The sequence below is a fragment of the Microbacterium neimengense genome (genome assembly GCF_054782995.1).
In genome coordinates, this window is sequence record NZ_BAAGRK010000015.1 from 393,188 (window position 1) to 619,808 (window position 226,621).

The following is a 226,621-nucleotide window of genomic DNA, read 5'->3' on the forward strand; positions in this document are numbered from 1 at the left end:
GCAGCGCCTGGTCGGACGCGGCACGGAGGATGCGGAGGAACGCGCCCGGCGCCTACGCACCGCGCGGGTCGAACTGGCGGCCCAGGGCGAGTTCGACTACCGGGTCGTGAACGCAGAAGTCGCCGAGGCGGCGCGCGAGGTCGTAGAATTGACGAAGGCTTCCGCGCGTCCGTCGTGATGCGTCGTCGTCGAACGACTCTCCGCCGACATCCCCGAACCAGGAGGTACCGCCATGGCTGGGACCAACCAGGGCATCATCGAGCCCCCCATCGACAGCCTTCTCGACAAGGTCGACTCGAAGTACCAGCTCGTCATCTACGCATCCAAGCGGGCGCGTCAGATCAACGACTATTACTCGGACCTGCACGAGGGCAACCTCTTCGACAACGTGGGCCCGCTCGTGGACTCCACGATCGAAGACAAGCCGCTGACGATCGCGCTGCACGAGATCAACGAGGACAAGCTGCGGCTGCGTCACGCCGAGTGATCTGATCACCTCGACGCTCCCCCCGGCACTTCGGTGTCCGGGGGGAGCGTCACAGTGGGGGAGTACCTCACGTCTCGAGTGGGAGTTGCGATGACCGAGCTGCGTCTGTTCACGTCCGAGTCCGTCACGGAAGGGCATCCGGACAAGATCTGCGATCAGATCTCCGACAGCATCCTCGACGCGATCATCGCGGAGGATCCGACGGGACGCGTCGCCGTTGAGACACTCGTGACGACGGGGCTCGTGCACGTCGCGGGTGAAGTCTCGACGCGCGCCTATGTCGAGATCCCCGCGATCGTACGTCAGGTCGTGAACAGCATCGGATACACCTCCAGCGACACCGGATTCGACGGCGACTCGTGCGGTGTGTCTGTCTCGATCGGCGCGCAGTCCTCGGACATCGCGGCAGGCGTCAACCAGGCGTTCGAGCAGCGCGAGGGTCGGTCGGTCGATCCCCGAGACGAACAGGGTGCCGGCGACCAGGGCATCATGTTCGGCTTCGCCACGACCGAGACCGAGCAGCTCATGCCCATGGCGGCGTGGACCGCGCACCGGATGGCCGAGCGCCTGGCCGCGGTGCGCCGATCCGGCACTCTCGATTTCCTCCGTCCCGACGGCAAGACGCAGATCACCCTCGGCTACGACGGCCACACTCCGAAGACGGTGGAGTCGGTCGTGCTCTCGACGCAGCATCATCCCGATATCGGTCAGGACGAGCTGCGCGAGCTGGTGCGTCGTGAGGTCATCGATCCCGTGCTCTCCGACACCGGACTCGACACGCCCGACGTGCAGTACTACATCAACCCCGCCGGCCCCTTCGTGACCGGTGGCCCCAAGGGCGATGCCGGCCTGACCGGGCGCAAGATCATCATCGACACTTACGGGGGCGCGGCACGCCACGGCGGCGGCGCCTTCAGCGGCAAGGACCCGTCCAAGGTCGACCGCTCCGCCGCCTACGCCATGCGATGGGTCGCGAAGAACGCGGTCGCGGCGGGACTCGCGGAGCGCCTCGAAGTGCAGATCGCGTACGCGATCGGCAAGGCGAGTCCCGTCGGCTTGTATGTCGAGAGCTTCGGCACGGGGCATGTGAGCGACGAGACGATCACCGCGGCCATCCTCGACGTCTTCGACCTCCGGCCCAAGGCCATCATCGACCAGCTGGATCTGCTGCGTCCCATCTACTCGGCGACGGCCACCTACGGTCACTTCGGCCGCGAGCTTCCCGAGTTCACCTGGGAGCGTCTGGACCGCGTCGACGAGTTGCGCGCCGCAGCCGGGCTCTGAGATGACCGGGGCAGCCGGCCCCGCTCGGCCCGTCGCGCGCGTGCTGCTCGACTCGCCGCTGCCGCAGCTCGACCGCCTCTTCGACTACGCGATCCCGCCCGAGTTCGATGAGGATGCCGTTCCCGGCGTGCGCGTACGCGTTCCGCTGCGCAGTGCCGGCCGCGTCGTCGACGGGTTCCTCGTCGAGCGCGGCGAGGAGACGGATCACGAGCGTCCGCTCTCGGAACTCGACAGCGTGGTCTCACCCATGCCCGTCCTGCCGCCGAGCCTCTACGGCCTCGCCCGGCGCGTCGCTGATCGCGCGGCAGGGTCCGCATCCGATGTCCTCCGCCTCGCCGTGCCGAAACGGATGGTGCGGGCGGAGAAGGCATGGCTGCATTCGCCCGAGCCCGTCGTCGAGGTGCCCCATGCCGACGCGGTGAAGACCGCTGAAGAGGTCCTCGCTGCGTTCCCGCACCTGGCGGAGGGAATTCGAGCCGGTGAACGCCTCGCCCTGGATGCGACGCCGCGCGTCGCGCAACTCGCGGAGGGCGCCACGGTGGGATCCTGGGCGGTTCTCATCGCTGCCGCAGCGACGATCACCCTCGCCGCGGGACGCAGTGTCGTCATCGTGGTTCCTGACCACCGCGATCAGGACCAGGTGATGACCGCGCTCGCGGGGCGCGTGCCGACGAACGCACTCGTGCAGTCCGACGCGCGGCAGAGCGGGCCGTCGCGCTACGGCGCCTATCTACGCACCCTCGCCGCGGCCCCCTGCATCGTCGTCGGCAACCGATCCGCCGTCTACGCACCCACGACGAACACGGGGCTGGTCGTGATCTGGGACGACGGCGATCCGTTGCTCGCAGAGCCGCTCAGCCCGGGCGTGCACGCCCGAGACGTGGCGTTGCTGCGGCAGGAGAGCGAGCAGAGCGCCCTGCTGGTGCTCGGGCACACGCGCACGACGGATGTCGAGCGACTCGTTCAGATCGGCTGGTTCCGTCACCTCCCGGCGGCGCGGCGTGTCACACCGCGCGTGATCTTGACCGCGACATCGGATGCGGTCGCGCAGGCCCGCATCCCCTCCTCGGCGTTCCAGGCCGTGCGCGACGCGCTGACGGAGGGGCCGGTGCTGGTCCAGGTCGCTCGCCCCGGCTACGCGCCCGTGGTGGTCTGTTCGTCCTGCCGCGCGCCCGCGCGCTGCCTGCACTGCTCCGGTCCCCTCCGGGTGCGCAGACAGGGCCGGCCGCCCGAGTGCTCCTGGTGCGGACGCGGGATCGCCGGCTGGCAATGCGCCGTGTGCGAGGGTCAGAACCTGCGGCTCGCATCGTCGGGAAGCGAGCGCACCGCGGACGAGCTGGGTCGGGCGTTCCCGGGAACCCGAGTGATCGTGGCCGACGGCGACCACCCCGTCGCGCGCGTCGAGCATCGGCCCGCTCTGGTCATCGCCACCCGTGGGGCAGAGCCCATCGCGGACGGCGGCTACCGTGCCGTGCTGCTGCTGGACGGCGACCGGATGCTGCTCGCCGAGGATCTGCGCATCGGCGAGGCGTGCCTGCGGTGGTGGTCGAATGCCGCAGCGTTGGCCGCGCCGGGCGCACCCGTCCTGCTCACCGGGGTCGCAGGGCCCCTCGCCCGCGCGCTGGCGACATGGACGCAGCCCGCCCAGGCCCGTGCGGAGCTCGCCGACCGCACGGTGCTGCATCTGCCGCCGGCGGTGCGGGTGGCCGTGGTGGAGGGGGAGCCCCGGATCCTCCACGACACCCTCGCACAGTTGCGCGTTGAGGTGCCCTCCCTGGATCCGGAGGCGATCCTCGGGCCGTCCGAGATCCTTGGGGAGGACCCGCCGCGCTCGCGAGCCCTCGTGCGTTTCGACTACGGCCAAGGGAAGGCGGTGACGGGCTCGCTGCGGGCCGCGGTGATCGCCGACGCCGTCCGCGCACGCCGTGCACGCGGCCGCGGTCCCGCGCGGAGCCGGAATACACTCAGAGTTCGGGTGGACGTGCCCGATCCCGAGCTGTGAGGAACCCGATGCGTCTTGTCTTCGCGGGAACGCCCGAACCCGCCGTCGCCTCGCTGCGCGCGCTGGCCGGCACCGATCACGAGATCGCCTGCGTCGTCACCCGCCGTGACGCTCCCGTCGGGCGCAAACGCGTCCTCACGGCGTCGCCCGTCGCCGCGGCGGCCGCCCACCTCGGGATCGACGTGCTCAAGACCGATCGTCTGGATGCGGAGGCGACCGAGCGCATCGCTGCCCTCGAACCGGATCTGGGCGTCATCGTGGCCTACGGTGGCCTCGTTCGCGAACCCCTGCTGAGCACCCCCCGTCTCGGGTGGATCAATCTCCACTTCTCGCTGCTGCCGCGCTGGCGGGGAGCGGCCCCCGTGCAGCGGGCCCTCATCGCCGGAGACAGTGAGACCGGGACGAACGTGTTCCAGCTCACGGCCGGTCTCGACGAGGGCGACGTCTACGGCGGCACCCGGTACCGCATCCCCGCGACCGCCACCGCGGGACGCGTCCTGGAGGATCTCGCGCGCGACGGCGCTGCGGCGCTCGTCGACGTCGTGGATCAGTTGGCTGCGGGGACGGCTCGAGGAGTTCCGCAAGCGGGGGAGAGCACATACGCGGGCAAGCTGACCGCGGAGGACGGCCGTCTGGACTGGACACAGACGGCGGATGCCCTGCTGTCACGCTTCCGTGGCACGACACCCGAACCGGGCGCCTTCACGACGATCGACGGCGTACGCGTCAAGATCCACGACATGCATCGCGCGGAGCACGCCGCGACGTTGGCACCCGGCGCCATCCGGGCCGCGCAGTCCGAGGTGCTCATCGGCACGGCCACCGAGCCGGTGGCGCTCGTTCGCGTGCAGCCGGCGGGCAAGGCGGCGATGGCGGCGGGCGACTGGCTGCGAGGACTCCGCGCGGCGGACGGGCTGGTGGCGTCGTGAGTCGCTTCGATCCGCGACGGGTGGCCTTCGACACACTGCGCGCCGTCGCGGCATCCGACGCGTACGCGAACCTGCTTCTGCCGGTCGAAATCGCGCGCGCCGGGCTCGACGCGAAGGATGCGGCCCTCGCCACCGAGCTGACGTACGGCACCCTCCGGCGTCTCGGCACCTACGACGCGATCATCGCGTCGGCGGCGGGCCGATCTACCGACGATATCGACGAGGACGTGCTCGACGCCCTGAGGCTGGGCGCGCACCAGCTGCTCTCGACCCGCATCGCCTCCCACGCGGCCGTGCACGAGACGGTGGCGCTCGTGCGTGAGACGATCGGCGCGGCGCCGACCGGATTCGTCAACGCGGTGCTGCGGCGGATCTCACGCGATACGCCGGGCGAGTGGCTCGCCCGCATCGAGGGGGCGGCCCGTTCGGACGACGAACGGCTGGGGCTCGCGTACGCGCACCCGGTCTGGGTGATCCGCGCCTTCCGACGGGCGCTGGCCGCCGAAGGTCGCACCGACGAACTCGACGACCTCCTGCGCGCGGACAACGCCTCACCGCGGGTCTCGCTCGCCGTGCTCCCCGGACTCGCCGAACGGCCGTCGGGGCTCGCACCGACGCGGTACTCGCCCGTGGGCGCCCTCTCCGCGGGCGGCGACCCCGAGCCGCTCATCCGCGCGTCCGGCGGCCGCATCCGCGTACAGGACGAGGGCTCGCAGCTGGCGGCGCTCGCCCTCAGTCGCGCCGAGCCGGTGCTCGCCGGCGAGCGATGGCTCGATCTGTGCGCGGGGCCCGGCGGCAAGACCGCCCTGCTGGCCGCCGAAGCCCTCGCCGGCGGTGCAGTGCTGGAGGCGAACGAGATCGCGCCGGCCCGCGCGGGACTCGTGCGTCAGGCCCTCGCCGGTGTTCCCGCCGAGGTGGCCGTCAGCGAGGAGGACGGGCGTTCGCGGGCCGGCCGCGGGCGCTACGACCGCATCCTGGTCGACGCGCCGTGCACGGGCCTGGGGGCCCTCCGTCGCCGGCCCGAGGCGCGCTGGCGGAAGTCGCCGGAAGACGTGGCGGCGCTCGCGAGCCTGCAGCGGGAGCTCTTGGAGAGCGCGCTCGATGCGCTGACGCCGGGCGGCATCGTCGCCTACGTCACGTGCTCGCCCCATCTGGCCGAGACGAGTGCGGTCGTGGCGGAGGTGCGAGAGCGCCGAGGCGACGACATCGAGGAGATCGACGCCCGCGCTGTGCTGCAGGATGTCGCGAATCAGCCGATGGATCTCCCGACGCCCGCCGACGGCAGCGGACGAGCGCAACTGTGGCCCCACCGCCACGGCACGGACGCGATGTCGATCTCGCTGCTGCGACGCCGTGCGTGACGCTCGCCGATAATGGCAGGGTGAGCGCTCCCCGCATCAATCCCTCGATCCTCGCCGCCGACTTCGTCAACATGCAGGCCGAGCTCGGTCGCATCTCCGGCGCCGACTTCGTGCACGTCGACGTGATGGACAATCATTTCGTGCCGAACCTGACGTTCGGTCCGCAGATGGTCGAGCGGGTGCAGGCGACGAGTCCCGTGCCGCTCGACGTGCACCTGATGATCGACGACCCCGACCGGTGGGCGCCGGGATACGCAGAGCTGGGCGCGGCCTCGGTGACGTTCCATCTCGAGGCCGCCGCGGAGCCGGTTGCGCTCGCACGGCGACTGCGTCAGATCGGTGCTCGCGCCGGGGTCGCGATCAAGCCCGGAACCTCGGAGGAGCCGCTGCTGGAGCTGTTGCACGAGTTCGATCAGATCCTCGTGATGACCGTGGAGCCGGGTTTCGGCGGGCAGTCGTTCATGCCCGAGACGATGCCCAAGCTCGCCCGACTCGCCGACGCCGCGCGCCGGGTCGACTCGGCGGTCTGGCTCCAGGTCGACGGCGGCATCGCTCCGGCCACCATCGAGCAGGCGGCGTCCGCCGGTGCAGACACGTTCGTCGCCGGATCCGCCGTGTTCGGCGCGGCGGATCCGGATGCAGCGATCTCGGGGCTTCGAGCGCAGGCCGCTGACGCGAGGACGCACCGCCACTGAGCGCGACATCCGCGCCGGCCGGCGGACGGTACCCTAGAACGGTGAAGACGTTCGACGACCTGTTCGCGGAGCTCGAGCTCAAGGCCCGGACGCGCCCCGCCGGATCCGGCACCGTCGCGGAGCTGGATGCCGGTGTGCATGCGATCGGCAAGAAGATCGTCGAAGAGGCGGCAGAGGTCTGGATGGCCGCCGAGTACCAGAGCGACACGGAAGCGGCGGAGGAGATCTCGCAGCTGCTCTACCACCTGCAGGTGCTCATGCTGGCCAAGGGCCTGACGCCGGCGGACGTGTACCGACATCTCTGATGCCCGCACCCGCCGCATCCGTCACCTTCCCGAGAGTTTCCCCATGCTGAGAATCGCCGTGCCCAACAAGGGCTCCCTTTCCGAGACTGCGGCGGCCATGCTCGCCGAGGCGGGCTACAAGGGCCGTCGCGATCCCAAGGATCTGCACGCCATCGATCCGCTCAACGACGTCGAGTTCTTCTATCTGCGCCCCAAGGACATCGCGACCTATGTGGGCTCGGGCGCTCTCGATGTCGGCATCACCGGACGCGACCTGCTGCTGGATGCGCGCATGCCCGGCGCACGCGAGATCGAGGCGCTCGGCTTCGGCGGCTCCACGTTCCGCTTCGCCGGCCCTCCCGGTCGCTTCACCGAACTTGCCGACCTCGAGGGGATGCGGGTCGCCACCGCGTATCCCGGTCTCGTCGACGCGTACCTCGACGAGCACGGCGTCGCGGTGGATCTCGTGCCGCTCGACGGTGCCGTGGAGTCGGCCGTAGAGCTCGGCGTCGCCGACGCGGTGGCCGACGTCGTCTCCACCGGCACCACGCTCCGCCAGGCGGGGCTCGAGATCTTCGGGCCGGTGCTCCTGGAGTCGGATGCCGTGCTGATCACCGGCGCCCAGGAACCTGCAGGGCTCGAGACCCTGCTGCGGCGCCTACGCGGTGTCATGGTCGCGCGCGAATACGTGCTCATCGACTACGACCTGCCCGCCGACCTCGTCGACGAGGCGATCGCGGTCGCTCCGGGTATCGAATCGCCCACGATCTCGCCCCTGCGGGACCCATCCTGGGTGGCGGTGCGCGTCATGAGCCCGCGCAAGGGCGTGAATCAGGTCATGGATGCGCTCTACGCGATCGGCGCGCGGGCGATCCTCGTGACCGAGATCCACGCAGCGAGGCTCTGATGAGTCTGGTCTGCCGAGTCATCCCGTGCCTGGATGTGGCGGCGGGGCGCGTGGTGAAGGGCGTGAACTTCGAGAACCTCCGCGACATGGGGGATCCCGTCGAGCTCGCACGGCTGTACTTCGAACAGGGCGCTGACGAGCTCACGTTCCTCGACGTGACGGCGACCGTCGACGAGCGGGCGACGACCTACGACGTCGTGCGTCGCACGGCGGAAGAGGTCTTCATCCCGTTGACGGTCGGCGGCGGCGTTCGCTCCGACGAGGACGTCGCGAGGCTGCTCGCGGTGGGCGCGGACAAGATCGGCGTCAACTCCGCGGCGATCGCCCGCCCTGCCCTGATCGACGAGATCGCCGACCGCTTCGGTGCCCAGGTGCTCGTGCTGTCGCTGGATGTCAAGCGCGCCGAGGGGATGCCCTCGGGATTCGCCGTCACGACCCATGGCGGCCGCACACTCACGCAGCTCGACGCGCTCGCATGGGCGCGCGAAGCGATCGAGCGCGGTGCGGGCGAGCTGCTGGTCAATTCGATCGACGCCGACGGCACGAAGAACGGTTTCGACCTCGAGCTCGTCGCTCTGATGCGGGAGATCTCCCGCGTGCCGGTCATCGCCTCCGGCGGCGCTGGGCACGTCGGTGATTTCGCGCCAGCGATCCGTGCCGGCGCGGACGCGGTGCTCGCCGCATCCGTCTTCCATTCCGGCCAGCTCACGGTCGGCGACGTGAAGGATGCGCTGGTCGACGAGGGGATCGAGGTACGGCGATGAGCGAGAGCGTCGAGGAGCGCATCTCCCGGGTTCAATTCAACGACCAGGGGCTGGTCGCGGCGATCGTGCAGCAGTGGGACACCCGTGAGGTGCTCATGATGGGCTGGATGGATGCGGAGGCGCTGCGGCGCACGCTGACCTCCGGCCGTGCCACCTACTGGTCGCGGTCGCGGCAGGAGTACTGGCGCAAGGGCGACACGTCCGGCCACATCCAGGTCGTGCACGGTGCCCGTCTCGACTGCGACGGCGACGCCGTGCTCCTCTCGGTCGAGCAGACCGGCCCCGCCTGCCACACCGGCACCAGGACATGTTTCGACTCCGACGATCTGGAGCCCGTGCGAGGCGGCGAGTGATCCGTCGCGCACGCTCGATCTCGGTTCTGGCGATCCTCGCGGGGGGTGCTGCGAGCACTCTGGCAGCCACGCAGACCTGGATCCACGTCTCGCTGACAGACGGTGCTGCCGCCGATGTGACGGTCGCCGGGACAGCAGCCATCCCCGTGCTGACCCCGCTGAGTCTGGCCGTGCTCGCGCTGGGCGCCGCGCTGTCGATCGTCGGGCGGGTGCTCCGTGTCGTGTTGGGTGCGCTGACAGTGGCCGCGGCGATCGGTGTCGCATCGGTCGCGGCGCCCGTCGTCTTCGACGTGCCCATCGACGCATATGCCCCGAGCGTGACGGAGACCACGGGCATCACCGGGGACGCGTCGGTGGGGGCGCTCGTCGCGAGCACGAGCGTCACGGGGTGGCCCATCGTCGCCCTCCTCGCTGGGGTCCTGCTGCTGGCGGCGGGCTCCTTCGTCCTCGTGACCGGCTGGCGTTGGCCGGGCGGAGGACGCAAGTACGACGCTGCGCGCCGGCGGACCGCCGTCGCCGACGACGCACCGCTGGATGCGATCGACTCGTGGGACGACCTCTCACGCGGCGACGATCCGACCTTCCCCGACCCGCCCCGCTAGACTGGATCCGGCCGTCACGTGGCCGCACCCGAAGGAGAGACATGAGCAATTCCATCGACGACCCCGGCCACGGACACTCCCCGGCAGCCTGGACAGCCGTGGTGATCATGCTCGTCGCCGTCGCGCTGGGCACGGTGTTCTTCGTGCTCGACATGCCCGTGCTCGTCTGGGCGTCGGTCGGTCTGCTCGTGGTGGGTCTGATCGTCGGGTGGGCGCTGGCTCGCGCCGGCTGGGGCGTCAACGGCCCGAAGTACGTCGCGAAAGAGCACTGATGGTGCTCGCCGACCTCACGGCCGGCGCAGTCGAGGATGCCCGCGAGCGTGAGGCGCGCACGCCTCTGGCGATCGTGGAGCGCGCTGCCCTGGACCGTCCCGCTGCGCTCGACGCGCTCGCTGCCCTCGCCCCCGCGGACCGCGTGAAGATCATCGCCGAGGTGAAGCGCGCGAGTCCGTCGCGCGGCGACCTGGCGGCGATCCCGGATCCCGCCTTCCAAGCATCGCGCTACGAGGAGGGCGGTGCGAGCGCGATCTCCGTGCTGACGGAGGGACGCAAGTTCAAGGGCAGCCTCGCGGACCTCGAAGCGGTGCGCGAGCGCGTCTCCGTTCCCGTGCTGCGCAAGGACTTCATCGCCACCCCCTATCAGGTGCTCGAGGCACGCGCGGCCGGTGCCGATCTGGTGCTGCTGATCGTCGCGGCCCTCGACCAGCCGCTGCTCGCGCAGCTGCACGATCTCGTCCTCCAGCTCGGAATGACGCCGCTCGTGGAGACGCATTCCGCCGAGGAGCTCTCCCGCGCATCCGATCTCGGAGCACGCCTCATCGGCGTCAATGCGCGCAACCTCAGCACCTTCGAACTCGATCGCGATCTGTTCGGCCGTCTCGCCGATTCGTTCCCGAGCGATGCCGTCAAGATCGCCGAATCGGCGGTGCTCACTCCCGACGACGTGCGCCACTACCGCTCCGGCGGCGCGGACGTCGTCCTCATCGGCGAAGCACTCGTGACCTCGGAACCGGTCGCGACCCTGCACGCTTTCCTGGAGGCTGGATCATGAGTCTGCGCGATGTCAAAGGACCCTTCTTCGGTCAGTACGGCGGGCGCTACATGCCCGAGTCGCTCATCGCGGCGATCGACGAGCTGACCGCCGTCTACGAGTCGGCCATCGTCGATCCCGCCTTCCAGGCCGAGTTCGGGGAGTTGCTGCACTCGTACGCCGGGCGTCCGTCGGTGCTGACCGAGGTGCCGCGATTCGCCGCCCATGCGGGGGGAGGACGCGTGTTCCTCAAGCGCGAGGACCTCAACCACACCGGCTCGCACAAGATCAACAACGTGCTCGGGCAGGCGCTGCTCACCAAGCGCCTCGGCAAGACGCGTGTCATCGCGGAGACGGGGGCGGGCCAGCACGGTGTCGCGACCGCGACGGCTGCGGCGCTGTTCGGTTTCGAGTGCACGATCTACATGGGTGAGGTGGACACCGAGCGACAGGCGCTGAACGTCGCGCGGATGCGGCTGCTGGGCGCCGAGGTGATCCCGGTCACGACGGGCTCCCGAACCCTCAAGGACGCGATCAACGAGGCATACCGGGACTGGGTGGCCAGCGTCGAGACGACGAACTACATCTTCGGCACCGCGGCAGGGCCGCATCCGTTCCCCGCCCTCGTGCGCGACTTCCAGAAGGTCATCGGGGAGGAGGCGCGGGCCCAGCTTCTGGAGCAGGTAGGCCGGCTCCCCGACGCCGTGTTCGCCTGCGTCGGCGGCGGATCGAACGCGATCGGCATGTTCGACGCGTTCCTCGACGACGAGTCGGTGGCGCTCTACGGCGTCGAAGCGGCCGGCGACGGAGTCGACACCCCGAAGCACGCAGCCTCCATCGAACGCGGCCGCGCGGGCATCCTGCACGGCGCCAAGACCTACGTGCTCCAGGACGAGGACGGCCAGACCGTCGAGTCCCACTCCATCTCGGCGGGCCTGGACTACCCGGGCGTCGGCCCGGAGCACGCGTGGCTGGCCGATATCGGCCGCGCGTCCTACATCCCGGCGACCGACGACGAGGCCATGCAGGCGTTGCGCCTGCTCTCGCGCACCGAGGGCATCATCCCCGCCATCGAGTCGGCTCACGCGCTGGCCGGCGCGCTGCGCATCGGCAAAGAGCTCGGCCCTGACGCGGTCATCGCCATCAACCTGTCCGGTCGCGGCGACAAGGACATGGACACGGCCGCCCGCTACTTCGATCTGTACGACGCGGCCGGCGACGAGGGGTCGCCCGTTGACGTTGCGCCCCCAGCCGACGAGGCGCGGGGAGAGGGGACCGCGCTGTGAGTTCACGCGTCGCTGCGGCCATCGAGGCCGCCCACGCCGAGGGACGCGGCGCGTTCGTCGGTTACCTCCCGCTCGGTTTCCCCGACATCGCCACGAGCATCGAGGCCGCTGTCGTGCTCGCCGAGAACGGTGCCGACATCATCGAGCTCGGCCCGCCGTACTCCGATCCGGTGATGGACGGGCTGGTCATCCAGGAGGCGACGCAAGCCGCCCTGGCCGCAGGCTTCCGCCTGCGCGACCTGTTCCCGGCGATCAAAGAGATCACGAGCCGCGTCGACGTGCCCGTCGTCGTCATGACGTACTGGAATCCCGTGTTCCAGTACGGCGTCGACCGATACGCCGACGATCTCCTCGCCGCCGGGGGAGCGGGACTCATCACCCCAGACATCACTCCCGAGGCGGCTGCCGAGTGGATCGCGGCGAGCGAGCGCACCGGGCTCGACCGCATCTTCCTCGCCGCCCCTACGTCCAGCGACGAACGTCTCGAGCTCGTCGTACAGAACTCGACGGGGTTCGTCTACACGGTCTCGACGATGGGTATCACGGGGGAGCGCGCCGAGCTGGATGCGGCCGCTCGCACGCTCGTGTCCCGACTGCGCGAGCGAGGCGTCGAGCACGCCGCCGTGGGCATCGGCATCTCGAACGCGGAGCAGGTCTCCGGAGTCCTGGAGTACGCCGACGGCGCGATCGTGGGAACCGCTCTGGTGCGGGCGCTTCGTGACGGCGGACTCGAGGAACTGGGACGCACCGCCCGCGCCCTCGCCGACGGCACGCGTCGCTGAACCAGCGCTCGCGGGGCGGGCGCGGTTCGCGTAGCGTCGTGGAGGTGAGCACCTCCACGATCCCCCTGTCGCTCCCGCTGTACGGAGCATCCTGGCCGCAGGCGATCGCGCGGTACTTCCTCAAGTACGCGACATTCGCGGGCAGGGCGAGCCGCAGTGAGTTCTGGTGGTGGGTGCTGACGAACGCTCTCGTCGGGATCGGATTCCAGATCGTCTCGACCGCCGCCGGTGACCCGCTGACCTTCTCTGCGTGGCCGGCACCGTATGTGGTGTGGAACGGGGCGCAGTCCGACGCCGGCGTGACGACGGTCATCGGGGCCATCGCCGCGCTCTACTCGCTGGTCACCCTGCTGCCCGGTCTCGCCCTGACCTGGCGCCGACTGCACGACACGGATCGCAGCGGCCTCTGGTTCTTCATCCTGCTGATTCCGCTGATCGGGGCGATCGTCCTGCTCGTGTTCACGATCGAGGGTCCGCGGCCCGAGGGCGCGCGCTTCGACAGGTATCCCTGAGCGCGCACGAGCGCACCATCGACGCCTTTAGACTCGTCGTCATGACGTTCGCCCTCACGAGCGCGCCCGCAGGCGTGCTCGCCAGCATCCCGAGCCCTCCGATCAACGGATTCAACCTGTGGCCGGGCGGCCCGGAGATCCGGTTCTATGCGCTGTGCATCATCGCCGGCATCGTCGTGGCCACACTGCTCACGAACAGGCGCCTGACCAAGCGCGGGGGCGAGCCCTGGGTCGTCGTGGACATCGCCCTGTTCGCGATTCCGCTCGCCCTCATCGGCGCACGCATCTTCCACGTGCTGACCCACCCCGGCTTCTACTTCGGCGACGGCAAGAACACGTGGAACCCGTTCGAGCCCGGCTCGGTGTGGGCCATCTGGGAGGGCGGCATCGCGATCTACGGCGCTCTCATCGGCGGCGCGATCGGCGCGCTCATCGGCTGTCGCTGGACCGGCATCCGGTTCTGGAGCTTCGCCGACGCGCTCGCGCCGGGGCTCATCATCGCCCAGGCGATGGGCCGTTTCGGCAACTACTTCAATCAGGAGCTGTTCGGTCAGCCGACCGACGGCTGGTGGGGGCTGGAGATCGCGCGACCCAACGACGCGATCCCCGTCGGACTGCCAGAGGGCACGCTTTTCCAGCCGACCTTCCTCTACGAGGTGATCTGGAATCTCCTCGGCGCGGCGGTGATCTTGTGGGCCGGTAAGCGCTTCACGCTGCAGTGGGGCCGCCAGTTCGGTCTCTACCTCGTCTGGTACTCGGCGGGCCGAATCGTCTGGGAGAACATCCGTATCGACCCGAGCGAGGTGTTCCTCGGATTGCGCTCGAACGTGTGGGCGGCCATCTTCGGCGTCATCCTCGGCCTCGTCATCCTCATCGTCCAGAAGGTGCGTCACACCGGTTTGGAGGCCTCGCCGTACCGGCCCGGTCGCGAGTGGGTGGACAAGTCGGCTGTACAATCGCAGAACACCGAGGACTTCGTCGATGTGAGCGCACCCCCCGCCGACGAAACCATCACCACTGGCAGCGCCACAAGCACCGCCGCCAAGTAACTCTCCGGGCCGACGTCGTCCCAGCAACAGCAACAATCGAGGACGGTTGGTATGGCTTCGAGCCCCCGTCACAGCGCCCCCGGATCTGCGGGATTCGGCGCCTTCCCTGCCAAGCAGGGCATGTACAACCCGGCATTCGAGAAGGATGCGTGTGGTCTGGCCATGGTCGCGACCCTTCGCGGCGAGGCGGGCCACGACATCATCGATCTCGCCCTGACGGCGCTTCGCAACCTGGAGCACCGCGGCGCGATCGGCTCCGACGCCGGAACCGGCGACGGCGCGGGCATCCTGACCCAGATGCCGGACGCGTTCCTGCGCGCCGTCGTGGACTTCGACCTGCCGCCGGTGGGGGAGTACGCGGCCGGTCTCGCGTTCTTGCCGCGCGACGGTGAGGAGCGCGCCGCGCAGAAGGCCGGCATCGAGCGCATCGCCGCGAGCGAGAACCTCGTGGTGCTCGGCTGGCGCGAGGTGCCCACCGAAGAAGAGCACCTCGGCAAGCTGGCTCTCGAGGCGCGCCCGGCGTTCGAGCAGCTGTTCCTTTCGCGCCCCGCCGTGGGCGACGCGCCCGCGCTCAGCGGCATCGACCTGGACCGTCGGGTGTTCCGGCTCCGAAAGCGCGCCCGCAACGAGCTCGACGCCTACTTCGTCTCGCTGTCCAGTCGCACGCTCGGATACAAGGGCATGGTCACGACCCTGCAGCTCGAGCCCTTCTATCCCGACCTGCAGGACGAACGCTTCGCCTCGGAGCTGGCCGTCGTCCACTCCCGATACTCGACCAACACGTTCCCGTCGTGGCCGCTCGCGCAGCCGTTGCGAATGGTCGCTCACAACGGTGAGATCAACACGGTCAACGGCAACCGGAACTGGATGCGGGCACGGCAGTCGCAGCTCGAGTCCGAGGTGCTGGGCGACATCCGTCCGCTCCTGCCGATCTGCACCGACGGTGCGAGCGACTCCGCGTCGTTCGACGAGGTGTTGGAGCTTCTGACGCTGACGGGCCGGAGCCTGCCGCACGCCATCATGATGATGGTGCCGGAGGCGTACGAGAAGCAGCCCGACATGGACCCGACGCTGCGCTCGTTCTACGAGTACCACTCCATGCAGATGGAGCCCTGGGACGGTCCCGCCGCGCTCATCTTCACCGACGGCACCGTCGTGGGCGCCACCCTCGACCGCAACGGTCTGCGTCCGGGACGTTGGACGGAGACGACCGACGGCCTCGTCGTCATTGGCAGCGAGACCGGCGTGCTCGACTTCGAGCCCGAGCGCATCAAGCGCCGGGGCCGACTCCGGCCCGGTCGCATGTTCCTCGTCGACACGGCACAGCGCCGCATCATCGAGGACGACGAGATCAAGAACGAGCTCGCGACGCTCCAGCCATGGCAGGAGTGGTTGGATGCCGGTCGCGTGCGCCTCTCGGAACTTCCGGAGCGCGAGCACATCGTGCATCCCATCGCCTCCATCACGCGGCGTCAGCGCACCTTCGGCTACACGGAGGAGGAGGTCCGCATCCTCCTGACTCCCATGGGTCAGACGGGGGCCGAACCGCTGGGAGCGATGGGTAGCGACACGCCCGTCGCGGTGCTCAGCGACCGCCCGCGGCTGCTGTTCGACTACTTCACGCAACAGTTCGCGCAGGTGACCAACCCGCCGCTGGACTCGATCCGCGAAGAGGTCGTCACCTCGCTCTCGCTGGGGCTGGGCCCCGAGCCGAACCTGCTGAGCTGGGGTGCGGAGCACGCACGCACCGTCACGCTCGACTTCCCGGTGATCGACAACGACGAGCTCGCGAAGATCCAACACATCGATACGGCCCTGCCGGGGCGCACCTCCGCCACGATCCGCGGCCTCTACCGCGTGCAGGCCGGCGCGAAGGGCATGGAGAAGCGCCTCACACAGATGTGCGCCGAGGTCGACCGCGCCATCGAGGACGGAGCCGAGTTCATCGTGCTCAGCGACCGCGATTCCAACGCGGACCTGGCACCCATTCCATCGCTGCTGATGCTCGCCGCCGTGCACCACCACCTCATCCGCAACGAGACCCGCATGAAGGTCGGTCTCGTGGTCGAGGCGGGCGATGTGCGCGAGGTGCACCACGTGGCCACCCTCATCGGCTACGGCGCGTCCGCGGTCAACCCCTACCTCGCGATGGAGAGCGTCGAGTACCTCGTGCGCGCCGGGTTCATCACGGGCATCTCGCCCGAGAAGGCGGTCAAGAACCTGATCAAAGCGCTCGGCAAGGGCGTTCTGAAGATCATGTCGAAGATGGGCATCTCCACCGTGTCGTCTTACGCGGGCGCCCAGGTGTTCGAGGCGGTCGGTCTCTCCGAGGAGTTCATCGCGTCCTACTTCACCGGCACCGAGTCGAAGCTCGGCGGCGTCGGCCTCGACGTCATCGCGGCCGAGAACGCGGCACGCCACGCCTTCGCGTACCCGGAGGATGCGGCCGCGCGTGCGCACGAGCGGCTGTGGACCGGTGGCGAGTACCAGTGGCGTCGCGACGGTTCGCCGCACCTGTTCAACCCGGACACGGTCTTCCGGCTCCAGCACGCGACTCGCGAGCGTCGCTACGACATCTTCCGCGAGTACACCCAGCTCGTGGACGACCAGGCGAGCGAGCTCAAGACGCTGCGCGGCATGTTCGGCCTGCGCACCGGCGTGCGGCCTCCCGTGCCGATCGACGAGGTCGAGCCGATCTCGTCGATCGTGAAGCGCTTCTCCACCGGTGCGATGAGCTACGGCTCGATCTCGAAGGAAGCGCACGAGACCCTCGCGATCGCGATGAACCGCATCGGCGGCAAGTCGAACACGGGCGAGGGCGGCGAGGACGTCGAGCGTCTGCTCGACCCCGAGCGGCGCAGCGCCATCAAGCAGGTGGCGTCGGGCCGGTTCGGTGTCACGAGCCTGTACCTGACCGAGGCCGACGACATCCAGATCAAGCTCGCGCAGGGCGCGAAGCCCGGCGAGGGCGGACAGCTGCCCCCGCAGAAGGTGTACCCGTGGGTGGCGCGCACCCGCGGCGGCACGCCCGGCGTCGGGCTCATCTCGCCGCCTCCGCACCACGACATCTACTCGATCGAAGACCTCAAGCAGCTCATCTTCGACCTCAAGCGGGCGAACCCGTCGGCACGGGTGCATGCGAAGCTCGTGAGCCAGTCGGGCATCGGCGCAGTGGCTGCGGGTACGGCGAAGGCCCTGGCCGACGTCATCCTGGTCTCCGGGTTCGACGGGGGAACGGGCGCCAGCCCGCTCAACTCGCTCAAGCACGCAGGCACCCCGTGGGAGCTGGGCCTCGCCGAGACGCAGCAGACGCTGATGCTCAACGGCATGCGCGACCGGGTGGTCGTGCAGGTCGACGGACAGCTCAAGACCGGCCGCGACGTGATCGTCGGCGCGTTGCTGGGCGCCGAGGAGTTCGGATTCGCGACCGCGCCGCTCGTGGTCTCGGGCTGCATCATGATGCGCGTGTGCCATCTCGACACCTGCCCGGTGGGAGTCGCGACGCAGAACCCGGTTCTGCGGGAGCGTTTCACCGGCAAGCCCGAGTTCGTCATCAACTTCATGGAGTTCATCGCTCAGGAGGTGCGCGAGTACCTCGCCGAGCTCGGGTTCCGCTCGCTGGACGAGGCGATCGGGCACAACGAGTTGCTGGACGTCAACGGTGCGATCGAGCATTGGAAGGCGAGCGGCCTCGATCTGGCACCCGTCCTCGAGGGTCCGGCGTTCGCCGAGGACGAGCCGCGCCGGAACGCCCGTGAGCAGCTGCACGAGCTCGAGAAGCACTTCGACGTGGCGCTCATCGAGCGTGCGCAGGATGTCATCGCACACGGCGGTACGGTCGAGATCACCCTCCCTGTGCGCAACACCGAGCGGGCCGTCGGCACGATGCTCGGTCACCACGTGACCAAGGCTCGGGGTGCGAACGGACTTCCGAGCGGTTCGATCGTCGTCAACCTCACCGGATCAGCCGGTCAGTCCTTCGGCGCCTTCATGCCGTCGGGGATCACGCTGCGCCTCGAAGGCGACTCCAACGACTACGTCGGCAAGGGGCTCTCGGGCGGTCAGATCGTCGTGCGGCCGCCGCGCGGGTCGAGCTTCGACGCCTCGCAGAACGTGATCGCGGGCAACGTCATCGGCTACGGCGCAACGCAGGGCACGATGTTCCTGCGCGGCGTCGTCGGTGAGCGCTTCCTGGTGCGCAACTCGGGTGCGACCGCGGTCGTGGAGGGCGTCGGCGACCACGCGCTGGAGTACATGACCGGCGGTCTCGCCGTCATCCTCGGCACGACCGGGCGCAACCTCGGGGCCGGGATGTCGGGCGGCACAGCCTACGTGTACCGCCTCGACGAGAACCTGGTGAACCGCGAGTCGCTCGCCTCGGGCGAGCTCGAGCTGGGCGAACTGGGATCCGGCGATGCCGCGATCCTGCGCGACCTGCTCGAGCGTCACGCCGCGGAGACGGACTCGTCTCTGGCGGCATCGCTCCTCGAGGACTTCGAGGAGGAAGTGAAGAACTTCGTGCGGGTCATGCCGCGCGACTACGCAGCGGTGCTGCAGACCCGCGAGGAGGCGTTGGCGGAGGGGCTGGACCCCGACGGCGACATCGTGTGGAGCCGCATCATGGAGGTGACCGGTGGCTGACCCCAAGGGCTTTTTGAAGGTGACCGAGCGGGAGCTGCCCGCGCGCCGTCCCGTACCCGTGCGCATCATGGACTGGAAAGAGGTCTATGAGCCCGGTGACTCGGCGGTGCTGCGCCGGCAGGCCGGCCGATGCATGGATTGCGGGATCCCGTTCTGTCACAAGGGGTGCCCGCTGGGCAACCTCATCCCGGAGTGGAACGACCTCACCTGGCGCGGGGAGGGACGCAGCGCCATCGAGCGTCTGCACGCCACGAACAACTTCCCGGAGTTCACGGGACGGCTGTGCCCCGCTCCCTGCGAGAGCGCCTGCGTGCTGGGCATCAACCAGCCCGCGGTGACCATCAAGCAGGTCGAGGTGTCGATCATCGACGAGGCCTTCTCGCACGGATGGGTCGAGCCGGAGCCGCCGGAGCGACTGACCGGCAAGACGGTCGCCGTCGTCGGATCGGGCCCTGCGGGCCTCGCTGCTGCTCAGCAGTTGACCCGTGCCGGTCACACGGTCGCGGTGTTCGAGCGCGACGACCGCATCGGCGGTCTGCTGCGCTACGGCATCCCCGACTTCAAGATGGAGAAGCGTCACCTCGAGCTTCGCCTGCGCCAGATGCAGGACGAGGGGACGCGGTTCCGCGCCGGCGTCGAGATCGGCCGCGACATCACGTGGGACGAACTGCGCAGCCGGTACGACGCGGTCGTCGTCGCCACCGGCTCGACGGTGCCGCGCGATCTCTCCATCCCCGGCCGCGACCTGGCCGGTGTGCACTTCGCGATGGAGTACCTCGTCGAGTCGAACCGCGCGGTCGCGGGTGAGAAGCTCCACACGCAGATCAGCGCGGAGGGCAAGCACGTCGTCGTCATCGGCGGCGGCGACACCGGTGCCGACTGCATCGGCACCGCACATCGTCAGGGCGCGCTGAGCGTGACCAACCTCGCCATCGGCAAGCAGCCCCCCGCATCCCGCCCGGATGCGCAGCCCTGGCCGACGACGCCGACGATCTTCGAGGTGCAGTCCGCGCACGAGGAGGGCGGCGAGCGGGTCTTCCTGGCCTCCACTGTCGAGTTCCTCTCGAACGAGGTCGGCGAGGTGCGCGCGCTGCGTGTGGCCGAGACCGAGTACGTCGACGGCCGCCGAGTGCCCAAGAGCGGCACGGAGCGCGAGATCCCGGCCGACCTGGTGCTCATCGCGATGGGCTTCACCGGGCCGGAGCGCACGGAGCTCGAGGGTCAGCTGCAGACGCAGTTCACCTCGCGCGGGAACGTCGAGCGCGACGACGCCTACCAGACGACCACGCCCGGCGTGTTCGTGGCGGGCGATGCGGGGCGAGGCCAGTCGCTCATCGTGTGGGCGATCGCCGAGGGGCGTGCCGCCGCTGCATCCGTCGACCGTTACCTGATGGGTTCGACCTCTTTGCCGGCGCCTGTACGGCCCACCGATATCGCGATCGGGTTGCAGCCCGCGTAGGCTGAACCTGCATCCCCTTCATCGCTAAAAGACCCGGAGTTCGAACTCGGATGAGACGCGCGAAAATCGTCGCAACCCTAGGCCCGGCAACATCCTCCTACGAGATGGTCCGCGCGATCATCGACGCAGGTGTGAACGTCGCCCGCCTCAACCTCAGTCATGGTGACTACTCGGTCCACGACGCGAACTTCGCGAACGTGCGCCGTGCCGCGGAGGACGCCGGCTCCGCCGTCGCGATCCTCGTCGACCTGCAGGGGCCCAAGATCCGCCTCGGCAAGTTCGCCGACGGCCCCCACGAGCTCGCCGTGGGTGACATCTTCAAGATCACGATCGAGGACATCCTCGGGACCAAGGAGATCGTCTCGACGACCTTCAAGGGCCTCCCGCAGGACGTCAAGCCCGGTGATTTCCTTCTGATCGATGACGGCAAGGTTCGTGTCGAAGTCGTCGAGACCGACGGCACCGTCGTCACCACGAAGGTCGTCGTCGCCGGCCCCGTCTCCAACAACAAGGGCATCAACCTGCCCGGCGTGGCCGTCAACGTCCCCGCACTGTCGGAGAAGGACGAGGCCGATCTTCGTTGGGGTCTGAACGCGGGTGCGGACATCATCGCGCTCTCGTTCGTGCGCAACGCCGAAGACGTCGACCGCGTGCACGAGATCATGGCGGAAGAGGGTCGGCGTGTGCCGGTCATCGCCAAGATCGAGAAGCCGCAGGCCGTCGACAACCTCGAGGAGATCATCGACGCCTTCGACGGCATCATGGTCGCTCGCGGCGATCTCGGTGTGGAGCTTCCGCTGGAGGCCGTGCCGATCGTGCAGAAGCGCGCCGTCGAGCTGTGCCGTCGTATGGCGAAGCCGGTCATCGTGGCCACGCAGATGCTCGAGTCCATGATCGAGAACCCGGTCCCGACCCGCGCCGAGACGAGCGACGTCGCCAACGCCGTCCTCGACGGCGCGGACGCGGTCATGCTCTCGGGCGAGACCAGCGTCGGCAAGTACCCGGTCGGCGTTGTCGAGACGATGGCGCGCATCGTGGCCTCCACGGAGGAGCACGGACTCGACCGCATCGCTCCGCTGAACACGAAGCCGCGCACGCAGGGTGGCGCGATCACCCTGGCTGCGATGGAGGTCGCGCAGTTCGTCGAGGCGAGCTGGCTCTGCATCTTCACCGAGTCCGGCGACACCGCTCGCCGCATGTCGCGCCTGCGCCCCAGCATCCCGATGATGGCGTTCACGCCGGACCCGGCGATCCGTCGTCGCATGGCCGTGACGTGGGGCATCCAGTCGGCGCTGGTGGAGCACGTGCCGCACACCGATCACATGTTCATGCAGGTGGACGAGTTCTTCCTGTCCAAGGGCCTGGCCAAGGAGGGTGACAAGGTCGTCGTGATCTCCGGTTCCCCTCCCGGAATCGCCGGGTCGACGAACGACATCCGCATCCACAAGATCGGTGACGCCGTCAACGGCCGCGCTCCGATCTGGTCGGGCGAGTAACCCGCGAGATGCACCGAAGGGACCTTCCCCACTGGGGGAGGTCCCTTCGGCTGTCTGCTGCCCCGCGCCCTGTGCTCGGGCGGGGACTCGGAGCACTCGCGGTGTGCGAGGCAGGGGTGCGTGTCTCAACCGTTCACGTCGTGAGGGCCGCAGGTGTGCACGAGTGAGACACGAAGTGTACGCGTGCGACAAGATGTTGGTGCCGGCGGTGGGAGTCGAACCCACACACCCTTTCGAGTAACCGAGTTTGAGTCGGTCGCGTCTGCCATTCCGCCACGCCGGCATCGACCACTCAGGTGGCCGGATTCGACCTTATCGCACCAGCCGACCGCCGCCCGTCGTCCTGCTCTCCGAGCCGGTCGAGCGATTTCCTCGGGGGCGGAAGATCGCCTCGACGCCCGAGGACAGCCGCATCCTCGGGCAGAGCGGTGTCGCATCCGGATGCGGAGCTGCCGAGTGCCGTAGGATTCAAAGGTGACTGAGCAGGAAACCGCCGCGACCAACCCGACCGCACCCCGCCGCGTGGTGGTGGCAGAGGACGAGTCGCTGATCCGCCTCGACATCGTCGAGATCCTCCGCGACAACGGCTTCGACGTCGTCGGTGAGGCCGGAGACGGTGAGACCGCCGTGCAGCTCGCCACTGATCTGCGTCCCGACCTCGTGATCATGGACGTGAAGATGCCGCAGCTCGACGGCATCAGCGCCGCGGAGAAGCTGAACAAGAACCACATCGCCCCCGTCGTGCTGCTGACGGCCTTCAGCCAGAAGGAGCTCGTGGAGCGTGCGAGCGAGGCCGGAGCGCTCGCGTACGTGGTGAAGCCGTTCACGCCGAACGACCTGCTGCCGGCGATCGAGATCGCTCTGGCGCGCTACGAGCAGATCATCACGCTCGAGGCCGAGGTCGCCGACATGGTCGAGCGCTTCGAGACCCGCAAGCTCGTCGACCGCGCCAAGGGGCTGCTGAACGAGAAGATGGGCCTGAGCGAGCCCGAGGCGTTCCGCTGGATCCAGAAGGCGTCGATGGACCGCCGCCTGACGATGCAGGACGTCGCCAAGGCGATCATCGAGCAGCTCGCACCCAAGAAGTGACGCGACCCGCCTGATCCGATCGATCAGGCGATTCCGGCGGTGTCCTTCACGAGGTTCGTGATGCGCACGGTCGAGCAGCGGCGGCCCGCGTCGTCCGAGAGCACGATCTCATGCACCATCAGCGTGCGTCCGACGTGCAGGGGAGTGCACACGCCCGTGACGAATCCGGATGTGGCCGAGCGCGTGTGCGTCGCGTTGATGTCGACCCCGACGGCGAGGCGCCCGGGGCCGGCGAGATAGTTCGCGTGCATCGAGCCCAGCGACTCACCGAGCACGACGTAGGCGCCGCCGTGGAACAGACCCACCGGCTGCGTGTTGCCCTCGACGGGCATGCGAGCGATGCCGCGCTCCGCGGTGAACTCGAGCCACTCGAGCCCCATCTTGTCGGCAAGGGCGCCCGTGCCGCGGCGCGTCACCCATTCCAGCGGATCGATCGTGTACTCGGGCGCGGTCATGCTGCTCCTGGGCTCCGGGGTGTCGTGTCCGCAGGCCTTACTAGGCTGTCAGGGTGACGGACTCCGAAAAGCCTACTCTGCTGGTCGTCGACGGCCATTCGCTCGCCTTCCGGGCGTTCTACGCCCTTCCCGTCGACAACTTCACGACGAAGGACGGGCAGCACACCAACGGGGTCTACGGCTTCCTCTCGATGTTCGTGAACCTGCTGAAGGCCGAGAAGCCGACGCACCTGGCAGTCGCGTTCGACACCTCACGGGTCTCCTTCCGCACCCGCGAGTACCCCGAGTACAAGGCGACGCGCAGCGAGACCCCGCCCGAGTTCTCCGGGCAGATCCCCCTTCTACAGGAGTGCTTGCGCGCCATGAACGTCACGGTGCTGACGAAGGAGGACATCGAGGCGGACGACATTCTGGCGACACTGGCGACCGAAGGCGTCGCTGCGGGCTACGACGTCCTCGTCTGCTCCGGCGATCGCGACACCATCCAGCTCGTGACAGACGAGGTCACCCTGCTGTACCCGAGCGTGCAAGGCGTATCGCAGCTCAAGCGCTACACGCCCGAGACGGTGCGCGAGCGCTACGGGGTGGCCCCAGAGCAGTACCCCGAGATCGCGGCGCTCGTGGGAGAGACGAGCGACAACCTGCCCGGTGTTCCCAAGGTCGGCGAGAAGACGGCCGTGAAGTGGCTCACGCAGTGGGGATCCCTCGACGAGCTGCTGGCCAACGCCGACAAGGTCACCGGCGTCGTGGGCAACAACCTGCGCGAGCACATCGACGACGTGCGTCGCAATCGCGCCCTCAACCGTCTCCTGCGCGACGTGGAGCTGCCGGTGACGCCGCAGGACCTCGCCGTGCGTCCGATCGACGCGCAGGGTGTGCGCGACATCTTCGCGCGGCTCGAGTTCCGCACGCTGCTGCCGCGCGTGTTCGAGGCCACCGGAGCGGACGCGGCCGGCGCCGTCGCCGACGAGGCACCGGTCGTCGCGGCCCCAGCCCCCGTGGAGGCGACAGACCCCGCGATGCTCACCGCTTGGCTCGACGAGGCGGGCGACGCGGAGGTCGGGGTGACCGTCGTGCTGGGAGCCTCCGTGCCTGCGCGTATCGGGCTCGCCCGCGCTGGCGCCGTGATCGAGGCGGGCTGGAGCGAAGGTGTCGCAGACGCCCTCGCTCCCTGGCTCGCCTCAGACCGCCCGAAGACGTTCACCGACGCCAAGGGCCAGGTGAAGGCACTGCGACGCGCCGGACTCACGGTCGCAGGCGTGTCCTTCGACACGCTCCTCGCCGGTTGGCTGATCCGCCCGAGCCTTCCCGACAAGTCGCTCGGCGATCTCGTCGACCGCTACCTCGGAGAGAAGCTTCCCGAGGCCGATCCGTCGCAGCTCGTGCCCGAGACCGAGGGGGCGACTCCCGGCCAGCTGGCGTGGTACACGATCCGCGTGGCCGAGCCCCTGCGTGCCGCTCTGGGCGACGGTCCGTCATCGGTGCTCGCCGACATCGAACTGCCCACTCTGCTCGCGCTGGCCGATATGGAGCTCGCGGGCGTGGCGGTGTCGCACGAGGTGCTGTCTGGCTTCTCGGCCGAACTGACCGAGCGTGCGGACGGCCTCGCGCAGCGCGCCTACGCGGCGATCGATCGCGAGGTGAACCTCGGTTCGCCGAAGCAGTTGCAGGAGGTGCTGTTCGAGCATCTCCAGCTGCCCAAGACCCGCAAGACGAAGACCGGTTACTCGACGGATGCGGCCGTCCTCGCCGACCTGCAGGAGTCCCACCCGCATCCCTTCCTCGATCTGCTGCTGCAGCACCGCGAGGCGACGAAGCTGCGTCAGATCATCGAGACGCTCGACGCGGCGATCGCCGCCGACGGACGCATCCACACGACCTACCTGCAGACGGGTTCGCAGACGGGTCGGCTGTCGAGCACCGACCCCAACCTGCAGAACATCCCGATCCGCACCGAGGAGAGCCGCCGCATCCGTTCCGCGTTCCAGGTGGGCGCGGGGTACGAGACCCTCCTGACGGCCGACTACTCCCAGATCGAGATGCGCATCATGGCGCACCTGTCGGAAGATCCTGGGCTGATCGAAGCGTTCAACACGGGGGAGGATCTGCACCGGTTCGTCGGCGCGCGCGTGTTCGGCGTGACGCCGGAGGAGGTCACACCGCAGATGCGCACGAAGGTCAAGGCGATGTCGTACGGTCTCGTCTACGGTCTGTCTGCGTTCGGGCTCTCCAAGCAGCTGCGCATCGATCAGTCCGAGGCGAAGCAGCTGATGGGGGAGTACTTCGCACGCTTCGGCGCGGTGCGTGATTATCTACGCGCGTCCGTCGAGAAGGCCCGCGAAGACGGCTACACCGAGACGATCTTCAAGCGGCGTCGTCCGTTCCCCGACCTCGCCAGTCCCAACCGGGTGCTGCGCGAGAACGCGGAGCGTGCAGCGCTCAACGCCCCGATCCAGGGAAGCGCGGCCGACATCATGAAGATCGCGCTGTTCCGCATCCACGCCGAGTTCCAGGAGCATCAACTGGCCTCGCGCGTCTTGCTGCAGATCCACGACGAACTCGTCGTCGAGGTCGCTGCGGGAGAGTGGGACCAGGCCGAGCAGATCGTGCGCGCGCGGATGGGGGATGCGGCGCAGCTCACCGTCCCGCTCGACGTGCAGATCGGCCGCGGCGCTGATTGGAACGCGGCCGGGCACTGAACGGCGCCGACCGTCGGCGTAGTCTCGAATCCATGAGTGAAACGTCCCGCCCCACCACTCCCATCGACACCATCGCCGACGCGTGGGTCGACACCGTGGCCGAGCTGTCACCCACGACCGCCACCTACATCGGTCGATTCGAGTTCAACGACCGATTCGGGGACTACTCGCCGGAGGGGGCCGAACGCTACGCCGAAGAGGCCCGGCGCACGCTCGCCGAGCTCGAAGCGACCCCGGCCGTCGACGACATCGACGCCGTGACGAAGGCGGACCTGTCGCGCGAGCTGCGCCTGGACCTCGAACTGCACGAGGCGCGAGCGAGCCTGCGGGATCTCAACGTCATCGCATCTCCGGCACAGGACATCCGGTCGGTGTTCGATCTCATGCCCACCGACACGATCGAGGACTGGGAGGTCGTCGCTCGCCGTCTGCAGGCCCTGCCCTCGGCGATCGACGGCTACATCGCGACGCTCCGAGCAGGGATCACGGCGGGAACGGTCCCCGCCCGCCGCCAGGTGCTGGAGGTCGTCACGCAGATCGAGCGGTACACCGCGGAGAGCGGGTTCTTCGCGACGTTCGCCGGCGATGCCGCCCCCGGCGAGGGACAGCTGCCCGCATCCCTCGCTCGCGAACTCGCAGATCAGTCGGGCGCTGCTCGCGTCGCGTACGACGATCTCGCGCGATTCCTGTCTGCCGAGCTGGCCCCGGTCGCCGGCGATCAGGATGCGGTGGGTCGGGAGCTGTACGCGCTGCACTCGCGTCGTTTCCTGGGCGCCGAAATCGACCTCGACGAGACATACGAGTGGGGCATCGAGGAACTGGCTCGAATGGTCGCCGAGCAGGAGTCCATCGCGAACGAGATCCTGCCCCGTGCGAGCGTCGCCGAAGCCGTCGCGCACCTCGAGGCGGACCCCTCGCGCAAGCTCCACGGCACCCGGGCGCTGCAGGAGTGGATGCAAGCCACGAGCGACCGCGCGGTCGCCGAGCTCGGCCGCACCCACTTCGACATCGCGGAACCGATCCGCACGCTCGAGTGCATGATCGCCCCGACGCAGGAGGGCGGGATCTACTACACGGGCCCGACCGACGACTTCTCCCGACCGGGCCGCATGTGGTGGTCGGTACCCGAGGGGGTCACCGAATTCGACACGTGGCGCGAACTGACCACCGTCTATCACGAGGGCGTTCCGGGGCACCATCTGCAGATCGCGCAGGCCGTCTACAACCGCGCGCAGCTCAACTCCTGGCGGCGTCTGCTGGCCGGAACCTCCGGACACGCCGAGGGCTGGGCTCTATACGCCGAGCGCCTCATGGAGCAGCTGGGGTACCTCGACGACCCCGCCGACCGGCTGGGCATGCTCGACGGACAAAGGATGCGGGCGGCCCGTGTGGTCCTCGACATCGGTGTGCACCTGGGCAAGCAGCGTCCCGACGGCGCAGGCATCTGGGATCACGACTTCGCGCTCGCGTTCATGCGGCAGAACGTCAACATGCCGGACGCGTTCATCCAGTTCGAGGTCAACCGCTACCTCGGCTGGCCGGGTCAGGCGCCCTCGTACAAGGTCGGCCAGCGGATCTGGGAGCAGATCCGCGACGATGTACGTGAGGCGCAGGGGGAGGCGTTCTCCATCAAGCAGTTCCACAAGCGAGCTCTCGACATCGGCGGCGTCGGTCTCGACACGCTGCGCGACGCGCTGCGTGCACACTGAGGGAATGGTGAACCCCACCCGCGAGTTGTATCCGTCTGAATGAAAGGTGGTCGCGATGACCGTGGAGTTCGGACTGGACACGTTCGGTGACGTCACCGCGGACGAGCAGGGTATGCCCCTGTCGGACGCTCAGACGATCCGCAACGTGGTCGAGCAGGCGGTGCGTGCCGACGAGGTCGGGCTGGCATTCTTCGGCGTGGGGGAGCACCACCGCAAGGAGTTCGCCGTCTCGAGCCCGGAGATCGTTCTGGCTGCCGCTGCGGCCCGAACGCGCGACATCCACCTCGGCGCCGCCGTGACGGTCCTCTCGTCAGACGACCCGGTGCGCGTGTACGAGCGGTTCGCCACGCTGGATGCGGTCTCGAACGGGCGTGCGGAGGTCATCCTCGGGCGCGGGTCGTTCATCGAGTCTTTCCCGCTCTTCGGTTTCGACCTCGCCGACTATGAGGTGCTCTTCGACGAGCGCCTCGATCTGTTCAGCAGGCTGCGCGATGAGAGGCCGGTGACGTGGCAGGGGAGCACCCGCGCCGCGCTGAAAGATGCCGATGTCTTCCCCAAGACGGAGAACGGCTTCCGTGCGTGGGTCGGCGTGGGAGGCTCGCCGGAGTCCGTGGTGCGCGCCGCGCACCACGGATACGCGCTGATGCTCGCGATCATCGGGGGAGCGGCGGCACGATTCCGTCCCTACGTCGACCTCTTCCACCGCACGCGCGACGCGATGGGCGCAGAGCGCCTGCCTGTCGGTGTGCACTCGCCGGGTCATATCGCCGACACGGACGAGCAGGCATGGGACGAGATGTATCCGGCGATGGAAGCCAATCGCAACGCGATCGGACGGGAGCGGGGCTGGCCGCCGTACAGCCGCGCGCAATTCCAGAACGATGTCGGGCCCGACGGCGCCGTGTACGCCGGATCGCCGGAGACCGTGGCGCGCAAGCTCGCAGCCACCGTGCGCACTCTCGGGATCGACCGGTTCGATCTGAAGTTCTCGAACGGCACGCTCGCGCACGACAAGATGCTGCACTCGATCGAGCTCTACGGCACGCAGGTGGCTCCGCGGGTTCGGGAGTTGCTGGCCGAAGGCGGCGAGTAGGCTCGACAGGTCCGGCGCAGAGAGCCGGCGGAACAGGGGGATGCGTGCCCGATATCCGGTACGTCGCGATCGGGGATTCGTTCACCGAGGGAGTCGGCGATGAGCTTCCGGACGGTCGTGTGCGCGGGTGGGCGGATCTCACCGCGCAGGGTTGGGCGAACTCGCTCGGTCAGGAGATCTCCTATGCGAACCTCGCCATCCGCGGAAAGCTGATCTGGCCCATCGTCGCCGAGCAGCTGGAGCCGGCGCTTGCGCTCCGGCCGACGCATCTCTCGTTCAACGGGGGCGGCAACGACATGCTGCGCCCGCGAACCGCCATCTCGCACTTGGCGGATGCCTTCGACCAGGTGCTGCGCCGGTGCGACGAGGAGGGGGTGACCCTCATCGTGCTCAGCGGCGCGAATCCCGCGCCGCACCTACCGATGGGGCGCCTCATCCAGCGTCGCGGTGACGAGCTCTCGGCGGCCGTCGTCTCGCGCATCGAGCACCGTCCGGATGTCGTTCGGGCCCTGAACTGGCCGGACACCGAGCTCTCCTCGCGGGGCTATTGGTCGGACGATCGCCTGCACATGAGCGCGCGGGGTCATCATCGCGTGGCGGCTCGCGTGCTCGAGTCTCTCGGAGAGACCGCGGATCCCTCGTGGTGGTCGCTTCCCACCGAGTCCGCCGCGCGCACGAGCTCTGGCCTCGCCTACTATCGCACGCATGTGGGGCCCTGGGTGCAGCGCCGTCTCACCGGTCGGTCTTCGGGCGACGGCCGAGTGTCGAAGTTCGGCGACTGGGTCACGGTGACACCGACAGCGTGACCTGCGCGAAAGGTCCGTCCATAACGGCTTCTTCCAGACGCAACCGCGTGTCGTCCAGACGACGAGGCAGGAGCGGACGCCCCGACCCGAGCACCGCCGGAGCGTAGGTGACGATGATGCGATCCAGGCGTCCGATATCGACGAACTGACCTGCGAGATCCCCTCCGCCGACAATCCAGACATCCCGCCCCGAGGCCGCCGCCTCGATCTCCGCGAGATGCGACGAGACGATTCCGTGGACGTGTCGGATGTCAGCTCCGGCAAGGGGTGCGAGCTCGCGTGAGCTGAACACGAAGGCAGGGCGATCCGCATAGGCGTCGTGCCAACGTTCGGGGTGTTCGTCGAGGCGCTCGTGCCGATACACCCAGTCGAAGGTCGTCGATCCCATCACGAGCGCGCCCACGCCTTCGAGGAATGTCGCGAAAGCGCTCGATCCTTCCGCGCCGGGCACATTGAGCAGCCAGTCCAGGCTGTCCGCGTCGTCGGCGAGAAAGCCATCGAGAGTGGATGCGGTGCAGTAGACGTAGCGGACCATGGCGTCACCGTATGCGCGGCATCCGACATCCTCCGTCGCTCCGGACGCCTTACAGGCGAGAGTCGCCGCCAGGGGAGGGGGTGGCCGCAGAGGAGAGTCGACCGCGACCGAACGGGAGGAGTGGCGCTCGGTAGACCAGCGGCGCCTGCGCGCCGGGTTCGAGGTCGACGACGGCCGAGCCGAAGCGCCAGACGCGGTTGAACAGGAACACGCCGATGCGCTCGGGATGCGCTGCCGACACCAGCCAGGTGCCGCGACCCCACTGCGCCGGCTGTCCGCGACCGCCGATCACGACGGTCGGTCGTACGGCGTACAGGGCGAACCGCGGCTTGCGCAGATCGAGCTCGACCCGTCGGGTGGCGGGAAGGGAATCGGAGGGCACGTGCTCGACAGTAGTCGTCAAGTCACCGTCATACGATGAAGGGATGCCCGTGAAGATCCGCCCTTCCGTCGCGGCCGACCTCCCGCATCTCGAGCGGGTCGAGAATGAGGCCGACGCACTCCTGGTGAACCTTCTCCAACCAGACCAGTGGCACCCTGCGCCTACGGCTGCCGAACGGCTCGCTGACCGAGGCATGATCGTGGTGGCCGAGGGTGCGGACGGCGCTGTCGTCGGTTTCGTTCACATTCTCGAGTTCGACGGCGGCGCGCATCTCGAACAGGTGTCGGTTCTTCCGGCCTTCGGCGGCCGCGGCATCGGACGCGCGCTCGTCGAAGCGGCGAAGGATGCGGCCCGCGAAGCCGGCTACGCCAAGCTCACGCTCCGGACGTTCGCCGACGTCCCGTGGAATGCACCGTTCTACGCATCCGCCGGATTCGCGATCGAGGAGCCGTCCGACGATTTCCACCGCATGCTCGTCGAGACGGAGGCGCGACTCGGGCTCGACCGCCTCGGGCTCCGCGTGCAGATGGGTGTGGAGCTCAGCGGGTCCTGCTGAACAGCGGCTCTGCGTGCACAGCAGGGCGTCAATCAGGCAGCACGCCGGTCCGCGAGTGTGGCGAGTGCGCGGTGCAGTTCCTCGTGTTCGGGGTCGGGCGAGAAGCCCGGGTGAGCCGTCGTCGCCAACACGGCTCGAAGGCGTTCCGTCAGAGCGACTCGGCGAGCGAACCCGCGGCGGTGATGAAGCAGGACGTGACGCGCGATTCCGAACATCCACGCTCGGGCTTCCTCGTCTCCCGACGGCAGACGGGAGGCACGTCTCCAGATGATGAGAAGCGTCTCCGCGAGGAGGTCCGCGGCATCTGCAGCTTCAGGAACTCGACGGGTGAAGTAGGCGAGAACATCGGGGGAGTGGGCAGTGATCAACGCGTGATCTCATCCGCTGTGCGTCCGCTCGGCATCTCACTCCGCTTCAGGGGCACACGTCATGCCCCATGCATCGACAGCGCGCGACGTGCTCGCCTCGGGAACTCCGAGCCAGCGGATTCCGGAGAAGGTGCCTGCGACGAAGTCCTGCAGAACGGGGACGAGGGCGTCTGCGACGCGTTGCCGCGCCGGCGGTGAGCAGGACCGCACCGACCGCGAGTCCGGGAGCGAGCCAGGTGCGACGGCGCCGACGTGCCCGAGGAGAGGAGGGGCCGCTGGAGCTAGTACTGACATAATGTGCATTATCGGTAATAACCGGTGGCGCACGCCGCGTCGAACGCCAGAGCGGACGGCTCCGCGCACAGGTGCGCCATAGGCTGAAGACGTGCTGGAGACGTTGACCGGGTTCGCCGTTGTGGGAACCGCGATCATCGTCGGCTACATCATCGGGCGCATCGACCTGCTCGGTCCGCATGCACGGCACGTGCTGAGCCGGCTCACGTTCTACGTGCTCTCACCGTTCCTCTTGTTCACCGTGCTCAGCCAAGCGGACATCACGACGTTGTTCTCCGCACTGCTTCCGGTGTCGACGATCGCCGCTGTGGTGATCATCGGGCTGCAATGGCTCCTCTCGCGCTTCGTATGGCGGCGCTCCGTGGCTGACGCGACGATCTCCGCGCTGTCGGCCGGTCAGGTCAATTCCAACAACATCGGAATCCCCCTGTCGTTGTACCTGCTGGGCAGTGCCGCCTACCCGGCGCCAGTCATCCTGATGCAACTGCTCCTGTTGACCCCCATCGCGCTCGCGATCCTGGATGCCGCCACCACCGGCACGCGATCCTTCTGGCGCGTGCTGGGTCGAACGGCTCGCAATCCCATCGTGATCGGCTCGGCGCTCGGAACGCTCGTGTCCGTCTCGGGCATCGCGCTTCCGTCCATCGTCCTGGAGCCTGCGCTGCTGATTGCGAACGCGTGCGTCCCCATCCTGCTGATCAGCTACGGCATCTCACTCCACGGCCAGCGCGTCTTGGCGGATGCCGGCCACCGCGGTGAAGTCCTGATCGCGAGCGTGCTCAAACTGTTCGTGATGCCCGCTGCCGCGTGGGCCCTGGCGACACTCTTCGGACTCTCAGCGCATGAGGTCCTCGTCGTCACCGTGCTGGCGGCGCTGCCGACGGCGCAGAACGTCTTCAATTACGCCCAGCGCTACGCCGTCGGCGAGGCCGTCGCACGCGACACGATCTTCCTCACGACCCTCGGGAGCGTGCCCGTTCTGCTGGGGATCGTCCTGCTGCTGTGACGGAGCGAGTCGGGCGCCACTCCCCTGCGACGCGTCGTCGCGCTACGGTGGAGTCGTACACTCAGCTTCTTCTCAGAAAGAGCAGGACATGTCCGAGACCGTCACTCCCAGCGCCGACAAGACCTTCGTCAACGGCATCCGCACCGCCTTCGGCATCGGCGGCGCGATCGCCCTGATCGTCGGCATCCTCATCCTCGTGTGGCCGCTGAAGACGGCCGCGGTGGGAACCGCCATCATCGCGGTCTACGCCATTGCATCCGGCCTGGTCTACGCGGGCCTCGGCATCTTCTCGAAGACCCTTGGCGGATGGTCCCGCGTGGGTCACATCGTGCTCGGTCTGCTGTTCGTTGCGGCGGGCATCATTGCGCTCGCGAACCTCGGCGACACCACGGTGTTCCTCGCGATCTTCGTCGGGGTGTTCATCGGCATCACCTGGATCGTCGAGGGTGTCGTCGCGCTCACCACACTCGGCAACAGCGCCTCGCGAGGCTGGACCATCTTCTTCGCGGTGATGAGCCTGATCGCCGGCGTCATTCTGGTGTTGTCACCGCTGTACGTGGCTCTGCTCTGGGTCTTCGTCGGCGCCTCGCTCGTCGTCTTGGGCATTATCCAGATCGTGCGCGCCTTCTCCTTCGGCCGCGCCTGACGACGCAGCAAAGCCCCCGAATCCGAGGATTCGGGGGCTTTCGCATGCTCACTCGGCGACGAACGAGCTGGTCTCCCCCACGAGGCGAGTGTTGTCCGCGGGCACCGCCTCCACGGCCGCGAGGGCGACCTCGGCCGCGAACTCGGACACGTTGTACAGCTTGCCGGCATCCTCTCGGCGCAAGGCGATGGCGCCGGGGTTCGCGCGCTCCAGGAGTGTCGCCGTGATGGTGCCTTCGATCATGTCGCCCGAGACGACCACGAACTCGATACCGCGCTCCGCCAGAGCGGGGATCCGCTCACGAAGCGCATCCTCACCGGCCCGCTTGGAGAGCGCGACCGGCTCGTACTCGGGCATGGTGGGCGTCGTGTGGATGAAGTGCGCCTGGTGGCTCGTGACGAAGACGACGCGCGACCCCGAACCCAGCAGAGGCAGGGCGGTCTCGAGCACGCGCACCTGGGCGTCCCGGTTCAGCTGCAGCGCGTAGTCCGCGGCCATGCCGCCCTCCATGCCGCCCGAAGCATTGAGCACGAGTATGTCGAGCGAGCCGAACGTCTGCTCGACCTCGGAGAACATCGCCTGCACAGAGTCCGCGTCCGTCAGATCGGCTCCGACCACGAGCACCCGCACGCCGAGTTCGCGCAGCTGTGCGGCAAGCTTCTCAGCACGCGGCGCCTTGTTGCGGAAGTTGATGACCACGTTCGCGCCGGCCTGCGCGAAATAGCGCACGGTGTCGGCTCCGATACCGCGCGACGATCCGGTCACAAGGGCGGTCTTGCCGGCGAGGGAACCGGCGGCGAGGGGGGTGAGCGAATCGGTCACGGGCACTCCTGAATCTTGCGCGAAGGGGCATCGCCGGGCGCCGAAACGGCGCATCAGGGCGACACCCGACCCTACCAATCCCCGCTCGGCGTCGCGCGCGATAACGTGGGCATCGTGACGCATCCGTACCTGAGCGGTACACCTCGCCCGCGGGTCCTCGCTCATCGAGGACTCGTCCCCGCGAGTAGTCCCGAGGTGGTCGAGAACTCCTTCGCGGCGATTGCCGCCGCACATGCCGCCGGCGCCGTATACGTCGAATCGGACTGTCATCTGACACGTGACGGCGAGGTCGTCTTCTTTCACGACGACGACCTGTCGCGCGTGGCCGGCGATCCCCGCCTGGTCCGAGATGTGACGCTGCGCGAGCTCGAGGATCTCATGGCCGATCGCGGCGGCCTCGCGAGCTTCGAACAGGCGCTGCAGAGCTTCCCCGACGTGCGCTTCAACATCGATGTCAAGGCGGATGGTGCCGCGGAGCCCGCAGGGCGCCTCGCCGCGAGCGCGGCGGAGCGCGTCCTGCTGACGAGCTTCTCCGAGCGTCGGCGCCGAACGGCGCTCGAGGCGGCGGCGCGCGCCCGCTCGACCCTCCTCCCCGCCACATCCGCCGGCGCGAGCCTGGTCGCGCGCGTCGCCGCGGCCGCCGTCACAGGCTCCCGCCGACTGATGCGTCGAACGCTGGCGGGTATCGACGCCCTTCAAGTTCCGGAGTATCAGAACCGCATCCGCGTCGTGACCCCACGCTTGCTCGATGCGGTGCACGGTGCGGGCGTGGAAGTCCATGTGTGGACCGTCAACGACGATGCGGACATGCGACGCCTGATCGACATGGGAGTCGACGGCCTCGTGACCGACCGTGCGGATCTCGCGCTGCGAATTCTCGGCGCTGGTCGCTGAAGATAGACTGTGAGTTGTGCTCCGTCATAGCGGCCTCGGATGATCCTCCCAACTCGACGCGTTATACCGGGTAAGCACCACGCGACGAGAGGACCACACAATGGCAGACCGCAGTCTTCGCGGCATCCGACTCGGCGCCCAGAGCCTACAGAGCGAAGAGGGCGTCGTTTTTCATGAGCGCACGCAGCAGACCTACGTCTGCAGCGTGTGTTCGAAAGAGACCACACTGACTTTCGCGGCAGACGCTGAGCCGCCGCAGACCTGGGAATGCCGCGCATGCGGCGGAGAGGCACTGCTGCGCGTGGGCGAGCAGACCGTCTCCGTCGACCACAGCGACGACAAGGCCGCCCGTACCCACTGGGACATGCTGCTCGAGCGCCGTACGATCCCGGAGCTGGAGGAGCTTCTCGAGGAGCGTCTCGCCTTCGTCCGCGCCCGTCGCGGCGCCGGTGACGACGTCACCAAGAAGACCGCCTGAGCGCACTCTTTCGAACGGCGCCGCACCCCACGGGGTGCGGCGCCGTTCTTCGTCACACGCGGTTTCGGCGCGGTGCACGCAGCCGCGCCGCGAGCGCCGCTGCCACGAGCGCGACCAGGCTGCCCCACGCGAATACGGCATGCAGTGCCGGGCCGAGCACCATCGCGGCGGTCGTGCCGGTACGCAGCGGGACCTCGGTCACCATCGCGCCGGCGGTGTCGGCGGCGATGCCGTCGATGACTTCCCCGGTGGGAGCGATCACCTGACTCGTGCCCACGGTCGAGATGTTCACGACGGCTCGTCCTGTCTCGATCGCCCGAGCGCGCGCGAACGCGAGCTGCTGGAGATTCTCGTCGGTCCCGCGGAAATCCGCGTTGTTGGTCTGGTAGACGTACACTTGGGCGCCGCCGTCCGAGGCCGCCCAGACCACGTCGTCGTAGATGACATCGAAGCAGATGGCGAGCCCGATCGGGGTATCACCGAGTTCGACGACAGGTTCGGCCGTGCCCGGGGTGTACTCCCGCTGGATGAGGTTGATGAGATCCGGCGCCAACGCGGCGAAGAAAGGACGATCCGGGACGTACTCTCCGAACGGCACCGGATGGATCTTGTCGTAGGAGGCGACGACGCCCCTCCCCGGCTCCCACAGCATCGACGTGTTGAAGAAGCGATCGCCGCGCGCCGTCGCGGCGTTCACGAGCAGGGGTGCGCCGATACGATTCGACAGCGTGTCCAGCGTGGCGGCCGTGGTCCGGTTGGCCGTCGGATCGGAATCGATGCCACCTTCCGGCCAGACCAGCAGATCCATACGATCATCCGCGATCGCCTCGGTGGCCTTCATCTGGGCGTCGAGGAGCGCGCCCCGCGTGCGCTGGTCGAAGTATCCCGCCGGGCCGTTGCCCTGCACCGACCCGATGCGCAGCGTACCGGCGGCGGTGGTGTTGAACGCGGGCACCGCGAACGCGATCACGGCGACGAGCACGACCGGAACGGCCGTGCGGATCTCCTTGAACCTGCGCATGCGCACGTACTCGATGGCCGCGGCGCACAGGAGGACGATGACGAAGCCGACACCCGACATCCCGATCCAGGACAGGAGGGGGGCGAACGGGCCGTTGACCTGCGTCACGCCGACCCTGCCCCACGGAAAGCCGCCGTACGGGAAGGTGCCGACCCACTGTTCGCGCAGCACCCAGAGACCCGCGACGAGGAGAGGGAGCGCGATGAGACGGGGCCAGGTGCCTCGCAGCGCCCGCGGCACCCACCGGTAGGCCCAGGTGATGAGGATGGCCGCAGCACCGGTCAGGACGGCTTCGAGGACCGACAGCGCGAGCCACGGTACCGGTCCCAGATAGCGAGCGGTGAACGAGACGTTGATGAGGAAGAACGCCGCTCCGTACGCCGTGCCGACGAGGAACGCGCCACCCGCGCTGCGGCCGATGAGAGAGACGAGCGCGAGCGGGATCGCAACGAACACCATCGGCCACCAGCTCAATGCGGGGAACGCCGTCGTCAGAGCGAGCCCGCCGAGAACGGATACCAGCACGGCAGCCCAGAGCGGAAGGAGGGCACGCGGTCTCGGCACGTTCTCCAGCCTAGGCGGATCCGGCTATGGGCCCGCCGTCAGACGCCGGCGTACGCGACGATGCCGCGACGCACCGAGTCGAGCGCAGTGCGCGCGGTCGTGGCCAGTGGCGCATCTGCGACGAGGGAGAGCTGATCGAGCAGATCGATCGTCTGCTTGGCCCACCGCACGAAGTCGCCGGCCGCCATGTCGGCCTCCGTAAGCACACGGTCGAGGATCGACCCTCGTGCCCACGAGTACATCGCCTGCGACAGCCCCGCCGCCGGCGGTGTGGAACCGGGCAGGTGGTGGTCGCGTTCGAGATCGTCGAGCCGCTGCCACAGGTCCTCGGTGGCGGTGAGGGCGGTGCGGAAGGCACCGCGGGGCAGGCCCCGCTCCCCCACCCCTGCCTCGTCCCGCCGGGGCTCGTACACGAGAGCGCACACCAGCGCGGCCAGCGACGGCGCGTCCAGACGATCCCAGATGCCGGTGCGCAGTGACTCCGCGACCAGAAGGTCGCGCTCTCCGTAGATGCGCCGCATCCGTCGACCCGATGCGGTGAGGATCGTGCGCCCGTCGTCGTCGCGAGCGACGTAGTCGAGCTCGCTCAGCACGTCCACGACGCGATCGAAGACGCGCGCGACCGTGCCGGTTCGTGAGGAGATCTGGCCGCGCACGCGTTCTACGCGCTTGTTCAGCTTGAGGTAGCGCTCTGCCCACCGCGCGTGCGATTCGCGCTCCGGACAGGAGTGACACGGATGATGCTGGAGCCGGCGGCGGAGCGACTGGATGCGGCGCGTGCGCTCGTCGCGGGTCGCGCGAGAGGCGTTGGCGTCCTTACGCCCGAGCTTCTCCAGCTCGGAGACCTCCTGTCGCAACTGCGCGTACTCCGCATAGTCGCCACGATCGCAGGTCATCGCCTCGCGGTAGCCCGCGAGAGACTCCTCCGCCGCCCGCACCTCCCGGGCAAGCCCGACGACGGAGCGGTCGGCCTGGAACTGCGCGAACGAGGACTCGAGTATCTCCCGGGCCCTGGCGCGGCCGAACTGGTCGATCAGGTTGACCGCCATGTTGTAGGTGGGTCGGAAGCTCGAGTTCAGCGGGTAGGTGCGTCTCGACGCGAGCGCCGCGACGGCCTGGGGATCCATCGACTCGCTCCACTGCACCACCGCGTGCCCCTCGACGTCGATGCCACGACGCCCGGCCCGGCCGGTCAGCTGCGTGTACTCCCCCGAGGTGATGGCGACACGCGCCTCGCCGTTGAACTTCTCAAGCTTCTCGAGCACGACGGTGCGGGCCGGCATGTTGATGCCCAGTGCCAACGTCTCCGTCGCGAAGACGACCTTGACGAGCTTGCGGCGGAAGAGCTCCTCGACGATCTCCTTGAACGCGGGCAGAAGCCCGGCGTGGTGGGCTGCGACGCCCCGTTCGAGGTTCTCGCGCCATTCCCAGAAGCCGAGAACCGCGAGATCTTCGTCCGGGAGGTTGCGCGTGCGCTCCTCCACGATCTCTCTGATCGCACGGCGCTCGTCGGCGTCCGTGAGACGAAGTCCCGAACGTCGCACCTGCTGCACGGCCCCATCGCACCCCGCGCGGGAGAAGATGAAGAAGATCGCGGGGAGCAGGTTCGCCCGCCCCAGCAGATCGACGACCTCGGGCCGGTCGATGCGCTCGAGTCGCCGGGCGTTGCCGGAGCGCAGCTGCTTGGTCCCGTGCCGATGCGGACGGCGGTGCGCGTCCGCATCCCGTCGGGCCTGCTGCCCGTAGCGTTTGCGGTCGTGTCCGGACCCCCCGCCGGAGCGGATGCGGAGCAGCTCCTGGTTGACCTGCGCGGCGGCGACGCCGGCGCGATCATCGAACAACGGGAGAAGATCTCCGCGCACCAGGACGTGCTGTTCGAGAGGCACCGGACGGGTCTCGGAGACGATGATGTCCGTCTCGCCGCGCACCGTGTCCAGCCAGTCGCCGAACTCCTCGGCGTTCGACACGGTGGCCGACAGGGAGACCAGTCGCACGCTCTCAGGGAGGTGGATGATGACCTCTTCCCAGACCGCTCCGCGGAAGCGATCCGCAAGATAGTGGACTTCGTCCATCACGACGAAACGGAGGTCGCGCAGGGCGGCCGAGCCCGCGTAGAGCATGTTGCGCAGCACCTCGGTCGTCATCACGACGATGCGCGCGTTGCCGTTGATGTTGGTGTCGCCGGTGAGAAGCCCGACGTTATCGGGCCCGTAAACCTCGGTGAGTTCGCGGAACTTCTGGTTCGACAGCGCCTTCATCGGCGTCGTGTAGAACGCCTTGTCGCGCGACGTGAGCATGGCGAGATGAATGGCGAACTCGCCGACGATCGTTTTGCCCGCGCCGGTGGGAGCCGCCACGAGGACGCTCCTGCCCTCTTCGAGGGACGCGCATCCCTCGAGCTGGAACGGATCGAGCTCGAACCGCTGCGCGGCCGCGAACGCGGCGGTCTCGGGATGAGACGCCCGCGACTGTGCGGCGGCGAACTTCTCGGCGGCGGAGAGTTCCGTCACAGCGTGGTGTCCAAAAGAGCGTTCTCGCGCTTCCGCCGGCGGCGGTCGAAGATGATCGACAGGCCCGCCGCCGCGAAGAACAACACGATCAGGATGGCGCCGAGCAGCAGCATGCTGACGACGTCAGCGGCTGGGGTGGCGACGGCCGCGAAGATCGTCGCGACGAGCACGGCCACCCGCCAGCCCTTCAGGATCGCCATGCCCGACATGATCCCGGCGAGGTTCAGCGCCACGAGGAAGACGGGGAGCACGAAAGAGACACCCACGACGATCATGAGCTTGAAGATGAAGTCGTAATACTCGGATGCGGAGTAGAAGTTGACGGCGCCCTGGGGCGTGAAGCTCCACATCACCTCGATGACGTGAGGCATGACGAGGACCGCCACATAGCACCCGGCGAAGAACAGCGGGATGGCGGCCGCGACGAAGCCGATCGTGTAGCGGATCTCCTTGCGAGTCAGACCCGGCATGATGAACGCCCAGATCTGCCATAGCCAGACAGGGGCTGAGAAGAAAATGCCGATCGTGACGGCGATCCGCATCCTCATCTCGAACGCGGAGGTCACCGTCGGAAAGTTCAGCGCGGAGAAGTCGTCGCCCCGCTGCCTCGCCACGTACTCGATGGGGGCCATCAGCCAGTCGAGAATCGGCTGAGTGACGAACAACGCGACGATCATCGCCGCGACGAGGGCGAGGGCGCCGATCATGAGACGACGCCGCAGCTCGATGAGGTGCTGTCCCAGCGACATCCGCTTCTCGCGGCGTGGCTCTTCAGCTCCCGTGATGGGCGAAGCCGGGGCCGTCACGGCCGGTCAGGCGCGAGTGTCGGGCGAAGTCCCCGTGTCGGGAGCCTTCGGCGTGGACTCCGCCGGGGCAGGAGCCGACGCGGCGTTGGTGACCGTGGACGGCGCCGCCGCGTCGTCCTCCTTCATAGCCTTCATCTCTCCGCGGAACACCCGGGCGGACTGTCCCACGCTCTTGGCCAGAGCCGGCAGCTTGGCAGCGCCGAAGAGGAGCAGAATCACCGCGAGGATGACCAGCAGGTGCGGCCAACCGAAAGCGCCCATGGAGATCTCCAAAAGTTCGAGGTGCCCCCAGTGTAACCCGCGCTTGCGTGACGGGGCCGGGGATCAGTCGGAGTGTTCGTACTGCGCCAGGCCTGCGTGCGCCCAGGATGCGGCAGCTCGGCGGGCCGCCTCGGGTGCCAGGATCTCGACGTCACCGGCGCGGCGGGCGGCGAGTCGACGCAGCACGCCCTCATCCGCCAGGCGCACCGTGGCGGTCGCCATGCCGCCGGAGCTCTCGATCTCGGCGTGCGTCAGGAACTCTCCGAGAAGCGGTGCCACTGCCTCCGGGAACCGCAGACGGGCCACGATGTCGCCCTGGAGGGTGTCGAACAGGGCGGGCAACGGATCCGCGCTGTGCGTCACGGGGATGTCGGTGACCTCGACGTCGGACACCCGGTCGAGGTGGAACGTGCGCGTCGCCTGGCGCAGGTGGCACCAGCCCTGCAGGTACCACTGTCCGTCGGCGATGTGCACCTTGACCGGGTCGACGGTGCGGGTCGTCGCGGCCGCATCCGGGGTCTTGTAGGAGAACGAGACCGCACGCCCTCGACGCAGCGCCTCGTCGACGCGCTCGCGCACCTGGTCGACCGGGGCGGGGGCGACGATGACGTCGGCCGGAACCGCAGCCGCTCCGCGCGCGAGTTTCGCCAGGAGGCCTTCCAAGAGGGCGGAATTGCTCACACCGGGTAGTGAGCCCGTGAGCTGGAGGCCGGCGAGCAGCGCCGCGGCCTCGCGCGCCGTCAGGCGAGGCGTGCGCTCGAGGCCGACGGTGTGGGTCAGCGCGATGCGGTCCTGCGTGTCGAGCAGATCCCAATCGATGTCGAAGAGGTCACCGGGCAGCGACCAGAAGCCGCCCTCCCCGGGACGGCCGATGACCGTCAGCTTCTCGACCATTCCCCGCATCTGAGCGGGGCTCACTTCGAAGTCGCGCGCGGCGTCTTCCAGGGCGACATCGCCGCGCTCGAGCAGATAGGGCACGAGTTGCATGATCAAGGCGGCGCGCTCGGTGGCGACCAGCGGACGCGAGGCGCTCACGAGCGTCCTCCGTGCAGCGCCATCACTGCGCGCAGGCGCTCGATCACGAGATCGCGCAGGTGGGGCGGGTCCACCACGCGCGCTTCGGGACCGTAAGAGGCCAACTCGTCGGCGAGGATGTGTGCATCGACGTACGGCACCAGGATGCCTTGGGGCGCGGAGCGCCCACGACGAGACAGTCGGAGTGCGGCCTCGGTTCCGGGATGCACTTCGATGAGAGCTTCCTGTCCTGTCGCGAGTTCCTGGAGCTCGTGCAGGGCTCGTTCTCCCGCGCCCGCACGCAGCGAGGGGTCGAAACCCTCCTTGGTGATCTGGACCGCGTCGGTGATACGGGAGAGGAGAAATGTGCGCTCCGCGCCGAGCGTGACGTCCGTGCCGTAGACGTGCCAACGGGCCTCGTACTCGACGAGGGCCAGTGGTCGCACCCTGCGACGCCGAGCCGTGGACTCCCCCGGCCGCACATAGGTGAACGAGACGACGCGCGCCTGCTCGATGGCTCGCTGCAGCGGGGCGAACGCCGTGTCGCGAACGCTGATGCGCGGCGCGTAGCCGACGATCTCGGCGTCGACTTCGTTGCCCAGTGCGCGGATCTTCCGCAGCCCGCTCCGTGCGGGCAACGACATGCTGTTCTCGCTCCAGACAGAGCCCGCGAGGTTCAGCAGGGCGATCTCCGCCGGCGTGAACGTGATGTCCTCGGGGAGCCCGTACTCCGCGGTCGGCACACGGTAGCGGGCCTCGCGGAGGTCATCGGGATCGGCGTGGTCGCCGATGGTCTCGATCGGAACTCCCAGCGCGCGCAAGCTCTCCTTGTCGCGCTCGAACATCTTCTCCAGAGCGGTCTTCGACGCGCCGGACTCCGCCTGCTCCCGGTAGCCCGACACCGACCGGAGGATGGTGTCCTTGGTGAGGCCCTGCTCCGTCGCCATGAGCGCGACGGCGAGATTCACCAGACGCTCCTCGGGCGCGACGGAACTCGCTTCGTTCATGGGCACCCCCATATCCTAGGCGCGCCGCTGCCTGCCGGCGCGGTGATGGTGGGGCTCAGCCCAGCGCGCCGAGGATGTCGATGACGTAGATGGACGCATCGCCGGAGGCGTCGGCGGGCGGCTCCACGACCAGCACCTGCGAGCCGATCGGAAGGCCGGCGATCGTCTGCGAGACGACCGAGTCGCCCCCGAGTGCAACGGCGTCGGGCTTGTCGTCCCAGGTGGTTTTCGTGACGCGCTTGCTCTTCCAGTCGACCTGCAGCACGTTCACGACGACGGTCGAGCCGTCAGCGGGGACGTCGTGCTCGCCCTTCTTCAGAACCTCCACCTTGCGCTCGGACGGAGCGGAGCCATCGGGGACCACCACGCCGGGGTGGCCGTCGTCGGTGAGCACGACGGAGGGCATCCCGTGCGCATCGTTGTACTGCGGTGCACCATCGGCCGCCGCGAGCAGCACCGAACGCAGATCCAGAACAGCCACGAGCGGGGTTCCTTCGGGAAGCCGCAGTTGCTGCAGGAATCCGGCCTCGATCTGATCGGCGGCGAGGCCGACGACGATCTTCGACCCCCCGGTCGCGCACTCCAGCGCGCTCTTGATGCCCGGCATCGCCTGAGTGAGGCCGGTCAGCGGGAGGTAGAGCGGCTGACCGTACCCCTCCGCGGCCAGGACTTCGCCGCTCGTCGCGTCAGCGAGGGTGAAGCCCACGTCCACCACCTGGTTGTCGGAGACGATGGCGTTTCCGTCGCCGGTGACGAGGTCGTCGTACTGCACGCCGTCGATATTGATCGGCGAGGACACCTGGACCGCGGGTGCGACAGTGCTGTCATCGCCGGAGACGGTGACGAGCGAGCCGATCGAGCCGACGGAGGCAGGGCGGTCGCAACCAGATGCTGCCGATGACGAGCATCCGACGAGGGCCAGGGTCATCAGGCCGACTGCGGCGGCCGCGGCGGGGAGTCTGCGCACCGGATCAGTCTACGTGCTCGGCGGCGGCGTCCTCCGCCGCCGCTTGGCGTGCACCGGCGGCCGCGCGCTGCGCCTCGCGCACGCGCTTGCGGAGATTCTTGTCGGTGATCTGCCGCTCCCCCACCGCCCCCGGCGTCCACAGCTCCACGTCCTCGTCGCTGTAGCTCGACTTGGATGCGCGCCGCTTCTGCTCGGGGAGCACGGCGCCGGGAGCGAGTCGCCGCGCCGTCAGCAGGAACCCGGTGTGCGCGACCATGCGGTGGTCCGGGCGCACCGCGAGCCCCTCGACGTGCCAGCCCCGCACGAGCGTCTCGCTCGCCTCCGGGTCGGTGAAGAGCTCGGTCTGACGGATGTACTCCGCGACGCGGCTGAGCTGCGTGGCGGTGGCGACGTAGCAAATCACCACGCCGCCGGGCGCGAGGGCATCGGCGACCACATCGATGCATTCCCACGGCGCCAGCATGTCGAGCACGACGCGGTCGACGGATGCCGGTTCGACCGCTTCCGGCAAGCGCTCGACGAGATCCCCGACCTCGAGCGTCCAGTTCTCGGGCACGGAGCCGAGGAAGGTCTCGACGTTTGCGCGCGCGACCTCGGCGAAGTCCTCCCGCCGCTCGAAGGACGTCAGCCGTCCCGCCACTCCGACTCCACGCAGGAGCCAGAGCGCGAGCGCACCCGACCCGACACCCGCTTCGACGACGACCGCCCCGGGGAAGATGTCGGCCTGCGCGACGATCTGGGCCGCATCCTTCGGGTACACGATCGCGGCGCCGCGCGGCATCGACATGACGAAATCGCGCAGCAACGGGCGCAGAGCGAGGTACTCGTGACCGCCGCTGTTGGCAACGACGGAGCCGTCAGGCACCCCTTCGAGGTCGCGATGACGCAGCACGCCGTGATGCGTGTGCAGCTCGCCCCCGTCCTTCAGCGTGATGGTGTGCAGTCGACCCTTCGGACCCGTCAACTGGATGCGATCGCCGAAGCGGAAGGGGCCGCGGGGCGTGGAGGCGGGAGTGGTCATCGTGCGACGTCCTCGAATTTGTGGTGTGCGGTGAACAGACGCGCGATGTCGTCGGCGTCGGTGTCGGCGAGCGAGGGCCACAGGGCGGCTGCCCCGACGCCCTCGAGCGACACCATGTGGGGAACGCCGAGTGCGACGGTGCCGGCCGCGATGGCGGAACGCAGTCCGTTCGGCGAGTCCTCGATCGCGACGGTGCGCGCCGGATCGACGCCGAGCGAGGCGCAGGCCTGCAGGTACGGATCAGGGAAGGGCTTCGGGCGGGTCGCCTCGTCTCCGGCGATCACGAGGTCGAAGGCGTCGAAGTCGATGAGCTCGACGACCGCGTCCGCCATGCGACGCAGGGACATGGTCACCAGAGCCGTCCGCACCCCCGCTGCACGGAGACTGGCCAGCAGCTGGCGGGCACCGGGGCGGAAGGGCACGCCGTCCTCCCGCAGCGACTGCATGACCCGGGTCGTCAGCGTGTCGATGATCTGCTGCTCGGCAAGACGAACGCCCGCGCCCTGCAGAAGGCGTGCCGCGTCATCGAGCCCGAGGCCGACCAGCCCCAGCGCCTGTTCGTGGGTCCAGACGCCGCCGTAGGCGGCGACGAGCGGCCCCTCGGCTGCCATCCAATAGGGCTCGGTGTCGACGAGAGTGCCGTCCATGTCCCACAGGACGGCCTCGGGAAGCTGGGGGTTCACCGTCCCATGCTACGAGGCACCCCGACCGGACCCGCGCCACGCGGCGTCGCTGCGCCTATCCTGGAACGATCCCCGCGGCGCTCAGCTGCTGCGGAAGAGAGGGAGTGACGGTGGAGGGACTCGGTCGGCGCGTTCTGGTCGCCGCCTTCGACGGCTGGAACGATGCGGGTGAGGCGGCATCCGCCGCGCTCGCGCTCCTGCGCACCGAGGGCGAGTACGAACCTGTCTACTCGGTCGATCCCGAACTGTACTTCGACTATCAGTACACCCGCCCGACGGTGAGCCTGGATGCGGAGGGCAATCGCGCGCTCTCTTGGCCGGAAGCGACGCTGCTGCGCCCGGCGCAGCAGACACGGGGCACGCAGCTGTGGCTGCTGACCGGCGTCGAACCGGCGCGAGCGTGGAAGGCGTTCGCCTCCGAGCTCGTCGACTTCGCCCTCGCCGAGGACATCACCGGTTTCGTCGCGCTCGGCTCGATGATGGCGGATGTGCCGCATACCCGCCCGATCTCGATCTTCGCGGGCAGCGACAGCGACGCGCTGCGTACGGGCCTGGGCCTCGAGAGAAGCTCGTACGAGGGGCCCGTCGGCATTCTGAGCGTCCTCGCCCATGTCGCGGAACAGGCCGGCATCCCTGCGGCTTCGCTGTGGGCCAGCGTTCCGCACTACGTCGCGGGACACACGCCTTCTCCGAAGGCCACGCTGGCGCTGCTGGACCGGCTGGAGGACATCACCGGGGCGAAGATTCCCCGCGGCGAGCTGTCGACGCAGGCCGCCGCGTGGGAGGCATCCATCGACGCCGCCGCGGCCGACGACGAAGAGATGACCGAGTACATCCGCGGACTCGAGCGCACGCGAGACACGTGGGACTCCCCGGATGCGTCCGGCGACGCCATCGCCCGTGAGTTCGAGCAGTACCTGCGTCGCCGCGGCGACGGGCCGGGCAAGCCCGGCCGCGACGAGCCACGACGCTGACGCGCGCCCGTGATCAGGCGGCGATGACGCCGGTCGCAAGCATGATCATCACGAACGCACCCAACGCGACGCGATAGATCACGAACGGCAGGAAGCTGCGCTTGGAGATCCACGCCATGAAGTACTTGATGACCACGAGCGCGACGAAGAACGCGACGATGGTCGCGGCCCCCGTCTCCCACAGGTTGAACACGGGGTCCACTTCGGGCTCGCGGAGCACTTTGAACAGCTGGTAGAAGCCGCTGCCGAACACCGCAGGAATCGCGAGTAGGAACGCGTATCGCGCCGCCGCCGCACGCTCATAGCCGAGGAAGAGACCGGCGGTGATGGTGCCGCCGGAGCGCGACACCCCCGGCACGAGCGCGAGCGACTGCGCCAGGCCGAAGACGATGCCGTGGCCGACCGTGAGGTCCTTGAGCTTACGGCGGTGTGCGCCGACCGCATCGGCGATGCCGAGAAGAACGCCGAAGAAGATGAGCATGCCCGCGACCAGCCAGAGCGAGCGGAACACGCCCTCGATCTGGTCCTGGAAGAAGAGTCCCAGCGCGACGATCGGCACCGACCCGACGATGATCAACCAGCCCATCCGCGCGTCGGGATCGTTACGCGGCACGCGTCCGGTGAAGGATCCGAACCAGTGCGAGATGATGCGGACGATGTCCTTCCAGAAGAAGATCACGACCGCGGCCTCGGTCCCGATCTGCGTGATCGCCGTGAACGCCGCGCCCGGATCCTGAGCGGAAGGCAGGAAGGCTCCGAGGATCGCGAGATGCGCGCTGGATGAGACCGGAAGGAACTCGGTGAGACCTTGGACGAGGCCCAGAAGGAGCGCTTCGAGGAAATTCTGCATCGACGGCCTTTCGCCTTATCGGATGACGGGTCAGCAGGTGCGGAGGAAGTCGGTCAGCACGCGCTGCCCGAACACGAGGGAATCGATCGGGACGCGCTCATCGACACCGTGGAACATACCGGTGAAATCCATGCCCCGCGGAAGGCGCAACGGCGCGAACCCGTAACCGGTGATCCCCAGACGCGAGAGCGCCTTGTTGTCGGTGCCCGCACCGAGCAGGTACGGGATGACGGGCGCCTCGGGATCGTGCCGCGCGAGGGCGGCGACCATGCGATCGACGAGGTCGCCGTCGAAGGTCGTCTCCAGGCCGACGTCGCGCACGACCGTCTCGATCTCGATCCCCTCGCCGACGATCCGACGGATGTCCGCGAGCGCCGCATCCTCGGTCCCGGGGAGCACACGGACGTCGATCAGCGCCTCGGCCCGGTCGGGGATCACGTTGTGCTTGTAACCGGCGGCCAGTCCCGTCGCGTTCGCCGTCGTGCGCAGACTCGCCCGAAGAAACGCGGATGCAGGACCGGCGGCATCGGCCAACGCATCGGGATCGGCTGCGTCCATCCCGGTCAGGCGCGACATCTCGGCGAGGAAGCGCTCGGTGGTGTCCGTGAGCCGCAGCGGCCACTCGGTGCGCCCGAGTGCCGCGACGGCCTCGGCGAGGCGGACCACCGCGTTGTCCGGGTGGAATCTGCTGCCGTGCCCGGCCGCGCCGCGCGCGACCAGCCGCAACCAGAGAAGCGCCTTCTCCCCCACCTGGAGGAGGTAGGCACGTCGAGAGCCGACGTCGACGGAGAAGCCGCCCACTTCGCTGATCGCCTCGGTCGCGCCGGCGAAGATCTCCGGTCGATGTTCGACGACGAGCGAGGAGCCCTCGACGCCGCCGTTCTCCTCGTCTGCGAAGAAGGCCAGTACGAGATCGCGCTCCGGCTGCTCGCCTGCGTGCAGGAGCTCCGCGACCGACGTGAGGATCATGGCGTCCATGTTCTTCATGTCCACCGCACCGCGTCCCCACAGCATCCCGTCACGGACGACGCCCGCGAACGGGTCGACGCTCCAGTCCTCCGCCACGGCAGGCACGACGTCGAGGTGACCATGGACGACGAGGGCCGGCCGGGTGCGGTTCCGTCCCGGCACGCGAGCGAACACGTTCGTACGGCGATCCACCGGTTCGTAGTACTGCGTCTCGAGACCGAGTTGCTCGAGGTAGGCGCCGACGTACTCGGCTGCCTCGCGTTCACCCACAGCACGACCGCCGCCGTAGTTCGTCGTGTCGATGCGGATGAGGTCTCGCGCGATCCGCGCGACCTCGGGCAGATCGGGCGCGCCTGCGGCAGTCGCGTCCGTCATGGGGTTCAGGCTACCGGCTCCGTGTGTCCGTCCCGTGACGCGCGACACACGCGGGGCGTCCTGGATTATCGACCGGACACGGGACGTGGTAACGTTGCTCCTCGTTGCGAAAGCGACGAAAACACTGCGCGGGTGGCGGAATAGGTAGACGCGCTAGCTTGAGGTGCTAGTGCCCGTATAGGGCGTGGGGGTTCAAGTCCCCCCTCGCGCACAGTGACCGAAGAGGGTCCCGAAAGGGGCCCTCTTCTTCTTTGCGCTCGTGCCATCCCGCGCCGACGCTTATGCCGCGCTCAGCTGCGGACGCGCTTGCGCAGCAGTTCGATCCGAGCCTGCAACTGTGCGACGGTCGCGTGCGAGACCGCGGGTCCGCCGCACAGGCGACGTAGCTCGGTGTGCACCGCGCCGTGCGGCTCACCGCTCTGTCGCGCGTACAGCCCGACCAGGCTGTTGAGCAGCTGGCGCTGTTCCTTGAGCGTGCGATGCAGGGGCGCGGGGATGTCGCTCGACGGCTCCTGCTCCCCCGCCGCCTCGCGTGCCTCCCGCGCGGAGCGATGGCGTCCCTGACGGGCTTGGCGCTGCATCAGGAGTTCGTGCACGTGCTCCGGCTCGAGCAGCCCCGGGATGCCCAGGAACTCCTCCTCCTCCGGCGTCCCGGGCACGGCGAGCTGGCCGAACTCCTTGCCGTCGAACAGCACCCGGTCGAAGTGGGCGTTGGCACCGAGCGCCTGGTACGCGAACTCCTCCGTCAGCGCGTCGGATGCGGAATCCTCGCGCTCCGCCGCGTTCATCATGTCCTCTTCGGCGTCCCACATGTCCTCCGCGTCGCTCTCGCGATCGAGCGCGTGGTCGCGCTGGCGCTCCATCTCGTTGGCGAGGGTCAGGAGCTGCGGAACGTTCGGGAGGAACACGCTCGCGGTCTCACCGCGGCGCCTGGCACGCACGAAACGACCGATCGCCTGCGCGAAGAACAACGGAGTCGACGCAGAGGTCGCGTACACGCCGACGGCGAGGCGCGGCACGTCCACACCTTCGGACACCATCCTGACGGCCACCATCCAGCGAGAATCCGAGGCGGAGAACGTCTCGATGCGAGAGGACGCCTCGGCCTCGTCGGAGAGGACGACGGTGACGGACTCACCGGAGATCTGCTGCAGGATGTCGGCGTACGCGCGCGCCGCCGTCTGGTCGGTCGCGATGACGAGGCCGCCCGCATCCGGGACCTGTTCCCGCACCTCCGAGAGGCGGCGATCCGCCGACCGCAGGACGGCGGAGATCCACTCCCCCTCCGGCGCGAGCGCCGTACGCCACGCCTGGGACGTGATGTCCTTCGTGTTGTCCTGCCCGAGCTGCGCCTCCATCTCGTCGCCGGTCTTCGTGCGCCATCGCATGTGGCCGGCGTAGACCATGAAGAGCACGGGTCTCACGACGCCGTCCTCGAGCGCGCGACGGTAGCCGTACGCGTAGTCGGTGCGCGAGACGCGATTGCCCTTGGCATCCGGGTGGTACTCGACGAACGGGATGGGGGCTGTGTCGGAGCGGAAGGGCGTCCCGGACAGCAGCAGCCGGCGGGTGGCACGCCCGTACGCCTCACGCAGCGCGTCGCCCCAGCTGAGGGCGTCGCCGCCGTGATGCACCTCGTCGAGGATCACGAGGCTGCGCTTCTCGATCGTCAAGTACTGATGGACGGACGCCTTCACGGCGACCTGCGCATACGTCACCGCGACGCCGTGATACTGCCGAGCCGGAACCGTGTGTCGGTTGCTGAAGTGGGGGTCGAGGCGGATGCCCACCCGGGCCGCAGCATCCGCCCACTGCGTCTTGAGGTGCTCGGTCGGCGCGACCACGATGATGCGGTCGACGACGCCACGGCGCAGCAGCTCGCTCGCAAGTCGGAGCGCGAAGGTGGTTTTTCCTGCGCCGGGTGTCGCGGCGGCGAGGAAGTCCCTGGGGCCCTTGCCCACACCATCCGGGCCGTCGAGCGAGAAGTACTGGTCGAGGGCCTCCGCCTGCCAGGCGCGCAGGCGCTGCGCGGTTCCCCACGGTGCTCGCTGCGGATACGTCGGTGAGAGGTGCTCGGCCGCGAAACTGCCGATGTGCTCGGCCCCGTGCTCGTCGATCCGATCGGCGTCGATGGTCGTCTCCCGCTCGTCGTCCATCGCACCTCCGTTCTCGAACGCGAGAATCCACGATAGGCGAGATCGAGGACACCCGGACCCGACCTCCGTTCAGGGCACGAGGCTACGCTGAGAGGTTAGGAGGAACGATGACCACCGAATCGGATCTGCCCCACCGCACGCCCTACGTCGCAAACGATCAGGGCCACCCGTGGCGGCGATTCGTCGCCATCGGCGACTCCTTCACGGAGGGCATCGGCGATCCCTCACCCGACTCGCCTGGCGGCAACCGTGGCTGGGCGGACCGCGTCGCCGAGGTCCTCGGAAGCGGCCTAAACGACTTCGCCTACGCGAATCTGGCGGTGCGCGGCCGCCTGATCGGCCAGATCGTCGCGGAGCAGATCGAGCCCGCCCTCGCCCTGTCCCCTGACCTCATCAGCTTCTGCGCGGGCGGCAACGACGTCATCCGCCCCGGCACGGATCCGGACGAGATCTCGCAGCAGTTCGAGGATGCCGTCATCCGTCTCTCGTCGACGGGCGCCACCGTCGTCGTGTTCACGGGCATCGACACGAACTTCTCGCCGGTGTTCCGCGGCTTCCGCGGGAAGGTCGCCATCTACAACGAGAACCTTCGTGCCATCGCCGACCGGTATGACTGCATCGTGGCGGACCAGTGGGGCCTGAAGGAGATCCAGGACGCCCGCTTCTTCGCGGACGACCGCCTCCACCTGAACGCCCTCGGTCATCACGAAGTCGCGCGGATGGTGCTGAGAGCCCTCAACGTCCCCAACGACCTGACGCCGATGCAGCCGGCGCCGATCGCGGTGCGCAACTGGCGTGCGGCCCGCGCGGATGATCTCGTCTGGGCGCGCACGTACCTCGTCCCCTGGGTTCTGCGGCGGCTGAGGCACCAGTCGTCAGGCGACCACGTGACGGCGAAGCGCCCGGAACCGTCGCGCGTGGCACGGTTCGACGATCAGTCGCCCACCGCGGGAGGATGAGCCAGCGCCCAGAGCGCCACGGCGCCCGCTGACGCCACGTTGAGCGAGTCGACGCCGCCCGCCATCGGGATCGTCACGACCGTGTCGGCCGCCCGGAGTGCCCCGCGGCTCAGACCGTCGCCCTCGGCGCCGAGCAGTAATGCCACCCTCTCGGGTCGCGACGCCGCAAACGACTCGAGCGCGACGGCGTCGTCCGCGAGCGCGAGAGCGGCGAGGTGGAATCCCGCCTCGTCGAAGAGGCGTCTCGCCTCGGGCCACGCAGGCAGGCGTGTCCAGGGGACCTGGAAGACGGTACCCATGCTCACCCGGATGCTTCGGCGGTACAGCGGATCCGCGCAGCGCTGGGTGACCAGCACCGCATCCGCCCCCATCCCCGCGGCCGCGCGGATCGCCGCCCCCACATTCGTGTGATCGACGATGTCCTCCAGGACGAGCACCGTGCGGGCGTTCCGCAGAAGATCGGCCACTCCCGGCAGCTCCGGCCGGTTCATCGCCGCCAGCGCGCCGCGGTGCACGCTGTAGCCCGTGACGGACTCCGCGACCGCGGCAGGCACGACGTACACGGGGGTGTCGGTAGCACCCAAAAGCGCCGACACCTCATCGACCCACTTCTGCTGCACGAGCACGGAACGGGGTCGGTGCCCCGCCGCCAGCGCCCGCGCGATCACCTTCGCGGATTCCGCGATGTACAACCCCTCCGCCGGCTCCGACACACGCCGCAGAGCGACGTCCGTCAGGTCGCGGTAATCGTGCAGTCGCGCGTCGTCGGGGTCGGTGATCTCTTCCAAGTGCATACGTCCTCCTCCGCCAGCTAACCAGCCTCGGACGCCGGCCACGAAACATGCCCGCAAACCGGCAGGCGTAGGCTCGGCAGCAGGAGGTACTGTGCCACTCGTGACGGAACCCGATCCGACCGCCCTCGCCGAGCTGGAGCGCGCGATCGATGCGCTGGCCGGCCGCCGGGTCGCCGTCCTCACCGGGGCCGGGGTATCGACCGACTCCGGCATCCCGGACTACCGCGGACAGGGCGCGCCGGTGCGCAAGCCCATGAGTGTCGAGCAGTTCCTCGCCGAGGAGAGCGCCAGACGACGCTACTGGGTGGGCAGCCACCTCGGCTGGCGGCGCTTCGCCGCGGCCCAGCCCAACGAGGGCCACCGAGCCCTCGCCCACCTGGAGGCTGAGGGCATCACGAGCGGGGTCATCACCCAGAACGTCGACGGTCTGCATGTACGTGCCGGCTCCCGTCGCGTGGTCGAGCTGCACGGCACGATGCGCCGCGTGGGCTGCCTGCAATGCGGGCAGGTGTTCGACCGACGGGATCTCGCGGCGAGGGTGGAGGCGGACAACCCCTGGCTGAGCGAGACCGAAGAACTGCCGCTCGGGCCCGACGGCGACGTCGCGGGCGCCGAGGTGGAGGGCTTCCGCATCCCCGAGTGCAGCGTGTGCGGGGGCGTGCTCAAGCCGGACGTCGTCTTCTTCGGCGAGTTCATCCCTGCCGAGAGGTTCCGCGAGGCCGAGCAGCTCGTGCGCGCCGCGGACGCACTTCTCGTGGCGGGCTCGTCCCTCGTCGTGAACTCGGGCATCAGATTGGTCGAGCGCGCCCGGCGACGTAGGCTTCCGGTGGTCATCGTCAACCGCGGACAGACCCGGGCCGATGCTCGGGCCACGGTGAAGGTCGACGCCGGGACGAGTGAGGTGCTCACCGCCCTGGCGGACGCACTCCCCCGCCGACGTTGACTCCGCTTCGACACACCGACAGGCCCGTGACCCACCTCATCCTCATCCGCCACGGCGAAACCGACTGGAACCGTGCACGCCGAATCCAGGGCGCGACAGACATCCCCCTCAACGACACCGGACGCGCGCAGGCTCGCGATGCTGGCCTCGCCCTCCGCGACCGCCACGACGCAGAGAGCCCGCTGTTCCTCGTCTCGAGCGATCTGCAGCGCGCAGCCGAGACGGCGGACATCATCGCCACGATCCTGGAACGGCCGGTGGCCGGGAGGTATCCCGAGCTGAGGGAGCGTTCGTACGGCGAGGCCGAAGGCGTATCCATCGACGAACTCGCCGAGCGCTGGGGACGGGGCCCCGATGCCCGAGTACCTGGCGCCGAGACGCGAGAACAGCTGCGCCAGCGCGCGCTGAGCGGTCTGGCACGGGTGATCGCTGACGCATCTGCAGACGCGGCGCCCCCTGTGGTGATCGCCGTCGCACACGGCGCCCTCATCCGCGAGGTGCTGGCGTTCGCCACCGACGAACAGCTTCCCGCCGACGGCGACCGTCTCGGCAACGGGTCTGCGCAGGAGTTCTCGTGGCAGGACGGCGTCCTGCGGCTTCTCTCCTACTCGTCCGCCTGAGTCGGCTCGACGGCGATGCCGTAGCCTGACACACGATGAGCCGTCGACCGAAGAACGATCCGCCGCCGGATGCCGGAGCCGCATCCCGGCGCGATTTCCTGCGAGTGGGCGGACTGGCCCTCGGGGGACTGGCCCTGGGCGGCGCCGCTGGAGCGGGCGCGTCGGCGGTACAGGCCTCGACGCGTCCGTCGCGCGCAGCCAATGAACCTGCGTTCGCGCACGTGGTCGTGCTCATGGGCGAGAACCGGTCGTTCGACAACCTCCTGGGCCACCTCTACACACCCGACACCCTGCCCACCGGTGCACGTTTCGACGGCCTCGCGTTCGGCGACTACTCGAACCCCGCGCCTGACGGTCGAACGGTGCCTGCGCACGTCTACACCGGCAGCACGGATGACATCATGTGTTCACCCGACCCGGATCCCGGCGAGACGTACCCGCACGTGAACACCCAGATCTTCGGCACGGTGGATCCAGCGTCCAACGAGACCTCGTGGCATCGACCGCTGCGCGCGCCCTGGAACGCGCCGGCTGCCGACACCACCCCAACGATGCAGGGGTTCGTGCGCGATTACGTCGCGAACTATCGACGCACGAGCAAGGGAAAGGAACCGTCGCCGGCCGACGCCGACGTCATCATGGGTGGATTCTCCCCCGCCATGCTGCCCGTGCTCTCGACGCTGGCTCAGGGGTTCGCGGTCTATGACCATTGGCACTGCGCTGTGCCCAGCCAGACGTACTGCAACCGCTCCTTCTTCCATGCCTCGACCTCGCACGGCTTCGTCACCAATCGCGGTGGCGGCGGGTATGGCAAGTGGTTGGATGCGCCCGCGGCGCCGACGATCTTCAACCGCCTGGAGGAGGCGGGCCGCAGCTGGCGCATCTACTTCGACGAACAGCAGCTCGTCTCGCTCACCGGCGTCATGCATGCGCCGGTACTGGAGAAGTACTGGCGGAGCGACCATTTCGCATACATGGACCGGTTCTTCGCGGATGCGAAGGCGGGGACTCTGCCCGACTACGCGTTCATCGAGCCCCGGATGGTTTACAACCACAACGACTTCCACCCTCCCTTCGGCGTGGTGCGCGGGAGCGACGTCGACGGCTCCCCCGTGTTCGATTCGGCGGTCTCGGACGTCCGCGCCGGCGAAGCACTGGTGGCGAGCGTCTACGACGCGATCCGCACCTCCGTCAGCAGAGACGGCTCCAACGCCCTCAACACTCTCCTGCTCATCACGTTCGACGAGCACGGCGGTACCTACGACCACGTCGTCCCGCCCAAGGCGACTCCGCCGGACCCTGAGGCCGCCGAGGGCGAGATGGGGTTCCGTTTCAACCGACTCGGCGTGCGCGTGCCCGCGATCGCCGTGTCGGCGTATACGAAAGCGGGCACGATCATCAACGAGGAGATCCATCATGCCGCCGTCATCGCGACCCTCTGTCAGCTGCACGGTCTCGAGCCGCTGACCGATCGCGACCGTGGCGCTCCGACCCTGTTCAGTGCGACCAATCTGACCGAGCCGCGCGATCCATCCACCTGGCCCACCGTGAGTCCCGCCTACGTGCCACCGCTGCTGGAAGAGGACGAGCTCGAGGAGATCCGCACCTCCGACAAGCCGCTGACGTCGCCCGCGAAAGGCTTGCTCGGACTCCTTCTGGAGCGTTACGGCCCGAGCGGCGCCCCGGAACCGCAGACCTACGCCGACGCCTACAACATTCTCAAGGCGCACGGACTGGGGCTGTTCACGGCTCAGGGCACATCCCCGACCCCGACGGCGACGTAGCGTCGGGGTCGCAATATGCGCAAACGGTGCCGCTCACTGCTGCTAGCGTTGCGCATCATGCCCGCCTTGGACCGTATCGACATCGAGCTGCTCCGCGCGCTTGCTGACGACCATCGCGCAACGGTCGTCGCTCTCGCCGAGCGCCTGCAGCTGTCCCGCAACACCATCCAGGCGCGGCTTGCCCGCCTCGATCGCACGGGGGCCTTCCTCAGTTACCAGCGCGCCCTTTCGACCGGGGCCCTCGGATTCCCGATCGAGGCGTACGTCAGCGTGACCGTGCGACAGCACGAACTGCCGCGCATCCGAGAGCAACTGGCGGAGGTGCCGGAGGTCCTGCAGGCCCACGGGCTGGCGGGTTCCGTCGATCTGCTCGTTCGGGTCGCGTGTCGCGATGCGCAGCATCTGTTCGACACCGACGCCCGCATCCTGGCGATCAGCGGGGTGGAACGCACGGAGACCTCGCTCGTCATGGACGAGGTCATCCCCTATCGCGTGACACCCCTCATGGGGTTGGCGCACCCGCAGCGATAGACGCCGCTGACGGGGACGTGTCCATTCTGACGAGCACGACCCCGACGATCAGGACCACCCCGCCGACGATCTGCACCGGACCGGGTGCCTCACCCAGAAGCGCCCAGGCGAACACCAGCGCGAAGAGGACCTCGGACAGTCCCACGAAGGATGCGACCCGAGAGCCGAGCATCGGCACGGCGATCACCCCGAGGGCGTACCCGAGGGTCGTCGCGACAGCACCGACCCAGCCGATGGCGACCCATGCCGGAAGTTGGATCCCCGCCAGGGCGACGGAGACGTCGGGAGCGGCGAACGGCAAGAGCCCGGTCATGCACAGGACGGCCATGAGAAGGGCCCCGACGATGAGCCCGCCCGCGGCGAGAGCGAGGGCCGGCAGCTCTTCTCCGGTGCGCTCGGACAGGAGGAAGTACGCGCCGACGCAGACCGCGGCGCCCAGCGCGAACACGGTGCCGAGAAGGTCGAAGCGCGCGCCGGCGATGTCCACGACCAGCACGAGACCGACGATCGCGACGGCCGATCCCATGAGCACCAGTCGCGATGGAGCGCGACGGGTGCGCACCCATGCGAGCAGGACCAGCAGCACGGGGGCGAGGTACTGCACGAGGAGGGCGACCGCCACCGGCATCCGTTGCATGGCGGCGAAGTAGAAGATCTGGCAACCCGCGACGCCAGTCAGGCCGAATCCGACGATGAGGGGCCACTGGCGGCGCAGGAGTCCCCGCCGGAGCCGAACGGCCCGCACGAGAGCAGGCGACAGGATGAGTGCCGCGAGCGACATCCTCACCAGGAGAGCCGCACCGAGAGTCCAACCGGCCTCGATGAGCGGCTTCACGACGGGGCCACTGGACGAGAAAGCCAGCGCCGACGCGAGTCCGACCGCGAGTCCCGCGACACGGCGCCCGGGGACGGGCAAAGGCGCGACCACGGTGAGGGAGGAGGTCTGGGCGACCATCGGCGTCTCCGGCTGTCAGGAGTAAACTAGAAGAACGCTGGTGACGCTATCCCCCATCGAGTCAGGAGTCAACTTGATCTTCACCCCTGACACACGCTCGTCCCTCGTCATGACCGCGGACATGGTGAACACGCTGCCCGGCACGGCCTCGCCGGACCTGGACGGCCTCGTCGATCTGGACGATCTCGCCGCATATCTTCGGGTGCACCCATACTCCGGAACGATTCGTCTCGACGCCGCCGAACTCGACGCGATCCGCCGCATCCGGCCGCGCCTGCGAGAGCTCTGGTCCGTCGATCGCGACGCCGCGGTGCCCCTCGTGAACGCCATGCTGCACGAGAGCAACGCGGTGCCGCGTCTCGTGCGCCACGATGCGTACGACTGGCATATCCACGCGACGCCCGACGACGGCCCCCTAGCCGATCGCATCCTGATCGAAGCGGCGATGGCGTTCGTCGATGTGATCCGCGCAGACGCGTACGAGCGGATCCGCGTCTGCTCGGCCGACGATTGCGGAGCGGTCTACGTCGACTTCTCCCGCAACGGATCCAAGCGCTACTGCGACACCGGCAACTGCGGCAACCGGATGAACGTCAACGCGTACCGTCAGCGGAAGGCGAAAGAAAGCGACTGATCGCGGCCGCCGCCGGCTCCGGCGTCTCATAGTGGATGAGATGGCCGACGCCGGGGATCTCGACGAGCTCGGCATTGCGGAACAGCGCACACAGGGTGCGCTCGGCCTCGATCGGCGTGATGTCGTCGAGCTGAGCCGCAACGAGCAGCGTGGGCTGGGAGATGCGCGGCGCGAACTCGCGCACGTCATGCGAGACGGAAGCCACGAACGCCTGCAAGAGCACGTCGCGGTCGGCGAAGCGCGAGAAGTAGCGATCGTGCTGGTCGTGGACGAACCGGCGCAGCAGCGGCTGACGCGTCTTGACCATGGCGACGCTCATGCCCCGCACGATCGCCCGGTTGCGCAGCAGCGCGTCACCGATGGGCGCGGGCAGACGCGCCGCCGCTCGGTAGTAGAACACAGCGAGGCGGGTCAGGAGTCCGCGCGGCCCCTCCAGCGCGGGCGCACCGATCGGGTTCACGAGCACGAGGCGATCCGTGGGGAGTCCCTCGGCCACGGCCGCCGATGCCACAATCGACCCGAACGAGTGACCGAGGATCGGCGCTCCCGGAGCCACCGCCGCCGCGAAGCCCTGCAGCCACTGCGCGTACAGCTCCAGATCGTGGACGCTGTTCGGGACCGGAGCCGTCTCGCCGAAGCCCGGGAGATCGGGAGCGATCACCCGGAAGCCGGGCAGGTTCGCGACGACCGGCTCGAGCCCGTGGTGATCCCCACGGAAGCCGTGCACGAGCAGCAGCGTTGTGCTGGCGTCTTCGTCGCCGTACTCCCAGTAGACGGTCTCGCCGCCCAGGACCTCGACGGTGTGCCGCTGCACGGGGATGGGCGCGAGCTTGTCGGCATAGGGATGCGGCGCGGTCACCGTTCGAGTCTACGTGGCGCCCGGCGTGGCCATCGAGACGTGGGGGTGGTCTCCCGTAGCGTGATCGCATGTCCGACCACCCCGTCGCCGCCGGCGCCCCCGAAGCGCTCTTCGACCCGGAGGAGTTCCTGACACCGCGTTCTCCCGAGTGGGTCAGGCGCATCGGAGTCTTCGACCTCGAGACGACCGGCGTCGATGTGACCCGCGACCGTATCGTGACGGCGCATGTCGGCGTTCTGGACGAGACCGGCTCCGTAATCCACGCGCGCTCATGGCTCGCGGATCCGGGCGTCGAGATCCCGCAGGGTGCGCAGGCCGTGCACGGTATCTCCACCGCACACGCCCGAGCCTATGGCCGTCCCGCTCCAGAGGTCGTCGCCGAGGTGTCCGCCGCACTCTCGGAGCTCTTCGCAGCGGGCACTCCGGTCGTCGCCTACAACGCCCCGTACGATTTCTCCCTGCTGCGACACGAGGCCGCGCGTCACTCCGTGGCGCCGATCGAAGACCCGTCTCCCGTCATCGATCCGCTGGTGCTCGACAAGGCGTTCGACACGTATCGTCGCGGCAAGCGGACGCTGAGCGTCGTCGCCGAGCACTATCGGGTCGTTCTCGAGGGTGCGCACGAAGCCGCAGCGGATGCGGTCGCCGCGGGAAGGGTCGCACTCGCCCTCTGCGAGAGGTACGGCGATCTGCTGCCGGCAGCCGTCGCAGAGCTCCACACGAACCAGATCGCCTGGGCGAGGTCTCAGGCGGAGAGCCTCACCGAGTACTTCGTCCGCATCGGGCGCATCGATCCGCTCGATCCCGTCGACGGACGCTGGCCGATCCGTTAAGACAACGAAGGGCCCCGCGATCACGCGGGGCCCTTCGTTGGTGAAGGCGTCTTACTTGGCGCCGAAGTTCTTGAAGCGCTGGTTGAACTTCTCGACGCGACCGGCCGAGTCCATGATGCGCTGCTTGCCCGTGTAGAACGGGTGCGAGGCGGAGGAGATCTCGACGTCGACGACGGGGTACTCGACACCGTCGAGCTCGATCGTCTTGTCGCTCGAGACCGTCGAGCGGGTGAGGAAGGTCTCGCCCGAGCCGAGGTCGCGGAAAACGACGTCGCGGTAGTCGGGGTGGATGTCAGTCTTCATGGTGTTCCTTGCGGGAGTGCTTCGGAGGAAAGTCTGCGGTGCCGGAAGCACCAAAAGACGAGTCTAACAGCAGGAGCGGCGCTTCGCCGCATCCGGCGCTCAGCGTGCCGCGCGGGCGGCGTAGCGACCGTCGGCCTCGGTGACCACGATCGGCATGCCGAACGTCTCGGAGAGGTTCTGCGCGGTGAGCGTCTCGGCGATCGGCCCCGAGGCTACGACGGCGCCCGCGCGCAGCAGCAGCACGTGGGTGAACCCGACAGGGATCTCTTCGACGTGGTGCGTGACCATGACCATCGCCGGCGTCGTGGGCGCCTGCGCGTACCCGCTCAGAAGCTCGAGGAGTTCCTCACGCGCGCCGAGGTCGAGGCTCGCGGTCGGCTCGTCGAGGAGCAGCAGCTCAGGGTCGGTCATGACGGCGCGAGCGATCTGGACACGTTTCTGCTCGCCGTCAGACAGCGTGCCGAACGTGCGATCGGCGAGGTGGTCGAGCTTCCACTCCGCCAGCACCCGCAGCGCCCGGCGCTCGTCGATGCGGTCGTACTGTTCGTTCCAACGCCCGAGCACGGAGAAGGCGGCCGTCAGCACGACGTTCAGGACGGTCTCCTCGGCGGGGATGCGCTTGGCCATCGCGCTGGAGGCGAACCCGATGCGGGGACGCAGCTCGAACACGTCGGTACGACCGAGACGCTCCCCCAGGATGGTCACCGCGCCCGAGGTCGGGTGATCGAGGGTCGCGGCCAGCTGCAGGATGGTGGTCTTGCCCGCCCCGTTCGCGCCGAGGACGACCCAGCGCTGGTCGCCGTCCACCTGCCAGTCCAGATGGGAGACGATGTCCTTTGCGTTGCGGCGGACGACGACGTCGGAGAAATCCAGCACCTGCGGCATGTCCTTCAGCCTACCGGGCCGTCCGTTCATGCCGAGCCGGATCAGCGAGCCTCGAGCACCTCGCGATAGAGCTGCTCGGTCTGCGCGGCGATGCGCGTCCAGCTGAACTCCTCGACCGCGCGTCGACGACCGGCGGCACCGTAGCGGGCGGCCTGTTCGGGATCGGAGACGACCTCGATGAGCACCCGGGCGAGGTCCTCGACGAAGCGGTCGGGATCCAGCGGCGTCCCGGTTCCGTCCTTGACCTGTTCGATCGGCACGAGGCGCCCCGTCTCGCCATCGACCACGACCTCCGGGATCCCGCCCGTAGCGGTTCCGACCACCGCCGCACCGCAGGCCATGGCCTCCAGATTGACGATCCCGAGCGGCTCGTAGATGGACGGACAGACGAACGTCGTCGCGGCCGTCAAGATCGCCGACAGCTCCGGGCGCGGCAGGTGCCGGTCGATCCAGATCACGCCATCGCGCGTCTCCTGCAGCTCGCGGACCAGACCCTCGACCTCCGCCATGATCTCGGGCGTGTCGGGAGCTCCCGCGCAGAGCACCAGCTGCACACCGGGGGGCAACAGCCTCGCGGCGCGCAGCAGATACGGCAGACCCTTCTGTCGCGTGATGCGCCCGACGAACACCACCGACGGCCTCGTCGGTTCGATGCCGAGCGCGCGAAGGAGATCCTCGTCGCGCGTCGGTTGCCACGCCTCGGCGTCGATGCCGTTGTAGATGACGCGCACGCGCGCCGGATCCACGTGGGGGTACGCGCGCAGGATGTCGGCCCGCATCCCCTCGCTGACGGCGACGACCGCCGCGGCGGACTCGTAGGCGGTGCGTTCGACCCAGCTCGACACCGCGTATCCGCCCCCGAGCTGCTCGGCCTTCCAGGGCCGCAGCGGTTCGAGCGAGTGTGCGGTCACCACATGCGGGATACCGTGCAGAAGGGAGGCGAGGTGGCTCGCGAAGTTCGCGTACCAGGTGTGGCTGTGCACGATGTCGGCCCCGGCGACGTCGCCCACGATCTCCAGATCGGTCCCGAGCGTCTTGACCGCGGGGTTCGCGTGTGCGAGCTCCGCAGGCGTCGCATACGACGTCGTGTCGGCCTCGTCGCGCGGCTCTCCGAAGGCGCGCACCTGCACCTCGACACGCTCACGCAGCGCGCGGACGAGCTCGGCGACGTGGACTCCGGCCCCGCCGTAGATCTCGGGCGGGTATTCCTTGGAGACGATGTCGACGCGCATGTCATGGACGCTAGTACAGGGGGTGCGTGCGGCATAGTCTGGTGCCATGCCGGCACCCAAGGTCTTCGGAATCATCCTCGCGGGTGGCGAAGGTAAGCGACTGATGCCGTTGACGGCCGACCGGGCTAAGCCGGCGGTGCCGTTCGGCGGACAGTACCGACTCATCGACTTCGCCATCTCGAACCTCATCAACTCGGGACTGCGACAGATCGTCGTCCTCACGCAGTACAAGTCGCACAGCCTCGACCGTCACGTCTCCCAGACATGGCGCATGTCTGCGCTGCTCGACTCCTACGTGACCTCGGTGCCCGCCCAGCAGCGCCTCGGCAAGCGATGGTTCTCGGGTTCCGCCGACGCGATCCTGCAGAGCCTGAACCTCATCAACGACGAACAGCCCGACATCGTTGTCGTGGTCGGTGCCGACCACGTCTACCGCATGGACTTCCAGCAGATGCTGGACGCACACATCTCGTCCGGGGCGCGTGCGACGGTCGCCGGCATCCGTCAGCCCATCGGCCTGGCGAACCAGTTCGGCGTCATCGACGTCGAGCCCGACGACCCGACTCGCATCCGCGAGTTCCTCGAGAAGCCGCAGAATCCGGCGGGACTCGTCGACAGCCCGCACGAGGTGCTGGCTTCGATGGGCAACTACATCTTCAACACCGACGCGCTCATCGAAGCCGTCGAAGCGGACGGCGAACTTCCCACCTCAAACCACGACATGGGCGGCGACATCGTGCCGTACTTCGTCGACCGCGGTGAGGCCGGCGTCTACGACTTCATCCGCAACGAGGTTCCCGGTTCCACCGACCGTGACCGGGCGTACTGGCGAGATGTCGGCACGATCGACTCGTTCTACGACGCGCACCTCGATCTGATCTCGACGCTGCCGATCTTCAATCTCTACAACATGCAGTGGCCCATCCACTCGCAGCTCGTGAACTCGCCCCCCGCGAAGTTCGTGCGGGATGCGGTGGGGCGCATCGGAAACGCGATCGACTCCGTCGTCTCCCTCGGATCCGTGCTGTCGGGGACGCATCTGGAACGCAGCGTCGTAGGCCCCTGGACCCTGGCGGGCGGCGGATCGACCATCACCGACTCCGTCCTCTTCGACCGGGTCCGTGTGGGGGCCGGTGCACGCATCCATCGGGCGATCCTCGACAAGAACGTCGTCCTGGCCGACGGCGCGACCGTCGGTGTCGATCGCGAGCGCGACCTGGCGCGGGGATTCACGGTGACCGATTCGGGGATCACGGTCGTCGGCAAGAACGTGCGCGTCGAGCCGTAACACCGACCCCGATGTCAGGGGCGCGCAGCAGCGGACGCTAGCGTGGACGGATGCGTGAGACCCACCTGCCTCGTCTGCTCGTCGTGCTCGACGCCGACTCCACACTCATCCGCAACGAGGTCATCGAACTGATCGCGGACGAGGCCGGGCGCGGTGCCGAAGTCGCGGCGGCGACGGAGGCCGCCATGCGCGGAGAGGTGGACTTCGCGACAAGCCTGCGCTCCCGCGTCGCCCAGCTGCGAGGGGTTCCCACCGCTTCGTTCGCACGCGTGCGATCGCGCATCGAGCCCACCCCCGGCGCGAGAGAGCTGATCGAGGCCGTGCATGCCCGCGACGGCGTCGTCGGCGTGGTCTCCGGCGGCTTCCACGAGATCCTCGACGAGGTGGCGCCCGCCCTGGGCGTCGACCTGTGGCGCGCGAACCGCCTCGAGGTCGACGCCGGCGCGCTGACAGGCGTCGTGGCGGGCGCCATCGTGGACGCCGAGGCCAAGGCGTCCCAACTGCTCGAATGGGCCTCGCGGCACGAGATCGATCCGCGCCGCACGATCGCCATCGGCGACGGCGCCAACGACCTCAGGATGATGCGCGCGGCGGCTCTAGGCCTCGCGTTCAACGCGAAGCCCGCGGTGCGCGCCTCCGCCGATCTCGTCATCGGCCGCGTGGACCTGCGCGAGGTCATTCCGCTCCTGCCCTGACGGTGTCCCAGGCGCGGCGTAGAGTGCCCAGATGAAGGTCTTCCTCATCCCGGGTCTCTGGCTCGACGCCGAATCATGGCACGCCGTGGTGCCCACGATCAACGACGCCGGCTTCGACGCCGTTCCCCTCACACTTCCGTCTGCTGCGGACGCGCATCTGACGGATTGGGTCGCCGCCGTGGTTGCACTGATCGACGCCGCCGGCGAGCCCGTCACGCTCGTGGGCCATAGCGGCGGTGGAAACGTCGCCTGGGGTGCTGCCGACGCGCGTCCGCACGCGGTCGCGAGGGCGATCTTCGTCGACACGGTGCCCGTCCCCGACGGCGCGGACATCTCCGCATTCCCCGTCGTCGATGGCGTCGTCCCGTTCCCCGGGTGGGATGCGTTCGACGCCCCGGACATCGCCGACCTGGACGACGGTATGCGTCAGCGGCTCGCCGCCGCAGCGGTGCCCGTCCCCGCGTCCGTTCCCACAGATCCGCTGCACCTGCACGACCCGCGCCGACACGGCATCCCCGTCACCGTCCTCTCCGGTCTTGCAGATGCCGAGGAACTCGATGCGCAGCTGTCCCAGTGGCCGAGTTACCGCGACGAATGGCACGCCATCGCCGTCCGCGAGGTCGCGTGCATCGGTTCGGGACACTGGCCGCAGTTCTCCCAGCCCCAGCGGCTGGGAGCGCTGATCGTGCGCGCGATCGAGCGCTGACGGTCAGTGACCCATCCCCAGGCCGCCATCCACCGGGATGACCGCACCGGAGATGTAGGCGGCGTCGTCGGAGGCGAGCCACGCGACGACCGCGGCGACCTCCGCAGCCGTGCCGTAGCGGCCGGCCGGAATGGCCTTCTTGTACTCGGCCTGCGTCTCGGCAGACAACTCCGCCGTCATGTCCGTCTCGATGAAGCCGGGAGCGACGACGTTCGTCGTGACGCCGCGCGCGCCGAGCTCGCGGGTCAGCGACCGGGCGAAGCCGACAAGTGCACTCTTGGAGCTGGCGTAGTTGATCTGGCCCGCCGAGCCGTAGAGGCCCACGACGCTGGAGATCAGGATGACGCGACCCCACCGCGCGCGGACGAGCCCCTTGGCGGCGCGCTTCACCACGCGGAAAGTGCCGCCGAGGTTGGTGTCGATCACGTCGTCGAAGTCGTCCTCGCTCATGCGCAGAAGCAGCATGTCGCGCGTGATGCCCGCGTTGGCGACGAGGATGGTCACCGGGCCGAGCTTCTCCTCGACCTCGGTGTACGCGGCGTCCAGTGCGGCGGCGTCCGTCACATCGGCGCGCACCGTGAGCGTCCCTTCCGGTCCCTCGCCCGAGCGAGCGGTCACGGCGACGCGGTACCCGTCGGACACGAAACGTTCGGCGATCGCGCGGCCGATGCCACGGTTTCCTCCGGTGATGAGCACGACACGATCGCTCGACATGGTTCTCCTCGTCAGTTCGGGCAGAGCATCCAGCCTATCGACAGGCCCGTTTGACACCGCCCGGCGGACACTGGAAGGCTTCCCTCACAGACGGAAAGGCACTCAGATGAGCGATCAGAACAACGACCTCCCTACGCCCGCATCCGCGGGAGAAGGCGGCACGCCCGACGCTCAGCCCGCACCTGCGGAGTCCTCCGGCGCGGCCCCGGCGTCGCCCGACTATCAGGCGCCTGCCTACACACCGCCGTCCTACCCCGCTCCGTCGACCCCGCCCCCCTCCCCTGCAGCGCCCGCCGCATACCCGGGATACAGTGCACCGCCCGCAGCACCCGCGGCCTATCCTGCGTACGGCGCGCCCCCGACGGCCCCCGCGTATCCCCCGGCGTATCAGGGCGCACCGGCCTACGGAGTCCCGCAGACGTACACGCCGTACCCCGCGGGCCCGAAGACCAACAGCCTCGCGGTCGTGTCGCTGGTCTCCTCGATCGTGGGCGTCGTCCTCCTGCCGTTCATCGGTTCCATCGTCGGCATCATCACCGGCCACATCTCGCTCAAGCAGATCCGTGAACGCGAGGAGGGCGGCCGCGGACTGGCGCTCGCGGGCACCATCACGGGCTACGCCGGCCTGGCGCTCTACGCGATCATCACCGTGCTCGTGGTCCTCTGGATCATCTGGGTCGTGAATATCGCCAACGGCGCCTACTACGACTACAGCTACTCCTCCTGACCGACCCCGCGAGCGGTGCCTCCGGCGTACTCTGGAAGCACCGTGAAGCACCCCTCCCCACCGCAGTCGGCGACCTCGCTCCCCCACGCACCGCGTGACGAGTCGAGCGCGCGCATGCTCAAGTACGTCATCATGATGGGCGTGCGGGTGGCCTGCTTCGGCGCGATGATCCTCGTGACCCCCTACGGCTGGTACACCTGGCTGTTCGCCGCGGGGGCGGTCTTCCTTCCCTACATCGCGGTCGTGATCGCGAACGTGGGCCAGGAGTCGCGCGCCGCGCCGGCCGAGACCGTGACACTGCCCGCTCTCGATCAGAGAGCCGAGCAGCCCTCCCCGACTCCGCACACCCAGGTGATCACCATCGCCGAGACACCCCTGAGCCCGCACGACACATGAGCGACGAAGCCATCTGCTCTCGAGCGGGATGTCACGACGGCGCCCTCTGGCGGGTGCTGTGGCGCAATCCGCGTATCCATGACGCGGATCGACGGAAGGTCTGGTTGGCCTGTGACGCGCACGTTGCGTATCTCCGCGATTTCCTCGCAACCCGGTCCTTCCCGGTGGCGGTCGAGCCCTTCGCCCCGCAGGACGCGTCATGAGCATCCGTCGTAACACGGCTCTGCGGTGGACGGCGTACGTCGGGGTCGCCATCGCGTTCGCGATCGCATGCGTCTTCCTCTCGAACTGGCAGTTCGCGCGCAACGACGCGAGGGCCGCGCAACTGGCTCTCGTCGAGCGCAACTACGACGCCGACGCGGTTCCGCTGGACGAGATGCTCCCCTCTGATCAGCTCGATCCGGAGTCCGAGTGGCGCCCTGTCGTCGTCGTCGGCGAGTACGTTCCGGAGCAGCAGACGGTGGTGCGCAATCGCCCCCACGGTGGCACGAGCGCGTTCGAGGTCCTGACGCCTCTGCGTACATCCGACGGACGCGTGCTCATCGTCGACCGCGGATGGATTCCACCGGCGGAGAGCGGCGACGGCCCGTCGGCGATCCCCGCGCCACCGGCCGGCACGGTGAGCGTTGTCGTGCGCCTGCGCGCCCCAGAGGCGCTGCCGACCTCGGGACGGACGGCGCCTGCCGGACAGGTACCGACCATCAATCTCCCTCTCGTCGCGGAGACGACCGGTCCCACGACACTCACCTCCGCCTATGGCGTGCTGGTCAGTGAGTCGCCCGCCGTCGCGCAGATGCCCTACGCGCTCGACGCCCCGTCGGAGGATCCTGGACCGCATCTGTCCTACGCGATCCAGTGGATCCTGTTCGCCGTGATGGGCTTCGTGTTCATCGGCTACATCATCCGCACGGAGCTCCGAAAGCGAGCGGAGGACGACGAGGACGAGACGACCCCGACGGCGTCGCCCGTCGTCCGTCGCCATGCGCGCGTGGATCGGGACGCCGAGCAGGAGGACGCGATCCTGGACCGCGCCGACGCCTGAGCGATCAGGCCAGGGTGATCAGGTCGACGTAGTCCCGACCCCAGATGTCCTCGACCCCGTCCGGGAGGATGAGGACGCGCTCCGGGTTGAGTGCCTCCACGGCCCCTGCGTCGTGCGAGACGAGCACCACAGCGCCCTCGTAGTGCGCAAGGGCACCGAGGATCTCCTCACGTGAGGCCGGGTCGAGGTTGTTCGTCGGCTCGTCGAGAAGCAGCATGTTCGCGCTCGAGACGACGAGAGTCGCCAGCGACAGGCGCGTCTTCTCCCCGCCGGAGAGCACCCCGGCAGGTTTGAGCACGTCGTCACCCGTGAAGAGGAACGAACCGAGGACTTTGCGCGCCTCTGTCGCGGTGATGTCCGGCGCAGCCGACATCATGTTCTCCAGGACAGACCGAGACACGTCGAGGTTCTCGTGCTCCTGCGCGTAGTACCCGATCTTCAAACCGTGCCCGGGTTCGATCGTTCCGGTGTCGGGAGCATCCACTCCCGCCAGCATGCGCAGCAGCGTCGTCTTCCCGGCGCCGTTCAGCCCCAGAACGACAACCTTCGAACCACGGTCGATCGCGAGGTCGACGTCGGCGAAGATCTCCAGCGAACCGTACGACTTCGACAGGCCGCGTGCCATCAGCGGCGTCTTTCCGCACGGAGCAGGCTTCGGGAAGCGGAGCTTCGCGACCCGATCCTCCTGACGCACATCGTCCAGGCCCGAGAGCATCTTCTCCGCGCGTGCCACCATCTGATGTGCAGCCGCGGCCTTCGAGGCCTTCGCCCCGAAACGCGCCGCCTGCAACTGCAGGGCGGTCGCCTTCTTCTCGACGTTGACGCGCTCTTTCTTACGGCGTTCCTCGTCTGCCACCCGCTGACGCTGGTAGTTCTTCCAGTTCATGTTGTAGATGTCGATGACCTGACGGTTGGCGTCGAGGTAGAAGACACGGTTCACCGTCTCACCGACGAGCTCCACATCGTGGCTGATGACGATGAGCCCGCCCTTGTAGTTCTTCAGGAACTCGCGGAGCCAGACCACGCTGTCCGCGTCGAGGTGGTTCGTCGGCTCGTCGAGGATCATCGTGTCGGCATCCGAGAACAGGATGCGAGCGAGCTCGATGCGCCGACGCTGACCTCCCGAGAGCGTCTTCAGCGGTTGATCGAGGATGCGGTCCGGAAGCGAGAGGTTGTGGGCGATCGATGCCGCCTCCGCCTCGGCCGCATAGCCGCCGAGCGACTCGAATCGCTCCGTGAGCGTTCCGTAACGCCGCATGGCTTTCGCAGCGACCTCCGAGTCGTCGTCGGCCATCGCGAGCGAGGCCTCCTGCATTCCGAGCGCGAGTGTTCCCAGCCCGCGCGCGTCGAGGATGCGTGTGCGTGCCAGCATCTCCGGGTCTCCGGAACGAGGGTCCTGCGGGAGGTAGCCGAGCTCTCCCCCACGCTGCACCTCTCCCGCCGAGGGCAGCAGGTCGCCGGCGAGGACCTTCGTGAGCGTCGTCTTGCCCGCGCCGTTGCGACCGACCAGACCGATCTTGTCGCCTCGGGAGACGCGGAAGGCGACCTCGGACATGAGAACGCGCGCTCCGACGCGGATCTCGAGGTCATGCACGGCGAGCACGGCGTACGTCCGTTCTGTTCGGGTGGGATGGCGGCCGGAGAAGGCCACCGTTCAGTCTACCGGGCGCGCATCGGCGCCGTCGTTCCGGCCGCACGGGCCGTCGAACACGGTCGAAATCGGGGGTCGAGTTAGGGTAGCCTCGCCTAGCACCCTTCAGAAAGGCCCTCCTCGTCATGCAGCTCAAGCGCTGGACCGCCATCGCGGTCGCCGCCGTCTCCCTTGCCGCTCTCACCGCCTGCAGTTCCGGAGCGGCGACCCCCGCCGCCACCGGCGAGGACGCGGGTCAGAGCGGCGCGTTCCCGCTCTCGATCGAGAGTGCTTTCGGCACCACCACGATCGACGCCAAGCCGCAGCGCGTCGTCACGGTCGACTGGGGCAACCAGGACGTCGCACTGGCGCTGGGAATCGTGCCGGTAGCCATGCCGAAGGTGACCTACGGCGATGAGGACGGCGACGGCCTTCTGCCCTGGGTGAAGGACAAGCTCGACGAGCTCGGCGCCGAGACGCCCGTACTCATGGATGAGACAGACGGGTACGACTACGAGGCCATCGCCGATGCCGCACCCGATGTCATCCTGGCCGCGTACTCCGGCATGACCCAGGAGCAGTACGACACCCTCAGCAAGATCGCCCCGGTCGTCACCTATCAGGACATGGCGTGGGGGACGTCGTGGCAGGACATGACCGTCCTCGATGGCACGGCGCTTGGGATGGCGGATGAGGCCCAGGAGCTCGTCTCCTCGCTCGAGAAGCACGTCGCCGACACGGCCGCGGAGTATCCGTCCATCGCCGGGAAGACCTCGCTCCTGTCGTACTTCGACCCGACCGATCTCAGCAACCTCGGCTTCTACAGCCGGTCGGATCCCCGTGTGGGCTACCTCGAGGAGATGGGCTTCGCCCCCTCCGCGTACGTCAAGGAGCAGTCCGCCGCGTCCGACGAGTTCTGGATCGTCACCAGCACCGAGCAGATCGAGAGCTTCGAGGACGTGCAGGTGATCGTCACCTACGGCACGGACGAGACGCTCGCGCGGTGGCAGGCCGATCCGCTCCTGTCCCGCATCCCCGCCGTCGCCAACGGCGCTGTCGCGGTGATCACCTCCGACTCGACGCTCTCCTCGGCCATCACGCCGTCGCCGTTGTCGATCGGCACGAGCTACGGGGACGACTACATCAAGCTGGTCGGAGAGGCCGCCGCCAAGGCATCATGACTCCACCGATCGTCCGCGGGCGCGGGCGGCGATGAGCGTCGCCGTCGCCTCCACCGCTGCCGCCCCCACGCCGTCGCCGCGACGACGCTGGGGGCGGCGGCGGGCGTGGGGGATCCTGATGCTGGTCGTCGCCTTGCTGGGCGTCTCGTTCCTGTCGGTCACCTTCGGAGCACGTGCCGTCGGGTGGCACGACATCTGGGCCGGGCTGGGCGGTGCGGTCGACACTGCCGGGGCTGCCGCCGTGAACAAGCGCATCCCTCGCACCGTGCTGGCGATCGCGGTCGGTGCGGCGCTCGGCGTCGCGGGCGCGGTCCTACAAGGCGCGACCCGCAATCCCCTGGCCGACCCGCAGATCCTGGGGATCAACGGCGGAGCCGCCCTGGCCGTCGTCTGCGGGATCGCGTTCCTCGGCCTGGCAACGCCCACCCAGTACATCTGGACGGCCCTGGTGGGCGCCGCCGTGGCGGCCGTCTTCGTCTACGGCATCGGCGCACTGGGCCGAGGAGGCGCGACGCCGCTGAAACTCGCTCTCGCCGGTGCCGTGACCGCCGTCGCCTTCTCCTCTCTGACCAGCGCAATCCTGCTGCCGCGGGTCGACGTGATGAGCCAGTTCCGCTTCTGGCAGGTGGGCGGCGTCGGCGGCGCGACAGGCGCCACCATCCTGCAGGTTGCGCCGTTTCTCATCGTCGGTCTCGTCGTGTGCCTGGCGTGCAGCCCCGCTCTGAACACCCTGGCCCTGGGCGACGAGCTCGCAGCCGGGCTCGGTGAGCGCGTGCGCACCGCACGCATGGTCTCCACGCTCGGCGCGGTCCTGCTGTGCGGGGCAGCCACGGCGGTCGCCGGCCCGATCGGCTTCGTGGGATTGGTGGTCCCGCACATCTGCCGGCTGCTCATCGGTGTGGACCACCGATGGCTCCTCCCCTTCAGCGCAGTCGCGGGAGCCGTGCTCCTCACCGGCGCCGATGTCATCGGGCGCGTCATCGCCCGCCCCGAGGAGATCGAGGTGGGGATCATCACCGCCCTGGTCGGCGCCCCCTTCTTCATCGCCATCGTCCGACGCCAGAAGGTGAAGGCACTGTGACCGTCGCCGCCGGAGCCATGGATGCACTCGGCGTCGTGCGTGCGGGGCGCCGCAGACGTCGCCGACGTTGGATCGCCGTCACATCCGTTCTCGCCACCCTCGCGCTCATCGCCTATGCCCTCTCGCTCATGCTGGGGCAGACCTTCTACTCCCCCGCCGAGGTCTGGGCAGTGCTGACCGGACAACGCGTGGCGGGCGCGTCGTTCACCGTGGGCGAACTGCGACTGCCGCGTGCCACGACAGCGCTGCTGACCGGTCTCTGCTTCGGAATGGGCGGGGTCGTCTTCCAGACCATGCTGCGCAACCCGCTCGCGAGCCCAGACGTCATCGGCATCAGCTCGAGCGCCAGTGCGGCCGCCGTGACGGGGATCGTGGTGCTCGGCCTCGGCGAGACCCCGGTCTCGTTCCTGGCGACCGGCGCAGCACTCGCCGCAGCCCTGTTGATCTATGTGCTCGCCTACAAGCGCGGCGGCTCCGGCGCCCGACTGATCCTGATCGGTATCGGCGTGGCCGCCATCTGCAACAGCGTGGTCTCGTACGTCATCTCCCGCGCCGCGGAGTGGGATCTTCAGACCGCCATGCGCTGGATCACGGGCAATCTCAATGACGCGAGCTGGGGCAAGGTCCTGCCCCTCGCTGCGGTCATGGTCGTGGTCGTTCCCGCGCTGCTCTTCCTGTCGCGCGATCTCGAACTGCTGCGGGTCGGCGACGAGGCCGCATCCGCTCTCGGGGTGCGAGTAGAACGCAGCCGGCTCCTGCTGATCATCGCAGCCGTCTGTCTGCTCGCCTTCGCGACCGCCGCTGCCGGACCCATCTCGTTCGTGGCCTTCCTCGCCGGCCCCATCGCTGTGAGAGTGCTGGGGCCTGTCGGCTCCCCCGTCTTGCCGGCGGGACTCGTGGGCGCCGTCCTCGTGCTGGTGTCCGACTTCATCGCGCAGTACGCGCTGGGCACGCGCCTTCCCGTCGGCGTGGTGACCGGCGTGCTGGGCGCGCCCTATCTCGTCTACCTGCTCATCCGCAGCAGTCGAGCCGGAGGAACCTCCCTATGACCGCTGAACACACCCTCGCTGCCGACGCTCTCACCCTCGCGTACGGGGAGAGAACCATCGTCGACCGACTGGATCTCGCTATCCCCACGGGCAGGATCACGACCATCGTCGGCGCCAACGCGTGCGGGAAGTCCACCCTCCTGAAAGCCATGGCGCGCCTGCTCTCCCCCATCGCCGGCAACGTCCTGCTCGACGGGAAGAGCATCCATCGTCTGCCGACACGGCAGGTCGCGCGGGTCCTCGGACTCCTCCCTCAGTCTCCGATCGCCCCCGACGGCATCGCGGTATCCGACCTCGTCAGCCGGGGCAGGCATCCGCATCAGGGCCCTCTCGCCCGATGGAACGCGGCCGACGACGCCGCGATCGCCGGCGCGCTCGAGGCGACCGGAACCGCGCACCTCGCAGACCGTTCGGTCGACGAGCTCAGCGGCGGACAGCGTCAGCGCGTGTGGATCGCGATGGCGCTGGCTCAGCAGACGGACCTCCTGCTGCTCGACGAACCGACGACGTTCCTCGACATCAGTCACCAGATCGACGTGCTGGACCTGCTGACCGATCTCAACCGCGACCGCGGGACCACCATCGTGATGGTGCTCCACGACCTCAACCTCGCAGCCCGCTACGCGGATCATCTCGTCGCGATGGTCGACGGCCGCATCCTCGCCGCGGGGGCGCCCGAGAGCGTCCTGACGACGGACGTCGTGCGCACGGTCTTCGGCCTGGAGAGCAGGATCATGCCCGATCCGCTGACCGGTCGCCCGATGGTCATCCCGCTCGGACGTCATCACACGATCACCGATGCGGACGCTCCTGCCTGAGGGCCTCCCGTCTACTCGACGCGTTCAGCGACCCCTCGTCGCCAGTACCCCATGAACGCCACACGCTTGCGATCGACGCCGTTGCCCTGCACGAGCAATCGCCGCAGTGTCTTGACCGTCTGCGATTCGCCGGCGATCCAAGCGTAGAACTCGCCCTCCGAGTCCCCCGGGCTGTCCCACAGGAGTTCACGATCGACGTCGATGTCCTCCAGCTCCTGCGGACGGGGCGCGGCGGCACGGGCAAGCACGTCGGCGGCGGCAGCCGTCCACGAGGTGACGGCTGCGATGAGCGCCTCGCCGTGGGCGCGCTCATCACGCGCCAGCCACGTGAGACGGGCATGCGTCGAGATCGGGAGCACGTCCTGGCGCGAGGGAACCTCGATGAACGCGTCGACGTCGACGTCGGGCGGCAGCGACTCGAGGATGCCGGCGATGGCGGGCGCCGCCGTCTCGTCACCGGCGAGCAGGAGCCTGCGTGCGCTGCCCGGATGCCAGTCGATCCCCAGATGGGAATCCGGACTGCGCTGGTCCGGCCCGACGATCACGATCTCGTCACCAGTGACCGCCGCCTCCGCCCACGCGCCGGCGGGGCCGGGATCGTGGTGCAGCACGAAGTCGATGTCGACCTCGCAGCCGGCGGGATCGACGCGGCGCACGGTGTACGTGCGGAAGGGCGTGCGCTCCGCGGGCGGCAATGCGCGCCAACGGGTGTACCAGTCGCCGTTCGCCATCGCTTCCTCGTCGCGCTGACCCACGTCGCACACGCGGCCGTCCGCACCAGGGAACAGGACCTTCAACCGCTGGTCGCGACCGGCGGTACCGAAATGCTCGAAATCCGGGCAGGTGAACGTGAGACGCGCGAAATGCGGAGAGAGTCGAACGACCCGCGACACACGCGCGATGTACGGGCGGTAGGACGGTCGAGTCACGAGGGCTGTCACTCGTTAAGGGTACCCTTACCTACCCGGATGCCCAAGCTCATCGGTGAAGAGCAGCGATCCGCTCGACGGCCTCGGTGAGCACCTCCGGCGCGCAGCCCAGCGTGAGTCGGATGTGTCCGGCTCCGCCGGCCCCGAAGGCAGGGCCGGAGTGGACGGCTACGCGCGCCTCGCGCAGGATCCGCCGTGCGGGCGCGTCCCCCCAGCCGTAGCGGGAGAGATCCACCCACCCCAGGTAGCCGGCGTCAGGCGGACGATACCCCGCATCCGGCAGGTGCGCCGCGAGCAGCGTGCGCAGCAGCTCGACGTTCGCATCGAGCGCGAGGGCTTGGGCGTCCAGCCAGGCATCGGACTCGTCCGAGAACGCAGCCACCGTCGCCAGGGCGCCGAACAGCCCAGTGCGCCAGGAGACCTCGTCCGGAAGCGAACGCAACACGGCGTGGGTCCGGTCGTCCGCGGCAACCATGATCGCGCACTTCAGGCCCGCCAAGTTGAACGCCTTGCTTGCGGACACGACCGCGTACCCGCACCGTGCGGCGGCGTCCGAGACGGACAGGAACGGGGTCACGGACCTGCCCGAGCGCGGCAAGGGGGCGTGGATCTCGTCGCTGACGACGACCGCCCCGTGGCGCACGGCGATCTCCGCCAGCTGACGCAGCACGTCGGGTGCATGGATCGTGCCTGTCGGGTTGTGCGGGTTGCACAGGAGGATGGCGCGCGCACCGTCGCGGAACGCGGCCTCGATCCCCTCGAGGTCCAGCTCCCAGCCCGCCCCGGTGTCTCGCAGCGTTACGGGCTGCACCACCCCGCCCGCCTCCGGCACGGCTTCGAAGAATGGCGGATACACGGGTGGCGTGATGACGACACGGTCCCCGGGCAGGATGACCCGACGCAGGATCTCGACGACGCCCATGATGACATCCCCGGTGATCCGCATCCGCGCGGGATCCGGCTCCCAGCCCAGGCGGCGCGAGGCAAAGGCCGTGTACGCAGCGCTGACACCCGGATCCGCGGGTGTGTAGCCGGTGTCCCCGCGAGAGACGGCCTCCTGCAGCGCCCTGCTGATGGCGGGAGCGGGCGGGTAGTCCGTCTCCGCGACGAACAGCGGGATGACGTCGTCCGGGTACGACTGCCACTTCGCGCTCCGGCGCCTGCGCAGTTCATCGAGGGGCAGGGCGCGAAGGGGCTCGATCATCACAGAACGACCCTAGCCAGCGACGGCTGTCAGATCGCGAAGCCGAGGGCGCGCATCATGTCGCGGCCGTCGTCGGTGATCCGCTCCGGTCCCCACGGTGGCATCCAGACCCAGTTGATCCGGAACCGTTCGACGACCGAATCCAACGCCTGTGCCGTCTGTTCCTCGAGCACGTCCGTCAGCGGGCACCCGGCCGAAGTCAGCGTCATATGGATGACGAGAGCGTCGTTCTCGTCATCCCAAGCGAGGTCGTAGATGAGACCCAGGTCGACGACGTTGACACCCAGTTCGGGGTCCATGACGTCCTTCAGAGCCTCGGTGACCTCGTCGTACTTCTCCGGCGTGATCGTCGCGGTCATAGTCGAATCCTACGCGCCGGCCTGCACACCCGGCTCGAGGAACCGGTCGTAGCCCTCGTTCTCGAGACGCTCGGCGAGCTCAGGACCGCCCTCCTCCGCGACACGGCCGTTGACGAGCACGTGCACGAAGTCCGGACGGATGTAGTTGAGGATGCGGGTGTAGTGAGTGATCAGCAGAACACCGAGGTCGGTCTCGGCCTTGGCGCGGTTCACACCCTCGGAGACGATCTTCAGCGCGTCGACATCGAGCCCGGAGTCGGTCTCGTCGAGAATTGCGACCTTCGGCTTGAGCAGCTCGAGCTGGAGGATCTCGTGACGCTTCTTCTCGCCGCCCGAGAAGCCCTCGTTGACGTTGCGCTGGGCGAACTTCGCATCCATGCGCAGGTTGCTCATTGCCGCCTTGACGTCCTTCGTCCACGTACGGATGGCCGGAGCCTCGCCATCGATCGCGGTCTTGGCCGTACGCAGGAAGTTCGTCACCGTGATCCCCGGCACCTCGACGGGGTACTGCATCGCGAGGAACAGGCCCGCCCGAGCACGCTCGTCGACGCTCATCTCGAGGACGTCCTCGCCGTCGAGGGTGATCGAGCCGCCTGTCACGGTGTACTTCGGGTGGCCGGCGATCGTGTAGGCGAGCGTCGACTTGCCCGAACCGTTCGGGCCCATGATGGCGTGGGTCTCACCGGTGCGGATCGTCAGCGTGACGCCGTTCAGGATGGGGGTGGTCCCCTCATCGGTCTCGACCGTCACGTGGAGGTCGCGGATCTCGAGCACAGACATGTCAGTTCCTTCGTCAGTCGACGTTCTTCGTCACGGCGGGATCGATCAGAACATCGTCTCCCTCGATCGTGACTTCATACACGGGCACCGGCTCGTACGCCGGCAGGTTCAGGGGCTTTCCGGTGCGCAGCGAGAATGCGGAACCGTGCGCCCAGCACTCCAGCGTGTCCCCCTCGACGAATCCGTCGGAGAGCGAGATGTCGCCGTGCGTGCAGGTGTCACCGATCGCGTGCACCTCGCCGTTGCCGTCGAGCACGACGGCCATCGGTACGCCGTCGATCTCGACGCGGCGCGCCTCGTCCTGCTGCAGCTCGCTCAGAGCGCACACGCGCGTCGCGCTCACCGCTGCTCCCCCGCGAGCTCGGCTTCGATCGCACCCACGAGACGCTCCTCGAGCTCGGCGATGCCGATCTTCTGCACGATCTCCATGAGGAACCCGAGCACGACCAGGCGACGCGCCTGCTCCGCGTCGATGCCCCGAGCCTGAAGGTAGAACAGCTGCTCGTCGTCGAAACGACCGGTGGCGCTGGCGTGCCCCGCTCCGCGGATGTCTCCCGTCTCGATCTCGAGGTTCGGGATGGAATCGGCCCGCGCACCGTCGGTCAGCACCAGGTTGCGGTTGGCCTCGTAGGAGTCGGTGCCGACGGCATCCGGCCCGATCAGCACGTCGCCGATCCAGACGGAGTGGGCCGTATCCCCCTGCAGCGCCCCCTTGTAGAGCACGTCGCCGACGGTCTGCGCACCCTTGTGGTGCAGATACACCTGGCTCTCGAGGTGCTGACCGGCATCCGCGAAGGAAAGGCCGTACAGCTCGCCGCGCGCGCCGGTGCCGGCGAGCTCCACGTTCGGGTTCACGCGCACGACGCCACCGCCGAAAGACACCACGATGTGGCGCAGGCTGGCGTCGCGGTCGACACGCGCCTGATGCGCGGCCAGATGCACCGCTTCGTCGTCCCATTCCTGGAGCGTGACCAGGGTGAGGGCGGCACCGTCGCGGACGATGATCTCTACGTTCTCGGCGAGCTGCGCGACACCCGCATGGCGCAGAAGCACCGTCGCCCGCGCATTCGGCTGCGCCTCGATGACCAGATGGGCGTGCGCACGCCCGCCCGCGCCGCGAAGGTCCACGACGACAGGCTCACTCAACTCGGTACCCGCGGGGATGCGGAGATACAGCGCCTCTGCGGAGCGCTCCCAGGCGATCGCCGCGCTGAGGTCCTCCGCCGTGAAGACCTCGCCGCGCGGCGCCTGGTCGGCGGACAGACCAGCCGCCGCCACCGGCCCGGTCACGGAGACCGCGACGGCACCGGCATCACCCGCGACATCCTCGAGAAGACCACGGATGCGGTCGATCGGCGTGTGCTTCCAGTTCACCTCGCGGCCGCTTGGCGCCTCGAAGAAGCTGACCTCGTTCGCACGCGGGCGCTCCGAACGGGTCTGCACCGGCACGAACGCGGCGGCAGGGTCGATGTGCCCCTTCGTGGTCTCGACCACGGGGGCTTCGGCCTGGGGGCTCATCCGACGCTGCCTTCCATGCCCATCTCGATGAGCTTGTTCAACTCCAGTGCGTACTCCATCGGCAGCTCGCGCGCGATGGGCTCGATGAACCCGCGCACGATCATGGCCATCGCCTCGTCCTCCGCGAGCCCACGGCTCATCAGGTAGAAGAGCTGCTCCTCGCTGACCTTCGAGACCGTCGCCTCGTGCCCCAGCTGGACGTCGTCGACTCGGATGTCGATAGCGGGGTACGTGTCCGAGCGCGAGATCGTGTCGACCAGCAGCGCGTCGCAACGTACCGTGTTGGCCGAATGATGGGCGTTCGCGTCGACGCGGACCTCGCCGCGGTAGCCTGCCCGCCCGCCGCCGCGCGCGATCGACTTCGAGACGATCGAGGACTGCGTGTAGGGCGCCATGTGGATCATCTTGGCGCCGGCATCCTGGTGCTGGCCGGGCCCGGCGAACGCCACCGAAAGGGTCTCGCCCTTCGCGTGCTCCCCCATGAGGTAGATCGAGGGGTACTTCATCGTGACCTTCGAGCCGATGTTGCCGTCGACCCACTCCATGGTGGCGCCTTCGTGCGCGACGGCGCGCTTGGTCACCAGGTTGTAGACGTTGTTCGACCAGTTCTGGATCGTCGTGTAGCGCACGCGAGCGTTCTTCTTCACGATGATCTCGACGACCGCCGAATGCAGCGAGTCGCTCTTGTAGATGGGAGCCGTGCAGCCCTCGATGTAGTGGACGTACGACCCCTCATCGGCGATGATCAGCGTCCGCTCGAACTGGCCCATGTTCTCCGTGTTGATGCGGAAGTACGCCTGCAGCGGGATCTCAACGTGCACACCCTTGGGGACGTAGACGAAAGATCCGCCGGACCACACGGCCGTGTTCAAGGCTGCGAACTTGTTGTCACCGGCGGGGATCACGGTGCCGAAGTACTCCTCGAAGAACTCCGGGTGCTCTTTCAAGGCCGTATCGGTGTCCATGAAGATGACACCCTGAGCCTCCAGATCCTCCTGGATCTGGTGGTAGACGACCTCGGACTCGTACTGCGCAGCGACGCCCGCCACCAGCCGTGACCGCTCCGCCTCGGGGATGCCGAGCTTCTCGTACGTGTTGCGGATGTCCTCGGGGAGGTCTTCCCAGGACTGCGCCTGCTTCTCGGTCGACCGAACGAAGTACTTGATGTTCTCGAAGTCGATGTCGCTGAGGTCTGCACCCCAGGTCGGCATCGGCTTACGGCCGAACAGCTGGAAGCCCTTCAGACGGGTCTTCAGCATCCATTCGGGCTCGGCCTTGAGTGCCGAGATGTCGCGCACGACGGCCTCAGTGAGGCCGCGCTTCGCGCTCGCACCCGCGGCGTCGGCGTCATGCCATCCGAACTCGTACACCCCCAGACCTTCGAGCTCCGGGCGGTCGATCAGCACATCCGACATCACACTCTCCTTATTGGACCGCAACGGTGTCATCCGCCCCGGCATCCGCCGCCCCGTCGAGTCTGCGGGGACGAACGCCGCTCTCGGGCCCTCATCATGGGCGCGCACCTGGCGCCTAAACTGTTGTCGATGCACCCTGCGCGAAGCGCGGCATCACAACAACCACGATTCTACAGGTTCCCCCTGACTTCCGGGCCGCGTCCGGGGTCCGGAACGGGCCGGAGGACACATGCCCGCTCGCACCGCTCTCCCCGAATCCGACCGCGTCTCCGGGGGGCCCGGCCTTGTGGTGCGGCGCCCGCTGCGCATCCTCGCGTGGCTCTCGTTCCTGACCGAGGTCATCATCATCGGAACGGGCGGCGCGGTGCGACTGACCGGGTCGGGGCTGGGCTGCTCGGAGTGGCCGCTGTGCACGCCCGAGTCCCTCGTGCCACTGCCCGAGCAGGGCATCCACGGCCTCATCGAGTTCGGCAATCGGACCATGACGGGTGTCGTGGGCATCGTCGCGGTGGCCGTCGTGCTGCTCACGCTCCACGCGATCGCGGGCCGCCCCGCGGTCATGCGGGCGCTCGTGTTCGCCGGCGGCGGCATCCTCCTCGCCATCCCTGTCTACGCGCTGGCGGCCGCCCTGGACCTCCCTGCCTTCGGCTTCGCCTCCGGCGCCCTCCTCGCGGCGGTCATCGCCGCGGCGATCGATTCCGGGCGGCGACTTCCTCGACGTCGCGACCTGTCGACACTCGCGTGGATCGTGCTGGCCGGCGTCATGGCCCAGGCCGTGGTCGGCGGGTTCGCGGTGCTCACCGACCTGAACCCCTTACTCGTGGGCTTCCACTACACCTGCTCGCTGGTGCTCGTGTGCGTCGCTGCGGCGTATCTGGTGCGACTGGATGCGACCGAGGGCCTGCGGGAGCGCGTCGTTCCGCTGTGGTTCCAGATCGGTGCGCACGTGAGCGGACTGGTCCTCGCCGTGACGATTCTCTTCGGGGTCCTCACCACGGGCTCCGGGCCGCACTCGGGCGACGCCAACGTGATCCGCGAGGGGTTCGACGCGACGGTACTCGCCCACGTGCACGCCTGGCCCGGCTACGTGCTCGCAGCTCTCGTGCTGGCGCTCACGATCAGCGCGTGGGTCCTGCGCCTCGAGCCCCGGCTGTGGCTCCTCGTGCTGATCGTCGCCATCGCCGTGCAGGTGACGGTCGGAGTGTGGCAGGCGCGCGAAGGGCTCCCCGAGCTTCTCGTGGGGATCCACATGGTCCTCGCCTCACTGTCCGCGGCCGCTTACACCGTCGTCGTCCTTCGTCTGAAGAAGCCGGTCGTGCCCGAGCGCTCCTCAGCAGACGCATAGACGCATCATCGGACACACCTGGATTCACCCGCGAGGGTGGCCAGGTCGCGGCAACCGTTGCCGCGCGTTCGAGGAGTGATCCACATGACGACCCGTCCCCGCCTGTCCCGCAGCATCCCGTTCTGGGGGCTCATCGCAGGCTCCGCCGCCGCCGTCGGCTTCGGTGCCTGGCTCACGATCGACAAGATCTCGGTCATGACCTCCACCCTGACCGACGGCAGTGCGACCGGCGTCGAGGTATATGCCGGCCAGGCGTGGGCCCTGCTCGGTGCCGTCATCGCCGGCGCGGGCCTCATCGGCCTCGTCGCCGCCCTCGCGCTCGGCGCAGCGCGCAGTCTCGTCAGCCCGGCGGTGGACGTCGTCGAGACCATCACGTGGCAGGACGAGGCGGAGCCGGTCGAGGCCGAGGCCGCACCCGACGTCCCCGCCGACGCTGCTCCCGCGCCGGAGAACGACGTCGAGGCACCCGCAGAGCACCCGATCACCCGCTGATCCGGCGTCGCTCACGCGAAGCGAAGACCCCTCGGCCCGTCTTGCGGGCCGAGGGGTCTTCGCTTGTCGAGTCGCGATCAGAACGGCAGCAGCGGATCGATCGCGATGGCCACGAAGAGCAGCGTCAGGTAGGTGATCGATGCGTGGAAGACCCGCATCGGGCGCGGCTCGGTGCCGCGCACCGCGCGCGCATAGAGACGGTGCGACTCGTAGAGGAACCAGCCTCCGAAGACCAGTGCCGAGACCGAATAGACCATGCCCATGGAAGCGACCGGGATCAGCAGAAGCGAGCAGGCCACTGTCGCCCACGCGTAGAGGATCACCTGCAGTCCGACCTGCGACCCGGATCGCGTGGCGCCCAGCATCGGCACGTCGACGTTCTCGTACTGGTCCTTGTACTTCATGGACAGCGGCCAGTAGTGCGGCGGAGTCCACAGGAAGATCAGGACGAAGAGGATCAGGGGCGCCCACGACAGGGAACCCGTCACCGCCGACCAGCCGATGACGACCGGGAAGCACCCCGCGATACCGCCCCACACGATGTTCTGCTCGGTGCGACGCTTGAGCAGGATCGTGTAGATGACGACGTAGAAGAAGATGGCACCCGCGGACAAGGCTGCGGCGAGCCAGTTCGTGGTCAGAAGCAGCCAGACGGTCGAGACGACGGCCAAGGTCCACGCGAAGATCAGCGCACCGCGCGGCGATACCTCACCCGTCACGAGCGGCCGGTTCACAGTGCGCTGCATGTGCGCGTCGATGTCACGGTCGAGGTACATGTTGAACGCTGCGGCGGAACCGGCGCTCAGCGATCCGCCGATGACCGTCGCCAGCACCAGCCAGAGATCCGGCAGCCCGTTCTGCGCCAGGATCATCACCGGCACCGTCGTCACGAGCAGCAGTTCGAGCACGCGCGGCTTCGTCAGGGTGATGTAAGCGCGCACCTTCCGGCCCATCGAGGGACGGACAGCGGATGCGGGCTCGCCCTGGCTCGTCGTCATGATGTCCATCTGCTGCGTTGTCGCCCCTCGTCAAGCTCCAGACCAGTCTATGCTGAAACCACACGCGCGCCTGCCGTGGCCGTGCCCCTCCGGGGCCGGACTCATCGGCCCTCTGTGGCGCACTCCTCTTTGTGAAAGGCGGTCCCGTGGCCGATTTGCGTTGGGATGAGATTGATGCACGCGCCGTGGACACGGCCCGCATCCTCGCGGCGGATGCGGTGGAGAAGGTGGGCAACGGTCATCCCGGCACCGCGATGAGCCTCGCCCCCGCCGCCTACCTGCTCTACCAGCGGGTGCTGCGCCACGATCCCGCCGATCCGCACTGGATCGGCCGCGACCGCTTCATCCTCTCCGTGGGCCACTCCTCGCTCACGCAGTACGTGCAGCTGTACCTGGGCGGATTCGGTCTCGAGCTGAGCGACCTCGAGTCGCTGCGCACCTGGGGATCGCTGACTCCGGGCCACCCGGAGTACGGCCACACCAAGGGTGTCGAGATCACCACGGGCCCGCTCGGCCAGGGCCTCGCCTCCTCCGTCGGGTTCGCTTACGCCGCCCGTTACGAGCGCGGGCTGTTCGACCCCGAGGCCCCTGCCGGAACCTCTCCCTTCGACCACTTCGTCTACGTGATCGCCGGCGACGGAGATCTGCAGGAGGGTGTGACGAGCGAAGCGTCCTCGCTCGCGGGACACCAGCAGCTGGGCAACCTCGTCGTCATCTACGACTCCAACCAGATCTCGATCGAGGACGACACGAACGTCGCCTTCACCGAGGACGTCGCCGCGCGCTACGAGGCGTACGGCTGGCACGTCCAGACCGTGGACTGGAAGAAGACGGGCCAGTACGTCGAGGACGTCGCGGAGCTCTATGCGGCCATCGAGCGCGCGAAGGGCGAGACCGACAAGCCCTCACTCATCATCCTCAAGACGATCATCGGCTGGCCGTCGCCGGGCAAGCAGAACAGCGGCAAGATCCACGGCGCAGCGCTCGGCGCCGACGAGCTCGCTGCCACCAAGAAGGTCCTCGGGTTCGACCCGGAGAAGAACTTCGCCGTGGCGGAGGACGTCATCGCCCACACGCGCGAGCTCGTGCAGCGCGGTGAGCAGGCCAAGACCGAGTGGCAGAAGTCGTTCGATGCCTGGGCTGCCGCCAACCCCGAGCGCAAGGCGCTTCTCGACCGTCTCGAGGCGCGCGAGCTCCCCGCCGACATCGCCGACGCTCTGCCGGTCTTCGAGGCGGGCAAGGACGTCTCGACCCGGGCCGCCAGCGGCCAGGTCATCAACGCCCTCGCGGCGCAGCTGCCCGAGCTCTGGGGCGGCTCGGCCGACCTGGCCGAGTCGAACCTCACCACGATCAAGGATGCGCGCTCGTTCATCCCCCAGCAGTGGTCGACGCACGAATGGACCGGCTCGCCCTACGGCCGCGTGCTGCACTTCGGCATCCGCGAGCACGCCATGGGTGCGATCCTCAACGGAATCGTGCTGCACGGACCGACGCGCCCGTTCGGCGGTACGTTCCTGATCTTCAGCGACTACATGCGTCCGCCGGTGCGTCTGGCCGCGCTGATGAACATCCCTACGGTGTTCGTCTGGACGCACGACTCGGTCGCTCTCGGTGAGGACGGCCCCACGCACCAGCCGATCGAGCAGCTGGCGACCCTGCGCGCCATCCCGAACTTCTCGATGGTCCGCCCGGCGGACGCCAACGAGACCGCCGTCGTCTGGCTCGAGATGCTGCGCCGCACGGCGGGCCCCTCCGGCATCGCGCTCACCCGCCAGAACATCCCGGTGTTCGAGCGCGGCGACGGCGCCGCATCCGGCGATGTGTTCGCTTCCGCGGACAACGCCGTCAAGGGCGCGTACGTTCTGGCCGAGGCTCCCAGCGGCACGCCCGACGTCCTGCTCATCGCCACCGGTTCGGAAGTGCAGCTGGCCGTCGAGGCCCGCGCGACCCTCGCTCAGGAGGGTGTGTCGGCGCGCGTCGTCTCCGTTCCCTCGCTCGAGTGGTTCGCCGAGCAGGACGCGGAGTACCGAGAGTCCGTCCTGCCGTCCTCGGTCAAGGCGCGTGTCTCCGTGGAAGCCGGCTCCGCGCTCACCTGGCAGGGCATCGTCGGCGACGCCGGTCGTTCGGTGGCCATCGAGCACTTCGGGGCCTCCGCCGACTACAAGACGCTGTTCCAGAAGTTCGGGATCACCACCGAAGCTGTCGTCACCGCCGCCCGCGAGTCCATCGCCGCGGCAGCCGAGTAAGTACGAGGAGAAGCAAGAACATGAGCACCCCAACCGAACAGCTCGCCGCGGCGGGCGTCAGCATCTGGCTCGACGACCTCTCGCGTGAGCGCATCACGACGGGCAACCTCAGCGCGCTGATCTCTGACCGCACGGTCTCCGGCGTGACCACCAACCCGACGATCTTCGCCGGCGCCCTCTCGAAGGGCGAGGCGTACGCCGAGCAGGTCGCCACTCTGGCTGCCGCCGGCGCGGATGTCGACACGGCGATCTTCGAGATCACGACGGACGACGTCCAGGCTGCCTCGGACATCTTCCGTCCGGTGTACGACGCCACGAACGGTGTCGACGGGCGCGTGTCGATCGAGGTCTCCCCCGACCTCGCCCACGACACGGCCGCGACCGTCGCACAGGCCAAGGAGCTGTGGGCCAAGGTCGACCGCCCCAACGCGCTCATCAAGATCCCCGCGACCAAGGCGGGGCTCCCGGCAATCACCGAGGTCATCGGTGCGGGCATCTCCGTCAACGTGACGCTCATCTTCAGCCTCGAGCGCTACGCCGCCGTCATCGACGCGTACCTGTCTGGTCTCGAGAAGGCGCGTGACGCAGGCATCGACATCTCCGGCCTGCAGTCGGTGGCGTCGTTCTTCGTCTCGCGCGTGGACACCGAGGTGGACAAGCTCCTGAAGGCCATCGGCACGGACGAGGCGACCGCCCTGCTGTCCCAGGCGGGCCTCGCCAACGCGCGCCTCGCGTACGAGCTGTTCGAGAGCGAGTTCGGCTCCCCGCGCGCACAGGCTCTGCTCGAGGCCGGCGCGAATCTTCAGCGTCCGCTCTGGGCCTCCACGGGAGTCAAGGACCCGGCCCTGCCCGACACCCTGTACGTGACCGAACTCGTCGCAGCGGGCACCGTGAACACGATGCCCGAGAAGACGCTCGAGGCCACCTTCGACCACGGCGTCATCGAGGGCGACACCATTACGGGCAACATCGAGGCGGCCCACGCCTTCTTCGACCAGCTCGCCGCTGTCGGCGTCGACTTCGCCGACGTCACCCAGACGCTGGAGGACGAGGGCGTCGAGAAGTTCATCGTGTCCTGGCACGAGCTGCAGGAGACGGTGGAGACGGCGCTCAAGGCTGCGCGATGAGCTTCGACATCCACGTCAGCGGCGACGTCCGCGACGTGGTCGAGGCGGAGCTCCCCGCTCTCGTCGACTCTCTGATCGCCTCCGGCATCACGGCCGGCGACGCGGACCTCTGGGGTCCGGGCGCCGTCGCGGATGCCGCGGAGCGACTCGGCTGGGTGCAGGCCGTCACCGTGTCCCGACCGCTGGTCGAAGAGATCGTGACGCTTCGAGACGTTCTGCGCGCCGACGGTGTCACGCGCATCGTGCTGGCCGGAATGGGCGGCTCGTCCCTGGCTCCGGAAGTGATCGCTGCCACGGCGGGTGTCCCCCTCGTCGTCCTGGACTCCACCGCCCCCGGTGAGGTCGCGGCCGCCATCGGCGGTGACGCCGAGGCCGGCGGGCTCGCGCAGACCGCCCTCGTCGTGTCATCGAAGTCCGGGTCCACGATCGAGACGGACTCCGCCAAGCGCGCGTTCGAGGCGGCCTACCGCGCAGCGGGCATCGACCCGGCGAGCCGCATCGTCGTCGTCACGGACCCCGGTTCGCCGCTCGCCGAGTCCGCGGATGCCGACGGCTACCGTCTGTTCACCGCAGACCCCACGGTCGGCGGGCGTTATTCGGCGCTGACAGCATTCGGGCTCGTGCCCGCGGGCCTCGCCGGTGCGGACATCGACGAGCTTCTCAACGAGGCCGAGGCGACGCTTCTCGAGGTCGCCATCGACGATCCTCGCAATCCCGCGCTCGTCCTCGCGGCGGCCATCGCCGGCGGCGGTGCTTCACGCAAGGACAAGCTCGGCCTCATCACCGACGGCACGCATATCGTCGGACTGCCCGGGTGGATCGAGCAGCTCGTCGCGGAGTCCACGGGGAAGGACGGCACGGGCATCCTGCCCGTCGTCCTGCTGCCCGTCTCTCCCGAAGTCGAGAAGACCCCTGCCGACCTGCAGTTGCTGCGCCTGGTCGACAACGTGCGGCACGATCACCTGTTCGAGCACCACCGCGGCGAGATCCTCATCGCCGGGTCTCTGGGCGCGCAGTTCATCGTCTGGGAGTACGCGACGGCCATCGCCGGGCGGATGCTTCAGATCAACCCCTTCGACCAGCCTGACGTCGAGGCGGCGAAGGTCGCCGCGCGGGCACTCCTCGACGACCGTCCCGCGCCCACTCCCGCCGCCTTCGTGCAGGATGGCATCGAGGTCCGGGTGTCAGACCCGTCTCTTGCGGTGAGCGGCACGTTGACCGGGGTGCTCGACGCGCTCTGGGCCCGCATCCCCGAGAAGGGGTATGTGGCCCTGCAGGCCTACGTGGACCGACGGGAGCTCGCCCCGCTCGAGGGATTGCGAGAGCTCGTCGCCGCCGACTCCGGTCGTCCCACGACGTTCGGGTGGGGTCCGCGATTCCTGCACTCGACCGGTCAGTATCACAAGGGGGGCCCCGCCGACGGCGTGTTCCTGCAGATCCTGCAGCACCCGCAGACGGACCTGGCCATCCCCGGTCGACCCTTCACGTTCGGCGAACTGATCGCCGCGCAGGCCGCTGGTGACGCATCCGTGTTGGCCGACGAGCACGCGCGCCCGGTCGTCACGCTCACCCTCGTCGACGCGCAAGCCGATGTGCTCGCGCTGTTCGACGCCGCTCAGTAGGAGAAGATTCTCGATGACTGCCGAGATCTCGCGGGGGCACAACCCCCTCCGCGACCCGGATGACCGACGCCTGAGCCGGATCGCGGGCCCCAGCGCCCTCGTGATCTTCGGCGTGACAGGTGACCTGTCGCGCAAGAAGCTCATGCCCGCGGTCTACGACCTCGCCAACCGCGGCCTCCTGCCGCCCGGGTTCGGGCTGGTCGGGTTCGCCCGCCGGGACTGGGAGGACGAGGACTTCGCCGAGGTCGTCCGCGACGCGGTAAAGCAGTACGCCCGCACCGAGTTCCGTGACGAGACCTGGGAGCAGCTGCTCCAGGGCATCCGCTTCGTGCAGGGACAGTTCGACGACCTCGATGCGTTCCGCCGTCTCCGCGAGACCGTCGAGAAGCTGGACGTCGAACGCGGCACGATGGGAAACCACGCGTACTACCTGTCCATCCCGCCGCGCGACTTCCCGATCGTCGCCGAACAGCTCAAGGCATCCGGCCTCGTGGACGACACCGCCGACGGCGCAGACCGCTGGCGCCGTGTCGTGATCGAGAAGCCCTTCGGTCACGACCTCGAGTCAGCCCGCGAACTGAACGACGTCGTGCGCTCCGCCTTCCCGGCGGACTCGATCTTCCGCATCGACCACTACCTCGGCAAGGAGACGGTCCAGAACATCCTGGCGCTGCGCTTCGCCAATGAGCTGTACGAGCCCATCTGGAACCGCAACTACGTCGATCACGTGCAGATCACCATGGCCGAGGACATCGGCGTGGGCGGGCGAGCCGGGTACTACGACGGGATCGGCGCAGCGCGCGACGTCATCCAGAACCACCTGCTCCAGCTCCTGGCGCTCACGGCCATGGAAGAGCCCATCACCTTCGACGCCGCGCAGCTGCGCGCCGAGAAGGAGAAGGTGCTGGCGGCGGTCACGCTGCCCGACGATCTGTCCGCGGCGACCGCTCGCGGGCAGTACGCCGGCGGCTGGCAGGGCGGCGAGAAGGTGCTCGGCTTCCTCGAGGAGGACGGCATGGCCGCCGACTCGACGACCGAGACCTATGCGGCCATCAAGCTCGACATCAACACGCGCCGGTGGGCGGGAGTCCCGTTCTACCTGCGCGCGGGGAAGCGACTCGGCCGCCGGGTGACCGAGATCGCCGTGGTCTTCAAGCGCGCGCCCGAGCATCTCTTCGGTCGCAGTCAGACAGACGGACTCGGACAGAATGCGCTCGTCATCCGCGTCCAGCCGGATGAGGGTGTCACGATCCGTTTCGGATCCAAGGTGCCGGGCGCCGACATGCAGGTGCGCGACGTCACGATGGACTTCGGATACGGACACGCATTCACCGAGGCCAGCCCCGAGGCCTACGAGCGGCTCATCCTCGATGTGCTCCTGGGTGATCCGCCGCTGTTCCCCCGTCATGAAGAGGTGGAGCTCAGCTGGAAGATCCTCGACCCGATCGAGAAGTTCTGGTCGGAGCAGTCCGGCCCGCTCGAACAGTACTCCCCCGGTTCATGGGGACCGCAGTCCGCGGACGAGCTGCTCGCCCGCGATGGTCGCACCTGGAGGCGCCCGTGATCATCGATCTGCCCGACACCACTGTCAGCAAGATCTCCCGCGCCCTGGTCAACGTGCGCGAGGAGGGCGGCGCGGTCGCGCTCGGTCGTGTCCTGACGCTCATCATCGCGACGCGCCGCGGCATCGAGGAGGAGGCGATCGAGGCCGCGAACGATGCGTCCCGCGAGCACCCCATGCGCGTCATCGTGCTGATGCTCGACAACCCGAAGGCCGAGCCGCGCCTGGATGCGGAGATCCGCGTCGGCGGCGACGCCGGTGCGAGCGAGGTCATCCTGCTGCACGCCCACGGGCCGGCGGGCTCGAACGCCGAGAGCCTGGTGACGGGTCTGCTTCTTCCCGATGCGCCCGTCGTCGCCTGGTGGCCCGCGGACACCCCCGAGGTTCCCTCGCGCTCCGATATCGGCAAGATCGCTCAGCGCCGCATCACGGATGCCGCGATGCAGAGCGACCCGCACGAGTGGGTACTCAACTTGGGCGGGCACTACGCGCCCGGCGACACCGACCTCGCCTGGACGCGCCTGACGCGCTGGCGCGAACAGCTCGCCGCGGTCCTGGATCAGCCTCCGTACGAGCCGATCACAGCCGTGGAGGTCCTCGGTGGCGGCGATTCGCCGTCCACGCCCCTGCTGGCTGCCTGGCTCCGTCTGCAGCTGAAGGTGGACGTGACCTGGCGCTATCTCGACGGCGAGGAGTGGGCGAGCGGCATCAAGTCCGTCCGATTGACACGCGCCAGCGGAGACATCGTGCTCGAACGCCCCGACGCGCTGACGGCCGTACTGACCCAGCCGGGACAGCCGAGCCACGAGCTGGCCTTCCCACGGCGGTCGCTGCGCGAATGCCTGGCCGAGGAGCTGCGACGCCTGGATGCCGATCTGCTGTACGGTCGCGTCGTCACCGAGGGCAGTGCCCTCATCGAGCACTGATACGAGGAGCATGATGCCCGAGGCCACCGAGAAGCAGGTCGTCGTCCGCTCGGACCCCGACCGGATCGCCCGCGCTGTGGCCCGTCGCCTGCTCAGCCGGATCGCGAAGCGCGTCGTGGAGGGGAAGCTGGCCCACATCTCGTTGACCGGAGGGTCGATGGGTGGGCGCGTGCTCGCAGCTGTCGCCGAGAACCCGCGGTGTCACGAGGTGGACTGGTCCCTCGTCCACTTCTGGTGGAGCGATGAGCGTTTCGTGCCGCGGGGATCGGAGGATCGCAACGACGCCGAGGCGTTCACCGCTCTGCTCGATCGCATCCCGGTGCCGGCGGAGAACGTGCACACCATGGCGGCCAGCGACGACGGGCTGAGCATCGAGGATGCAGCCGCCGCCTACGAAGCCGAGCTCGCCCGCTTCGCGGATCCGAGCGTTGGGGCGTGGCCGTCCTTCGACGTCTGCTTCCTCGGGGTCGGGCCGGATGCGCACATCGCTTCGCTCTTCCCGGATCGTGGGGAGATCCAGGTGACGGACCGCGCCGCGCTCGCCGTTCGCGACGCGCCGAAGCCGCCTCCGGAGCGGATCACGGTCACCCGACCCGTGATCAACTCCGCCAAGCGCGTGTGGCTGGTCCTCGTCGGCCCCGACAAGGCCTCCGTGCTCGGACTCGCTCTCGCAGGCGCCAGCTACCAGAGCGTTCCCGCCGCGGGCGCGAAGGGACGCAAACGAACCGTCTTCTTCGTCGACGAGGCGGCCGCCGCGAAAGTTCCGGTCGAGCTCATCGACAGCGACTACTGAGAACATGGAAGAGCCCCGGTCATCGACCGGGGCTCTTCCATGTTCCGCGACGCGTCAGTCCTGACCGCGACGCTCACGCAGCTTGTGCAGCGCCTCATCGAGGAGCTGTTCGGCCTCGTCGTCCGTGCGACGCTCTTTCACGTAGGCGAGGTGTGTCTTGTAGGGCTCGGGCTTGGCCAAAGCGGGCGGATTCGCCTGATCGCGACCCGCCGGAAGACCGGAGTGCGGCGAGTCGATCGTCTCAGGAATCTCCTCTTCGGCGATGCCGGCCGCGAAGTAGCGCACCGTCTCATTGCCCAGGGCGTCCCAGTAGGACACCGCCACGCGGTCGGCGTGATATCCGTGGTCCTGTTCGCCCATCGGCCCCGCACCCACGCGAGTACCCCGGATCGCGTTCCCCCCGGTGGCCACGATCAGACCAGCCCGGTGAACTTGGTGACCAGGCCGAGGGCCACGATGGAGATGAACCAGACGAGCGCGAGAACGATCGTGAACCGGTTCAGGTTGCGCTCGGCCAGGCCAGAGGAGCCCAGCGACGAACTCATGCCGCCTCCGAACATGTCGGACAGGCCGCCGCCGCGCCCCTTGTGGAGCAGGATCAGCAGCGTCAGCAGCAGGCTCGTGATGCCGAGAAGCACCTGGAGCACGAACTCGAGGATCTGCACTGTGTTCGTCACCCTTCTTGGCGATCCCGAGATCGCACAAGGAACAAGTATAGCCAACGGGCCGACCGGAGCCGTGAGACGGGGCCGAGCCCCGTCTCACGGCAGAGATCAGACGCCGACGTGCTTCTGGTACCGGATGATCGCCGCGAACTCGTCGGCGACCAGGCTGGCACCGCCCACGAGCGCGCCGTCCACGTCCGGCTGGCGCATGAACGTGGCGATGTTGCCGGACTTGACGGAACCGCCGTACAGAACGCGGGTGCGCGCGGCGGCGTCCTCGCCCAGCACCTCGGCGACGACGCCGCGAAGCGTCGCGCATACGTCCTGCGCCTGCTCGGGAGTGGCCGCCTGGCCGGATCCGATGGCCCAGACGGGCTCGTACGCGACGACCACGTCGGCATCGGCCGAGACGCCCTCGAGGGCGACGCGCAGCTGGCCGACGGGTACGGCGCTCGCACCGAACTCCTCCAGGTCCTCCGCGGTCTCGCCCACGCAGATGACCGGGCTCAGACCGTGGCGGAGAGCCGCCTGGACCTTGGCCGCGACGACCTCGTCCGTCTCGTTGTGGTACTCACGACGCTCGGAGTGACCGATGATCACGTACTTCGCATCCAGCTTCGCCAGAAAAGCGCCGGAGACCTCACCGGTGTACGCGCCGGCGTCGTGCGTCGACAGGTCCTGCGCGCCGAGGGCGAAGGGGATCTTGTCGGCGTCGATCAACGTCTGAACCGTGCGAAGGTCGGTGAACGGCGGGAAGACCGCGACCTCCACGCTGTCCTCGTCGTGCTTCGCGTCCTTCAGCGTCCAGTACAGCTTCTGGACGAGCGCGACCGCCTGCAGGTGGTCGAGGTTCATCTTCCAGTTTCCCGCGATGAGCGGGGTACGCGTCACTGCCATCCGAGGACCTCCAGTCCGGGGAGCTTCTTACCCTCGAGGAACTCGAGGCTGGCCCCACCACCGGTGGAGATGTGGCCGAACTGATCGTCACGGAAGCCGAGCTGGCGCACAGCCGCAGCGGAGTCTCCCCCGCCGACGACCGAAAGGCCGTCGACCTCGGTCAGTGCCTTCGCGACCGCGCGGGTGCCGTCGGCGAACGCGGCCATCTCGAACACGCCCATCGGGCCGTTCCAGAACACGGTCTTGCTCGCCGCGATCGCTGCCGCGAACGTCTTCGCCGTCTCCGGACCGATGTCCAGCCCCAGACCCGACGCACCGAACGGGGTGTCCTCCAGGGCATCGACTGCGGCCACCACGTGCTCCGCATCCGCCGAGAAGGATGCAGCCACGACGGCGTCCACGGGGAGCACGATCTTCACGCCGCGCTCCTCAGCGGCGGCCAAGTAACCCTTGACCGTGTCGATCTGGTCCTTCTCAAGCAGGCTCGCACCCACCTTGTGGCCGAGAGCAGCGAGGAACGTGAACATCATGCCGCCGCCGACGAGGAGCGTGTCAACGCGAGGCAGGAGGTGCTCGATCACGCCGAGCTTGTCGCTCACCTTCGAGCCGCCGAGCACGACCGCGTAGGGCCGCTCGGGGTTCTCGGTCAGGCGGTCGAGAACATCGACCTCCTTCTCGATGAGCAGGCCCGCAGCCGAAGGCAGGAGCTCGGCGAGCTCGTACACGCTGGCCTGCTTGCGGTGCACGACACCGAACCCATCGGAGACGAGAGCGTCGCCGAGCTCCGCGAGCTCCTGTGCGAAGGCGCGACGCTCGTCCGCATCCTTCGAGGTCTCTCCCGGGTTGAAGCGGAGGTTCTCAATGATCGCGACGTCGCCGTCGTCGAGCGAGGCGACCGCCTCCTGTGCCGAGACACCCACGGTGTCACGTGCGAAAGCGACGGGCTTGCCGAGCAGCTCGGACAGTCGCTGCGCGACCGGCTCGAGGCTGTACTTCGGGTTGGGTTCGCCGTCGGGACGTCCCAGGTGGGAACAGACGACGACGCGGGCGCCCTGGTTGATCAGGGCGTTGAGAGTCGGCAGCGTAGCCCGCACGCGACCGTCGTCCGTGATGACCCCGTCCTTGAGAGGAACGTTGAGGTCAGCACGGACGACGACGCGGCGGCCTGCGAGCGACCCCAGCGAATCGAGGGTGCGCAGTGCCATGATATGGATCAGAGACGCTCGGCGACGTACTCGGTCAGGTCGACGAGACGGTTGGAGTAACCCCACTCGTTGTCGTACCAGCTCGAGAGCTTCACCTGGTTGCCGATCACGCGCAGCAGACCTGCGTCGAAGATCGACGAGTGCGGGTCGGTGACGATGTCGCTGGAGACGATCTCGTCCTCGGTGTACTTCAGGATGCCCTTGAGGGGACCCTCGGCAGCAGCCTTGTACGCGGCCTTAATCTCGTCGACGGTGACCTCGCGCGACGCCTCGACCGTGAGGTCGGTGATGGAGCCGGTGGGCACGGGCACGCGCAGCGCGAAGCCGTCGAGCTTGCCCTTGAGCTCGGGCAGCACCAGGCCGATGGCCTTGGCGGCACCGGTGGAGGTGGGAACGATGTTGATCGCGGCGGCACGCGCGCGACGCAGGTCGCTGTGGGGGCCGTCCTGCAGGTTCTGGTCGGCCGTGTAGGCGTGGACCGTCGTCATGAGACCGCGCTCGATGCCGAAGTTGTCGTTGAACACCTTCGCCAGCGGGGCGAGGCAGTTCGTGGTGCACGACGCGTTCGAGATGATGACGTCGGTCTCGGGGTTGTAGTCGCCCTCGTTGACGCCCATGACGATGGTGACGTCGTCACCGGTCGCGGGGGCCGAGATCAGGACCTTCTTCGCGCCGCCGGCGATGTGCTTCTTCGCGTCCTCGGCCTTGGTGAAACGGCCGGTGGACTCGATGACGATGTCGACGCCCAGCTCGCCCCAGGGGAGGTTGGCAGGGTCGCGCTCGGCGAGCACCTTGATCTTGTGACCACCGACGGTGATCGAGTCCTCGTCGTAGGTGACCTCTGCGTCCAGACGACCCGTGATGGAGTCGTACTTGAGCAGGTGGGCCAGAGTCTTGTTGTCGGTGAGGTCGTTCACCGCCACGATGTCGAGGTCCGCACCCTGCGCGAGCGCTGCGCGCAGGTAGTTGCGTCCGATGCGGCCGAAGCCGTTGATGCCGATCTTGACAGACACGGTGTCTCCCGTTTTCTCGTCGCGCCGCAGCGCCTTTTCCATCCCGGGTTGTCCTCCCGGGGTGAGCCGTGCGTGGGTGCGCATCGACTCGGAGAGGGGGATGCCGGAGCCCCCGCACGGCGAGGGCTCCGAGGCATCCTCACCTGATCATGACCCTACCAGCAGGCCTGCCGTCTTCTCTCGCGCCGTAACAAAGCGGGACTGGACGTTGGACCAGTCGGCGATGTTCCAGAACGCCTTCACGTAGTCGGCGCGGACGTTCTTGTAGTCGAGGTAGTACGCGTGCTCCCAGACATCCAGCAACAGCAGCGGAATGCTGCCCGCGGCGAACTGCGACTGCTGGTCGAAGAACTGCTGGATGATGAGGTTCTCACCGATCGAGTCCCAGAACAGACCCGCCCAGCCGGAGCCCTGCACGCCGAGAGCGGCCGCGGTGAAGTGGGCCTGGAACTTGTCGAACGAACCGAAGTGGTCGTCGATGGCGGCCTCGAGCTCGCCGGTCGGCTTGTCGCCGCCGTTGGGCGAGAGGTTCGTCCAGAAGATCGAGTGGTTGGTGTGACCGCCCAGGTTGAACGCGAGGTCCTTCTCGAGCTTGTTCACGTTCGCGAGGTTTCCGCTGTCGCGGGCCTCCGCCAGCTGCTCGAGCGCGGTGTTCGCGCCCGTGACGTAGGCCTGGTGATGCTTGCTGTGGTGCAGCTCCATGATCGTCGCGCTGATGCTGGGCTCGAGCGCGGCATAGTCGTAAGGGAGCTCGGGCAGCGTGTACTTCGCCATGTTCTCTTCCTCCTGTCGGGCGCAGCGCCGAACGCCTCGGCGATGCGGGGATGACGCCTTCATCCTACTGAGGCACAACCGAGCGGGGCAGGGGTTGATTCCTCGGATGACGTGTCCCAGACGGCGGTGGCTATTCCTTCGCGGCGGCGGGCACGGCCGACTCCGTGTCCGGCAGGCCCTCGGTCTCCGCCTTCTTGTCAGCCATCGCGAGCAGTCGACGGATGCGGCCGGCCACGGCGTCCTTCGTCAGCGGCGGCTCGGCGTGGTGCCCGAGCTCGTCCAAGCTCGCATCACGGTGCGCGAGACGGAGCTCGCCCGCGGCCCGCAGGTGTTCGGGGACGGTGTCGCCCAGGATCTCCAGCGCCCGCTCCACGCGCGCGCACGCCGCGACGGCGGCCTGCGCGGAGCGACGGAGGTTGGCGTCGTCGAAGTTCACGAGGCGGTTGACCCCCGCGCGGACCTCGCGTCGCTGGCGCAGCTGCTCCCACTCCTGAGCGGCCCGACGCGCACCCATCTCGTGCAGCACGGCACGGATCGCGTCGCCCTCTCGGACGACGACACGCGGAAGCCCGCGCACCTCACGCGCCTTGGCAGCGATCCCGATGCGGTGGGCGGCACCCACCAGAGCCATCGCGGCCTCACCCGAGGGGCAAGCGATCTCCAGGGCCGCCGAGCGGCCGGGGTCGCTGAGGCTTCCGGCGGCGAGGAAGGCCCCGCGCCAGATGGCGGCGAGATCGTGCCGAGCACCCGTCGTCAGACGATTCGGCAGACCGCGGACCTGGCGACGACGCTGGTCGAGCAGTCCCGTCTGGCGGGCGAGTGTCTCCCCGCCCTCGATCACACGCACCGCGTACGTGGTGCCCGGACGCCCCGATGTGCCCTGGACGTGCGCGAGCTCGGGCCGCACCCCGTACAGGTCGACGAGTTCGCGGGCCACGCGTCGGGCAAGGGCCTCGGAATCGACCTCCGCCTCCACTGCGACGCGACCCGCGATCGCGTGCAGCCCACCGGCGAACCGCAGGATGGCGGTCAACTCGGCCACGCGGGCGCTCGGACGCGGATCGCGACCGGCGATCAGTTCGGCCTTCACATCGGCGGTCAGCGGCACGGTACTCCTTGTGGGAATGGGGAACGGGACGACGTTCCAGCCTACTCTCGCCCCAGGTCCCGATGTGTGACGCCGACGGCCACATCCGGCATCTCGGACAATCGTGCAGCGAGCTCCCGCGCCATGACGACGGACCGGTGTTTGCCGCCCGTGCAGCCGATGGCGATGATCGAGTGCCTCTTGTTCTCCCGCTGGTAACCGGCGATGACGGGCGCCAATGCCGCCGTGTACGCGTCCAGGAACTCGCGCGCCCCTGGCTGCGAGAGGACGAACTCACGCACCGCCTCGTCCTCGCCCGTGAGCGGACGCAGCTCGTCCGTCCAATAGGGATTCGGCAGGAAGCGCATATCGGCGACGAGATCCGCATCCACCGGGAGTCCGTACTTGAAACCGAAGCTCATCACCGAGACGGTATGCAGCGGGCTTCCCTCGGCGGAGAACAACTCGGCCACTCGGGTGGTGAGCTGGTGGATGTTGTACGACGAAGTATCGATGATGAGGTCGGCGCTCTCGCGCAGCGGAGCCAGGCGCTGACGTTCCCGATGGATCCCGTCGATGATCGTCCCGGTGCTCTGCAACGGATGCGGTCGTCGCACCGCTTCGAACCGCCGCACCAGCACCTCGTCGCTGGCGTCGAGGAACACGATGCGCAGGCGTCGATGCGCACGGAGGGCGTCGGCGATCTCAGGCACGCGGCCGAACAGTTCACGACCTCGCACGTCGACGACGACGGCCACGCGGGGCACCGCCCCGCCGGCCAGTTCGGAAAGCTCGAGCAGCGGACGCAGCATCTGGGGCGGGAGGTTGTCGACCACGTACCAATCGAGGTCCTCGAGGGCGTTGGCGACCGTCGAGCGTCCCGCGCCCGACATGCCGGTGACGATCAGCACCTCGCCGGTGGTCGCCGTGTCCGGGTCCGTCATCCCACTCCCCTGTCCGCCTCGCCCAGACTATCGACTCGTCAGGTGCTCATGCACGGCCGTCGCCAGCTTCGGCCCGATGCCGGGGAGCTCGGCGATCTGCTCCACGGTCGCACCACGCAGTGCGGTGACCGAGCCGAAGTGACGCAGCAGAGCGCGGATGCGCGCGGCACCGAGGCCCGGCACCTCTTCGAGCACACTGGAGATGTCTCGGCGCCGGCGCTTGCGTTGATGCGTGATCGCGAACCGGTGCGCCTCGTCGCGCAGGCGCTGGACCAGATACAGTGCCTCGGAGGTACGGGGCAGGATGACGGGGTACTCCTCCCCCGGCAGCCAGATCTCCTCCAGCCGCTTGGCGATACCGCACAGCGCGATCTCGGTGTGGCCGGATTCCTCCAGCGCACGGGCGGCCGCCGCGACCTGCGGCTGGCCGCCGTCCACGATCAGCAGTTGGGGCGGGTAGGCGAACCTCGGACGCTTGCGCACGGTCGCCACTTCGCCGTCGGCGGATGCCTGTTCGGGATCGATCGCCGCGGCGGCGACCTCGACGTCGTCCGCGTCCTCCGGCCGGTCGAGGTGAGCGAGGCGACGGGTGAGGACCTGGTAGAGCGAGTCGGTGTCGTCCGTCGTCTCCGCGACGGAGAAGGATCGGTACTGGTCCTTGCGCGGCAGACCGTCCTCGAACACGACCATCGAGGCGACCACGTTGGTCCCGGCCAGATGCGACACGTCGAAGCACTCGATGCGCAGCGGCGCCGTCGCGAGCCCCAGCGCTTCCTGGAGGTCGGTCAACGCCTGCGTCCGGGCGACGTAGTCGCTCGTGCGCCGGGTCTTGTGCAGCATGAGCGCCTGCTGGGCGTTGAGGGTGGCGGTGCGCATGAGATCGGCCTTGCCGCCGCGCTGGGCGACCTGGATCGTGACGTTCTTGCCGCGCTTGTCGCGCAACCACTGCTCGAGCTCGGTCACGTCGTCCGGAAGAGCGGGCACCAGCACCTGCTTGGGGATGTCGGCGGCCGCCGCATCCCCGTACGTGCGCTGCAGCACCTGGTCCACGAGCTCGGCGCCGGAGATGTCGATCTCCTTCTCGATCGTGGTCGCGCGCACACCGCGGACACGACCGCCGCGCACCACGAAGTGCTGCACCGCGGCAGCCAACTCGTCTTCGGCGATGCCGAACAGATCTGCATCCGTATCGTCGGAGAGCACGAGCGCGCTCTTGCCGAGCACCGCTTCGATCGCCTGCAGCTTGTCGCGGTAGCCGGCAGCCGCCTCGTAGTCCATCGCCGCGGCGGCCTCCCTCATCCGCGCCGTCAGAGCCCTCGCGAAGCGCTGGTCGCCGCCGGCCATGAACGCGATGAAGTCGTCGACGATGGCGCGGTGCTCCTCGATCGTGACCTTCATCGAACACGGACCGCCGCAGCGGCCGATCTGTCCGGGGAAGCAAGGGCGTCCTGTCGCCATCGCCTTCTTGTAGGACGCGTCGGAGCAGGTACGGATCGGGAAGACCTTGATCATCAGGTCGATGACGTCGTGCACGGCCCACACCTTCGGATACGGACCGAAGTACTTCGCTCCCTTGATCCGCCGGTTGCGCGTGACGATGACGCGCGGTGCCTCGTCCGCCAGAGTGATCGCCATGTACGGGTAGGACTTGTCGTCCTTGTAGCGCACGTTGAAGGTCGGCGAGAACTCCTGGATCCACATGTACTCCAGCTGCAACGCCTCGACGTCGCTGCCGACGACCGTCCATTCGACCGAGGTCGCTGTCGTCACCATGCGGCGCGTGCGCTCATGCAGGGTGTGCAGCGGAGCGAAGTAGTTCGACAGCCGTGCCCGAAGGTTCTTCGCCTTGCCGACGTAGAGGATGCGGCCCTCGGCGTCACGGAAGCGATAGACCCCGGGGCTCGTGGGGATCTCCCCCTGTTTGGGCCGGTACGGCAGCACGTTCAGCCGGCCTCGCGCTGCTCGGCGACGCCCAGCACCTCCGCGAGGAACGCGCCGGTGTGGCTCTCGGGGACCTGGGCGACCTGCTCCGGCGTCCCGGTCGCGACGATCGTCCCTCCCCCTGAACCGCCCTCGGGTCCGAGGTCGATCACCCAGTCGGCGGACTTGATCACGTCGAGGTTGTGCTCGATCACGATGACGGTGTTGCCCTTGTCGACGAGGCTGTTCAGCACCTCGAGCAGCCGGCTCACGTCCTCGAAGTGCAGACCCGTCGTCGGCTCGTCGAGCACGTAGATGCTGCGCCCGTTGGAACGTCGCTGGAGCTCGGTCGCGAGCTTCACGCGCTGCGCCTCGCCACCCGACAGCGTCGTGGCGGACTGTCCGAGACGGACGTAGCCGAGGCCCACATCGACGAGCGTCTTGAGGTAGCGGTGGATCGCCTGGATCGGCTCGAAGAACTCCGCGGCCTCGGCGATCGGCATCTGCAGGACCTCGGCGATGTTCTTGCCCTTGTAGTGCACCGTGAGCGTGTCACGGTTGTAGCGCTGACCGTGACAGACCTCGCAGTCGACATACACGTCGGGGAGGAAGTTCATCTCGATCTTGATCGTGCCGTCGCCCGAGCACGCCTCGCAGCGCCCGCCCTTGACGTTGAAGCTGAAGCGCCCCGCCTGGTAGCCGCGCGCCTTGGCCTCGAGGGTCTCGGCGAAGAGCGTGCGAATGCGGTCGAACACACCGGTGTAGGTCGCGGGGTTCGACCGCGGGGTGCGACCGATCGGGGCCTGATCGACGTGCACGACCTTGTCGAGGTTCTCCAGGCCCGTCACTCGGGTGTGCTTGCCGGGAACGCGACGTGCGCCGTTCAGCCGCGATGCGAGCACCTCGTAGAGGATGCCGTTCACGAGCGAGGACTTACCGGAACCACTGACCCCTGTCACGGCCGTCAGCACGCCCAGCGGGAAGGTCGCGGTGACGTTCTTGAGGTTGTTCTCACGCGCGCCCACGACCGAGATCTGGCGCTTCTTGTCGATCTTGCGGCGCTTGGCCGGCACCGCGATGGCGCGTCGACCGGAGAGATATGCGGCGGTGAGCGACTCGGGCTCCTCGAGCAGTTGCGGGTAGGTGCCGGAATGCACGACGCGCCCACCCTCGACGCCCGCGCGCGGGCCGATGTCGACGATCCAGTCCGCAGCCTGGATGGTCTCTTCGTCGTGCTCGACCACGATGAGCGTGTTGCCGAGGTTCTTGAGCGCCAGCAACGTCTCGATGAGCCGCCGGTTGTCGCGCTGATGGAGACCGATCGAGGGCTCGTCGAGCACGTAGAGCACGCCGGTGAGGCCGGAACCGATCTGCGTCGCGAGCCGGATGCGCTGCGCTTCGCCGCCGGAGAGAGAGCCTGCGGCTCGGGACAGACTGAGATAGGTGAGCCCGACCTGGATGAGGAAGTTCAGCCGGGCGCGGATCTCGCGGAGCACGGCGGCAGCGATCTTCGCCTCGCGGTCGGTCAACTCGAGGCCGTCGAAGAAGCCCTGCGCGTCGATGAGACTGAGGCTCGAGGCGTCCGCGATCGAGTGGCCGTGCACCTTGACCGCGAGCACCTCGGGCTTCAAGCGCGTGCCGTCGCAGACCGGGCACGGCACCTCGCGGAGATACTCGCCCCACCGCTGCCGGGCGCTGTCGGACTCGGCCTGCTGGTACTGACGCTCGATGTAGGGAACGACGCCCTCGAACCCAGAGGTGTAACGCATCTCGCGGCCGTAGCGGTTCTTCCACTTGACGGACACCTTGAAGTTGTCGCCGTGCAGCACCGCATCCTTGACGTCCTGCGGGAGCTTGCGCCAGGGCGTGTCGAGCGAGAAGCCGAGGTCGGAGGAAAGCCCTTCGAGCAGGCGTTCGTAGTACTGAAACAGCCCCTTGCCCTGCGTGGTCCACGGCACCAGGACGCCCTCGCGGATCGAGAGGTCTTCGTCGCCGAGCATGAGCTCGACATCGACCGACATCCGCGTGCCCAGGCCGGAGCACGTCGGGCACGCGCCGAACGGAGCGTTGAACGAGAACGTCCGCGGCTCGATCTCGGTGAGCTGGAGGGGGTGACCGTTCGGGCACGCGAGCTTCTCGCTGAAGTTCTGCCATGCGTCGTCGCCCTCTTCGTCGACGAAGTTCACCTGCATGACGCCGCCTGCGAGGCCGAGCGCGGTCTCGACGGAGTCCGTGACGCGCGAGAGGATGTCGGCGCTGGCGACGAGTCGGTCGACGACGACGGCGATGTCGTGCTTGTAGCTCTTCTTCAGTGTCGGCGGCTCGGACAGCTGGATGAGCTCCCCGTCGACCACCGCCCGCGCGTAGCCCTTTGCGCTGAGCTCCTTGAAGAGGTCGACGAACTCCCCCTTCTTCTGCGTGACGACCGGCGCCACGATCTGGTAGCGCGTGCGCTCGGGCAGCGTCATCAACTGGTCGGCGATCTGCTGGACCGTCTGACGCTGGATGACCTCGCCGCACTCGGGACAGTGGGGGACGCCGATACGCGCCCAGAGCAGGCGCATGTAGTCGTGGATCTCGGTGATCGTGCCGACCGTGGAGCGGGGGTTGCGGTTGGTCGACTTCTGGTCGATCGACACGGCGGGGCTCAGCCCCTCGATGAAGTCGACGTCGGGGCGATCCACCTGCCCCAGGAACTGGCGCGCGTAGGAGCTCAGCGACTCGACGTACCGACGCTGCCCCTCGGCGAAGATCGTGTCGAACGCGAGACTCGACTTACCGGATCCGGAAAGACCCGTGAAGACGACGAGGCAGTCGCGGGGGATGTCGAGGTCGACGCCGCGCAGGTTGTGGACTCGGGCGCCACGGACACTGAGAGTTCCGGCGTCGTGGGCGAGTTCGGAGACAGGCGAGATGGGCACCACGCAAGTCTAGGCAGGGCCACGGACACGGGCTCCGAGCTTCGCCGAGAGCGCACGGTCGTGTACGGGGGCGGTCAGAGCTCGGGGCGTCGGCCGGCGAAGGGCGCCAGCGAATCGCGCAGCGCCGCGATCTGAGAAGCGTCCATGCCCACGCGGTCCATGATCTGCTGCGGCACGCGAAGGGCCGCCTCACGGAGCCGGCCGCCGGCGTCGGTCAGACCGATCTCCAGCACGCGCTCGTCGTCGGCGCGACGAGCGCGTGTGACTCTCCCCTGCGCTTCGAGCCGCTTCAGCAGCGGGGACAGGGTGGCCGGTTCCATCGCCAACTCTTCCGCCAACTCCCCCAGGGTGCGCGGCGATCGTTCCCACAGGGCGAGCAGCACGAGGTACTGCGGGTGCGTGAGGCCGAGCGGTTCCAGGACGGGTCGGTAGATGGCGACGACATTCCGGGCGGCCGTCACCAGGGCGAAACAGAGCTGGTTCTCGAGCCGGAGCAGATCGTCGGTCATCGCACCATCCTACAGATTAGTTAGTACACTAATTGTTATGGCACATAAGAACCCGCGTCCACCGCTGCGAGAGCGCGTGCGCGAGGCAGGCGGTTGGTACGCCTGGATCAACCGCACGCTCATCCGCGCGGCGGGTCCGGCATCCGTAGGCCCCTACGAGACCACGCCGGAACCGGTGCGCACGGAACGCCCGTGTCCGTTGTGCGGCGCCCCGATGTCGACGCACACGTTCGACCGATCCGGCCCGAAGCCGATCATGCACTGCCCCTGAATAATGAGCGCGTCCGCACCCCGGACTGATCCGCCCGCACCGCCGCCGTCTGAGCCCGCGATACGCTCCGATCAGGCGTGGCCGGCGCGCTCCATCGCGCGAAGCTCCTTCTTCAGGTCTTGGACTTCGTCGCGCAGTCGGGCGGCGAGCTCGAACTTCAGCTCCGAAGCTGCGGCCAGCATCTGATCGGACAGATCGGAGATCGTCGCCTCCAGCTGCGCAGCACCCTCGGCCGCGATGCCCTCGCGACGCAGGTTCGGCGTGGGCGATTTCCCCTTGCCCTTGGGGTCGCGGGACAGCATCGCCTTCGTGTCGGCGCCCTCGCGGATCAGGGCGTCGGTGATGTCGGCGATCTTCTTTCGCAACGGCTGCGGGTCGATGCCGTTCGCCGTGTTGTATGCGATCTGCTTCTCACGGCGCCGCTCGGTCTCATCGATCGCGTTGCGCATCGAATCGGTGATCTTGTCGGCGTACATGTGCACCTGACCGGACACGTTGCGCGCGGCGCGACCGATCGTCTGGATCAACGAGGTTCCGCTGCGCAGGAACCCCTCCTTGTCGGCGTCGAGGATCGACACCAGCGAAACCTCCGGCAGGTCGAGGCCCTCGCGCAGCAGGTTGATGCCCACGAGTACGTCGTACACGCCCGCGCGCAACTCGCTGAGCAGCTCCACGCGCCGCAGCGTGTCGACGTCGGAGTGCAGATACCTGACGCGGACGCCGTGTTCTCCGAGGAAGTCGGTGAGCTCCTCCGCCATCTTCTTGGTCAGCGTCGTCACCAGCACACGCTCGTCGCGCTCGACCCGGAGCCGGATCTCTTCGAGCAGATCGTCGATCTGGCCCTTCGAAGGCTTGACCACGATCTCGGGATCGACGAGACCGGTGGGGCGGATGATCTGCTCCACCACCCCGTCTGCGATGCCCATCTCGTACCGACCGGGCGTCGCCGACAGGTACACCGTCTGACCGATCCGGTTCTTGAACTCGTCCCACCGAAGGGGACGATTGTCCATGGCCGACGGCAGCCGGAACCCATGCTCGACGAGCGTGCGCTTGCGTGACGCGTCCCCCTCATACATCGCCCCGATCTGCGGCACCGTGACGTGCGACTCGTCGATCACGAGAAGGAAGTCGTCCGGGAAGAAGTCGAGCAGCGTGTGCGGGGGCTCCCCTGGTGCGCGCCCGTCCATGTGGCGCGAATAGTTCTCGATGCCTGAGCAGAATCCGAGCTGCTGCAGCATCTCGAGATCGAAGGTGGTGCGCATGCGCAACCGCTGCGCCTCCAGAAGCTTCCCCTGTGACTCGAACTCCTTCAGCCGCTCGGCCAACTCGGTCTCGATGGTGCCGATCGCGCGCTGCACCACATCCGTGCCTGCGACGTAGTGCGACGCGGGGAAGATCGGAACCGAGTCCATCCGTTCGACGATCTCCCCGGTCAGCGGATGCAGGGTGTACAGCGCCTCGATCTCGTCCCCGAAGAGCTCGATGCGGATGGCGTACTCCTCGTAGACCGGGATGATCTCGATCGTGTCGCCGCGCACCCGGAAATTGCCGCGCGAGAAGTCGACGTCGTTGCGGTTGTACTGCATCGCGATGAACTGCCGGATGAGAGCGTCGCGGTCGTAGCGCTCCCCCACCTGCAACGCCACCATTGCACGGAGATACTCCTCCGGGGCGCCCAGACCGTAGATGCAGGAGACGGTCGACACCACGACGACGTCCCGTCGACTCAGCAGGGAGTTCGTCGTGGAATGGCGCAGGCGCTCCACCTCGGCGTTGATCGACGAGTCCTTCTCGATGAACGTATCCGTCTGCGGGACGTACGCCTCGGGCTGGTAATAGTCGTAGTACGACACGAAGTACTCGACGGCGTTGTGGGGCATGAGCTCTCGGAACTCATTGGCGAGCTGTGCGGCGAGGGTCTTGTTGTGGGCGAGAACGAGCGTCGGACGCTGCACCTGCTCGATCAGCCAGGCCGTCGTCGCTGACTTTCCCGTGCCGGTGGCGCCGAGCAGCACGACGTCGGTCTCGCCGGCGTTGATGCGGGCGGCGAGGTCGGCGATCGCGGCCGGCTGGTCGCCGGACGGCACGTACTCGCTGATGACCTCGAAAGGGCGAACGGATCGTGTGGTCTGCACCGTTCCAGCGTAGGCGGGACCACGGACATCGGGGGCGGTCAGCCGCGCAGCCGCTCCCACAGCTCGTCGGTCTGCGCGATCGTCTCCGTGAGAGAACCCGACGTGTCGATCACCACGTCGGCGACGGCGAGTCGCTCCTCGTCCGAGACCTGGGCGGCGATCCGCGCGCAGGCGTCGTGCGCGCTGGCGCCGCGAAGCTCCACGAGCCGACGCTCACGCACCGCAGCCGGCGCATGGGCCACCACGATCGCCTCCCATGGATCGTCGACGCGCGCCTCCACGAGCAGCGGCACGTCGTACACGACCACCGCATCGGGATCCTCGGCGAACGCCCGCTCGAACCGTTCGGTCGAGGCCTGCCGCACCGCCGGATGCACGATGGCGTTCAGACGTTCCCGCGCCGCATCGTCGGAGAAGACGATCGCGCCCAGCGCTGCGCGATCGAGCGACCCGTCGCTCTGGATCACCCCGGCCCCGAACTCGGCCGCGATCCGATCCAGCACCGGAGACCCCACCGACTGCACCTCTCGCACGATGGCATCGGCATCCACGATGACCGCGCCGTGCTCGGCGAGACGCCGTGCGATCGTGGATTTGCCGGACGCGATCCCGCCGGTCAGTGCGATGAGAGGCATGCCTCGAGCATGCCACGCTCTCACGCCGGGTCCTGCTCCGTGTACGAGAGGCCGCCGAACAGCACGGAGGACTCGACGCTCGTGGCGGACTCGTCGGCCGCCAGGCGTGCGCTGTGCACCAGGGCCTCCGTCCGATAGCCGACAGTCTCGGTCAGGGCGACCCCGACGCCGACGGACGGGATGACTGCGCTGCTCACGGCGCCGAGTGCCTCCAGCACGCCGCGATAGATCACGGCGGCCTGCCTGCGCGCCTCCGCCGCAGTGGCCGCGCGCGTGACGACGACGAGCGCATCCGCGCCGTCCTCCCCGACGAGCGCGAACGAGGGCGCATACCGCCGCACGCTCCGTCTCCAATGATGCAGCACGTCGCCCGCGACGTCTGCGCCGAATGCCGTGCGGATCTCCGCCAGATCTGCCACACGCACCGCGACGGTCGAGACCAGCTCGCCGCGCCATTGGGCGCGCTCGATGACATCCGCCATCGCCGTACGAAGCGTCGCCGCCAGAAGGATGCCGTCCGAGGTGACCCCCCTGCTGGTCATCCACGCGAAGGAGCGCAGCTCGACCTGCGCCGCTCTGAGCACCGAGACGACCACGACAGCGACGACGGTCAGGACGACGGTGAAGTAGTTGGCGACGACCGAGCCGAACGCGTCGAGGAAGAGCGGGCTGTCCGCACCTGCGACGACGAAGACCACGCAGCGAACGAGATAGAAGCCCGCCATCACCAGGAAGACGACGGCGAGCACCGCGGCGGTACCGAAGCGGCGCATCGGCGCACGGAGGGTCTCTATCGCGGCGAGCGTGGAGAACACGACGAGGCCGATGCCCATCGTCAGCCATCCGGCCCAGTCTCCGCCGTCCGGTCCCTCTACGACAACGGCGCCGGCTACGGTCAGCGCACCGAGCACTGTGACCGCCGTCGCCGAACCCATCCGCCGCTCGTTGAAACTGCGTGAACCGAGCCACATCACCGCCGTCGTCGTGACGAACAGCGCGTTTCCCACCGCGATCGGCAGCATCTCGCCGAAGCCGGCTGCCCACATGCTGTAGGCGACGGTTGTGGCCATCCCGCACAGGAACGCGATCGACCACACGCGGCCGGGACCGTGATCGCGGCGCAGAATCGTGTCGATGATGAAGACGGCCCCGGCGACATTGCCTACGAGCGCGGTGAACAACGACGCGGTGAACAGATCGACGTTCATCCCGCTTCTCCCGTCTCCTGGAGCGGTGCAGCGGGCGAAGTGACGGAGCGCTCGTCGACGGGAAGCTGCACCATGAAGGTCGATCCCAGCCCTCGGCTCGTGCGCACGGTGATGTCGCCGCCGTGCGCACGAACGATCTCGCGACTGATGGAGAGGCCCAGGCCCGTCCCCTCCACATCCGTCCGCGCACGGAAATAGCGCTCGAACAGGCGGTCCAGATCCGGCTCCGCGATCCCCGCCCCGGTGTCTCGCACCAGGATCCAGGTGGAGCTGCCGTCTGTGGTGCAGCCGAGGAAGATGGCGCCGCCGTCGCGGTTGTACTTCACGGCGTTGCTGACGAGGTTGTCCATGACCTGTCGCAGCCGCAGCGGGTCGGCGAACGCACCGGCGGGTTCGATCCCGGACGTCTCGATCGTCAGCGCCCGCTCCGCCGCCCGCGGACGCCAGGCCTCCGCCGTCGCCGCTACCAGTTCTGCGACATCGATCGGTTCGGGCGAGATGGTCATGTCGACGGACAGGCGCGAGGCACTGGAGGCTGCGAGGATGTCGGCGACGATCTCGAGGAGGCGCTCGCCGTTTCGAGCAGCGATCTCCAGCGAGCGGCGTGCCTGATCCGGGTCGTCGAGCGTGTCCAGCGCGAGATCGAGGTAACCGAGCACCGATGTCAGGGGCGTGCGCAGCTCGTGCGATACGGAAGCGACGAGCCGATCTCGGGCACGCAGTGCCGTCATCTCCGGGGTCACAGCCCGCGCGATCAGCACGGCGCCCGTATCCGCACCCTCGGCGTCATGCATCCGGCGCACCGTGATGCTCATGGCGTGACGGCGTTCGTCGGGGTGGCCGAACCACACCACCTGATTCTCGAACACCTCGCCCGCAAGCGCCCGGAGCAGCGGCCGCTCCGCACGGGGCAACGGCGTCACGCCGTCGGCGCGGTATGCGTTCTCGATCTCCCGGCTGCGGGACCCGAATCCGGGGATCGTGTTCTGGAATCGTCCCAGCGCCTCGTTGACCACGGAGACCGTGCCGTCGGGGGCGATACGCAGCACACCGAAATCCACCGCGTCGAGCACATCGATGATGAGTTCCTCCTGGCGCTGGGCGCGCTGCAGCGCTCCGCTGAGCAGCGCCGCCTGCTTCTCGAGCAGATGCGCTTGAGCTCGCTGACGTCGTGAGGAGATGTAGGTGGTCGTTGCGACTGCGAGAACGGCGACGGGGAGCAGGAACGTCGTGTACCCCCAGACGGTCGTTCCCCCCGTCACGATGATGACCGCATAGGTGGCGGTGATGATCGTGAATTGGAGGACGAATCCCACGCTGCCCAGAGTGGCCAGCCACATGGCGGGAAAGACCCACATGAGTCCGAGCCCGCTCATGGGCTCGGCGACGCGCATCACGGCGATGCCTGCGATGTCCGCGATGGGCAAGACGTAGAGGGCGGTCCGAGGGATGCGGGTCCACGGTACGGCCAGAGTCGCCGCTCCGACGGCGAAGACGATGACGACCCCGACGAGGAACAGGCTCTGGTTGCGAAGCGTCGACGAGAAGATCCCCACCGTGGCCACGACGAGAACCAGCGCGCAGAGCACGAGCTGGTTCAGGACAGCGGTGCGTCCCCGAGCCGCGAAGGTGCGGGGCGCACGTGATCCTGCGACTCTCGCGTGCAGGAATCCGCGTACACCTCTGCCCCGACCGGGAGCAGCATCGCTGTGCATATCGTGGACACTATCGCTCCGTCGGCTCCCCGGGGAACGCGGGAGCGCCGACCCCCCGTGCCTGCGCGAAGACGACGGAGGTCTCGTCGCTCTCGGAGGCCTCGACCGCGGCGATCGTCGCCGCTTCCACGAGGACCTCGGGTCCGTAACCCAGCGTCTGGCTGAGCGCGACACCCACCCCCACACCGGGCACGACGATGCCCCGGGCGTCCACGAAGCGCTCGATCACGCCGCGGTAGATGAGTCCGGCCTGGCGGCGCGCATCGGAAGGGCTGGATGCGGTCGTGGCGACGAGGATGATGGTCCGGTCATCTGTGGCGCCCACCGCCGCTACGGGCGACGCGAACTCGCGCACGGCAGACCGCAGGACGCGAGTGGTGGCTTCGGCGACCTCCTGCCCGAACGACGCCGTGATCGCTCCGACGTCCTCGACGATCACGGCGATAACGACGACGAGTTCCGTGCGATGCGCAGCTCGGCGGAGGATCCGCCGCAGCATCGCGAGGAACGCGGACGCCGCAAGGACCTCGTCCACCGCGGCGGAGCCCGCCGCATGCTGCTCGGTGACCAGCACGGCGCGAAGCATGAAGAGCGTCAGGGAGGAGACGGTTCCCAGCACCAAGACCACCAGAGTCAGCGAGATCGGACCGAACCAGGCCGCGAAGACGGGGCTGTCCTCTCCTGCGGTGAGAGTGACGACCGCGCGCGTCACGTGATAGGCACCGAAGAGGGTGGTGGCCCCCACGAACACCCACGTCGCGACATGAGGCCTCGTCCGCGGGCCGACGGCATGGATGATCGCCCCCACGCACAGTCCGGCAATGGCGAGGCTGTACCAGAGAACACCCGTCTGCCCGCCCGCGGCCGGCTTCTCGACGACGGTGACCGCCGCGACGAGGAAGGCGAGGGACACGACCATGAGCGCGGGACCGGCGACCTCCTCGCCGTTGTACGCGCGGAATCCCATCAGGACGCAGCCCGCAGCGCCCACCGCCGCTGCGTTGCCGAGGGCGAGAGCCCACACGTTGGTCCACTCGGAGGCGTCGAACAGACCGATCACCACCGTGCACACGACGGCGATGATCTGCAGCAGGAAACCGATGCCCCACAGTTGCGACCCGCCCCCGTAGCGCCGCGAGAGCGTTGTCGCGATGTAGGTCACAGCGATGGTGACCACGGCGATCGCGGTGAAGATGCCCGCGGTGATGGGGTCGAGCGTCATGTCACCTGGTCCTCTTCGCGTCGCGATGCGCCCGTTCCGGTGATCGTGATGATCGCGTCGGGATCATCCAGCGACTCGGCGCTCGCCGGAAGCTGCACGCTGAAGGTCGAACCGACGCCGGCCGTGCTGGTGACGATGATGTCCCCGCCGTGCGCGCGCACGAGTTCGCGGCTGATCGACAGCCCCAGCCCCGTTCCCGTCGACGTGTCGGCGACACGGAAGAAGCGCTCGAAGAGCCTGCCCACGTCGCTCTCGGAGACGCCGACGCCGGTGTCGGTGACCGTGATCAAGGTCGTGATCCCGTCCGAGGTCGTGCTGAGCGTGACGCGTCCGCCGTCTCGGTTGTACTTCACCGCGTTGCTGACGAGGTTGTCGATGACCTGCCGCATGCGGAGAGGATCGGCATACGCCGGCGCCGGGCGCACGCCCGCCATATCGATGGCGATCGCGCGCTCCGCTGCCGCGGGAGCCCAGGACTCGCCGCTCGCACGCACCACGTCGGCAATGTCGACGTCCTGCTGCGAGATCGTCAGGTCCGCCGACATCTCGGACGTGCTCGACGCTGTCAGGATGTCGGAGACGATCTCCAACAGGCGCGAGACGTTCCGCTCGGCCACGTCGAGGTAGCCGCGCGCACGTTCTGGCACATCGGGGTCCTCGACCGCGAGCTCGAGATAGCCGATGATCGAGGTGAGCGGCGTGCGGAGCTCGTGTGAGACCGACGACACGAGCGAGTCGCGCGCACGCAGAGCCGTGAGCTCCGCCGTGACATCACGCGAGACGATGACCGCACCGTTATCGGAACCGTCGACGGCGCGCGTGCGTCGCGCCGTCACGCTGAGAGCTCGGCGACGCGGTCCGTCGCCGCCGAACCACACGAGCTGATTGTCGAAGACCTCGCCTCGGGCCGCGCGCGCGAAGGGTGTGTCCTGCCGGTCCACGGGCGTTACTCCGTCGGCTGCGAAGGCGGCGTGTCCGCCGCTCGAACCGGCCTCCGCGGAGCGGGCGGCGCGTTGCAGTCGTGCGTGCGCCTCGTTCGCGACGGTCGTGGATCCGTCGGTCGCGAGCCGGATGACACCGAAGTCGATCGTGTCCAGCACCTCGGCCAGCAGTTCTTCCTGCTTCTGGGCGCGGCGCAGGGTGCGTGCCATGGTGCGGGTCTGGCGGGTGAAGAGCAGCCGTTGCGCCGTCATCTGCCGCCCGAGCGCGAGACTGATGGTCGCGACGACCACGATCATCAGCGGAAGACTGAAGGTCACGTATCCGACATCCTGCCGGGGGTCGACGATCGCGGTGGTCACAAGGATGGCGGGAGCGACGATGATGCCGACCAGGTAGCCGCCGATGCCGAAGTAGATCGCGAGCCAGATCGCGGGGATGAAGAACAGCACACCGAACCCGCCGGAGGGCAGCGACTGGCGCAGCAGCGCGATGCCGAGCAGGTCAATGATGGGCACGGCCATGATCCACCACGCCGATACCCGGGCCCACGGCACCAGGAGCGCCACCCCGCCCGCTCCGAGCACGACGATCGCACCCAGCCAGAACAGACCCAGGTCACCGGCGTAGCCCCACGGCACCGCGATGACGACGTAGACGAGCACGACGGCAGCGAGGCTCAGCTGCAGAGTCGCCGTCGTCCGCGCCCGACCGGTGTCGAGGAAGGGCGGCAACGCGAAATGACGACCGAACCCCCGGATGCGACGAAGGATGCGACGCGAGTCGACGACATGCTCGGCGACGGGGTACGCGTCGCCGACGTCGCTGGTGCTCATGAATCCGACGTTATCGCGACCCGGCGCCACACGCCGACGCGACGTCCGCCTCGGCGCCCGATCAACGACCTCCGCGGTGGAGCGTCATCGGGGGGTCGGGTCGGAAATCGGCGGGTCGTCGACCGCGTCCGCCGCGGCGTACTCCGCGATCAGACGATGCTCGCCGCTGCGTGCAGGCAGGAGCACACGCACGAGGAGCGCGCCGGAGACGATGGCCACGGCGCCGACCGCGTACGACCACAGTGCGCCGTCGACGAGACTCTGCGTCGCGGCGGCCACGATCTCGGTGCGGTACTGCGGAAACTGCTCGGCCACGTGCAGCGCTGAGGCGAAAGAGGCCTGCAGCGCGGCCTGCACCTCCGCGGAGACCTGCGAAGCAGAAGGCGAGGCGGCGATGGCCCGACCGAACGCACCGGCGAATCCCGTGGCCAGGATGGCGCCCAACAGCGCCTGCATGATGGAACCGCCCAGGTCGCGCTGGAGGTCGGAGGTCGCGGACGCCATACCCACCCGCCGTACCGGCGTCGCATCAGTGAGCGACCGGGACGCGGGGGTCATCGCGAACCCGGCGCCGACCCCGATCGTGAAGAAGCCCGCTCCGATCAACCAGTAGGGCGTCTCCTCGCGCCAGAACAGCGTCGTCAGGAACCCGACGAACACGAAGGCGTATCCGGCGAGCATCGTCGCGCGCGAGCCGCGTGTCGTGACCATGCGCGCCGACACCGGCGCCGCGATCAGGAGCCCTGCCGCAGCCGGCACGACCGCCAGACCCGCTTCGAGCGTGTCGTAGCCGAGGATGTTCTGCAGGAACTGCTGACCGACGAACATCGCTCCCATCAGCGAGCCGAAGACGATCATGCCCGCAAGCGCGGGCACCCAGAACATCCGCCGACGGGCGATGGCGAGGTCGTACAGGGGTGAAGCGGTGCTCCGCTGACGACACACGAAGAAACCGAGCAGCACGACGGCGAGAGCGAGACTCACGCCCCCTGCGAAGCGCTGCTCGGGTGCGGCGATGATCCCCACTCCCACCACGAGAGCGGCCACACCGAACACCGACAGCACGCCGCCGACGTGATCGACCGGTTCGGTCGATTCGCGGATGTGGCTGGGGACGACGGCGAGCACCAGGACGAGTCCGACGGCGGCGATGGGCGCGGCCAGCAGGAAGGCCGCCTGCCAGTGGAAGATCTCCAGCACCAAGCCGGCCGCCACCGCACCGAGCACGCCGGCCATCGCGCTGACGCTGGACCACAGGGCGATCGCCCCCGTACGAGCGGGTCCGCGCGACCACAGAGCCGTGATCAACGACAACGTGGTCGGGTAGGCCATGCCCGCAGCGACGCCGGTGAAGACGCGAGCGGCGATGAGCCACTCGAGCGACGGGGCCGCGGCGGCCGCGAAACTGGCGATGACGGTCAGCGCGAGCCCGAGCACCAGCATCTGCTTGCGGCCGTAGCGGTCCGCGAGGGCGCCGAGGTACAGCACGGACATCGCGAGGCCGAGGGAGCATCCGAGCGCGACGAGATTCAACCCGGTCTGGCCGGCGGCGAAATCGTCGCCGATCTCCGGCAGTGCGATGTTCGCCGCAGCGAGATTGAGGTTGCATACCAGCGCCGCGAGCACGAGAGCGGCGAGCACCAGTGCCGGGCGCGGCGGGACGCCGCTCCCCTCGTCGACGCCCACCGGGCGCTCCCCCGTCATGAGCCCACCCTAGCGGCGTCGTGAGAACGAGAGAGGGCCGGGATCCGAAGATCCCGGCCCTCTCTCATGAGGATGTCAGTCGATCAACGACCCGACAGCTTCTCGCGCAGAGCCGCGAGAGCCTCGTCGTCGGCGAGGGTGCCCGCGGGGCCCGACTCGCTCGAGTAGGAGGACGAACCGCTGGCCTCGACGGCGCCGACGTTGTTGGCCTCCGCCTCCTGGGCCTTGATGACGGCAGCCTTGTGAGCTTCCCAACGGCCCTGAGCAGCGGCGTACTCCTGCTCCCAGGCCTCGCGCTGAGCGTCGAAGCCTTCCTTCCAGGCGTTGGTCTCCGGGTCGAAGCCCTCGGGGTACTTGTACTCGCCGTTCTCGTCGTACTCCGTGACCATGCCGTAGAGGGCCGGGTCGAACTCGGTGCCGTACGGGTCGACCGATTCGTTCGCCTGCTTGAGCGAGAGCGAGATGCGGCGACGCTCGAGGTCGATGTCGATGACCTTGACGAAGACCTCTTCGCCCACCGAGACGACCTGCTCGGCCAGCTCGACGTGCTTGCCCGAGAGCTCGGAGATGTGCACCAGGCCCTCGATGCCGTCCGCGACGCGGACGAACGCACCGAACGGAACCAGCTTGGTGACCTTACCGGGCGTGACCTGGCCGATGGCGTGGGTACGCGCGAAGACCTGCCACGGGTCCTCCTGGGTCGCCTTCAGCGACAGCGAGACGCGCTCGCGGTCGAGGTCGACCTCGAGGATCTCGACCGTAACCTCCTGGCCCACCTCGACGACCTCGGAGGCGTGCTCGATGTGCTTCCAGGAGAGCTCGGAGACGTGCACGAGGCCGTCCACGCCGCCCAGGTCGACGAACGCACCGAAGTTGACGATCGACGAGACCGTGCCCTTGCGGACCTGACCCTTGTGCAGGTTGTTGAGGAAGTTGGAGCGCGACTCCGACTGCGTCTGCTCGAGCAGAGCGCGACGCGACAGGACCACGTTGTTGCGGTTCTTGTCGAGCTCGAGGATCTTCGCCTCGAGCTCCTGACCGAGGTACGGGGTGAGGTCGCGGACGCGGCGCAGCTCGATGAGCGATGCGGGCAGGAAGCCGCGCAGGCCGATGTCGACGATGAGGCCACCCTTGACGACCTCGATCACCTGACCGGTGACGACGCCGTCGTTCTCCTTGATCTTCTCCACGTCGCCCCACGCGCGCTCGTACTGCGCACGCTTCTTGGACAGGATGAGGCGACCTTCCTTGTCCTCCTTCTGGAGAACCAGGGCCTCGACGTGGTCGCCGACGTTGACGACCTCGTTGGGGTCCACATCGTGCTTGATGGAGAGTTCGCGCGAGGGGATGACGCCCTCGGTCTTGTACCCGACGTCGAGGAGGACCTCGTCGCGGTCGATCTTCACCACGGTGCCCTCGATGAGGTCGCCGTCGTTGAAGAACTTGAGGGTCTTCTCGACCGCGGCCAGGAAGTCCTCGGCAGATCCGATGTCGTTGATCGCGACCTGCTTGGTGGCCGGGGCGGTCGTTGCGGTAGTCATGTAGTGGGTAGTCCTTGTTGGATTGGGGTCTCAGGCTCCGAACGCACGCGCATGCGACGGACGGAGCGGATTGTCTGGTTTCTTGTCACCCTGCGCGCACCGTCAGGCGCGCCACACGAGTGACGATCAAGGCTATCAGAGCCGGGCACCGTGATCCAGCGCTCCGGAGAGCGCCGTGATGCGGCGTCATCGATGCTCGGCGCCTGCCGCGCCGGTCAGTACGACCCCGACGCGATCGCCCCCTCCACCACGGCACGCGTGCTCGAGAGACCGAGGCGCGTGGCGCCGGCTGCGATCATCGCCTCGGCATCCTCGCGCGTGCGAATGCCGCCCGATGCCTTGACCTCCAGCCGGTCCCCCACTGTCTGCTTCATCAGCTCGACCGCGTGGACGGTGGCACCGCCCGCGGGGTGGAAGCCGGTGGATGTCTTGACGAAGTCGGCGCCGGCGCGCTCGGCCGCCTGCGAGACTGCCACGATCGCGTCGTCGCTCAGTGCCGCTGACTCGATGATGACCTTGAGTACCACCGGCACGGGAGCGGCCTCGCGCACCGCGCGGATGTCCGACTCGACCGCGTCGTAGCGTCCCTCGATCGCCGCACCCACATCGATCACCATGTCGATCTCGTCTGCACCCTCGGATGCGGCCAGTGCGGCCTCAGCCGCCTTGATCTGCGAATGGTGCTTGCCGCTGGGGAAGCCGACGACCACGGCGAGCTTCAGCCCGTCCGGGATGCTGACCGGGAGCACCGAGGGAGACAGACACACGCTGTAGGCGCCGAGCGCCGCAGCCTCCGCGATCGTCGCCTCGACATCCGCCGTGGTGGCTTCGGGCTTGAGCAGCGTGTGGTCGACGTATCGGGCGATGTTCTCGGTCATGCCTTCATGTTCTCATCCGCGGCGGTCCTCGCGGATCGGCCGGGCCTGCGCATAACCGCCGCGCGTGCGGCACGCCAGCCGACCAGGAGGACTCCGAGGGTGAGCGACGCGACCACGACGAATGCGGGAGCCGTCCCCTGACCGACCAGCATGCGCAGCAGCATGCCCCCTGCCACGGTGACGATCCAGACGGGCACCCCCGCACGGAGGACTGCGAACGGCCGTCGCCAAGCGAGCGAGATCCCCCAGCCCGCGGCGAGTGCGACGAGGAACGGCCACGCCGTGACGAGCAGATCCCCCAGCGGGGACTCGTCGTGACTCGCGCGACCGATGGCACAGAAGACGACCACCACCAGGACGTCCGCCACGGCGGCGAGGAGGATGCGTCGACGGGCACGGCTGAGCACGTCTCCAGAGTAGGGCGCCCGCACTCCGGCGACGGCGTACAGTGGTCGGCGTGATTCGTGAGATGCAGCCCGCAGGGCGTCAGGAGGTCCCCGGCGCGCACCGCGCCGGCGACAGATGAGGGTCGAGCCCCGCGGGCTCCTCTGCATCTGCGTCGACCGCCGGTCGATGTCCGCCCGCCGCTTCGGCGGCACGCACACGAAGGCACCCTCATGATCCCTTTGGACGATGCCCGCATCCGGGCCAGTTTCGTCAACGCATCCCTGCGCGAGCGCAAGGCCGTTCTTCTTCCGCCGACTCTCGAGACCGTGTCGTGGGACGACCTGGACTATCTCGGCTGGCGCGACCCCAAGCAACCCAAGATGGGCTACGCGGTCGCCGAGGTCGAGGGCGGTCCGGTCGGCGTGATCCTGCGCGAAGCCGACAGCCGCCCTCGCACGCGAGCCCAGTGCGCGTGGTGCAACGACGTCGAGCTGCCGAACGACGTCGTGCTCTTCGTCGCGCGCCGCGCAGGTGACGCCGGCCGCCGCGGCGACACGGTGGGAACCCTCGTCTGCGCCGGCTTCGAGTGTTCCCGCAACGTCCGACGCCTGCCACCCTCCGCCTACCTCGGTTTCGACCGTGAAGCGGCGCGACGGCGACGCATCGAAGCCCTCCGCGAGAACGTCACGGCTTTCCTGCGCGAGGTGCGGGGCTCCGCCTGAGGCGGATCAGCCCTCGCCCAATCGACGCAGCGCCTCTCCCGTGAGGCGCTGCGTCGTCCAGTCCTCCATCGGCGTCGCGCCCAGTGAGCGGTAGAAGGCGATCGCCGGCGCGTTCCAGTCCAGCACCGTCCACTCCAGACGCGTGTACCCGCGGTCGACGCACAGCGCCGCCAACGACCCGATCAGCGCCCGACCCAGCCCGCGTCCCCGCTCCGAATCGGCGACGAAGAGATCCTCGAGCCAAATCCCGTGCCGGCCCGTCCACGTCGAGTAGGAGAGGAACCAGATCGCGATCGCGACGATGTCGCCGCCACGTTCCACGACATGCGCGTAGACGCGCGGCTCTGGTCCGAACAGAGCCTCGGTCAGCGCCTCGTCGGTGTTCGCGACCGCATCCGGTTCGTTTTCGTACCGGGCGAGATCGTGGATCCGAGCGAGGATCCCGGACTCGTCACCGGGACGCGCGGCGCGCAGTCGAGCGCCGTCGGGCAGATCCAGAGGCAGAGACATGTGTCGAGTCTGACGCATCAGATCGGCACATCGAACTCCCGCGAACGATCCCACTGCTCCGTCCAGCCCAGGCGATCGAAGACGGCATCCAGCAGCAACGCGGTGAAGCCCCAGACGAGAAACTCCCCCGCGGCATCCTCCACGAGGAACGCGGGTCCGCGCCACTCGCGTCCATCCCGTCGCACGATGGTCACGCCCCGCCGAGCGGGATCGAGCAGATCCGCGACCGGGGCTCGGAAGACCGCGGCCGATTCGGCGACGTCCACCACGCGCACCGGCGACGGCTTCTGCCACCACGCGAGAACGGGGGTGACGACATGTCGCGAGAACGCGAGGGGGACGGCGGGAAGAGCACCCAGAACCTCGACGCCTGCAGGATCCAGACCGGTCTCCTCACGCGCCTCGCGCAGTGCCGCAGCGACGGGACCGTCGTCGCCGGCCTCGAGACGGCCGCCGGGAAAGGACACCTGACCCGGATGGGCACGCAGTGTCGCCGCCCGCGAGAGCAGAAGCACATCGAGGTCGGCAGACACCGCGTCGTCCGCCGCAGTACGGATCGCGGGATGCGCATCGAGCACTCCGAACAACATGAGCACCGCGGCCGCGCGATCTGTCGAGGCCGGGGCCGGGAGTTCAGCGACCCGGAAACCCTCCGCGTTCCGCGCGAGTGCTGCGAGTTCGGCTCGCGCCCCGCCCGCCCCGCCCAGAGCTCTCATGTCGCCGATCGGGTCGCTACTCAGTTCAGTGCGCGGGTCGAACCGGGGATGGAGCCGTCGGCGTACAGCTCCTTTGCCACATCCTGCAACGCGGTGAGCGCGACACGCTGGGTGGTGGGTCCGTAGGAGATGCGCGCGACGCCGAGCGCTTCGTACTCCGCGGCGGTCAGCGCCCCCGGAAGCCCGATGACGCTCACCTTGCACTCGCCGATCCCTTCGACGAGGCGGCGGGCGACGACGGCGTCCAGGATGCCGGGGACGAAGACCACATCGGCGCCGGCGTCGAGGTAGGCGCGGCCCCGCTCGATCGCGTCGGCGATGGACTCCTCGACCGGGCGTCCGCCCGCCCGCACGAACGCATCGGTCCGTGCGTTGAGGGCAAACGGCACCCCTTCCGCATCCGCGGCAGCCGTGATCGCGGCGATGCGCGCGACGGCCTCGTCAAGTGGGCGCAGCCTGTCCTCGACGTTGGCCCCCACGACACCCACGCCGATGGCGCGACGGACGGTGTCTCCCGGGTCCTCGTACCCGTCATCGAGATCGGCGGAGACGGGCACGTCGCCGGCCACGCGGACGATGCGCGAGACCATGTCGAGTGTCGTCTCCAGCGGGATGGTGCCGTCGTCGTACCCGAAGCTCGCCGCGATGGAATGACCCGCCGTGGCGATCGCGCGTGTCTCGGGCAGGGCGAGGACGGCGCGTGCCGAAACGACGTCCCACACGTTCACGACGCGCAGGATCTCGGATGCCGCGTGCAACTCGCGCAGTCGCGTCGCGCGCTCGGAGATGGTCAGTGACGAAGTACGGGAGGTCATGCCCTCACGCTAGAGCACGTGTGTCCCGGCGACGCGGATCGCATCCGAACGCCATTCCCGGCGCATCCGACAGGCGGAACCACTGGCGCGTGGTCGAATCGATTCGATATCCTGAAGGACGCGGTCGTCGAACCGCCGTCTTCTCCGCACGATCTCGAGAGCTTTCGCATGTCCACCTCACTGACCACGGGCAGCCCCTGGCGCGTCATCCTCCTCTTCTCCGTTCCCCTCCTCGTCGGCAACGTCGTGCAACAGCTGTATCAGGTGGTCGACGCGATCGTCGTCGGACGCCAGTTGGGTGTGGACGCGCTCGCCGCCGTGGGCGCGACGGGCAGTCTGCTGTTCCTGCTCATCGGGTTCGCGTGGGGTCTGACCTCGGGCTTCGCCATTCCCACCGCACAGGCGTTCGGTGCGGGTGACCATGCGGCCGTCCGGCGATCGGTCGCCACCGGCACCGTGCTGACGGCCGCGACCAGTGCCGTCCTCACCGTCTGCGCGCCCCTCGTGTCGCGTCCTCTGCTCCAGCTGCTGCAGACTCCTCCTGAGCTGCTGGACAACGCGACCGTCTTCGCCCAGGTCAGCTTCCTCGGTGCTGCGGCCACCATGTTCTTCAACTATCTCGCGGCCACCATCCGGGCCATCGGCGACGCACGAACCCCGCTCGTCTTCCTCACGGTCGCGTGCCTCCTGAATGCAGGGCTCGTCGTGCTCACGGTCGGCCCTCTCGGGTGGGGGGTCGCCGGAGCGGCGGTGGCGACGGTCGTCTCGCAGGCTGTGTCGGTGCTGCTGTGCCTCGCGTACGTGCGCCGGCGCGTGCCGATCCTGCATCTGACCCGCCCCGACTGGAGAGTCACCCGCGCGGACATCGCCCTGCATCTTCGGCTCGGCCTGCCCATGGGGTTCCAGGCATCCATCATCGCCATCGGAACACTGGCGGTGCAGGTGCGTCTGAACGAGCTCGGCGCGGATGCCGTCGCCGCCTACACCGCCGCGGCACGCGTCGACGGACTGGCCGTGGCTCTGCTGCAGTCTCTCGGCCTGGCGGTATCCATGTTCGTCGCGCAGAACTTCGGCGGCGGTCGCCCCGACCGCATCCGCGCAGGCGTGCGCCAGGCATCCTGGCTCGCCATCGCCGGCGCCGTCGCCCTCGGCGGACTGCTCATCGTCTTCGGGGCGCCCATCGTGCGCCTGTTCGTGGGAGACACCGCACCGCAGGTCGTCGATCTCGCCGCGCTCAACCTCGTCATCAACGGCGCCAGTTACACGTTCCTCGGAATCCTCTTCGTCCTCCGCGGTGCGCTCCAGGGCCTGAGTCACACCGTCATCCCGACCGTCACGGGGGTCATCGAGCTCGTGATGCGCGTGGGCGCCGCGATCGCGCTCGGCGCCGCCTTCGGGTTCGCCGGGGTCGCCTTCAGCAATCCGCTCGCGTGGCTGGGAGCCGTGGTGGTCCTGATCCCGGCGTACGTGCGCGCCCACCGCCGCCTCGCCCACGATCCCATCTCCCGGGTGGACCACGTCTCCCCCGAGACCACGCCCATCCCGGTCGTCGGACCGACGAGCGGATCCATGGTCGTCGACGCGATCGTCACCCGCCCCATCCCCATCGTCCCGACCCGCCCGCGCGGACGACTGCTGCGCTCACGCCGCCGCTGAGGCGGATCGGCGGCGCGGGACCAAAAGTGCGAGATGCGTTGTTGCACCCATCGATGCCGCCGTCCGGCCGCATCGCAGACCGGCGGATCTACACTCGTGAAAGCCATCACGCGGCGACGATCCGTCCGACAAGGAGTAGTCAGCATGACCACCGACAACGGAACCATCACGCAGATCCCCGGTACCGAGACCGCCGTGCTCGCGGGCGGGTGCTTCTGGGGCATGGAGGACCTCATCCGTCGTCAGCCCGGCGTCCTCGACACCCGCGTGGGCTACACCGGTGGGCAGAACGATCACGCGACCTACCGCAACCATCCCGGTCACGCGGAGGCCGTCGAGATCGTCTTCGACCCCACCAAGACGACCTATCGCGACATCCTCGCGTTCTTCTTCCAGATCCATGACCCGTCGACCCTGAACCGCCAAGGCAACGACATCGGCACGAGCTATCGTTCGGCCATCTTCCCGCTCACCGAGCAGCAGGAGCAGGAGGCCCGCAACACCATCGCGGACGTGAACGCCTCGGGCCTGTGGCCGGGCAAGGCCGTGACGACGATCGAGTCGGCGGGTCCGTTCTGGGAGGCGGAGCCCGAGCATCAGGATTACCTCCAGCGGATCCCCAACGGCTACACCTGCCACTTCCCTCGGCAGGGTTGGGTGCTGCCGCGTCGCGAGAGCGCCACGACGCAGGCCTGATGCAGGCGGATGCGGCGAGCACACGCCCGCCGCATCCGCTGCATCACTCACCTGCCAGCATGCGTCAGTTCAGATCGTTCGGGTGGGTGCCGACACGGCCGGATCCGTCACCCGGGTCGAGTGCTGTGATCGCGGCGACCTCGTCGTCGGAGAGCTCGAAGTCGAACAGGTCGAGGTTCTCCGCCATCCGATCCCGGTTGACCGTCTTCGGGAACACGATGTTGCCGACCTGCAGATGCCAGCGCAGGACAACCTGAGCGGGTGTCTTGCCGTGAGAGGTCGCAGCATCGTGGATCGCGGGGGTGCCGAACAGGTCGTACTTGCCCTGACCCAGCGGTCCCCATGCTTCGATGTGCACGCCGTTGTCCTTCGCCCAGGCGACCACCTCACGCTGCTGGTACGCGGGGTGCAGCTCGATCTGATTGACGGCGGGAACCTTGCCCGTCGCCGCCACGAGGCGTTCGAGGTGCTCGACGAGGTGATTGGAGACGCCGATGGAACGGGCGAGTCCGGCTTCGTTGAACGAGACGAGCTGCTCCCAGGCATGCACGTAGTTGTCGTTGGCCGGGGCCGGCCAGTGCACGAGGTAGAGGTCGACGTGATCGAGTCCCAGCTTGGTCAGACTCTCCTCGAGGGCCTGCTTCGGCTGCGATCCGGCCTGCCGGTCGTTCCACAGCTTCGTCGTGATGAACAGTTCGTCGCGCGGAATCCCGCTGGCCGCGATCGCGCGCCCAACCCCTTCCTCATTGCCGTAGATCGCTGCGGTGTCGATGTGTCGGTATCCGAGTTCGAGGGCGTCGGAGACGAATCTCTCCGTCTGAGCGGGGTCGACCTTGAAGACGCCGTACCCGAGCTGCGGGATGTCGTAACCAGAGTTGAGAGAGACCGAGGGGATGCGCCCCGCATTCGCTCGCTTCGCGTCGGCGCGGTGATCTGCGTGATGTTCTGCCATGCGTCCAGCCTACGAAGCGGGCGCGACATGCGGGCCGGGCTTGCGGGATCGAAAGATGTGCAGCAGCGGTGTTTTGCATCGATGACCGGGCCATCCTGACGTCACCGCGCTCATCGTGGCGCCCGCTCGCGTTGACGTCCCGGGACGTCCGGAGAATGATGGAAGAACCCGAACGCCGGTAGATCTACCGAAGGAAGTCTCCTATGCCCGCGCCCCGTCCGCTCGTGACCGCGATGGTCGCGTCGGCGGGTGCGCTCGTGCTCTCGTGCCTGAGCGTTTTCGCTCTCACCGGTGTCGACGCCGCGACCTCGCCGCGCGCGGCCAGCACTGATCGTGCACTCCCCCCGATCGCGTTGAACGCTCCCGCATCCTTGGAAGCGGCGATCGGCACGGAGCCGACACCGATCGCGGAACCCCCCACCCACGACGAGACCGTTCCTCCGTCGTCCCGCCGCGATCGGGACACCCCTCCGGCCGTCGGGCGTGTTCCGCAGCCGGCGCCGGCCCCCGCCCCAGCGCCGCCGGCAACACCCGCGCCGACTCCCGAGCCGACCCCGTCGCCGACGGACGAGCCCACACCGTCGCCCGAACCGACGACGACACCGACCCCGGATCCGTCCGACGAGGCACCGGAGGAGCCGACATCCGGCGTTGTCGCTCCCGACGGGTCGACCGAGATCCTTCAGGGCGACTGACCGAGCTTCATCCTCTCTGAATGACGGTCGCCTCCACCTGGATGTCCGCAGCGATCGACTCGAGCGCCGCCACGATGTCCGTCGCAGGAGTCTCCGCAGGGACCGCGGCCACGATCTCCGCCTGGAACAGCCGCCCGCCCGACATCGCCGCATCCTGCGTCTGCGTCGTCATACGGACGACGTTGACGCCGCGCGCACCCAGCGCGCTCGTCACCTCGCGGACGATCCCGACGCGGTCGTTGCCCATCACGCGGACGGCGAGTTCGCTCCGCGGCACCAGGGAGCGCCCGGGTGTGACGACCACGATGCTTGCCAACCCCTCCAGGACGCTCAACGCGTCCCGCAGCTCATCGGCACGGGACGGTGCGACGTCGACCTGGATGACCCCGGCGAAGGTGCCTGCCAGCTCCGCGAGCTCGCTGTTCTCCCAGTTGCCGCCGTGCGCGCTGATCACTTCGGCGACCGCGGACACGATGCCCGCACGGTCGACGCCGACGACGGTGAGCACAAGGGTTGTCATGGCGCCAGCGTAGCCACCGCGCTCAGTCCTCGAAATCCTCCGGCTCCACCTCGTCCAGGAAGCTGCGGAACTCGGCGATGCGCGACTCCTCGTCCCGCACCGAAACCTCATCCGACTGCTCCGAGACGGTGTCCGGAATGCCTGCCACCGCGAGGACCTCGTCCGCGACGAAGATCGGTGCGTCCGCACGGGACGCCAGTGCGATGGCGTCCGACGGCCGCGCATCCACCACGCGAGCACCCAGCGGGGTGTCGAGGGTCACCGCGGCATAGAACGTGCCGTCGTCGACGCGTGTCACCTCGACCCGCTCGACGCGCGCGGACAACTCGTCCACGATCGAGAGCATCAGCTCGTGGGCCAGCGGGCGCGGTGACGGGGCACCCTGCACGGCGACGAGGATCGCAGTCGCTTCTTGGGCACCGATCCACACCGGAAGGATCCGGTCCCACGGGCGGACAACCGGCTTCAACAGGATCACATGCTCCTGCGCCGGATCCAGAGCCACCCCCAGGATGCGGACGCGAACCATGGCACCTCCCGGTCGTCAATGTGCTGCCATGCTACGCACGGCCGCGGAGGGCGAGGGCCGACGCGAAGGACGAAGATCGATTCATCGGAATGCTTCCTGCCTTCGTATGGTTGTCGTCGATATGGAACGCTTCGGAACACTGTCCTTCGGGCACTACGGCCCTCTCGGCGGCGGCCGCATCCTCACGGCGCGCGACTCGATGCTCCAGGCGATCGACCTCGCCGTGGGCATGGACGAGCTCGGCGTCGACGGCATCTACTTCCGGGTCCACCACTTCGCGCGCCAGCAGGCCTCACCCATGCCGCTTCTCGCCGCGATCGCCGCGCGGACCTCGCGTATCGAGATGGGGACCGGCGTGATCGATATGCGCTATGAGAACCCCCTCTCCCTGGCCGAGGAAGCGGCCGCGGTCGACCTGATCAGCGACGGCAGGCTCGCGCTGGGCGTCAGCCGCGGGTCACCCGAGTCGGTGGTGCGCGGCTACGAGACCTTCGGCTACACGGGTTCTGAGGACCCCCGGGGTGCCGACATCGCGCGTCGGCGTTTCGATCTGTTCCTGCGCGCGATCGACGGCGAGCCGCTCGCCGAGCGCGACGCGAACAGCCCCTTCGGCGGCGGAACCGGGATGCAGGCGATCGAACCACAGTCCCCCGGCCTCCGCTCGCGGGTGTGGTGGGGGGCCGGCAGCCGCGACACCGCTGAATGGGCCGGACGCGTCGGTGTGAACCTCATGTCCTCGACGCTGCTCACCGAGGCAGACGGCACGCCCTTCGATCTTCTGCAGGCGCAGCAGATCGACGCGTTCCGCGCGGCGTGGCGCGAAGCCGGTCACGCGGGCACGCCCCGCGTCTCGGTCAGTCGCAGCATCTTCCCGATCACGACGGCGGAGGACGCCATGCACTTCGGCGGTTCGCAGGGCGGGGATCAGATCGGCATCATCGACGGCATGCGCTCGACGTTCGGCAAGACCTACGCCGCCGAACCCGACGTGCTGGTCGAGCAGTTGCTGCAGGATGCGGCCATCCAGTCCGCCGACACGCTCATGCTCACCATCCCCAGCCAGCTGGGCGTGGAGTTCAACCTGCGCGTCGTCGAGTCGTTTGCGAAGTACGTCGCGCCGGCCCTCGGCTGGAAGGCCCCGGTCTCGGCCTGAGGGCGCCCGCTACCGCGTCTGAGCAATCGTCGAGCGAGCGTCCTTTAGCCGAGTGAGCATTCCATCGAATGCTCACTCGGCTAAAGGAATGTTCACGCGGCGGGAGACAGCGGGGCGTTCGCTCCGTCAGCCGGCGGCGGGCAGGACGGAGTCAAGGACGACGTCTTCGCCCTGCTGACTGATCGCCACGCTCGCGCCTCTCGTGCCCAGCCCCGTCGAACGCCCTGGGCCAGCGGCGAGGGCGCCCGGCGACGAGACGCGAACACGCACTCGACCGTCGGCCATCACGGCGATCGCGACGGCGGCGACACGCGCTGCTGAGTGCTTCACAGCGTTGACCAAGGCTTCATTGACCGCTTCCACGGCGCGCGCGGCCGTCCGGGGATCGGTCAGGGCGAGACGCGCACCCGCGTCGACCTGGAGCGTCGTCGTGACGACACCGCTCCAGGCGGACAGGAGAGCCTCGACAGATCCGGCGAAGCCCGGCGCGGGTGCGCCGTCCGCATCCGGAGGTGCTTCGAGGATGGCATCGAAGGCCTCCTCTGTCTGGTCGCGGAACACCGCGAGGTCCTCCGGTGTCGGTGGTTCGTCCTCCGCCTGCGCGGCGAGGATCACGCACCGTCCCTGCACCCGGCCGTGGAGCAGCCCCGACGCGCGAACGAGCTGCTCACTGGCCTGCGCCCTCCGCGCTGCGACGCGCTGCGCCACGCGCGCCAGTACACGCGCGGCACGGTGCTCGGCGGAGCGCACTCTACGCACCGCATCCACGCACAGCGACAGCGCCACTGCCGCCGCGGGGATCGCCACGACGCCGACGACGCTGAGCATCCTCAGATCCGGCAGTAGCGCGAAGGTCAGAGCGGCCACGCCGACTCCGGCCAGCAGCCATGCCCCGATGAACGCGACCGGCCGCACGGAGCCGGGCGTCGACCCGCGAAGGCGAGGAAGACGGGTCGCTGCTCCCGCGGCGACATCGAGCAGACACACGCCGAGGTAGCCGAGCCCGACGAGCGCGGGCGGCCCGGCAGTGAACGCGAAGGGCAGAGAGGCGATGTTGTAGACGAGAGCGACGACGAGCCACGGCGTCGGAATCAGCACGAGCGGTGACCCACCCGCGGCGGCAGCCGTTCTCCCGGGCGCGGGCGGGTCCGCGGGAAGACCCCCGTCGTCCGCAAGCTCGGCCAACCGGTGGCTCCGCTCGCGCACCTTCGCGGCGTACGCCCGCACGGTGTCGAAGTCCACGTCACCGCTCAGCATCGCGTCCCGACCCGCGCGCAGGTCGATCACCGTCTGCGCCAGGATCTCGCGGGTCTGCGTCACACGCTCCTGGGCGCGATCCAGGCGCGCACGCATGAGCTCCAGAGCATCAGCCAACCGCTGAGCGACGAGTCGGCGTCGCGCGAACTGCGTGGTCCCGACGCCGACGACGCCGAACACCACGAGGGTCGTGACGAGGTTGGTGAGCGTTCGCGGACCCCACGCACCCGTCGTGGGCGTGTCCCACAACAGCAGACTCACGGCGTTGTTGACGGGGGCGCGCACGACCGCCGCAGCAACAAGCGCCCCCAGCACCACGATCGCGCGCGCGTAAGGCGCCGTCAGCCGCCGTTCGGCCGCTGCCGCCGGCAACACGATGATCGAGAGAACGATCCAGCCGAGCGCACCGACCAGCACCGCCGCCGCGTAGCCCTCGAGCGTCGCATCGCCGACCGTGGGCACGCTGACCGTGCTGGCGACGACGAAGGACAAGAGCGCGCTCCAACGCGTCAGAAAGGCGCCGCCGGAGACCGCATCCGCGCAGGTCCGGGCGGCGCGTCGGAAACTGCCACGCACCCGACGCACCATGCTGCACTCCCTCTGGCGCTCGCGCCTCGCCGGAATCATCGTGCCCCGCATCCGCTCCACCGGCAAGCGCACCCGCATCCCTTCGCCGCGCCGGATGTTGACACCCGCTCCGTTCGGCCGGATCCTCGAGTGTGACCCGCGTGCGCCTCGACCTCAACATCTCGCTGGACGGCTTCGCCACCACGACCGACCAGACACCGGAGAACCCGTTCGGCGACGACTGGGGGCGACTGACCGCCGCGTACGTCGCCACACGCACCTTCCGCCGCCGCGTGCTCCACGATGAGACCGGATCGGGAACGGCGGGCGTGGACGACGCGTACGCCGCACGCTACTTCGAGGGCGTGGGCGCCGAGATCATGGGTGCCGGGATGTTCGGCCTGCACCTGCACGGCGACGACCCCGACTGGCGCGGTTGGTGGGAGGACGAGCCTCCCTTCGAGGTTCCCGTGTTCGTTCTCACGCACCGCGAGCGACCGACGATCGAGATGGCGAACGGCACGGTGTTCCACTTCGTCCAGGGATCGCCGGCAGCCGTCCTCGCTCGGGCGATCGACGCGGCGGGCGGTGGGGACGTGCGGATCGGCGGCGGCGCGAGCACGGCGCGGGCGTTCCTCGGCGAAGGACTCGTCGACGACCTGCACGTGGGCATCTCGCCCATCATCCTCGGTAGCGGCATCCGCCTCTGGGACGATCTGCGCGGCTGGGAGGCGGAGTACGAGGCGATCAGCGAGGCCGCGCCGAACGGAGTGATGCACCTGACCTTCCGACGTCGCTCGCGCGCCTGAGTCCGTCGGGAGTATCGCCTATACGGCTTGAGCGAAGCCCTCCCCCTCGGCGTCGATACTCTCGACCAGGTGTGCGAGTTCCGTCGGGATCCGGCGGCCGTGGGCGCGCATCGACTGGGCCCACAAGCGTCCGGCACGGTACGACGAACGCACCAGGGGGCCCGCGAGCACGCCGAGGAAGCCCATCCGCTCCGCCTCCTCCCGGATCGCGACGAACTCGTCCGGTTTCAGCCACCGCGCGACCGGCAGGTGACGCGGCGTCGGTCGGAGATACTGCGTGATGGTGACGATGTCGGTGCCCGCCTCGCGGAGATCGCGCAGCGCTTGGAGCACCTCGTCGGGCTCCTCTCCCATGCCGAGGATGAGGTTCGATTTCGTGATCAACCCCGCTGCCCGCGCCCTCGTGAGAACCCCCAGGGAGCGCTCGTAGCGGAAAGCCGGGCGGATGCGGGCGAACAGTCTCGGGACGGTCTCCACGTTGTGCGCGAAGACCTCGGGACGCGAGGAGAAGACCTCGTCCAGCAGATCCGGATCTCCCGAGAAGTCGGTGGCCAGGATCTCGACCCCGGTTCCCGGGTTCTCGGCGTGGATGCGGCGGACGGTCTCCGCGTGAAGCCATGCGCCCTCATCCGGCAGGTCGTCGCGGGCGACGCCCGTGACCGTCGCATATCGCAGCCGCATCCGTCGGACACTCTCGGCGACTCGGCGCGGTTCGTCGGTGTCGTAGTCGGCGGGCTTGCCGGTGTCGATCTGGCAGAAGTCGCAGCGCCTGGTGCACTGGGCGCCCCCGATGAGGAACGTCGCCTCGCGGTCCTCCCAGCACTCGTAGATGTTGGGACAGCCGGCCTCCTGGCAGACGGTGTGGAGGTCTTCCGTCCGCACGAGCTCGCGCAGCGCCGAGTACTCGGGCCCGGTGCGCGCCTTCGTCTTGATCCACTCGGGCTTGCGCTCGATGGGCGTCTGGGCGTTGCGGACCTCCAGCCGGAGCAGCCGCCGTCCCTCCGGTGCGCTCACGCCGTCGCCCCCGCATACTCGAGCCGGAACTGATGGGAGACGGTCTCAGCGAACTCCTGCGGCGAGATCCGGCCACCGGCGGCGTCGCTGAGGGTCGTGACACCGGCATCCGTGATCCCGCAGGGGACGATGCGGCGAAACGGTGCGAGCGAGTTGTCGCAGTTGACGGAGAAGCCGTGCATGGTGACACCTCGCTCGACGCGCACACCGATCGCCGCCACCTTGTCCGCTCCTGCAGCGCCCTCGACCCAGACGCCGCTGCGGCCCGGCACCTGGTGCGCATCGACGCCGTGCTCGGCGACAGCTGCGATCAGCACACGCTCGAGCCGGCGCACGTGCGCCACGACATCGATCGGATCCGGAAGACGCACGATCGGATAGCCCACGAGCTGGCCCGGCCCATGCCAGGTGATGCGGCCGCCGCGATCGACGTCGAGAACCGGGGTACCGTCGACCGGTCGCTCGGCCGGCTCCGTGCGCGTCCCTGCGGTGTACACGGCCTGATGTTCGAGCAGCAGCAGGGTGTCCCCTCGTACGCCCGCCGCGACCTCGGCGTGCAGGCGCCTCTGCAGCGCCCACGCGCGCCCGTAGGGCACGAGCGCTGGCGAGAAACCCACCGTCACGATGTCGAGCATTCTTCACTCCCTTGTTGGTCTCGGTCCAACAATAGCCGGAAGGCAAGGGGGCGCCGCCTCTCAGGACGACGTCCCCTTGCCTACAACCCGGTGAGATCGTTCGCGACGCGCGGAGCGCGAGCCGCTACGAAGTCGGAGTCGCGCGTCCCGTCCTGCGGCGACGCCACACCAGAAGACCGCCGAGCGCGAGAAGGCCTGCGGCACTGAGCAGTGTCACCACGACTCCCGCAGCATCCCGGCCGGTCGTGGCGAGTGCGCCGTCCGTCGCTGTCACCGTGACGGGCATCCATCCGATGACGGATCCGTCAGCGCCGGCGACAGCCACGCGGTGCGTTCCCAGGCTCGTTGTCGCAGGCACCGTCACGGTGACGGTCCTCGCCGCGGCCACCGTCGCCTTCCCGAGGTGGGTCGGCGTCGAGAACAGCCACACATGAACCTCGATACCCGGCTGAGCATCTCCGAGCGTCAACGTCAGCGCCTCGCCCCGTCGGACCGTGGCGGGGCCACTCACCGCGCCCTGTCGCTGCGCGGTCAGGTCGTCGGCAGAAGGCGCGATGACGCCCGCCGGCGCGGTCGTTCCCGGCGTGGGAGTCGGCGATGGCCCCGACACGGCGGGGACGGCGACCGTCCGCAGAGTCTCGACGTTGCCGACGACGTCCACCGCGCGATAGCCGACGACGCTCGCCTCGTCGCCGACGGTGACCACGTCGTCCAGACGCGACCACTGCCCGGATTCGCCGATCCGGTACTCGATCCGATCGACTCCGGCGTGCGTGTCGACCGCGGTCAGGCGCACGGTGCGCGCCACGGCGTCCACGGTCGCCGTGGTCACGGGAGCGTCGACGTCGATGGAGAACGATGCGACGCCGCCCGATTCCACGACCGGCTCGCCGCCCACGCTGGCGCGGTAGTCGACGGTGTGGGTTCCGGAGTCGGAGACCACGATTTCGTCCTGGTACTCCGTCCAGCCGCCGTCATCGATCCGGTACTGGATGTCGGCCTTCGCCCGCTCGTTGAGTGCCAGGGCGACGGATACCGCGGCCGGGTACCACCCGGAGATCTGAGCGGCGGCCGAGCTCACATCCGCCGAGACGACGGGGGTCACCGCGGGCAGCTCCTCGAGGGCGGCGACCGCGCGATTCAGGGCCTGCGCCGGAGCATCGACTTCGTTCTGCGTCGTCGGGCCCGCGACGGACTTCGCCCACGTGAGAGCTGCCGCCACGCTCGCCCATGATGCATCGGTGTAGTCGCGCCGGTCCAAACCGGACGCCTCCCGGATGAGCCAGTCGAGGTCGCTCGTGTCCACCGCGACTCCGTCGGCGCTGAGCACATCGGAGAGGTAGAAGTAGTCGAAGTCGGCATGCCCGCCGGTCGTCTGCTTCGCGTAGCTGAACAGGCCGAACCGCTGACCCTTGAAGTGCTTGGACTCCCACGAGGCCCGCTTCGGCTGAGCTGCCCCGAGCGCATTCCAGGTGACACCGTCCCAGCTGTAGAGGAACCGGACGGTGTTGCGGTCCGCACCGGACTTCCGCATGTTCAGGTCAGCCTTCAACAGCACCGTGGTCGTTCCGGCCGGAACGGGCACACTGGCGACGAAGTCCTCCGCTGTCGCGATCGACTCCTGGTCGGTGTAGTCGCGCACCGGACGGTTGACGACGCCCAGTGTGAACTGCCCGTTCTGCTTGGTCACGCCGATGTAGCTGACCTGCCGGTTATAGACGGCAAGCCCCGAGACGTCGCCATCGTTGAGCGCACCGAAGTCGAGCCGGGTCTGGGCGGACGAGGCCGGGGCGAACGTGCGCTGCGAGAGGGTGTTGCGCGCCTCCTCGAAGTACGTCAGTTGATACTGCTTGTTCGCCTTGCCGGTCACCACGCGTCCGTTCGTGAGACGCAGCCAACCATCGCGATCGGTCAGCGACCAGTACCTGTTGTCTGCGTTGTGCCCCCATTGCCAGGGCAGCGCCAGGTGGGAGCCGTTGTCGGCCCCCTCTTCGGCCGTGTAGTGATCCGGAACTGCCCGCGCTCCGACCATCGAGACGTCGTCGACGAAGAAGATATCGGGCACGACGGCCGAGTCGACGGTCACGATCGAGACCTTCGCGTTGGCGATATCCAGCTCCGCAGGGATGGTGAACTCGCCGGCAACCTCCACGAAGGTCGTCGCGGCCGAGGCTGAGCCCTTCGGCACGCTGGTCTGTGCCATCACGTAGGAGTGGCCGGTCGTGTCGCTGAGAGTGAGTGCGAAGTTCGCAGGATCCACACCGGCGTCGCGATAGTGCACCCACGCGGAGACCGCGTACGTGGCCCCGCGCTGGAGAGTCGTCACCGTCTGCGACGCGCCGGCAGCATCCGTCGCGCGACCATTCACCTTCAGCGACATCGACCCCTGGTGGCGCGTCGAGTACCCGAGCCCGAGTGTTGTTCCGCCCAGCGACTGCCACGCCGTCGTGCCGCCCTCGATCGTCCCGTTCGAGATGTGCTCGCCGCGGGACTCCGGCACAACGACCTCAGGCGCCGGCACGTTGGGGTTACCGAAGTCTCGAGGCACGGCATCGTTGTCGAAGCGATCGGAGGTCACGACACTCGCCGACTCGGCTTTGCGCCGGTCCGACGCGCTCAGGGTGACCGGCATCGGCTGCGCGCCGGGCAGCGGCACCTGCGAGCTTCCGTAGACGCCGGTTCCGAACACGGGCCACGCCTCCTCGTCGGCCGCATCCCATGTCACGGGAACGAGCACGGGGACGCGGCCGGTCGGGTAGTCGTCACCGAAGAGCAACGCCCACTGCGGCGTGGTGGAGTCGCCCGTGCCGATGAATCCGCCCTGCGCGACGAGGTTGGAGCCGACGGCGACACGCACTTCATACGGATCGGACGCTGCCGCGCCGAGCAGGCTCTTGGACCGCAGCACGATGGCCTGGCGCCCGTACTTGCCCCAGGCGATGCCGAGGACGTAGTAGTACCCGTTGATGTACTCGACCTGGTTCCCCTCCCAGCCGCCGCCCATGGCCTCCGAGGTGCTCAGACCGGTGTTGTTGATCGCGGTGGCCGTGGTCGCCGCAACGCGGTCGCTGATCACGCTGTGCAGATCGGGACTCATCTGGGCGATCTGCATCGAAGAGCTGCCATAGACGATGTAGGGGGTGTCGCCGTCGAAGAAGATGTTGGGGTCGTGGAAGCTGCGGTTGTAGCTGTGCTTCTCCCACTGCCCCTTCTCGATGTCGGTGGTCGTGAAGAGGTACGCGTGACCGTTGTTGTTGCTGTTCATCAGGGCGTAGAACGTGCCGTCGTGGTAGCGCAGGGTGCTCGCCCACTGCCCCTGACCGTAGGCGCTGTAGCCGTTGCGCAACGCGTTGGTGTCGGTGACCTCCATGACGTCGTACACGTAGTTGACGATCTCCCAGTTCACGAGGTCGTAGGAACGCAGGATGGGGGCGCCGGGGGTGAGCTCCATGGTCGTCGAGATCATGTAGTACGTGTCCCTGCTGGCACCCGCGGTGCCGGCGGGCACGCGGATCGTGGCGACGTCGGGCACGTCGGATCCGATGATGGCGTTCGTGAACGTGCTCTGCGTGGTCTGCGTCGATGTGAAGCTCTTTCCCTGACCAGACCAGGGGTCGTCATCTGCAGCTCGCGCGGCCGCCGTGCCCACGACTGCACCGGAGACGGTGGTCGCGACAGCGGCGGTCAGTGCTGCCGCTCGGGTCAGGACGCCGCCTGCACGTTTTCTCGGGTTCATGATCGTCACTGAATGTCTCCTCTTCCGCGCATCATCGCGCCACATCGAGTCACCGTCCGGGCGCCACGATCAGCCGCCGTACCCAGGCCTCGCCGCTGCAGGCTGCGGGACCGAACGACCGTTGTCCGGTGGGCGACGCCTGCATGTTAGCGAGAACACTCGACGGCGGGCAAGGTGCTCTCTGACAAATGTCGATCAGGAAGAACCACGCGATCCGACGAACGCGTCGTTCCGTCTGGTCGGCTCTAGGCTGATCGGATGCTGGAGATCCGCGCCGTTCGCACCGAAGACCACGCCGTCTGGCTCGAGCTCTGGCAGGGATACCTGACCTTCTACGAGACGGAACTCTCCGACGACGTCACGCAGTACGCCTTCGACCGCATCGTCGATCCCGCATCCGGGCTCGACGGCGCGATCGCCTGGCAGGACGGGCTCGCCGTCGGACTCGTGCACTGGTTGACGCACCAGGCGACCTGGTCCCGAGGCGACTACTGCTACCTCGAGGACCTGTTCGTCTTCCCCGGCGCACGCGGGAGCGGCGCGGGTCGATCACTCATCGGCCACGTCCAGGACTGGGCGAAGAATGCGGGCTGCACCAAGCTCTACTGGCTGACCGCAGAGACCAACACCCGCGCACGGGCCCTCTACGATCAGGTCGCAACCCGGAGCGGGTTCATCCACTACCAGCTGTCGCTCTGAGTCGGCGATGCCTTGGCTCAGCGCAGGAACTGCGTGGGGTCGAACTCGTCGATGGGAATGACGCGGATGCGGGGCAGCGGCGCATCGAATGCCTGAGCGTCGTACTCGATGTCGAAGAAGGTGACACCGCCCAAGGCGGCGTAGCCCGTGTTGCGGAACTCGTTGAACGCGAGCACTCCGACCCGCCGCTCGCCGTCGGCGAGAGGGGCGAGATCCTCCACGAAGTCGCCGTCGTGACTGACGAGCACGACGTCGTCGTCACGTTCGTGCAGAGCGCGAAGCGTGCGCTGGATGGCGATGTCGACGACCTTCGCATCCGCGGGGCCCGACAACGGCACCGGTTCGAACCCGAGCGCGGTCAGCGCCTGGACGAAGGTCATCGGAAGGTTGGTGGAGGCGTTCAGGAAGAAGAGGCCGCGTGCGTGCCCGCCCCAGGTGCGCTCGACGAAGGCGAGCAGGCGGTCCCAGCGTGGACGCTCATCCGGCTGCGGCCGGCGGCCGAGGATCGATCCGCCCAGCGTCGCATCGATGTTCTCCCCATCGACGAGAAGCCAGGTCGTCGCCTGTGCCTGTGTCATCTTCTCGTCTCCCGTCCTCACCGACTCGCTCACTCCTTCGCCCGCGGGGCGCACCACGCGTCGGCTCACGGACGCAGCAGGACCTTCGTCGCGCGGCGCTCGTCCATCGCGGCGTACGCCTCAGCGGCCTCGCTCAGCGGGAGTTCGAGATCGAAGACCAGGCCCGGTCGGATCGCTCCGGAGCGCACGTCTGGCAGCAGCTCCTCGATGTAGCCGCGCACCGGCGCCACACCGCCGTTGACACCCACATTCGAGCCGAACATGGTGCGCACGGGCAGTTCCGGGCCGCCGTTGGGAACACCGACGTACCCGACCATCCCGCCCGGTCGCGTCGAGCGCAGCGCCTGATCCATGGACGCCTTCGTGCCGACGCACTCGAGGACGCGGTCGGCGCCGATGCCGCCCGTGAGCTCGCGCACCTTCGCGATGCCCTCCTCGCCCCGCTCGGCGACGATGTGCGTCGCGCCGAACTCCCGCGCCAGTGCCTGTCGTTCGGGATGACGCGACATTGCGATGATCGTGGCGGCGCCCAGTCGCTTCGCGGCGATGACGGCGCACAGGCCGACCGCCCCGTCGCCGACGACGGCCACACTGTCACCGGGGCGCACCCCCGCGGAGACCGCGGCGTGGTGCCCCGTGCCCATGACGTCACTCAGCGTCAGCAGGCCGGGGATCTCATCGGGCTCGACGGGGCCTGGAACGACGGCGAGGGTGCCGTCGGCGAGAGGCACGCGTACGAACTCGCCCTGGCCACCGTCGGCGAAGCCGTCCTCGCGCACGTCGCTGCCCCACCATCCGCCGTTGAGGCACGAGGTGCTCACGCCGTTACGGCAGTTCACGCACGTGCCGTCGCACACGTAGAACGGCGCGATGACGAAGTCGCCGACACGAACGTTCTCGACGTCGCCGCCGACCTCCTCCACGACTCCGACGAACTCGTGGCCGATGCGATGAGGACGCTCCGTCGGCGTCACCCCCCGGTAAGGCCACAGATCCGAGCCGCACACGCAGGCAGCGACGACGCGGACGATCGCGTCGCGCCCGGTCGAGAGCTGCGGGCGCGGGACCTCTTCGACGCGGATGTCACGGGCGGCGTGGATGACGGTTGCGAGCATGATCCGAGCCTACGTGAGCCGGGGGTCGCGCGGCTCCCCGAGCGGATGCGGGGTCTTCCCCTCGGCGAGCATCGCGACCAGCCTGGCGATGCGTCCCGCTCTCGCCGACGGCGTGGCCGTCGCGACCCGGTGCAGCACTGCGTACCGGTTCGTCGCGTCAAGCCGCTCGAAGAGCGCCGCCGCCGCGGGCTCCGCCGCGAGTGCGACGCGGAGGTCGTCGGGTACCTCGATCGTGGCCGAACCCGCATAGGCGCGGTCCCATCGTCCGTCCGCTTTCGCGCGGTCGATCTCGGCCTGCCCGCGCGGGCGCATCCGCCCCTGTTCGATCAGACCGGCGACCAGTGTCAGATTGCGCTGGGACCACAAGGAGGCGCGGCGCCTGGGCGTGTAGCGCTGCAGGAATGTCGCCTCGTCGCGCCCGCGCTTCTGTCCGTCGATCCACCCACTGCACAGCGCCTCGTCCAGAGCGCCGTCGTAGCCGAGAGCGGTCGGCTCGGTCGTGCCCTTCTTCGCGAGCACGAGCCACACTCCCTCGTCGTCGTGCTCATGTTCGTCGAGCCACACGCGCCAGGCGGCGGCATCGGCGACGATCAGCGGATTCTCGGGCGTGTGCACGTCCCCATCCTCTCGCGCGTCAGCGCAATGCGGGAGAGGTGCTCAGCGGGCGCGGTCGCCCGCGCTGCGCGGCGGGTCGACGCTCACATCCAGTGGGTCGAGCCCGCGCAGGGAGGTCCACACGAGCTCCTCCCCCCTGGCCGCGTGCTGAGATGCACGGACGGCGCGCTCGTCGGCCCAGCTGTTGAGGCGATGCCCGCGGTGTCCACGGACGTGTTCGAGCACGACGTCGGGAAACCCCGCCGCACGCCGCGCGTCGCGCACCTCGATGAGCTGTTCGAGGATGTCGCGGTTGGCGGTCGGCTTCTTGGCAGAGGTCACCCAGCCGCGACGGGCGTGCCCGTCCATCCACTTCGTGTAGGTGTCGATCGCGTACATCGAGTCCGCCTGCACGATGAGCTCGGGCACCTGGAAGTGGTCTCGGATGGCGTAGAGCAGACCCAGCAGCTCGCCGATGTTGTTCGTGCCGCTCGGCAGCGAGCCCGCGGCCCACTGGCCGTCCTCGCCGACCCACGCCCAGCCCGCAGGCCCGGGATTGCCCTTGCAGGCGCCGTCGGTCGCGACGGTGTAGCGAGCGGGCGCGGCGTCAGTGGAGGACATCCCTCCATCTTCTCAGGCGATCGGTTCAGCCCGCCACGAGCTCCGGATGGTGGCCGCACGCCGTGCTGCCCGCGCACTCTTCGCAGCGCACCACGCGATCAGGGCATCCGGCGACGGTGCAGTCGATCATGCGCGACGTCGCCGCGCCGCATCCCGTGCAGCGCCCGATGTGCTCGGCGTCGGAGCCGAACGTCATCGCCTGCCGTCCGTCGAAGACGTAGAGCGACCCCTCCCAGAGCCCGGTGTTGCCGAACGTCTCGCCATATCGGACGATTCCGCCGTCGAGTTGATACACCTCCTGGAACCCGCGTGCCGTCATCAGGCTCGAGAGCACCTCGCACCGGATGCCGCCGGTGCAGTACGTGACGATCGGCTTCTGCTTCAGGTGGTCGTACCGACCGGAGTCGAGCTCCGCGATGAACTCCCTCGTCGTCGAGACGTCCGGGACGACCGCCCCGCGGAACCGGCCGATCTCTGCCTCGAACCCGTTACGGCCATCGAAGAACACCACATCCTCGCCGCGCTCCTCGACGAGCTTGTGCACGGCGCCGGGCGTCAGGTGCGTGCCGGTGCCCACCACGCCGTCCGTGTCGACGCGCAGCTCGTCGGGCGCACCGAAGGTGACGATCTCGTCGCGCACCTTCACCGAGAGTTTCGGGAAGTCCAGGCTCCGGCCCTCGTCGTCGAGCCCGGTTCCCTCCGACCACTTCAGGTCGAGACCGCGGAAGGGCTCGTGCTGTCGCGTCTTCCGCGCGTAGGTCTTCACCGCGCCGAGCTCACCGCCGACCGTGCCGTTGATGCCGTGCTTCGAGATCAGGATGCGGCCGCGCAGTCCGAGCAGTTCGCAGAGGTCACGCTGCCACAGGCGAACGGCTTCGGGGTCGGCGATGGGGGTGAACCGGTAGTACAGCAGGATCTTCGAGATGGCCACCGAGACAGCGTAGGCGCTCAGCCCGCCGCGAGAGCCCACACGGCGGCGCCCGCCGACACGACGGCCAGGACGAGAGCGGTGCCGATCAGCACAGCATGGACGATGAGGAACCGTGTCGGGCGTCCCGCGGCGTCGCGCGCCCGCGCATCCTTCGCGACACGTCCGTAGAAGCGCGGCCAGACGACGACGTTGTAGACGGCGTTGACGAGCAGGAGGACGGCGAGCAGGACGATCATCCCCCGAGCGTAATCGCGCTCAGACGCGGTGGATCACGCGGCCGTCCATGATCGTGCCGACGACCTCCATCCCGCGCAGGGCGGACGGCTCCATCGCGCGCGGGTCGGTCGCGGTGAGTGCGAGATCCGCGCGCTGGCCGACGGCGATCGTGTCGGGGTTCGAGGAACCGCGATGCGTGGAGGCAGCGAGAGCGACGTCCACGGAGACGGTCTCGCCGGGTTGCCACGGCTCTCGCCCGTCCCGCGTGCGAGACGCGGCCGCCGCGATCTGGCGCCAGGGGTCGAGCGCGGACACCGGGGCGTCGGATCCGAAGCGAAGGTCGATTCCCGCGGCCCAGAGCGAGCGCAGCGGATACGGACGCGCCGTCTGCGTCGCCCAGATGCTGTCGGTCAGATCGCGGTCGTCGAGGGCGTGCTCCGGCTGCACGCTGGCCGCGACGCCGAGTCTCGCCATCCGCGGGATGTCGGCGACGGCCACGAGCTGCGCGTGCTCGATGGATCCGTGTGCGTCGGTGGCCGCGAACGCATCGAGGGCATGACGCATCGCCTCGTCTCCGATGGCGTGGATCGCGCAGTCGAGGCCGGCCGCCGTCGCACGCGTCATGACCTGGCGCAGATCCTCGGGCGGGATCGTGAGCAGTCCGTGCGGATGCGGCGCGTCGGCGTAGGCGACCGAGCACGCCGCGGTCCGGGTGCCGAGAGAGCCGTCGGTGATCGCCTTCAGTGCTCCGACCGTGATCAGGCCGCCGTCGTCGCCGCGGAGCGGGTCACCGCTGCGCAGGCCCTCCGCGATGGCTCGATCGAGGAGGTCGGGGTAGACGCCGAATTCCACACGCAGCAGGTCGAAGCCGGCCGCACGACGGCGCTGCCACGAGGACTCGTTCCACACCATGTCCAGATCCACCACGCCGACGACGCCGCGCGCTGACGCGGCGTCGGCCATCGCCGTGACCGCCGCATCCGACGCCCGGTCGGGAAGCTCGTTGAGACGCCGCGACATCTCGAATGCCGGCCCCTCGCGCAGGATCCCGTCGTCGGACGAGACTCCCTCGCGGGCGAGCGCTGCAGAGTTGAGCCACACACTGTGCACGTCGGCGTTGATGAGGTAGGTCGGGATGCCGCCCGTCGCCGCATCGAGGACCTCGAGCGACGGCGCGTCGGGCCAGAACGCATCACGGAAGCCGGTGCCGACCCGCCGTCCGTCCACACCCGGCGCCACCCGCCCCATCCGGGCCGCCGCATCCGCCGCCGAGACGGAATCCCCGAGGGGCTCGCGCAGCGCAGCCAACGCCCATTGCGTCACGTGCACGTGATGGTCCCAGAGCCCCGGGATGACATACGCGCCCTCGGCGCGATGCACGGCACCGGCCAGCCGGAGCGCCCCGGCGGGCGCGATGTCCGCGATGCGCCCGTCGTGAAGGACGATGTCGTAGACCTCCGCGCCCGGCAGGAGCTCGGCGCCCGGACCCGCGATACGGACGTCCGCGACGGCGTCGATGCGCGGCCGACTCATGCCTCGGGCCGTGCTCGCCGCGCCCGGGCCATCTCGTCCGCCAAGGCGGCGTTCGAGTGCGGGCCTTCCGCACGCAGGATGTCGACGATGTGGTCGACGACCTCCACGGGGCGGTTCTGGCTCAGCTTCCGCTTGGCCACGACCGAGGTGGGGGTGAGCCGGAAACCGACCGTGCCCCGTTCGAGACGATGCACGAATTCTGCGTCGTTCGGACGTTCCCACATGCGGCGCGGGGCCGGCATCGGCGACTCGAACCGGTCGACGAGACGATCCAGCACCCGCAGGTTCTCTTCGGTGCCGAGCAGCTCGGGGACGCCGCTCAGGTGCGCGGCCACGAAGTTCCAGGTGGGAACCGCCGGCACATCGCCGTACCAGCCCGGCGACACGTAGCCGTGAGGGCCCTGCACCACGACCATCAGCTCGCGCTCGCCCAGGCCGTGGATCGCGTCGTCGGGCTTGCCGACGTGGGCGACGATGCTCAGGTCGTCCCTGGTGTCATCGAGGAGCACGGCGTAGTGCGACGCGACGAGACCGTCGGGCCCCGCGCTCACGAGGGTCGCCCACGGGTTGTGTTCGATGAGTCGACGGATCTCCCCCACGTCGGTCATCGCGAAGCTGGGATTCTGTCTCACCGCATCCTCACTTCTGGCACACCGGGCACCAGTAGAGCTTTCGCGCCCCCATCTCCTCCAGCACGATCGATGTGCCGCTGATCCGACAGGGCAGGCCCGCGCGGTGGTAGACCCAGTGGCGGTCGTCGCGATGCGCCATCGCCCTGCGCCACTCATCCGGGCTGAGGTCGTCCATGGTCATCATCTGGCCGGTCTCGACGCCGATGCGCAGCAGTCTCACCCAGTCGCGCCAGAGGCCGCGCACGACCTCCTCCGGCACGTCGCGTCCCGGCGTGTGCGGGTCGAGCCGGGCGCGGAACAGCAGCTCGGCGCGGTAGACGTTCCCGATCCCGCTGACGACGCTCTGGTCCATGAGCAGGAGTCCGATCGGCGTGGGCTTGCGGCGGACGACGCTCGTGAAGCGCTCCTCGCCCGCTGCCACGTCGTCGACGAGCGGATCCGGGCCGAGCTTCGCGATGACCGCCTGCACCTGATCCGGGGTCAGCACCTCGCACGCCGTAGGGCCGCGCAGATCCGCGCACGTGGCGTCCGTGAGCAGCCGCAACCGCACCTGCCCCACGACCGGCGGCGGCCACGTCGCGTCGGTGTCGTCGAGCCCGGACGTCTGCTCGGACATGCGAACGTGTCCGCGCGCCTTGCGGGGCGCACCGATAGAGCTCAGCGAGTTCTCACCGGCAGCGTCCACAACGCGCTCCGTATCGGTCCCCCGCTGGTTCGTCTGCCCCATGCGTCCGTTGGCGGAGGCGATCGTCGGGTCGACGAGGATCTCGCCCGAGAAGTCCCATGCGCCGTACATCCCGAGATGCACCCGCAGCCACAGGTCGCCCTCGAACTCGAGGAACATCTGCTTGCCGACAGCGCGCACCGACAGCGCCTCACGGCCGTCCAGCAGCGCGGCACCCTCGGCGAATCGGCCCTGCGGGCTCGACGCCGAAACGCGGTGGCCGACGACGTTACGCTCGAACTGCCGGGCGATCCGATGAACGGAATGGCCTTCGGGCATCAGCCCGCTTCCGGGTCGAAGCTGCTGGACGCATCGTCGAGCACATCGGGGTGCGCGAGACCCGCTCGGGGGTCGGGAAGAAGCGAGCCGTCGCGCTCGAAGTCCGCGATCTGCGCGATGCGGCGCACGTGGCGCTCCTCGTTCGAGAAGGGCGTGGCGATGAAGCGGTCGATAAAGGTGGTCGCCTCCTCGAACGTGTGCTGGCGGGCACCGATCGCGATGACGTTCGCGTCGTTGTGCTCGCGCGCGAGCTCGGCCGTCGCGATGTTCCAGACCAGCGCCGCACGGATCCCCGCGACTTTGTTCGCCGCGATCTGCTCCCCGTTGCCCGAGCCGCCGAACACAATGCCCAGCGTCTCGATGCCCGCCGCCTGATCGCGAACGACCGCCTGGGCGGCACGGATGCAAAACGCCGGATAGTCGTCGACAGGGTCGTACTCCAGAGGCCCGTGGTCGACGACGTCGTGACCCGCTTCGGCGAGATGGTGCTGCAGGCGCGTCGAGAACTCGAGGCCGGCGTGATCCGTGGCGATATGGATGCGCATGATGCTCATCCTAGGGACGCGCGCACCCGGCCCGCACTCACGGCGCGATGCCGGCGGCCGCCGGCTTGAAGCCCGCGCGGATGTTCTCGCAGCAGCCGGGACGGCAGACGTCGAACCACGGGCCGAGCGACGTGCGGTGCGGGCGCTGCGAGGCCGGCGTGCCGGCGAGTCGCTCCTCGATCAGATCGACGAGCCCCGACACGTAGGCGGGATCGATGCCGGGCGTCGGCGTGCGGACGGCCCGGATGCCGACCTCCTGCGCCGACTCCATGGCCTCCGTGTCGAGATCCCAGAGAACCTCCATGTGGTCGCTCACGAACCCGAGCGGCACGATCGCGACGGCGGTGATCCCGGCGGCGGCGAGCTCCGTGATCTCGTCGTTGATGTCGGGCTCGAGCCAAGGCTGGGAGGCGGGGCCCGAGCGCGACTGGTAGACGAGCTTCCAGCCGATCTCCGGCGCCGACTGCGCCATGACGGCCTCGGCGACAGCCAGATGCTGGGCCTCGTACGCCCCGCCGGGGCCGAAGTCGCGGTCGCGCGGGCCCGAGCGCTGCGCGTCGGCAGTCGGGATCGAGTGCGTCGAGAACAGCACGCGGATCTGCTCCGCGGGCACCCCGTCGGCCAGGAAACCCGAAACCGCATCGCGGACGCCCTCGACGAAGGTGGACACGAATCCGGGGTGGTCGAAGAACTGACGAACCTTGTCGATCGTCACCCTCCCGCCCAGGTTCGTCGCGTCCAGAACGCGCGCGAAGTCCTCGCGGTACTGGCGACAGCTGGAGAACGAGCTGTACGCGCTCGTCGCGACCGCCAGCAGAGTCGTGTGACCGGCATCCGCTGCCTGCTGAACGGCCTCTTCCAGATACGGGCCCCAGTTGCGGTTGCCCCAGTAGACCGGCAGCCCGAGGCCGCGGCGCGCGATCTCGGCCTCGAGCGCAGCCTTCAGCGCGCGGTTCTGCGCATTGATGGGGCTCACGCCGCCGAAGTGGCGATAGTGGTGCGCCACCTCTTCCAGACGCTCGTCCGGGATGCCGCGCCCCCGCGTCACATTGCGCAGGAACGGGATCACGTCGTCCTGCCCCTCGGGCCCTCCGAAGCCGGCGAGCAGCACGGCGTCGTACGCGGTGGGCTGCTCGACCCAGGGCGGACCGCTTGCGGCGTGCGCCGAGGCGAAGGGCACCGCAGTGTCGGGGGTCTCGGTCTGAAGCGGGGTCTGTTCAGGGGAACTCACGCCAACATCCTCGCACCGCGAACGGATCGGGCCGGAGCGATACCGCCGATGCGCAGCAAAACCGTAGGCTGGAGGTCTCGCCCGTGTCGCCAGCAGCGATGCCGCGCCTTTCACACCCTCACCCCATGGGAGCAACGCAGTGCCTGGAGAGAACCTCACCCGGATCGAGGCGCAGGAGCGCCGCGCGGTCGTCGACACCGAGTCGTACGAGATCGCGCTGGATCTGACCACGGGAGCGGAGCTGTTCCGCTCGACCAGCACCATCCGATTCGCCGCCACCGAGGGCGCTTCGACCTTCGTCGACCTCATCGCCGAGCGCGTGCACCGCATCACGCTCAACGGCGTCGACATCGACGCCTCTGCCTTCGCGGACTCCCGCATCCAGCTGGAGAACCTCGCCGCCCACAATGTGCTGACCGTCGACGCCGACGCGCGCTACACGAACAGCGGCGAGGGTCTGCACCGGTTCGTCGACCCCGTCGACGGCGAGGTGTATCTCTACTCCCAGTTCGAGGTGCCCGATTCGCGGCGCGTGTTCGCCGTGTTCGAACAGCCCGACCTGAAGGCGACGTTCCAGTTCACGATCACGGCTCCCGCCCGGTGGCAGGTCGTCTCCAACTCGCCCACGCCCGAGCCCGCTCCCGCGGGCGACGGCATCGCGACGTGGACGTTCGAGCCGACGCCGCGGATCTCGTCGTACATCACGGCGCTCATCGCCGGTCCCTACGAGGTCACGCGCTCCGAGCTCACCAGCTCGTCGGGCCGTGTCATCCCCCTGGGCGTGTTCGCCCGCAAGAGCCTCTGGCAGTACCTCGACGCCGACTACGTGTTCGAGAAGACCCGCCAGGGCTTCGCGTACTTCGAGGAGAAGTTCGGCGTCGCCTATCCGTTCGCGAAGTACGACCAGCTGTTCGTGCCCGAGTTCAACGCCGGCGCCATGGAGAACGCGGGCGCGGTGACCTTCACCGAGACCTACGTCTTCCGCAGCAAGGTCACGGATGCGGTCAAGGAGCGTCGTGTCGTCACGATCCTCCATGAGCTGGCCCACATGTGGTTCGGTGACCTCGTCACCATGAAGTGGTGGAACGATCTCTGGCTGAACGAGTCGTTCGCCGAGTGGGCGTCGACGATCGCCACCGCCGAGGCCACCGAGTGGACCGAGGCGTGGACGACGTTCAACGCGATGGAGAAGTCCTGGGCCTATCGCCAGGACCAGCTGCCGTCCACGCACCCCGTCGTCGCGGAGATCAACGACCTCGAGGATGTCCAAGTCAACTTCGACGGCATCACCTACGCCAAGGGGGGCTCGGTCCTGAAGCAGCTCGCCGCGTGGGTCGGCGTCGAGGCGTTCTTCGCCGGCGTGTCCGCCTACTTCCAGAAGCACGCGTGGGGCAACACCGAGTTGCCCGATCTGCTGACGGAGCTGGAGACCACCAGCGGCCGCGATCTGTCGGGCTGGTCCAAGAAGTGGCTGGAGACGGCCGGCGTCAACACGCTCACCCCCGCGGTGGACGAGTCCGTGGACGGCACGATCAGCAAGTTCTCCATCATCCAGACGGCTCCGGCTGACTACCCCACCATCCGTCCGCACCGTCTCGGCATCGGCTTCTACGACTTGCAGGGCGACGCTCTCGTGCGCGTGCACCACGTCGAGCTCGACGTCGACGGCGACCGCACCGACGTCGCCGAGCTCGTCGGCCACCGCCGCCCCGACCTCATCCTGCTCAACGACGACGACCTGGCCTATGCCAAGATCCGTCTCGACGACCGTTCGCTGGCCACAGCGGTCGCGCACCTGTCGAAGATCAGCGACCCGCTCGCCCGCTCCCTTGTCTGGGGCGCCGCCTGGGACCAGACACGGGACGCGGAGGCGTCGGCCTCCGAGTACGTGCAGCTCGTCCTCGGCAACATCGCCACCGAGACGGAGTCGACCACCGTCCGCACGACTCTCGCCCAGCTACAGCTGACGGCGAACTCCTACGTCGATCCCGCGAAGCGCGATGCCACGCGTGTCGCCGTCGCCGACGGCCTCTGGGAGCTCGCGCAGGGCGCGGCGTCCGGAAGCGACAGCCAGCTGCAGTTCGTCACCGCCTTCGCCTCGGCCGCGGCGACGCCGGAGCACTTCGGGCGCGTGCGGAGCCTGCGCGACGGTGAGCTCGTCCTCGACGGTCTCGACATCGACGCAGATCTGTCCTGGGCGCTGCTCGTCTCACTCGCTGCGGGCGGACTCGTCACGACGGCGGACATCGATGCCGCCCTCGCCGCGGACAACACGGCCAAGGGCGGCGAGTTCGCCGCCCAGGCGAAGGCCGCGCTGCCGACGGCGGAGGCCAAGCAGGCCGCCTGGGACGCTCTGGTCGGCTCCGACGACCTGCCCAACACCGTCGTCCGCTCGGCCGCTGCGGGCTTCACCCACCCGGCCGGTCGCGACCTGCTGACCCCTTTCGTGTCGACCTACTTCGACATGCTGCTGCCGGTCTGGGAGTCTCGCAGCTACCAGATCGCGAACTACCTGATCGTGGGCCTGTACCCGGCACTCCTCGCCGACATCGCGCTGCGCGACGCGACGCGCACCTGGCTCATCGAGAACCGCGAAGCACCGGCAGCGCTGCGCCGTCTGGTCGCAGAGAACCTCGCCGGCGTCGAGCGCGCCCTCTCCGTCCAGGAGGCGGACGCCTGATCGGCTGAGCCGAACGCCCCGTCGATCCCGCGTCGACGGGGCGTTCTGCCGTCTCCGCCCGTGGAACGAGGCGCAGCGGGCGAGATCGGTACCACAGGGGGACGCGGCGACCATGCGCCCGCTCGTAGCGTGGAGCCATGATCGTCGCAGAGAACCTCACCAAGCAGTTCGGAGACAAGCACGCCGTCTCCGATGTCAGCTTCACCGTCCAACCCGGCAAGGTCACCGGCTTCCTCGGACCGAACGGCGCGGGCAAGTCCACCACGATGCGGATGATCGTGGGACTCGACCGTCCGACCCACGGCAACGTGACCGTCGACGGCGAGGACTACCGCGCGATGCGCTCGCCGCTCACCCGGGTCGGTGTCCTCCTGGATGCCAAGGCCGTGCACACCGGGCGCTCCGCCCGCAACCACCTGAGGGCGCTCGCGGCCACGCACGGGATCCCGACCTCCCGTGTCGACGAGGTCATCGCGCTGACGGGCCTCGAATCGGTCGCCAAGAAGCGTGCGGGCGGGTTCTCGCTCGGCATGGGCCAGCGCCTCGGTATCGCGGCGGCGCTCCTCGGCGACCCGCAGACGCTGATCCTCGACGAGCCGGTCAACGGTCTCGACCCCGAGGGCGTGCGCTGGGTGCGCCAGTTCGTGCGCCACTACGCGAGCGAGGGACGCACGGTCCTGCTGTCCAGCCACCTCATGAGCGAGATGGCGATCACCGCCGACCACATCATCGTGCTCGGCAAAGGCCGTGTCCTGGCCGACGCGCCCGTGTCGCAGCTGGTCTCGGAATGGACGAGCACCCGCATCCGCCTGCGCAGCCCGCGACTCGCGGAGCTCATCCCCCTCATCTCGGGAGCGGGTATCGAGATCACCCAGACCGAGCCCGGAGCCGCCGACGTCGTCGGCGCGCTACCCGAAGCCGTCGGCGACGCTGCGGCAGCGGCCGGCATCCCCCTTCACGAGCTGAGCCCGCAGAGCGGTTCGCTCGAAGACGCCTACCTCGCCCTCACCGGCGAATCCGTCGAGTACAAGAGCAAGGAAATCGCATGAGCGCCACCACTGCCCCCGCCCCCGCACGTCGCGTCCCGGCGACGGACGGCGCATACCGCCTCTCCTTCCCGCGCCTCGTGCGCAGCGAGACGCTCAAGCTCGTGACGCTGCGCTCGCCATGGTGGTCGATCGCGATCGTCGCCGTGCTCTCGATCGGTTTCTCCCTCCTGATGGCGTGGGCGATCACGAGCTTCGACGGCGGCCCGCAGGGCGACGACGGCTCGCTGGCCACGATGGTGGTCCTCGCGCCCACCACCTTCACGATGCTGCTCGCCGTGATCCTGGGCGCCATCCAGGTCACCGGTGAGTACTCGACCGGGATGATGCGCTCGACCCTCACGGCGGCGCCCGGACGACTCGGGTCGCTCTTCGCGAAGACCGTCGTGGTCGCCGGGTTCGTGTTCGTGTCCAGCATCATCATCTTCGCCATCGCCGCTGCGGCGACCGCGCCGATCATGGCCCGCAAGGACCTCGGGCTCGACTTCTCCAACCCGGAGGTCTCGTTGCTTCCGCTGCTCGCCGGCGCGCTGACCATGGCCGTCATCGCGATCATCGGCGTCGCGACGGGCTACATCCTCCGCAACGGCCCGGGCGCGATCGCCCTCGGCGTGGGTCTCGTGTTCGTCCTGCCCATCGTCCCGGCCTTCTTCGCCGCACTTCCGGGCTGGGAGTGGATCCAGGATGCCGCACGCTTCCTTCCCTCGAACGCCGGCCAGCTTCTCATGGGTACCGGGGGCGGGAGCAACGCGCTCGAGCCCTGGGCCGCGAGCCTCACCCTCGCCGCATGGGTGGTCGTTGGCCTCGTCGGCGCGGGCGCGGTTCTGAAGACCCGCGACGCGTAGAGTCGAGCGGATGAGCGCGAGCAGTCAGGCCGTCGCCGGGGCGGAGAGCTCTCCCCCCGACGACGGCCTGCTGCTGCCTCGTCCTCCCGGAGCCGTCCGCCGGTACTGGGCACGGCATCCGCGTTTCGCGGACACCCTCGTCGCCTTCTTCGCCTTCGTCCTCTCCGGACCAGGCCTGGTGGCCGCGGCTCCGATGGATCCCAGGTGGGCTCCGTTCGGGATCATCGTGTCCATCGCGGTACCGGCGAGCACCGCGATCGCCCTGCTCTGGCGACGGCGCTTCCCGCTCGTCGTGTTCCTGATCGCCGCACTCCCCTACTTGTTCGCGCCGTATCCCATGCTTCCCAGCGGTGTCGCGCTGGCGATCGCCGTCTACTCACTGTCGGTCTACCGCTCGAGCAAGGCCGCGTGGGCGAGCTCCGGCATCATCAGCGGCGCCCTCGTGATCTCCGGTCTTTTCCGTGTGGTGCTCGGCGAGAGCTGGTCGAGCGCCATCGGCGCGACCATCGCCACCATGGTCATGCTCCTGATCGGAGCGCTCTTCGGCGCGAACGTGGGCGGGCGCAAACGCTACGTCGAAGCCCTCATCGAGCGCTCCCGTCAGCTCACGATCGAGCGTGATCAGCAGGCACAGCTCGCCACAGCGGCCGAACGCACGCGAATTGCGCGTGAGATGCACGACATCGTGTCGCACTCGCTCACGGTCATCGTGGCGCTATCGGAGGGCGTCGCCGCCACGACCGACACCGAGCGCGCCCGCTCCGCCGCCCGCACCACCGCCGACACCGCCCGCGGCGCGCTGACCGAGATGCGAGCGATGCTCGGCGTCCTGCGCACGGATGACACCGGCAGCGCGCCGCTCGCGCCTCTCACCGCCCCCTCCCCGCAGGAGGTCGTCGCCACCGCGCAGGGCGCCGGCTACCCCGTCGTGCTGCGCACGTCCGGCCGCACGAGCACGCATGCGCCGACGACGGAGCTGGCGATCGGACGCGTCGTGCAGGAGGGGATGACGAACGCGATGCGACATGCGCCCCGCGCAACGGAGGCCGTGGTCGAAATCCGCGAGGATCCGGATGCGGTGCGCATCAGAATCACGAACGACGGCGTTGCCCCCGAGCGCGCCGACGACAACCCCGGATTCGGGCTCCGCGGACTCACCGAGCGTGTCACACACGCTGGCGGCACCCTGCGTGCCCGACGCGGCGACGGCACCTGGACGCTCGACGTCTGGCTTCCCACCGAGGAGGACACCCGATGACCGACCCCATCCGCATCCTGCTCGTGGACGACCAGGAGCTCATCCGTCTCGGCTTCCGCATGGTGCTGGACGCCGAAGAGGATCTGCAGGTCGTCGGCGAGGCTGCCGACGGCGCTTCGGCTGTCACGGCCGTCGAGGCCCTGCAGCCCCATGTCGTGCTCATGGACGTGCGGATGCCGGGTGTCGACGGCATCACCGCGACGGAGCGGATCGTCGAAGCGCACCCCGACGCCCGCATCCTCGTGCTCACCACCTTCGATCTCGACGAGTACGCGTTCGCCGCGCTGCGTGCGGGGGCGAGCGGCTTCCTCCTGAAGGACGCCCAACGGCACGAACTCGTCTCCGCGATCCACGCGGTGCACCGGGGCGACGCCACGCTCTCGCCGCGTGTGACGCGCCGCATGATCGAGCTCCTGGGCACACCGCCCGTGCGCAACGCGGCACCCGACCCGACCGAGACGCTGACCGAGAGAGAGCGCGAGGTATTCCTTGCGATGGCGCAGGGCGCCACGAACGCCGAGATCGCTGCGACCCTGTTTCTGGGCGAGTCCACGGTCAAGACGCACGTCGGCCGCATCCTCGCCAAGCTCGGCGCGAGAGACCGCGTGCAGGCGGTCGTGATCGCCCACCGCGCGGGGCTCGTGGACGGCGGCGCCCAGCCCGGTGAGAGCGGCGGTCGGTAGCATCGAGAGGGTGACGCACACCTTCGTCCTCGATCCGAACGACCCGGACTTCTGGCCACGCATCGGATCGTTCTTCACGACCGCCGGATTCAAGGCCCTCGGCGTCCTTGGGATCATCGTCGGCGCCATCGTTGTCTCCTGGATCCTCCGCGGCGTCATCCATCGGGTCGTGGAGCGGATCGTCTCGGGCGCGAAGAACAAGGCCCAGGTCACCGACACCCAGGCCCTCGATCGGTCCCCGCTCGCCGCGGTGCGTCTGGTTCAGCGCACCCGCACGCTCGGCTCGATCCTGCAGAACATCGTCAACGTGACGATCGTGATCATCGGCGTCATCCTGATCGTCAACACGATCGACTCCGGCATCCTGGGCTCCTTCGCACTGTTGACCGCGGCGATCGGCGCGGGACTCGGCTTCGGCGCTCAGAACATCGTCAAGGACGTGCTCAACGGCATCTTCATCGTCGCGGAGGATCAGGTGGGGATCGGCGACGTCGTCGATCTCGGCCTCGCGACCGGCGTCGTGGAATACGTCAGCGTGCGCGTGACGCACGTTCGCGACGTCAACGGGACGCTCTGGTATGTCCGCAACGGCGAGATCACCCGCATCGGCAACATGTCGCAGGGGTGGTCGCGGGTCATCATCGACCTGTCCGTTCCCGTCGACGCCGATCTGGATGCGGTCGAGAAGGCGATGCTCGACGCTGCCAAGCAGCTCGCCAAAGACCCGAAGTGGCGTACCCGGATCATCGAGCAGCCCGAGATCTGGGGACTCGAGTCCATCTCGGGCGACGCCCTGGTCATCCGCCTCGTGATGAAGACGCGCTCGAACGCCAAGGACGATGTCGCGCGCGAGCTCCGGGTCCGCCTGAAGCGGGCGATGGACGCGATGGGCATCCAGCTGCCGCTGCTGAACTCGATCATGCTGAGCGGGCTCGAGGGCGCGGGTCGCGTGCGCGGCGCCAATCCTCCCCGCACCAAGCCGATCCCCGTCCCGGCCGACGAGCGTCCGGTGTGGCGTCCGAAGCGAACGGGACGCGGCGCACGTGCCTCCGAAGCCGCACCGCAGGGTGAGGCAGTCGCTCCTGCCCCAGCCGCGGATCCATCGACCGGTGACGCGCCGTCGACGGCACCCCGCAAGCCCCGTAAGCCCCGTACCCCGCCCGAGGAGTCCGCATGAGCGAACAGCCGGTCAGCTTCTTCGATCAGGTCGGCGGCCATGCGTTCTTCACGAAGCTCGTGGACGTCTTCTACGAGGGGATCGCCGACGACGACGTTCTGCGGCCCATGTACCCAGAGGCCGACCTCGGCCCCGCCAAGGTGCGCATGCAGACCTTCCTCGAGCAGTACTGGGGCGGACCCACCACCTACAGCGAACAGCGGGGACACCCTCGGCTGCGCATGCGTCACGCGGCATTTCATGTGAACCCGGATGCCCGCGACCGCTGGCTCTCGCACATGCGCCGGGCCGTGGACGCGTGCGAGCTCCCGCCGCTGCTCGAGGCGACGCTGTGGGACTACCTGCAGCGCGCCGCGTATGCCATGGTGAACACGTTCGAGCCCTCAGGAATCGGCCCGGCACCGGGGGCACGGCCCCCTCTGTCCGTTGACCCGGCAGCGCCCACGAAGGAGTGATCGTGACCGCATCCCACCACACCGACGTCCTCGTCGTGGGATGGGGGTTGGCGGGGCTCGTGGCCGCGTGCGAAGCTCTGCGCGTCGGCCGGTCGGTGACGATCGTCGACCAGCAGCCGCGCGTCGATCTCGGCGGTCAGGCCTGGTGGTCGTTCGGCGGTCTGTTTCTCGTCGACTCGCCCGAACAGCGCCGCATGGGCATCAGGGACTCCCCGGAGCTCGCCGAGCAGGACTGGTTCGCCACAGCCGGATTCGACCGGGCCGAGGACGAATGGCCCGCGCGATGGGCCCGGGCGTACCTCGACTTCGCGCACGGCGAGAAGCGCTCGTGGCTCCGCCAGCGCGGGGTCTCGTTCTTCCCGGTGGTGGGCTGGGCCGAGCGCGGCGGGTACACGGCGACCGGCCCTGGAAACTCCGTACCCCGCTTCCACATCACCTGGGGCACCGGTCCGGGCCTGGTCGCTCCCTTCGCCGCGGAGGTCGAGGAGGCCGAGGCGACGGGACGCCTGCGCATCCTCGCGCGCCACCGCGTCACCGCACTGGACACGGCCGACGGCACGGTCACGGGGGCGCGCGGCGACATCCTGGTGCCCGCCGACACCGCCCGCGGCGAAGCGACCCCGCACGAGGTCGTCGGCGAGTTCCAGGTCGAGGCACGAGCCACCATCGTCACCAGCGGCGGCATCGGCGGCAACCACGCCCTCGTCCGCGAGCGCTGGCCGAAGCGGCTGGGGACCCCGCCCCAGGCGATGGTCGCCGGAGTTCCCGCCTATGTCGACGGCGCGATGCTCTCGGTCGCAGAGCACGCGGGAGCGACGCTCATCGGCAGCGACCGGATGTGGCACTACGTCGAGGGCCTGCAGAACTGGGACCCGATCTGGCCGCAGCACGGGATCCGCATCCTCCCAGGCCCCTCCTCCGTCTGGCTGGATGCGACCGGAAAGCGTCTGCCGGTGCCGCTGTTCCCGGGCTTCGACACCCTCGGCACCCTGGCGCACCTGCGCGCCACCGGACACGACCATTCGTGGTTCGTCCTGTCCGAACGCATCGTCGAGAAGGAGTTCACCCTCTCCGGCAGCGAGCAGAACCCCGATCTCACAGACAAGGATCTCTCCCTGCTCGTGCGATCCCGGCTCGGGAAGGGCGCATCGGGTCCGGTCCGCGCGTTCCTGGAGCACGGCGCCGATTTCGTGCGCGCCGACCGGCTCGAAGACCTGCTCGCGGGGATGCGAGCTCTGCCCGGCGGCGATGCGCTCGATCCCGAGCAGGCCCGAAGGGAGATCGAGGCCCGCGACCGCGAGATGGACAATCCGTTCACCAAGGATGCCCAGGTCGCGATGCTGCGCTCCGCGCGGGCGTTCCGCGGCGACCGACTCGTGCGCACAGCCCGGCCGCACCGCATCCTCGACCGCGCAGGCGGCGGCCTGATCGCCGTCAAGCTCCACGTGTTGACGCGCAAGTCCCTCGGCGGGATCCTGACCGACCTCGACTCTCGTGCGCTCGACGCGCAAGGGCAGCCGATCCCGGGGCTCTACGCTGCGGGAGAGGCCGCAGGGTTCGGGGGCGGCGGGGTGCACGGATACCGAGCGCTGGAGGGGACGTTCCTCGGCGGCTGTCTCTTCTCGGGCCGGGCCGCGGGCCGGGCGGCGGGACGCGCCGTCTGAGCCGTCAGATTCCCGTCGTGCGTACCGCCGTCATCCCCGACCGCCTCGGTACGCGCACCAGGATGTGGCCTCGCGAGAGCGAGAGGCGCGTCCATCCCGGGGCCGAGAACAGGCGGGCGTCCTCCTCGCCGAGCACGAACCCCATCGCGACGGCGCCGAAGGCTATGGCCCGCAACTGAGAGCCCAGCGCCTCATCCGGCTCGCCCCACACGCGGAGCCGAGCAGCCCGCACGATCTCCTCACCGGGGTCGCTCGGCAGCGCATCCGCCACGGCGGCCATCCCCCACTGCGCGCGTGCGGCCAGCACGTCCGATGCAATCCGGCCAGACGGCTCCCAACCGGTGCGCGGAGGCGTCACTCCGGTCCATGCGGGCCGCACGGCTGTCTCACCGAGCTCGATCGCCGCGTCCGACGCGGCGCTCAGCTGCGCCGCGGGCACGCTGAGGTCGCACTCGAGCTCAGGGTCGACGGGGAGCACACGCATGGCCAGCACCGTCGGCGTCGCGTCGAGCAGGCCCCGCGATGCCAGCACCGCCGTCGACATCGTCAGCACGCCGCCGTTGCCGCGGAAGTGCACCGCCGCGTCCCGATCGAGCGCTCCGGCTCGCCCGGCGAAGGTCAGTGCGTCCGTCGCGGCCTCGGGATCGGGGAACAGGAGACGAGCGGACACCCCACCTAAACTAGCAACGCGTGCATGCGGCAAGCCGAGGAGAAGCAATGACGAACAGCGATGAACCCACCGCCGGCCCTGACGAACACGCGAGCGACCCGGTCGGCTCCCTCATCGAGGTCCTCTCGATCGCGTCGAGCGATGCGCGCACCACGGAGGACATCTTCACCGGCGACTCGCACGCCATGCCCCTCGGACGCATCTACGGCGGACAGGTCCTCGGACAATCGGTGGTCGCCGCATCCCGCACGGTCTCCGAGGACCGCCCCATCCACTCGATGCACGGGTACTTCCTGCGCCCCGGGGACTCCTCCCGGGGGCTGACGTTCTCGGTGGATCGCCTCCGCGACGGCCGTTCCTTCTCGGCGCGCCGCACGCAGGCGTATCAGGAGGGCGTGCCGATCTTCTCGATGATCGCCTCGTTCCAGACCGACGATGCGGGCCTCGACCATGCCGAGCCGATGCCCGACGTGCCGGCGCCGGAGGCGCTCGTGCCACAGGAATCGGACCAACTGCATCCTCTGTCGATGCGCAGTATCAGCCAGCTGCCGGTCGAGGTCCGCCACGTGCCGGGGACGCTGTTCGAGAGCGAAGCGGTGACCCCCGAACCGCACCAGAGCGTGTGGATGCGGCTGCGCCGACCGCTGCCGGCCGATCCCCTGCTGCATCGCGCGATGCTCGCCTATCTCTCGGACATGACCATTCAGGAGTCGATCCTGCGCGCGCACGGGCTGACGTGGCGCACACCCCGCCTCAATGTGGCCAGCCTCGATCACGCGATGTGGTGGCACCGTCCCGCCGCCGTCGACGACTGGCTGCTCTATACGCAGGACTCCCCCAGCGCACGAGGCGGGCGAGGGCTTGCCACCGGCCGCATCTATACGCGCGAAGGCGACCTGGTCGCGAGTGTCGCGCAGGAGATCATGGTGCGTGTCCCTCCGCCGCACATCCCTCCCGCGTGACACCGCCCACCGCCCACCGCGAGACTGCATTTTGAGCACGAGATCACGGGTAATACCCGTGATCTCGTGCAGGAGATGCAGTCTCGCGGGAAGAGGTGTCCTAGCGGCGTCGGGAGTAGGCGATGGGCTGGCCCAGGTAGGGTTCCCAGGCCTCGCGCATCCGCTCGGTGAGCCGCATGGGCCGACCCGTGACGGCATCGACCGTGACGACGACCGCAGAAGATCGGGCGTAGAGCGTTTGAGGCTGCTCGCCCGTCAGCGGGCTGAACACCTCGTAGCAGACCTCCATGCTGGACCCGCCGAGGCTCCCGAACCACAGCTGCACATCGAGCGGCGCACGCTGGTACGGCACCGGATGCAGGTACTCGATCTCCTGGCGCGCGATGAGCGTGAGCACGCCGGCCGCGGCCCCGGCCGGGACGACCGCGGTCGGGTACTGCGGCTCTGCGTCGTCCGCCTCCCAGAATGCACGCACGCGCGCCTCCTCCAACAGCTTGAGCATGGAGGTGTTGTTGACGTGGTTGAACGCGTCGAGGTCTCCCCACCTCAGATGGATGGGCACGTGGAGCCGACGCTCGCCCTCGGTCATGGTTGCTCCCACTCCTCGAATGCAGAACGCGGATCGCCCGTGATGGGCGATCCGCGTTCGGGGTCAGTCGCGCGTCAGCTTGCGGTGCGTCGAACGGTGCGGGTTGGCCGCATCCGGACCGAGCCGCTCGATCTTGTTCTGCTCGTACGCCTCGAAGTTGCCCTCGAACCAGTACCACTGGGCGGGGTTCTCGTCGGTGCCCTCATAGGCCAGGATGTGGGTCGCGATGCGGTCGAGGAACCACCGGTCGTGTGTGATGACGACGGCACAGCCGGGGAACTCCAGCAGCGCGTTCTCGAGCGAGCTCAGGGTCTCGACGTCGAGGTCGTTGGTCGGCTCGTCGAGCAGCAGCAGGTTGCCGCCCTCCTTGAGCGTCAGGGCGAGGTTCAGACGGTTGCGCTCACCGCCGGAGAGGACGCCGGCCTTCTTCTGCTGGTCCGGCCCCTTGAACCCGAACTTGGAGACGTAGGCGCGAGACGGGATCTCGGTCTTGCCCACCGTGATGATGTCGAGTCCGTCGGAGACGACCTCCCACAGCGTCTTGTTGGGATCGATGTTCGCGCGCGACTGGTCGACATAGCTGATCTTGACCGTCTCGCCGACCTTCAGGTCGCCGCCGTCGAGCGGCTCCAGACCGACGATCGTCTTGAACAGCGTGGTCTTGCCGACGCCGTTCGGGCCGATGACACCGACGATGCCGTTGGGCGGCAGGCTGAAGCTGAGTCCGTCGATGAGAACACGGTCTCCGAACCCCTTGTGGAGCTTCTTCGCCTCGATGACGACGTTTCCGAGGCGGGGACCGGCAGGAATCTGGATCTCCTCGAAGTCGAGCTTCCGCGTGCGCTCCGCCTCCGCCGCCATCTCCTCGTACCGTGCCAGACGCGCCTTCGACTTGGTCTGGCGTCCCTTCGCACTCGAGCGAACCCACTCGAGCTCGTCCTTGAGGCGCTTCGCGAGCTTCGCGTCCTTCTTGCCCTGCACGTCGAGGCGCTCGGCCTTCTTCTCGAGATACGTCGAGTAGTTGCCTTCGTAGCCGATCAGGCGGCCGCGGTCGACTTCAGCGATCCACTCCGCGACGTTGTCCAGGAAGTAGCGATCGTGGGTGATCGCGATGACGGCGCCCTTGTAGGACTGCAGGTGCTGCTCGAGCCACAGCACGCTCTCGGCGTCGAGGTGGTTGGTGGGCTCGTCGAGCAGGAGCAGGTCCGGCTTCTGGAGCAGCAGCTTCGCGAGCGCGACGCGGCGGCGCTCACCACCGGAGAGCGGGCCGATCGCGGCGTCGCCGGGCGGGGTGCGCAGCGCATCCATCGCCTGCTCGAGCTGCGAGTCGAGGTCCCAGCCGTCGGCGGCGTCGATCTCCTCCTGCAGCACGCCCATCTCGGCCAGCAGCGCGTCGAAGTCCGCGTCGGGATCGGCCATCAGGCCCGAGATCTCGTTGAAGCGATCGAGCTTGGCCTTGATCGCGACACCGTCCTGGATGTTCTCCAGCACGGTCTTCGTCTCGTCGAGCTCGGGCTCCTGCATCAGGATGCCGACGCTGTAGCCGGGACTCAGCTTCGCCTCGCCGTTGGAGGGCTGGTCGAGACCGGCCATGATCTTGAGGATCGTCGACTTACCGGCGCCGTTCGGGCCGACCATGCCGATCTTCGCACCGGGGAGGAACGCCATCGTGACGTCGTCGAGGATGAGCTTCTCTCCGACCGCCTTGCGGGCACGGACCATGGAGTAGATGTATTCGGCCATATCCGCTCCAGTCTAGACGGCGCTCACCAGCCCCGCCGCCGGTCTACCAGTCGATGGCGCGGGTGCGACCGATCAGACACGTGCCGTCGGGAAGGCCCGGCTCGACCACGGTCACCGCCTCCCGCGTTGCGGGTCCCACCTGCCCGATCAGGCACTCCTCACCCCAACGCACCGAGAACTGAATGCTCTCGGCCGGGTTGTTCACCGTCGACTGATCCGGGGTCACCTGCATCGCCGCCTTATCGAAGCCGGCCGCCGTGAGGGCGTCGACATAGGCCCGCCCCGAGACCTGCTCCGGGCCGGCCCAGACCGCATCCACCACGCTCGTGAACAGCGGCAGATTGTCATCGGCCGAGCCCTCCGGGACGAGAGTCGGCGTCGGGCTCGGAGCCGGGGTCGTGGCGGTGGGTGTCGAGACCGACACGGTCGGGGTCGGCTCGGGTGACGGCGTGCACGCCGCCAGCACCACGGCGCCGGCCGCGGCCACGAGAACGAGGGCGGACAGTCGGACGGCGCGGGGCGGGGTCACGGGGCCAGTTTAGGCATCAGAACGGGGTCGACCCGACGCCCACCTCTTCACTCACCGCACCGGGCGCCGCCCACCCGTCGTCGTCGACCGGACCCGCGAGGGGGCTGGGGTCGTGCCCGGCGGAGTCCTCCGACCGTGCGGCGGTGCGCGTGTAGACGGTCGTGCCCCACCGCAGGTCATGACCCACCGCCTCCGCCTCGATCTCCGCCAAGACGCCCTTCTTCGTGTCGGTCTCCCACTCCTGCAACGAGAATCGACCGCTCACGACGACCCGCTCGCCCGATCCGATCGATCGGTGGATGTTCTCGGCCAATCCGCGATAGGCGTTCACGCGGTACCAACTGGTGTTTCCGTCGACCCACTGCGACGTCTGCTTGTCCTGACGACGTTCGGTCACGCCGACGCGGAAGCTGACGACCGCGACGCCGGAGGGCATCCGCCGCAGCTCGGGCGTCGCGGCCACGTTGCCGACGATCGTGATGCGTTCCTTCATGGTGTGTCTCCTCTCGATCGGGCACACAGAAGACGCTGCGGCGCCCGGGTGCCCGACGGGCGCCGCAGCGAAGACAACTGTGCCGGTCCGATCGGATCGCCACCCTCTCGGTCGACCCGGATGCGGCGGACCCGCCGTCCGCATTCCGCTGGGGAGGAGCGAGGATGCCATGTCGGCGGCCATCGCTAGCGTCAGTGCACGGGAGGCACAACCGATGAACGCACCGACGAAGACCCCGACCGAGCCGGCTCTGGTCGCTCTCGGACTGGATCGATGGCGCGTACTCGATGCCGCAGGGGTCGTGATCGGCGTGGTCGATGCGCTCTCGTGCACGGAGGGAATGCGTTACCGTGCTCGTCGCTACCGGTGGTCCTCGCGCGCTTTCATCGACGTCGGCGAGTTCTGGCGACGTGATGACGCCGTTGCTGTGCTCCGACGCGGTTGAGTCTTCACACGACCGCGTCGAGCGCACCCTCCCTCACGGGAGATGCTCCCCCGACGGTCCGCCGCCACGCGTGAGCGATGCCCTCGACGGCGCGCTCGAGGTCGGACGCGCCAGCGGTGAACGGGATGCGCAGATTCTTCTCGAAACCTCCGTCCACGCCGAAACGGGGTCCTGCGGAAAGGAGGATGCCCTCGGCGCGCGCGGCGAGCACGAGCGCGCTGCTGAAAGGTCGATCGAGCTCCACCCACAACGCCACGCCGCCGTCGACCGCCGGTACCGTCCACTCGGGAAGCTGCTCCGCCAGGGCTGCGCTGACCGTATCGCGTCCGGTGCGCAGCAGATGCGCGCGCTGCTCGATGACCTGGGGCAGATGAGGCAGGAGGAGCGTCGCGACGTGTTGCTCCCAGTCGGGGGTTCCGAGCTCGATAGGAAAGCGGGCCGCGATGAGCCGACGGATGAGTTCCTCATCCGCCCGGATCCAACCGACGCGGAGGCCGCCCCAGACCGTCTTGCCGAACGAACCGACACGCACGATCTGCTCGTCCTGAGGGTCCGCCGCGAACGGGGGCGGCTCGATCGCACGGTCGATATCGAGATCGGCCGTGGTCTCGTCGACGATGAGCGTCGTTCCCGCACGCTCGGCTGCCGAGACGAACAGCTCGCGCTCGACGCCTGTCATCGAGCGGCCCGTCGGATTCTGGAAGTCGGGCATCAGGTACGCGAGACTCGGGCGGACACGCGCGAACACCTGCTCGGCGCGGTCCAGATCCCACCCCTCATCGGGGGTGACCGGAACGCTCACCAGCCGAGCACCGGCGGAGCGAAGCGCTTCGGCCGCGTGCGGATACGTCGGACTCTCGATCAGCACCCGATCGCCGCGGCGCACCAGGACGGTCGCCAGGAGGTGCAGGGCGCTCTGCGCCCCACTCGTGATGAGGATCTCTGCCGACGTGGTGGGAATGCCGCGCCGCGTGTACTGGTCGGCCAACGCGACGCGTAGTTCCTCGCGTCCGACGACGTCATAACCGGGGCGCGCAAGGAGAGCCGGTGCCTGCGTCGCGGCTTCGGCGAAGACACCGGCCAGCCCGGGCCACGCCGCAGGACTGGCCTGCTGGAGGTCGATGGCGCGAGGGTCGGAGATCGTCCTGGTAGCGGCGCGCTGCGGAGCTCCCTGCGTGACACTGCCCGAACCGCGCAGGCTCCGAATGTGGCCGCTGTCGCGAAGACTCCGGTACGCGGCCGCGATTGTCGTCCGGCTGACGCCGAGCACGGCGGCGAGTTCCCGCTCCGCGGGCAGCGCGGTCCCGGCAGGAAGGCGATTGTCGAGACAGAGGAGCCGGATCCCGTCGGCCAGAGCCTCGTACGCGGGTTCGCTCGTGCGCCATCCACCCAGCCGCGCTGCCAGCGCACGCGCGCTCACTCGGGAATCCATGCAAGCCAGTCTATCGAGATTGGCATCTTTGCCGGAAGCCAATCTCAGGGTGTTCTAGAGGACATGACCTCTCGATTGATCCGCCTCGTCGTCGGCTTGGCGATCTACGGCGCAGGCGAAGCGCTCATCGTTCGCGCTGGTCTCGGCGTGGATCCGTGGACGGTTCTCGCCCAGGGGATCTCGCTGCACACCGGCTGGGGCATCGGCTGGATCGTCAACCTCCTGGGACTGGCCGTCATGCTCGCCTGGATCCCGCTGCGCCAGCGACCGGGCGTTGGCACTCTCGCCAACATCCTCCTGCTGGGAACGAGCATGCAGATCGTGCTGGATCTCGTGCCCGACGCCCACGGCATCGTCACCCAGGTCCTGGCGCTGCTCGGCGGCATCGTGCTGGTCGCCTTCGCTACCGGTCTATACATCAGCGCGGGGCTCGGACCCGGACCGCGCGACGGGCTGATGACCGGCCTCCACACGCGCTTCGGCATTCCCATCTGGGTTGCCCGCGCCAGCATCGAGCTGACGGTGCTCGGCGCAGGCTGGTTGCTCGGCGGCACCGCGGGTCTCGGAACCGTCGCCTTCGCACTCCTCATCGGCCCCCTCGTGCACCGCGCCCTGCCGCTGCTGGCGCGCCGTCCGCGCGGGGCGCGGGTGGCGATCAGTGCTGACGGAACTCCGGCCACGCCGAGCCGGGCTTGAGGTGCGCGCGCAGCGCGCCCTTCGCGATCTCCATGCTGGGATAGCTGCCGAGATGCTCGTCCGCGCCGCTCATCGTGACGACATAGCCCCCGGCGTCCTTGCGGATGCTGCCCACCACACCGGTGTTCCCGTAGGCCACCCATAGCGCTTCGGTCGTGCTCATGCCGAACCTCCTCGTCCGTGTGGGGCCGACGCTACGCCGTCCGGCGGTCGGGCACCAGGCCCGTCGCGCTACGCTGGAGGATGCGGCCCCCCGTAGCTCAGCGGATAGAGCAGGAGCCTTCTAATCTCTTGGTCGCAGGTTCGATTCCTGCCGGGGGGACCACCGTCTCCGACCCGTCCGCGTCGGAACACACGAGGAGGAGTGCACGTGAGTACGACCGATGGCGACCGACTGGTGTGGATCGACTGCGAGATGACGGGTCTCGACCCGCAGATCGACGAGCTCGTCGAGATCGCGATCGTCGTCACCGACTTCGAGCTCAACGTCCTGGACGAGGGGTTCCAGATCGTCATCCGCCCCGACGCTTCCGCACTGGCGAACATGAACGACTTCGTCACCGAGATGCACCGATCCTCCGGGCTCCTCGATGAGATTCCCGCCGGTGTGAGCGTCGCCGAGGCCGAGTTCCAGGCACTCGAATACGTCCAGCGTTTCGCGCCGATCGAGGGCAAGGCACCGCTCGCGGGCAACACCATCGGCACGGACCGCGCCTTTCTCGCCCGCTACATGCCCCGACTCGATCGGTGGCTGCACTACCGCAACGTCGATGTCTCCAGCATCAAGGAACTCTCGCGCCGCTGGTATCCGCGGGTGTATTTCAACGCACCTGCCAAGAACGGCGGACACCGGGCCCTCGCCGACATCCGGGAATCCATCCGGGAGCTGGCCTACTACCGCGAAGCGGTCTTCGTCGCGCAGCCCGGCCCGTCGAGCGACGACGCGAAGTCCGTCGCGGCTCACGTGGTGTCATCATTTGCCTCCGAGGTGTGAGAGAATCGTTTGGTTGCCCGCGAGAGCGGGACACATGGTGGCTATAGCTCAGTTGGTAGAGCACCGCGTTGTGGTCGCGGGGGTCGCGGGTTCAAGCCCCGTTAGCCACCCCACTTTCTTCCTCCGCTGCGAGGCAGGGTCGTCTGATGCTTGAGATGGATCACGAGAGCTTCGAACGGCTTGTCGTCGAGGAACTCGACCGCCTCCCCGACGACATGGTCGACGGGCTCGACAATGTGGTCTTCGTGGTCGAAGACCGCGCGGACGACGTCCAGGGCGAGCTGTTCGGGCTCTACGACGGCTGGGCGCTGACCGAACGCGACCGCTACGGCGTCGGCGAGCTGCCGGATCGGATCGTGGTGTACCGCGAGCCGCACCTGAACGCCTGCGCTGACGAGATGGAGCTTCGCGACGAGGTGCACACGACTCTCGTTCACGAGATCGCGCACTTCTACGGAATCGATGACGCACGATTGCACGAGCTGGGGTGGGCATGATGGCCGCACTGGCGAGTCCCGAGATCGACGAAGCGGTCGATCGCGACGTCGCCGGCGCTCTCGACCCCCACTGGCAGACCGTGGTGTGGAACGACCCCGTCAACCTGATGAGTTACGTCGTCCGCGTCTTCCGCGAGTACTTCGGCTTCTCCCGAGAGGAGGCCACGCGACTCATGATGGCGGTGCACAACGACGGACACGCCGTCGTCGCGGAAGGGATGCGGGAGCAGATGGAGCTGCACGCACAGGCGATGCACGACTACGGGCTCTGGGCCACCGTCCGACGGGTGCCCGGCGCATGAGCGACCTGGTCATCCTCTCCTTCACGCGCGTCGAAGCGGTCCACCTGCGCGGTCTCGTGGGGCAGTTCGTGGATCTCCTGTCGGACGCGGATGCCGCATCCGACCCGGCGGTCGCACGTCTGACACCCTCGGCCTATCCCGACGACGCTGCGTCGGCGGATCAGTTCCACGCGGCGACCCGGGCGGACCTCCTGCGTCGGAGAAACGCGGAGGCGGGCACTGTCCTCGCGGATCTCGCGAGCGCGGGAGAGCTGGACCCTTCCGACGACGATGCTTTCGACGAGGCGCTTGCGCAGATGGAGATCTCGCTCGAGCCTCGCCAGGTGGCCGCGTGGATGCGCACGCTCAACGCCGTGCGCCTTGTCCTGGCCGCACGGCTCGGCATCGACGACGAGGACGACCACCCGGGCGACGACCCCCGCTTCGGCGTGTATGAGTGGCTCGGCTATCGGCTCGAGCTTCTGATCGCGGCGACCGACGACCTCTGACTCACGCGCGGACGATGTGCGTCGCGAGCGACCGAGGCCCGTTCTGGCGCAGATGATCTTGTTCCTGCGTGGCCCATCGCTCCCAGTGGGGCTCGTAGGTGGCGCCATCCCGTCGCAGAGCCCGCTCGCGTCGCACCGCGTCGTCCGCCTCGACCCAGACGCGCACCGGCGCGAGAGCGGCCGCCGCCGGAGTCAGAATGCCCGCGCCCTCGATGATCAGGGGCGTGCCCGGCGCGACCTCGTGCCACGCGGACGGTTCGTCCGTCTCCCAGTTCCAGCCCTGCCACCGGCCCGCCCGTCCCTGCGCCAGCGGTACCAGCACACCGCTGATCGCGGCATCCGCGCCCCGGCGCAGACCATCCCAGCCGGGATAGATCTGGTCGAGCGAGAGCACAGTGAAAGACGGGAGGGCATCGGTGAGTTCACGCGCGAGCGTCGTCTTGCCCGCACCGGAGCGTCCGTCGATGACGACGAGACGTGTCGGGCCCGAGGCGTCGACGGACGCGGCGATGTCGGCCAGCGCGGCGCCGACCCGGGGCACGTTACTTCTTGAGAGCGCGGATCACGCGGCTCAGCGCGCGACCGGCGACGAAGACGAACGGGATCGCCACCGCGAGCAGCGACACCAGGTTCGGCTCGAAGCGCAGATCGTCGCCCTTGCGGATGTAGGCGCCCAGCGGAACGGAGTAGCCACCACCGCCGCCACCCTCATTGCCGCTGCCGTCGGAGCCGCCCCCGAAACCGTGCCACGACAGTGCGACCGGGATGAAACGCACGCCGTCGACGTCCTGCTGCTCACCGTAGACGGAGGTGACGCCGAGGGATGCGGACTGCTTACCGAGATCGAGAACGAAGTTGGCCATGCCCCCACGCTAACGCCACAAACTCACGACACCTACGCCTTGACTCAGTCCAGCCGTGGTGGACGGGGGTGCGAAGGCAGGGAGCCACCGGCGCGCGGCGCGCCCAGCAGCGCCGCGCGGGTCACCGCCCCGCGGCCGAAACGACTCGATGCGTCGTCGAGGGCTTCCTCCACACGCCGCCATTCCGCGTCGTCGTCCCAGAGGGTCGCCATCATGCCGGAGGAGCGCAGGTTCTCGCCCCGCACCCCGATGAGCCGAACGGGCAGCGACCGGTCGATACCCGCCAGCAGACGCAGGGCGGCGTCGCCGATCCGCTGGCCCACGGCCGTGGGCTCGGGCAGGGTCACCGATCGGGAAAGGGTGCGGAAGTCCGCGAAACGCACCTTGATGGCCACCGTCGCCGCCTCGACATCGTGCGCCCGAAGCCTGGCACCCACCCGGTCCGCCAGGCGACGCACTTCCGCTCGGAGCACGGTGTCGTCATCGACGTCGTCGTGGAAGGTCTCCTCATGGCCGATACTCTTGTCGATCCGCTCGACGGAGACCTCGCGCGCATCCTCGCCGCGCGCCAGATGCCAGACGCGCTCCCCCATCGCGTTCCCCAGGGCCTTCTCGAGCACCGGCAGCGGAGTCTGCAGGACATCGCCGATCGTGCGGATGCCACGGGCTTCGAGGATCTCCGCGGAACGCGGGCCCACGCCCCACATCGCACGAACCGGTCGAGGAGCGAGAAACGCCGCGGTGTCGGCGGCTGCGATGATCAGCAGGCCGTCGGGCTTACTGAGGGTCGAGGCCATCTTCGCGACGTGCTTCGTCGCCGCCGCTCCCACACTGCACACGAGACCTGTGCGCTCGAGCACACGGGCGCGCAGCAGCCGCGCGATCGTCCCGGGACTCCCCCACAGCCGGCGCGAACCGCGCACGTCGAGGAACGCCTCGTCGATGGACAACGGTTCGACCAGAGGAGTGAACTCGCGGAAGATGTCCATCACCTGCGCCGAGATCGCCGTGTACCGATCGAAGCGCGGCGGTACGATCATCGCCGTCGGACACAGACGCATGGCCTGTGAGACCGGCATCGCGGATCGCACACCGTAACGACGCGCCTCGTAGGACGCGCTCGAGACGACGCTGCGACCTTCCGGGGACCCGATGATGAGCGGCTTGCCCGCCAACGACGGATCGTCGAGCACGGCGACAGCGGCATAGAACGCGTCCATGTCGACGTGCAGGATGCCCGCGCCGGTGTCGTCGGCATCGGCCGGCGACACGATGCGCCCGGATCCGTCACCGCGTCCCATGCGTCCATTCTCCCGCGGACCGCCGACATCGCGGTCCGCGGGAGAGGCGGATCACTGTGCGGCGCGCTCCAGCACGAGCTCACGGACGCGGGCGGCGTCGGCCTGGCCCTTCATCGCCTTCATCACCGCACCGATGACGGCACCGGCGGCCTGGACCTTGCCATCGCGGATCTTCGCCAGCACGTCAGGCTGCGCCGCCAGGGCGTCGTCGATCGCGGCGATGAGCGCGCCGTCGTCGGAGACGACCGCGAGGCCGCGAGCGTCGACGACCTCCTGCGGCGAGCCCTCACCGGCGATGACGCCTTCGAGAACCTGACGCGCGAGCTTGTCGGTCAGCGTGCCGGCATCCACGAGTGCCTGCAGCGCGGCGACATCGGCCGGCGTCACGAGGTCCGCCGCCTCCCGCTCCTGCGCGTTCGCGACGCGGGTGATCTCACCGGTCCACCATTTGCGCGCCGCGGCCGGGCTGGCACCGGCGGCGATCGTGGCCTCGACCTCGACGAGAAGTCCTCCGTTGGCGACGTCCTGGAACTCGAGGTCGGTGAAACCCCATTCGGCCTTCAACCGGCGTCGGCGAGCCGCGGGCGGTTCGGGCAGGGCGGCGCGAAGCTCTTCGATCAGCGCCGGGGCCGGAACCACGGGCAGCAGGTCGGGCTCCGGGAAGTACCGGTAGTCGTCGGCATCCGACTTCGGACGGCCCGGCGACGTCGTTCCCGTGTCCTCGTGCCAGTGTCGCGTCTCCTGCGTGATCGTGCCGCCGTCGGCGAGGATCGCCGCCTGACGCTGGATCTCGTAGCGCACGGCGCGCTCGACGGAGCGCATCGAGTTGACGTTCTTCGTCTCCGTGCGTGTACCGAGTTTCTCCTGGCCGCGCGGACGCAGTGAGACGTTCGCGTCACACCGCAGATTGCCGCGCTCGAGGCGTGCCTCCGAGATACCCAGCGAGAGAACGATGTCACGGATGGCCGCGACGTACGCCTTGGCGATCTCCGGGGCGCGGTGCTCGGCGCCGAAGATGGGCCGCGTGACGATCTCCACGAGGGGGACGCCTGCGCGGTTGTAGTCGACGAGCGAGTACTCGGCGCCCTGGATGCGACCGGTGGAGCCGCCGACGTGGGTGAGCTTGCCGGCGTCCTCCTCCATGTGGGCGCGCTCGATCGGGACCGTCACGAGTGTTCCGTCGGCGAGCTCGATCTCGACCTCACCGTCGAACGCGATGGGTTCGTCGTACTGCGAGATCTGGTAGTTCTTGCCGAGGTCCGGGTAGAAGTAGTTCTTGCGTGCGAACCGGCTGGAGGGAGCGATCGAACAGCCGAGGGCTAGTCCCAGGCTGATCGAGGATCGGATCGCCGTCGCGTTCACGACCGGCAGCGCACCGGGCAGACCCATATCGACGGGCGCGACGAGCGTGTTCGGCGCGGCCTGATGGTTGTCCGGGTGGGCGGGGTTGGGCGCGGCGGAGAACATCTTGGTGTTCGTGTTCAGCTCCACGTGGACCTCGAAGCCGAGCACGGGCTCGAACAGCTCGAGAGCCTTATCGAAGTCCATCAGCTTGTCCTTGGCCATCAGCGGGTCCCTCCCAGCACGGGGGCACGATCGAGCAACGGCCCGCCCCACGAATCGACGAGCAGCGCTTCGAGCGCCGCTCCCACTCGGTACAGGCGCGCATCCTCACGCGCGGGCGCGAGGAACTGGATGCCGACCGGGAGGCCGTCTTCCGCCGCGACACCCGACGGCACGGAGATGCCAGGCACACCGGCCAGGTTCGCCGGGATGGTCGTCACGTCGTTGAGGTACATCTGCAGCGGGTCATCGATCTTCTCGCCCAGTCGGAACGCGGTGGTCGGAGCGGACGGAGTTGCGATGACGTCCACCTTCGCGAACGCCTCGTCGAAGTCGCGCTGGATGAGCGTGCGCACCTTCTGAGCGCTGCCGTAGTAGGCGTCGTAGTAGCCCGCGGAGAGCGCATACGTGCCGAGGATGATGCGGCGCTTCACCTCGTCACCGAAGCCCGCCTCGCGCGTGGCCGCCATCACGTCTTCGACAGTGGCCGCCGCGTGCGGGCTCACCCGCATCCCGAAGCGCACGGAGTCGAACTTCGCGAGGTTGCTCGATGCCTCCGCCGGCAGGATGAGGTAGTAGGCCGCGACGCCGTACTCGAAGTGCGGCGCGCTGATCTCGACGATCTCCGCACCCTGTGCTTCCATCGCCGCGAGCGCCGCACGGAACGAGTCGGAGACGCCCTGCTGGAAGCCTCTGTCGTCGAGTTCGCGGATGATGCCGACCTTCAGTCCCTTGAGGCTCTCGCCAGACGCTCCCTCACGCGCCGCGGCCGCGAAGGACGGCCAGGCGTCGGTGAGCGACGTGGAGTCGTGCGGGTCGTGACCGGCGATGACATCGTGCAGGAGCGCCGAGTCAAGAACGGTTCGTGTGACCGGACCGACCTGGTCGAGGCTCGAGGCGAGCGCGATCGCGCCGTAGCGGCTGACGCCGCCGTACGTGGGCTTCACGCCGACCGTGCCCGTCACGTGCGCGGGCTGACGGATGGAACCGCCGGTGTCCGAGCCCAGCGCGAGAGGCGCTTCGAAGGCGGCGACGGCGGCCGCCGAGCCCCCGCCGGAACCTCCTGGGATCCGATCGAGGTCCCACGGGTTGTGCGTGGGACCGTACGCGGAGTGCTCGGTGGAGGAGCCCATCGCGAATTCATCCATGTTGGTCTTGCCCAGGGGCACGAGGCCGGCCGCGCGGGCGCGCGCCACGACCGTCGCGTCGTAGGGCGACATGTAACCCTCGAGGATCTTGGATCCGCTCGTGGACGGCATGTCGGTGGTGACGAGGACGTCCTTGATGGCGAGCGGCACACCGGCCAGCTCTCCCAGGGCTTCGCCGCTCGCACGGCGGCGGTCGATCTCGCCGGCGGCGGCCAGTGCGCCCTCGTTGACGTGCAGGAAGGCGTGGACGTCGCCGTCCACCGCGGCGATGCGGTCCAGATGCGCCTGCGTCGCCTCGACGCTGGACACCTCCCCCGCGGCGAGCTTGGCGGCGAGATCCGCCGCGCTGAGCCGGATGATGTCGCTCACTGCTCCTCCCCCAGGATCGCCGTCACGCGGAAGCGGTCTTCGGCCGCATCCGGAGCGTTCTGCAGCACCTCGGAGAGAGACAGTGCCTCGCTGTGCTCGTCATCGCGGAAGACGTTCTGCAGCGGGATCGGGTGGCTCGTCGCGACGACATCAGGGGTCGCGACCTCCGACACCTTCGCGATGTTGTCGACGATCGCGTCGAGCTGACCGGTGAGGCGCCCGACCTCCTCGTCGCTCAATTGGATCCGGGCGAGGACGCCGAGATGGCGCACGAGATCTGGGGTGATTTCCGACACCCCGACAGTCTAGTTCGGCCCCGCCCGACCGCCGGGCGCCCGTAGGCTGTGCCGGGTGACGACCTTCGATCCTCCACGTCCCTGGGTCCGCAGCTACGCCGACGGAGTGCCCGACGACCTCGAGCCGGTGTCAGGTTCCCTCGTGGACATCGTGCAGGCTTCGGCGCGTGAATACCCGGACGCCGTCGCACTGCAGTTCTTCGGGCGAGAGACCACGTATCGCGAACTCGACCACGCCATCTCCCGTGCGGCGTCGGGCCTTCACGCGCAGGGCGTGCGCCGGGGGGACCCTGTCGCGATCGTCCTGCCCAACTGCCCGCAGCACATCGTCGCCTTCTACGCCGTTCTGCGCCTGGGCGCCGTGGTGGTCGAGCACAACCCGCTCTACACCGCGCGCGAGCTGCGTAAGCAGTTCGAGGACCACGGCGCGAAGCACGCCATCGTCTGGAGCAAGGTGGCTGCCACGGTGCAGGCTTTCCCGAAGGATGTGCGCGTCTCGACGCTCGTGACGGTGGATCTGACACGCGCGATGCCCTTCACGACGCGGGCAGCGCTGCGGTTGCCGATCGCCAAGGCCCGCGAGTCCCGCGCCGCGCTGCATACGAAGGTCCGCGGCGGCATCGACTGGGACCAGTTGCTGCGCAGCGAACCGCTTCCGGCCTCCCATCCCGCCCCGACGGCGGACGACCTTGCCATCATCCAGTACACGAGCGGCACCACCGGCACCCCCAAGGGCGCCAAGCTCACCCACCGGAACCTGCTCGCCAACGCGGCGCAGTCGCGCGCCTGGGTACCTTCCATCCACCGCGGCGAAGGGTGCGTCGTGTACGCCGTGCTGCCGATGTTCCACGCCTACGGACTCACCCTCTGTCTCACCTTCGCGATGTCGATGGGCGCGCGACTCGTGCTCTTCCCGCGCTTCGATCCCGACATGGTCCTCGCCGTGACGAAGAAGCACCCCGCGACATTCCTGCCGCTGGTTCCGCCGATCGCCGACCGGCTGCTGCAGGCGGCCCAGGCGAAGGGGGTGTCGCTCGAGGGAACGCGGATCGCGATCTCCGGCGCCATGGCGCTCCCGCACGATCTCGTCGTGCCGTTCGAGAAAGCGACCGGGGGCTATCTGGTCGAGGGTTACGGCCTCAGTGAATGCTCCCCTGTGCTGATGGCCAACCCCGTCGCCGAGAACCGTGTGCCCGGCACCGTGGGCCTGCCGCTGCCAGGCACCGAGTGCCGCGTCGTCGACCCGGAGAACCCTCGGGTCGACGTCGCCCCCGGCGCCGCAGGCGAGCTGCTGGTGCGTGGACCGCAGGTGTTCTCGGGCTACTACGGCAAGCCGGAGGCGACCGAGGAGGTCTTCGTCGACGGCTGGTTCCGCACGGGTGACATCGTGACGCTCGACGAGGCCGGCTTCGTGCGCATCGTCGACCGCATCAAGGAGCTCATCATCACGGGCGGCTTCAACGTCGCCCCCACCGAGGTGGAGAACGTCCTGCGACAGCACCCGCAGGTGGAGGATGTGGCGGTGGTGGGCCTTCCCGACGAGCACGCGGGCGAGGAAGTCGTCGCGGCCATCGTGGTCGCACCCGGTGCCGAGGTCGACACCGAGGCGATCCGCAGCTACGCGCGCGGGATCCTCACCCCCTACAAGGTGCCGCGGCGTCTGTTCATCGTCGAGGAGCTGCCGAAGTCGCTCATCGGGAAGGTGCTGCGCAAGCAGGTGCGCGACCACCTGCTTGCCGAGACGGGGCGCTGAACCGAATCAGCCCGCGTCAGGCGCGAGCGCGTCGAGTGCTCCCGGTCCCTGCTCCACAAGGATGCGGAACTGCGCCGCATCGATGATGCGCACACCGAGCTGCTCGGCCTTGGCGAGCTTGGAGCCCGCGCCCGGCCCCGCCGCGACGAAGTCGGTCTTCTTGGACACACTGGAGCCGGCCTTCCCACCAGCGGCGAGGATGGCTTCCTGAGCGCCCTCGCGCGTGTAGCCCTCAAGCGTTCCGGTCGCCACGACCGTCAGCCCCTCGAGCACCCCGCCCTCGACGACCGCCGCACCGGGACCGGCGTGTCCGGGTGTGGACAGCTGCGCTCCGGCCGTCTCCCATCGTTCGACGATCTCGCGGTGCCAGTCGACCTCGAACCAGGCGATCACCGCATCCGCGATGATCCCGCCCACTCCCTCGACGGCTGCCAGCTCCTCGCGGCTCGCCGACCGGATGGCTGAGACGGATCCGAACCACTGCGCCAGCGCACGGGCCGCGACGGGACCCACGTGACGGATGTTGAGGGCGACGAGGAAACGCCACAGCTCCTTCGTCTTCGCCTTCTCGAGCTCGTCGAGCAGCGTCAGCGCCTGCGCAGACGGCTGCGGGGTCAGCAGACCGGACTTGCGCTCGGCGGGCGTCGGGTTGCGGCGGAACGGAGCGCGTCGCACCGGCTCGCCCGTCGCATCGTCCAGCTTCGGCTCACCGGTCTCCGCATCCCGGACCACGACCTCGATCGGAACGAGTTCCTCGAGAGTCAGATCGAAGAGCCCCGCCTCCGTGTCCAGGGGTGCACGTGCGTCACCGTCCGCCTGCGTCAGAGCCGCCGCGGTCACCTCGCCGAGCGCCTCGATGTCGAGTGCGCCGCGTGAGCCGATGTGCTCGACACGGCCGCGCACCTGCGCGGGGCACGAACGGGCGTTGGGGCAGCGCAGATCGACGTCGCCCTCCTTCGCCGGCGCGAGCGGAGTCCCGCAGACCGGGCAGTCGCGCGGCATGACGAAGGCGCGCTCGGAGCCGTCGCGGAGCTCGACCACCGGACCGAGCACCTCGGGGATCACGTCGCCCGCCTTGCGGAGCACGACCATGTCGCCGATGAGAACGCCCTTGACCTTGACGACGTCCTGGTTGTGCAGCGTCGCCTGACGCACGACCGAGCCTGCGACGCGTGCCGGCTCCATGACTGCGAACGGCGTCGCACGGCCGGTGCGCCCGACCGAGACGACGATGTCGAGAAGGCGAGTGTTCACCTGTTCGGGCGGGTACTTGTACGCGATCGCCCAGCGCGGTGCGCGGCTCGTCGCCCCCAGTTCGTCGTGGAGCGCGAGCTCGTCCACCTTGACGACGATGCCGTCGAGTTCGTGCTCCACATCGTGACGATGCTCGCCGTAGTGCGCCACGAAATCGAGGACGTCGTCGATGTCGTCGAAGGTCTTGTAGTAGGGACTCGTCGGCAGTCCCCACTCTGCGAGCAGGTCGTAGATCTCGCTCTGAGAGGCCACCGGAGGAGCCGACCACGCACCGATGCCGTGCACGAACAGTCGGAGCGACGCGAGACGAGCCCGCCCGGCCTCGAGCTCGAGGCCTTCCTTCTTGTCGAGCTGCTGGCGCAGTCCACCGCTCGCGGCGTTGCGCGGGTTGGCGAATGCGGGGAATCGGCGATCGGCACTCAGCCGCGCGCGCTCCTCGGTGAGGTTGCCGCGCTCACGAGCCTGTTCGACGACGCGTTCCCGCATCCGGGCCTGCAGGGCGTTGAGCTGCTCGAAGGCCGCGACCGGGATGAAGACCTCGCCGCGCACCTCGACGAGAGGGGGGTGGCCGGTGCCGCTCAGGCGCTCGGGGATGCCTTCGACGCGCAGCGCATTGACGGTGACGTCCTCGCCGATGCGGCCGTCGCCGCGCGTCGCGGCGGAGGTGAGCACCCCGTTCTCGTAGCGGAGGCTGATCGCGAGCCCGTCGATCTTCAGCTCGGTCAGCCACCGCACCGGCCGGCCGGCGGAGCCCTGGGCCTTGATGCACCAGTCCCGCAGCTCGTCCGGACTGAAGACGTTGTCGAGGCTCAGCATCCGCTCGGCGTGCTCGACGGGAGCGAACATCGTGGTGGATGCGGCGCCGACGCTGAGCGTGGGCGAATCCTGCTTCTGCACCTCCGGGTGCAACCGCTCCAGCGCTTCGAGCCGTCGGAGCCACCCGTCGTAGGTCGCGTCGTCGACGATCTCGGCGTCGTCGCCGTAGTACGCGTCGCGGGCACGGATGATGCGCTCCGTCAGCTCCGCCGCTTCGGCGCGCGCCTCGGAGAGAGTCGTGTCATCGTCGATCGAGTCACCGGCTTGCATCACGGAATGAGTCTAGGTGCGCCCCCCGACACCGCCGGGGCTGCGCGTCGCGCCGGTCTCGTGCCTAGGATGCGGCGACGGCGTCGACCGGAACGGCGGAAACCGTGCGGTCCACCGTGAACTGGCCGAGGACACGCGAGCCGAGGTACAGCACGGCCGTCTGACCCGGCGCGACGCCGTCGAACGGCTCGACCGGGCGCACCACCACGCCGTCGCCGCTGACATCGGCCTGGGCAGGCACCGGATCGGCGTGGGCGCGGATCTGCACCTCGCACGAGAACGCCGCCTCGGTCGGCGCGGCTCCCGCCCAGCTGAAGCGCGCACCCGCGATCTCGGCTGTCGCCAGCGCCTCCTTCGGGCCCACGACGACGGTGTTGCTCACCGGACGCACTTCGAGCACGAACCGGGGCTTGCCATCGGATGCGGGGACACCGAGCTGCAGCCCGCGGCGCTGTCCCACGGTGAAGGCGTGGGCCCCGTCGTGGCGACCGACGACGCTGCCTTCGCGGTCGAGGATGTCACCCTGCTCGGCACCGACACGATCGGCGAGCCAGCCCCGGGTGTCGCCGTCGGGGATGAAGCAGATGTCGTGACTGTCGGGCTTCTGGGCGACGGTCAGACCGCGCTCGGCGGCCTCGGCCCGCACGAGAGCCTTCGACGGCGTGTCGCCCAGCGGGAAGTACGTGTGCGCGAGCTGCTCGGCGTTCAGGACGCCGAGCACGTACGACTGATCCTTGGCCTGGTCGCTCGCCCGGTGCAGCTCTCGACCCTCCGGGCCGTCGACGAGCAGCGCGTAGTGCCCGGTGCAGACGGCGTCGAAGCCCAGCTCGAGCGCACGCTCGAGCAGAGCGGCGAACTTGATCCGCTCGTTGCAGCGCATGCAGGGGTTCGGGGTGCGTCCGGCCCGGTACTCCGAGACGAAGTCCTCGATCACGTCATCGCGGAAGCGCTCCGAGAAATCCCACACGTAGAAGGGGATGCCGAGCTTGTCCGCCGCGCGACGAGCGTCCATCGCGTCCTCGATGGTGCAGCAGCCCCGACTACCCGTGCGCAGCGTCCCGCCCGCGCGGGACAGTGCCAGGTGGACCCCCACGACCTCGTGTCCGGCATCCACGGCGCGCGCCGCGGCCACGGCCGAATCGACGCCACCGCTCATCGCCGCCAGAATCCGCATCATCCCAGTCTACGAGGGCGCGGCGGTACGGGCTCCGGCAGCGCGGGCGCGCTCGACGGCCCAGGGCAACGCCTCGAGGAATGCGTCCACGTCATCGGAGGTCGTGGTGCGCCCCAGAGTGATCCGCAGCACCGAACGTGCCGCATCCTCGTCACGGCCGAGGGCGCGCACCACATGCGAGGGTTCGGGAATGCCCGCCTGACAGGCTGACCCTGTGGACACCGCGATGCCGCGGGTGTCGAGGAGGAACAGGAGCGTCTCCCCCAGCGCGCCGGGCACCAGCAGATGCGCGTTGCCGGGGATGCGGTGCACCGGGTCGCCGAGCAACTCGAGACCCGGCACGGCGGCGCACGCCTGTTTCACCAGCCGGTCCCGCAGCGCTCCGAGGCGCACGGCCTCCGCTTCACACTCGGCCGCTGCGAGTTCCGCCGCCACGGCGAAGGCGGCAGCGCCCGCGATGTCCTGCGTCCCGGCACGCAGACCCCGCTGCTGCGCGCCGCCATGCATCTGCGCACCGATCCGCGCCGACCGAGCGCTGATCAGTGCGCCCGTGCCCACCGGGCCGCCGACCTTGTGCGCCGACAGACTCATCGCCACGAGGCCGGCACCCGCCGGAGCATCGTCGCGCCACCGCCGGAAGCCCACGGGGACCTGTCCGAATGCCGCCACGGCGTCAAGATGCAGCGGCACCTCGGCGGACGCGGCGTCCGCGGCCAGACCCGCCGCATCCGACAGCGTCCCGACCTCGTTGTTGGCGACCAGCGCCGTGGCGAACGCCGCGCCGCCGAGCGCCGACGCGAAATCTTCGCGATCGATCGCGCCGAGCGAGGTCAGCCGCACGGGTCGCACCTCGGCGTGCTGCATGTCGACGAGGGCCGAGACCGAGTCGATCGTCGCGTGGTGCTCCCCGTCCGGAAGAACGACCGTGTCCGCGCCAGCGGCGCGCGTAGCCCACAGGCCCTTCACCGCAAGGTTCACGGCCTCCGTGCCGCCCGAGGTGAAAACGACCTCGATGGGATCGGCGTCGACCACCGCCGCGAGCCGTTCTCGCGCGTCCTCAAGCACGCGTCGCGCCGCCTGTCCGCCGCCGTGCACAGAAGAGGCGTTCCCCGTCGTCGCCGCCGCCTCGAGCCAGGCCTCCCGCGCCTCGGGACGCAGCGGGCTCGACGCCGCATGATCGAGGTAGATGTGCACCCGTCCACTGTCGCACGCGCGGCGTGAGGCGGCGTCATCAGTTCGTCATGCGCCGATGGCTAGGGTTGTGGGCATGGTCAGCCCGACAACGACCTCAGTTCCCGCGCTCTCGCAGGTCCTCGATCCCGCTCTCGAGGACCTCGGCGTGCGCCTGCACGAGAACGGCGGCACCCTCCGCGTCTTCTCGCAGGCGGCCGATGCCCTCGACGTGGTGATCTTCGACGCCGACGATCTCGACTGGGCGACCGCGACCCTGCCGATGCAGCGGCGCGAGAGGGGAGTATGGGAGATCACCTCCGAGCTCCTCGTCGCCGGCGCACGCTACGCACTGCGCGCATCCGGCCCTTTCGGGGCCGGGAACATCTTCAATCCGCAGACGCTGCTGCTCGACCCCTACGGCCGCGGGATCGTGAGCGGCGGGTTCGGCGACTGGCGTTCCGTCGTGGTCGATCGCGGCTTCGACTGGGGCGAAGTGCGAAAGCCCGCCGTCCCGCTGGATCGAACGGTCATCTACGAGGCGCACGTGAAGGGCATGACGAAGCGGCATCCGGGCGTCCCCGCGGCGCTCCACGGCACCTACGCCGGGCTCGCGCACCCCGCCATGATCGAGCACTTCCTGGATCTCGGCGTCACGACCATCGAGCTGCTGCCCATCCATGCCTTCGCCTCCGAACCCCGCCTCCTGCAGCTGGGGCTCGACAACTACTGGGGATACAACACCCTCGGCTTCTTCGCGCCCCACGCCGCCTACGCGACCGACCAGGCGCGTCGCGAGGGACCGGATGCGGTTCTTCGCGAGGTCAAGGGAATGGTGAAGCTCCTGCATCAAGCCGGCCTGGAAGTCGTCCTCGACGTCGTCTACAACCACACCGCGGAGGAGGGCATCGGCGGTCCGCGCTCCAGCCTGCGCGGTCTCGACAACCGCGCCTACTACCGACAGCAGGACGACGGCACGTACATCGACGTCACCGGATGCGGCAACTCGGTGAACACGGCCACGGATGCGGGCGCACGTCTCGTCATGGATTCGCTGCGCTACTGGGCGCGGGACGTGCAGATCGACGGTTTCCGGTTCGATCTGGCCACGACGCTGGGGCGCGACGATCAGCATCGCTTCACGCCCGAGCATCCTCTCCTGCGGGCCATCGCCGAGGATCCGGAGCTCGCCGACACGAAGAAGATCGCCGAGCCCTGGGACGTGGGCATGGGCGGCTGGCAGACGGGCAACTTCGGCGACGGCTGGCACGAGTGGAACGACCGGTACCGCGACCGCGTGCGCAACTTCTGGCTGTCAGACGTCGACTACGCACGCCGCGCCTCGACCGCACCGGTCGGCATCGGCGGGTTCGCCACGCGGCTCGCGGGATCGTCCAACACCTTCAGCGCTGAGCGGGGACCGCTGGCATCGATCAACTTCGTCACCGCCCACGACGGCTTCACCCTGAACGACCTCGTCTCGTACGACGTCAAGCACAATCTCGGCAACGGTGAGCACAACCGCGACGGTGCCGACACGAACCGCTCCTTCAACCACGGCGCGGAGGGCACGACCGACGACGAGCGGATCCTCGCCACCCGCCGCAAGGCGATGCGCAACCTCATGGGCACGCTCCTGCTCTCGGCGGGGATCCCGATGATCACCGCCGGCGACGAGTTCGGCCGGACGCAGCGCGGCAACAACAACGCGTACTGCCACGACTCCGCTCTCACGTGGCTGTCCTGGGAGCACCGACCCTGGCAGCAGGAGCTCTTCGCGCACGTGCGGCGCTTGATCGAGCTGCGGGCCGAGAACCCGGCGCTGCGACCCATCCGCTTCGCACGCCTGGACGAGGAGACGCCGTCGGCGTCCGTCATGGAGTGGTACGACGAGCGCGGCGAGACCATGTCGGGCGAGCGATGGAACGATCCCGCACACCGCACACTCCAGTACGTCGCGGCATCGACGCCCGAATTCGAGGAGTTCAACCGCATCCTGCTGATCGTCCACGGCAACGAAACGCCGGTGGATGTGCGCCTTCCGCACATCGAGGGGGTCAGTCGCTACGTGTCGCTCTGGTCGAGCGCCGAGGAATCGCCCTCGCTGGAGGAGCCCGTCCTGGCGCCGGGCGACATCGTTCCCACTCCCCCGACGTCGATGCATCTGTTCCGCGCCGAATAGCACGTTCGCACCGCCCGCGTCACGCCTGTCATGCCGCACGCGCCCGCGATAGGTTCGCTGTGTGGCCACTCCGACACGATCCCTCCCCGTCCGCACTCAACGAAGCGGTGCCGAGATCCCGCTGCGCAAGGTCGTCGCGTGGTCATCCGCCGACACGGTGACCGGCCGCATCCCCCTCAGCGCGGAACGGCCTTCGACTCCCGACCCACGGTTCGACCCGTCCGCCTTCGCCGGCGAGGTCGTCCCGTTCCGTGTGCGCGCGTTCCGAGAGGGGCACGACCTGATCGGCGTGCAGCTACGACTGACCTCACCGGACGGCAGCGAGTCGCTGCACCGGCTCAGCGCCCACGAGGACGGGTTGGACACGTGGGGCGTGCTGGTCACGCTGCTCGCACAGGGGACGTGGTCCTTCCGGTTCGAGGCGTTCGCCGACCGGTATGCCACCTGGCGGCACGCGGCCGAGCTGAAGATCCCGGCCGGCGTCGATGTCGCTCTGATGCGCGAGATCGGTGCGCTCCTGTTCGAGGATGCTGCCGCGGAGAAGGATCGCCCCGCAGCGGAACGGCGTCTGCTGACCGAGCAGGCCGCGCTCCTGCGCGCGAGCGCCACCGACGAGGCGGCCGCCCTCGCGATCGTGCACGACGAGCGGCTGGCGGGGGCTTTCAACGCACGCCCGCTCGGCGAGCTCTGGACGCTGGGCGCAACGCACGATCTGCTCGTGGAGCGCGAGCGGGCCGGTGTCGGCGCCTGGTACGAGTTCTTCCCGCGCTCCGAGGGAGCGACGCGGCGCGCGGACGGGACCATCGAGCCGGGAACCTTCCGCACCGCCATCGACCGGCTCCCGGGCGTCGCGGCGATGGGGTTCGATGTGCTCTACCTGCCGCCGATCCACCCCATCGGACGCACCCACCGCAAGGGCCCGAACAACACACTGAACGCCGGCCCCGCCGACCCCGGATCGCCGTGGGCCATCGGCGCGGCCGAAGGCGGACACGATGCCATCCACCCCGAGCTCGGCTCGCTCATCGACTTCCGCGCGTTCCTGGATGCCGCCGCATCCGCCGGGATCGAGATCGCGCTCGATCTGGCGTTGCAGGCCTCCCCCGACCACCCGTGGGTGAAGGAGCACCCGGAGTGGTTCACCACCCTTCCCGACGGCACGATCGCGTACGCGGAGAACCCGCCGAAGAAGTACCAGGACATCTATCCCGTCAACTTCGACAACGACCCCGCGGGTATCCGTGCCGAGGTCCTTCGCATCGTGCGCCATTGGATCGCCCAGGGCGTGAAGATCTTCCGCGTCGACAACCCTCACACCAAGCCCCTGCAGTTCTGGGAATGGCTCATCCGCACCGTCCGCGACGAGGCGCCCGACGTGGTCTTCCTGGCAGAGGCCTTCACCAGGCCCACGCCCCTGCGCGGGCTTGCGCAGGCGGGGTTCCAGCAGAGCTACACGTATTTCACGTGGCGCAACTCGAAGGCAGAGCTCGAGGAGTTCCTCGACTCGCTCGCCCACGAGACCGACGACTACCTGCGCCCCAACCTCTTCGTCAACACCCCGGACATCCTGACCGAGTACCTCCAGTACGGCGGACGCGCTGCCTATCGCATCCGCGCGACGATAGCGGCGACCGCCGCCCCGACCTACGGCGTCTACGCCGGCTACGAGCTGTTCGAGAACGTGGCGCGTCCGGGCAGCGAGGAGAACATCGACAACGAGAAGTACGAGTACAAGCTCCGCGATTGGCAGCAGGCCGAGGCCGACGGCGACTCCCTCGCGCCGTACCTCGCGTTCCTCAACCGCATCCGCCGCCAGCATCCAGCGCTGCGTCAGCTGCGCAACCTCGAGATCCAGCACAGCGATGACGACGCGATCCTGGTGTACACGAAGCACCTCGACGGCGCCCTCGACGAGAGCGGCGAGAGCGACACGATCATCGTGGTCGTCAACGTCGACCCTCACTCCGCACGGGAGACGACGGTTCATCTGGACACCGAGGCATGGGGTGTCCCGGCGGGAACGCCGTACGTCGTCGAAGACCTCGTGACAGGCGCCACCTGGACCTGGACCGACCACAACTACGTGCGACTGGACGCGTTCCGCGAGCCGGCGCACATCCTCCACGTGAAGGGCCTCGCATGAGCCTCATCGAACCGCGGGTGCTCGACACCGTCGCCACCGGCTCCTACTACTCCCCCCACGACGTGCTGGGCCTGCACCCCGACGGCGAGACGGGCGGGGTGATCCGTGCCCGGCGGCCGCTGGCCGCATCCGTCACTGCCGTCTTCGCCGACGGTCGCAAGGTCCCGCTCGACCACGTCCGCGCGGGCATCTGGGAGGGCGCGTACCGCGGGGATGCGGGCGCGTACCGGCTCACCGCGACGTACGACGGCTCAGACCCCTACACCGCCGACGACCCCTACCGGTTCTCCCCGACGGTCGGTGAACTCGACCTCCATCTCATCAGGGAGGGACGTCATGAGCAGCTGTGGCAGGTGCTCGGGTCCCACGTGCGCGATCATGAGGGCGTCGCGGGCACATCCTTCGCGGTGTGGGCTCCCCACGCGCAGGCCGTCCGCGTCGCCGCCGATTTCAACGGCTGGGACGGCCAGTCGCACAGCATGAGGTCGATGGGCGCGAGCGGCGTCTGGGAACTCTTCGTGCCCGGTGTCGGCGCAGACAGCACCTACAAGTACGAGCTCCTCACGCGTGACGGCCGGTGGATCCTGAAGGCCGACCCCATGGCTCGTCGCGCCGAGCTGCCGCCGGCGACAGCCTCGGTCGTGACCGCGTCGAGCTACGAGTGGGGCGACGACGCGTGGATCGCCGAGCGCGCCGCCAACCAGCCGCTCGAGCGCCCCATGTCCGTGTACGAACTGCACCTCGGCTCCTGGCGTCCGGGCCTGGGTTATCGCGACGCGGCGGACCCGCTCATCGAGTACGTGAGCGCCCAGGGGTTCACGCACGTCGAGTTCCTCCCGCTCGCTGAGCATCCCTTCGGAGGGTCGTGGGGCTACCAGGTGAGCGGCTACTACGCGCCGACGAGCCGGTTCGGCTCGCCCGACGACCTCCGCTACCTCATCGACCGCCTGCACGGAGCCGGCATCGGCGTGATCATGGACTGGGTGCCGGGTCATTTCCCACGCGACGAGTTCGCGCTCGCCCGCTTCGACGGGGAGGCGCTCTACGAGCACCCGGATCCCCGACGCGGTGAGCACAAGGACTGGGGCACGCTGATCTTCGACTACGGCCGGGCCGAGGTGCGCAACTTCCTCGTCGCCAACGCGCTGTACTGGTTCGAAGAGTTCCACGTCGACGGTCTGCGTGTGGATGCGGTCGCCTCCATGCTGTACCTCGACTACTCCCGCGAGCCCGGCGAGTGGGAGCCCAACATCTACGGCGGTCGCGAGAACCTGGAGGCGATCCAGTTCCTGCAGGAGACGAACGCGACCGTCTATAAGACGTTCCCCGGAATCGCGATGATCGCGGAGGAATCCACCAGCTACCCGGGCGTCACCGCGCCGACCAGCGCGGGGGGTCTCGGCTTCGGCTTCAAATGGAACATGGGGTGGATGAACGACTCGCTCGTGTACATCTCGCGCGATCCGCTCTACCGCGCTCACCACGAGGGCGAGCTGTCGTTCTCGTTCGTGTACGCGTTCAGTGAGAACTACGTGCTTCCCATCAGTCACGACGAGGTCGTGCACGGCAAGGGTTCCCTGTTCGCGCGGATGCCCGGCGACCACTGGCAGAAGCTCGCGGGGATGCGACTGTTCCTCTCGTACATGTGGGCCCACCCCGGCAAGCAGCTGCTGTTCATGGGGCAGGAGTTCGGCCAGATCGCGGAGTGGTCCGAGTCGCGCTCGCTCGAGTGGTGGCTGCTCGACCAGCCCGCCCACCGAGAGCTCGGCGACTTCGTCGCGACCCTCAACGCGACCTACCGTGACACCCCGGCGCTGTGGCAGCGGGATGCGGACGGCTCCGCTTTCTCGCGCATCGGCGGACCCACGTGGAATCCGAACGTATCGGCGTTCGTGCGCTGGGATGCCGACGGCCGACCCCTGGTGGCGATCTTCAACTTCTCGGGCGCACCGCTGCACGACTACGAACTGGATCTGCCCCTTGCGGGCGTCTGGCAGGAACTGCTCAACTCCGATGCATCCGCCTTCGGGGGCTCCGGTGTCGGCAACCTCGGCGCAGCGACCGCCGACGCATCCGGCCGCGCACGTCTGACACTGCCGCCGCTCGGAGCTCTCTGGCTGCGACCCGCCGAGTGAGCTCGACCGGGCGCCTCGGCCTCAGAACAGGAGCGAGGCGAGGCGTCCGCGCGCGCGGATGACGCGGGGATCCGCGTCGCCGACGAGCCCGAACAGCTCGAGCAGACGCGCCCGGACGGGTGCGCGTTCGTCCGCCGGCAGCGCGGCGAAGAGATCGAGCAACCGTGCGAACGCGTCGTCCACGTGTCCGCCAGTGACGTCGAGGTCGGCCACGAGGAGCTGCGCATCGACGTCGGTGGGCGCAGCAGCGGCCGCGGCCCGCGCCTGCTGCAGGTCGGCGCCCTGCACGCGCTGGAGCAGCCGCACCTGCCCGAGGCCGGCTTGCGCATCGACGTCGCGCGGGTTCTCCTCCAGGGCGCGCTCGTAGGCGGCGGCCGCGCGCACGTAGTCGCCTTCTTCGATCGCGACGAACGCCTCCGCGTGCAGGGGCGGCAGCGGCGGCTCATCGGTCGCATCTGCGGCGCTCTCTGCACCCGCATCGACGGTGCCCGTCACACCGTTCTGCGCTGCGAGCTGCAGGAGCTGTGAGAAGACGTCACGGACCTGCTCCTCGGGCACGGCCCCGGTGAACAGCGGAACCGGCTGACCGCCGACCAGAGCCACGACCAGAGGGATGGACTGCGCGCGGAAGCCCTGCGCGATCTGCGGGTTGGCGTCCACATCGACCTTCGCCAGGACGAGGCGACCGGCGAGCTCTTGGACGACCTTCTCGAGGATGGGGCTGAGCTGCTTGCAGGGCCCGCACCACTCGGCCCACAGGTCGACGACGATGGGGACCGTCCGCGAGAGCTCGAGGATCTCACCAAACGTCGCGTCGGTCACGTCCCGTACGAGGGAGCCTGACGTCGGGGCGGACGGTGCGGCGTTCGAGCCCGGGGCGGGCCGGTTGCGCAGTGCGGAGAGGTCGACGGCACCGCGCAGCACGGCACCAGGAGCCTGATCGGACATCACAGAACCTTCGCTTCCAGGATGTTGGAGGTGTAACCGAGGAGTCGGATCTTCTCTGAGGATCCCTGCGCCGGCACGTAGAAGAACAGCTGATCGGCGAAGGTCGAGCTCACGCCGGTGGCGGACTCCGACACACCGGTCAACGCCTGCACGGTCGGATTGTCGGTCAGCTTGATGACGACATCCCCGCTGTTCGGGGTCACGGTGTCGACCTCGTTGACCGAGACCGCGACGATCGCCCCGCTCTCGAGCGTTGCGAGCGCGAGCGGCTGCTGACTGCCCGCCTGGGCCGCGAACTCGATCTTGCCCGTGGAGGCGCCCGTCTCATTGAACTTGTCGCGACGCTGCTGGCGGTTCGTGGCGACGTTCTGGCTGAACAGGTCGGTCTGCTCATCGAAGAGCCCGATGGATGCACTGTCCTTACCGTTGTTCAGCACGTCGGCGTAGGCCTCGGCGAGCTTGTCCGGCGCGACCGTCAGGAAGGACGAGTCCGGCGGCACCTGGGAGGCGCCGATGTACGCGGGCGCGAGGTCGGGCATCTCGACCGATCCGAGCAGATCGCCGATGTACGACAGCTTGTAGTCGGCCCACTGATCAGCCTGGGTCAGGAACATGATCGTGGAGACGGGCCCCTGAGCACCTTCCTTCTGCACGACCGCCATCACCGTGCGCGGCCACTCGTCGAACGCCTGCGGCAGGATGATCTGCGTCGGTTCGGCGGGGATCGGGGGCAGGGCCGCCTCGTCGGCCAAGGCACCGCGCAGCACGTAGTTGGTGTTGCGCTCCGCCAGCGCGGCTCCATCGAGCCGGGTGGCCGCGAGGTTCGCGTCGCGTGCTTCGTCGGCTGACGCGACCGTCGTCGAGATACGCTGCAGGATCGTCTGCGCCTGCGCCTCGGTGACAGCGGGCGCCTGCTGGTCGGCGGAGTCGACGATCGCGGCGGTCTGAGAAGACGTCGGCGTGGGGGCCAGATCCGGCCACGCGTCGGGCGAGCAACCGGTGAACACGAGAGCGCCGACAACCGCGAGAGGGATCGCGAGGAACGGACGACGCGAGGATCGTCGCGACGGCGTTGCGCTGATCACACCCTTCGCTCCGGGTTCTACGGCCAGATCGATCGGCTGTGTCTCGGGCAGGGGCGGCGGCGCCTTGCGACGCGGCCCGCGCGAGCGCCGGTCGTGTCGGATGGCGAGGATGTACAGGACGATCCCCGCGACGAGGGCGACGCCTCCGAGCAGCATGAGAGGTCCCGCCCACGGTGTCGTCTGCGCGATGTTCCAGGTGATGCTGGCCTCGGTGGGCGCGGGCTTGGTGCCGTCCGAGGCGATCAGCACGCTCATCGAGTCGGGAAGCTGCAGGGGAACGCTGACCGCGCGGTCGTCGCTGTACTCGGCGAGCCACAGGTCGGACCCCGCGGGATTGCGGTTCTCGGTGGACGCAGGTGCGGTCGCAGCCTCGTCCTCACCCGCCGCCGCGTCCGCGGGCGCATCCGTCGGGGTGACCTCGGGCTCGATCACCGCCGCATTCAGAACGCCGTCCTCACCCGTCGACACTTCGTTGTATGTCTGGTCGGAGAGCCATGCCCGCATGTCGGCGGTGCGGCCGTAGGCGACGAAGACGCCGTCGGAAGACGAGACGCGCAGCGTCTGCGTACCGGGCAGAGAGGTCAGAACTGCGCCGTCGACCATCGTGTACGCGGTGCCGTCTGCAGCGGGGATCTCGGCACTCTGCGTCGACGGACCGTAGAACACGGTCCGTTGAGCGATGCCTGCCCCGATCAGCAGAGCGGCCAGTACGAAGGCCGCGACGGCCCAGACGAAACGCACGAAATCTTCCTCCCATGCCCGCGGAGCGGAACGATCCGACATTCGAGACTAGCCGAGACGCCTGTGTGTTGCGCGAGAGGGGGTCGCTCCCGCCGCCACGGGCGCGTCACACGTATCGTGTGTGCAGCACGTTCCGCTCGCCGAGGAGGCATTGTGAAGCTTCACAACCCGTTCCGCATCGCCTTCATCGGCACGCTCGGTGTCGGCCTGGGGCTTCTGCTCATCGGCAGCGTGCAGACCCTGTCGACGATCCTCCTCTACATCGGAACGGCGCTCTTCCTTTCGCTCGGTCTCGAACCCGTGGTGGCCTGGTTGACGAGAAGGCGCTTGCCTCGCTGGTCTGCGGTCCTCATCACCGTTCTCGGTGTCCTCGCCATCTTCGCCGGCATCGTCTGGATGGTCGTGCCGATCATCGTGAGCCAGGTCAGCCAGCTGGTCGAGGAGGTCACGCGGTTCCTGCAGAGCACGTCGTGGCAGGACGTCAAGAACTGGATCCACTCGGTGTTCCCCGGCATCCAGGACAGCACCATCGACGACACTGTGACGAACGTCCAGGACTGGGCTCTGTCGAACTGGGGCAACATCACCGGCGGCGTCATCAACGCGAGCCTTGCATTCCTCGGCGGCCTGACGGGCGCCTTCATCGTCCTGATCCTCACGATCTACTTCACGGCGTCGACGCCGAACCTCAAGGCCGCGGTCTACAGCCTCGTTCCCGCTTCGCGCCGTCCGCGGTTCATCGAGTTGTCCGAGCAGATCACCGACTCCGTCGGCTACTACGTCATGGGCCAGGTCAGTCTCGGCGTGATCAACGGCGTGTTGAGTGCGATCTTCCTGACGATCATCCAGGCACCGTTCCCGGCGGTCCTGGCCGTGATCGCCTTCTTCTTCTCACTCATCCCCCTGGTCGGAACGCTGACCGGCTCGGTCATCATCGTCCTGACCTGCCTCATCCCCGGGCTCGGGTCTCCGACGACCGCGCTCACCGCGGCCATCTGGTACGTCATCTATATGCAGCTCGAGGCGTACCTCGTGTCGCCGCGCATCATGAGTCGCGCCGTCGCCGTCCCCGGCGCGGTGGTCGTGATCGCGGCCCTCGCCGGCGGGTCGCTGCTCGGACTCCTCGGCGCTCTTGTCGCGATCCCGGTCGCCGCGAGCATCCTGATCATCTATCGGCAGGTGATCGTCCCGCGCATGAACGAGCGCTGATCAGAGAGTCGGCCCGTCCCAATGGGTCGGCAGAGGCGCGGCCGCAGGATTCACGATCTCGACGATCTCGCCCAGCACACGACGGGTCTGCGCCTCCCCCACCCAAAGATGCTTGCCGCCCTCCACAGGGATCAGGGTCATGTCAGGGACCGACGCGAACCGGCGACGCGCCTCGTCGGGGCGCAGATAGTCGTCGAACTCCGGGATCAGCGCGACCAGTCGTCGAGGATCCCCCTGCCAGGCGGCAACATCCCCCTCACTGGCTCGATGCAGCGGAGGAGAGAGCAGAATGGCGCCGTCGACGGGATGCTCCCTGCCGTACTTGAGCGCGAGCTCCGTGCCGAATGACCAGCCGACGAGCCACGGATGCGGCAGCGCGCGATCCGCGACGAGATCCATCGCCGCAGCGACGTCGGCCCTCTCGCCGACCCCCTCTTCGAATCGACCGCCGCTCTGTCCGCGCGGCGACGAGGTACCCCGCGTGTTGAAGCGGAGCACGGCCAGGTCTGCAAGGGCCGGCAGGCGCGCCGCGGCCTTACGGAGGATGTGCGAGTCCATGAACCCGCCGTGGGTGGGCAGCGGATGAAGCGTCACGAGAGTGGCGACGGGATCCTTCTCGAGCGGAAGCGCCAACTCCCCGACGAGTTCGAGTCCGTCCGCCGTGCGCAGGACGATGTCCTCGCGCCGCGCGGGAAGCACGCTTGCACCACGGATCTCAGCCATCACGCCACCTTCCAACAGTGAGAATGCCAGTGCCGACGAGCCGCGAGCTCGGCGGCATCACCCATGACGCCGTCGGCGCGCCACACCACGAGGTGGGCGGTTCCTGGCGCGATCACGCGATGACAGCCGGGACAGGTGTACTCCTTGACCGCCTGAACCGTCGAGATCGGCTGCACCGTCCACTCGCGGCCGCCGCGCATCTCCGTGCGCTTGAAGCCCGCCAGCAGGCGCTGGAACGATTCTTCGGAGCCGGAGTGCTCGGGGCGGCGTCGACGCGATCGCGCCACGGTCACCACCAGTTGTTGTTGATCCAGAAGTTGTAGGCGCCCGCCCAGCTGCCGTAGCGACCCACGGCGTAGCCGTTCCCCCAACGCAGATTGTCGACGGGGTCGTATCCGTTGCCGGGAACCTTGCTACACGGCAGCGCCTGCACGAGACCGCACGCGCCCGAACTGCGGTTGGTGGCGTTCGGGTTCCAGCCGCTCTCCTTGGAGACGATGTAGTCGACGTAGCCCCAGTCGCCCTCAGCTATGCCTGCGGCCGCCATCCACTCGGAGGGGGCTCCGCCACCCGAGTAGAACGGCGTCGCGGGCGACGCCGCAGCGACCTCGGGCTCGGGCTCGGGCGGTGGTTTCGGCTTCTCGAACGCGCTGTACGAGTCGCGGTCGAGGGTCACGACGGCACCCGACGCGACGACGAGGCTCTGCGCATCGCCAAGCGTGCTCGAATAGACCGTCTCGGGCTCGGACGGAGCGGGTGCGCTCTCGGTGAGAGCGAATGCCGCAGGTCCGACGGATGCGGCGGCGAAAGCCAGCGCAGCGACTCCGGCGAACACGCCCACGACCCCGCGACGGCGCGACCAGCGCGCGTTCGACGCGGCCTTCGAAGCGGGTGCCGAGGCCGGAGCCACTAGCGCTCGAGCGGACCGTCGGGTCAGCGGCGCCGGGTTTCGGGTGTCATCTCCGGAAGTCACGATCTCCCGATTGTAACGATTTGGTCCTGAGAACGCCATGCGAGCACGCCCGGCGTCGTTCAACCGACCGCCAGCATGATCTCGACGACGGCATCGAGCACCGCATCCACCTGGGTTTCACGGTATCCCCCGCGTTGCATACGGAACGCGACCGAACGCACCTGCTCGACGGTGAGACCCGTGCCGTCGGTGAGGTAGCCCGCGATCCGATCGGCCACGAGGTCGACTTCCTCGACGCGATACCCGTAGTGGACGACCGAGACGCGGTCGAAGCGGTGTCTGTGGTCGCGTCCCAGTCGGTCGAGCACGACCTGTGCGTCCTCACGCTGCTGCTGCACCCAGGCCCGTGCGCCCAGGCGGGCGATCGTCTGCTGACGCTCCTGTGCGGCGAACGCATCCTCGACACGACCGAGGGCGGCATCCACCGGCCCGATCGCGTACCCGCCGCGCACGAGCGCGAACGACACGTCCCGGACGTCGGAAGCCCCGACCGCCGTCGCGCCGGGCGCATCGGACTCGAAAGCCTCCCGCGCACGCGCGAGGAAGGCATCCACGGCGGCAGGGTCGTAGCCCTTGGCCCGCCCCTGGACTCTCGGGAACGCGTTGTGATGCGACGGGGCGGAGATCGCCGCTGCGTCACTGCGCTGCTCGAGCGCGGATTCGTCGTGGACTGTCATGAAACCGCCAGAGGTGTCAGCAGGTAGAACAGAGCAAGAGCTGCGGGAGCGGACGGGAGGATGGAGTCGAGGCGATCGAGCACACCGCCGTGCCCCGGCAGCCAGGAGCTCATGTCCTTGATCCCGAGATCACGCTTGAGCATGGATTCACCCAGGTCGCCGGCGGTCGCCGTGCCCAGGATGACCAGACCGAAGATGATTCCGCTCCACCAGGGCAGTCCGAGCATCAGCCACGACAGCAGAATCCCCGCGACGACGGCTGCAAGGGCCGCCCCGGCGAAGCCCTCCCAGGTCTTCTTGGGGCTGATGCGAGGAGCCATCGGGTGGCGGCCGAGGGTCAGACCCGTCACGTAGGCGCCCGTGTCGGAGGCGATCGCGACGATGAGGAACGCCATCACCCACCACTCGCCGTGCTCCTGGCGCAGCAGAACCAGCGCGAGGCTCGCGAGGAACGACACGTAGACGGGAAGAAGAGCCCCCGCCAGGACATCATCGACGACAGCGGCGTACCTTCTGCCGTCTCGGGCGATCATCTGCCCGAGCAGACGCCACACCACGATGAGTACGACCGCGACGAACAGCGACACCCAGTGGAGCCAGAGGTCGAGGAAATACGCGGACAGCAGGATCATCACCCCGCCTGCCAGCTGCGGGACGACATCGACTTTGCGGCCCGACGCCTGCAGCGCACGGGCGAACTCGAATGTGCCCAGAAGCGCCACACCCGCGCCGAAGATCAGGAACGGCCACTTGACGAACACGAGAGCGACCAGCACCACGGCGCCGATCGCGACGCCGATGACGATCGCGAGGATCAGGTCCCGGCCGGTGCGCTGCTTGATGCGCTCGTTCGCCTCTTCGAACTCGGCACGTGCATGTGCGACCTGCAGTTCGAACTCATTCCGCCGCGTGCGAGTCGGCGGCGACTGATGTTCCGCCCCGACACGATCACGCCCCGGCGGCACTCCTTGCCCGGGTGTCGCACTCTCTGGTGCGACCCCGGCGGCATCGGATGCGTCGGACATGCCTTCTCAGACCTCGAGGAGCTCGGCTTCTTTACGCTTGAGCGCCTCGTCGATCGCGTCGACATGCGAACGCGTCAGAGCGTCGAGGTCCTTCTCGGCGCGCACGAGTTCATCCTCGCCGACCTCGGACTTCAGCGCGTCGAGCTCATCCTTGGCCTTGCGGCGGATGCCGCGCACGTGCACCTTCGCATCCTCGCCCTTGCTGCGCACGAGCTTGACGTACTCCTTGCGGCGGTCCTGGGTCAGCTCCGGCATCGTGACTCGGATGATGTTGCCGTCGTTGGTGGGGTTGGCGCCGAGGTTGGGCATATCGCGGATCGCCTGCTCGATCGCCTTCAGCGCCGACTTGTCGTACGGCGTCACGATGATCGTGCGCGCCTCCGGGTTGTTGAGCGAGGCGAGCTGCGCGAGCGGCGTCGGAGTGCCGTAGTATTCCACGCTCAGCTTCTGGAAGAGCTGCGGGTTCGCACGCCCCGTTCGGACGGTCGAGAAGTCCTCTTTGGCCGCTTCCACGGCACGTTCCATACGTCCGGCGGTTTCGGTCAGCACATCGGCGATCACGGTAACTCCCTCATATCCAGCAGTTTTCGAGTCTAGTGGCGGGGCGAGCCCCGCACGCGGAGGTCACGCCGTGACGAGTGTGCCGATCTCGTCGCCGCGCAGGGCGCGCGTGACGTTGCCAGCGGGCTCCATTCCGAACACCCGCATGTCGATGCGGTTGTCCATGCAGAGGCTGAAGGCGGTGGAGTCGACCACCTTGAGACCCTGCATGAGCGCGTCGTTGTAGGTGATCCGGTCGAGTTTGACCGCCGAAGAGTCCTTGTTGGGGTCGGCCGTGTACACCCCGTCCACGCCGTTCTTCGCGACGAGGACCTCGTCGGCACCGATCTCGAGCGCGCGCTGCGCGGCGACGGTGTCGGTGGAGAAGTACGGGAGCCCCGCTCCCGCACCGAAGATCACGACCCGGCCCTTGGCCATGTGGCGCTGCGCGCGACGCGGGATGTACGGCTCGGCGACCTGCGTCATCTCGATGGCGGACTGGACGCGGGTCGCGGCGCCCGCCTGCTCGAGGAAGTCCTGCAGCGCGAGCGCGTTCATGACAGTACCGAGCATGCCCATATAGTCCGCGCGGCCGCGATCCATGCCGCGCTGACTGAGTTCGGCGCCGCGGAAGAAGTTACCGCCGCCGACGACGATCGCGATCTCGACCTCGTCGACGGCTGCAGCGATCTCACGAGCGATCTGGCTCACGATGTCGGGGTTGACTCCGAGGGAGCCGGCCCCGAAGGCCTCCCCGGAGAGCTTCAGAAGGACGCGACGGCGCCCGGTCGATTCGTCCATGTGTGCGTCCTCTTCTCGTCGGGTCAAAACTACGGCATGCGAAAGGCCCGCACCGACGACGATGCGGGCCTTTCGAGCGACTTACGCGCCGACCTTGAAGCGGGCGAAGTCGGTGAGAGTCAGTCCTGCGTCGGAGGCGACCTTCGCGACGGACAGCTTGTTGTCCCGCGCGTAGTCCTGGTCGAGCAGGGCGACCTGCTTGAAGAACGCGTTCACGCGACCCTCGACGATCTTCGGCAGCGCGGCCTCCGGCTTGCCCTCGTTGCGAGAGATCTCGGTGACGATCTCGCGCTCCTTCTCGACGTCGGCCTCGGGCACGTCGTCGCGAGAGAGGTAGGAGGGGTTGGCGAAGGAGATGTGCTGCGCGATGCTACGCGCGGTCTCCGCGTCGTCGCCCGAGTAGATCAGCACGACGCCGACCTGCGGCGGGAGGTCCTTGCTGGTCTTGTGGAGGTAGACCTCGGCGTGATCGCCCGAGAGGGTGCGCACGCGACGCAGCTCGACCTTCTCGCCGATGATCGCGGCCTCATCGGAGATGAGCTGCTCGACGGTCTTGTCGTCGACCGGCGCGGCGAGGGCGGCCTCGACGGAGTCGGCGGCGACGGCAGCCGCAGCCTCGACGACCTTGTCGGCCAGAGCGATGAAGCGCTCGTTCTTGGCGACGAAGTCGGTCTCGGTGTTCAGCTCGATCAGCGTCACCTTGCCGTCGACCTCACGCGCGGCCACGAGGCCCTCGCTGGTCGAGCGGTCCGCACGCTTCGCGTTGCCCTTCGCGCCCTTGAGGCGGAGGATCTCGACGGCCTTCTCGAGGTCGCCGTCGGCTTCCTCGAGGGCCTTCTTGGTGTCGACCATGCCCGTGCCGAGCTGCTCACGCAGAGCCTTGATGTCGGCGATGGTGAAGTTTGCCATGAGTGGCGGCTCCTTCTGTTGGGAGAGTTCTCGCGGATGCCGATCGGCGCGGCCGGTTCACGGCCGCGCCGATCGTAGCGGGTCCAGGGGACGCGCTGATTACTTGTCGGTGGCCTCGGCCTCGGCGACGGCCTCGACGCTCTCGCCGGAAGCTGCGGCGACAGCCTCGACCTGCTCCTCGGCGGCAGCCTCGTCCGCGGCGGACTCGGTCGATGCCACGACCGCGTCAGCACCCTCGGAGACGGGAGCGCCCTGCTCGAGGAGCTCGCGCTCCCACTCGGCCAGGGGCTCCTCGGCGCCGGACTCGGGGTTGTGCTTCTGCTGCAGGCCCTCGGCGGCCGCGTCAGCGATGATGCGGGTCAGCAGCGAGACGGAGCGGATCGCGTCGTCGTTGCCCGGGATCGGGAACTGGAACTCGTCCGGGTCGGCGTTCGTGTCGAGGATGCCGATCACGGGGATGCCGAGCTTGGTGGCCTCGTCCACGGCGAGGTGCTCGCGCTTGGCATCGACGATCCAGATGGCCGACGGCGTCTTGGTGAGGTTGCGGATACCACCGAGCGACTTGTGCAGCTTGTCGAGCTCGCGCTTCTTGAGCAGCAGCTCCTTCTTGGTGAAGCCGCTCGCGGCCGGGTCCTCGAAGTCGAGCTCCTCGAGCTCCTTCATGCGGGCGAGGCGCTTGCTGACGGTCGAGAAGTTGGTGAGCAGACCGCCGAGCCAGCGCTGGTTGACGTAGGGCTGGCCGACGCGCATCGCCTGCTCGGCGATGACTTCCTGCGCCTGCTTCTTGGTGCCGACGAAGAGCACCGTGCCGCCGTGGGCGACGGTCTCCTTGACGAACTCGTACGCCTTGTCGATGTACGACAGCGACTGCTGGAGGTCGATGATGTGGATGCCGGAGCGCTCCGTGAGGATGAAGCGCTTGACCTTCGGGTTCCACCGGCGGGTCTGGTGTCCGAAGTGGACGCCGCTGTCGAGCAGCTGGCGAATGGTGACGACGGCCATGGCCGTTCTCCTTCTGTTGCGGTTGTTCGCGTCGAACCGATCGGTCGACGAGCCTGGTGCCCGGCACGCACCCACCCGTCCGAGGACGGGACCGTAGGGTGGATGTGCCGCGGGTTGTTTCCCACTCGGGGCACGCGGAGTCACCTCGACATGCGAGGCGCGCGTCCAGTGTACCAGTCGGGGAGGCGGTGCACGGCGCCGGGGACGATGTCCTCTCCCCCGCTCTCCACGCCCGGCATGCTGTCCCCACCCGCGCGTTCGGAACCCTCTCCGCCCGCTCAGCGACGGCACGTTGGTGTCATGCCCGCATCCTCCTCCGGCCGCCGCCTGACAGCCGTCGCCATCGTGTTCCTCGCACTGGCGGCTCCCGCGTCCGCGGCCGTCGCCGCCCCTGCTCTCTCAGCCCAGGCGATCGCCGTGGATGCGAGCCATTCCTGGACCTGGCCGGTGCTGGGCCGTGTCGTCGAGCCGTATCGCCAGCCGTCGCACGACTACGCTGCCGGTCATCGCGGAGTCGACATCGAGGCCGGAACCTCGACGGTCGTCGCCCCGGCTGACGGCGTGGTGCTGTTCACCGGCGTCGTGGTCGATCGCCCCGTCCTGACGATCGATCACGGCGACGGCCTCGTCAGCACTCTGGAACCGCTCGCCAGCGCCCTGACGCCGGGAACGCACGTGCGCGCCGGTGAGGTCGTGGGCACACTGTCGTCCGGCGGCCATGCCGCCCCGGGAACTCTCCACCTGGGCGCTCGTCGCGACGGGGTCTATATCAATCCGCTGCTTCTGCTGGGCGGCGTACCGCGCGCAGTACTGCTGCCGTGCTGCTGAGTCAGCGGCCGCCGACGGTGTTGCGCTGGCCGTTGTCGGTGACCGTTCCCCGGCGGTCCGCCCGCACGGTGTTGTCGTTGCCGGAGACGGTGAGCGCGGTGAAGCCCGTCGCGGTCACCGCGTTTCGGTCGCCGTTGAGGGCAACGCTCGACAGTGTCGCCGCGTCGATGACGTTGTCCTGCCCGCCCACCGAGAGATCGGCGACGTCGCCGAACCTCAGCTCGTTGCGATCCCCCGAGAGCTGCACGACGCCGAGCGTCGCCTGCGTGGCGTCGACACGCAGGCCGGTGCCGCCGATCGTCACCGCGGCACAATCCCCTGTCAGCACGAAGCCCTGATCCGCGCCGGAGATCTCCGTCCGTCCACCCTCGCAGGCGACCGTGCCCTCGGCAGCGGGCGGGGCAGCAGTGGGAGCGGTCGTCGCCGCCTGCGAGGGGATCGGCGTGGAGGGCGATGACGGAGATACTCCGCTGGGTGGCGCGGGAAGGACGGTCTGCCGGGGCGCGGCGACGACCCCGCATCCGGTCAGCGCTGCCGCAGCGGCGATGAGGATCGCGATGTGGCCCAGACGACGCACGCTCATGTGCTCACGGTACGCGCCGGGCGGCGTCCGCGTCATGCCCGCGGGTGGGCCTGTCGGTACGTGGCCGCCAATCGTTCGTGCGACACGTGCGTGTAGATCTGGGTGGTGCCGAGGTTCGCGTGCCCCAGCATCTCCTGCACGGCGCGCAGGTCGGCCCCGCCGTCGAGCAGGTGGGTCGCCGCCGAGTGCCGAAGGGCGTGTGGGCCTGCGGCACGACCGAGGACGGGACCGACCGTCCGTGCGACGAGGTCGTAGACACTGCGGGGACCGAGTGCGCCGCCACGAACCCCGAGGAAGAGAGCATCGGGAGGCTGACCTCCGGAGCGCGCAGCCAGAACGGGTCGTGCGCGCACGAGATACGCGTCGATGGCCTCCTCGGCTGGGGCACCGTAGGGAACGACCCGTTCCTTGTTGCCCTTGCCCGTGACGCGTACGGTACGGCGCTCGCGGTCGAGGTCCCGGCTCCGCAGGGTGCACAACTCCGACACCCGCAGCGCGGCGCCGTAGAGCAGCTCGAGTACCGCCCGATCCCGCAGCGTCACGGGATCGCCGTTCGCGCTGTCGCGGGCCAAGGCACCCAGCATCTCACCCAGCGCGGGGGCGCTCGCGACCGCCGGGAGCGTCCTGCCCCGCTTGGGAGCGATGAGACGCAGGCTCGGGTCGGCCTGGATGATCCCCTGCTCCCGCGCCCAGCCGAAGAAGCCCCGGGCGGATGCGGTGCGCCGGGCGATCGTCGCGCGACTGTCGCCGCGATTCGTCGCCTGCCAGAGCCACTCTCGCAGCTCTTCGAGGTCGACGCCCTCGACTTCTGCGACCCCGGACAGGGCGGCGAAGTCGCGCAGATCGGATCCGTACGCGCGCACCGTCGCCGGCGACAGGCGGCGCACGTCGGCGAGGTGATCGCACCACGCCTCGATCGCGGTCGCCAGCATCATGCAGCCAGCTTGCCAGTCACCGCACTGTAGAGCGTCGCCACCCGCCGTCATCCCCCACGACAGAGCCCTCCATGAGCATGATCCCCAGGATGGCCTCGACCTCTGCGATCGCCAGCCCCGACCGCGCCGCCAACTCCGTCGCCTCCCGTCCGACCCGGGCGCTCAGCGCATCGCGGACCCTCGTGCGCTCGTCGGTCCAGGCCCCGGCAACGGCGAGAGCCTGGGCCGCGCCGAGTCCGGCCAGCTCCCGCGCCTCGGCGGCGTCGGTGATGCACACGGCGTCATACTCGCGCAGAAGTCGGTGACATCCGAGAGACGCGGGGCTCGTGACGGGACCGGGCACCGCCCCTAAAGGACGTCCCAGCGACGCCGCGTGTCCCGCGGTGTTCAGGGAGCCGCTGCGCGCACCCGCCTCGACGACGACCGTCGCACGCGAGAGGGCGGCGATGACGCGGTTTCGCGACAGGAACCGCCACTTGGTCGGCGCGCCGCCGCACGGGACTTCCGCCACCACCGCCCCGGTGTCGGCGATGCGCCCGAGCATCTCTTCGTGCCCGGCCGGGTACGCCCGATCGCACCCGCCCGCGAGCACGGCGACGGTCGTGCCCTGCCCGCTGGCGAGGGCGCCGCGGTGCGCTGCTCCGTCGATGCCGTAGGCGGCGCCCGACACGACCGAGATCCCCGCGCCGGCGAGGCCCGCGGCCAGCTCACCCGCGACATGCTCGCCGTAGGGCGTGGCCGCCCGTGCGCCGACGAGAGCGATGGACGGCACGCTCAGTGCACGGGGGTCGCCCCGCACCCAGAGCGCGAGCGGGGCGTGATCCGCGAGGTCCTCGACCGCGTGGGGCCATTCGGGATCCGAGGGGACGAGGATCGACACCCGCGCCCGCTCTGCGCGTTTCAGAGCGTCGCTCACGAGCTCGCTGTGCAGGCGGGGACGCCATCGGGCAGAGGCATCCGCGGCAGCCCGGGGCCGGACACCTGTGACCCGCGCGATCTCCGCGGGGTGGTCCACGACGCGCAGCGCCGCCTCGGCCGGCATCCGCGCGAGCAGTGCGCCCGCGACGGCGTCGCCCGGTTCGACGACGCCGCTCCAGAAGACGCGGGCGGCGCGCTCCCGTGTCGCCCGCTTCCCCAACAACGGGAGCATGCGCTCGATCACGGCATCGATGTTCATGCGGCGATCCCCCGTTTCATGAAGAGGGCTCGCCCGACGTCCTCCTGGTTCGGCGCGGAGCGCTGCGCGAGATCCGCGAGCGTCCATGCCAGCCGGAGCACGCGGTCGTACCCGCGCAGGGTCAACTGGCCGCGCTCCAGCGCCGCGTCGAGCGGGGCTCGCACCGATGCAGGTGGAGCCGAGGCCCCCTCGCGCAGCCACCGCCCGGGAACGTCGACATTGCGTCGCCACGGAGTCTTGGCCAAGCGCTCCGCGGTGCGGGCGCGGGCATCCGCGACGCGTCTGGCCGCATCCGCCGTCGAGACGCGCCCGACCGCGGCGTCGACGCCCACGGCCGCGACACGACGCATCGGCAGATCGATGTCGACTCGATCGAGGAGCGGGCCCGAGAGCCGACCGAGGTAGCGGCGGATCGCGGCCGGCGGACACTCGCATGTCGCTCCCCGCACTCCGTAGTTGCCGCACGGACACGGATTGGTGGCGAGGACCAGCTGGAATCGCGCGGGATAACGCACGCTGATCCCGGATCGATGGATGTGGATGTCACCGCGCTCGAGCGGCTGGCGCAGGGCGTCGAGGACGCTCGCGGGAAACTCCCCCGCCTCATCGAGGAACAGCACACCCTCACTGGCACGGGCGATGGCACCCGGCCGGATGACGCGGGAGCCGCCCCCGACGAGCGCCGCGATGCTGGCCGTATGGTGCGGCGCCTCCAGCGGCGGGATGCGGGTGAGCGAGGTCACGGCCTCGCCCGACAGCGAGCGGATCGATGCCACGGCGAGAGCCGCCTCGCGATCGAGCGGTGGCAGGATGCCCGGCAGGCGGCGCGCGAGCATCGTCTTGCCCGCTCCCGGCGGACCGCTCATGAGCAGGTGGTGCCCGCCCGCAGCGGCGACCACGAGCGCCTCCACGGCCTCCCGCTGACCGATCACGTCCGACAGGTCCAGCATCTCGGGCCCCTCATCCGTTGTCGCGGCCGGCGTCGGCGCGGCCACGTCGGGGACGACGACGTCCGCGCCGTGGCGAGCGGCGACCTCGGCCAAGGTCGCCGCCGGGAGCACCTCGATACCTGTCACGAGCCGGGCCTCCTCGCCGTTCGCCGCGGGCACGACGATCCGCCGACGCCCCGCGCGCGCGGCGGCGACCACCGCGGGAAGCACACCCGCAACGGGTCGGAGTCGGCCGTCGAGCCCCAGCTCGCCGATGTGGACCGTCGCGGCCACCGATGCCGCATCCATCCCGCCGTCCGCGGTGAGCGCGGCGATCGCGATCGCGACGTCGAAACCGGATCCGTGCTTGGGCAGACTGGCCGGCGACAGGTTGACGGTAAGCCGGCGGCGCGGCAACGGGAGGCCCGAGTTCGCGCACGCATTGTGCACGCGCTGCACCGCCTCGCCGAGCGCACGATCGCCGAGTCCGATGATGCGGAACTCGGGGGTCTGCTGGCTGACATCTGCCTCGACCTCGACGAGAGCGCCCTCGAGCCCGTTCAGCGCGATCGACCACGTACGCGCAACGGTCATCGCACGTCTCGCAGATGCTCGACATCGCCGGTGCCGGCATCCATCCCCAGCACCGACACGGCGTCGATGCGTACGGCACGGCCGCGAGCCTCGTCGGGATGCGCGATGCACCACGCGACGGCGAGACGCCATAGGCGGGCCCGCTTTCGTGCGTCGATGGCTTCGAGGGGATGCCCGAAGCGCTCGCTCGTGCGCGTCTTGACCTCGACGACGACGATCTCGCCGCCCTCGAGGGCGACGATGTCGATCTCGCCGAGAGGACACCGCCAGTTGCGGTCGAGGATGCGGTACCCGCGGTCGGTCAGGAAGGATGCGGCCCGGTTCTCACCGTCACGTCCGAGATCGTCTTTCGCTGCCATCGGCCCAGCGTGGCGAACCCGTTGAGCCGCCGTTCCGGCCGGATCCCGCATCGAGGAGAACCCGCCGCATCCGGAGCGGTGAGGAGAGTCGCTCAGTTGTCGAGCGAGAGCTCCTCGGGAAGCTGGAAGTCGCGGCGCGAGAGCTCCTCGACGTTGACGTCCTTGAACGTCAGGACGCGCACGGCCTTGACGAAGCGGTCGGCGCGGTAGATGTCCCACACCCACACGTCGGTCATCGAGATCTCGAAGTAGAAATCGTGCTCGGTGTCGCGACGTACGACATTGACGTCGTTGGCGAGGTAGAAGCGGCGTTCGGTCTCGATCACGTACTGGAACTGCGAGACGACGTCGCGGTACTCCCGGTAGAGGGCGAGCTCGAGTTCGCGGTCGTAGTCTTCGAAGACATCGTCATCCATGGTGCGTCCATTCTACGGCTGCGGTCCGGGTCGGCGCGGTCTCAGAAGAGTGTGGGCGCCGAGGCGATCTGCCACGAGGCGCGATGATGCGCGTGAAGCCCGTGCGCGGCGATGGCGGCACGGTGCTCCGGGCTCGCATAACCCTTGTTGCGCTCCCAGAGGTACGCGGGCGCATCCGGGTGCAGCGCGACCATGTGCGCGTCGCGCGCGACCTTGGCGACGACGGATGCGGCGGCAGCGCTCGCACAGTCGCGGTCGCCCTTGATGACGGTGCGAACCTCATACGGTGTCACGCCCGCAGGCGTGATGTAGTCATGGTTGCCGTCGAGCAGCACGACCGCATCCGTCATGTCCACGCCCTGCGCGCGCAGGCCGTCGAGCGCGCGGTGCGCGGCGAGCCCGAGTGCCCGCGTGATCCCCACCGCGTCGATCTCGGCGGCGGTCGCCCACCCGAGCTCGCTCGCGTCGACCCACGCCGCGGCGGCGCGGGCAACATCCGCTCTGCGCGCCTCGGGGATGAGTTTCGAGTCGCGTAGTCCCTCTGGGATGCGGACGCGGCGCGTTCGCGGCGCCATGACCGTCGCGCCGATCACGACCGGGCCGGCGAGAGCGCCTCGCCCCACCTCGTCGCATGCGATGACGACGCGCTGTTCGGCCCACAGGCGCCGTTCCAGCCGCAGCGTCGGTTGGATCGGGCTCACTGGCCCTCCGGCCGCGGGACGTCGGCGAACACCTCGTGATGGAAGTCGATACCGCCGAAGCGGTCGAACGGCCAGGTGATCAGGAACGCGCGTCCGACGACGTTGTCGATGGGCACGAAGCCCCGGCCGGGCTGGTCCTGGTTGTACCGCGAGTCCTTCGACCGATAGCGGTTGTCCCCCAGCACCCAGAGCGACCCCTCCGGCACCGTGACGTCGAAGTCGAGCGAGGATGCCGGAGCGCCGGGATCGGGAAGCAGCAGATAGGAGGATTCGTCGATCGGAGCACCGTTGACCGTGATCTGCCCCAGATCGTTGCAGCAGACGACATGATCGCCGGGAAGGCCGATGATGCGCTTGATGAGATGGTCGTCGCTGTCTGGCGCGGCAAGCCCGACGAGGGAGAGCACCCACTCGATGCCGTCGACGATCGGCCCCTGGCTCGGAGCGGACACCGAGGAGCCCAGCCAGCCGCCCGGGTCGCGGAACACCACGACGTCACCGCGCTCGTATCCCCCGAAACGCGGCGTCAGTTCGTCGACGAGGATGCGATCCTGCTCGATCAGCGTGTTCTCCATCGACGCCGACGGGATGTAGAACGAGCGCACCAGGAACGTCTTGACGAGGAACGACACCAGCAACGCGATCAGGATGATGACCAGGACGTCGCGCAGGAAGATCAGCGCACCGCGCCGCCGGCGGGGCCGGGATCGGCGCGGCAACGATGCGTCGTCGACGGAGGGGTTGTCGGTGCTCATGCAGTTCCTCGAGATACAGGCGGCACGAGCCGCACTCTAGCGTCGCACATCAGCGCGCGGCCGCGGACACGACGAAGCCCCGACGCCGGAGCGGTCGGGGCTTCGTGACAGAGCGCGATCAGCGGTCGCGCTTCTCCTTGATCTTCGCCTTCTTGCCGCGGAGGTTGCGGAGGTAGTACAGCTTGGCGCGACGCACGTCACCACGCGTCACGACCTCGATCTTGTCGATGATCGGCGAGTGCACCGGGAAGATGCGCTCGACGCCGACCTGGAAGCTGATCTTGCGGACGTTGAAGGTCTCGCGCACGCCGTCGCCCTGGCGGCCGATAACGACGCCCTGGAAGACCTGAATACGCGAGCGGTTGCCCTCGGTGATGTTGACGTGCACCTTGACGGTGTCGCCGGGACCGAAGTCCGGGATGTCGGAGCGGAGCGAAGCCGCATCGACGGCGTCGAGGATCTGCATGAGTGATCTCTTCCTGCAACCGCCACAGGTCGGCTGCGAAACTGGTGTTTACGAAAGTAGGAGCGGTGCCCGCACCACGCGGGATGCGTGGCTGTCTCCCCTGAGGCAGAGACCGGTCAGGGCACAAACAACCATTCTGCCATGCGCCGCTCCGGGCGCCAACTTCACGCGTCGCGCTGCAGCGTCTCCTCGACGACGATGACCTCGTGCGCCGGCGCGGAGGCTGCCGGCGAGGGCTTCGTCGGCGGGATGTAGGCGGTGCCGTCGCTGGCGTGGAGCACGGCTGCTCGCGGACGCGCCTCGCGCCAGAGCTGCCACAGCTGGAGCCAGATGTTCGCGACCCCCACCAGCACCGTCAGCACCATGACGGGCGCCCACCACTGCTGAACGAACAAGCCGAGAGCGATCGTCAACGCGTGCCAGAGGCCGTAACCGGCCACATCCCACCAGGAGAGCGCGCGTTCGGCGCGTGCCGTCGGCCGAAGACGGGTCAACAGCGTGAGCAGGAGCTGACCGAAGAAGACGGACGGGATGGCGATGAACAGCACCCACAGCAGAGCCCAGCCGCCGGCACCCGTCACCGTCCACCCGACGAAGAGCCAGAGCGGCAGCAGGAAGGCGGAGGGCAGAAGCCAGTGGAAGCCGGCACGACGAAGCCACATGCCTGCATCGTACGCGGGCACCCGTCGCCGTGGGCCGCGCATGAGCGACACTCGGGGCGGACGCCCAGCGGAGCACGCGGCCGCGGGGCACGACACTGACGCCGCGAGCGGGAGAGAATGGAGGAGAGAACGAAGGAGCACCATGATCGAACTGCGCACGCCGGCCGAGATCGAGCAGATGCGACCGGCCGGGCGCTTCGTCGCCGAAGTGCTGGCGACGCTGCGGGACGAGACGAAGGTCGGCACGAATCTGCTGACATTGGATCGCAGAGCGCACGACATGATCCGCAAGGCCGGCGCCGAGTCCTGCTACATCGACTACCACCCGTCCTTCGGTGCCAGCCCGTTCGGCAAGGTGATCTGCACCTCGATCAACGACGCCGTGCTGCACGGGCTCCCCTTCGACTACACGCTGCGCGACGGTGACCTCGTCTCGCTCGACTTCGCGGCATCCGTCGACGGCTGGGTCGCGGACTCCGCCGTCTCCTTCGTGGTCGGAACCGCCCGCGACGAGGATCTTCGCCTTATCGAGACCACGCGCATCGCCCTGGATGCGGCGATCCAGACGGCGACGGTCGGCAACCGCGTCGGCGATGTCTCGGCGGCGATCGCCGCCGTCTCCCACGGTGCCGGCTACTCCATCAACACGGATTTCGGCGGCCACGGTGTCGGCCGCGTCATGCACGGCGACCCGCATGTCCCGAACGACGGCAAGCCCGGCCGCGGCTACCCGCTGCGCGAAGGCCTCGTGGTGGCACTCGAGCCGTGGCTGCTGGAGACGACCGATCGTCTGGTCACCGACCCGGACGGCTGGACGCTGCGCAGCGCCGACGGCTCCCGCGGCGCGCACACGGAGCACACCGTCGCCGTCACGGCGGAGGGCCCCGTCGTCTTGACCGACCGGGGGTTCCTCGGCGTCGACTGAGCCGCGCTCAGTCGACGAGCAGGTCGGGACGCCGCTCGCGCGTGCGTTCCACCTGCTGGTCGCGACGCCACTCGGCAACGCGGCCGTGATGTCCGCTCAGAAGCACTTCGGGAACGGACAGGCCACGCCACTCGGAGGGCTTCGTGTACGACGGATACTCCAGGAGCCCGTCCTCGTGCGACTCCTCGACGAGGCTCTCGGGATTGCCGACGACGCCGGGCACGAGACGTCCGACGGCCTCGATCATGGCCATCGCCGCCACCTCCCCGCCGTTGAGCACGTAATCGCCGAGACTGGCGAGTCGCACCTGTCCGAGTGAGGCCGCGTAGGTGAAGACCCGTTCATCGATGCCCTCGTACCGGCCGCAGCCGAAGACGAGGTGATCCAGGCCGCTCCATTCGCGAGCCGTCGCCTGAACGAACCGTTCGCCCGCCGGCGAAGGGAAGACGAAGGTCGGCGGAGACGTCGCCTCCTGTGCGATCGCGTCGAGCGCGAGACCCCAGGGCTCGGGCTTCATCACCATGCCCGCTCCCCCGCCATACGGGGTGTCATCGACCGTGCGGTGCCGGTCGGTCGTGAAGTCGCGCAGGTTGTGCACGCGCACATCCAGCAGCCCGTTGCCGCGGGCCTTGCCGAGGAGCGAGACCTCGAGGACGTCGAAGAACTCGGGGAAGATCGTGATGACGTCGATGCGCACGTCAGTCCTCGCGGGTCGCGGCCGTTTCGTCTTCGGCGGCGGACTCGTCGTCGGCCGGAAGCTCCTCGAAGAGCCCGGCCGGCGGCGTCATGACGACGCGTCCCGCGGCGGGATCCACCTCGGGGACGATCGCCTTGACGAACGGGACCAGCACTTCGTTCTCGCCGACGGCGACCGCCAGCAGATCCTGCGCGGGAAGGTGGTCGACACGAGCGACTCGTCCCACGACGACACCGTCGCGAACGACGTCGAGGCCGACGAGCTGGTGGTCGAACCACGCGTCCTCTTCGTCGGGGATGCTCTGCTCGTCCTGGTCGATCCAGAGAATGGCGCGCACGAGGGACTCGGCCGCGTCGCGGTCGTCGACTCCCTCGAAGAACGCGACGGGATGCGTGTTCATCCATCGGAACTCGCGAACGGTGACCGTCTTACCGAACCAGGGCGACGAGTCGGGGACCTGGAGGGTGAACTCCGCCCCGGGGACGAACCGACCGTCGGGGTCGTCCGTGTACAGCTCGAGCTTCAGGGCACCCTTGAGGCCGTGGGCCTTGACGAGGCGACCGACGCGAAGCTGGGTCTTGCCGGGGCGCGGCGCGGATGCGCGCGCTCCGTCACCGGATGCGGCCGCCATCAGTCGTCGGCGACGTCGACGCGCACGCGGCTGCCGTCGGCGAGGGCCGTGACCACGGTCCGCAGAGATTTGGCGGTGCGACCGCCGCGCCCGATCACGCGACCCCGGTCATCGGGGTGGACGTGCACCTCGAGCACGTCGCCTCGCGGCGACGTGGACGAGACGATGCGCACGGCGTCGGGGTTGTCAACGATCCCCTTGACGACGTGTTCGAGCGCGGCAGCCAGCACGATGATTACGCCTCGGTGCTCTCAGCTGCCTCGTCGGCGGCCTCGGCCTCGACGGGAGCGGGCTCCTCAGCCTTCTTCTCGGCCTTGGGCTTGATGACCGACTTCTTGGCCGAGTCGACCTCGAAGGGAGCCTTGCCCTCTGCGTACTTGACGGTGCTCACGGCGTCCTTGTCGCCCTTGAAACGACCCCAGTCGCCCGTGAGCTTGAGGATGGCGAGGACCTGCTCGGTCGGCTGAGCGCCGACGCCGAGCCAGTACTGCGCCCGCTCGGAGTCGACCTTGATGACCGAGGGCTCCTCGGTCGGGTGGTACTGACCGATCTCCTCGATCACGCGACCGTCGCGCTTGGTGCGCGAGTCGGCGACGACGATGCGGTAGTAGGGCGCACGGATCTTTCCGAGACGCTTGAGACGGATCTTGACAGCCACGATTCTCCTGAATGTGTGGAAGGTGGTCGAACTGGTCGCCTGGAGCGTGGGGTGCACACCCGGCGGAAGCTCTGTGGTTCGGACCCGGCCGGATAGAGGGTCGGGCGGGGTCCAGCTGTCTATTTTGCCAGATGATGACGCGGCTCGCGAACCAGGCGGCGCCGCGTGTCAGACTGAGCCGGTGACCGTCCCCTTCGCCCCGTCGCGCCGCTCGACCGTCGGCCTCGAGTGGGAGCTGATGCTCGCCGACGGGCGCACCGGCGATCTGGTGCCCCGCGGGCCCGAAATCATCGACGAGCTCGCGGAGTCGGTCGCCCCCGAGCGGTTCCAGGTCACCGGCGAGCTTCTCACCAACACGATCGAGGTCACCAGCGGCGTCGGTGACACCGTCGAGGCCGCCGTCGACGACATCGCGGATGCGATCGCGACCGTCCGCACCGCGACGGATCCGCGCGGTGTGGAGCTCCTGTGCGCGGGAAGCCACCCCTTCGCGCAGTGGTACGACCAGGAGGTCACCGACAAGACCCGCTACCACTCGCTCATCGAACGCACCCAGTGGTGGGGGCGCAACATGATGATCTGGGGAATCCACGTGCACGTCGGCGTCGACGACGTCACGAAGGTCTTTCCCATCATCAACGCCTTGTCCACCTACCTCCCGCACCTGCAGGCACTTTCCGCATCCAGTCCGTTCTGGGCGGGCGAGCGAACCGGATACGCATCCAACCGCGCCCTCGTGTTCCAGCAGCTGCCGACGGCCGGGCTGCCGTGGGGACTCGGCAACTGGGCCGAGTACGAGGCGTACCTCGACGACATGGTGCGCACCGAGGTGATGGCGGATGCCACCGAGGTGCGCTGGGACATCCGTCCCGCCCCGCGATGGGGCACCATCGAGGTGCGCGCGTGCGACGGGATGTCGACCCTGCCCGAGCTCGCCGCGGTCGCCGCTCTCACGCAGACGCTCGTCGAGGACTTCTCCCGCCGACTCGACGCCGGCGAGGAGCTGCCCACGCTGCAGCCGTGGTTCGTGCGCGAGAACAAGTGGCGCGCCGCGCGGTACGGACTGGGTGCACGGGTCATCGTCGATCGAGACGGACGGCAGGAGAGCGTCGTCGAGCATCTCGAGGCCACGCTCGAGCGTGTGGGCGACATCGCCGTCGAGCTCAAGTGCGCCCAGGAGCTCGAGGGCGTGCGCACCACGCTCGCGCAAGGCGCCAGCTACGCGCGCCAGCTCGCGGTCGCGGATGCATCCGGCGGCGACCTGCGCCAGGTGGTGCAGCACCTCATCCGCGAGTTCCGCGCCGGCCCCGAGCGCCGCGCACCGCTGGCCGCCCGCGGGTGAACCTGTACCGCACTCATAAACTCGCTGCCTACCGTGGTCCCGTGATCGCCCGCCACCATCGGCTCCACGTAACCGCCTGGGCCGCTGTCGGCGCGGCGGCGCTGACGATGGTCGGGTGCGCCGCTGCGCCGCCGCCCCGACCGAACAGCGCTCCGCATACCGCGTCGCCCGCCCCTTCGGCAGCGCCGACGCGGACGCCGACCGTCGCCTCCGACGCCGTCATTGTCACGATCGGCGACTCGATCATGTCGGGATACGGCCTCGACCCCGACGAAGCGTGGCCGGTGCTGCTGGGCGAGCAGACGCACCTCGACATCGTCAACCTCTCCTGCGGAGGCGCGGGCTTCGTGGTCGCCGGCGACTGCGGGACGAACTTCTCCGCGCTCGCGCAGGAAGCCATCGACCTCAAACCCGCGATGGTCATCCTGCAGTCGTCGGACAACGACTCGGACGAGGACGCCGATGATATCGACTCCGCGACACGCGACACGGTCGAGGAACTCCACGCGGCGCTCCCCTCGACGCGGATCGTCGGGCTGAGCACCCTGTGGAATCAGCCCTGGGAAGCGCCGCAGTCCATCGCGTGGAGCTCGGACGCACTCCGCTCAGCCGTGGAGGCCGCCGACGGCACGTTCGTCTGGCTGGGTCAGCCGCTCCAAGAGAACCCAGAACTGCTGCAGTGGGACAGCGAGCATCCGACCGCCGAGGGACAGGAGTACCTCGCCCGTCACGTGCGCACGGTTCTCGCGCACGCGGGCATCGTGCTCTGAGGCGGACTCAGCCGCGGCCGAGCATCTTCTGCAGCTCGGCGAGATCGGCCTCGCTCGGCGCCTTGCCGCCGCCCAGGCCGAAGCCCGACCCGGTCGGCTCCGCAGCCGGGAGTCCCGCGTTCTCGGCGGCGCGCTTGGCCGGGTTGCCCGAGCGCGAACCCTTCGCCTTCTGCTGCTTGCCGCGCTTGGCGGACGCACCCGGTCGACCCATCGATCCGACGCCGGGCATGCTGGGCACACCACCGCGCGCGACCGTCTTCATCATCTTGGCAGCCTGGTCGAAGCGCTGCACGAGCTGGTTCACATCGGTGACCGTCATGCCCGATCCGCGCGCGATGCGCAGGCGCCGCGAGCCGTTGAGAAGCTTGGGGTTGCGGCGCTCGGCCAGCGTCATCGAGCGGATGATCGCCTCGGTGCGATCGATTTCGCGCTCGTCGAAGTTGTCGAGCTGCTGCTTCATCTGGCCCATGCCCGGGAGCATCCCGAGCATCTTCTTCATCGAGCCCATCTTCTTCATCTGCTGCAGCTGCTCGAGGAAGTCCTCGAGGGTGAACTGTTCCTTCGCCAGCTTCTCGGCGACCTTCATCGCCTCGGCCTCGTCGAAGGTCTGCTGCGCCTGCTCGATCAGGGTGAGGATGTCACCGAGATCGAGGATGCGGCTCGCCATGCGGTCCGGGTGGAAGGGCTCGAGATCCTCCAGTCCTTCACCGGTCGAGGCGTAGATGATGGGACGACCCGTGACCGAGGCCACGGAGAGCGCTGCACCGCCGCGGGCATCGCCGTCGAGCTTGGAGAGGACGACGCCGGTGAAGTCCACGCCCTCCTGGAAGGCGGTCGCGGTGTTGACCGCATCCTGACCGATCATCGCGTCGATGACGAACAGCACCTCGTCAGGGTCGGTCGCCGTGCGGATGTCGGCGGCCTGCTTCATGAGCTCCGCGTCCACGCCGAGGCGCCCAGCGGTGTCGATGATGACCGTGTCGTGCTGGTGGCGACGGGCGTACTCGACACCGTCGCGTGCGACGCGTACGGGGTCGCCGACGCCGTTTCCGGGCTCAGGGGCGTAGATGGCCGCTCCCGCGCGCTCGGCGACGACCTGAAGCTGGTTGACGGCATTGGGACGCTGGAGGTCGGCGGCGATGAGGAGCGGCGTGTGGCCGTCCTTCTCCAGCAGACGCGCCAGCTTTCCGGCGAACGTCGTCTTTCCGGAGCCCTGAAGACCCGCGAGCATGATGACGGTGGGCGGCGTCTTGGCGAACTGCAGACGACGCTGCTCGCCACCGAGAATGGCGACGAGCTCCTCGTTGACGATCTGCACGACCTGCTGCGCGGGGTTCAACGCACGGTTGACCTCGTCGCCGAGCGCCCGCTCGCGGACCTTGCCCGTGAACTCCTTCACCACCGCGAGCGCGACGTCGGCGTCGAGCAAGGCGCGACGGATCTCGCGCACCGTCCCGTCGACGTCGGCGGGGGTGAGCTTCCCCTTCGTGCGCAGGTTGCGGAAGGTCTCAGTGAGCCGGTCGGAGAGGGTGCCGAAAGTCGCCATGATGCGTCGATTTTACGCGAGCGCGGCGGCGGATGAGTCGTCGGACCCTCCGAAGCGCCCAGAGATCGACAGTGCGTGCTGCAGGAGACCCTCCAGCGACACCGACGAGGCACCGCGCTGCGCCCACATCCAGACCGCACCGAGAACAGCCGCGCCGTAGGCGGCTGCGCGGATCTGTGCGAGCAGAGCGTCGCCGGTCGCGTCTGTCAGCCGGCGGGCGATCTCACGCTGGAGCAGCGCCAGCCGTTCGGCGCGCTGCCTCTCGAGTTCCTCGCCGAGACCCATGGCGTCCGCGTTGGTGATCGCCAGCGCGAGCGTGTCGGGAGTCAGGTCGCGCCCGATGCGAGCGAGAGCGTCGGGGACGGTTGCGCCCCCGGCCATAGCGCCGAAAGCCGCCGCCAAGCGCGCATCGAAGCCGGACCAGAGCACGTCGCTCTTCGCACGGAAGTAGTTGAAGAAACTGGCTCGCGCGACGCCGGCGCGACGGGTGATGTCTCCGATCGAGGTTCCGTCGTACCCCTGCTCGAAGAACAGCTCGCATGCGGCCTCGGCGATCGTCTCGGGCGAGCTCGCCCGAGGCCGTCCCATCCGCGGTACGTCGGTCATCCGAGCAGCTTAGTCAGCGCCCGCGCCTCGGATGCGACGGAGCCGGACCACGGAACCGCGGTAGGCTGGTTTCTTGGACCGGATACAGCAAGTCCGTCCGCGCGCTTCCGTGTGCCCCTCCTCGCCGAAGGCTCCCCCATGATCCCTGCACCTCTCAGCTCTCGTCGCGCCGCCGTGGCGGTCGCCGGCCTTGCCGCCGCCCTCGCCCTCACCGCGTGCGCAGCCGGGGGCACGGCTGGCGCTCCGCGTGACGGCGGGACCCTCGTCTACGCCACCGGTGACGCCGAGCCGACCTGCCTCGACCCGCACGTCGGCGGCAACTACCCGCAGGCGCTCATCTCCACGCAGTACCTGGAGCCGCTCGTCGGCCGCGACGCGGACGGCACCATCACGCCGTGGCTCGCCGAGTCGTGGCAGGTCAGCGACGACGGACTCACGTGGGACTTCACCCTCCGCGACGGGCTGACCTTCACCGACGGGACCCCCGTCGATGCGGCCGCCATCAAGACCAACATCGAGCACCTGAAGGACCCCGACACCGCGTCCAGCACGGGCTATCTGGCCGTCGCGAAGGTGTCCGACGTCGAGGTCGTGGACGCGACGCACGCACGCTTCCACCTCGCAGCCCCCGACTCCGCACTCCTGGAGTCGCTCAGCCAGCAGTGGACCGCGATCGAGTCCCCCGCGGGAATCGCCCGCGGGCAGGAGGAGAACTGCAAGGCACCCATCGGCACGGGCCCCTTCGTCGTCGACTCCTGGACGCCGCAGGAGTCGGTGCACCTCGTGCGCAATGAGAACTACGCCTCCCCCGGCCCCGAGGCCCAGCACGAAGGCCCCGCCTACCTCGACGCGATCGAGTGGCGCTTCATCCCGGATGCCGCGACACGGCAGGCCGCGCTGCTCTCGGGTGAGGTGCAGGTCATCGACAACCCGCAGCCGGACGCGATCGTCGCGGCGGAGAACTCCACCGACACGACCCACATCGACGCGCCGCGACCCGGCTCCGTGAACCGCATCGAGCTGAACACCGGCCAGGCACCCTTCGATGACATCCGTGTGCGCGAGGCGTTCGTCCGAGCAGCGGATCCGGACCCGGGCATCGCGGCCCTCTACCAGGGCACGGTCACGCGCTCCTTCTCGCCGCTCGCGAGCACGGAGCCCGCCGCCGTCAGCGACGCATCGCTGTTCACGACCGACACTGCGCGCGCCGAACAGCTGCTCGACGAAGCCGGCTGGACCGCGCGGGATGCGGACGGCGTTCGCACGAAGAACGGAGCGCGCCTCAGCGTGCGCTTCCCCGTCAGCACCAACCAGTCGGTGGCGGCGGAGCAGTCGCTCTTCGAGCAGATCCAGGCGAACGCCGGCGACGTGGGCTTCGACGTCCAGATCACCCCGTTGGACCTGTCGGGCTGGTACGCCGCGCTCGGTGCGAAGGAGTACGAGGCGGTGAGCGCGCCGTACACGAAGGTGGGACCCGACGTCCTGCGCATCCTGTACGACTCCGACGGCATCGTCCCCGCGCCCAGCGGTTACTTCGCCAACCACGCACAGCTGTCCGATCCGAAGCTGGACGTGCTCCTCGACCAGGCGTCGGCCGCATCCGATGACGCGCAGCGCACCGACCTGTACGCCCAGGCGCAGCACATCATCCTCGACAGCTACGCCATCCTCCCCCTCTACGACCAGCAGAACCACTTCCTGGTGCGCGGCGCGAGCGGTGTGACGACGTTGGGCACGGTGGCCACGCCGACCTTCATCGACGCGCGGCTGAACGGCTGAGCGCTCGGTGAGGGTGCTTCGCTGGGTGGCGGCGCGCGTCGGATCGGCGCTGCTGGTCGTCTGGCTCGTGTCCACCGTGGTGTTCTTCGCGCTGCGCGCCTCCGGCGACCCCCTCGAGGCGATCCTCGGCGGCCCGGGTTCCCAGGCGGGGCCCGAGACGGTGGAGGCGGCGACCCGCGCCTACGCGCTCGACCAGCCGCTGGTCGTGCAGTACCTGCTGCAACTGAGCCGGATCGCCACCGTGCAGCTGGGCGACTCGTACGCCAGGAAGCAGCCCGTCGCCGATCTCATCGCCGCGCAACTGCCCTCCACCCTCCTTCTCGCAACCCTCGCCCTGGTGGTCGCGTGGGTGCTGGCACTGATCGGGGCGATCATCGTCACGGTGGGGCGCGGCCGGGCTGCGCGGGTCGTGTCCACCGTCCTGCGCTCCGTCGAGACGATCGCCACCGTGATGCCGCAGTTCTGGCTCGGCGCGGTCCTCATCCTGCTGTTCGCCGCGACCTGGCGCGTGCTGCCCGCGACGAGCGTCGGCGCCGATCCGGCGGGGCTGGTGCTCCCCGTCCTCACCCTCGCCGTTCCGATCGCCGGCTTCCTCGCGCAGGTCATGCGCGATTCGCTCAGCAGTGCCGACGCCGCTCCCTTCGCGACGACGGCTCGCAGCCGCGGCGCGTCCGAGGTGCGCGTGCTGCTGCGGCACACGCTGCGGCACGCGGCACTTCCCGCCTTGGCGCTCTCCGGGTGGGCCTACGGCAGCCTGCTCTCCGGCGCGGTCGTGGTCGAAGCCCTCTTCGCGCGCCCCGGTCTCGGACGCCTGCTCATCGACGCCGCAACCGCACGCGACGTGCCGCTGGTGATCGGCGCCGTCGTCGTGGTGGCGCTCATCTACGTCGTCGTGGTCGTGCTGACGGATGCGGCTGAGCTTCTCGTCGACCCGCGCCTTCGCGGTCGGCGGGCCCGGTCGCTGCGCGTGCCGACCGTGGCGGTCGGCGCATGACTACCGCAGGCTCGACGCGGCTCCGGCCGGGAGTTCTGAGAGTGTTCGTCTCCATGTGGGGTGCGGCGGGCGTCACGGCACTGATCGGACTCGCCGTGCTGATCGTGGCCATCATCTGGCCCGGACTCCTGGCTCCGGGCGACCCGCTCGCGATCGCCCCCGCCGAAGCGTTCCGCCCGCCGAGCCCCGCGCACCTGTTCGGGACGGACGAATCGGGGCGCGATCTGTACACGCGCGTCGTGCATGGCACCGCCGCATCCGCCGGTGTCGGGGCCGCGGCGACCGCGATCGGCGTCGGGGCCGGTCTTCTGCTCGGGTTCACCGCCGGCCTCGGCCCGCGGTGGCTGGATGCGGCGCTGTCGCGGATCATCGAGGTGCTCTTCGCTCTCCCGACGCTCGTCATGGCCCTCCTTCTCGTGGCTGTGGCGGGGCCGGGGACGGCGGCGTCGGTGGTCGCCATCGGGCTCGCGACGACGCCGGGCTACGCGCGGATGCTGCGCACCCAGGTGCGGCAGGTCGCACGCAGCGGCTATGTCGAGTACGCGCGCCTCGAGCATGTCGGGCCGGTGCGCATCCTCCTCCGGCACATCGCGCCCAACGCGCTGTGGCCGCTCGTCTCGGTCGCGACCCTCGGCGTCGGACAGGCGATCGTGTGGGTCTCGGCGCTCAGCTTCCTGGGGCTCGGGGCGCTCCCGCCGTCGCCGGAGTGGGGGGCGATGCTCAACGCGGGGCGTGTCTACATCGGCAGTGCCTGGTGGTTGACGGTCTTTCCCGGACTCGCCATCGTCGTCACGGCCGCCGTGCTCACGGCTGTCGGGCGGCGCCTGGCGGGCGGAGTGCGCCCATGAGCGGGCTGCACGTGGCGGGACTGCGGGTCACGCTTCCCGGCACGGGCGACGTCCTGCGCGGCGTCGACCTCGAGGTCAACCCGGGCGAGATCGTCGCCCTCGTCGGCTCGTCCGGTGCGGGTAAGTCGGTGCTGGCACGTACGCTCCTGGGCTTTACGCAGGAGCAGACCGGAGCTTCGGTCGCCGCCTCGCGGTTCGAGATCGCGGGGCGCGATGTCAGACGCGCCGGACGGCGCGGCTGGCGAGGGATGCGGGGGCGCGACGTCGCGCTCGTGCTGCAGGACGCCCTCCAATCGCTGGACCCGCTGCGGACGATCGAGGCGGAAGTCGGAGAGACACTCGCGCTGCGCCGGATCCCCCGGTCCCTCCGACGCGAACGCGTCGTGCAGGCTCTCTCGGACGCGGGGCTTCCGGAGCCGGAAACGCTGCTGGCGCGCCGCCCCGGCGAGCTCTCCGGTGGAATGCGTCAACGTGCCCTCATCGCCTCCGCGATGGTGGGCGGCGCGAACATCCTCATCGCCGACGAGCCGACGACCGCGTTGGACGCCACGGTGGCGGTGCATGTGCTGGATCTCCTCGCCCGCATCCGTGACGAGGGCCGAGCGGTCCTGCTGATCAGCCACGACCTCGCCGCCGTCGCCCGCATCGCCGACCGAGTGGCCGTTCTGGAGGACGGCACCGTGGTGGAGTCGGGCCCGACGGCTCAAGTGCTGTCGGCACCGCGCCACGCCGCGACCCGCGCGCTGCTCGCCGCGTCGCCGCGCGGGCCGAAGTCGATCGCCGCGCAGCCGGCGGGCCGCATGCTTCTGAGCACGGCGGGCCTGAGGCGTGCATATCGCTCGGTCACCGCCCTCACGGACGTCGACCTCCGCATCCAGGCAGGCGAGGTCGTCGGCGTCGTCGGCGCATCCGGGTCGGGCAAGACGACCCTCGCCCGTCTCCTGGTTGGCGCCGAGCATCCGGACACCGGCACGATCACGCTCGGAACACCCGCACCGCGCATCCGACTCGTACCGCAGGACCCGTCGGGCAGCTTCGATCCCCGCTGGAGCGTCGAACGCATCCTGACGGCCTCGTCCGCTCCCGGCTCGCCGGCTCCTCGAGGGCTCCTCGAACGGGTGGGGCTCGACCCCGCGCTCCTTCGACGACGTCCGGCGACGCTGTCCGGCGGGCAGCGGCAACGCGTGGCCATCGCGCGGGCGCTCGCTGCCGCCCCGGACGTTCTGGTGTGCGACGAGCCCGTGTCGGCGCTGGATGTGGCGACGCAGGCCGGGATCCTCGACCTCATCCTCACCTTGCCGGCCACGACGGGGGCCGCCGTCGTCTTCATCTCGCACGACCTCGCCGTCGTCAGGCGCGTCAGTGATCGCGTGGTCGTGATGTCCGCCGGCCGCGTCGTCGAGGAAGGCCCCACCGAGGCGGTCTTCACCGGCGCTCAGCACCCCTTCACGCGCGAACTGATCGCCGCGGCGTCGGCTGTGCCGTCGGAGTGAGTTCAGTCGGCGCTCGTGACCGAGATCACCGCGCCGTCCGAGTCGAGGTTCACCAGGAGCACATCGTCGGTCGCATCCGCATCGAGCGCATATTCGAGGACGGCAAAGGGATCCGAACCGCCGTGCTCGTCGGCGAGGATCGTCATACTGGTGAGCTGCAGCGAGCGGATGACGTCGACATGGACGTCACCGGAGATGTCCACGAGGAGATCGGTGATGTCCTCGCCGAAGGTGTCCTGCTGCTGCAGAATGTACTCCGTCACCTCGCTGGTGCGGTCGTCCAGTTCGCCGATCATGGCGTTGCGCGCGAGCAGGTCGAGCTGCTCGAGCGAGGAGATGAGGGAGGCGGCGACGTCGAGGGCTGCCACCGAGACGTCCTCCTGATCGGGAGCCGTGAGATCGACCGTGACACTCTGGTCGCCGAACTCGACGTTCTCGGACCAGAAGATGGACCCGTCGGGCCCTGATTCCAGAAGTCCGAAGAAGTCGTGTTCGATCGCCATGAGTCAATGAAACCAGCCCCCGCCGCCGGGCGGTAGTCCGGCGCGCGGCTCAGGAGACGAGCTGCTCGACGAAGACGTGGGGCGTGAATCCGGTGAGGTCTCCGATGCCCTCGCCCTGACCCAACAGCTTGACGGGAATGCCGGTACGCTCCTGCACCGCCAGCACGAACCCGCCCTTCGCGGAGCCGTCGAGCTTGGTGAGCACGAGGCCGGTGACCCCCGCCTGTTCGAGGAAGGCCTCGGCCTGCATCAGACCGTTCTGACCGGTCGTCGCGTCGAGCACGAGCAGCACCTCGCTGATCGGCGCCTGCTTCTCGATGACGCGCTTGATCTTGCCCAGTTCGTCCATGAGCCCGCCCTTGGTGTGCAGGCGTCCGGCGGTGTCGACGAGGACGATCTCGGTACCCGTCTCGATCGCGTGGGCCACGGTCTGGAAGGCGACGGATGCGGGATCCTGTCCTTCCTGCTGCGGACGCACGATCGATGCTCCCCCGCGCTCGGCCCAGGTCGCGAGCTGGTCGACGGCCGCGGCACGGAAGGTGTCGGCGGCGCCGACGACGACCGAGCGGTCGTAGCGGCGCAGGAAGTTCGCGAACTTGCCGATCGTGGTCGTCTTGCCCACCCCGTTGACACCGACGACGAGGACGACGGCCGGTCGTTCGGTGAGCCGGAGGGTGGAATCGAACTTCGCGAAGTGCTCCTCCAGGGTCTCGCGCAGCATCCGCTGGAGATCCTTCGGGTCGGTGGTCCGGTACCGATCGACCTTCTCGCGCAGCTCATCGATGAGACGCTCGGTCACGTCGGGACCGAAATCCGCCGTGAGCAGGGCCGTCTCGAGGTCCTCCCACGTGCTCTCGTCGATGACGGGCTTGACGAACATCCCTCGCAGGGCACGCCCCAGCGACCACGATCTCTCGGCCATGACTCCAGCCTACGCGGCCGGGCTCACGCGGATTCGCGCTCGCGCACCCGCTGCCCCACGACAGCCGAGACGCCGTCCTGACGCATGGAGACGCCGTACAGCGCGTCAGCGATCTCCATCGTCCGCTTCTGGTGCGTGATGACGATCAGCTGGCTGGATGCGCGAAGCTGCTCGAAGACCGTCAGCAGGCGCCCGAGGTTGGCGTCGTCGAGCGCAGCCTCGACCTCGTCGAGGATGTAGAAGGGGCTGGGCCGCGCCTTGAAGATCGCAACGAGCAACGCGACGGCGGCGAGTGAGCGTTCCCCGCCCGAAAGCAGCGAAAGCCGCTCGACCTTCTTGCCGACCGGCCGTACCGAGACGTCGATCCCGGTCGTGAGCGGGTTGTCGGGATCGGTGAGCGCGATGCTGCCCGTGCCACCGGGGAACAACAGCGGGAACACCTCGGTGAACGCGACGCGGGTGTCCTCGAACGCCTCGAGGAAGATCGACCGCATCCGCTCGTCGAGTTCCTCGATGATCGTGAGCAGGTCCTTGCGGGTCTGTGTCAGGTCGGCGAGCTGCTCGGTGAGGAACGTGTGCCGCTGCTCGAGCGCTGCGAACTCCTCGAGCGCGAGCGGGTTAACCCGTCCGAGTTGCGCGAGCTTGCGCTCCGCCTCCTGCAAGCGCTTGCGCTGCTGGCCCCGATCGAAGGGGATCGCGGGCTGTTCCCCGTCCTCTGTGGGCTCGGCGGCATCATCCGGGATCGGTTGATCCGGACCATATTCCGCAATGAGAATGTCCTCGTCCAGACCGAGCTCGCTCTGCACCCTCTCGCGGAGCGAGCCGACGTGGAGCTTCTTCTCGTGGATGCGCAGTTCGAGCCCGTGGACGCTCTCCGTCAGGCCGCTCAGCCGCTCCCGCAGCGCCGCCTCCTCGCGTCGCGCCTCGGAGAGCTCCGCCGTGACGGCCGTGCGTGCGGACTCCGCCGCGGCGAGCTCCACGCGCGCCTGCGACACCGAGCGATCGACCGAGTCCAGCAGCGCCGGCAGTTGAGCGGCGACGGATGCGGCGATGTCGCGCTGGCGCCGGCGGATCACCGCGCGGCGAGCGGCTTCCTCGGCCGCCGCGCGCTCTCGTTCGCGTTGACGTTGGAGCTGGGCGATGCGGGCCTCGCCGGCGCGGATCCGCTCGCGAAGAGTCTCCACGTCCAGGCGGGCACGCATCTCGCCGTCGCGCGCCGCGTCGAGGGCGGCGAGCATGCCGTCGCGAGCCGACGCATCGAGGATCGGACGAGGGGCCTCCTGCGCCGACGCGAGTCGGTCCGCCGCGACACGTGCGGAATCCTCCGCCTCGACCACCGCCGCCTGCGCCTGGCTCAGCGTCTGCGTGAGCCGCTCGCACTCCGCCACCGCCGCCTCGTGTCGGACCGTCGCACGGTTCACTTTCTCCGCATGCGCGGCGAGAGCCGCATCGTGCGAGCGCAGCGCATCGAGAGTGTGCTTGGTGCGGGCGCGCGACTCCTGGAGCGCGCGTGTCTGATCGGAGAGGGCTTCACGCAGGGAGTCGGCGACCACCTGCAGCTCACCGAGTCGCTCCGCGGCGGCATCGCGTTCTGCTGCGAGCTCGAGCCGAGAGCGGCCCTGACCGCTGCCCGCGCGCACCGAGAAGCGGGTGACGATCTCGCCCGTTCGCGTGACGACGGTGAGGTCGGGTGCCGCGGCGAGGACGCCCTGCGCGGCCGAAAGATCCGCGGCGATCACGACGCGCGCGAGGAGTCCCGCGACGCCCGCCGGAGCGCTCACGACGTCGGTCGCCCGCACCGCGCCCTCGATGTCGGGGATGTCGGCCGGGGCGGACACCTCCGCGATCACGATGTCGACGACGCCGAAGTCTCCGCCGCGGGCCACCGCCGCCGCATCCACCGCATCCGCCTCGGTGTCGACGAGCACGCCCTCGGCGACGGCGCCCAACGCGGCAGCGATGGCGGCCTCGTAGCCGGAGGTCACCTGAACGGCATCGCCCACGAGCCCGCGGACACCGCTGCCGCCGGCCGCGATGAGCTCGGAGGCGCCGGTGCGCACGTCCAGCGCGCGCCCGAGGGTCTTCACCTGAGCGGAGAGCGCGTCGACCTCGCGTTCGGTGGCGTGCAGTCGCTCCCGGATGCCGGCCACCTGGGTTTCGGCGTCTGCGGCGTGCCGCTGCGCCTGCTCGTAGGCGGCGGCGTGCTCCGCCGATGAGGTCTCGGGAACCAGGTCCGGGTCGGCGCTCGCGAGCTCTTCCTCCGCCTCGGCTCGGCGAGCGAGGGCGGCATCGAGCGCCTTCTGCTGCCGCTCGACCGCAGCACGAACGGCCGCCAGCGCCGATTCCGCCGCCTCCGCCGTGCCGCGCAGGGCCGTGAGGCGCATGTCGTGCTCGGAGACGAGGGCGCTCTGCGCGGCGATGTCGGCGTCCAGCGCGTCGAGCTCCGCACGCGCACGGGTCACGTCGCGCCCTGCGGCCGCTGCGGCGTCCTCGGCCTCACCGACACCGGTCGTGATCGTGTCGAGCTCTTCGCGCGCCTCGTCGATGGCCGCCTGCGACACGGTCGGGGTCGGCGCCAGGGAGTCCTCGTCCTCGGAGAGCAGGCTCAGCCGTTGCCCCGCGAGCGTGTAGAGACCCCGCAGGCGCTCCTGTACCTGCTCGAGTCCGAAGGCGACGCGGCGCGCTGCATCCACCGCTTCGGATCGTTCCTGCGTCTCGAGGGCTGCGACGCGCGCCTTGACCTGATCGGCGCGGTCCTGCAGGAGGGTCCGCTCCGCGCGGCGATCCTGCTCGTTGCGCGCGAAGTCGGCGAGCTCCGCCTGCAGCGCGACCAGCTCGTCAGCGAGCAGCCGCGCCCGTGCGTCGCGGACGACGGCGGCGATCGTCGCCGCCTCGCGCGCGATGTCGGCCTGGCGCCCGAGCGGCTTGAGCTGACGGCGCAACTCGCCGGCGAGGTCGCTGAGGCGGGTGAGGTTCGCCTCCATGGCCTCGAGCTTGCGAAGGGTCTTCTCCTTGCGCCGACGGTGCTTCAGGATGCCGGCCGCCTCTTCGATGAAGCCCCGACGGTCTTCGGGGCTCGCCTGCAGCACGGTGTCGAGGCGCCCCTGCCCGACGATGACGTGCATCTCGCGGCCCAGTCCCGAGTCGCTGAGCAGCTCCTGCACGTCGAGCAGGCGGCAGGACTGGCCGTTGATCGCGTACTCGCTGGCGCCGTTGCGGAACAGCGTTCTACTGATCGTCACCTCGGCGTACTCGATCGGAAGCGCCCCATCGGCGTTGTCGATCGTGAGCTGCACCTCGGCGCGGCCGAGCGGACCCCGGGTGGACGTTCCGGCGAAGATGACGTCCTCCATCTTGCCGCCGCGGAGGGTCTTCGCCCCCTGCTCCCCCATGACCCAGGCGAGAGCGTCGACGACGTTCGACTTGCCGGATCCATTGGGTCCCACGATCGCGGTGACACCGGGCTCGAGGGCGAAGGTCGTGGGCTGCGCGAACGACTTGAACCCTTTGAGCGTCACGCTCTTCAGGTGCATGCGGATCCTCCGGTCGTCGGGCTTCTCACGACGTTACCGGAGCGGCCCTCTCGCGCCTCGCAGCGACGCAGCCCGAGAGCGCGACACGCCCGGGATGTTGACAGCTGTCTCTCAGACACGCTAGCGTCCTGATCTGCCAACCGACGTTGAGAAAGGAGATCGCAAGATGACTCGTCTGCTTGTCACCACCGCGCCGAACACGTGCGCCGTCGATGCGATCCGCTCCGTCGGTGTGTTCCAGAACGGTCGCACGCACACCGCTCGTTGACCCTCGCCGGGGATCAGTCTGCCCATCACCGGGCAGGCCTCCGCGCGGAGTCGATCGCACGCTGAACCGTTCGTTCCTCCGCCGCCCGTGCCCTCCGCACGTGGTCGGCCCTTCCCGACCGCACTGCGGCCCCGTCCGGCGGCCGCATCCTGCCCGCTCTCACTCGGAGAACCATCGTGAATATCACTCACAACGCCCCCATCCGGGCGTCGCTTCCCACCCACCCGCCGTCGCCCGTGGCACGGCCCACCCTCATCGACCGCATCGCGATGCACGTCGGACTCCGGCTGCTGCTCTGGGGGCGTGACCGCTCTCGGCGACGCGTCTCCCCCGAGGCCAACGCTCGGGCCCTCCTCGCGCAGGACGTCCGCCGCGCGTACGACCTCGCCGTCGTGCGCACGGGAGCCCAGCCAACGATCCGATGATCGCCACGAACAACTCACGGAGCACCATCATGAGCACCCTCACCACGCTCGAGCTGCGGCCCGTCGAGGTCCCCACGGACCTCGACGGGCCCGGAGCCCGGGACTTCCACCGGCTCGCCGCCATCCGCAACGAGGTCTATCGCGAGATCTCCGGCGCGGACGACGACCGGATGACACCGGGCGAGCTAGCGCCCATCGCACGATCGGACCGGCATGAGCGGCGACTACATTGGCTCGTGCTCCTCGATGACGAGCCGGTCGGCCGCATGGGAATGGATCTGCCTCAGGAGGAAGGGTCGCGCACGGCATACGTCTTCATCGAGCTCCGGCGCGACGCGTGGGGTCAGGGAATCGGCGAGCGTGCGCACGCACTCCTCGAAGAGACCGCCCGCGCGCACGGTCGCACCGTCATGCAGAGCTGGGTAGAGCATCCGCCCGCCGACGGCGAGCAGTTGACGCCTCCGACGGGTTTCGGCACGGTGCCGCTCGATCATCCGGCGCGGTTCCTGCTGCGGCACGGCTACACGCTGGAGCAGATTGTGCGCAAGAGCGCCTTCACCCTCGCGGGGAGTCGGGCAGCACTCGAGCGCCATGCTGCCGACGCGCGCGCCGCATCCACCGACTACCGCGTCGTGCAATGGGAGACCCCCACGCCCGACGAGTACGTCGAGGGCTACGCCTGGATGAAGTCGCGCATGTCGACGGACGCTCCCTCCGCCGACCTGGTCGTGGACGAGGAGACCTGGGACGCCGAGCGTGTGCGCACCTGGGACGCCGAGATCCTCGACGGCGGGCGTCGGATGCTGGTGACCGCTGCGCAGCACATCGCCACCGGTGAGCTGTGCGCGTTCAACGAGCTCGTGCTTGGGGTCGACCCGGAGATCGCGTCGCACCAGTACGACACCCTCGTGCTCTCGACGCATCGCGGTCACCGGCTCGGCATGCTCGTGAAGGCCGAGGGACTGCTCGCGTGGCCGCGAGTCGCTCCGACCTCGACGCGCGTCGTCACGTACAACGCGGAGGAGAACCGTCCGATGCTCGACATCAACGAGGCCATCGGGTTCGAGCCGGTCAGCTACGAGGGCGTGTGGAAGCGCGTGCTCTCGTGAGCGCGCGTAGGGGTGTCACCTGCCCCCGAACCACCGACGCCTCGGGCCGCGCCCCGCCGACGGAACCTTCCCTCGCGGCGGCGGCGCGGCCACCTCGTCGAGCGCCACCGGAACTCCGAGTCGACTCTGTCACGGCCCAGTATGCCGCGAGGGCCTAAGATCTCGACAGCGTGAGCGGCATTCATCCCTGCGAAACGCGCGGTGCCGAGGCAATGGCGCATCCGGCTACTGCAGCGTTGAGCGACCGCACGTTGGAGGTCCTTGGGCTTTTCGCCATGCCGGGTGTCTTGGCGGGGTCAGCCGCCCCGAGATCTTCAGAAGCTTGGGCAACCTCGCCACGATCGAGTAGCAGCGGAGCCACCGCGAAGATCCAGACCGGGCAAGGGGAAACGTCGCTGGCTATCTCGGCCGCGGCTCGGGGCGAGCCCGCGCGGCTGTCGTCATATCCTCGCGCGCGAGACCTTGGTGCTACGTACTCCGCCGACAACGCTGCTCCGAGCCAGCTGGGGCCACGTACTTGCGCTGTCGCGAGGATGGACCCTTCCGCTCACTTGAGAGCCGACTAGCTAGTTAAAGGTTCCACTATCGCCACGCGCTTCGCGAAAGCCTCGAATGCGCCGGGTTGAAAATTGAGGAATGCGCGGAACAATCCGTCGAGCTTCTCAATTGCGGAGTCCTTTCCGTCGCGAGCCACACGGCCGCGGTTGAAAGCCCCTCTAAGTTGCTCCGAGAGCGGCAGAATGGCGTCGATCACCGGCGCCCAGCAGTCGGCGGCGTCAGACAGCGACGGCGAGGCCTTGAACCGGAGGCTAAACCGATTGGCGATCGTCTTCCCCAGGATAGTCTCGAGCGAACGCGCCACAACCTCAAGGAGAAGATACGGCGCGCCTTTCAACGAGAGAAAGTCCAGTTCACGTTGCTCCGCCTCGGAGAGCGCGCCATCGCCTTCTCGGGCCTTCTGTCGAAGCTTGAGCAGGCGCGTAGTGAGGGCGTCGTATAGGGAATACACGAACAAGATGTGCGCTCCGGTCGTCCGCTCAGAGAAAACGCGCGCATACATAGAGTCGTCAATCCAGATCTCCGCTTTTTTATCATAGGCGGCGACTGGATCACCGTGGAACGCCGTCAGCACCTGGCCAACCGTATAGGACGGTAGCGCGGTCCGACTTCGCTTAATCGCGTCACTTGACCCGCCTCGACGGCCCCCGTCATAGCTAACGCCATACATGAGAGCAAACTCCGACCTAAGACGGTTCTGGATCTCGTCGCCGCTGCGGAAATCAGCGGCCTGGACCTTATTCTGAAGGTTGTTGAATCGCACAATACGGTCGAGAAGATCTTGATCGCTCGACTTGACGAATCGGACAGGTACGAGAAGATCTGACGATGGCTCGCTGTCGAGCGAGCCAATTGAGCCCGTTGTCTGCGCACCATTTACGACCGAAATTCCGGTGATCTGGAGAAGACGCCCACTCCTGGAGCGAGCGCCTAGCTTGTAATCGAGTACCAGAGCGGTAAGGCCGTTGTTGTAAACGGCGAAGTCGGCAGGCTCAGCGGACGCTGTCTCTTTGATGCCGTGGTTGATGTTCGCGTCACTTCTACGCGAGCCTAAGTAGTCCCGAACGTTGGCTGAGAAGAGATCCTCCTTGTGCGTCAAAAACATGTTGCGCAGCCACGCTCCGGGTACCAACGTCGTAACCGCGCTCCACCGATCACTTGTCAACTCCACCGCGTCCGAAACACGCAAGCTGAACTCGTCCGTGACCTTTATCGTTCGTTTCGAACCCAGATGCCAACGCTCGAGCGTTTCCGAACCCACCTCCGCGGCAAAAACCTGGATCCCGCCGCGCTTAGCGAGCAGATGCGCAGCCGTTCGCTCGGCGTTCGCAACCTCAACGGCTACGTTCTTGGACTCTGGTGCGTTGTGGACATACCACAGGTGGAAGTCGCGAACGGACTCAGATTCGATTGCGTCACGCACCTCCGCGACACGCCCGCGGATTCCTTCTGGAACCACATCGAGGTCAGAGGTCAGCAGCCACGCGATCGCCGCATTCAAGTCGGACGCTTTGTTGGCGGGCGCGGCTTTCTTTGCGACGGGCGAGTCGAAGCACTGCGCCACAACAAGCAAACCACGAGTCGTGTCCAAGTAGATGATGTCGAGCTTCTTGTCGTCACCACCCCCTGTGATCGACTCGGCAGCCGCCGTGCGAATGTCATCAACCCCGAAGCGCTGATCGATGGCGAACAACCCGATGCCGTCGGCGCCCAGTTCAAGGCTTGTCGAAATCTGCTCGAATGCGGCTTTCCATGCGGGCGACTTTGGCGACTTGGTGTTCGTCATCGATACTCCATCGGGTGTGCCACAAGGGCGCGCTTAACGTTGTATCTGATCCTATAGGCCTGCGAGGGCGCATTTCCGTCTGTGTCCACTGTGGCACCGGCCAGCCTGGCGCCGAATCATACCTGTCGGATTCGGCAGCTTCAGCGCAATCGCTGGCAGTGCGGGCAGTAGTGGCTCGACCGGTTCATGAACGACACGCGAACGATTGGCCGGCCACACCGGGGGCACGGCTGGCCGGTTCGCCCGTACGAGTTCAAGGAGTGTGCGAAGTACCCGGCCTGTCCGTTCACGTTGACGTACTGGGCGTCGAAGCTCGTGCCGCCCTCCGCGAGTGCCTTCTGCAGCACGGCGCGCACTTCGGCGAGGAGGCGGTTCACGGCGCGGGTGCTCAGCGTCGCAGCGACGGTTTCGGGGTGGATCCGGGCGGCCCACAGGGCCTCATCGGCGTAGATGTTGCCGATGCCGCTCACCACACCCTGATCGAGCAGGACCCGCTTGATGCCCGACCGCTTGCCCGCGACGAGACGGCGAAAGCCCGCGTCGTGGAACGCCGGATCGAGCGGGTCGCGCGCGATGTGCGACACCTGCGTCGGAACGCTCGGGCGATCTGTGCCGTAGCCTCCCGCCGCCCCGTCACCGGTGGGCACGAGGTGATCCACGGCGAGGGAGCCGAACGTGCGCTGATCGGCGAAAACGACCGCCAGCTCGCCGTGCTGCGGATGCCGGATATCGAACCGCACGCGCTCGTGACGCTCGCGGGGCGCGCCCGGCTCGCGCAGAAGCATCTGCCCGCTCATCCCGAGGTGCGCGACGACGGCCTGCTCCGCCGCATCCGCCAACGGGATCCAGAGGAACTTGCCCCGGCGCGCGGGCGCGCCGAACGTGCGTCCCGCGAGCTCGGTCTCGAAGTGCGAACCGTCGCCGCGATGACGTGTCAGCGCGCGCTCGTCGAGCACCTCCACGCCGTTCACGAAGGCGCCGGCGAGGGCGGGCGCGAGACCCGCGCGCACGACTTCGACCTCGGGGAGCTCGGGCACCTCAGGCGCGTCCGCTGAGAGTGCGCCACGCCGTCAGGGCAGCGGCCATCTCGGCCTGTTTCTTGCTCGTGCCGGATCCGGTGGTGCTCACCTCGCCCACCGTCACGGTGCCTTCGAAGACCCGGGCGTGGTCGGGCCCCGTCGAATCCACCCGGTACACGGGTGCGGGCAGCCCCATCCGGGCCGCGAGCTCCTGCAACGCGGTCTTCGGGTCGACGGCGGCGTCGTAGCGCTCCGGGTCGGCGAGCAGCGGTTCGATGAGGCGCAGGACGAGGCCCGTCGCGGCATCCGCCCCGGCGGACAGGTACGTCGCGCCGATGATCGCCTCGGTCGTGTCGGCGAGGATCGAGTCCTTGTCGTCGCCACGGGTCAGCTGCTCACCGCGGCCGAGCCGGATGTACGCGCCCAAGCCGATGGAGCGGGCGACCTCTGCGAGGGCGACCGTCGACACGACACTCGCCCGACGCTTGGCCAACGAACCCTCGTCGAGCTCGGGGTGCGAACGGTAGAGCTTGACCGTCACGGCTTGTCCGAGCACAGAGTCCCCGAGGAACTCGAGACGCTCGTTGTGCGGGATCTGGCCGTGCTCGTACGCGTACGAGCGATGTGTCAGCGCCAGCGCAAGAAGCTCGGGGTCGATATCGACCCCGAGCTTCTCGGAAAGTGCGGAGAGATCCGCAGCAGCGTCCGTCACGGAACGCGGCTCAGATGTCAGCGACCTTGCGGCCCTTGTACTCGAGGAACAGCTCGGTACCCTGCGAGTCGGTGACGACCTTCGCCTGGTGCGGGCGGCTGTAGACGACCTTGCCGTTCTCGATGGTCTTGACGAGGGCGGGAGCCTCGGCCTTCCACTGCGCGCGGCGCGAACGGGTGTTGGAGCGCGAAACCTTGCGCTTCGGGGGGTTACCTGCCATGGTCTTCTCTTTCTACGAGGTCTGTGTGCTTTGTCCTGCGTCGCCGGGCTCCGTGGCCGGTTCCGCTACCAGGTCCGCAAGCGCTGCCCAGCGAGGATCGAGGGCTTCGCGCGGTGCCTGCGCGGGGTGGTCTGCCAGACGCTCACCGGTCTCGGGGTCGAGACCTGGGCAATCCGGCCGGCACACCGGCTGGAACGGAAGCGACAGGACGACGCCATCCCTGACCAGATTTTCAAGATCCACGTGGTCGTCTTGAACTTCGAAGTCGGACGCTTCCGATCCAGGATACGCGAAAAGCTCCTGGAACTCGACTTCGACGGGCGCGGCGATGTCGATGAGGCATCGCCCGCACACTCCCGTGTACTCCGCCTCGACGTCGCCGGTGACGAGGATGCCCTCGTGAACGGACTCCAGACGAGCCTCGATGTGCACCTCTTCGCCCTGTACCACAGAGACGAGTCCCTCGCCCCACTTCACGGGTGCGGGGACATCGAAGGACACCTCGCGCATCTCGCCGGGGCGATTGACGATGTCACGCACACCGATGCTGAAGGGGCCGGGTCGACGATTTCTCACCCGGAGAGTCTAGCCCGCCGGCGCGTGGCGAGGTCCGTCAGATGCCCCGGCCGCCCGTGTCCAGGAATCGCGAGACGACCGGCGGTACGTACGGCGACACATCGCCGCCGAGAGAGGCAACCTGTCGCACGAGCGAGCTCGATACGAGCGCGTGCGAGGGGTCGGGCAGCAGGAACACGGTCTCGACGCCCGCCAGATGCCGGTTGACGATCGCCATCGGCGTCTCGTAGGCGACGTCCACCTGCGAGCGGATGCCCTTCACGAGCACGCCGGCACCGACCTCGGTAGCGTAGTCCACCAGCAGGCCGACGCTCCAGGAGGCCACCGTGACATGCTCGGCCGGGAAGCCGTCCTCGCGGATCGACTGCTCCAGCAGGGAGACACGCTGCGCGATGGGGAGCATCGCTTCCTTGCCGGGATTGTGTACGACGAGCACGTGGACCTCGTCGTACAGACCCGCGGCACGACGGATGACGTCGAGGTGACCGAGGGTCGGCGGGTCGAAGGAGCCGGGGACGACGGCGATCCGGTTGCTCACCCTCTCACCCTAGCGGGGCGCCTTCGGCGGACGAGGAACGCGCCGGGAAGCCGTCAGTTCTTTCCCAGGGCCGCGCGTTCGTCGGCATCCAGTCGACGCTCGATGGCACCCGCGAGCCCGGGATGCCGCAGCAGCGCCGGGTCGTCGGCCAGGATCACCTCGCCGTCGCCGCGCGCCCTGGCGATGAGGTCGGCGTCGGTGACGACACGCAACATCCGCAGCGAAGACCGTGCTCCTGACTGCGCTGCGCCGAGGACGTTGCCCTCACCTCGCAGCTGGAGATCGACCTCGGCGAGCTCGAAACCGTCGAGCGTCGCCGCGACCGCCTCGACGCGGGTGCGGGCGGATGTGCGCGGCGGCGCGTCCGTGACGAGCAGGCACAGCCCCGGCACGGCACCTCGCCCGACGCGCCCGCGGAGCTGGTGCAGCTGCGAGACACCGAACCGATCGGCGTCGAGGATGATCATCGTCGACGCGTTCGGCACATCGACGCCGACCTCGACGACCGTCGTCGCCACGAGCACGTCGATGTCGCCGGCGGCGAAGGCGCGCATGACCGCATCCTTCTCGTCCGAGGGGAGCTTGCCGTGCAGCAGCGCGATGCGTTTCTCGGCGAACCGGGGATGCTCGGCGAGGAGCCCGACGACCTGCACGACGCCCCACCGTGGACGAGCGGCGCCGGCGTCGTCGGGGAGATCGTCGATCGTGGTCGACGGCTCCTGTCCGGCTTCGGCGATCGCGGTCTCGGGCTCGACGTCGATCGCCGGACACACCACGAAGACCTGATAGCCCTTCTCGACCTCCTCCGCCGCCCGCATCCAGACGCGCTCGAACCAGGCGGGTTTCTCGCCCACCGGTGCGACGAACGACTCGATGCCGGCCCGTCCTGCGGGCATCGTGCGGATCGTGGAGACGTCGAGGTCGCCGAACACGGTCATCGCCACGGTGCGCGGGATCGGTGTGGCTGTGAGCACGAGCGCATGCGGGCTCGTACCCTTGGCGCGGAGCGTCTCGCGCTGCTCGACGCCGAACCGGTGCTGCTCGTCGACGACGACCAGGGCGAGGTCGGCGAAGGTCGTCTTGTCGCTGAGCAGCGCGTGCGTGCCGACCACGATGAGCGCCTGCCCGGCGGCGACCCGCAAGGCCGCCTTGCGTCGTTCTGCGGCGCCCATCTGTCCGGTGAGCAGCGTCGGCATGAGCTCGGGAGCGAGGGCCGGACCGAGCATCTTGGTGAGCGAACGCAGATGCTGCGCGGCGAGCACCTCCGTCGGGGCGATCAGCGCCGACTGCCCACCGCTCTGGGCCACCTGGAGCATGGCGCGCAGTGCCACGAGGGTCTTGCCCGAGCCCACCTCGCCCTGCACCAGGCGGTTCATGGGCCATGGACCGACGAGATCGGCGGCGATCGACTCGCCGACCGAGACCTGGTCCGGCGTGCGGTCGAAGGGCAGCGCCGCATCGAAGCGCTCGAGCAGAGACCCCGCCGGCCGGGGCTCCGCGGCCAGGGCGCGCACGAGCTGGCGCTGCTGGAGCAGGGCGGTCTGCAGGACGAGCGCCTCCTGCCAGCGGAGAGTGTGCGTCGCCTGGTCGATGACGTCGTCGAAGTCCGGTCGATGCACGCGCTCCAAAGCCTCCCGGAAGCTCAGCAGGCCTTCCCGGGCGCGAATGTCGTCGGGGATCGGATCGTCGAGAGGAGCGAGCAGATCGAGTGTGTGGGAGATCAACTCACCGATCTTCCAACTCGACAGGGACGCGGTCGCGGGGTAGATCGGGATGGGCTGCGAGGCGTACGCCTGCGCGTTCATCAGCGCCACGCTCTCGTCTTCGAACAGCTGGTAGTCCGGATGCGCGAGCTGCATCTGACGGCGATACTCGCCGACCTTGCCCGAGAAGGTGCCGCGTCGGCCGACCTTGAGCTGATCCTGACGCCACGACTGGTTGAAGAAGGTGAGCACGAGGTCGCCGCGGCCGTCGGTGATGACGACCTCGAGAATCGAACCGCGCCGGTTCTTCATCCTCCGATCGGTGACGCTCTTGACCTGCG

223 protein-coding genes and 4 tRNA genes (2 of these 227 cut by a window edge) are annotated in these 226,621 nt (G+C 68.7%); 98 read left to right on the top strand and 129 right to left on the bottom strand.

What is annotated here, in order from left to right; genetic code table 11:
* From gmk to pyk, 21 genes are all read left to right on the top strand, one after another.
* Positions 1–178 carry the end of a guanylate kinase gene (gene gmk, locus ACYVJS_RS12450; RefSeq protein ID WP_460740231.1) on the top strand. The gene continues 737 nt to the left of window position 1, outside the view, so 178 of the gene's 915 nt are visible here — the last part of the coding sequence; its start codon lies off the left edge, out of view; it ends in the stop codon at positions 176–178.
* 54 nt (positions 179–232) lie between these two features.
* Complete coding sequence (rpoZ, locus tag ACYVJS_RS12455; RefSeq protein WP_137416980.1) at positions 233–487, top strand: DNA-directed RNA polymerase subunit omega; 255 nt, start codon at positions 233–235, stop codon at positions 485–487.
* A 90-nt stretch (positions 488–577) separates the two neighbouring features.
* A complete protein-coding gene (gene metK / locus ACYVJS_RS12460) occupies positions 578–1,771 on the top strand; it encodes a methionine adenosyltransferase (RefSeq protein ID WP_460740232.1) in 1,194 nt (397 codons plus the stop codon).
* A 1-nt stretch (position 1,772) separates the two neighbouring features.
* Positions 1,773–3,773 (top strand): primosomal protein N' family DNA-binding protein, encoded by a 2,001-nt coding sequence (locus tag ACYVJS_RS12465; protein WP_460740233.1) that lies wholly within the window; start codon positions 1,773–1,775, stop codon positions 3,771–3,773.
* Between the two features lie 8 nt (positions 3,774–3,781).
* On the top strand, positions 3,782–4,702 hold the full coding sequence (fmt, locus tag ACYVJS_RS12470; RefSeq protein ID WP_460740234.1) for a methionyl-tRNA formyltransferase: 921 nt from the start codon (positions 3,782–3,784) through the stop codon (positions 4,700–4,702).
* The gene (locus ACYVJS_RS12475; RefSeq protein WP_460740235.1) at positions 4,699–6,063 is read left to right on the top strand and encodes an RsmB/NOP family class I SAM-dependent RNA methyltransferase; all 1,365 of its coding nucleotides are present in this window, start codon (positions 4,699–4,701) and stop codon (positions 6,061–6,063) included. The genes fmt and ACYVJS_RS12475 overlap by 4 nt, the downstream gene beginning before the upstream one ends.
* A 20-nt stretch (positions 6,064–6,083) precedes the next feature.
* Entirely contained in the window at positions 6,084–6,758 is a 675-nt protein-coding gene (gene rpe, locus ACYVJS_RS12480) for a ribulose-phosphate 3-epimerase (RefSeq protein WP_460740236.1), read from the top strand.
* A 41-nt stretch (positions 6,759–6,799) separates the two neighbouring features.
* Positions 6,800–7,063: a phosphoribosyl-ATP diphosphatase gene (locus tag ACYVJS_RS12485; protein WP_137416985.1), complete on the top strand. Its 264-nt coding sequence runs from the start codon at positions 6,800–6,802 to the stop codon at positions 7,061–7,063.
* A gap of 43 nt (positions 7,064–7,106) precedes the next feature.
* Positions 7,107–7,949 (top strand): ATP phosphoribosyltransferase, encoded by an 843-nt coding sequence (gene hisG / locus ACYVJS_RS12490; RefSeq protein WP_243227860.1) that lies wholly within the window; start codon positions 7,107–7,109, stop codon positions 7,947–7,949.
* Positions 7,949–8,713 (top strand): imidazole glycerol phosphate synthase subunit HisF, encoded by a 765-nt coding sequence (gene hisF / locus ACYVJS_RS12495; RefSeq protein WP_320434406.1) that lies wholly within the window; start codon positions 7,949–7,951, stop codon positions 8,711–8,713. The genes hisG and hisF overlap by 1 nt, the downstream gene beginning before the upstream one ends.
* The gene (hisI, locus tag ACYVJS_RS12500; RefSeq protein WP_460740237.1) at positions 8,710–9,066 is read left to right on the top strand and encodes a phosphoribosyl-AMP cyclohydrolase; all 357 of its coding nucleotides are present in this window, start codon (positions 8,710–8,712) and stop codon (positions 9,064–9,066) included. Before hisF ends, hisI begins: the two co-directional genes overlap by 4 nt.
* Positions 9,063–9,668 carry a Trp biosynthesis-associated membrane protein gene (locus tag ACYVJS_RS12505; protein ID WP_460740238.1) on the top strand — a complete coding sequence of 202 codons (606 nt, stop codon included), beginning with the start codon at positions 9,063–9,065 and terminating at the stop codon, positions 9,666–9,668. Before hisI ends, ACYVJS_RS12505 begins: the two co-directional genes overlap by 4 nt.
* A gap of 41 nt (positions 9,669–9,709) precedes the next feature.
* Positions 9,710–9,940, top strand: a complete 231-nt coding sequence (locus ACYVJS_RS12510; protein ID WP_344228094.1) for a DUF6704 family protein — start codon at positions 9,710–9,712, stop codon at positions 9,938–9,940.
* A gap of 2 nt (positions 9,941–9,942) precedes the next feature.
* Entirely contained in the window at positions 9,943–10,719 is a 777-nt protein-coding gene (gene trpC, locus ACYVJS_RS12515; protein WP_460740813.1) for an indole-3-glycerol phosphate synthase TrpC, read from the top strand.
* Positions 10,716–11,984, top strand: coding sequence for a tryptophan synthase subunit beta (trpB, locus tag ACYVJS_RS12520; protein ID WP_460740239.1), 1,269 nt, complete (start codon positions 10,716–10,718; stop codon positions 11,982–11,984). Before trpC ends, trpB begins: the two co-directional genes overlap by 4 nt.
* Positions 11,981–12,766: a tryptophan synthase subunit alpha gene (gene trpA, locus ACYVJS_RS12525; RefSeq protein ID WP_460740240.1), complete on the top strand. Its 786-nt coding sequence runs from the start codon at positions 11,981–11,983 to the stop codon at positions 12,764–12,766. Before trpB ends, trpA begins: the two co-directional genes overlap by 4 nt.
* Before the next feature lie 44 nt (positions 12,767–12,810).
* The gene (locus ACYVJS_RS12530; protein ID WP_460740241.1) at positions 12,811–13,278 is read left to right on the top strand and encodes a DUF805 domain-containing protein; all 468 of its coding nucleotides are present in this window, start codon (positions 12,811–12,813) and stop codon (positions 13,276–13,278) included.
* Positions 13,279–13,319: 41 nt separating this feature from the next.
* A complete protein-coding gene (gene lgt / locus ACYVJS_RS12535; RefSeq protein WP_460740242.1) occupies positions 13,320–14,327 on the top strand; it encodes a prolipoprotein diacylglyceryl transferase in 1,008 nt (335 codons plus the stop codon).
* A gap of 51 nt (positions 14,328–14,378) precedes the next feature.
* Positions 14,379–18,968: a glutamate synthase large subunit gene (gene gltB / locus ACYVJS_RS12540; RefSeq protein ID WP_460740243.1), complete on the top strand. Its 4,590-nt coding sequence runs from the start codon at positions 14,379–14,381 to the stop codon at positions 18,966–18,968.
* Entirely contained in the window at positions 18,961–20,427 is a 1,467-nt protein-coding gene (locus tag ACYVJS_RS12545) for a glutamate synthase subunit beta (RefSeq protein ID WP_460740244.1), read from the top strand. Before gltB ends, ACYVJS_RS12545 begins: the two co-directional genes overlap by 8 nt.
* 50 nt (positions 20,428–20,477) lie before the next feature.
* Positions 20,478–21,923 (top strand): pyruvate kinase, encoded by a 1,446-nt coding sequence (gene pyk, locus ACYVJS_RS12550; RefSeq protein ID WP_460740245.1) that lies wholly within the window; start codon positions 20,478–20,480, stop codon positions 21,921–21,923.
* A gap of 197 nt (positions 21,924–22,120) precedes the next feature.
* Here pyk and ACYVJS_RS12555 read toward each other — a convergent pair.
* Positions 22,121–22,206 (bottom strand) — tRNA-Leu (locus ACYVJS_RS12555).
* A 191-nt stretch (positions 22,207–22,397) separates the two neighbouring features.
* Here ACYVJS_RS12555 and ACYVJS_RS12560 point away from each other — a divergent pair.
* Positions 22,398–23,012: an ANTAR domain-containing response regulator gene (locus ACYVJS_RS12560; RefSeq protein ID WP_137416998.1), complete on the top strand. Its 615-nt coding sequence runs from the start codon at positions 22,398–22,400 to the stop codon at positions 23,010–23,012.
* A gap of 23 nt (positions 23,013–23,035) precedes the next feature.
* Here ACYVJS_RS12560 and ACYVJS_RS12565 read toward each other — a convergent pair whose 3' ends face one another.
* Positions 23,036–23,467, bottom strand: coding sequence for a hotdog fold thioesterase (locus ACYVJS_RS12565; RefSeq protein WP_460740246.1), 432 nt, complete (start codon positions 23,465–23,467; stop codon positions 23,036–23,038).
* A 53-nt stretch (positions 23,468–23,520) separates the two neighbouring features.
* On the opposite strand from ACYVJS_RS12565, the gene polA reads away from it, so the two are divergent.
* Genes polA through ACYVJS_RS12585 form a run of 4 tightly spaced genes read left to right on the top strand, consistent with a single transcriptional unit; the run spans position 23,521 to position 29,774 of the window.
* The gene (gene polA, locus ACYVJS_RS12570) at positions 23,521–26,166 is read left to right on the top strand and encodes a DNA polymerase I (RefSeq protein WP_460740247.1); all 2,646 of its coding nucleotides are present in this window, start codon (positions 23,521–23,523) and stop codon (positions 26,164–26,166) included.
* Between the two features lie 32 nt (positions 26,167–26,198).
* On the top strand, positions 26,199–27,875 hold the full coding sequence (locus tag ACYVJS_RS12575) for a DUF885 domain-containing protein (RefSeq protein WP_460740248.1): 1,677 nt from the start codon (positions 26,199–26,201) through the stop codon (positions 27,873–27,875).
* A gap of 55 nt (positions 27,876–27,930) precedes the next feature.
* Positions 27,931–28,968 (top strand): LLM class flavin-dependent oxidoreductase, encoded by a 1,038-nt coding sequence (locus ACYVJS_RS12580; RefSeq protein ID WP_460740249.1) that lies wholly within the window; start codon positions 27,931–27,933, stop codon positions 28,966–28,968.
* 44 nt (positions 28,969–29,012) lie between these two features.
* A complete protein-coding gene (locus tag ACYVJS_RS12585) occupies positions 29,013–29,774 on the top strand; it encodes an SGNH/GDSL hydrolase family protein (protein ID WP_460740250.1) in 762 nt (253 codons plus the stop codon).
* Here the strand turns inward: ACYVJS_RS12585 and ACYVJS_RS12590 are convergent.
* Both ACYVJS_RS12590 and ACYVJS_RS12595 read right to left on the bottom strand, forming a co-directional pair.
* A complete protein-coding gene (locus ACYVJS_RS12590; protein ID WP_460740251.1) occupies positions 29,752–30,309 on the bottom strand; it encodes a dihydrofolate reductase family protein in 558 nt (185 codons plus the stop codon). The two genes, ACYVJS_RS12585 and ACYVJS_RS12590, sit on opposite strands and share 23 nt — an antisense overlap.
* Positions 30,310–30,358: 49 nt before the next feature.
* Positions 30,359–30,691: a hypothetical protein gene (locus ACYVJS_RS12595; protein ID WP_460740252.1), complete on the bottom strand. Its 333-nt coding sequence runs from the start codon at positions 30,689–30,691 to the stop codon at positions 30,359–30,361.
* Positions 30,692–30,734: 43 nt separating this feature from the next.
* Between ACYVJS_RS12595 and ACYVJS_RS12600 the strand changes: the two genes are divergently transcribed.
* Entirely contained in the window at positions 30,735–31,247 is a 513-nt protein-coding gene (locus ACYVJS_RS12600; protein ID WP_460740253.1) for a GNAT family N-acetyltransferase, read from the top strand.
* A gap of 32 nt (positions 31,248–31,279) precedes the next feature.
* Here the strand turns inward: ACYVJS_RS12600 and ACYVJS_RS12605 are convergent, their stop codons facing one another.
* Complete coding sequence (locus ACYVJS_RS12605; protein WP_460740254.1) at positions 31,280–31,615, bottom strand: sigma factor; 336 nt, start codon at positions 31,613–31,615, stop codon at positions 31,280–31,282.
* A gap of 385 nt (positions 31,616–32,000) precedes the next feature.
* Between ACYVJS_RS12605 and ACYVJS_RS12610 the strand changes: the two genes are divergently transcribed.
* Positions 32,001–32,915 (top strand): AEC family transporter, encoded by a 915-nt coding sequence (locus tag ACYVJS_RS12610; protein WP_460740255.1) that lies wholly within the window; start codon positions 32,001–32,003, stop codon positions 32,913–32,915.
* An 88-nt stretch (positions 32,916–33,003) separates the two neighbouring features.
* On the top strand, positions 33,004–33,561 hold the full coding sequence (locus ACYVJS_RS12615; protein ID WP_460740256.1) for an HdeD family acid-resistance protein: 558 nt from the start codon (positions 33,004–33,006) through the stop codon (positions 33,559–33,561).
* A gap of 48 nt (positions 33,562–33,609) precedes the next feature.
* Here the strand turns inward: ACYVJS_RS12615 and ACYVJS_RS12620 are convergent, their stop codons facing one another.
* Positions 33,610–34,383: an SDR family oxidoreductase gene (locus tag ACYVJS_RS12620; RefSeq protein ID WP_460740257.1), complete on the bottom strand. Its 774-nt coding sequence runs from the start codon at positions 34,381–34,383 to the stop codon at positions 33,610–33,612.
* 114 nt (positions 34,384–34,497) lie between these two features.
* On the opposite strand from ACYVJS_RS12620, the gene ACYVJS_RS12625 reads away from it, so the two are divergent.
* Both ACYVJS_RS12625 and ACYVJS_RS12630 read left to right on the top strand, forming a co-directional pair.
* Positions 34,498–35,277 carry a glycerophosphodiester phosphodiesterase family protein gene (locus tag ACYVJS_RS12625; RefSeq protein WP_460740258.1) on the top strand — a complete coding sequence of 260 codons (780 nt, stop codon included), beginning with the start codon at positions 34,498–34,500 and terminating at the stop codon, positions 35,275–35,277.
* 100 nt (positions 35,278–35,377) lie between these two features.
* On the top strand, positions 35,378–35,755 hold the full coding sequence (locus ACYVJS_RS12630; RefSeq protein ID WP_243227835.1) for an RNA polymerase-binding protein RbpA: 378 nt from the start codon (positions 35,378–35,380) through the stop codon (positions 35,753–35,755).
* Positions 35,756–35,807: 52 nt separating this feature from the next.
* On the opposite strand, the gene lnt is transcribed toward ACYVJS_RS12630, so the two are convergent.
* The 9 genes from lnt to ACYVJS_RS12675 all read right to left on the bottom strand — a co-directional run bounded on the left by lnt (position 35,808) and on the right by ACYVJS_RS12675 (position 45,609).
* Positions 35,808–37,340: an apolipoprotein N-acyltransferase gene (lnt, locus tag ACYVJS_RS12635; protein ID WP_460740260.1), complete on the bottom strand. Its 1,533-nt coding sequence runs from the start codon at positions 37,338–37,340 to the stop codon at positions 35,808–35,810.
* Positions 37,341–37,378: 38 nt separating this feature from the next.
* Complete coding sequence (locus ACYVJS_RS12640; RefSeq protein ID WP_460740261.1) at positions 37,379–39,850, bottom strand: DEAD/DEAH box helicase; 2,472 nt, start codon at positions 39,848–39,850, stop codon at positions 37,379–37,381.
* Positions 39,847–40,599, bottom strand: coding sequence for a twin-arginine translocase subunit TatC (tatC, locus tag ACYVJS_RS12645; protein WP_460740262.1), 753 nt, complete (start codon positions 40,597–40,599; stop codon positions 39,847–39,849). Before tatC ends, ACYVJS_RS12640 begins: the two co-directional genes overlap by 4 nt.
* A gap of 63 nt (positions 40,600–40,662) precedes the next feature.
* Positions 40,663–40,917: a twin-arginine translocase TatA/TatE family subunit gene (gene tatA / locus ACYVJS_RS12650; protein WP_460740263.1), complete on the bottom strand. Its 255-nt coding sequence runs from the start codon at positions 40,915–40,917 to the stop codon at positions 40,663–40,665.
* Between the two features lie 63 nt (positions 40,918–40,980).
* A complete protein-coding gene (locus ACYVJS_RS12655) occupies positions 40,981–41,952 on the bottom strand; it encodes a helix-turn-helix transcriptional regulator (protein WP_460740264.1) in 972 nt (323 codons plus the stop codon).
* Positions 41,949–42,938, bottom strand: a complete 990-nt coding sequence (locus ACYVJS_RS12660; protein ID WP_460740814.1) for a helix-turn-helix transcriptional regulator — start codon at positions 42,936–42,938, stop codon at positions 41,949–41,951. The genes ACYVJS_RS12655 and ACYVJS_RS12660 overlap by 4 nt, the downstream gene beginning before the upstream one ends.
* 55 nt (positions 42,939–42,993) lie before the next feature.
* A complete protein-coding gene (locus tag ACYVJS_RS12665; protein ID WP_460740265.1) occupies positions 42,994–43,905 on the bottom strand; it encodes an FKBP-type peptidyl-prolyl cis-trans isomerase in 912 nt (303 codons plus the stop codon).
* Positions 43,906–43,909: 4 nt separating this feature from the next.
* Positions 43,910–44,926 carry a tRNA (adenine-N1)-methyltransferase gene (locus tag ACYVJS_RS12670; protein WP_460740266.1) on the bottom strand — a complete coding sequence of 339 codons (1,017 nt, stop codon included), beginning with the start codon at positions 44,924–44,926 and terminating at the stop codon, positions 43,910–43,912.
* The gene (locus ACYVJS_RS12675; protein ID WP_460740267.1) at positions 44,923–45,609 is read right to left on the bottom strand and encodes an HAD family hydrolase; all 687 of its coding nucleotides are present in this window, start codon (positions 45,607–45,609) and stop codon (positions 44,923–44,925) included. The genes ACYVJS_RS12670 and ACYVJS_RS12675 overlap by 4 nt, the downstream gene beginning before the upstream one ends.
* Positions 45,610–45,719: 110 nt before the next feature.
* On the opposite strand from ACYVJS_RS12675, the gene ACYVJS_RS12680 reads away from it, so the two are divergent.
* Positions 45,720–46,583, top strand: coding sequence for a PAC2 family protein (locus ACYVJS_RS12680; protein ID WP_460740815.1), 864 nt, complete (start codon positions 45,720–45,722; stop codon positions 46,581–46,583).
* 13 nt (positions 46,584–46,596) lie between these two features.
* Here the strand turns inward: ACYVJS_RS12680 and ACYVJS_RS12685 are convergent, their stop codons facing one another.
* Positions 46,597–47,433: an undecaprenyl-diphosphate phosphatase gene (locus ACYVJS_RS12685; RefSeq protein ID WP_243227827.1), complete on the bottom strand. Its 837-nt coding sequence runs from the start codon at positions 47,431–47,433 to the stop codon at positions 46,597–46,599.
* Between the two features lie 30 nt (positions 47,434–47,463).
* On the bottom strand, positions 47,464–48,777 hold the full coding sequence (locus ACYVJS_RS12690; RefSeq protein WP_460740268.1) for a M20/M25/M40 family metallo-hydrolase: 1,314 nt from the start codon (positions 48,775–48,777) through the stop codon (positions 47,464–47,466).
* A 126-nt stretch (positions 48,778–48,903) separates the two neighbouring features.
* On the opposite strand from ACYVJS_RS12690, the gene ACYVJS_RS12695 reads away from it, so the two are divergent.
* Positions 48,904–48,988 (top strand) — tRNA-Leu (locus tag ACYVJS_RS12695).
* Between the two features lie 79 nt (positions 48,989–49,067).
* On the opposite strand, the gene ACYVJS_RS12700 is transcribed toward ACYVJS_RS12695, so the two are convergent.
* Positions 49,068–50,933, bottom strand: coding sequence for a DEAD/DEAH box helicase (locus tag ACYVJS_RS12700; RefSeq protein WP_460740269.1), 1,866 nt, complete (start codon positions 50,931–50,933; stop codon positions 49,068–49,070).
* A gap of 107 nt (positions 50,934–51,040) precedes the next feature.
* Here ACYVJS_RS12700 and ACYVJS_RS12705 point away from each other — a divergent pair, with 107 nt between their 5' ends.
* Positions 51,041–51,892, top strand: a complete 852-nt coding sequence (locus ACYVJS_RS12705) for an SGNH/GDSL hydrolase family protein (protein ID WP_460740270.1) — start codon at positions 51,041–51,043, stop codon at positions 51,890–51,892.
* Here ACYVJS_RS12705 and ACYVJS_RS12710 read toward each other — a convergent pair.
* The gene (locus ACYVJS_RS12710; RefSeq protein ID WP_460740271.1) at positions 51,868–52,686 is read right to left on the bottom strand and encodes a TrmH family RNA methyltransferase; all 819 of its coding nucleotides are present in this window, start codon (positions 52,684–52,686) and stop codon (positions 51,868–51,870) included. The genes ACYVJS_RS12705 and ACYVJS_RS12710 overlap by 25 nt on opposite strands.
* 100 nt (positions 52,687–52,786) lie before the next feature.
* On the opposite strand from ACYVJS_RS12710, the gene ACYVJS_RS12715 reads away from it, so the two are divergent.
* The 4 genes from ACYVJS_RS12715 to ACYVJS_RS12730 are packed head-to-tail and all read left to right on the top strand — an operon-like array spanning position 52,787 to position 56,564.
* On the top strand, positions 52,787–53,629 hold the full coding sequence (locus tag ACYVJS_RS12715; RefSeq protein ID WP_460740272.1) for an NAD-dependent protein deacetylase: 843 nt from the start codon (positions 52,787–52,789) through the stop codon (positions 53,627–53,629).
* A 26-nt stretch (positions 53,630–53,655) separates the two neighbouring features.
* Complete coding sequence (locus ACYVJS_RS12720) at positions 53,656–54,249, top strand: histidine phosphatase family protein (RefSeq protein ID WP_460740273.1); 594 nt, start codon at positions 53,656–53,658, stop codon at positions 54,247–54,249.
* A 35-nt stretch (positions 54,250–54,284) separates the two neighbouring features.
* Entirely contained in the window at positions 54,285–56,033 is a 1,749-nt protein-coding gene (locus tag ACYVJS_RS12725; protein ID WP_460740274.1) for an alkaline phosphatase family protein, read from the top strand.
* A gap of 57 nt (positions 56,034–56,090) precedes the next feature.
* Positions 56,091–56,564, top strand: a complete 474-nt coding sequence (locus ACYVJS_RS12730; protein WP_460740275.1) for an Lrp/AsnC family transcriptional regulator — start codon at positions 56,091–56,093, stop codon at positions 56,562–56,564.
* Here ACYVJS_RS12730 and ACYVJS_RS12735 read toward each other — a convergent pair.
* The gene (locus ACYVJS_RS12735) at positions 56,536–57,519 is read right to left on the bottom strand and encodes an EamA family transporter (RefSeq protein WP_460740276.1); all 984 of its coding nucleotides are present in this window, start codon (positions 57,517–57,519) and stop codon (positions 56,536–56,538) included. The genes ACYVJS_RS12730 and ACYVJS_RS12735 overlap by 29 nt on opposite strands.
* A 73-nt stretch (positions 57,520–57,592) precedes the next feature.
* Between ACYVJS_RS12735 and ACYVJS_RS12740 the strand changes: the two genes are divergently transcribed.
* Positions 57,593–58,153, top strand: a complete 561-nt coding sequence (locus tag ACYVJS_RS12740; RefSeq protein WP_460740277.1) for a CGNR zinc finger domain-containing protein — start codon at positions 57,593–57,595, stop codon at positions 58,151–58,153.
* On the opposite strand, the gene ACYVJS_RS12745 is transcribed toward ACYVJS_RS12740, so the two are convergent.
* On the bottom strand, positions 58,113–59,012 hold the full coding sequence (locus ACYVJS_RS12745; protein ID WP_460740278.1) for an alpha/beta fold hydrolase: 900 nt from the start codon (positions 59,010–59,012) through the stop codon (positions 58,113–58,115). The genes ACYVJS_RS12740 and ACYVJS_RS12745 overlap by 41 nt on opposite strands.
* Before the next feature lie 68 nt (positions 59,013–59,080).
* Here ACYVJS_RS12745 and ACYVJS_RS12750 point away from each other — a divergent pair, with 68 nt between their 5' ends.
* Positions 59,081–59,845 (top strand): exonuclease domain-containing protein, encoded by a 765-nt coding sequence (locus ACYVJS_RS12750; protein WP_460740279.1) that lies wholly within the window; start codon positions 59,081–59,083, stop codon positions 59,843–59,845.
* A 51-nt stretch (positions 59,846–59,896) separates the two neighbouring features.
* On the opposite strand, the gene ACYVJS_RS12755 is transcribed toward ACYVJS_RS12750, so the two are convergent.
* From ACYVJS_RS12755 to glgA, 3 genes are all read right to left on the bottom strand, one after another.
* Positions 59,897–60,148 (bottom strand): type B 50S ribosomal protein L31, encoded by a 252-nt coding sequence (locus ACYVJS_RS12755; protein WP_137417031.1) that lies wholly within the window; start codon positions 60,146–60,148, stop codon positions 59,897–59,899.
* Positions 60,149–60,247: 99 nt separating this feature from the next.
* On the bottom strand, positions 60,248–61,033 hold the full coding sequence (locus ACYVJS_RS12760) for an ABC transporter ATP-binding protein (RefSeq protein WP_137417032.1): 786 nt from the start codon (positions 61,031–61,033) through the stop codon (positions 60,248–60,250).
* Positions 61,034–61,074: 41 nt separating this feature from the next.
* Positions 61,075–62,265 carry a glycogen synthase gene (gene glgA / locus ACYVJS_RS12765; RefSeq protein WP_460740280.1) on the bottom strand — a complete coding sequence of 397 codons (1,191 nt, stop codon included), beginning with the start codon at positions 62,263–62,265 and terminating at the stop codon, positions 61,075–61,077.
* A gap of 46 nt (positions 62,266–62,311) precedes the next feature.
* Here glgA and glgC point away from each other — a divergent pair, with 46 nt between their 5' ends.
* From glgC to ACYVJS_RS12780, 3 genes are read left to right on the top strand one after another with little or no spacing between them, the layout of a single operon-like run.
* Positions 62,312–63,553: a glucose-1-phosphate adenylyltransferase gene (gene glgC, locus ACYVJS_RS12770; RefSeq protein ID WP_344228181.1), complete on the top strand. Its 1,242-nt coding sequence runs from the start codon at positions 62,312–62,314 to the stop codon at positions 63,551–63,553.
* Positions 63,554–63,603: 50 nt separating this feature from the next.
* Entirely contained in the window at positions 63,604–64,248 is a 645-nt protein-coding gene (gene serB / locus ACYVJS_RS12775; protein WP_460740281.1) for a phosphoserine phosphatase SerB, read from the top strand.
* Positions 64,249–64,279: 31 nt separating this feature from the next.
* Positions 64,280–64,954: an alpha/beta fold hydrolase gene (locus tag ACYVJS_RS12780; protein ID WP_460740282.1), complete on the top strand. Its 675-nt coding sequence runs from the start codon at positions 64,280–64,282 to the stop codon at positions 64,952–64,954.
* A 3-nt stretch (positions 64,955–64,957) separates the two neighbouring features.
* Here ACYVJS_RS12780 and fabG read toward each other — a convergent pair whose 3' ends face one another.
* Positions 64,958–65,668, bottom strand: a complete 711-nt coding sequence (gene fabG / locus ACYVJS_RS12785) for a 3-oxoacyl-ACP reductase FabG (protein WP_460740283.1) — start codon at positions 65,666–65,668, stop codon at positions 64,958–64,960.
* A 106-nt stretch (positions 65,669–65,774) separates the two neighbouring features.
* Here fabG and ACYVJS_RS12790 point away from each other — a divergent pair, with 106 nt between their 5' ends.
* From ACYVJS_RS12790 to ACYVJS_RS12800, 3 genes are all read left to right on the top strand, one after another.
* The gene (locus ACYVJS_RS12790; RefSeq protein ID WP_460740285.1) at positions 65,775–66,395 is read left to right on the top strand and encodes a DUF4190 domain-containing protein; all 621 of its coding nucleotides are present in this window, start codon (positions 65,775–65,777) and stop codon (positions 66,393–66,395) included.
* A gap of 42 nt (positions 66,396–66,437) precedes the next feature.
* Positions 66,438–66,791, top strand: coding sequence for a DUF3099 domain-containing protein (locus ACYVJS_RS12795; protein ID WP_460740286.1), 354 nt, complete (start codon positions 66,438–66,440; stop codon positions 66,789–66,791).
* Positions 66,792–66,990: 199 nt separating this feature from the next.
* On the top strand, positions 66,991–67,833 hold the full coding sequence (locus ACYVJS_RS12800) for an SURF1 family cytochrome oxidase biogenesis protein (protein WP_460740287.1): 843 nt from the start codon (positions 66,991–66,993) through the stop codon (positions 67,831–67,833).
* A 4-nt stretch (positions 67,834–67,837) separates the two neighbouring features.
* Here ACYVJS_RS12800 and ACYVJS_RS12805 read toward each other — a convergent pair whose 3' ends face one another.
* The gene (locus tag ACYVJS_RS12805) at positions 67,838–69,436 is read right to left on the bottom strand and encodes an ABC-F family ATP-binding cassette domain-containing protein (protein ID WP_460740816.1); all 1,599 of its coding nucleotides are present in this window, start codon (positions 69,434–69,436) and stop codon (positions 67,838–67,840) included.
* Positions 69,437–69,609: 173 nt separating this feature from the next.
* Here ACYVJS_RS12805 and ACYVJS_RS12810 point away from each other — a divergent pair, with 173 nt between their 5' ends.
* The 4 genes from ACYVJS_RS12810 to ACYVJS_RS12825 are packed head-to-tail and all read left to right on the top strand — an operon-like array spanning position 69,610 to position 73,592.
* A complete protein-coding gene (locus tag ACYVJS_RS12810; protein ID WP_460740288.1) occupies positions 69,610–70,644 on the top strand; it encodes an iron-siderophore ABC transporter substrate-binding protein in 1,035 nt (344 codons plus the stop codon).
* 31 nt (positions 70,645–70,675) lie between these two features.
* The gene (locus tag ACYVJS_RS12815; RefSeq protein ID WP_460740290.1) at positions 70,676–71,725 is read left to right on the top strand and encodes a FecCD family ABC transporter permease; all 1,050 of its coding nucleotides are present in this window, start codon (positions 70,676–70,678) and stop codon (positions 71,723–71,725) included.
* 17 nt (positions 71,726–71,742) lie between these two features.
* Positions 71,743–72,774, top strand: coding sequence for a FecCD family ABC transporter permease (locus ACYVJS_RS12820; protein WP_460740817.1), 1,032 nt, complete (start codon positions 71,743–71,745; stop codon positions 72,772–72,774).
* Positions 72,771–73,592, top strand: a complete 822-nt coding sequence (locus tag ACYVJS_RS12825) for an ABC transporter ATP-binding protein (protein ID WP_460740291.1) — start codon at positions 72,771–72,773, stop codon at positions 73,590–73,592. Before ACYVJS_RS12820 ends, ACYVJS_RS12825 begins: the two co-directional genes overlap by 4 nt.
* Before the next feature lie 11 nt (positions 73,593–73,603).
* Here the strand turns inward: ACYVJS_RS12825 and ACYVJS_RS12830 are convergent, their stop codons facing one another.
* The 7 genes from ACYVJS_RS12830 to sufB are packed head-to-tail and all read right to left on the bottom strand — an operon-like array spanning position 73,604 to position 79,797.
* A complete protein-coding gene (locus tag ACYVJS_RS12830) occupies positions 73,604–74,533 on the bottom strand; it encodes a siderophore-interacting protein (RefSeq protein ID WP_460740293.1) in 930 nt (309 codons plus the stop codon).
* Positions 74,534–74,570: 37 nt separating this feature from the next.
* Positions 74,571–75,725, bottom strand: coding sequence for a MalY/PatB family protein (locus ACYVJS_RS12835; protein ID WP_460740294.1), 1,155 nt, complete (start codon positions 75,723–75,725; stop codon positions 74,571–74,573).
* Between the two features lie 29 nt (positions 75,726–75,754).
* The gene (locus tag ACYVJS_RS12840) at positions 75,755–76,084 is read right to left on the bottom strand and encodes a metal-sulfur cluster assembly factor (RefSeq protein WP_137417044.1); all 330 of its coding nucleotides are present in this window, start codon (positions 76,082–76,084) and stop codon (positions 75,755–75,757) included.
* 9 nt (positions 76,085–76,093) lie between these two features.
* Positions 76,094–76,864, bottom strand: a complete 771-nt coding sequence (gene sufC, locus ACYVJS_RS12845; protein WP_137417045.1) for a Fe-S cluster assembly ATPase SufC — start codon at positions 76,862–76,864, stop codon at positions 76,094–76,096.
* A gap of 13 nt (positions 76,865–76,877) precedes the next feature.
* Positions 76,878–77,207: a non-heme iron oxygenase ferredoxin subunit gene (locus ACYVJS_RS12850; RefSeq protein ID WP_137417046.1), complete on the bottom strand. Its 330-nt coding sequence runs from the start codon at positions 77,205–77,207 to the stop codon at positions 76,878–76,880.
* The gene (sufD, locus tag ACYVJS_RS12855; protein ID WP_460740295.1) at positions 77,204–78,382 is read right to left on the bottom strand and encodes a Fe-S cluster assembly protein SufD; all 1,179 of its coding nucleotides are present in this window, start codon (positions 78,380–78,382) and stop codon (positions 77,204–77,206) included. The genes ACYVJS_RS12850 and sufD overlap by 4 nt, the downstream gene beginning before the upstream one ends.
* On the bottom strand, positions 78,379–79,797 hold the full coding sequence (sufB, locus tag ACYVJS_RS12860; RefSeq protein WP_460740296.1) for a Fe-S cluster assembly protein SufB: 1,419 nt from the start codon (positions 79,795–79,797) through the stop codon (positions 78,379–78,381). Before sufB ends, sufD begins: the two co-directional genes overlap by 4 nt.
* A 229-nt stretch (positions 79,798–80,026) precedes the next feature.
* Here sufB and ACYVJS_RS12865 point away from each other — a divergent pair, with 229 nt between their 5' ends.
* Positions 80,027–81,142, top strand: a complete 1,116-nt coding sequence (locus ACYVJS_RS12865) for a COX15/CtaA family protein (protein ID WP_460740298.1) — start codon at positions 80,027–80,029, stop codon at positions 81,140–81,142.
* 84 nt (positions 81,143–81,226) lie between these two features.
* A complete protein-coding gene (locus ACYVJS_RS12870; protein WP_460740299.1) occupies positions 81,227–81,634 on the top strand; it encodes a dinucleotide-utilizing enzyme in 408 nt (135 codons plus the stop codon).
* A gap of 77 nt (positions 81,635–81,711) precedes the next feature.
* Here ACYVJS_RS12870 and ACYVJS_RS12875 read toward each other — a convergent pair whose 3' ends face one another.
* On the bottom strand, positions 81,712–82,641 hold the full coding sequence (locus tag ACYVJS_RS12875) for a heme o synthase (RefSeq protein ID WP_460740300.1): 930 nt from the start codon (positions 82,639–82,641) through the stop codon (positions 81,712–81,714).
* 137 nt (positions 82,642–82,778) lie between these two features.
* Between ACYVJS_RS12875 and tkt the strand changes: the two genes are divergently transcribed.
* The 6 genes from tkt to pgl are packed head-to-tail and all read left to right on the top strand — an operon-like array spanning position 82,779 to position 90,907.
* Entirely contained in the window at positions 82,779–84,878 is a 2,100-nt protein-coding gene (tkt, locus tag ACYVJS_RS12880) for a transketolase (protein ID WP_460740301.1), read from the top strand.
* A 20-nt stretch (positions 84,879–84,898) separates the two neighbouring features.
* Positions 84,899–86,005 carry a transaldolase gene (gene tal, locus ACYVJS_RS12885; protein WP_460740302.1) on the top strand — a complete coding sequence of 369 codons (1,107 nt, stop codon included), beginning with the start codon at positions 84,899–84,901 and terminating at the stop codon, positions 86,003–86,005.
* Complete coding sequence (locus tag ACYVJS_RS12890) at positions 86,002–87,627, top strand: glucose-6-phosphate isomerase (protein ID WP_460740303.1); 1,626 nt, start codon at positions 86,002–86,004, stop codon at positions 87,625–87,627. The genes tal and ACYVJS_RS12890 overlap by 4 nt, the downstream gene beginning before the upstream one ends.
* A 13-nt stretch (positions 87,628–87,640) precedes the next feature.
* Positions 87,641–89,191, top strand: a complete 1,551-nt coding sequence (gene zwf / locus ACYVJS_RS12895; RefSeq protein ID WP_460740304.1) for a glucose-6-phosphate dehydrogenase — start codon at positions 87,641–87,643, stop codon at positions 89,189–89,191.
* Positions 89,188–90,114 (top strand): glucose-6-phosphate dehydrogenase assembly protein OpcA, encoded by a 927-nt coding sequence (locus ACYVJS_RS12900; protein ID WP_460740305.1) that lies wholly within the window; start codon positions 89,188–89,190, stop codon positions 90,112–90,114. Before zwf ends, ACYVJS_RS12900 begins: the two co-directional genes overlap by 4 nt.
* Positions 90,115–90,124: 10 nt before the next feature.
* Positions 90,125–90,907 (top strand): 6-phosphogluconolactonase, encoded by a 783-nt coding sequence (gene pgl / locus ACYVJS_RS12905; RefSeq protein ID WP_460740306.1) that lies wholly within the window; start codon positions 90,125–90,127, stop codon positions 90,905–90,907.
* Between the two features lie 54 nt (positions 90,908–90,961).
* Here the strand turns inward: pgl and ACYVJS_RS12910 are convergent, their stop codons facing one another.
* From ACYVJS_RS12910 to ACYVJS_RS12960, 11 genes are all read right to left on the bottom strand, one after another.
* Entirely contained in the window at positions 90,962–91,318 is a 357-nt protein-coding gene (locus ACYVJS_RS12910) for an RNA polymerase-binding protein RbpA (RefSeq protein ID WP_243227789.1), read from the bottom strand.
* Between the two features lie 2 nt (positions 91,319–91,320).
* On the bottom strand, positions 91,321–91,572 hold the full coding sequence (gene secG, locus ACYVJS_RS12915) for a preprotein translocase subunit SecG (protein WP_137419120.1): 252 nt from the start codon (positions 91,570–91,572) through the stop codon (positions 91,321–91,323).
* Positions 91,573–91,680: 108 nt separating this feature from the next.
* Positions 91,681–92,469, bottom strand: coding sequence for a triose-phosphate isomerase (gene tpiA, locus ACYVJS_RS12920; RefSeq protein WP_460740307.1), 789 nt, complete (start codon positions 92,467–92,469; stop codon positions 91,681–91,683).
* Positions 92,460–93,674 (bottom strand): phosphoglycerate kinase, encoded by a 1,215-nt coding sequence (locus ACYVJS_RS12925; protein WP_460740308.1) that lies wholly within the window; start codon positions 93,672–93,674, stop codon positions 92,460–92,462. The genes tpiA and ACYVJS_RS12925 overlap by 10 nt, the downstream gene beginning before the upstream one ends.
* Before the next feature lie 8 nt (positions 93,675–93,682).
* Positions 93,683–94,687 (bottom strand): type I glyceraldehyde-3-phosphate dehydrogenase, encoded by a 1,005-nt coding sequence (gap, locus tag ACYVJS_RS12930; RefSeq protein ID WP_137417061.1) that lies wholly within the window; start codon positions 94,685–94,687, stop codon positions 93,683–93,685.
* A gap of 147 nt (positions 94,688–94,834) precedes the next feature.
* A complete protein-coding gene (locus ACYVJS_RS12935; RefSeq protein ID WP_460740309.1) occupies positions 94,835–95,461 on the bottom strand; it encodes a superoxide dismutase in 627 nt (208 codons plus the stop codon).
* 130 nt (positions 95,462–95,591) lie between these two features.
* A complete protein-coding gene (whiA, locus tag ACYVJS_RS12940) occupies positions 95,592–96,569 on the bottom strand; it encodes a DNA-binding protein WhiA (RefSeq protein ID WP_460740311.1) in 978 nt (325 codons plus the stop codon).
* Positions 96,570–96,610: 41 nt separating this feature from the next.
* A complete protein-coding gene (gene rapZ / locus ACYVJS_RS12945) occupies positions 96,611–97,492 on the bottom strand; it encodes an RNase adapter RapZ (RefSeq protein WP_460740312.1) in 882 nt (293 codons plus the stop codon).
* Between the two features lie 27 nt (positions 97,493–97,519).
* Entirely contained in the window at positions 97,520–99,439 is a 1,920-nt protein-coding gene (gene uvrC / locus ACYVJS_RS12950; protein WP_460740819.1) for an excinuclease ABC subunit UvrC, read from the bottom strand.
* A complete protein-coding gene (gene uvrA / locus ACYVJS_RS12955; RefSeq protein ID WP_460740313.1) occupies positions 99,436–102,333 on the bottom strand; it encodes an excinuclease ABC subunit UvrA in 2,898 nt (965 codons plus the stop codon). Before uvrA ends, uvrC begins: the two co-directional genes overlap by 4 nt.
* Before the next feature lie 74 nt (positions 102,334–102,407).
* A complete protein-coding gene (locus ACYVJS_RS12960; protein WP_460740314.1) occupies positions 102,408–102,842 on the bottom strand; it encodes a MarR family winged helix-turn-helix transcriptional regulator in 435 nt (144 codons plus the stop codon).
* A 37-nt stretch (positions 102,843–102,879) separates the two neighbouring features.
* Here ACYVJS_RS12960 and ACYVJS_RS12965 point away from each other — a divergent pair, with 37 nt between their 5' ends.
* Positions 102,880–103,113 carry a hypothetical protein gene (locus ACYVJS_RS12965; protein WP_460740315.1) on the top strand — a complete coding sequence of 78 codons (234 nt, stop codon included), beginning with the start codon at positions 102,880–102,882 and terminating at the stop codon, positions 103,111–103,113.
* Positions 103,114–103,184: 71 nt separating this feature from the next.
* On the opposite strand, the gene uvrB is transcribed toward ACYVJS_RS12965, so the two are convergent.
* The 10 genes from uvrB to ACYVJS_RS13015 form a co-directional block, all read right to left on the bottom strand.
* Positions 103,185–105,251 (bottom strand): excinuclease ABC subunit UvrB, encoded by a 2,067-nt coding sequence (gene uvrB, locus ACYVJS_RS12970; RefSeq protein ID WP_460740316.1) that lies wholly within the window; start codon positions 105,249–105,251, stop codon positions 103,185–103,187.
* 38 nt (positions 105,252–105,289) lie between these two features.
* Positions 105,290–105,886: a dephospho-CoA kinase gene (gene coaE, locus ACYVJS_RS12975; RefSeq protein WP_460740317.1), complete on the bottom strand. Its 597-nt coding sequence runs from the start codon at positions 105,884–105,886 to the stop codon at positions 105,290–105,292.
* Positions 105,887–105,906: 20 nt separating this feature from the next.
* A complete protein-coding gene (locus ACYVJS_RS12980) occupies positions 105,907–107,094 on the bottom strand; it encodes a diguanylate cyclase (RefSeq protein WP_460740318.1) in 1,188 nt (395 codons plus the stop codon).
* Complete coding sequence (locus ACYVJS_RS12985; protein WP_460740319.1) at positions 107,091–108,809, bottom strand: ATP-binding protein; 1,719 nt, start codon at positions 108,807–108,809, stop codon at positions 107,091–107,093. The genes ACYVJS_RS12980 and ACYVJS_RS12985 overlap by 4 nt, the downstream gene beginning before the upstream one ends.
* A 10-nt stretch (positions 108,810–108,819) precedes the next feature.
* On the bottom strand, positions 108,820–110,031 hold the full coding sequence (locus ACYVJS_RS12990) for a hypothetical protein (protein ID WP_460740320.1): 1,212 nt from the start codon (positions 110,029–110,031) through the stop codon (positions 108,820–108,822).
* Positions 110,028–111,806 carry a sensor histidine kinase gene (locus tag ACYVJS_RS12995; RefSeq protein ID WP_460740321.1) on the bottom strand — a complete coding sequence of 593 codons (1,779 nt, stop codon included), beginning with the start codon at positions 111,804–111,806 and terminating at the stop codon, positions 110,028–110,030. The genes ACYVJS_RS12990 and ACYVJS_RS12995 overlap by 4 nt, the downstream gene beginning before the upstream one ends.
* A gap of 84 nt (positions 111,807–111,890) precedes the next feature.
* The gene (locus ACYVJS_RS13000) at positions 111,891–113,510 is read right to left on the bottom strand and encodes an MFS transporter (protein ID WP_460740322.1); all 1,620 of its coding nucleotides are present in this window, start codon (positions 113,508–113,510) and stop codon (positions 111,891–111,893) included.
* A gap of 83 nt (positions 113,511–113,593) precedes the next feature.
* Positions 113,594–115,051: a 30S ribosomal protein S1 gene (rpsA, locus tag ACYVJS_RS13005; RefSeq protein WP_344228269.1), complete on the bottom strand. Its 1,458-nt coding sequence runs from the start codon at positions 115,049–115,051 to the stop codon at positions 113,594–113,596.
* Positions 115,052–115,266: 215 nt separating this feature from the next.
* Positions 115,267–115,929 carry a deoxyribose-phosphate aldolase gene (gene deoC / locus ACYVJS_RS13010; RefSeq protein WP_460740323.1) on the bottom strand — a complete coding sequence of 221 codons (663 nt, stop codon included), beginning with the start codon at positions 115,927–115,929 and terminating at the stop codon, positions 115,267–115,269.
* Positions 115,926–116,336: a DUF3054 domain-containing protein gene (locus ACYVJS_RS13015; RefSeq protein ID WP_460740324.1), complete on the bottom strand. Its 411-nt coding sequence runs from the start codon at positions 116,334–116,336 to the stop codon at positions 115,926–115,928. The genes deoC and ACYVJS_RS13015 overlap by 4 nt, the downstream gene beginning before the upstream one ends.
* Positions 116,337–116,546: 210 nt before the next feature.
* Between ACYVJS_RS13015 and ACYVJS_RS13020 the strand changes: the two genes are divergently transcribed.
* Positions 116,547–117,038 carry an FBP domain-containing protein gene (locus ACYVJS_RS13020; protein WP_460740325.1) on the top strand — a complete coding sequence of 164 codons (492 nt, stop codon included), beginning with the start codon at positions 116,547–116,549 and terminating at the stop codon, positions 117,036–117,038.
* 6 nt (positions 117,039–117,044) lie between these two features.
* Here the strand turns inward: ACYVJS_RS13020 and ACYVJS_RS13025 are convergent, their stop codons facing one another.
* Genes ACYVJS_RS13025 through ACYVJS_RS13035 form a run of 3 tightly spaced genes read right to left on the bottom strand, consistent with a single transcriptional unit; the run spans position 117,045 to position 119,079 of the window.
* Positions 117,045–117,548 carry a GNAT family N-acetyltransferase gene (locus ACYVJS_RS13025; protein WP_460740326.1) on the bottom strand — a complete coding sequence of 168 codons (504 nt, stop codon included), beginning with the start codon at positions 117,546–117,548 and terminating at the stop codon, positions 117,045–117,047.
* Between the two features lie 17 nt (positions 117,549–117,565).
* Complete coding sequence (locus ACYVJS_RS13030; protein ID WP_460740327.1) at positions 117,566–118,264, bottom strand: NUDIX hydrolase; 699 nt, start codon at positions 118,262–118,264, stop codon at positions 117,566–117,568.
* Between the two features lie 20 nt (positions 118,265–118,284).
* The gene (locus tag ACYVJS_RS13035) at positions 118,285–119,079 is read right to left on the bottom strand and encodes an isocitrate lyase/PEP mutase family protein (RefSeq protein ID WP_460740328.1); all 795 of its coding nucleotides are present in this window, start codon (positions 119,077–119,079) and stop codon (positions 118,285–118,287) included.
* A 168-nt stretch (positions 119,080–119,247) separates the two neighbouring features.
* Here ACYVJS_RS13035 and ACYVJS_RS13040 point away from each other — a divergent pair, with 168 nt between their 5' ends.
* Both ACYVJS_RS13040 and msrA read left to right on the top strand, forming a co-directional pair.
* A complete protein-coding gene (locus ACYVJS_RS13040) occupies positions 119,248–120,735 on the top strand; it encodes an MATE family efflux transporter (protein ID WP_460740329.1) in 1,488 nt (495 codons plus the stop codon).
* Positions 120,736–120,879: 144 nt separating this feature from the next.
* Positions 120,880–121,431: a peptide-methionine (S)-S-oxide reductase MsrA gene (gene msrA / locus ACYVJS_RS13045; RefSeq protein ID WP_460740330.1), complete on the top strand. Its 552-nt coding sequence runs from the start codon at positions 120,880–120,882 to the stop codon at positions 121,429–121,431.
* Positions 121,432–121,495: 64 nt separating this feature from the next.
* Here msrA and ACYVJS_RS13050 read toward each other — a convergent pair whose 3' ends face one another.
* Positions 121,496–122,383 carry an aldo/keto reductase gene (locus ACYVJS_RS13050; protein WP_460740331.1) on the bottom strand — a complete coding sequence of 296 codons (888 nt, stop codon included), beginning with the start codon at positions 122,381–122,383 and terminating at the stop codon, positions 121,496–121,498.
* A 203-nt stretch (positions 122,384–122,586) separates the two neighbouring features.
* On the opposite strand from ACYVJS_RS13050, the gene ACYVJS_RS13055 reads away from it, so the two are divergent.
* Positions 122,587–123,078 carry a hypothetical protein gene (locus ACYVJS_RS13055; protein ID WP_460740332.1) on the top strand — a complete coding sequence of 164 codons (492 nt, stop codon included), beginning with the start codon at positions 122,587–122,589 and terminating at the stop codon, positions 123,076–123,078.
* Between the two features lie 7 nt (positions 123,079–123,085).
* Here ACYVJS_RS13055 and ACYVJS_RS13060 read toward each other — a convergent pair whose 3' ends face one another.
* Together ACYVJS_RS13060 and ACYVJS_RS13065 are read right to left on the bottom strand one after the other, a co-directional pair.
* On the bottom strand, positions 123,086–123,598 hold the full coding sequence (locus tag ACYVJS_RS13060; protein WP_460740333.1) for a glycine cleavage system transcriptional repressor: 513 nt from the start codon (positions 123,596–123,598) through the stop codon (positions 123,086–123,088).
* A 22-nt stretch (positions 123,599–123,620) separates the two neighbouring features.
* A complete protein-coding gene (locus ACYVJS_RS13065) occupies positions 123,621–124,127 on the bottom strand; it encodes a bifunctional nuclease family protein (protein ID WP_460740334.1) in 507 nt (168 codons plus the stop codon).
* A 121-nt stretch (positions 124,128–124,248) separates the two neighbouring features.
* On the opposite strand from ACYVJS_RS13065, the gene ACYVJS_RS13070 reads away from it, so the two are divergent.
* The gene (locus ACYVJS_RS13070) at positions 124,249–125,280 is read left to right on the top strand and encodes an LLM class flavin-dependent oxidoreductase (RefSeq protein WP_460740820.1); all 1,032 of its coding nucleotides are present in this window, start codon (positions 124,249–124,251) and stop codon (positions 125,278–125,280) included.
* A gap of 126 nt (positions 125,281–125,406) precedes the next feature.
* Here the strand turns inward: ACYVJS_RS13070 and ACYVJS_RS13075 are convergent, their stop codons facing one another.
* Positions 125,407–127,125, bottom strand: a complete 1,719-nt coding sequence (locus tag ACYVJS_RS13075; RefSeq protein WP_460740335.1) for a hypothetical protein — start codon at positions 127,123–127,125, stop codon at positions 125,407–125,409.
* A gap of 131 nt (positions 127,126–127,256) precedes the next feature.
* Here ACYVJS_RS13075 and ACYVJS_RS13080 point away from each other — a divergent pair, with 131 nt between their 5' ends.
* Positions 127,257–127,913 carry a dihydrofolate reductase family protein gene (locus tag ACYVJS_RS13080; RefSeq protein ID WP_460740336.1) on the top strand — a complete coding sequence of 219 codons (657 nt, stop codon included), beginning with the start codon at positions 127,257–127,259 and terminating at the stop codon, positions 127,911–127,913.
* An 18-nt stretch (positions 127,914–127,931) separates the two neighbouring features.
* Here ACYVJS_RS13080 and lipA read toward each other — a convergent pair whose 3' ends face one another.
* From lipA to ACYVJS_RS13095, 3 genes are all read right to left on the bottom strand, one after another.
* The gene (gene lipA, locus ACYVJS_RS13085) at positions 127,932–128,927 is read right to left on the bottom strand and encodes a lipoyl synthase (RefSeq protein ID WP_460740337.1); all 996 of its coding nucleotides are present in this window, start codon (positions 128,925–128,927) and stop codon (positions 127,932–127,934) included.
* A complete protein-coding gene (gene lipB, locus ACYVJS_RS13090) occupies positions 128,924–129,562 on the bottom strand; it encodes a lipoyl(octanoyl) transferase LipB (protein WP_460740338.1) in 639 nt (212 codons plus the stop codon). Before lipB ends, lipA begins: the two co-directional genes overlap by 4 nt.
* 124 nt (positions 129,563–129,686) lie before the next feature.
* Positions 129,687–133,298: a beta-xylosidase family glycoside hydrolase gene (locus ACYVJS_RS13095; RefSeq protein ID WP_460740821.1), complete on the bottom strand. Its 3,612-nt coding sequence runs from the start codon at positions 133,296–133,298 to the stop codon at positions 129,687–129,689.
* 258 nt (positions 133,299–133,556) lie between these two features.
* Between ACYVJS_RS13095 and ACYVJS_RS13100 the strand changes: the two genes are divergently transcribed.
* Complete coding sequence (locus ACYVJS_RS13100) at positions 133,557–133,997, top strand: GNAT family N-acetyltransferase (RefSeq protein ID WP_460740339.1); 441 nt, start codon at positions 133,557–133,559, stop codon at positions 133,995–133,997.
* Positions 133,998–134,014: 17 nt separating this feature from the next.
* Here the strand turns inward: ACYVJS_RS13100 and ACYVJS_RS13105 are convergent, their stop codons facing one another.
* From ACYVJS_RS13105 to ACYVJS_RS13155, 11 genes are all read right to left on the bottom strand, one after another.
* Positions 134,015–134,575, bottom strand: coding sequence for an NYN domain-containing protein (locus tag ACYVJS_RS13105; protein WP_460740822.1), 561 nt, complete (start codon positions 134,573–134,575; stop codon positions 134,015–134,017).
* Positions 134,576–134,640: 65 nt separating this feature from the next.
* A complete protein-coding gene (locus ACYVJS_RS13110; protein ID WP_460740340.1) occupies positions 134,641–135,690 on the bottom strand; it encodes a zinc-dependent alcohol dehydrogenase family protein in 1,050 nt (349 codons plus the stop codon).
* Positions 135,691–135,699: 9 nt separating this feature from the next.
* Positions 135,700–136,305, bottom strand: coding sequence for a YdeI/OmpD-associated family protein (locus tag ACYVJS_RS13115; RefSeq protein WP_460740341.1), 606 nt, complete (start codon positions 136,303–136,305; stop codon positions 135,700–135,702).
* A 42-nt stretch (positions 136,306–136,347) separates the two neighbouring features.
* Entirely contained in the window at positions 136,348–136,905 is a 558-nt protein-coding gene (locus ACYVJS_RS13120) for a ribonuclease H family protein (RefSeq protein ID WP_460740342.1), read from the bottom strand.
* A gap of 25 nt (positions 136,906–136,930) precedes the next feature.
* Positions 136,931–137,836, bottom strand: coding sequence for an oxygen-dependent tRNA uridine(34) hydroxylase TrhO (trhO, locus tag ACYVJS_RS13125; protein ID WP_460740343.1), 906 nt, complete (start codon positions 137,834–137,836; stop codon positions 136,931–136,933).
* Between the two features lie 17 nt (positions 137,837–137,853).
* Positions 137,854–138,072: an SCO4848 family membrane protein gene (locus ACYVJS_RS13130; protein WP_344228312.1), complete on the bottom strand. Its 219-nt coding sequence runs from the start codon at positions 138,070–138,072 to the stop codon at positions 137,854–137,856.
* A gap of 19 nt (positions 138,073–138,091) precedes the next feature.
* A complete protein-coding gene (locus ACYVJS_RS13135) occupies positions 138,092–139,585 on the bottom strand; it encodes an amidohydrolase (protein WP_460740344.1) in 1,494 nt (497 codons plus the stop codon).
* Positions 139,582–140,217 (bottom strand): FMN-binding negative transcriptional regulator, encoded by a 636-nt coding sequence (locus ACYVJS_RS13140; RefSeq protein ID WP_460740345.1) that lies wholly within the window; start codon positions 140,215–140,217, stop codon positions 139,582–139,584. The genes ACYVJS_RS13135 and ACYVJS_RS13140 overlap by 4 nt, the downstream gene beginning before the upstream one ends.
* A gap of 7 nt (positions 140,218–140,224) precedes the next feature.
* Positions 140,225–141,220, bottom strand: a complete 996-nt coding sequence (locus ACYVJS_RS13145) for an Fpg/Nei family DNA glycosylase (protein WP_460740346.1) — start codon at positions 141,218–141,220, stop codon at positions 140,225–140,227.
* Positions 141,220–141,765: a ribose-5-phosphate isomerase gene (locus tag ACYVJS_RS13150; protein WP_243227742.1), complete on the bottom strand. Its 546-nt coding sequence runs from the start codon at positions 141,763–141,765 to the stop codon at positions 141,220–141,222. The genes ACYVJS_RS13145 and ACYVJS_RS13150 overlap by 1 nt, the downstream gene beginning before the upstream one ends.
* 37 nt (positions 141,766–141,802) lie before the next feature.
* Positions 141,803–142,996: a ferrochelatase gene (locus tag ACYVJS_RS13155; RefSeq protein ID WP_460740347.1), complete on the bottom strand. Its 1,194-nt coding sequence runs from the start codon at positions 142,994–142,996 to the stop codon at positions 141,803–141,805.
* A gap of 139 nt (positions 142,997–143,135) precedes the next feature.
* Between ACYVJS_RS13155 and pepN the strand changes: the two genes are divergently transcribed.
* From pepN to ACYVJS_RS13195, 8 genes are all read left to right on the top strand, one after another.
* The gene (gene pepN / locus ACYVJS_RS13160) at positions 143,136–145,676 is read left to right on the top strand and encodes an aminopeptidase N (protein ID WP_460740348.1); all 2,541 of its coding nucleotides are present in this window, start codon (positions 143,136–143,138) and stop codon (positions 145,674–145,676) included.
* Between the two features lie 137 nt (positions 145,677–145,813).
* The gene (locus tag ACYVJS_RS13165; RefSeq protein ID WP_460740349.1) at positions 145,814–146,725 is read left to right on the top strand and encodes an ABC transporter ATP-binding protein; all 912 of its coding nucleotides are present in this window, start codon (positions 145,814–145,816) and stop codon (positions 146,723–146,725) included.
* A complete protein-coding gene (locus ACYVJS_RS13170; RefSeq protein WP_460740350.1) occupies positions 146,722–147,567 on the top strand; it encodes an ABC transporter permease in 846 nt (281 codons plus the stop codon). Before ACYVJS_RS13165 ends, ACYVJS_RS13170 begins: the two co-directional genes overlap by 4 nt.
* A gap of 10 nt (positions 147,568–147,577) precedes the next feature.
* A complete protein-coding gene (locus ACYVJS_RS13175) occupies positions 147,578–148,825 on the top strand; it encodes a sensor histidine kinase (protein WP_460740351.1) in 1,248 nt (415 codons plus the stop codon).
* Positions 148,822–149,508 carry a response regulator gene (locus tag ACYVJS_RS13180; RefSeq protein WP_460740352.1) on the top strand — a complete coding sequence of 229 codons (687 nt, stop codon included), beginning with the start codon at positions 148,822–148,824 and terminating at the stop codon, positions 149,506–149,508. The genes ACYVJS_RS13175 and ACYVJS_RS13180 overlap by 4 nt, the downstream gene beginning before the upstream one ends.
* Before the next feature lie 10 nt (positions 149,509–149,518).
* A complete protein-coding gene (locus tag ACYVJS_RS13185; RefSeq protein WP_460740353.1) occupies positions 149,519–150,685 on the top strand; it encodes a mechanosensitive ion channel family protein in 1,167 nt (388 codons plus the stop codon).
* The gene (locus ACYVJS_RS13190; protein WP_460740354.1) at positions 150,682–151,140 is read left to right on the top strand and encodes a globin; all 459 of its coding nucleotides are present in this window, start codon (positions 150,682–150,684) and stop codon (positions 151,138–151,140) included. The genes ACYVJS_RS13185 and ACYVJS_RS13190 overlap by 4 nt, the downstream gene beginning before the upstream one ends.
* 2 nt (positions 151,141–151,142) lie before the next feature.
* Positions 151,143–152,804: an FAD-binding dehydrogenase gene (locus ACYVJS_RS13195; protein ID WP_460740355.1), complete on the top strand. Its 1,662-nt coding sequence runs from the start codon at positions 151,143–151,145 to the stop codon at positions 152,802–152,804.
* Between the two features lie 4 nt (positions 152,805–152,808).
* Here the strand turns inward: ACYVJS_RS13195 and ACYVJS_RS13200 are convergent, their stop codons facing one another.
* Positions 152,809–153,474: a hypothetical protein gene (locus tag ACYVJS_RS13200; RefSeq protein ID WP_460740356.1), complete on the bottom strand. Its 666-nt coding sequence runs from the start codon at positions 153,472–153,474 to the stop codon at positions 152,809–152,811.
* Positions 153,475–153,521: 47 nt separating this feature from the next.
* Between ACYVJS_RS13200 and ACYVJS_RS13205 the strand changes: the two genes are divergently transcribed.
* Positions 153,522–154,436, top strand: coding sequence for an acyl-CoA thioesterase (locus ACYVJS_RS13205; protein WP_460740357.1), 915 nt, complete (start codon positions 153,522–153,524; stop codon positions 154,434–154,436).
* A 100-nt stretch (positions 154,437–154,536) separates the two neighbouring features.
* On the opposite strand, the gene ACYVJS_RS13210 is transcribed toward ACYVJS_RS13205, so the two are convergent.
* From ACYVJS_RS13210 to ssb, 4 genes are all read right to left on the bottom strand, one after another.
* Positions 154,537–155,025, bottom strand: a complete 489-nt coding sequence (locus ACYVJS_RS13210) for an acyl-CoA thioesterase (protein WP_460740358.1) — start codon at positions 155,023–155,025, stop codon at positions 154,537–154,539.
* A gap of 63 nt (positions 155,026–155,088) precedes the next feature.
* Positions 155,089–156,768, bottom strand: a complete 1,680-nt coding sequence (gene ettA / locus ACYVJS_RS13215; RefSeq protein ID WP_137417106.1) for an energy-dependent translational throttle protein EttA — start codon at positions 156,766–156,768, stop codon at positions 155,089–155,091.
* A gap of 43 nt (positions 156,769–156,811) precedes the next feature.
* Entirely contained in the window at positions 156,812–157,297 is a 486-nt protein-coding gene (locus ACYVJS_RS13220; protein WP_460740359.1) for a DUF6993 domain-containing protein, read from the bottom strand.
* 16 nt (positions 157,298–157,313) lie between these two features.
* Positions 157,314–157,790: a single-stranded DNA-binding protein gene (gene ssb, locus ACYVJS_RS13225; protein ID WP_460740360.1), complete on the bottom strand. Its 477-nt coding sequence runs from the start codon at positions 157,788–157,790 to the stop codon at positions 157,314–157,316.
* 214 nt (positions 157,791–158,004) lie between these two features.
* Between ssb and ACYVJS_RS13230 the strand changes: the two genes are divergently transcribed.
* The gene (locus tag ACYVJS_RS13230) at positions 158,005–158,235 is read left to right on the top strand and encodes a hypothetical protein (RefSeq protein WP_460740361.1); all 231 of its coding nucleotides are present in this window, start codon (positions 158,005–158,007) and stop codon (positions 158,233–158,235) included.
* 4 nt (positions 158,236–158,239) lie between these two features.
* Here the strand turns inward: ACYVJS_RS13230 and yczR are convergent, their stop codons facing one another.
* Positions 158,240–159,667, bottom strand: a complete 1,428-nt coding sequence (gene yczR / locus ACYVJS_RS13235) for a MocR-like transcription factor YczR (RefSeq protein WP_460740362.1) — start codon at positions 159,665–159,667, stop codon at positions 158,240–158,242.
* Positions 159,668–159,730: 63 nt separating this feature from the next.
* Here yczR and yczE point away from each other — a divergent pair, with 63 nt between their 5' ends.
* Positions 159,731–160,363 carry a membrane protein YczE gene (gene yczE, locus ACYVJS_RS13240; protein ID WP_460740363.1) on the top strand — a complete coding sequence of 211 codons (633 nt, stop codon included), beginning with the start codon at positions 159,731–159,733 and terminating at the stop codon, positions 160,361–160,363.
* Here the strand turns inward: yczE and ACYVJS_RS13245 are convergent.
* Positions 160,323–160,526 (bottom strand): methyltransferase, encoded by a 204-nt coding sequence (locus tag ACYVJS_RS13245; RefSeq protein ID WP_460740364.1) that lies wholly within the window; start codon positions 160,524–160,526, stop codon positions 160,323–160,325. The two genes, yczE and ACYVJS_RS13245, sit on opposite strands and share 41 nt — an antisense overlap.
* An 86-nt stretch (positions 160,527–160,612) precedes the next feature.
* Between ACYVJS_RS13245 and ACYVJS_RS13250 the strand changes: the two genes are divergently transcribed.
* The 6 genes from ACYVJS_RS13250 (at position 160,613) to ACYVJS_RS13275 (ending at position 162,644) form a co-directional block, all read left to right on the top strand.
* A tRNA-Arg gene (locus ACYVJS_RS13250) sits at positions 160,613–160,688 on the top strand.
* Between the two features lie 45 nt (positions 160,689–160,733).
* Positions 160,734–161,357, top strand: coding sequence for an oligoribonuclease (gene orn, locus ACYVJS_RS13255; RefSeq protein WP_460740365.1), 624 nt, complete (start codon positions 160,734–160,736; stop codon positions 161,355–161,357).
* 37 nt (positions 161,358–161,394) lie between these two features.
* Positions 161,395–161,470 (top strand) — tRNA-His (locus ACYVJS_RS13260).
* A 33-nt stretch (positions 161,471–161,503) separates the two neighbouring features.
* The gene (locus ACYVJS_RS13265) at positions 161,504–161,854 is read left to right on the top strand and encodes a metallopeptidase family protein (RefSeq protein WP_460740366.1); all 351 of its coding nucleotides are present in this window, start codon (positions 161,504–161,506) and stop codon (positions 161,852–161,854) included.
* On the top strand, positions 161,845–162,156 hold the full coding sequence (clpS, locus tag ACYVJS_RS13270; RefSeq protein WP_460740367.1) for an ATP-dependent Clp protease adapter ClpS: 312 nt from the start codon (positions 161,845–161,847) through the stop codon (positions 162,154–162,156). Before ACYVJS_RS13265 ends, clpS begins: the two co-directional genes overlap by 10 nt.
* Positions 162,153–162,644: a DUF2017 family protein gene (locus ACYVJS_RS13275; protein WP_460740368.1), complete on the top strand. Its 492-nt coding sequence runs from the start codon at positions 162,153–162,155 to the stop codon at positions 162,642–162,644. Before clpS ends, ACYVJS_RS13275 begins: the two co-directional genes overlap by 4 nt.
* A 1-nt stretch (position 162,645) precedes the next feature.
* On the opposite strand, the gene ACYVJS_RS13280 is transcribed toward ACYVJS_RS13275, so the two are convergent.
* Genes ACYVJS_RS13280 through gatC form a run of 6 tightly spaced genes read right to left on the bottom strand, consistent with a single transcriptional unit; the run spans position 162,646 to position 168,184 of the window.
* Positions 162,646–163,185 carry a nucleoside/nucleotide kinase family protein gene (locus tag ACYVJS_RS13280; RefSeq protein WP_460740369.1) on the bottom strand — a complete coding sequence of 180 codons (540 nt, stop codon included), beginning with the start codon at positions 163,183–163,185 and terminating at the stop codon, positions 162,646–162,648.
* 1 nt (position 163,186) lies between these two features.
* Positions 163,187–163,507 (bottom strand): hypothetical protein, encoded by a 321-nt coding sequence (locus tag ACYVJS_RS13285; protein WP_460740370.1) that lies wholly within the window; start codon positions 163,505–163,507, stop codon positions 163,187–163,189.
* 44 nt (positions 163,508–163,551) lie between these two features.
* Positions 163,552–164,808 (bottom strand): DNA polymerase IV, encoded by a 1,257-nt coding sequence (dinB, locus tag ACYVJS_RS13290; RefSeq protein WP_460740371.1) that lies wholly within the window; start codon positions 164,806–164,808, stop codon positions 163,552–163,554.
* A gap of 51 nt (positions 164,809–164,859) precedes the next feature.
* The gene (gatB, locus tag ACYVJS_RS13295) at positions 164,860–166,374 is read right to left on the bottom strand and encodes an Asp-tRNA(Asn)/Glu-tRNA(Gln) amidotransferase subunit GatB (protein ID WP_460740372.1); all 1,515 of its coding nucleotides are present in this window, start codon (positions 166,372–166,374) and stop codon (positions 164,860–164,862) included.
* Complete coding sequence (gene gatA, locus ACYVJS_RS13300) at positions 166,374–167,888, bottom strand: Asp-tRNA(Asn)/Glu-tRNA(Gln) amidotransferase subunit GatA (RefSeq protein ID WP_460740373.1); 1,515 nt, start codon at positions 167,886–167,888, stop codon at positions 166,374–166,376. Before gatA ends, gatB begins: the two co-directional genes overlap by 1 nt.
* A complete protein-coding gene (gene gatC / locus ACYVJS_RS13305) occupies positions 167,885–168,184 on the bottom strand; it encodes an Asp-tRNA(Asn)/Glu-tRNA(Gln) amidotransferase subunit GatC (RefSeq protein WP_460740374.1) in 300 nt (99 codons plus the stop codon). The genes gatA and gatC overlap by 4 nt, the downstream gene beginning before the upstream one ends.
* A gap of 55 nt (positions 168,185–168,239) precedes the next feature.
* On the opposite strand from gatC, the gene ACYVJS_RS13310 reads away from it, so the two are divergent.
* The gene (locus ACYVJS_RS13310; RefSeq protein ID WP_460740375.1) at positions 168,240–169,937 is read left to right on the top strand and encodes a long-chain-fatty-acid--CoA ligase; all 1,698 of its coding nucleotides are present in this window, start codon (positions 168,240–168,242) and stop codon (positions 169,935–169,937) included.
* A 6-nt stretch (positions 169,938–169,943) separates the two neighbouring features.
* On the opposite strand, the gene ligA is transcribed toward ACYVJS_RS13310, so the two are convergent.
* The 3 genes from ligA to ACYVJS_RS13325 form a co-directional block, all read right to left on the bottom strand.
* Positions 169,944–172,277 (bottom strand): NAD-dependent DNA ligase LigA, encoded by a 2,334-nt coding sequence (gene ligA / locus ACYVJS_RS13315; RefSeq protein WP_460740823.1) that lies wholly within the window; start codon positions 172,275–172,277, stop codon positions 169,944–169,946.
* A 64-nt stretch (positions 172,278–172,341) separates the two neighbouring features.
* Complete coding sequence (gene mnmA, locus ACYVJS_RS13320) at positions 172,342–173,451, bottom strand: tRNA 2-thiouridine(34) synthase MnmA (RefSeq protein ID WP_460740376.1); 1,110 nt, start codon at positions 173,449–173,451, stop codon at positions 172,342–172,344.
* 9 nt (positions 173,452–173,460) lie between these two features.
* Entirely contained in the window at positions 173,461–174,645 is a 1,185-nt protein-coding gene (locus ACYVJS_RS13325) for a cysteine desulfurase family protein (RefSeq protein WP_460740377.1), read from the bottom strand.
* 73 nt (positions 174,646–174,718) lie between these two features.
* On the opposite strand from ACYVJS_RS13325, the gene glgX reads away from it, so the two are divergent.
* The 3 genes from glgX (at position 174,719) to glgB (ending at position 181,081) form a co-directional block, all read left to right on the top strand.
* Positions 174,719–176,803 carry a glycogen debranching protein GlgX gene (glgX, locus tag ACYVJS_RS13330; RefSeq protein ID WP_460740378.1) on the top strand — a complete coding sequence of 695 codons (2,085 nt, stop codon included), beginning with the start codon at positions 174,719–174,721 and terminating at the stop codon, positions 176,801–176,803.
* Positions 176,804–176,864: 61 nt separating this feature from the next.
* Positions 176,865–178,946: a maltotransferase domain-containing protein gene (locus ACYVJS_RS13335; RefSeq protein WP_460740379.1), complete on the top strand. Its 2,082-nt coding sequence runs from the start codon at positions 176,865–176,867 to the stop codon at positions 178,944–178,946.
* Complete coding sequence (glgB, locus tag ACYVJS_RS13340) at positions 178,943–181,081, top strand: 1,4-alpha-glucan branching protein GlgB (protein WP_460740380.1); 2,139 nt, start codon at positions 178,943–178,945, stop codon at positions 181,079–181,081. Before ACYVJS_RS13335 ends, glgB begins: the two co-directional genes overlap by 4 nt.
* A 21-nt stretch (positions 181,082–181,102) precedes the next feature.
* Here glgB and ACYVJS_RS13345 read toward each other — a convergent pair whose 3' ends face one another.
* Positions 181,103–182,029 carry a tetratricopeptide repeat protein gene (locus ACYVJS_RS13345; RefSeq protein WP_460740381.1) on the bottom strand — a complete coding sequence of 309 codons (927 nt, stop codon included), beginning with the start codon at positions 182,027–182,029 and terminating at the stop codon, positions 181,103–181,105.
* Entirely contained in the window at positions 182,029–183,855 is a 1,827-nt protein-coding gene (locus ACYVJS_RS13350) for a glycosyl transferase (RefSeq protein ID WP_460740382.1), read from the bottom strand. Before ACYVJS_RS13350 ends, ACYVJS_RS13345 begins: the two co-directional genes overlap by 1 nt.
* A gap of 153 nt (positions 183,856–184,008) precedes the next feature.
* Between ACYVJS_RS13350 and ACYVJS_RS13355 the strand changes: the two genes are divergently transcribed.
* Positions 184,009–185,064: an AI-2E family transporter gene (locus tag ACYVJS_RS13355; protein ID WP_460740383.1), complete on the top strand. Its 1,056-nt coding sequence runs from the start codon at positions 184,009–184,011 to the stop codon at positions 185,062–185,064.
* On the opposite strand, the gene ACYVJS_RS13360 is transcribed toward ACYVJS_RS13355, so the two are convergent.
* The 9 genes from ACYVJS_RS13360 to rpsB form a co-directional block, all read right to left on the bottom strand.
* Positions 185,065–185,787: an alpha/beta hydrolase gene (locus ACYVJS_RS13360; RefSeq protein WP_460740384.1), complete on the bottom strand. Its 723-nt coding sequence runs from the start codon at positions 185,785–185,787 to the stop codon at positions 185,065–185,067.
* The gene (locus tag ACYVJS_RS13365) at positions 185,787–186,074 is read right to left on the bottom strand and encodes a hypothetical protein (protein WP_460740824.1); all 288 of its coding nucleotides are present in this window, start codon (positions 186,072–186,074) and stop codon (positions 185,787–185,789) included. The genes ACYVJS_RS13360 and ACYVJS_RS13365 overlap by 1 nt, the downstream gene beginning before the upstream one ends.
* Before the next feature lie 2 nt (positions 186,075–186,076).
* On the bottom strand, positions 186,077–186,760 hold the full coding sequence (locus ACYVJS_RS13370; protein ID WP_460740385.1) for an aggregation-promoting factor C-terminal-like domain-containing protein: 684 nt from the start codon (positions 186,758–186,760) through the stop codon (positions 186,077–186,079).
* Between the two features lie 59 nt (positions 186,761–186,819).
* Complete coding sequence (locus tag ACYVJS_RS13375) at positions 186,820–187,437, bottom strand: DivIVA domain-containing protein (RefSeq protein ID WP_460740386.1); 618 nt, start codon at positions 187,435–187,437, stop codon at positions 186,820–186,822.
* Entirely contained in the window at positions 187,434–188,462 is a 1,029-nt protein-coding gene (locus ACYVJS_RS13380; RefSeq protein ID WP_460740387.1) for a phosphatidate cytidylyltransferase, read from the bottom strand. Before ACYVJS_RS13380 ends, ACYVJS_RS13375 begins: the two co-directional genes overlap by 4 nt.
* 6 nt (positions 188,463–188,468) lie before the next feature.
* On the bottom strand, positions 188,469–189,023 hold the full coding sequence (frr, locus tag ACYVJS_RS13385; protein WP_234075314.1) for a ribosome recycling factor: 555 nt from the start codon (positions 189,021–189,023) through the stop codon (positions 188,469–188,471).
* Between the two features lie 63 nt (positions 189,024–189,086).
* Positions 189,087–189,803: a UMP kinase gene (pyrH, locus tag ACYVJS_RS13390; RefSeq protein WP_320434163.1), complete on the bottom strand. Its 717-nt coding sequence runs from the start codon at positions 189,801–189,803 to the stop codon at positions 189,087–189,089.
* An 81-nt stretch (positions 189,804–189,884) separates the two neighbouring features.
* On the bottom strand, positions 189,885–190,712 hold the full coding sequence (gene tsf, locus ACYVJS_RS13395; RefSeq protein WP_460740388.1) for a translation elongation factor Ts: 828 nt from the start codon (positions 190,710–190,712) through the stop codon (positions 189,885–189,887).
* Between the two features lie 99 nt (positions 190,713–190,811).
* Positions 190,812–191,714: a 30S ribosomal protein S2 gene (rpsB, locus tag ACYVJS_RS13400; protein WP_460740389.1), complete on the bottom strand. Its 903-nt coding sequence runs from the start codon at positions 191,712–191,714 to the stop codon at positions 190,812–190,814.
* Between the two features lie 300 nt (positions 191,715–192,014).
* Here rpsB and ACYVJS_RS13405 point away from each other — a divergent pair, with 300 nt between their 5' ends.
* Positions 192,015–192,542 (top strand): murein hydrolase activator EnvC family protein, encoded by a 528-nt coding sequence (locus tag ACYVJS_RS13405; RefSeq protein WP_460740390.1) that lies wholly within the window; start codon positions 192,015–192,017, stop codon positions 192,540–192,542.
* 1 nt (position 192,543) lies between these two features.
* Here ACYVJS_RS13405 and ACYVJS_RS13410 read toward each other — a convergent pair whose 3' ends face one another.
* The 10 genes from ACYVJS_RS13410 to ACYVJS_RS13455 all read right to left on the bottom strand — a co-directional run bounded on the left by ACYVJS_RS13410 (position 192,544) and on the right by ACYVJS_RS13455 (position 200,119).
* Positions 192,544–193,125: a DUF3060 domain-containing protein gene (locus ACYVJS_RS13410; protein WP_460740391.1), complete on the bottom strand. Its 582-nt coding sequence runs from the start codon at positions 193,123–193,125 to the stop codon at positions 192,544–192,546.
* A 32-nt stretch (positions 193,126–193,157) separates the two neighbouring features.
* Positions 193,158–194,060 carry a tyrosine recombinase XerC gene (locus ACYVJS_RS13415; protein WP_460740392.1) on the bottom strand — a complete coding sequence of 301 codons (903 nt, stop codon included), beginning with the start codon at positions 194,058–194,060 and terminating at the stop codon, positions 193,158–193,160.
* 16 nt (positions 194,061–194,076) lie between these two features.
* Positions 194,077–195,237, bottom strand: coding sequence for a DNA-processing protein DprA (gene dprA, locus ACYVJS_RS13420; RefSeq protein WP_460740393.1), 1,161 nt, complete (start codon positions 195,235–195,237; stop codon positions 194,077–194,079).
* Positions 195,234–196,760 carry a YifB family Mg chelatase-like AAA ATPase gene (locus ACYVJS_RS13425; protein WP_460740394.1) on the bottom strand — a complete coding sequence of 509 codons (1,527 nt, stop codon included), beginning with the start codon at positions 196,758–196,760 and terminating at the stop codon, positions 195,234–195,236. Before ACYVJS_RS13425 ends, dprA begins: the two co-directional genes overlap by 4 nt.
* Positions 196,757–197,119: a YraN family protein gene (locus ACYVJS_RS13430; protein ID WP_460740395.1), complete on the bottom strand. Its 363-nt coding sequence runs from the start codon at positions 197,117–197,119 to the stop codon at positions 196,757–196,759. Before ACYVJS_RS13430 ends, ACYVJS_RS13425 begins: the two co-directional genes overlap by 4 nt.
* A gap of 92 nt (positions 197,120–197,211) precedes the next feature.
* Positions 197,212–197,535, bottom strand: coding sequence for a DUF2469 family protein (locus ACYVJS_RS13435; RefSeq protein WP_137417143.1), 324 nt, complete (start codon positions 197,533–197,535; stop codon positions 197,212–197,214).
* Positions 197,536–197,576: 41 nt separating this feature from the next.
* A complete protein-coding gene (locus ACYVJS_RS13440; RefSeq protein WP_460740396.1) occupies positions 197,577–198,236 on the bottom strand; it encodes a ribonuclease HII in 660 nt (219 codons plus the stop codon).
* Positions 198,233–198,991, bottom strand: a complete 759-nt coding sequence (gene lepB / locus ACYVJS_RS13445; protein ID WP_344228586.1) for a signal peptidase I — start codon at positions 198,989–198,991, stop codon at positions 198,233–198,235. Before lepB ends, ACYVJS_RS13440 begins: the two co-directional genes overlap by 4 nt.
* A gap of 118 nt (positions 198,992–199,109) precedes the next feature.
* Complete coding sequence (gene rplS, locus ACYVJS_RS13450; protein ID WP_137417146.1) at positions 199,110–199,457, bottom strand: 50S ribosomal protein L19; 348 nt, start codon at positions 199,455–199,457, stop codon at positions 199,110–199,112.
* A 164-nt stretch (positions 199,458–199,621) separates the two neighbouring features.
* The gene (locus ACYVJS_RS13455; RefSeq protein ID WP_460740397.1) at positions 199,622–200,119 is read right to left on the bottom strand and encodes an MFS transporter permease; all 498 of its coding nucleotides are present in this window, start codon (positions 200,117–200,119) and stop codon (positions 199,622–199,624) included.
* 142 nt (positions 200,120–200,261) lie between these two features.
* Between ACYVJS_RS13455 and map the strand changes: the two genes are divergently transcribed.
* Entirely contained in the window at positions 200,262–201,044 is a 783-nt protein-coding gene (map, locus tag ACYVJS_RS13460) for a type I methionyl aminopeptidase (protein WP_460740398.1), read from the top strand.
* Between the two features lie 7 nt (positions 201,045–201,051).
* Here map and trmD read toward each other — a convergent pair whose 3' ends face one another.
* Genes trmD through rpsP form a run of 4 tightly spaced genes read right to left on the bottom strand, consistent with a single transcriptional unit; the run spans position 201,052 to position 203,030 of the window.
* Positions 201,052–201,741: a tRNA (guanosine(37)-N1)-methyltransferase TrmD gene (trmD, locus tag ACYVJS_RS13465; protein WP_460740399.1), complete on the bottom strand. Its 690-nt coding sequence runs from the start codon at positions 201,739–201,741 to the stop codon at positions 201,052–201,054.
* A 1-nt stretch (position 201,742) separates the two neighbouring features.
* A complete protein-coding gene (gene rimM / locus ACYVJS_RS13470) occupies positions 201,743–202,372 on the bottom strand; it encodes a ribosome maturation factor RimM (protein ID WP_460740400.1) in 630 nt (209 codons plus the stop codon).
* Positions 202,372–202,602 carry an RNA-binding protein gene (locus ACYVJS_RS13475; protein WP_137417151.1) on the bottom strand — a complete coding sequence of 77 codons (231 nt, stop codon included), beginning with the start codon at positions 202,600–202,602 and terminating at the stop codon, positions 202,372–202,374. The genes rimM and ACYVJS_RS13475 overlap by 1 nt, the downstream gene beginning before the upstream one ends.
* 5 nt (positions 202,603–202,607) lie before the next feature.
* Positions 202,608–203,030 carry a 30S ribosomal protein S16 gene (rpsP, locus tag ACYVJS_RS13480; protein ID WP_274285482.1) on the bottom strand — a complete coding sequence of 141 codons (423 nt, stop codon included), beginning with the start codon at positions 203,028–203,030 and terminating at the stop codon, positions 202,608–202,610.
* A gap of 181 nt (positions 203,031–203,211) precedes the next feature.
* On the opposite strand from rpsP, the gene ACYVJS_RS13485 reads away from it, so the two are divergent.
* Complete coding sequence (locus ACYVJS_RS13485; protein WP_460740401.1) at positions 203,212–204,372, top strand: glutamate--cysteine ligase; 1,161 nt, start codon at positions 203,212–203,214, stop codon at positions 204,370–204,372.
* 41 nt (positions 204,373–204,413) lie between these two features.
* Positions 204,414–205,142 (top strand): SGNH/GDSL hydrolase family protein, encoded by a 729-nt coding sequence (locus ACYVJS_RS13490; protein WP_460740402.1) that lies wholly within the window; start codon positions 204,414–204,416, stop codon positions 205,140–205,142.
* 7 nt (positions 205,143–205,149) lie between these two features.
* On the opposite strand, the gene ffh is transcribed toward ACYVJS_RS13490, so the two are convergent.
* Both ffh and ACYVJS_RS13500 read right to left on the bottom strand, forming a co-directional pair.
* A complete protein-coding gene (gene ffh, locus ACYVJS_RS13495; RefSeq protein ID WP_460740403.1) occupies positions 205,150–206,688 on the bottom strand; it encodes a signal recognition particle protein in 1,539 nt (512 codons plus the stop codon).
* A 12-nt stretch (positions 206,689–206,700) separates the two neighbouring features.
* Entirely contained in the window at positions 206,701–207,294 is a 594-nt protein-coding gene (locus ACYVJS_RS13500; RefSeq protein ID WP_460740404.1) for a TetR/AcrR family transcriptional regulator, read from the bottom strand.
* A 138-nt stretch (positions 207,295–207,432) separates the two neighbouring features.
* Between ACYVJS_RS13500 and ACYVJS_RS13505 the strand changes: the two genes are divergently transcribed.
* Genes ACYVJS_RS13505 through ACYVJS_RS13520 form a run of 4 tightly spaced genes read left to right on the top strand, consistent with a single transcriptional unit; the run spans position 207,433 to position 212,408 of the window.
* Positions 207,433–209,073 carry an ABC transporter substrate-binding protein gene (locus ACYVJS_RS13505; protein WP_460740405.1) on the top strand — a complete coding sequence of 547 codons (1,641 nt, stop codon included), beginning with the start codon at positions 207,433–207,435 and terminating at the stop codon, positions 209,071–209,073.
* Between the two features lie 7 nt (positions 209,074–209,080).
* A complete protein-coding gene (locus ACYVJS_RS13510; protein WP_460740406.1) occupies positions 209,081–210,067 on the top strand; it encodes an ABC transporter permease in 987 nt (328 codons plus the stop codon).
* The gene (locus ACYVJS_RS13515) at positions 210,064–210,915 is read left to right on the top strand and encodes an ABC transporter permease (RefSeq protein WP_460740407.1); all 852 of its coding nucleotides are present in this window, start codon (positions 210,064–210,066) and stop codon (positions 210,913–210,915) included. Before ACYVJS_RS13510 ends, ACYVJS_RS13515 begins: the two co-directional genes overlap by 4 nt.
* Positions 210,912–212,408, top strand: coding sequence for an ATP-binding cassette domain-containing protein (locus ACYVJS_RS13520; protein WP_460740408.1), 1,497 nt, complete (start codon positions 210,912–210,914; stop codon positions 212,406–212,408). The genes ACYVJS_RS13515 and ACYVJS_RS13520 overlap by 4 nt, the downstream gene beginning before the upstream one ends.
* 2 nt (positions 212,409–212,410) lie before the next feature.
* On the opposite strand, the gene ACYVJS_RS13525 is transcribed toward ACYVJS_RS13520, so the two are convergent.
* The 3 genes from ACYVJS_RS13525 to smc are packed head-to-tail and all read right to left on the bottom strand — an operon-like array spanning position 212,411 to position 217,366.
* The gene (locus ACYVJS_RS13525; protein ID WP_234075295.1) at positions 212,411–212,911 is read right to left on the bottom strand and encodes a DUF2004 domain-containing protein; all 501 of its coding nucleotides are present in this window, start codon (positions 212,909–212,911) and stop codon (positions 212,411–212,413) included.
* Positions 212,912–212,960: 49 nt separating this feature from the next.
* Positions 212,961–213,833 carry a signal recognition particle-docking protein FtsY gene (gene ftsY / locus ACYVJS_RS13530; protein WP_234075294.1) on the bottom strand — a complete coding sequence of 291 codons (873 nt, stop codon included), beginning with the start codon at positions 213,831–213,833 and terminating at the stop codon, positions 212,961–212,963.
* 23 nt (positions 213,834–213,856) lie between these two features.
* Complete coding sequence (gene smc / locus ACYVJS_RS13535; RefSeq protein ID WP_460740409.1) at positions 213,857–217,366, bottom strand: chromosome segregation protein SMC; 3,510 nt, start codon at positions 217,364–217,366, stop codon at positions 213,857–213,859.
* Positions 217,367–217,810: 444 nt separating this feature from the next.
* Between smc and ACYVJS_RS13540 the strand changes: the two genes are divergently transcribed.
* Positions 217,811–218,059 carry a hypothetical protein gene (locus ACYVJS_RS13540; RefSeq protein ID WP_460740410.1) on the top strand — a complete coding sequence of 83 codons (249 nt, stop codon included), beginning with the start codon at positions 217,811–217,813 and terminating at the stop codon, positions 218,057–218,059.
* A 29-nt stretch (positions 218,060–218,088) separates the two neighbouring features.
* The gene (locus ACYVJS_RS13545; protein WP_460740411.1) at positions 218,089–219,168 is read left to right on the top strand and encodes a GNAT family N-acetyltransferase; all 1,080 of its coding nucleotides are present in this window, start codon (positions 218,089–218,091) and stop codon (positions 219,166–219,168) included.
* A gap of 562 nt (positions 219,169–219,730) precedes the next feature.
* On the opposite strand, the gene ACYVJS_RS13550 is transcribed toward ACYVJS_RS13545, so the two are convergent.
* The 7 genes from ACYVJS_RS13550 to ACYVJS_RS13580 form a co-directional block, all read right to left on the bottom strand.
* Positions 219,731–221,512 (bottom strand): AIPR family protein, encoded by a 1,782-nt coding sequence (locus tag ACYVJS_RS13550; protein ID WP_460740412.1) that lies wholly within the window; start codon positions 221,510–221,512, stop codon positions 219,731–219,733.
* 140 nt (positions 221,513–221,652) lie between these two features.
* The gene (gene mutM, locus ACYVJS_RS13555; protein WP_460740413.1) at positions 221,653–222,549 is read right to left on the bottom strand and encodes a bifunctional DNA-formamidopyrimidine glycosylase/DNA-(apurinic or apyrimidinic site) lyase; all 897 of its coding nucleotides are present in this window, start codon (positions 222,547–222,549) and stop codon (positions 221,653–221,655) included.
* 1 nt (position 222,550) lies between these two features.
* Positions 222,551–223,243: a ribonuclease III gene (gene rnc, locus ACYVJS_RS13560; protein WP_274285497.1), complete on the bottom strand. Its 693-nt coding sequence runs from the start codon at positions 223,241–223,243 to the stop codon at positions 222,551–222,553.
* 10 nt (positions 223,244–223,253) lie between these two features.
* On the bottom strand, positions 223,254–223,463 hold the full coding sequence (rpmF, locus tag ACYVJS_RS13565) for a 50S ribosomal protein L32 (protein WP_045248451.1): 210 nt from the start codon (positions 223,461–223,463) through the stop codon (positions 223,254–223,256).
* Between the two features lie 12 nt (positions 223,464–223,475).
* Positions 223,476–223,973 (bottom strand): YceD family protein, encoded by a 498-nt coding sequence (locus ACYVJS_RS13570; RefSeq protein ID WP_460740825.1) that lies wholly within the window; start codon positions 223,971–223,973, stop codon positions 223,476–223,478.
* 103 nt (positions 223,974–224,076) lie between these two features.
* Positions 224,077–224,577, bottom strand: coding sequence for a pantetheine-phosphate adenylyltransferase (gene coaD, locus ACYVJS_RS13575; RefSeq protein ID WP_137417165.1), 501 nt, complete (start codon positions 224,575–224,577; stop codon positions 224,077–224,079).
* Positions 224,578–224,630: 53 nt separating this feature from the next.
* Positions 224,631–226,621 carry the 3' portion of an ATP-dependent DNA helicase RecG gene (locus tag ACYVJS_RS13580; RefSeq protein ID WP_460740414.1) on the bottom strand. The gene runs 187 nt beyond the window's last position, so the window shows 1,991 of its 2,178 coding nt (coding positions 188–2,178); its start codon lies off the right edge, out of view — the gene reads right to left on this strand; it ends in the stop codon at positions 224,631–224,633.

What these genes read in the sequence shown, in the direction of transcription:
- ACYVJS_RS13230 (WP_460740361.1), top strand. Translation starts at nt 158,005, where the DNA reads ATGAACGCACCGACGAAGACCCCGACCGAGCCGGCTCTGGTCGCTCTC.
- ACYVJS_RS12985 (WP_460740319.1), bottom strand. Translation starts at nt 108,809, where the DNA reads ATGCACAGCGATGCTGCTCCCGGTCGGGGCAGAGGTGTACGCGGATTC.
- ACYVJS_RS13050 (WP_460740331.1), bottom strand. Translation starts at nt 122,383, where the DNA reads ATGGCAGAACATCACGCAGATCACCGCGCCGACGCGAAGCGAGCGAAT.
- coaE (WP_460740317.1), bottom strand. Translation starts at nt 105,886, where the DNA reads ATGCCTCTCATCGCACTGACCGGCGGGATCGCGTCCGGCAAATCCACG.
- ACYVJS_RS13375 (WP_460740386.1), bottom strand. Translation starts at nt 187,437, where the DNA reads ATGACAGTCCACGACGAATCCGCGCTCGAGCAGCGCAGTGACGCAGCG.
- ACYVJS_RS12800 (WP_460740287.1), top strand. Translation starts at nt 66,991, where the DNA reads ATGAGCATCCGTCGTAACACGGCTCTGCGGTGGACGGCGTACGTCGGG.
- rpsA (WP_344228269.1), bottom strand. Translation starts at nt 115,051, where the DNA reads ATGACTACCGCAACGACCGCCCCGGCCACCAAGCAGGTCGCGATCAAC.
- ACYVJS_RS13500 (WP_460740404.1), bottom strand. Translation starts at nt 207,294, where the DNA reads ATGACCGACGTACCGCGGATGGGACGGCCTCGGGCGAGCTCGCCCGAG.
- glgA (WP_460740280.1), bottom strand. Translation starts at nt 62,265, where the DNA reads ATGCGCGTCGACATCGTCTCCAAGGAATACCCGCCCGAGATCTACGGC.
- ACYVJS_RS12790 (WP_460740285.1), top strand. Translation starts at nt 65,775, where the DNA reads ATGAGCGATCAGAACAACGACCTCCCTACGCCCGCATCCGCGGGAGAA.
- ACYVJS_RS13435 (WP_137417143.1), bottom strand. Translation starts at nt 197,535, where the DNA reads ATGGATGACGATGTCTTCGAAGACTACGACCGCGAACTCGAGCTCGCC.
- zwf (WP_460740304.1), top strand. Translation starts at nt 87,641, where the DNA reads ATGACTGCCGAGATCTCGCGGGGGCACAACCCCCTCCGCGACCCGGAT.
- pyrH (WP_320434163.1), bottom strand. Translation starts at nt 189,803, where the DNA reads ATGGACGAATCGACCGGGCGCCGTCGCGTCCTTCTGAAGCTCTCCGGG.
- pyk (WP_460740245.1), top strand. Translation starts at nt 20,478, where the DNA reads ATGAGACGCGCGAAAATCGTCGCAACCCTAGGCCCGGCAACATCCTCC.
- glgX (WP_460740378.1), top strand. Translation starts at nt 174,719, where the DNA reads ATGGTCAGCCCGACAACGACCTCAGTTCCCGCGCTCTCGCAGGTCCTC.
- ACYVJS_RS13265 (WP_460740366.1), top strand. Translation starts at nt 161,504, where the DNA reads ATGCTTGAGATGGATCACGAGAGCTTCGAACGGCTTGTCGTCGAGGAA.
- ACYVJS_RS12685 (WP_243227827.1), bottom strand. Translation starts at nt 47,433, where the DNA reads ATGCAGAATTTCCTCGAAGCGCTCCTTCTGGGCCTCGTCCAAGGTCTC.
- ACYVJS_RS13550 (WP_460740412.1), bottom strand. Translation starts at nt 221,512, where the DNA reads ATGACGAACACCAAGTCGCCAAAGTCGCCCGCATGGAAAGCCGCATTC.
- tsf (WP_460740388.1), bottom strand. Translation starts at nt 190,712, where the DNA reads ATGGCAAACTTCACCATCGCCGACATCAAGGCTCTGCGTGAGCAGCTC.
- ACYVJS_RS13190 (WP_460740354.1), top strand. Translation starts at nt 150,682, where the DNA reads ATGAGCGAACAGCCGGTCAGCTTCTTCGATCAGGTCGGCGGCCATGCG.
- gltB (WP_460740243.1), top strand. Translation starts at nt 14,379, where the DNA reads ATGGCTTCGAGCCCCCGTCACAGCGCCCCCGGATCTGCGGGATTCGGC.
- ACYVJS_RS12590 (WP_460740251.1), bottom strand. Translation starts at nt 30,309, where the DNA reads ATGGTCCGCTACGTCTACTGCACCGCATCCACTCTCGATGGCTTTCTC.
- dprA (WP_460740393.1), bottom strand. Translation starts at nt 195,237, where the DNA reads ATGAACATCGATGCCGTGATCGAGCGCATGCTCCCGTTGTTGGGGAAG.
- fabG (WP_460740283.1), bottom strand. Translation starts at nt 65,668, where the DNA reads ATGTCGAGCGATCGTGTCGTGCTCATCACCGGAGGAAACCGTGGCATC.
- msrA (WP_460740330.1), top strand. Translation starts at nt 120,880, where the DNA reads ATGACCACCGACAACGGAACCATCACGCAGATCCCCGGTACCGAGACC.
- ACYVJS_RS12760 (WP_137417032.1), bottom strand. Translation starts at nt 61,033, where the DNA reads ATGCCGCAGGTGCTGGATTTCTCCGACGTCGTCGTCCGCCGCAACGCA.
- yczR (WP_460740362.1), bottom strand. Translation starts at nt 159,667, where the DNA reads ATGGATTCCCGAGTGAGCGCGCGTGCGCTGGCAGCGCGGCTGGGTGGA.
- ACYVJS_RS12875 (WP_460740300.1), bottom strand. Translation starts at nt 82,641, where the DNA reads ATGGACATCATGACGACGAGCCAGGGCGAGCCCGCATCCGCTGTCCGT.
- ACYVJS_RS13180 (WP_460740352.1), top strand. Translation starts at nt 148,822, where the DNA reads ATGACCGACCCCATCCGCATCCTGCTCGTGGACGACCAGGAGCTCATC.
- ACYVJS_RS12580 (WP_460740249.1), top strand. Translation starts at nt 27,931, where the DNA reads ATGACCGTGGAGTTCGGACTGGACACGTTCGGTGACGTCACCGCGGAC.
- sufC (WP_137417045.1), bottom strand. Translation starts at nt 76,864, where the DNA reads ATGTCTGTGCTCGAGATCCGCGACCTCCACGTGACGGTCGAGACCGAT.
- ACYVJS_RS13245 (WP_460740364.1), bottom strand. Translation starts at nt 160,526, where the DNA reads ATGAGCACGACCGAAGCGCTATGGGTGGCCTACGGGAACACCGGTGTG.
- ACYVJS_RS13130 (WP_344228312.1), bottom strand. Translation starts at nt 138,072, where the DNA reads ATGATCGTCCTGCTCGCCGTCCTCCTGCTCGTCAACGCCGTCTACAAC.
- ACYVJS_RS12510 (WP_344228094.1), top strand. Translation starts at nt 9,710, where the DNA reads ATGAGCAATTCCATCGACGACCCCGGCCACGGACACTCCCCGGCAGCC.
- ACYVJS_RS12825 (WP_460740291.1), top strand. Translation starts at nt 72,771, where the DNA reads ATGACCGCTGAACACACCCTCGCTGCCGACGCTCTCACCCTCGCGTAC.
- sufB (WP_460740296.1), bottom strand. Translation starts at nt 79,797, where the DNA reads ATGTCGGATGTGCTGATCGACCGCCCGGAGCTCGAAGGTCTGGGGGTG.
- ACYVJS_RS13030 (WP_460740327.1), bottom strand. Translation starts at nt 118,264, where the DNA reads ATGAGAGCTCTGGGCGGGGCGGGCGGGGCGCGAGCCGAACTCGCAGCA.
- ACYVJS_RS13525 (WP_234075295.1), bottom strand. Translation starts at nt 212,911, where the DNA reads ATGGCGATCGAACACGACTTCTTCGGACTTCTGGAATCAGGGCCCGAC.
- ACYVJS_RS13360 (WP_460740384.1), bottom strand. Translation starts at nt 185,787, where the DNA reads ATGGCTGAGATCCGTGGTGCAAGCGTGCTTCCCGCGCGGCGCGAGGAC.
- tal (WP_460740302.1), top strand. Translation starts at nt 84,899, where the DNA reads ATGAGCACCCCAACCGAACAGCTCGCCGCGGCGGGCGTCAGCATCTGG.
- gatB (WP_460740372.1), bottom strand. Translation starts at nt 166,374, where the DNA reads ATGGCCAAGGACAAGCTGATGGACTTCGATAAGGCTCTCGAGCTGTTC.
- ligA (WP_460740823.1), bottom strand. Translation starts at nt 172,277, where the DNA reads ATGCAAGCCGGTGACTCGATCGACGATGACACGACTCTCTCCGAGGCG.
- ACYVJS_RS13345 (WP_460740381.1), bottom strand. Translation starts at nt 182,029, where the DNA reads ATGTCCGATCAGGCTCCTGGTGCCGTGCTGCGCGGTGCCGTCGACCTC.
- ACYVJS_RS12690 (WP_460740268.1), bottom strand. Translation starts at nt 48,777, where the DNA reads ATGACGGACGCGACTGCCGCAGGCGCGCCCGATCTGCCCGAGGTCGCG.
- ACYVJS_RS12890 (WP_460740303.1), top strand. Translation starts at nt 86,002, where the DNA reads ATGAGCTTCGACATCCACGTCAGCGGCGACGTCCGCGACGTGGTCGAG.
- serB (WP_460740281.1), top strand. Translation starts at nt 63,604, where the DNA reads ATGCGTGAGACCCACCTGCCTCGTCTGCTCGTCGTGCTCGACGCCGAC.
- ACYVJS_RS12630 (WP_243227835.1), top strand. Translation starts at nt 35,378, where the DNA reads ATGGCAGACCGCAGTCTTCGCGGCATCCGACTCGGCGCCCAGAGCCTA.
- ACYVJS_RS12575 (WP_460740248.1), top strand. Translation starts at nt 26,199, where the DNA reads ATGAGTGAAACGTCCCGCCCCACCACTCCCATCGACACCATCGCCGAC.
- tatC (WP_460740262.1), bottom strand. Translation starts at nt 40,599, where the DNA reads ATGTCGCTGGGACAGCACCTCATCGAGCTGCGGCGTCGTCTCATGATC.
- ACYVJS_RS13095 (WP_460740821.1), bottom strand. Translation starts at nt 133,298, where the DNA reads ATGAACCCGAGAAAACGTGCAGGCGGCGTCCTGACCCGAGCGGCAGCA.
- ACYVJS_RS12865 (WP_460740298.1), top strand. Translation starts at nt 80,027, where the DNA reads ATGCCCGCTCGCACCGCTCTCCCCGAATCCGACCGCGTCTCCGGGGGG.
- ACYVJS_RS13135 (WP_460740344.1), bottom strand. Translation starts at nt 139,585, where the DNA reads ATGAGTCGGCCGCGCATCGACGCCGTCGCGGACGTCCGTATCGCGGGT.
- ACYVJS_RS13410 (WP_460740391.1), bottom strand. Translation starts at nt 193,125, where the DNA reads ATGAGCGTGCGTCGTCTGGGCCACATCGCGATCCTCATCGCCGCTGCG.
- ACYVJS_RS13035 (WP_460740328.1), bottom strand. Translation starts at nt 119,079, where the DNA reads ATGACCTCCCGTACTTCGTCACTGACCATCTCCGAGCGCGCGACGCGA.
- ACYVJS_RS13275 (WP_460740368.1), top strand. Translation starts at nt 162,153, where the DNA reads ATGAGCGACCTGGTCATCCTCTCCTTCACGCGCGTCGAAGCGGTCCAC.
- ACYVJS_RS12820 (WP_460740817.1), top strand. Translation starts at nt 71,743, where the DNA reads ATGGATGCACTCGGCGTCGTGCGTGCGGGGCGCCGCAGACGTCGCCGA.
- ACYVJS_RS13425 (WP_460740394.1), bottom strand. Translation starts at nt 196,760, where the DNA reads ATGACCGTTGCGCGTACGTGGTCGATCGCGCTGAACGGGCTCGAGGGC.
- ACYVJS_RS13520 (WP_460740408.1), top strand. Translation starts at nt 210,912, where the DNA reads ATGAGCGGGCTGCACGTGGCGGGACTGCGGGTCACGCTTCCCGGCACG.
- ACYVJS_RS13570 (WP_460740825.1), bottom strand. Translation starts at nt 223,973, where the DNA reads ATGCGCGAGGTGTCCTTCGATGTCCCCGCACCCGTGAAGTGGGGCGAG.
- hisI (WP_460740237.1), top strand. Translation starts at nt 8,710, where the DNA reads ATGAGCGAGAGCGTCGAGGAGCGCATCTCCCGGGTTCAATTCAACGAC.
- rimM (WP_460740400.1), bottom strand. Translation starts at nt 202,372, where the DNA reads ATGGCGGCCGCATCCGGTGACGGAGCGCGCGCATCCGCGCCGCGCCCC.
- ACYVJS_RS12465 (WP_460740233.1), top strand. Translation starts at nt 1,773, where the DNA reads ATGACCGGGGCAGCCGGCCCCGCTCGGCCCGTCGCGCGCGTGCTGCTC.
- ACYVJS_RS13515 (WP_460740407.1), top strand. Translation starts at nt 210,064, where the DNA reads ATGACTACCGCAGGCTCGACGCGGCTCCGGCCGGGAGTTCTGAGAGTG.
- ACYVJS_RS12710 (WP_460740271.1), bottom strand. Translation starts at nt 52,686, where the DNA reads ATGCACTTGGAAGAGATCACCGACCCCGACGACGCGCGACTGCACGAT.
- ACYVJS_RS12600 (WP_460740253.1), top strand. Translation starts at nt 30,735, where the DNA reads ATGCCCGTGAAGATCCGCCCTTCCGTCGCGGCCGACCTCCCGCATCTC.
- ACYVJS_RS12815 (WP_460740290.1), top strand. Translation starts at nt 70,676, where the DNA reads ATGAGCGTCGCCGTCGCCTCCACCGCTGCCGCCCCCACGCCGTCGCCG.
- ACYVJS_RS12755 (WP_137417031.1), bottom strand. Translation starts at nt 60,148, where the DNA reads ATGAAGACTGACATCCACCCCGACTACCGCGACGTCGTTTTCCGCGAC.
- ssb (WP_460740360.1), bottom strand. Translation starts at nt 157,790, where the DNA reads ATGAAGGAACGCATCACGATCGTCGGCAACGTGGCCGCGACGCCCGAG.
- ACYVJS_RS13205 (WP_460740357.1), top strand. Translation starts at nt 153,522, where the DNA reads ATGACGAACAGCGATGAACCCACCGCCGGCCCTGACGAACACGCGAGC.
- rapZ (WP_460740312.1), bottom strand. Translation starts at nt 97,492, where the DNA reads ATGACGGACCCGGACACGGCGACCACCGGCGAGGTGCTGATCGTCACC.
- ACYVJS_RS12565 (WP_460740246.1), bottom strand. Translation starts at nt 23,467, where the DNA reads ATGACCGCGCCCGAGTACACGATCGATCCGCTGGAATGGGTGACGCGC.
- yczE (WP_460740363.1), top strand. Translation starts at nt 159,731, where the DNA reads ATGACCTCTCGATTGATCCGCCTCGTCGTCGGCTTGGCGATCTACGGC.
- ACYVJS_RS13145 (WP_460740346.1), bottom strand. Translation starts at nt 141,220, where the DNA reads ATGCCCGAAGGCCATTCCGTTCATCGGATCGCCCGGCAGTTCGAGCGT.
- ftsY (WP_234075294.1), bottom strand. Translation starts at nt 213,833, where the DNA reads ATGGCCGAGAGATCGTGGTCGCTGGGGCGTGCCCTGCGAGGGATGTTC.
- ACYVJS_RS13100 (WP_460740339.1), top strand. Translation starts at nt 133,557, where the DNA reads ATGCTGGAGATCCGCGCCGTTCGCACCGAAGACCACGCCGTCTGGCTC.
- ACYVJS_RS13405 (WP_460740390.1), top strand. Translation starts at nt 192,015, where the DNA reads ATGCCCGCATCCTCCTCCGGCCGCCGCCTGACAGCCGTCGCCATCGTG.
- ACYVJS_RS13075 (WP_460740335.1), bottom strand. Translation starts at nt 127,125, where the DNA reads ATGGTGCGTCGGGTGCGTGGCAGTTTCCGACGCGCCGCCCGGACCTGC.
- ACYVJS_RS13040 (WP_460740329.1), top strand. Translation starts at nt 119,248, where the DNA reads ATGTCCACCTCACTGACCACGGGCAGCCCCTGGCGCGTCATCCTCCTC.
- ACYVJS_RS12995 (WP_460740321.1), bottom strand. Translation starts at nt 111,806, where the DNA reads ATGAGCACCAGCGACGTCGGCGACGCGTACCCCGTCGCCGAGCATGTC.
- ACYVJS_RS13505 (WP_460740405.1), top strand. Translation starts at nt 207,433, where the DNA reads ATGATCCCTGCACCTCTCAGCTCTCGTCGCGCCGCCGTGGCGGTCGCC.
- ACYVJS_RS13455 (WP_460740397.1), bottom strand. Translation starts at nt 200,119, where the DNA reads ATGTGGCTTCGTCGTGCCGGCTTCCACTGGCTTCTGCCCTCCGCCTTC.
- ACYVJS_RS12990 (WP_460740320.1), bottom strand. Translation starts at nt 110,031, where the DNA reads ATGACGCTCGACCCCATCACCGCGGGCATCTTCACCGCGATCGCCGTG.
- lepB (WP_344228586.1), bottom strand. Translation starts at nt 198,991, where the DNA reads ATGAGCACCGACAACCCCTCCGTCGACGACGCATCGTTGCCGCGCCGA.
- ACYVJS_RS12835 (WP_460740294.1), bottom strand. Translation starts at nt 75,725, where the DNA reads ATGATCGAGCCCCTTCGCGCCCTGCCCCTCGATGAACTGCGCAGGCGC.
- metK (WP_460740232.1), top strand. Translation starts at nt 578, where the DNA reads ATGACCGAGCTGCGTCTGTTCACGTCCGAGTCCGTCACGGAAGGGCAT.
- smc (WP_460740409.1), bottom strand. Translation starts at nt 217,366, where the DNA reads ATGCACCTGAAGAGCGTGACGCTCAAAGGGTTCAAGTCGTTCGCGCAG.
- ACYVJS_RS12925 (WP_460740308.1), bottom strand. Translation starts at nt 93,674, where the DNA reads ATGGCACTGCGCACCCTCGATTCGCTGGGGTCGCTCGCAGGCCGCCGC.
- ACYVJS_RS13430 (WP_460740395.1), bottom strand. Translation starts at nt 197,119, where the DNA reads ATGGCAGCGAAAGACGATCTCGGACGTGACGGTGAGAACCGGGCCGCA.
- pgl (WP_460740306.1), top strand. Translation starts at nt 90,125, where the DNA reads ATGATGCCCGAGGCCACCGAGAAGCAGGTCGTCGTCCGCTCGGACCCC.
- ACYVJS_RS12705 (WP_460740270.1), top strand. Translation starts at nt 51,041, where the DNA reads ATGACCACCGAATCGGATCTGCCCCACCGCACGCCCTACGTCGCAAAC.
- ACYVJS_RS12780 (WP_460740282.1), top strand. Translation starts at nt 64,280, where the DNA reads ATGAAGGTCTTCCTCATCCCGGGTCTCTGGCTCGACGCCGAATCATGG.
- ACYVJS_RS12840 (WP_137417044.1), bottom strand. Translation starts at nt 76,084, where the DNA reads ATGACCGCGACGATCACGCCGGAGAAGTACGACGAGGTCACCGAGGCT.
- rplS (WP_137417146.1), bottom strand. Translation starts at nt 199,457, where the DNA reads ATGCAGATCCTCGACGCCGTCGATGCGGCTTCGCTCCGCTCCGACATC.
- ACYVJS_RS13285 (WP_460740370.1), bottom strand. Translation starts at nt 163,507, where the DNA reads ATGGCCAACTTCGTTCTCGATCTCGGTAAGCAGTCCGCATCCCTCGGC.
- ACYVJS_RS12735 (WP_460740276.1), bottom strand. Translation starts at nt 57,519, where the DNA reads ATGGTCGCCCAGACCTCCTCCCTCACCGTGGTCGCGCCTTTGCCCGTC.
- ACYVJS_RS13110 (WP_460740340.1), bottom strand. Translation starts at nt 135,690, where the DNA reads ATGCTCGCAACCGTCATCCACGCCGCCCGTGACATCCGCGTCGAAGAG.
- ACYVJS_RS13175 (WP_460740351.1), top strand. Translation starts at nt 147,578, where the DNA reads ATGAGCGCGAGCAGTCAGGCCGTCGCCGGGGCGGAGAGCTCTCCCCCC.
- dinB (WP_460740371.1), bottom strand. Translation starts at nt 164,808, where the DNA reads ATGGGACGCGGTGACGGATCCGGGCGCATCGTGTCGCCGGCCGATGCC.
- ACYVJS_RS13020 (WP_460740325.1), top strand. Translation starts at nt 116,547, where the DNA reads ATGATCCCTTTGGACGATGCCCGCATCCGGGCCAGTTTCGTCAACGCA.
- rpoZ (WP_137416980.1), top strand. Translation starts at nt 233, where the DNA reads ATGGCTGGGACCAACCAGGGCATCATCGAGCCCCCCATCGACAGCCTT.
- lgt (WP_460740242.1), top strand. Translation starts at nt 13,320, where the DNA reads ATGACGTTCGCCCTCACGAGCGCGCCCGCAGGCGTGCTCGCCAGCATC.
- ACYVJS_RS12730 (WP_460740275.1), top strand. Translation starts at nt 56,091, where the DNA reads ATGCCCGCCTTGGACCGTATCGACATCGAGCTGCTCCGCGCGCTTGCT.
- ACYVJS_RS12810 (WP_460740288.1), top strand. Translation starts at nt 69,610, where the DNA reads ATGCAGCTCAAGCGCTGGACCGCCATCGCGGTCGCCGCCGTCTCCCTT.
- ACYVJS_RS13055 (WP_460740332.1), top strand. Translation starts at nt 122,587, where the DNA reads ATGCCCGCGCCCCGTCCGCTCGTGACCGCGATGGTCGCGTCGGCGGGT.
- glgB (WP_460740380.1), top strand. Translation starts at nt 178,943, where the DNA reads ATGAGCCTCATCGAACCGCGGGTGCTCGACACCGTCGCCACCGGCTCC.
- ffh (WP_460740403.1), bottom strand. Translation starts at nt 206,688, where the DNA reads ATGGCGACTTTCGGCACCCTCTCCGACCGGCTCACTGAGACCTTCCGC.
- ACYVJS_RS13025 (WP_460740326.1), bottom strand. Translation starts at nt 117,548, where the DNA reads ATGTCTCTGCCTCTGGATCTGCCCGACGGCGCTCGACTGCGCGCCGCG.
- fmt (WP_460740234.1), top strand. Translation starts at nt 3,782, where the DNA reads ATGCGTCTTGTCTTCGCGGGAACGCCCGAACCCGCCGTCGCCTCGCTG.
- ACYVJS_RS12965 (WP_460740315.1), top strand. Translation starts at nt 102,880, where the DNA reads ATGGCACATAAGAACCCGCGTCCACCGCTGCGAGAGCGCGTGCGCGAG.
- ACYVJS_RS13150 (WP_243227742.1), bottom strand. Translation starts at nt 141,765, where the DNA reads ATGCGCATCCATATCGCCACGGATCACGCCGGCCTCGAGTTCTCGACG.
- rpmF (WP_045248451.1), bottom strand. Translation starts at nt 223,463, where the DNA reads ATGGCAGGTAACCCCCCGAAGCGCAAGGTTTCGCGCTCCAACACCCGT.
- mnmA (WP_460740376.1), bottom strand. Translation starts at nt 173,451, where the DNA reads ATGCGGATTCTGGCGGCGATGAGCGGTGGCGTCGATTCGGCCGTGGCC.
- ACYVJS_RS12700 (WP_460740269.1), bottom strand. Translation starts at nt 50,933, where the DNA reads ATGGACGACGAGCGGGAGACGACCATCGACGCCGATCGGATCGACGAG.
- ACYVJS_RS12725 (WP_460740274.1), top strand. Translation starts at nt 54,285, where the DNA reads ATGAGCCGTCGACCGAAGAACGATCCGCCGCCGGATGCCGGAGCCGCA.
- rpsB (WP_460740389.1), bottom strand. Translation starts at nt 191,714, where the DNA reads ATGGCCGTCGTCACCATTCGCCAGCTGCTCGACAGCGGCGTCCACTTC.
- ACYVJS_RS12660 (WP_460740814.1), bottom strand. Translation starts at nt 42,938, where the DNA reads ATGAACGAAGCGAGTTCCGTCGCGCCCGAGGAGCGTCTGGTGAATCTC.
- ACYVJS_RS12870 (WP_460740299.1), top strand. Translation starts at nt 81,227, where the DNA reads ATGACGACCCGTCCCCGCCTGTCCCGCAGCATCCCGTTCTGGGGGCTC.
- ACYVJS_RS13105 (WP_460740822.1), bottom strand. Translation starts at nt 134,575, where the DNA reads ATGACACAGGCACAGGCGACGACCTGGCTTCTCGTCGATGGGGAGAAC.
- ACYVJS_RS12670 (WP_460740266.1), bottom strand. Translation starts at nt 44,926, where the DNA reads ATGACCACTCCCGCCTCCACGCCCCGCGGCCCCTTCCGCTTCGGCGAT.
- tpiA (WP_460740307.1), bottom strand. Translation starts at nt 92,469, where the DNA reads ATGGCAGTGACGCGTACCCCGCTCATCGCGGGAAACTGGAAGATGAAC.
- ACYVJS_RS13070 (WP_460740820.1), top strand. Translation starts at nt 124,249, where the DNA reads ATGGAACGCTTCGGAACACTGTCCTTCGGGCACTACGGCCCTCTCGGC.
- ACYVJS_RS13380 (WP_460740387.1), bottom strand. Translation starts at nt 188,462, where the DNA reads ATGTCCGACGCATCCGATGCCGCCGGGGTCGCACCAGAGAGTGCGACA.
- ACYVJS_RS13120 (WP_460740342.1), bottom strand. Translation starts at nt 136,905, where the DNA reads ATGTCCTCCACTGACGCCGCGCCCGCTCGCTACACCGTCGCGACCGAC.
- ACYVJS_RS12615 (WP_460740256.1), top strand. Translation starts at nt 33,004, where the DNA reads ATGTCCGAGACCGTCACTCCCAGCGCCGACAAGACCTTCGTCAACGGC.
- ACYVJS_RS12750 (WP_460740279.1), top strand. Translation starts at nt 59,081, where the DNA reads ATGTCCGACCACCCCGTCGCCGCCGGCGCCCCCGAAGCGCTCTTCGAC.
- trpB (WP_460740239.1), top strand. Translation starts at nt 10,716, where the DNA reads ATGAGTCTGCGCGATGTCAAAGGACCCTTCTTCGGTCAGTACGGCGGG.
- ACYVJS_RS13415 (WP_460740392.1), bottom strand. Translation starts at nt 194,060, where the DNA reads ATGATGCTGGCGACCGCGATCGAGGCGTGGTGCGATCACCTCGCCGAC.
- ACYVJS_RS13170 (WP_460740350.1), top strand. Translation starts at nt 146,722, where the DNA reads ATGAGCGCCACCACTGCCCCCGCCCCCGCACGTCGCGTCCCGGCGACG.
- ACYVJS_RS12935 (WP_460740309.1), bottom strand. Translation starts at nt 95,461, where the DNA reads ATGGCGAAGTACACGCTGCCCGAGCTCCCTTACGACTATGCCGCGCTC.
- ACYVJS_RS13000 (WP_460740322.1), bottom strand. Translation starts at nt 113,510, where the DNA reads ATGACGGGGGAGCGCCCGGTGGGCGTCGACGAGGGGAGCGGCGTCCCG.
- ACYVJS_RS13065 (WP_460740334.1), bottom strand. Translation starts at nt 124,127, where the DNA reads ATGGTTCGCGTCCGCATCCTGGGGGTGGCTCTGGATCCGGCGCAGGAG.
- hisG (WP_243227860.1), top strand. Translation starts at nt 7,107, where the DNA reads ATGCTGAGAATCGCCGTGCCCAACAAGGGCTCCCTTTCCGAGACTGCG.
- sufD (WP_460740295.1), bottom strand. Translation starts at nt 78,382, where the DNA reads ATGAGCCCCCAGGCCGAAGCCCCCGTGGTCGAGACCACGAAGGGGCAC.
- glgC (WP_344228181.1), top strand. Translation starts at nt 62,312, where the DNA reads ATGCCGGCACCCAAGGTCTTCGGAATCATCCTCGCGGGTGGCGAAGGT.
- ACYVJS_RS12980 (WP_460740318.1), bottom strand. Translation starts at nt 107,094, where the DNA reads ATGAACGTCGATCTGTTCACCGCGTCGTTGTTCACCGCGCTCGTAGGC.
- map (WP_460740398.1), top strand. Translation starts at nt 200,262, where the DNA reads ATGATCGAACTGCGCACGCCGGCCGAGATCGAGCAGATGCGACCGGCC.
- ACYVJS_RS13210 (WP_460740358.1), bottom strand. Translation starts at nt 155,025, where the DNA reads ATGACCGAGGGCGAGCGTCGGCTCCACGTGCCCATCCATCTGAGGTGG.
- ACYVJS_RS13165 (WP_460740349.1), top strand. Translation starts at nt 145,814, where the DNA reads ATGATCGTCGCAGAGAACCTCACCAAGCAGTTCGGAGACAAGCACGCC.
- tatA (WP_460740263.1), bottom strand. Translation starts at nt 40,917, where the DNA reads ATGGGCGCTTTCGGTTGGCCGCACCTGCTGGTCATCCTCGCGGTGATT.
- deoC (WP_460740323.1), bottom strand. Translation starts at nt 115,929, where the DNA reads ATGACCGAGAACATCGCCCGATACGTCGACCACACGCTGCTCAAGCCC.
- lipB (WP_460740338.1), bottom strand. Translation starts at nt 129,562, where the DNA reads ATGCTCGACATCGTGACGGTGGGTTTCTCGCCAGCGCTCGTGCCCTAC.
- ACYVJS_RS12960 (WP_460740314.1), bottom strand. Translation starts at nt 102,842, where the DNA reads ATGACCGACGATCTGCTCCGGCTCGAGAACCAGCTCTGTTTCGCCCTG.
- ACYVJS_RS13545 (WP_460740411.1), top strand. Translation starts at nt 218,089, where the DNA reads ATGAGCACCCTCACCACGCTCGAGCTGCGGCCCGTCGAGGTCCCCACG.
- ACYVJS_RS13060 (WP_460740333.1), bottom strand. Translation starts at nt 123,598, where the DNA reads ATGACAACCCTTGTGCTCACCGTCGTCGGCGTCGACCGTGCGGGCATC.
- hisF (WP_320434406.1), top strand. Translation starts at nt 7,949, where the DNA reads ATGAGTCTGGTCTGCCGAGTCATCCCGTGCCTGGATGTGGCGGCGGGG.
- ettA (WP_137417106.1), bottom strand. Translation starts at nt 156,768, where the DNA reads ATGGCCGAATACATCTACTCCATGGTCCGTGCCCGCAAGGCGGTCGGA.